This window comes from Bacillus sp. FSL K6-3459 (assembly GCF_038003305.1).
Lineage (GTDB): Bacteria > Bacillota > Bacilli > Bacillales > Bacillaceae > Bacillus > Bacillus pumilus_O.
Genome location: NZ_JBBOOW010000001.1, coordinates 865074 through 1095759 on the forward strand (window position 1 = coordinate 865074; position 230686 = coordinate 1095759).

Here is a 230686-nt window from a genome sequence, read left to right on the forward strand (position 1 = left end):
ATCCTTATATTCAAATAGGCACATGGAATCGACAAGTAGATGATTTAATAGAATTTTATGCTGTGTGGACTGAGATGCAAACTCCAGAGGAAGCGGCAAATGCGTCGGCAAGTCCATATCATATGGCTCTTCAAGAAGTCGAAGGTTTAATGGCGGCACGGAAGACTTTAAGAGATTTTAAACAAAATGAGCCAGGGGCGTTATTCGGTGAACCAAAATCATCACTTGACGGTGGACGAGAGTCTGTTTTCCAAAAGAAAAAAACACCACAGCAAGTGGCGCAACTAGCGAAATGGGGAATTGGTGAACATGAATCATTAGATGCGATTTCAGTGATCAAACGATTGTCCTTACATAAGCATCCGAGTATGACATTTCCATCTGTATGTGATAAAGCTTTTGCTCCCTATCAAAATATGTTGGACCAAAATGAACAGATGAAGAAAGCAGCCACACAATATGTGAAAGATGTAGAAACATATCTTAAGAATATGAATCTGACAGTAGCCCCTATTGATTTGAGTGAGGCATCGCTTTTTTATGAAAGAAGAATAGAAGATTATCTTGAACAACGTGGACTTGTCGGGACCACACGAACAGAAGCGAAAAATGACATCACACAGCTGCTTGAAAAATACTTCAAAGGTGCATACAGCAAGCATCACGGCCTGCCGATTAAACCACCAGCACCTTCACCTTACTATGCCTTTCTCATGGCGGATGGAGATAAGATGGGCAGCCAACTGCGAAATATACAGCATGTAGAAAGTCATATTGCATTTTCTAAAACGCTCTCAACTTTTGCTTCAAAGGCAAGTGAGATTATTTCCAAATGTGAAGGTACATTGATTTATGGTGGTGGAGATGATGTCATGGCTTATGTACCGGTGCACCAATGCTTAGAAGCAGCTGAGAAATTACAAAGTGAATTTGTTTCAACGATGAAGGCTCATCAACATAGTGAAATACTTCCTTCGATTTCAATTGGCATCGCCATCGTCCATATGCTTGAGCCTCTTGAAGAAGTAAGAAGCATGGCACGTCAGGCCGAACAATATGCAAAACAAGAGCGAAATTCATTAGCGATTCATTTCCAAAAGCGAGGCGGAGGAGACACAATGAATATCTCAGTCTCATTTCAAATAGATCCAGTGGCCTTTATCCAAGAGATGACGACGTGGTTAAAACAGTCTTATTTCACATCAGGCTTTGCATATGGCTTACGAGAGTTGTATCAAACATACGAACAGTCTTCTTTTAAAAAACAGCCAGCAATTTTAGATGAACTCATTCCACTAGAGATAAGACGTCTTGCATTCAAAAAGAAAACGGAAGCAAAAACAGAGCAAGAAACGAAAGAGTGGATCGATCAATTGATTGCGAAGTATATACCGAAGAAGAATACATTAGAAGAATTACATACAATCGCTGAATGTATGATCATTGCTCTTCAACTAGAGGAGGTAAGTGGACATGCCTGAAAGATGGTTTCACATTCAACCGCTTGATCCGCTGCTTATTCGTGATGCACGCCCATTTCAAAGTGTACCGGGTATACGGGCGCGTTCATTAAACGATGTTCCGCCGAGTGTGGTCGCAGGAACACTTCGTACAGCACTAGCGAAGAAACGACAATCAATGAAACACACGACGCCACTTTCTTATTTTGCGAAATCTCTTGTGCGAGGTCCTTTATATCGCTGGCATGATCATTTATATGTGCCAATGCCTCATGACCTTGAGTTATTTGATGATGAGTATGGCATGTATCAAGTGAGACCAAAGCCAATGATGTCGGAAGGACAGAGCTTTTTTGGTACAGGAAAAACAGGCCGTTTTAGTGAGGCATTATGGCCGCCAATTGGAGCTGGTGCTCGAAAAAAAATGAAATCGCCGCCTGCTTTTGTATCACTAAAGTGGATGGTGAACTGGCTGACAGACGCAGTGAATGAGAGTCAGGTGAAGGAAGCTTTGACTGAATACCAACATATGCAGAAGGAAAATCATTTTTTCAGAAAGGAAACACCACCGGCATTTATTCCAGCATTACAGCGTCAGGAACGGACACAAATTGAAGTGGAAACTGGCAGTAAAAAGGCAAAAGATCAGCATCTATTTTCAACAGAATCGCTCTTATTCCCAGATGACTTTAAACTGGAGGCAGGAATAGAGTTATCTACTGAAGAGTCAGAAGAATTAAAGCCTTTCTCAGGCATTCACCCAATCGGTGGTGAAAGACGGCTGGCTCATATAGAAGACCGGCCACATGTATACCAACAAGATTGGACATGTCCAGATGCTATTAAAGAATCGCTCAAAAACAAGCCGTATGTTCGCATGATATTGGCGACACCCGCTTATTTCAGTAAAGGATGGCAGCCCGGCTGGCTGGATGAACAGCTCATGTCAAAACCACTATTTGATACAAATGTACGACTGAAATTGGTTTGGGCATCTGTTCCACATTGGCAGCCTATCTCTGGATGGAGCTTAGCAAATAAAGACAAAGGACGTGAAAAAGCAATCCGCCGCTTAGTCCCCGCAGGTAGTGTTTACTTCTTTACAGTAGAAGAAGGAGATCCAGCAGAACTGGCCGAAAAAATGTGGCTTCAATCAGTATCTGATCGCAACCGGCGCAAAGAAGCGTTTGATCGTGAAGATGGCTGCGGGTTAGCACTTTGGGGAACATGGAAACCGAATGAATAAGAGGAGTGAGACGATGGAAGCAAGCCGTTGGTTTTGGATACATTGTTTATCCCCCCTTCATATTGGAGCGGGTGAAGGAGTTGGCGTGATTGATATGCCCATTCAACGAGAAAAAGTAACAGAATGGCCGATTATACCTGGAAGCAGTATTAAAGGCGTGCAGCGTGAACATTATCGTGCGAAAGGACAAGACACATTCGTACAAAAAGTATTTGGCAGACAAGGAGATCAAGATGGAAGCGCAGGAGCAGTCGTCATGACAGATGGCCGGTTATTTTCATTCCCGGTGGCGAGTAGATACGGTACATTTGGATATGTGGCAAGTCCACTCATATTGAAAAGATTAGCCCGTGATGCAAAAGCATTAGGTGTATCGCTGGATATCCCTGATCTCATAGAAGAATCAAGCACGCTAGTCACCATGAATTCTAAATTAGTAGAGAATGACGAATTATATCTAGGTGAATTTCAAGGGGCTGCAAAAAAATCTCCACAACTAACCGATTTTGCTGAAAAGATGGCCAAACTTTTATTCGACGATAAACAATCACAAACTCTTTGGATAGAACGATTTGTGATTGTAAGTGATGACGTTTTTCAATACATTGTCACCATGAATTCTGAAGTGACACCTCGTATTAGAATTGATCATGAAACCCAAACAGTTAGTAAAGGTGCTCTCTGGTATGAAGAGTATGTACCAGCAGAAGCCATATTTTATGGGCTCATGTGGTGTGATCGTGTCGATGGAAGCAATGATTTATCTGTTAGACACCAACTTTTAAATCAACTAGAAAAACAGATGTATCTTCAATTAGGTGGAAACACAAACGTAGGTAAAGGAAGAGTTTCCTGGCGTATGACAGGAGGGGAGGGATCATGAAACTCATTCAACATCATTATGCTGAGAAAGCGTATCAACATGTGATGAATGCCAAAACGAATGAGGAGAATTTCTCAAATCAATATGGACAACTCTGTCACAGATTCGCCTCAATGATCTTAACAAATGGATTAAGGCTCACCATTACATTTTTCGAGGCAAAATCAAAAAAAGGAAATGCTTATCAACAATTCGTTCAGGATATAAAAGAAACACTAGATATACAAGGGGATTGGTCAGCTTCCAATCGAGATTACTTAATCAAATCAAGACAAGCTTTAAGTGCATCTGTTTGGTTAAAAAGATATGCGGAATCTATTTTAAAGGTGGAACAAGGGGCGGAAAATGTGGAGGACATCCAATGAATCTGTCATTAACCTTAAACAAAAGCAAATGGGAGATTGGTGGTTCTACATTGTCGGACATCATAAATGACAGTGCGGAGAAGCAGTCATTTTATGAAAATGTGATTCGTCTACATCGAAAACAGTGGGGGGAAAATCGCTTTTTGTATGAAAGATTTGTGGAGCAATATTATACCGATACGAACCCCACATGCCTAGTCAAGTCCATATCGCCGTTAGTCATTGGACATGGAGGAGAGGGTGTACTTGAAACGGGATTGTTATTACACCCGATATACGGCATTCCTTATTTACCAGGAACAGCTTTAAAAGGCGTAGCCTCTCATTATGCCCATTCTGTATTAGGTGAAAACTTTGAAGAACTAAAACAAGATGGTAGTGATTACAACACATTGTTTGGAACAAACGAACGTGCCGGTATCATCGAATTTCATGATGCGCTCATGATGCCAGAGACGGTAGGAGAAGCATTCAAAGTGGATGTGATGACACCACATCATTCAGACTATAACAGCGTCAAGCTAGATAAGATGAACAAAGGGGGAAGTGTTCCAGCCCCTCGAGATGATGACTCACCAACACCGATTCATTTCTTAACGGTGGTCAACGGCCGCTTTCAACTTCTATTGAAAACAAAAAAGAATCTACCAGAAGATGCGGAATGGCTCGAACTCGCCAAAACCATCTTACTAGGAGCTTTAGAACACGAAGGAATCGGCGCTAAAACAAATGCAGGCTATGGAAGACTTAAAATGGACGACGTCATTTCATAAGACTAAGTGCGAATGTGAGGTGAACATAAAATCCCTGGAACATTCGCACCGTTTCATTCGACAAAAATGAGAAAAAATGTATATTTTTCAGGGGTGAAAACTTAATTCCTATATAGAAACTTAAGGGTTTTGACGATCATTCCCTAAAAAATGTTATAATTAGGGCGGAAATCGCAGTCGCACTCTACAAGAGTGCGTGGATTGAAATCGTTTTCCCGTAAATAGGTGCTTCAGCTAAAAATGTCGCACTCTACATGAGTGCGTGGATTGAAATAATTTTGGTGATATTCAAAGAGCGTTATCATAAAGTCGCACTCTATATGAGTGCGTGGATTGAAATCAATCATTGTCCATACTCCGGCAGCAATCATTTTTGTCGCACTCTACAAGAGTGCGTGGATTGAAATAACTTGTACACTTTTTTGTTTCGACTTTTATAGGGTCGCACTCTACATGAGTGTGTGGGTTAATAATTGCGAAAAACATAACTCTGCTTCCTGACTCAGTAGCCATGTATCTAATTGAATTCAATTGTTGCTGAAATATAAATAAGTATAATTAACAAGTTTCAATAGATTTCATACTAAGAAAAAGTCGGTGCGAATGTGAGGTGAACATAAAATCCTTGGAACATTCGCACCTATTCATTCGACAAAAATGAAAAAAATGTATATTTTTTAAGGGTGAAAACAAAATTCTATATAGAAACTTCTGGGTTTTGACGATCATTTCCTAAAAAATGTTATAATTAGGGCGAAAATCGCAGTCGACTCTATATGAGTGTGTGGATTGAAATTGACCTGTTGTGACTTTTTCAATTCGGCTTCTATTGTCGCACTCTATATGAGTGCGTGGATTGAAATAGCATCAAAGTTGAAGCAAAATTTGGATTATACAGTCGCACTCTACATGAGTGCGTGGGTTGAAATTAGCCGATGGTTCAGCTTGATGTTTTTTTCAAATCGCACTCTATATGAGTATGAGGAGTAAAATTCTTATCAGAAGGTAGCTTGAAAGATATATTGACAATTGCGCTTGATATAGGTGTGAAAAACATAACTCTGTCTCAGCCTTTTTATTAATGAATTCAAAGCTGTTGATGAAACAGCGAAATAAGTATGATTATCATCAGTAATAGTTTTTTTAAAATAGGATTAAGAAAGATTCGTGCGAATGTGAGGTGAACATAAAATCCCTGGTGCATTCGCACCTTTTTATTCGACAAAAATGAGAAAAAATGTATATTTTCAGGAGTGAAAACAAAATTCTATATAGAAACTTAAGGGTTTTGACGATCATTTCCTAAAAAATGTTATAATTAGGGCGAAAATCGCAGTCGCACTCTACATGAGTGCGTGGATTGAAATTTTTATAAGTTGCTCCAATGTGCATTCCAGATTGAGTCGCACTCTACATGAGTGCGTGGATTGAAATTGATTTGGCTTGGTTTCTTCATTATTAGTAAGCGTCGCACTCTACATGAGTGCGTGGATTGAAATTCTCTGTTAATGATAAGGAAGGATTCGAACCGTCGTCGCACTCTATATGAGTATGAGGAGTAAAATTCTTGTCAGAAGGTAGCTTGAAAGATATATTGACAATTGCGCTTGATATAGGTGTGAAAAACATAACTCTGTCTCACCCATTTTATTAATGAATTCAAAGCTGTTGATGAAACAGCGAAATAAGTATGATTATCATCAATAATAGTTTTTAATTAAATAGGATTAAGAAAGATTCGGTGCGAATATGAGGTGAACATAAAATCCCTGGGGCATTCGCACCTTTTTATTCGACAAAATTGAGAAAAAATGTATATTATTTAGAGGTGAAAACAAAATTCCATATAGAAAATTAAGGGTTTTGGCTATCATTCCCTAAAAAATGTTATAATTAGGGCAGAAATCGCAGTCGCACTCTATATGAGTGCGTGGATTGAAATTTTTTTTACTGGTGTGTAATAAGGCGCCACAGCCGTCGCACTCTACATGAGTGCATGGATTGAAATGGTGAATGGTGGGAAAAGACAGGAAAGCCTGGTGTCGCACTCAACATAAGTGCATAGTTCACAGTTTCTGCGAATTGCATAAATTCAAATATCTATCCCCCTAAATCCAAGCCCTACACAACAAAAAAAGACTCGCTCACACAGAGCCGAGTCTTAATTTTTTTTGCAGTTTTTCTTCACTGAAAATCCAGCCGGTATAGGAATTTTTGATTTGATGATCCAAGTCGATATGGCAGATCGCGACAAAAGGATAATGACCTTTACTGCGGTAGCGTAAATCAATGAACCGCACCTCGTAATGATCCTTGTATTTATCCACTTCCCACCGGTAGACAGGGGAGAAGGAGAGAAAGGCTGAAATGTTTTCATCTTGCTTAGCAATTTTCATAATTTCAGTATCAGGGACCGGCACCCGGTTAAAGGTGTCTAAAATGACAACCTCTCCATTCATACTGCGCCCAACATGGAAAGAGGATTTACATTTCACGGCAATGCGCCATTGTCTGAACTTCATCGTAGGCGAAATAATAATGTCTTCAATTTCATCAAATCGTGCACGCAGCTGACGTTTAATTTGAAGCTGCATGATCACCCTGACGATATAATAACAGAAAATCACGGCATACAGCGTAATAAACGTATAGCCCGGATGCCCGCCAATCGCCCAAACGACAATGGCGACAAGGTGTGTAAAAAAGATGAATGGATCGAACGTGTTAATGATCCCAAGCGCTACCCACTTCTTTGAAAATGGACGAATGGCCTGTGTGCCGTATGCATTGAATATGTCGACAAACACATGAAGCACAACGGCTAATAGTGTCCATAACCAGAGGTGAAGTAAATTCGCCCCCGGCACGAATGGGAAAATCACAGCCGGAATTAGCAATGACCAAAACAGTACAGCTGGAATGGAATGTGTAAATCCTCGGTGATTTCTTATATAAACTGCATTATTTTTTAGTTTTAGCACAGTATCAATGTCTGGTGCTTGGGAGCCGGCGATGGTCGCGATCATCACGGCATGTGCCATGTGTGGATCTGCGCTGACGGCTGGATCTAAAAGTGCAAGTCCCCCAAGAGAAATGCCCATTACTACATGAGTACCAGTATCCAATTGATTACCTCCTAGTTGTCATGCTTAGGAACAATCATACAAAGTATACGCCTTCTTTCAAGACTATGTGCAAAAGCACTTTTGCACATAGTCTTGATTTAATGTAACATGTTAACGTATCTACAAACAGTATACAACAAATAAGGTTCTTTTCAGAACGTTAGCCCTCGGTTCAATGAGAAGGAGTATAGATATGAAAGACATTCAAGAAAAGCTGGACCGCAAAGATATTGCGGGATTTCAGTATGATTTAATCGATTGGTACGAAAAAGAACAACGAACACTTCCGTGGCGTGAAAATCAAGATCCATACAGAGTCTGGGTATCAGAAGTGATGCTTCAGCAAACGAGAGTGGATACGGTCATTCCGTACTTCAACCGGTTTATGGAGCAATTCCCGGCAGTGAAAGATCTTGCTTTAGCTGATGAAGAAAAAGTCATGAAAGCATGGGAAGGTCTTGGTTACTACTCAAGAGTGCGTAATTTACAGGCAGCTGTGAAAGAAGTATATGAATCCTACGAGGGCGTTGTCCCTGATACGAAAGAGCAATTTTCAAAGCTCAAAGGTGTAGGCCCATATACGAGCGGCGCAGTGCTGAGTATCGCCTATAACAAGCCATACCCTGCGGTAGACGGCAACGTTATGAGGGTCATTTCCCGTATTTTGTCCATATGGGATGATATTGCAAAACCAAAAACGAGAAATATTTTCGAGTTTGCGGTCGATCAGCTCATTTCCCGGGAAAAGCCATCAGAATTCAATCAAGGGCTGATGGAGCTTGGTGCGCTCATTTGCACCCCAACATCCCCCGCATGCCTCATTTGTCCTGTGAACATGCATTGCTCGGCACTCGAAGAAGGCGTTCAGCATGAGCTCCCAGTGAAAAGTAAAAAGAAAAAACCGACTGCAAAATCAATGGCAGCAGCGGTGTTATTTGATGACGCAGGCAACCTCTATATTCATAAGCGGCCAAGTACAGGCCTTCTTGCGAATTTATGGGAATTCCCTAACTTGGAAACCATAAAGGGAAGAAAAACGGAAAAAGAGCAGCTAATGGATTTCTTAAAAGAGGAGGCAGGTGTACAAGCCGAACTTGGTGATTTAGAAGGCACCATTCAGCATGTATTTACCCACCTCATCTGGAATATTTCTGTTTTCTTTGGACGTGTGACATCTGTATCTGATGACACGATGCTGAAAAAAGTCACAACAGAAGAATTTGAGGCATATGCTTTGCCAGTCTCACACCAAAAAATTTGGAAGATGGCACTTGAAGAACCTAGTCGTATTTAACCGTTGTACCGTGGGTATAATCGGCTTCATTTCGGTGCAGACCCCCGCGGTCTTCGATTTCAGAAATGATTTCTCGATACTTAGATTGCCCTTCTTCGTTTAAATAAGGTAAAATTTGTTGGAAAGCATGATGAAAGTAAGCAAGCTCAGTATCTTTCCATTGATCCTTGGACATCATGCCAAGCTGGCTTAAATCGCGTCCGACATACATGAATGTAACCTCCTAATAGGAACTTTCCTATTAGTGTGAAGCGAATGGACGAAAACTATTCAAATCAGGAGATGAACCATAATGAGTCAACGTAAATGTGCATTAATTACAGGTAGCAGCAGAGGTGTAGGAAAAGAAGTTGCCCTTCGCCTGGCTGAAAAAGGATATGACATTGTCATTAACTATGCGAGAAGCAAAAAAGCCGCACTTGAAACAGCGGAAGAAATTGAAGCGATGGGTGTCAAAACATTGGTTGTCAAAGCCAACGTAGGTCAACCAGAGAAAATCAAAGATATGTTTCAGCAAATCGACGAAACCTTTGGCCGTTTAGATGTATTTGTGAACAATGCGGCATCAGGTGTTCAGCGTCCAATTATGGACCTTGAAGAAAATCATTGGGACTGGACGATGAATATCAATGCTAAAGCTTTATTATTCTGCGGACAAGAAGCGGCAAAATTAATGGAGAAGAACGGTGGCGGTCATATCGTCAGCATTAGCTCACTAGGCTCTATTCGCTATCTTGAAAATTACACAGTAGTTGGCGTCTCAAAAGCAGCATTAGAAGCATTGACACGTTATCTATCTGTTGAACTGTCACAAAAAAATATCGTCGTGAATGCTGTATCTGGCGGCGCGATCGATACCGATGCACTTAAGCACTTCCCGAACCGAGAAGAGCTTTTAGAAGACGCCAAGAAAAATACACCAGCTGGCCGAATGGTGGAAATTAAAGACATGGTCGACAGCGTGGAATTCCTTGTATCAGGCAAGGCAGATATGATTAGAGGACAGACGATTATTGTGGATGGCGGACGTTCTTTACTTGTTTAAAAAAATCATGAATAGGATTTGCACCTTCTGCACAAATTAATGTGCGTGGAGGTGATAATGATGGACAAACAACAAAACAAAACAAACGCACAACAAGTGAAGAAACAAAACCAAGCTGCTGCACAAGGTGGTCAATACGGCACTGAATTTGCTAGCGAGACTGACGCGCAGCACGTAAAAAAATATAACCAAAAAGCTGAGCAAAACAAACAACAAAACAGCTAATCACTGAAACAGAGAAAGCACTTCATCTACGAATGAAGTGCTTTTCTTTTTGCCTCTCCCCACCATCCGACAAAACCTGTAAAACCTCTACATAAACAGTCAAAGGATTTCGGCGAACTTTCAAGAAATGGTATACAGACAAAAAGTGGATGAAAATAAAAGGGAGGAGTTAGATGTCTGATTTCGATCAGCTTGTAAAAGAACAAATGCAACTCATGGATCAACTGCTCAATGTACAGGGAGAACTTGATCTATGTTTAGAAACAGAAAAACAATTGCTACAAGATGAAAAAAAAGCAGAGTGGACCAGGCTTCATGATCAAATCAAACAGAAACGTGAAGAGTTGCAAAAAGTCCAAACCTTATTTACAAAACAGACAGAAGAGGTCATCAATTCATACAAGCAAATGGAAAAGAGTTCGACCTTGATGTAAAACAGTGTGCCGTTCAATTGGGTTGAATGGCTTTTTCATTTCATTTTTTAATGATGTAACGGTATAATATGATAGAGACATGTTTAGTTGGGAAATTAGGTCTTTGGACTGTTAGGTTTTTTTGTTATAGAAAGTAGGGGAGAAAATATGGGCTATCCCAAGGAAGGAGAAAGCATCCAAATTCAAAGCTATAAGCACAATGGCTTGATCCACAGGATTTGGAATGAAACCACTATTCTGAAAGCAACGGAATTGTGTATCATTGGTGCAAACGACCGGACAATGGTGACTGAATCCGACGGCCGTACTTGGATGACGAGAGAACCGGCTATTTGCTATTTCCATGCAAAACAATGGTTTAATGTGATTGGGATGCTTAGAGATGATGGAGTATATTATTACTGCAACATCAGCTCTCCTTTTGCAACAGATGAAGAAGCCATTAAGTATATTGATTACGATTTAGATGTCAAAGTCTTTCCGGACATGACATACAATATTTTGGATGAGGATGAATATGCAGATCATAAGAGGCAGATGAATTATCCAAAGGAAATCGATAGTATCTTAAGAGAGCATCTGAATACATTATTGCATTGGATTCACCAGCGGAAAGGTCCGTTTGCTCCTGAATTTGTGGATATGTGGTATGAACGTTTTTTACATTATACAAAATAAGCAAGAGCAACAAAAACCTGTTTAGCTTTTTAGGCTAACAGGTTTTTGATTGCGTACGGATAAGAGGCACTGATAGATTGGGAAGGAGATTTACATGGGGGTCATTAAACGTTACATGGCTTTTGTAACACCGTATAAAAAACAGATTGCATTGACAATGGTCATCGGGATGATCAAGTTTTCGATTCCCTTAACATTGCCTCTGCTTTTAAAGTATGTCATTGATGATGTCATTCAAGGCTCGGGGTCGGCTGACGAAAAGACATCATCTCTACTGATGATTATGGGAATCATGCTCGTCTTATTTTTAGTGATGAGACCGCCTGTTGAATACTATAGACAATACTATGCGCAGTGGACAGGCAGTAAAGTATTATTTGATATTCGGGAAAAACTGTTTTCGCATATTCAAAAACTCAGCCTTCGTTATTATGCCAACACGAGAACAGGAGAAATCATTTCTAGAGTCATCAACGATGTGGAGCAGACAAAAGAGTTTGTCATCACAGGTCTTATGAATATTTGGCTTGATTTGATGACCGTGCTCATCGTAATCGCCATTATGTGTACACTGGACATCAAGCTCACCATCGTGTCTGTCATTATTTTTCCGTTATATGCGTTTGCAGTGAAGTTTTTTTACGGCAGGCTCCGCAAGCTGACAAAAGAGCGGTCACAGGCGCTGGCTGAAGTTCAAGGGCATCTACATGAGCGAGTACAAGGAATGCCGGTCATTCGGAGCTTTGCCATTGAAGAATATGAACAAGAGAATTTTCATGATGAAAATAAAAATTTCTTAAACAAAGCGATCAACCATACGAATTGGAACGCCAAAACATTTGCCGTCGTCAATACCATTACTGATATTGCACCGCTATTGATCATTGCATTTGCTGGCTACACTGTCATTAATGGATCACTTTCGATCGGGACCATGATTGCCTTTGTTGGTTATATTGACCGGATGTACAACCCGATTCGCCGCCTCATCAACTCATCCACGACTTTAACTCAGTCGGTAGCGTCAATGGATCGTATCTTTGAATTTATTGATGAGCCATATGAGGTAACAGATCGGCCGAATGCAAAAGAAGCCGATCATTTAAAAGGAGAGGTCGAATTTAAACATGTGTCATTTCGTTATGAACACACGCAGGAAGAGATTCTCCGCAATATCTCCTTGAAAGTAGAAAAAGGACAAACGGTTGCACTTGTTGGAATGAGCGGCGGGGGGAAGTCGACGCTCGTCAGCTTAATTCCAAGATTTTATGATGTGACAAACGGATCACTTGAAATTGACGGCATTGATATAAAAGAGTACAAAGCAAGAAGCCTTCGAAATCAAGTCGGAATGGTGCTACAGGATACATTCTTATTCAGTGACACGATTAAAGAAAACATTGCGGTTGGAGATCCAGAAGCCTCTTTTGAAAAAATCGTTTCGGCTGCAAAAGCGGCAAATGCCCATGATTTTATTATGTCTCTTCCTGAAGGATATGACACGAAGGTAGGAGAACGGGGCGTGAAGCTATCAGGTGGTCAAAAACAACGGATTTCCATTGCAAGGGTCTTTCTAAAAAATCCACCGCTGTTGATTTTAGATGAAGCAACGTCTGCACTAGATTTAGAAAGTGAACATTACATTCAAGAAGCGATGCAAAAGCTAGCAAAGGACCGCACAACCTTTATTGTCGCGCACCGCTTATCAACAATTACACATGCTGACCTCATTGTCGTCATGGATCAAGGCGAGATTGTGGAAAAAGGAACACACGAAGAATTAATGAACAGAGAGAGCCACTATCGCCATCTTTTTACCATTCAAACATTAAATTAGTAGAAGCCTATCCGATTCTAGCGGATAGGCTTTTTTATGCTTGTCAAAAACATGACATATTTCCCAGCTTGTCTCAATACAATTTTAAAAAGTATGACGGGGTGGTGAATATGTGAAAGAACAAGACGTGCTGCTAGATGTTAAACAGCTGTCCATTGCATTTCAGCAAAAAAAGCAAAAAGTACCCATCGTCCATCACATATCGTTCTCGATTCAAAAAGGAGAAACCTTAGGAATTGTTGGCGAATCTGGCTGCGGGAAAAGTATTACATCTATGTCATTAATGGGACTAAACCAGCAAACAGAGACAACGGGAGAGATCCAATTCGAAGGGCAAAACCTGCTGTCGCTTTCAGAAAAACAGTGGCGAGAAATAAGAGGAAATGACATTTCGATGATTTTCCAAGAACCAATGACCTCTCTGAACCCATTAATGACCATCGGCAAACAAATGACAGAAGCCCTTTTCACACATCAAGCAATCGGTCAAAAAGAAGCAAAAGCGAAGGCGGTTGATCTGCTTCAGACCGTCGGATTGAAGCAAGCCGAATCGTTGCTTAAAAAATACCCGCATGAATTATCAGGCGGCATGCGTCAGCGTGTGATGATTGCGATGGCGATGCTTTGTCACCCAAAGCTCATGATCGCAGATGAACCAACAACTGCACTTGATGTGACCATCCAAGCGCAAATCCTTCGCCTGCTCAAAAAGCTGAACGAAGAGATGGACACCGCTATTTTATTTATTACCCATGATCTAGGCGTCGTACGGCAAATATGCCAGCGAGTCATGATAATGTATGCCGGTCGAATCGTAGAAGAAGGAACCGTTGACCGTATTTTTCAAAAACCTCTGCACCCCTACACAAAAGGTCTTTTCGCCTCAGTTCCATCGTTCAAAGAGAAAAAAGAAAAGCTTATCTCTATTGCAGGTCATGTACCGAAGCCAGGGACCATTCGATCCGGCTGTCAATTTGCCGCGCGCTGCCCTTACAAAATTGCGCAATGTCTTGAAGAAGATCCAGTTTTACAATCCATTGAACAGGATCACCGCGTGGCATGCTTTCTAATGGAAGGAGGAGAAGACACTGAGTCACCCACTCTTGCAAGTGAATCAGCTGACAAAACGGTATGACACAGCCGCTTTTTTTTCTAAACACAAGCATTCGACTTTGGCTTTAAATCAAGTGTCCTTTCACGTGAAGGAGGGGGAAACGCTTGGCATTGTCGGTGAATCAGGCTGCGGGAAATCAACACTTGGCAAAAGCTTAATGAGATTGACTGAACCGACGTCAGGCTCTATTCAACTGAAAGGGCAAGAGATTACTCTTTTGAAAGAAAGAGAGATGCGTTCTTTAAGAAAAGACATTCAAATGATTTTTCAAGATCCATATGCTTCATTAAATCCGCGAATGAAAATCAAAGATATTTTAGAGGAACCGCTCATTGTACATCGACATGGGACGAAAGCAAAAAGGCGGAAGCGGGTCAAAGAGATGCTGCATATTGTCGGATTTGATCCTTCCTACGGGGAGCGTTATGCGCATCAATTTAGCGGTGGACAAAGGCAGCGTATTGGGATCGCTAGAGCACTTATTACCCATCCAAGTCTTGTCATTGCCGATGAACCCGTTTCAGCTTTAGATGTATCCGTTCAAGCGCAAATTTTGAATTTGATGCTTGAATTGCAAAAGACGCTTTCTCTGACGTATCTATTTATTTCTCACGATCTTGGTGTTGTCAGGTATATGAGCGACCGAATCGCAGTCATGTATGCTGGCCGTATTGTCGAGATGGGGCCTGCCGAAGACGTATTTCACAGCCCGCTTCATCCTTATACATCGCTGCTTCTGAAATCCATTCCACATATGGATCACGTGCTAGAGACGCAAGATGTGTCGGCAGAAGAGTCTGCCATGACGCCAAGCGGCGGTTGTCCTTTCTACAAAAGGTGTCCAAAAAGGTGGGAGAAATGCTTAAAAGCAGTACCTGCTTTGTATGAGGAGGAATCGGGGCATGCGGCGGCGTGTTACTTATATCAAAAGGAGGAACACAATGAAGAAGACTTGGTTGTTCAGTAGTTTCATTTTTGTGCTGGTGCTTGCACTGTTTTTAGGGGGATGCTCGTCCTCTCCGTCATCAGAAGAGAAAGCAACAAAAGATACTCTCGTATTTGGCAGAGGAGGAGACTCCACTTCACTAGATCCAATCACAACAACTGAAGGCGAAACCTTCAAGGTCACAGAGAATATATTTGAAAAGCTTTTGAATTACGGTGAGAAAGACACGACCATCCACCCAGGTCTCGCAACAGACTGGGATGTTGCAAAGGACGGAAAATCATACACATTCTACTTAAGAGAAGGTGTGAAATTTCACGATGGCACAGACTTTAACGCAGAAGCAGTGAAATTCAACTTTGACCGCTGGATGAATGGTGATGCAGAAAAATTTCCTTACTATGGCATGTTTGGCGGCTATAAAAAAGATAAAGGACATGTCATTAAAGACATCATCGTCAAAGGTGAGCATGAAGTAGAATTTCAGCTAAAGCGCCCACAGGCGACATTTCTTAAAAACATTGCCATGTCACCGTTTGGCATCGCAAGTCCTGCGGCTGTTGAAAAAAGCGGCGATTCCTTTCGCGAGAATCCAGTAGGAACAGGACCATTCAAATTTAAAGAGTGGAAACAAAACGACCGTATCGTATTAGAAAAGAACGAAGATTACTGGCAGAAAGATAAACCAAAACTGAATCAAATCATCTTCCGCTCGATCCCAGAAAACTCGGCTCGCTTAAATGCCTTGAAAACAGGCGAAATCGATTTGATGGATGGTGTGAATCCGTCAGATTTAGATGGCATTAAAACGGATAAAGCACTCCAGCTCATTGAAAGACCATCAATGAACGTAGGCTATATCGGACTGACTGTCACAAGAAAGCCGCTTGATAACAAGCTTGTTCGTCAAGCGCTCAATTACGCGGTCGATAAAGAATCCATTATTAAGTCATTTTATGGCGGACTTGCCGAACCAGCAAAAAATCCTCTTCCTCCAGCTTTAGAAGGCTACAATGACGACATTGATCCGTATCCGTATGATCCCGAAAAAGCGAAGGAACTTTTAAAAGAAGCGGGCTTTCCTGACGGCTTTCGCATCAAGCTTTGGGCAATGCCTGTACCGCGTCCATATATGCCAGATGGGATGAAGGTAGCAGAAGTCATTCAATCAAACTTTGAAAAGGTCGGCGTCAAAGCAGAAATTGTGACATATGACTGGGCGACCTATTTAGATAAGGCAAGTAAAGGAGAAGCAGATGTGTTCTTGTTAGGCTGGACAGGGGACAATGGCGATCCTGATAATTTCATCTACACACTTTTGGACAAAGACAGCATTGGCGGCAACAACTATACATTCTTCGAAAACGATAAAATGCACGACATCCTCATCGAAGCGCAAACAGACACAGATCAAAAGAAACGAAATGAGCTATATAAAAAAGCACAAGAAATCATTCATGATGAAGCACCTTGGATTCCATTGGTGCATTCGATCCCAATGCTTGCAGCATCTAGTGATTTAAAAGGCTACCAGCCGCATCCAACTGGTTCAGAAGCTTTGACTGACGTGTATTTCAAATAAGCAAATAAGGGAGATCTTGTATCTCCCTTATTCAAACAAAGAAAAGGCGGTGAAAGCTGTTTGTTTGCTTATTGTATGAAGCGGGCAGGAATGCTCATCCCAGTATTGATCGGAATGACATTGGTCGTGTTTTCAATTATACGGTTTATTCCAGGGAACCCAGCACAGGTTATCTTAGGACAGCGGGCAACGAAAGAAGCAGTAGAACAGTTAACCATCCAGCTCGGTTTAAATCAGCCTTGGTATGTTCAATACGGACATTACATGCTGGGCCTTTTAAAAGGAGATTTAGGGACTTCGATACGAACAGGAGCGGCTATTGCCCAGGAAATGAAACCGTACTTATTTGCGACGTTAGAATTGACCTTTTTTGCCATGGTGTTGGCGATCGTTGTGGGGGTAAATGCGGGAATCATCAGTGCTTGGTTTAAACATTCTTTCTTTGATTATGTCGCGATGTTTATTGCACTCATTGGAGTGTCCATGCCGATTTTCTGGTTAGGCTTAATGGGGCAGTGGTTGTTCTCAATTGAATGGGGTATTTTACCGACAACGGGCCGTGAAAACGTCAGAAATCCAGTGGAGTCAATCACCTATATTCATACGCTGGATACGCTTTTGCAAGGCCGATTTGATCAATTTACTGACAGCATCAAGCATTTGATCTTACCAAGTACAGCACTTGCCACAATCCCTGCTGCGATTATTGCAAGGATAACAAGGGCAAGTATGCTGGAAGTGCTTCATTCAGACTTTATTCGAACAGCAAAAGCAAAAGGAGTACGTTCATTTTTCATCATTTATCAGCATGGGCTGAAAAATGCACTTATTCCGATCTTGACGATTATTGGTCTTCAGACAGGCCTCTTGCTAGGCGGAGCCATTTTAACAGAGACCATTTTTGCATGGCCGGGCATTGGACGATATATATATGACGCCATCAGCTATCGAGATTACCCCGTCATTCAAACTGGTATTCTCGTCGTTGCGCTCATATTTGTCCTGATCAATTTCATTGTGGACATCTTGTATGCGGTCATTGATCCAAGGATTAAATATTAGGGAGGGAGAGTGATCACATGGAAGCACAAAAAGAGCTTGAACCACCTCAACCAAAAGAAGAACGCTCTCAATCATTGATTCTTGAATCGATGAAGCTGTTCTTTCAGCACAAGCTGGCGGTCATTGGTAGTGTGATTGTCTTTTTATTTCTCATCTTAGCGATCTTCGCACCGCTCATTGCTCCTTTTGGAATCAATGAACAATCTCTCGGTGAGCGATTTAGCGCACCGTCAGCTACGCACTGGTTTGGTACAGATGATTTTGGCAGAGATATATTTTCAAGAGTTGTGCATGGTGCGCGGATTTCCTTATGGGTTGGTTTCTTCTCGGTTCTCGGGTCTGTCATTTTAGGCACACTGCTTGGATTGATTGCAGGCTATGGCGGAAGAGTGCTAGATGCTGTGATCTCGAGAATGTTTGATATTTTACTCGCTTTTCCTAGTATTCTACTAGCGATTGCGATCGTCTCCATCTTAGGCCCCTCCTTACAAAATGCCCTTATTGCCATTGCGATTATTAATGTCCCAACCTTTGGACGGCTCGTTCGTTCAAAAGTGCTGAGTATTAAACAAGAAGAATATGTGCTAGCAGCAAAGGCGGTTGGGATGTCACACCGCCGCATCGTGCTGCGTCACATTCTGCCAAACAGTATGGTGCCAGTCATCGTACAGGCGACGCTTGCGATCGGAACAGCGATTATCGAAGCAGCGGCTTTAGGTTTTTTAGGATTGGGTGCACAGGCACCAAGCCCAGAGTGGGGGAAAATGCTTGCCGATGCGAGACCTTATCTCGTTCAAGCCCCTTGGACATTATTTTTCCCAGGTGTCGCGATCATGCTGACAGTTTTAGGTTTTAACCTGATGGGAGATGGATTACGTGACACACTGGATCCTAAAATGAAGAAAATAAAATAAGACCAATTCTATGAATTGGTCTTTTCTGTCTATGCTTCTTTTTCTTCTGTCTCAATTTCACTGTCTTTTGGGTGATACGTCTGGAAGCTTGTAATCAATGTATCTAAATGCTCTAGTTCATCACGGTATTCGATGATGCTGGACATAACATTTAGCATATTGTAATCGAGCAAGTCGTTTTCTTGGTTTTGCTGATGCTGGATAAATGATTTCGTTAACGTTTCAAGGCGAAGAGAGCATTCATTTTGAAATTCATCATCCTGCGGTTTCATTTTACCGACGAATTTCATCAAGGTGCGCTCATGCCAATAGAGTAAGTAATCAATTTCATCTGTTAAGCTTTCCCTGAAATGCTCTGGCATCAAGTGAATTTCATTTTCTAATTTATGAAGCTTTTTCAGCAAGTAAAGAGCACGATTCGATGCCATAATGGCCTGTCTGAACAAAACGAGCTTTCTTGATTTTACATAGGTTGTTTTCTTTAAATAGCTTCGTTCTTCTTTGTATAACAAGTAAATGTGATCTAATTTGATCATGCGTTCTTTTATTTGATCGATGTCATCCTTTAAAGTGGAATGATCAGTAGACTGTCTGGAGCTCAGTCGAATCCATTTTAAAATCTCCTCCGTATTTTCCATAATGTGATGAACAAGCTTTGTTTCATACTTTGGCGGCAGGAAGATTAAATTCACTAAAAATGATGAAAGAACTCCTAACACCACAGTAGCTGTTCGAATTAAGGCAAAGGAAAGGAAATGATCCCCTGCACTTTCTAAAATCGCAATGACGGTTACAAGTGCAATTGGAATCGTGTGTTCAATCTTCAGCTTTAAATTAATGGCAATGACCATGACGGCGGTTAAACCGATAATGACTGGTCCAGTGCCAAAAAGCAGGCCGAACGTAATGGCAAGTGCTGCTCCAATAATATTGGCTTGCACTTGATCAACAATCGTTAAAAAAGATCGATAAATAGATGGCTGGATAGCAAATACAGCAGCAATCCCCGCGAAGACGGGCGTTGGCAACCCAAGCCATGTTGCCAGGTAAAGCGCGAGTACAATGGCAATACCAGTTTTTAAAATACGGGCTCCAAGTTTCATTGGTTTTGTCCCTGCATTCCTTTCTTTTAGATAATAGATGATCACTCGTCATTTATTATAAATATTTTGATGAACAACTAAGTAATATACAGCGGTCTTCCGAAATATTCAAGTGATTTTTGAAAGTTCATGAAAACATCAAAAGAAGGTATTGAGAAGAAATGTAACAGATTCACACGCTTTTGACAAACAAGAGCTGGTCAATAAAAAAACAGGCGCATTTTTTTACGCCTGTTTTTGACCCTATTATGATTGTTTCAACTGTTCAAACGCATGATCTACTGCTTGCAGTGTCTTAGAAATATCTTTTTCAGTATGTGCGATCGTTAAGAACCAAGCTTCATATTTAGAAGGAGCGAGGTTAATCCCTTGAGAAAGCATTAATTTAAAGAAGCGGGCGAACATTTCGCCATCCGTATTTTCAGCCTGCTCATAGTTCACAATGGTTTCTTTTGTGAAGTAGACAGTAAGAGCCCCTTTTAAGCGGTTCACTGTAATATCTACTTGATGTTTTTTTGCATGGGCTAAAATGCCTTCTTCTAGCATAGCGCCAAGCTGATCTAGACGCTCGTAAACATCCTCTTGTTTTAACACTTCCAAGCAGGCAATACCAGAAAGAATGGATGCAGGATTTCCTGCCATCGTGCCAGCTTGATAGGCCGGTCCAAGAGGAGCGACTTGCTCCATAATTTCTTTTTTACCGCCATAAGCACCGATCGGAAGTCCGCCGCCAATGATTTTTCCTAATGCAGTGAGGTCAGGTTTTACTTGAAGCAAGTCCTGTGCGCCTCCGTACATAAAGCGGAAAGCTGTAATCACTTCATCATAGATCACAAGTGCGCCCTTTTCATGAGTGAGGTCATTGACCTGCTGCAGGAAACCGTCCTTAGGCTCCACGATGCCGAAGTTCCCTACAATCGGCTCGACAAGGACAGCTGCGACTTCATCGCCCCATCGATCCAATGCTTCTTTGTAGCTGTCAATATCATTAAATGGAACGGTAATGACTTCATTGGCGATGCTTTTTGGTACGCCTGCTGAATCAGGGGTTCCTAAAGTGGAAGGACCAGAGCCAGCTGCCACAAGTACAAGATCAGAGTGACCGTGATAGCACCCGGCAAACTTAATGATCTTTGTTCTGCCTGTATAAGCACGTGCCACACGAATCGTTGTCATCACGGCTTCAGTACCTGAATTGACAAAGCGAACTTTGTCCAAAGCAGGCATAGCTTCCTTTAGCATTTTGGCAAAAGTGACTTCATGCTTCGTTGGCGTTCCGTAAAGAACACCTGATTCAGCCGCTTTTGTAATCGCTTTTGTAATATGAGGGTGGGCATGTCCTGTAATAATAGGGCCGTATGCTGCTAAGTAATCGATATAGCGATTTCCGTCAACATCCCAAAAATAAGCGCCTTCTCCTTTTTCCATCGCCACGGGTGAACCGCCACCTACTGCCTTATATGAACGAGAGGGACTGTTGACACCTCCAACAATATGCTCCAGCGCCTCTTGATGTAATTTTTCTGATTCTGTGAATTTCATAAATAGCCTCCTATCTCAACGTATCACGTCGTCTATCATTATTTTAACATGCCGATGCAAGCGTCCTTAGTTGAATATCCTCTCAAAATTGGATAGGCTATTTAAAAAATAGGTTGGAGGGATTGTGTTATGACAATCGAAGTAGGCCAGCAAGTACCTGAAATCGAATTAACCGCTGACAACGGGGAAAAAGTAAAGCTTTCTGACTTTAAAGGAAAACATATTGTCCTTTATTTCTATCCAAAAGATATGACACCAGGATGTACAACAGAAGCATGTGATTTCCGAGATAGCCATCAAAGCTTTGCAGAATTAGATGCTGTCATTATCGGCGTAAGCCCAGACAGTCAGGACAAGCATCAAAAATTTAAAGAAAAACATGATTTACCGTTCTTACTTCTTGTAGACGATGAACAGAAATTGTCTGAAGCCTTTGGAGTGTGGAAGCTGAAAAAGAACTTTGGTAAAGAATACATGGGCATCGAACGTTCAACGTTTCTTATTAATAAAGAAGGAACGCTTGTGAAAGAGTGGAGAAAAGTTAAGGTGAAAGACCACGTGGAAGAAGCGCTTGAGGAACTAAAATCTCACGCTTAACATCATCACAGGATCGGACCGGCAGACATGTCGGTCTTTTTTGTGAAGAAGAATAGGTAAAAAAGAGGATTGTAATTGACAAAGATTCGGCTCTGGGGGTACACTATTTATAAAGATTATAATATAAGAATATTTTTGAAGAGAGGTGCATGATGAAATGGCTGCTCACGAACTAAAAGACGCTTTAGATGCTTTAAAAGAAACCGGTGTTCGAATTACTCCGCAGCGCCATGCCATCTTGGAGTTTCTCGTAAATTCTATGACTCACCCAACCGCGGACGATATATATAAAGCACTTGAAGGTAAATTTCCAAATATGAGTGTCGCAACGGTTTACAACAATTTACGAGTCTTCCGGGAATCTGGATTAGTAAAGGAATTAACGTACGGTGATTCCTCAAGCCGATTTGATTTTGCGACATCTGATCATTACCATGCGATTTGTGAAATCTGCGGAAAAATAGTGGACTTTCATTATCCTGGCCTTGATGAAGTGGAACAGCTTGCATCCCATGTGACGGGCTTTAAAGTCAGTCATCATCGCTTGGAGATCTATGGGACTTGTCAAGAATGTGCGAAAAAAGAAAATCATTAATGAAAAAGCTGACCATTTAACCGGCCAGCTTTTTTTATGACTTTTTTCGATTGTAGGATTCATCAAACTCTTTGCCTTCTAATCCTGGATCGAGCGTAAGCGGCTCTCTGCAATGCATGCACATGTCCACCCGCCCAAGCACTTTTGTTTCCTTCTCACAGCCTGGACATACGACACGAACTGCCTTCGTAGAAAGCATACCGATCCAAAAGTAAACCACTGTACTCAATCCGATCGATAAGACGCCGAGCAGCATAAAGAAAGTCGACAGCCAAATCGATTCCTTGAAGAACACACCGATATACATGATCAGAAAGCCAACAAAAACCAAACTAAGTGCAAATGTTCTGATTTTATTAATCTTACTGGAGTATTTCGCCATCCCTAGTCCCCCTTGTCTCCAATATAGCACATTTTACCTTTCCGTTTGAATTAGTTATAGAGTTTTGTGAATAAATTGCTTATAATGATTCAATGATCTTTTTTCTTGAATTGAAGGAATTTTGATTCTATGAGGAGAAATACATAGCATTAGAGAAGAACTTTACACCCGAGTATTGGAGGAATCACTATGGAAAATCTTCTCCGTCCTATTTATCAAGAGAGAGCAAGTCACCCAGACACATTGGCTGTGATTATAGTAGAAAGAAGACACAAAGTATCTTCTGAGACGGATAACTTTGATGCTGCACTTCTAGTCATTGTAAAAGAAGCGGGAGAGCCGTTATTTATCAAACACTATGAATCCGATCACCAAACAGCTTCTTTAAATGTTGTCACAGATGAGCAGTTGAAGGAATGGATTACCCTTGGCACGAATCGCCGAATCATTGATTGGATTTTGAATGGGAAAGTCCTATTTGATCGCAATGAATATATTTTCAACTTAATTGACGACCTGAGTACATTCCCATTTTCAAACCGCAAACTTAAAATCGGTTTAGAATACGGCAAGCTTATTCGCAGGTATATAGAAGGAAAAGCATTTTTTGAGTCAAATCAATTCCTTGATGCATATAATTCAATTGTGCATGCGCTGCATCATTTGGCACGTATTGAAGTGATCGATAAAGGCTTCCACCCAGAAGTGACAGTTTGGAATCAGGTGCGTCATATGGAACCGGAAGTTTATAAACTTTATTCAGAACTCATTGAAAGCCATGAAAGCCTTCATAAACGTTTGGAACTTTTATTTTTAGCAAATGACTTTTTGATCCATTCAAAAGCAGAAATTGGCGCCGCTCATTTGCGTCATGTTATGGAACAGCAAGATATATGGCTTTTTGGCGAGCTTCTCGCGCATCCTGACCTCAAGTATTTTACGCCTGACCTTAGCGTCATGATTGATTTCTTTGTGGAAAAAGGAATTGTTCAAGTGGAGCCAATTGAGACAAAGGGGCAAAAAATCTATCATCGAGGATATTTTGTGAAAAAAGATATTGACGCTTGAATATTATGATGGTATATTATTATACGTCGCTAACGAGCAACCAAGTTGCTTTGAAAGAAAAGCTGACAAAAAGAAATTCTAAAAAACACTTGACGCCCACAGCGTCAAAATGTTATATTGAGAAAGTCGCCTCTGAGAGACGATGAAGATGATCTTTGAAAACTAAACAAGACAAAACGTACCTGTTAATTCGAGTTTTTATAAAAAATCCTATGATGTTTCATAGGTAGTCAGTCAAACGCTGACGAGGCAGGAAATGATCACATGCTAAGTTCGCTACATCGTGTAGCAACGCATGTGTGATATGCATCCTGCATACCTCGGAGAGTTTGATCCTGGCTCAGGACGAACGCTGGCGGCGTGCCTAATACATGCAAGTCGAGCGAACAGAAGGGAGCTTGCTCCCGGATGTTAGCGGCGGACGGGTGAGTAACACGTGGGTAACCTGCCTGTAAGACTGGGATAACTCCGGGAAACCGGAGCTAATACCGGATAGTTCCTTGAACCGCATGGTTCAAGGATGAAAGACGGTTTCGGCTGTCACTTACAGATGGACCCGCGGCGCATTAGCTAGTTGGTGGGGTAATGGCTCACCAAGGCGACGATGCGTAGCCGACCTGAGAGGGTGATCGGCCACACTGGGACTGAGACACGGCCCAGACTCCTACGGGAGGCAGCAGTAGGGAATCTTCCGCAATGGACGAAAGTCTGACGGAGCAACGCCGCGTGAGTGATGAAGGTTTTCGGATCGTAAAGCTCTGTTGTTAGGGAAGAACAAGTGCGAGAGTAACTGCTCGCACCTTGACGGTACCTAACCAGAAAGCCACGGCTAACTACGTGCCAGCAGCCGCGGTAATACGTAGGTGGCAAGCGTTGTCCGGAATTATTGGGCGTAAAGGGCTCGCAGGCGGTTTCTTAAGTCTGATGTGAAAGCCCCCGGCTCAACCGGGGAGGGTCATTGGAAACTGGGAAACTTGAGTGCAGAAGAGGAGAGTGGAATTCCACGTGTAGCGGTGAAATGCGTAGAGATGTGGAGGAACACCAGTGGCGAAGGCGACTCTCTGGTCTGTAACTGACGCTGAGGAGCGAAAGCGTGGGGAGCGAACAGGATTAGATACCCTGGTAGTCCACGCCGTAAACGATGAGTGCTAAGTGTTAGGGGGTTTCCGCCCCTTAGTGCTGCAGCTAACGCATTAAGCACTCCGCCTGGGGAGTACGGTCGCAAGACTGAAACTCAAAGGAATTGACGGGGGCCCGCACAAGCGGTGGAGCATGTGGTTTAATTCGAAGCAACGCGAAGAACCTTACCAGGTCTTGACATCCTCTGACAACCCTAGAGATAGGGCTTTCCCTTCGGGGACAGAGTGACAGGTGGTGCATGGTTGTCGTCAGCTCGTGTCGTGAGATGTTGGGTTAAGTCCCGCAACGAGCGCAACCCTTGATCTTAGTTGCCAGCATTTAGTTGGGCACTCTAAGGTGACTGCCGGTGACAAACCGGAGGAAGGTGGGGATGACGTCAAATCATCATGCCCCTTATGACCTGGGCTACACACGTGCTACAATGGACAGAACAAAGGGCTGCGAGACCGCAAGGTTTAGCCAATCCCATAAATCTGTTCTCAGTTCGGATCGCAGTCTGCAACTCGACTGCGTGAAGCTGGAATCGCTAGTAATCGCGGATCAGCATGCCGCGGTGAATACGTTCCCGGGCCTTGTACACACCGCCCGTCACACCACGAGAGTTTGTAACACCCGAAGTCGGTGAGGTAACCTTTATGGAGCCAGCCGCCGAAGGTGGGACAGATGATTGGGGTGAAGTCGTAACAAGGTAGCCGTATCGGAAGGTGCGGCTGGATCACCTCCTTTCTAAGGATATATGGAGCAGCGTGCGTTTTGGTCTTGTTTAGTTTTGAAGGATCATTCCTTCAAAACATGTCTCTAGCGAGACAGGATTGTTCTTTGAAAACTAGATAACAATAAGTAATACATTCACATTGAATGCAATGCAAAGTTCATCACACATAGTGATTCTTTCTAAAGTAAGAAATGGTTAAGTTAGAAAGGGCGCACGGTGGATGCCTTGGCACTAGGAGCCGATGAAGGACGGGACGAACACCGATATGCTTCGGGGAGCTGTAAGCAAGCTTTGATCCGGAGATTTCCGAATGGGGAAACCCACTGCTCGTAATGGAGTAGTATCCATACTTGAATACATAGAGTATGAGAAGGCATACCCGGGGAACTGAAACATCTAAGTACCCGGAGGAAGAGAAAGCAAATGCGATTCCCTGAGTAGCGGCGAGCGAAACGGGAACAGCCCAAACCAAGAGGCTTGCCTCTTGGGGTTGTAGGACACTCTATACGGAGTTACAAAGGAACGATATAAGCGAAGAGGTCTGGAAAGGCCCGCCAAAGAAGGTAACAGCCCTGTAACTGAAATGTTGTTCTCTCCAGAGTGGATCCTGAGTACGGCGGAACACGTGAAATTCCGTCGGAATCCGGGAGGACCATCTCCCAAGGCTAAATACTCCCTAGTGACCGATAGTGAACCAGTACCGTGAGGGAAAGGTGAAAAGCACCCCGGAAGGGGAGTGAAATAGATCCTGAAACCGTGTGCCTACAAGTAGTCAGAGCCCGTTAAAGGGTGATGGCGTGCCTTTTGTAGAATGAACCGGCGAGTTACGATCCCGTGCAAGGTTAAGCAGAAGATGCGGAGCCGCAGCGAAAGCGAGTCTGAATAGGGCGCATGAGTACGTGGTCGTAGACCCGAAACCAGGTGATCTACCCATGTCCAGGGTGAAGTTCAGGTAACACTGAATGGAGGCCCGAACCCACGCACGTTGAAAAGTGCGGGGATGAGGTGTGGGTAGGGGTGAAATGCCAATCGAACCTGGAGATAGCTGGTTCTCTCCGAAATAGCTTTAGGGCTAGCCTCAAGGTAAGAGTCTCGGAGGTAGAGCACTGATTGGACTAGGGGCCCCTACCGGGTTACCGAATTCAGTCAAACTCCGAATGCCGATGACTTATCCTTGGGAGTCAGACTGCGAGTGATAAGATCCGTAGTCGAAAGGGAAACAGCCCAGACCGCCAGCTAAGGTCCCAAAGTATACGTTAAGTGGAAAAGGATGTGGAGTTGCTTAGACAACCAGGATGTTGGCTTAGAAGCAGCCACCATTTAAAGAGTGCGTAATAGCTCACTGGTCGAGTGACTCTGCGCCGAAAATGTACCGGGGCTAAACGTATCACCGAAGCTGCGGACTGTTCTAACGAACAGTGGTAGGAGAGCGTTCTAAGTGCTGTGAAGTCAGACCGGAAGGACTGGTGGAGCGCTTAGAAGTGAGAATGCCGGTATGAGTAGCGAAAGACGGGTGAGAATCCCGTCCACCGAATGCCTAAGGTTTCCTGAGGAAGGCTCGTCCGCTCAGGGTTAGTCGGGACCTAAGCCGAGGCCGAAAGGCGTAGGCGATGGACAACAGGTTGATATTCCTGTACCACCTCCTCACCATTTGAGCAATGGGGGGACGCAGGAGGATAGGGTAAGCGCGGTATTGGATATCCGCGTCCAAGCAGTTAGGCTGGGAAATAGGCAAATCCGTTTCCCGTGAAGGCTGAGCTGTGATGGCGAGCGAAATTTAGTAGCGAAGTTCCTGATTCCACACTGCCAAGAAAAGCCTCTAGCGAGGTGAGAGGTGCCCGTACCGCAAACCGACACAGGTAGGCGAGGAGAGAATCCTAAGGTGATCGAGAGAACTCTCGTTAAGGAACTCGGCAAAATGACCCCGTAACTTCGGGAGAAGGGGTGCTTCTTAGGGTGTTAAAGCCCCGAGAAGCCGCAGTGAATAGGCCCAGGCGACTGTTTAGCAAAAACACAGGTCTCTGCGAAGCCGTAAGGCGAAGTATAGGGGCTGACGCCTGCCCGGTGCTGGAAGGTTAAGAGGAGCGCTTAGCGTAAGCGAAGGTGCGAATTGAAGCCCCAGTAAACGGCGGCCGTAACTATAACGGTCCTAAGGTAGCGAAATTCCTTGTCGGGTAAGTTCCGACCCGCACGAAAGGCGCAACGATCTGGGCACTGTCTCAACGAGAGACTCGGTGAAATTATAGTACCTGTGAAGATGCAGGTTACCCGCGACAGGACGGAAAGACCCCGTGGAGCTTTACTGCAGCCTGATATTGAATGTTGGTACAGCTTGTACAGGATAGGTAGGAGCCTTGGAAACCGGAGCGCTAGCTTCGGTGGAGGCATCGGTGGGATACTACCCTGGCTGTATTGACCTTCTAACCCGCTGCCCTTATCGGGCAGGGAGACAGTGTCAGGTGGGCAGTTTGACTGGGGCGGTCGCCTCCTAAAATGTAACGGAGGCGCCCAAAGGTTCCCTCAGAATGGTTGGAAATCATTCGCAGAGTGTAAAGGCACAAGGGAGCTTGACTGCGAGACCTACAAGTCGAGCAGGGACGAAAGTCGGGCTTAGTGATCCGGTGGTTCCGCATGGAAGGGCCATCGCTCAACGGATAAAAGCTACCCCGGGGATAACAGGCTTATCTCCCCCAAGAGTCCACATCGACGGGGAGGTTTGGCACCTCGATGTCGGCTCATCGCATCCTGGGGCTGTAGTCGGTCCCAAGGGTTGGGCTGTTCGCCCATTAAAGCGGTACGCGAGCTGGGTTCAGAACGTCGTGAGACAGTTCGGTCCCTATCCGTCGCGGGCGCAGGAAATTTGAGAGGAGCTGTCCTTAGTACGAGAGGACCGGGATGGACGCACCGCTGGTGTACCAGTTGTTCTGCCAAGGGCATCGCTGGGTAGCTATGTGCGGACGGGATAAGTGCTGAAAGCATCTAAGCATGAAGCCCCCCTCAAGATGAGATTTCCCATTCCGCAAGGAAGTAAGATCCCTGAAAGATGATCAGGTTGATAGGTCTGAGGTGGAAGCGTGGTGACACGTGGAGCTGACAGATACTAATAGATCGAGGACTTAACCTATATTCTATTGTGAAGTTTGAACATTGTTATCTAGTTTTGAGAGAACATTTTTAAAATATCTCTTGATTTATTTTCAATACATAGTATAATATCTTTTGTCACTAAATTGTCTGGTGATGATGGCGAAGAGGTCACACCCGTTCCCATACCGAACACGGAAGTTAAGCTCTTCAGCGCCGATGGTAGTTGGGGGTCTCCCCCTGTGAGAGTAGGACATCGCCAGGCTTTCTTCATTCCGCAGTAGCTCAGTGGTAGAGCTATCGGCTGTTAACCGATCGGTCGTAGGTTCGAATCCTACCTGCGGAGCCAATTTGGAGAGCTGTCCGAGTGGCCGAAGGAGCACGATTGGAAATCGTGTAGGCGGTAACCCCGTCTCAAGGGTTCGAATCCCTTGCTCTCCGCCACAATTTACATAATAAAGGGCCCGTTGGTCAAGCGGTTAAGACACCGCCCTTTCACGGCGGTAACACGGGTTCGAATCCCGTACGGGTCACCATTTTATAGAATATACACCAGTGTTTTTTATTCGGAGGATTAGCTCAGCTGGGAGAGCATCTGCCTTACAAGCAGAGGGTCGGCGGTTCGAGCCCGTCATCCTCCACCATATCTTTTATATCATCGCGGGGTGGAGCAGTTCGGTAGCTCGTCGGGCTCATAACCCGAAGGTCGCAGGTTCAAATCCTGCCCCCGCAACCAAATTATTTTATACAACCAAAATGGTCCGGTAGTTCAGTTGGTTAGAATGCCTGCCTGTCACGCAGGAGGTCGCGGGTTCGAGTCCCGTCCGGACCGCCATTTTTAAAATGAATACATGGCTCGGTAGCTCAGTTGGTAGAGCAACGGACTGAAAATCCGTGTGTCGGCGGTTCGATTCCGTCCCGAGCCACCACTATTTGCCGGTGTAGCTCAATTGGTAGAGCAACTGACTTGTAATCAGTAGGTTGGGGGTTCAAGTCCTCTTGCCGGCACTGTTTTTCAAATGTGGAGGGGTAGCGAAGTGGCTAAACGCGGCGGACTGTAAATCCGCTCCCTCCGGGTTCGGCGGTTCGAATCCGCCCCCCTCCACCATTTTTATTTTCATAGGGGCATAGTTTAAAGGTAGAACAGAGGTCTCCAAAACCTCCGGTGTGGGTTCGATTCCTACTGCCCCTGCCAATTTTCTTAATATGATTCATAACATCTATGGCGGTTGTGGCGAAGTGGTTAACGCACCAGATTGTGGCTCTGGCACTCGTGGGTTCGATTCCCATCAATCGCCCCATTTTATTATTGGGCTATAGCCAAGCGGTAAGGCAACGGACTTTGACTCCGTCATGCGTTGGTTCGAATCCAGCTAGCCCAGTTAATTTGCGGAAGTAGTTCAGTGGTAGAACACCACCTTGCCAAGGTGGGGGTCGCGGGTTCGAATCCCGTCTTCCGCTCCAATAATGGCGGCATAGCCAAGTGGTAAGGCAGAGGTCTGCAAAACCTTTATCCCCGGTTCAAATCCGGGTGTCGCCTTTTTGAAAAGACTGCCGGGGTGGTGGAATTGGCAGACACACAGGACTTAAAATCCTGCGGTAGGTGACTACCGTGCCGGTTCAAGTCCGGCCCTCGGCACCATGTTTTTATTATAAGTTGCGCTCTTTAATGATCATGCCGGTGTGGCGGAATTGGCAGACGCGCACGACTCAAAATCGTGTTCCTCACGGAGTGCCGGTTCGACCCCGGCCACCGGTATCTACTTTTAGATATTCTTTATGATCTTCAATTGCAGAAGAATGAAGGAATATCAACGTTTCAAACGTCTTTCTACAAATTGTAGGAGGACGTTTTTTTATTTGTTTTTCAGCTGATTTTTCAGACGACAAATTTAATTCAAAACGTGTTCAAAGGAAATTAACTTTTACTTTATTGATGCTTACCTTATGATTAAACTAAAGAGGCAGGATAATTGAAGAAGGATTGTATAAATTGTACATAGGTGGTGTTGTAATGATTACGGTTAAAAATGCTGAAAGTTATCTTAAAGATAGCATTGGTGAGGATATCGATGATATAAAAAAGGTTTGGGAAACATTTAAAGCTTTTTCAAAGGAGACAGTTCAGGGCGAAGAAGATAAAGAAATTTTATTTCAGTGTGGTGTCTATGATTTTACAGGAGAGGAACTATTTCATTTTGACTTGGTACGTCAGTTTACAATTTATGAAGAAGATGATTATTCTCACATGGAACAACTGCACTGTGAATTTTTATTTAAACCAACAAGCGAGTTAAAAAAGTTGAAGGTGGTAGAAGAATGGTCAATGGATTATGACGATATAGATCATTTTTTTAATCATATTGAAAGTATTCATGAGTTTACAATACCTTTGAGTTTAAAGCCGATAAAATCAGACATATATCAAGAAGCACTTTAATTCTTAGTTCATTAACGGGTGCTTTACTTGAAGAAGGTATACCTTGCCTTTTTGGAATCATTTATCGCGGAGTGCCGGTTTGGCCCCAGCACCGGTATCTATTAAAAGTTTCATGATCGGTTTTTACCGTGAACCTAACGTTTCCCTCCATGTGGTGAAACGTTTTTTTGTGGTTTAAATGAGTTATTTAGATGAAAATAGAATCCTATTAAAATAGAATGAGCATGTACTACTTTTAACAGAATAATCTTTAGATGATTTGCAACATTTGATAAGATACATTTAACCATGTAAGGAATCAAAATGGGGGAGCACTTCACATAAAACATTGCACTACCTTTTTATAACTAAATGAATATTTTTGGGTACATACACTTCTGTAGCTGACATCATCATTGTGACCCAGTTCGAGGGGAGAATTTATGAAAAAACAAAATGATCATGAGGAGTTATTAACAGGTGGAAACGTCTCGAACGTATATCGTTCGGGAGATACGGTTCGTCGAGAAGTAAAGTCAGACAATATCAATATACGAAAGCTGCTAAAGCATTTAGAAAAAAAGAATTTTTCCTATGCTCCAAAGTTTTTAGGGGTTGATGAAAAAGGCCGAGAGATCTTGTCCTTCATTGAAGGTGTAGCCGGTCATGATCCCTTAGAAGAATACATGTGCTCTAACAATGCTTTAAAAGAAATAGCGATAATGCTTAGACGGTATCATGATGCTGTTTGTGATTTTCCAATTTCAGACGATTGGGAACGAATGGACAATACGCCTAACAACATAGAGGTTGTGTGCCATAATGATTTTGCTATGTACAACATTATTTTCAAAGATAAAAAGCCAGTGGGGATCATTGATTTTGATGTAGCTGCTCCGGGTCCAAGACTTTGGGATATCGCTTATACCCTTTATACATGTGTGCCTCTCAGTAGATTTTTTCGCACTGAAGCGGGGGAGATCGTTAATTATCACGCATTAGAACATGCAGGCCATATAAAGTATAGAGTCAAACTGTTTTTTGAAGCTTATGGTGAGGAAATAGCAGAAGATTATGTGGAGATGGTGCTGTTGCGTTTAAAAGGGTTATGTCAGTACATGAAACGAAAAGCGAGTGACGGGGATATTGCTTTTCAAAAAATGATTGATGAGGGGCACCTTGAACATTATCAAAAAGACATACAATTCATTCATGAACACAGAAAAGAATGGGTTTGAGGATGCCAAGGGGCCTCTAAAAGAGAAGGAACAATTAGGTGTTTATTCCACTCTTATCACGCTTACATAAGAGACTAAAAGAAATTGACTTTATCTAGACCTAAAGTTATTTTTGAAATAGAGAAGATATGAAGGGGGCTGGAAATGTTGTTTGAAGTGATCGTTTATGATAAAGCAAAGTATCATTATGATGGGGATTTTCCAAAGGACTTATCTATTGAACAAGCCTTCGTACATACAGGCATGTTTTTGGGTTGAATCATTGATAATGATTTGTTCAGTGAAGAATTTGAAGAAGCATTGAGGGTGAAATTCAAAAATTTAAATCACGAGAAGTGACAGGGACTCAAATTTATATGAAATGTGATGGAGTGTTTTCAAATGATATGCTGAATGATGAAGGAAATGAATTTGCCCAAGATTATTTCGATTTTGAAAATCGGTTGTATTTAGATGACTACGAGGAGACATTTCCAGAAGCCGAAGATGTATATGATGTTAAAGATAGTTGGGAGAACTACGAAAAAATCAAAAAAGTGATTCAAAAACGTTATTTAGATTGGAAGAACCATCGTTAAAGAATTAGATTTATGAATCAAATAGAAGGAATGTTAAAAAGGCGGAGTTGTTAACTTGCAAATGAAGACGATTTTACAGACCATCATTGAAGACGAGAGATCACATGATTATCTGCTTTTTAGACAGTACTGTGTGAAGAAAGAACAGGGTGTGCGTAAAGATGCGTTAAAGGTTCTCCAGTTATTTGTTGAAGAGATGAATGAGACCGAATTTGCAGCACGGCGTTCATTTGTTGCTTGGCTATTTGAGAAGATTGAACGGTTTGACGATGGTCATCATGTGCTTGTTTATCCATTGATCATTGGGGTGATTCAGCCTGTTCTGCAAGAATGGGAGAAGGTTGATCCGGTGGATGTGAGACCATATCGCTGGCAAGGCTTGTTTGTGCATCAGGGAGAAGGGCTGCCCTATTTATTGAAAGCACTGGTGCTTGGAGGCAGCAAGGAGCAGCGTGTCATTGTTCAAATTTGCGAAACCTATTTATCGGCTTTATGGTATTCGTTTCATCATATACATGAAGATCTTTATTTAAGCACCTATGAGAAAGACCAAGAGCGAATTCAAGGTATTGAAGATGTCATGATGCTGATTGAAGATAAGAGGATTCGCACGAATGTTGAAAAACAAGCAGCCTATTATGGTCAGCTTTTATCGGACTGGATGGAATTTCAGCAAACGGAGACAAGAGGCTTCATGAAATGGTGTGCGGAGCGTCAGAAGCTGTATGAGTGGGTAGAGGCTTTTTATTATCAACAATAGATGAGGAAACGGCAGAGTTCATTCTGCCGTTTCTTTATGCCATATTCGCTTTATTTCTACATGATCTGGTTTGAAATATGTCAGGACATAGACATCTGGATTGCTTAGTTTCTCCCACTTTTTGAATCCAATCGTGGGATCGGCGTGTTTAAGAAGCAAGCTCATGATATTGCCATGTGTGACAAATAGCGTATGATCTTTTTCTGAATTTATTTGTTCGTAGAGTACTTCTACAATGCGGTTCATGGCTTCAAGGCTTGATTCTCCGCCCTCACAAGTCAAATGTAAGTCTGTAAAACTAAGCTTTAGTTTCTCATACCAATCGTCTATTGGTTTGCGGCTTAGCACACGTTCAGAAAGACGCTGATCAATTTTGACTCTGAGTTGTTTTGCATGAGCAAGAGGTTCAGAGGTTTGGATCGCTCGCTTATAGGGACTTGAGATGATCTGGTTGAGATGGATGCTGGAAAAGAACTGTGCTAGTGCGTGAGATTGTGCGATGCCTTGTGGCGTTAAAGACGCATCCTCGGATTGTCCATTGGCTTGGCAGTGTCTAACAATATAATATGTTTTCATAGGTCACACCTTTCACCGGGTATAAAAAAATCATCCAGAATTGGATGAGGATAGGTTCATTTGTTCGGGTCTATTTCTTTATAGGGATCTGTGAGCTTCGAGGTGAGGTCTAAGTTGAACAAAAAATCATCTACGGTGTCTGTGCCAAAGGGAAGTGCGGAGAAGTTAATTGGGATGCTGTCTTCTTGTTTTTCAGAGGTGACCTGCTGTGTTTGCTGCTTTTTTTTCCAGTATTTAAACAAGCGCATGTGAAGCCCCCTTTTCTATGAAAAAGATGGATTTATACATAATATACGGGGAGAGTTGTCCAGGCGTCAAATGTTTTCTTCAAAAGGATATATGAAAAGAGCCACACAGGATGGGACTGACCCCATAAGATGAGACAAATAAAAAACACCTTCAAGTTTGAAAACGGATCGTTGTGATCCGAAATAAAACATGGAGGTGTTTTTTCTATGGGGACAAGAGTGAGTTATCCGGTTGAAGTCAAACAGAAGGCTGTGGAAATGAGGTTGGCAGGCGTACCTATGAAAGAGATCATGCAGGAATTGAATATCAAGAATAAGACGCAGGTTCAGACATGGGTGAGATGGCATAAAGCTGGGGATACACACAGGTTCGAACAACCTGTTGGAAAACAATATACCTATGGAAAGGGCCCCGAGTACTCTTCTGAATTAGAGAGACTACAGGCAGAAAATCGCTATTTGAGTCAACAGAATGAAGTTTTAAAAAAGTACAACGAATTGGAAAGGAAGTTGATAAGGAAACGTCAATCAAACTGGTAGAAGAATTGCGCAAAACGATGACGGTACAGGACATCTGTGTCCATTTAGGCATCTTACGTACTTCGTATTATAGATGGAAAAAAGATTTGACTCAGACTCATTCTGAAAGACAACTAGAGAAACAGGTCGGCACGTTGTGCCGAAAGCACAAATATCGATATGGTTATCGGAAAATCACAGCCATACTAAAAATGAGAATGCGTATTAACCATAAAACTGTTCAACGTATCATGCAGAAAAACCAGTGGCAATGCCGGGTTAAAATGAAAAAGCGTAAGAAGAATGGGCAGCCTTATGCCGTAGCTGGTAATATACTGGATCGGAATTTTCAGTCTGATCGCCCTCTTGAAAAACTAGTAACGGACATCACGTATTTGCCTTATGGACAGAAACAATTGTACCTTTCCAGTATATTGGATTTATATAATGGAGAAGTGATTGCTTTTACGATTGGTGATAAGCAGGACACAGACTTTATCTTAAACACACTTAATCAGCTCCCAGCACTTCCTGAGAATTGCGTGTTACATAGCGATCAAGGTTCTGTGTATACATCTTACGAGTATCAGAAAGCTGTTCATATAAAAGGCATTACCATGAGCATGTCCCGTAAAGGGACGCCCGCTGATAATGCCTCCATCGAATCGTTTCATTCCTCACTAAAGTCTGAAACGTTCTATCTTAACAGGATTGATCGCACTACAACCACCATCGTAGAACGCACTGTCAAAGAATACATTTATTATTATAACAACATTCGTATTCAAACGAAACTAAACAACCAATCACCGATAAACTATCGGCAATTGGCTGTATAAAGGTGTTTTGATTCCTGTCTCAAAAACGGGGGTCAGTCCCGGATAGTGCGGCTCTTTTTGTACATTCATATAGCATGACGTAATGCTTTCAGCAATTTGCGTTTGCATTCCTTTTTGATGGAGTTTTTCTGCTAATGACCTTTAAAAACAATCCCAGTGCATAAACCATTCTTTTGTGTCTTTGTCGTAATAGAAATACATCGTGCCGTTATCACCAATCATAAACCGAGGTTTTTCTTCTGAAGCGATTTGTAGCATGAATTCGCCTGGTTGGTGATGGGGTGGGGATTGAATATATGCACCATACCCACCGATTTTTGTGAAAGGATAATTGGTGTATTGTTTAAAGAAATGTTCTGTCGCTTCATCACTTTCGTTTACTTCTGATAAATCGACGTATGACCACGCTTCTTCCCAGCAAGGGTGGTCTTCTTGCTCACGTTCCTCCCATTGGATTTGAAAGGGTTTTAATCCTCTCACCTCTTCAGGAGTCTCAACTATTTCTAATCCATCCATAGTTGAATATTCAATGAGTTTCCAGCCTTCGCCGTTTTTTGTGATATCCATCGGAAGTGCTTTCTGATTGAGAAAGATTTGAATCAATCTAAATTCATTGAATCCGTTTAATCCTCCTGGCACTTCAGGTAAATGAATTTGTAAGATCGGAATCATGGCACCATCTTGATCTATGGGCCAGCCTTGATCAGGGTGGATGAAGAAATGACCGGCAAACCAGCTGTGTGCTGTTGGATCAGGACGGAAGCCACCAATCTTAGCCACGACGGGTGTTTTTCCTATTTGTTTTAATTCATGAAAAGCTTTGATCTCCATTACTTACCCCTCCAATCTTTAGCCTGCAATGTGAGCGTCATGAAAGATGCCATTGATATTACCTGAGACAATGATGACATGTCCCCAAAATAAATCACCGTCGTGACAGTAGATCTCAAACTCTCCATTTGGGTAGGCATGCAAGCTTTCGAGTGAGATGCAGCTTATAAAGTGATCCAGTGTAAGATCTTCTTGTGTTTCGGCGGAGTCATCTTGTGCCTGCCAGTCTTTAGCTAGTTCAATCAGTTGATTTGCTGCAAATGATTTAATGGAAGCATCCCATGTGTTCTGCTCTTCCATGAGTTGTCTAGCGGTTCGAAGAGAGTCGTTTATTTTTTCGTCTTCTTCGAGGTTGAAGTAGAGAAGGCACTCCTGATAGCTCCATTGAATCGTTGTTTCAAATAAGTCTAGTCCTTTCACTAATTCAAAGGTGCCCAGCAGGTCATCATGATAAAAGACAGGTTTTTGGGCTTCTTCTAGTATCTCTTGCAGTTCTTCATCCTGTGTGTCTGTATCGATAAGTGATACAAGCATGAACTCACCTTCACCTTTTCGGACCTGAAGTGTCACAATTGATTCTTTATGTAATTGTGCCTGCTTTTCCCTTAATCCCTCTTGATCTGTTAACCAGCAGAGCCTTATGTTTTCAGTTGTGATGAGGTCTTTATCCTTCCATGCAATTAGTGGAATAGAAGCGGTCCAAAGAGCTTCCTGTCCGGCTTTTCCTGCACCTACTCCTGAAGGTCCTGTGACAGCAATGATGTGGACTATTTCTTCTGAAAATCGTTCTTCAAATGCGTTTATTTGTTTGTTATGTTTCATGTGATGTCCCCCAGCCTGATTTGTTGAAAATCTATATCTTTATCACACCGCACATAAGGAGGAGAAATCAAGCTTTTTTTGTTTAAAACTTTTTTAGATTGTCAGATGGAGAGAAAATACATGGATGGCTAGAGGTTGAGTCACAATAAACACGAATAAGATATGTATCGAATTTTGTATGAAATTAGGATAAAGAGTCGAAAGACCTAGGTGATTCTTCCTTTTCTTTATAATTACTTTGACACGAATAGATGAAAAAAGTAAAGTAGTACTGAGTGATTTACAAACCCTTCTTCATCCATTGAATTGCAAAGTGTATGTAAATCAAACGTAAATGGATATTTTTCCTTTTATTTACTCGTATTTTTTTTGAAACCTATGATGCTCCTCATACGTTATATTAAAGAAGCACACATATCCGGCGGAAACAGAGCATCGGAATGCTTGGTGAAGAAGATTTACATTTGCAATATCAATGTAAATTTTTTATGATTTCATTTATATCAGAACGATAATAAGAAAGAAGAGGTTTTATGAAAAAAATATTTGCGAACAAATATAGCTTTTTTGTATTGGCTGTCCTTTTATTTTGGGCGAAATCGTATGCAGCCTACAAAATGGACTTTAATTTAGGAGTGAAAGGTTCTTTTCAAGAGGGTCTTCTTTTATTAAATCCATTTAGTTCAGCCATTGTGTTTTTGGGACTGGCTCTCTTTTTGAAGGGTCGTAAATCTGCCATTGTTTTAATTGTGATTGACTTTATTATGACCGCACTTTTATATGCGAATGTAGCGTACTATCGTTTCTTTGATGACTTTTTGACTTTCTCCACAATGAAGCAAGCAGGCAATCTTGGAGGAGGCATGACTGGCGGTGTGTTATCTAGTATTAAGCCGCATGACCTTTTGTACTTCCTTGATATCATTATCTTGATTGCGATTGTGATCTGGAGACCAGAAGTGAAGAAATTCCAAATGAAAAAGACATTTGCACTATTGATTGTGGCTGCAGGTGTAGGACTATTCTTTGTAAACCTTCATTTAGCTGAAAAGGACCGTCCAGAATTATTAACAAGAACATTTGATCATAAGTATGTTGTCAAATATTTAGGTGTTTATAATTATACGATTTATGACGGAGTACAATCTGCACAAAATGCAACACAGGTAGCAAATGCGAGCAGTGAAGATTTAACGGATGTTGTCAACTACACAGCTTCTCACTATGCGAAACCAAACGCAGAGTATTTCGGTAAAGCTAAAGGGAAAAACATCATTAAAATCCATTTAGAAAGCTTCCAGTCTTTCTTGATTGACTACAAACTAAATGGAGAAGAAGTGACACCGTTTTTAAACAAGCTGGCTCACGGGAAAGAGGACTTTACGTATTTCGATAATTTCTTCCATCAGACAGGTCAAGGAAAGACAGCTGATGCTGAGCTGATGATGGATAATAGTATGTTCGGCTTGCCAGAGGGAGCAGCGTTTGTGACAAAAGGTGAAAATACTTACCAATCACTCCCTGCCATCTTAGATCAAAAAGCAGGCTATACGAGCGCAGTGCTTCACGGCGACTATAAATCTTTCTGGAACCGTGACACGATTTATAAGCATATGGGATATGATCAATTCTTCGATGCTTCCTATTACAACATGGATGAAGAAAATCTTGTGAATATGGGTCTGAAGGATAAACCATTCTTCAAAGAATCAATTCCGATGCTAGAATCAATGAAAAACCCATTTTATGCACATTTAATGACATTGACTAATCACTACCCATTTAATTTAGATGAAAAAGATGCGACGATTGCTAAGGCAACAACTGGTGACAAAACAGTAGATAACTACTTCCAAACAGCAAGATATCTCGATGAGTCATTAGAGCAATTCTTTAAAGACTTGAAAAAATCAGGTATGTATAAAGACTCTGTCATTTTATTATATGGTGATCACAACGGTATTTCTGAAAACCATAACCGTGCAATGAGCGAGATTCAAGGGAAAGAAATTACACCTTATCAAAATGCACAAAACCAGCGTGTACCACTCATGATTCGTATTCCTGGCAAACAGGGCGGCGTGAACCATACGTATGGTGGTGAAGTAGACGTGATGCCTACACTTCTTCACTTACAAGGTATTGATTCAAATGAGTATGTGAATTTTGGAACAGATTTATTCTCTAAGAAGCATGATCAAACTGTTGCATTCCGTAATGGAAACTATGTGACACCAAAATATACACTTGTAGATAACACTGTCTACGATACAAAAACAGGTAAAGTTGTGAAGCAAAATAAAAAGACAGAGGCGATTAAAGCCCGTGTCGATAATCAGTTAAGCCTTTCAGATAAAGTGCTTTATAGGGATCTTCTTCGATTCCATAAGCTGTCTGATTTTAAACCAGTGAATCCATCTGATTATTTCTATGGTAAATCAAAAGAAAAAGAAGAGGATTCTTCTGCTAAGTAACTGAGTTTTGGGCAAGCACAGAAGGGTGCTTGCCTTTTTCTCTCTCATCGCTTGATTTGTTGGCAAAATATGTTTATATTTAGGGTGATACAAGCGTGATGCTGGCGCGCAGCTGATGGAACGCATTTCGTCCTAGGGGATTTCAGGAGGAGCTTATGACAACAAATACAAAAACACAAAAAAAGAAGTCAGAAGTATGGGGCTGGCTCAAAGCGATCTTAATCGCATTCATCGCTGTTTTTATTATTCGTAACTTTTTATTCGCACCGTACATTGTAAAAGGAACCTCTATGGAACCAACATTGCATAATACAGAACGGGTTTTTGTGAATAAGACGGTTGATTATTTCGGCGATTACAAGCGGGGACAGATCATTGTTCTTGATGGGGAAGACCGCAGCACTCATTATGTTAAACGGTTGATTGGTTTACCCGGTGATAAAATTGAAATGAAAAATGATCAGCTATATGTCAATGGTCAAAAAGTGGCGGAGCCTTACTTAGCGTCAAACAAAAAGGAAGCAGCCGCAGATGGGATCTTGCTGACACCTGATTTTGGTCCTCTTACCGTTCCAAAAGGCAAGTATTTTGTCATGGGTGACAACCGTCAAAACTCAATGGACAGCCGCAATGGCTTAGGTCTCTTTACAAAGAGTGATATTCAAGGAACAACATCATTTGTGTTTTATCCTTTCCAAGACGTTCGACTACTTAATGACTAATGACGCAAAAAAAGCACACCTCAGTGTGCTCAGCTTGTAGAGAAACTCATGTTTTTCTACAGGCTTTTTTATTTTCATCGTAATTATGATGGATGAGATTTAATGAAAAAGGCCTCCCACACACCTAGCCTAGCTTCGCTAGGTGTGTGGCAATCTTTTTCATGTTCTGGCACGCAGCTGTGAGGAGAACTTGCTCACTCACATTTTGTTTCCCCCTTAACCGGCAGTAGCGAAGCCCATGCAGTTGTTTTGAATCTGCAAAGCTTCGCTCTATTTTTTCTTTTCTTTTTTTATATAGCTCTTTTCCAGAAACAGTTAGACGATTCTGTCTGATCTTTTCTTTATGTTCTTCCCATATGTGTCTTGAGATGACTCTTTGATGATTTTTCGACCTTGTGCATCTTTCAAGGAAAGGACACGATGCACATTTTTTAGGATCTGATTTGTAGAATCGATAACCTTTTCGATCTGTTGTCGTATATAAAAGCTTCTCACCTTTTGGGCATATGTAATGATCATTTTCAGAATCATACTGAAATTTCCACTTCTCAAATAATCCTCTTGTTGGATGAAAACGTCTATGGGCAATGACACCAAAAATATGTCGATCAGATAAACCTTTACAAATTGGTGTTGTCAAATAACCTGAATCAAGCGCAACAGCTTCTACTTGAAAACCAAATCGTGCGATTTGGTGATCTAACCGATCAAGATATGGAACAGAATCATGGACATTTCCAGGCGTGACATGAGCATCGGTGATGATATTATACTTCATATCTGTTGTCCGGTGGTCTAGGTAGAAAAAGCCTTCAGGCTTGTTTTCGCGATATAGATAGCCACTTTCAGGATCAGTCATACTTTGACGAATGTCTTTTTCTGTTTTCACCTCCTCTTTTACCTTTAAGGGCTTTTTTCCATGTGCCACCCGATCTTCTTGGACTGCTTCTTCTAAATCATTGATATAGTTCTGGGTATCTTGTTCAATCGTTTTTCTCGTATATTTATGTTTATTAGCATTGGCTTTAAGATGAGTTGAATCAGTAAAAAGAACGCGACCTCCTACCATATCATGATTGATAGCTTGAAGCACAATCTCATCGAAAATGTCTTGAAAAATCGTTGTATTTTTAAATCGAGTACGACGATTCCAACTAATAGTGGAGTGATGGGGAACGGGATCATTGATGTTCAAACCTAAAAACCATCTATACGCCATGTTATAGTAAATTTCTTTTTCGAGTTGTCTTTCAGAACGGATACCGTAAAGGTATCCGATAAACATCATTTTGAACAAAATAAGCGGATCAAGAGAAGGACGACCTTTATTCTCACTATAATAGGGTTTTACTTTATCTACGATAAATGAAAAATCAATGTACTGATCAATTTTACGAAGCAGGTGATCCTCTTCGACCAGTTGATCTAGCAATACAAATTCGGCTTCGTGCTGAGAAGAATTTCTAGTGTGGAACATGAGAAAAACACCTTCCTTTAGAATGTTTTTCTCTATTATAAAATGGAGTGGTGGAAAATTTAAGGGGAAAAATAAAGCTGCCGAGATTTTCTCGACAGCCTGAGCACACCTCAGTGTGCTTTTTCTATTTTATTCAGCCTGACTTTTTGTGATTGCTTGTTCAAGGTCTGCGATAATGTCTTCAATCGCTTCTGTTCCAACAGATAAACGAATAAGCTCTGGGGTGACGCCTGTCGCTTTTTGTTCTGCTTCACTTAATTGCTGATGCGTTGTGCTGGCAGGATGAATAATGAGTGATTTAGAATCGCCCACATTTGCAAGGTGTGAGAATAACTTAACGGAATCAATGAGTTTTTTACCTGCTTCTCTCCCGCCACTAATACCAAATGTGAGAATAGCGCCTTGTCCTTTTGGCAAATAGGTTTGAGCAAGCTCATAAGATTCATGGGTTTCAAGACCTGGATAGCTTACCCAATCTACAAGAGGATGATCTTGTAAGAATTGCGCTGTTTTTAAAGCATTTTCACTATGTCGCTCCAGGCGCAGATGCAGAGTTTCTAGACCTTGCAAAAGTAAAAATGAGTTAAAAGGTGACAAGGCTGCTCCTAAATCCCGTAAGAGCTGTACACGTGCTTTTGTGATATATGCCGCTTCTCCAATTGCTTCGGTATACGTCAGCCCGTGATAACTTGGATCTGGTTCAGTCAGCCCTTTGAACTTATCACTGTCTGCCCAAGGGAACTTGCCGCTATCGACAATGACACCGCCAATTGATGTACCATGACCGCCAATGAATTTCGTAGCGGAATGAACGACAATGTCTGCACCAAACTCAATCGGTCTTAATAAATAAGGACTTGCGAGTGTATTATCCACAATAAGCGGAATATGGTGCTTGTGTGCAATGGCTGAGATGGCTTCAATATGTAGAATATCGCCTTTAGGATTCCCAATGCTTTCTGCATACACTGCCTTCGTTTTGTCTGTTATCGCTGATTCGAGTTCTTCTAAATTGGATGAATCAACAAATTTCACTGTAATGCCGAGTTTTTTGAGTGTATGAGCAAATAAATTGTACGTGCCTCCATAAAGGCTGCTGGAGGAGACAATTTCGTCACCAGCTCCTGCAATGTTTAAAATAGAATAAGTGGTCGCTGCTTGTCCAGAAGAGACAGCAAGTGCACCAATGCCGCCCTCAAGCTCGGCGATCCGTTTTTCAAAGACGTCATTTGTAGGATTCATAATGCGAGAATAAATATTTCCGGGTTCCTGCAGTCCGAATAAATTCGCCGCATGCTCACTATCTCTAAAACCGAAAGAGCTTGTTTGGTAAATAGGCACGGCTCTTGAATAGGTTGCTGAATCAAGCTCCTGACCTGCGTGAATGGCTTTTGTTTCTAAACGGAATGGACGTTCTTCTGACATGTGTGTATCCTCCTTTTGTTAGATAAAACCAACTACTTTGATAAGAAATATTTAATAAGACTATAAATCTTGTTTCATGCTTGGTCAATCATTTTTTAGATAAATCTGAAAAAATAATAAATAAAGTTGATCGGCTTTTTCATTTCAATAAGGAAAGGTGTGGACATGCTGGATGAAAAAGAGAAATTGTTTCATTAGAGAATACGGATCCGTTTTTTGAAAGCAATCAATCATTGCCAGCTAGTGAAATCATGGAATGTTTATGCTGCAATGTGCTTTTTCATAGAAAGAAGCGAATCATATGTTGGGTGTTACTTAAGAAAAGAAAGGGCTTTTTTCCCAATGCGCTTTCTTGTATATACATATTTTAAGTGACAAGAGAAGAAGGAAAATAGACTCACTCTTTTGTCGGAATTATCAGTAAATATTTCATAATTGGTGTTTTAACGACATATAATCAGGACTTTTTTATCTGATATATCGGGGGAATTCTTTCTATTTCACAAAAAAGAAAGAATATATAAAGAGATTGATAAATAAGGACTATTTCAAAAAATGAAGGTTTTATTGCCATTATATGGGTTTGGTGGTTCTTAAGGGGTGGGAAAATCTAGATAATAAGTTAGAGGTTCTACACTTAAAAGTGAAGAATTGAATAAAAAGTCACATTTTATACGAAAGCACGTTCGGTCAAAAATGGGATCTTCTGTTGATGTTTGGAGAGTGAAGCCTATGATACGATCATCATAAGCTGGGAGGTGAAAAGTATGACTTATGCAGCGCCGCAAGTTGACTATTCCACTATGGAACCTGCTATTATGGACCAAGCTTGGTTCTTAGTATTTGTTGCTGTCCTTCTTGGATTGGGAGCAACAGTTGTTCTAGGAGCAGCAGTTTGGTGTATAGCTAACGGCAAGGGTAGCTTTACAGGAGCCGTTCAGTGGGAAAGTGGCTTAAAAGTCCAAATTGAATGTAAGTAGCTATACTTAGGATTCATCTTTTTACTTCTATGAAATGACACCAGGGCTAAACCGTCTGTGGCGGGCGGTTTAGCCTGATCTGTTTTTAAAGAATATGCAGACACTTGGAGGTTATATGTTTACGATCGAGAAATTAACCAAGACGTATAAAAATAACGTGACTGCTGTCAATGATTTTCATTTACAGATCGCCCCTCATCAAATCGTTGCTGTTGCTGGACCGAATGGTTCCGGTAAAACAACGATGATTAACTGTATACTCGGCATCATCAAGCATACAGAAGGAACGATTCTTTTGCAGGACGTCACAAATGACGAACCATCCTTTAAAAAACAAGTAGCCTATGTTCCAGATGATCTGCTGCTCCCTGAAGCATTGACTGGTGCTGAATATTTAGATTTTGTGTCTTCTATGTATGAATGTAAAACAATTCATAGAAGAAATCAACTAATTGAACTGTTTGATATGGACTCGGCTTTATCAAGACCGATTGAAACCTATTCACATGGTATGAAAAAAAAGACACAGCTGATTGCCGCCTTTATGCTTGATAGTCAATTGGTGATCATGGATGAGCCCTTTAGAGGACTTGATATTGAAGCGGTTATAAACACAAAGAAACTGATGAAACGTTATGCCGAGCACCATGGTGCGATCTTGCTTTCAACGCATGATATGCTTTCAGCGGAAGAGCTGTGCCATAAAATCGCCATTATTTCTAAAGGAAATAAAATGGATGAAGGAACGGTCTCAGCCTTAAAGGAGAAGTATCAATCAAGCACATTGGAACAGGTGTTTCTGAAAGCTTCAATGTTAAGTGATAGGGGTGCACATTTTGATGAAATCATTAATCATTTCTAGAATGATGCTTAAAATGTGGCAGCAGGAGATGTATAAGCTCTTTGATACTCAGACGAAGCGGATCATTGTGATTTTATTCTTTTTATTTGCCGTCACAATGGGCGCCATCATCGGATACAGTTTTACGGGTGTCTTTATGAAGGCATTCTTAAATGGCGATGAACGTTCACTTGGATTACTCGTTGTGTCAATGGCGATCAATGCATCCATCTTTACAAGTCTGTTATTCATTTTGATCAAGGTCAGAACGCCTGAGCAAGACCGTTTTTCTATGCAACTCAGCTGGTTCCCGCTTTCTACTTTTCAGAAAAGCCTTGGATACTTTATTCCGATGGTGACAGTGGTGGCAGGGCTTGTTTTATTTTTTATCGGTATTCTGCTTTTACCTAATTTTATTGCCCAGGGAATAGGTGTTTACTTTATTGTTACGTTCTTTTTGATGGTGATTTTGCAATCGCTTTTTGTCTTAATGCTTTTGCAACTCATTTATAATATGACGTATTTGGTCGTTCTAAAATTAAAATTACCGTTGCAAAAATTTGCAGCGATCTTTGTTTTATTAGCACTGGTTGTAGCGTATGGAATGACGCATTTTGATATCAGTCAAATGCAGCAATCATATATACAGTTTGATTATCATTTGATGTATTTTACAGCACCATTTTTCTTAGCTACTCAAGGAATGTCTCCTAACGGGGTAAACTATGCAATGTTGATTCTGTTTATCCTTTTATCGGCGGGAGGCGCATTTCTTTCTCTTGCGATGATGCCGATTATGGCAGAGAAAAAAGCGTTAACCTTTTTAAACAAACTGCCGTTCTCTCCTTCAAAAAATTGGGCACTGATTGTAAAGGAAATGAAATCACAGGTGCGAAATGAAGAAAACATTTTAAATTTTCTCATTCTCCTCATTGTGATCTTATTCGTCCGTTATCAGTTTGGGTTCCGCTTTGAAGAAGAAGCATTTTTTGTTCTCTGTGCTCTCGCTGGATTAACCGCCTTCAATTCATTTGGCAATGATAAACGAATGCTGGGGATGTACAAAACATTTGGTCTAAGATCGTGGGAAGTGGCTCTGTATAAGTTTATCGGGCTTTTGCTTGTTGGTGTAATGCAAATTGCAATTTTCATGCTCACAACGCTGACCCTTCCTGATCAAGTTTTGAACGTATTGATTGGGGCCGCTGTGCTATGCAATGCCACTGCGCTCTTTTATGTGGTAGGTATTTTGCTTCCGCTTGATCGGAACAATCCCTACACAGGCATTTTTTCATTTGGAGCACTTATTTTACTCATGATTCCGATTGTTTTTATTGGAAACTATGTCATAGGGGAGTCGAGTCAAACGCTTCAGTGGCTGCTTGTAGCTGCATTTGAAGGTCTGCTCATCTTTGCCATATATAAAGGTTTTTCATGGAGGTATTCACATGATTCAACTTCTTAACAATAAGCTAAAGATTGAGCGGGTACCGGCACTCGCGCCGTATGTGACCTTACAAAAGAGACATCTCACGGATACGCAATATGGAAGCACACTCCCAATTAATGAAAGTGCGTATCATATGTTAACGAAAGTAGATGGCAAAAGGACAGAAGCGAGTATTACAGTAGAGCTCGCCGATTTGTTTCAGGTCGATGAGTCTGTGATTTCTCGAGACTTTTATCAACTGATGATTGGGTTAAATCAGCACCACTTACTGTCTATTCATTATCAATCACCGTATCGGATTGTGACAGCTTGCTGTCAATTTTTCAAACAGTATCAAGTGAAAATGAAGGAACGATTTGATTGCACTGGTCACTCGTTCCTTCATATTTTTGGGACAGCATTACTCATGGTGACACGTAAAATCATCTTTTTCTGGATGCTTTTTATGGTCATGGCAGGGATCGCTTTTTTATTCATTCCTGATCGATCGATTGCAACTATTGCGATTTATTTTACAATTATTTATTTTGGATTAATTACCGGGACCGCCTTACATGAGGCAGCACATGGCTATGCGCATCGTAAATTTGCGGGACGGGATGGTCCACAAGGTTTTTTTGCGAGTGATATGATGTCTGTGAAATTTGTGAGACCTGTATTAGATCCGTTTCAGAAAAAGCAGGTATGGATTACCTTGCTTGGGCCGCTTGTCCCAGGTGTGATCGGGGCAGCAGGGATCATTGTGACCGTATTATGTCTAAAAGAAAATCCAATTTCAACAGGTTTCTTTATTTTTTCTATCACGTATTTTATTCAATTACTCTATCTTCTTCCGTTTATGGGGGATGGTAAATCTATTATGAAGCAGCTATTGCTTGGGGGAATGGGAGGACAACGATCATGAACGTACAGGCGATGAAACAAGGTGCAATTGTTGGTGGTTTTCTTGGGTTTTTAGGCTTTCCGATGCTGACAATCGGTGTATTGTTCTATCATTTATTTCAATCAAAAACGAATGATGCTTTATTATTTAACAGTCTCGCTTTTGAGATGGAAGGTTCATCCGCATTTACTTTTCAGATCAAGCCAAACTTTTTTATTTATATGATGGTGATTTTTGCCGCGAGTTTTCTCATTGTGGCCATCTTATCAGCCATGAAGCAGAAAAAAGCGAAAGGTTAGGAGAATTCTCCTAATCTTTTTTTGTATATTAAACCAAATATTAGTATAATAGAAAATAAAAAACATCAAAGGGGATCTCAATGTTAAAAAAATGGAGTGTTCTTATATTCACTTTTGTTCTATTAGCAGGATGCGGCGAGAAGGCCGAAGAAACCACACAAACTGAGAAGACGGTATCAGAAAAACCTGCAACAGAAAAAAATAAAAAAACAGCAACTCAAGATGAAATAACTATCGAACCTATGAAACTAACAAAAAATGAAAAAAATCTTCTGGAATCATTATCAGATAAATCATTTGAAGCGATGACAGTGAAGGGATTAAAAGAAAGTGTCAAAAGTGTTTCCTTGATCGGTTTGCATTACAAGGATGGACAATTATTGAAAGAAGATACAAAAAAAATCACCCTGAAACTTCATCAAAATGGTGTCGATAACAGTGTCAAATTTATCTATCAGATAGAAGAGAAAAAAGATGATCTGCTAAAAGTAACGTATAGCTTGTGGAAAGATAAAGAGCAGAGCGAACAAACGAAGCTCGACACTAGCGTGGATTTTAAACAGGACGTGGGAGGAAACACAACGATATCAGAAACAGATATTTTTCACATGTCTCCTGGAGAGAAAAAATTAATTTCTATTACCATCACGACTGGAATGAACTATGAGTTTTCTGGTTTAACAAATTCTGAAAAGATTCTAAAAGAAGAATTAAAAGATGTGAAGCAGGCTTATTTGGTGTATTTGCAGCTCGATAAATAACTATCGTAATATATACAGAGAATATGAAGTTTTTTGACGAAAAATCTTCATATTCTCTTGACGAATTGTTAAGAAAGTTGTAACATAATAAAAGTCAACGCGATGACGTTGCTTTTTGAAAATTGATGCGGGTGTAGTTTAGTGGTAAAACCTCAGCCTTCCAAGCTGATGTCGTGAGTTCGATTCTCATCACCCGCTCCAATACATAATTTTGTTTATAACGCAGTATTTCGTTTCTTAGATAAACGAAGTGTTGCGTTTTTTATTATGTCAATATAATGTGGAAAAGCACTGTCAAGCTACAGTGCTTTCTCAATAAGCTCATAATTACTTTCTCCACCATGTATTTGTACAAACATCTTCGTCAAGGATTGAATGAGAGCTTCACTCTTTTCCCGGGAAATAGAGGGCGGAAACAGGATGATTTGCAGAATGTTTTTTGTGCCTTTAGAAATGTGAGCTTTACTTGGTTGAGAAAATAATCCTTTAAGCCCTGCTTTGTCTTGCCATTCAATGTGACCAGTCTCATGTTTTGCTAGTGAAAGTGGCTTTTCTAGGCGATCAGCATCGAAGGTCAGGATAGGCAAGAAATATTTTAAAGAGAAAAAGATCGACAAATCCTGTACGGAATTGGTCGAGTCAATAAATTGTTCCTTTTGGATATCCGCAAGAATTGGCAGGAAAGGAACGTCTTTTAAAAGGTCCGTCCATTCTTTGATTGCTGGTACTTTCTCTAAAACTTTATCTTCGTATTCAAAGAATAAAGATTCTTGAAACAGGCGGAGCCGGCCTTTTAACATTTGAGGCGATGTGCCAACTTCAATATGCGAATATTCAATCTGTCCAACATGGATAGACGGGTTTTCAGGATGAGAAATTTCCATATGTATCTTCACAGTGACTCACTCCAATCGGTCGTGATACACTCGTATTATACTGAAAACAACAGAAGAAACAAAGAAAGGAGGTTTGCAAGGTGATTCATGTTGGAGAATTAAAAGAAGAATTGATTCAATATGCGAAAGAAATTGGTGTTGATAAAATTCGATTTGCAAGTGCTGATACATTTGATTCATTAAAAGACCGCCTCATCTTACATGAATCGTTAGGGTATTTGTCAGGCTTTGAAGAGCCAGATATCGAAAAACGAACAAACCCTTCTTTGCTGCTTCCGAAGGCCAAATCAATTGTTGCGATAGCGCTCGCATATCCTTCCAAAATGAAAGATGCTCCTCGAAGTACTAAGGATGCAAGAAGAGGGATCTTCTGCCGTGCCTCTTGGGGAACAGACTATCATGTTGTGCTGAAAAAGAAGCTCGACATGCTTGAAGAATTCTTGCGTAGCAAACATGTCGACATACGAACAAAGTCAATGGTGGACACAGGTGAACTGTCTGATCGTGCAGTAGCGGAACGTGCTGGCATCGGTTTTAGTGCGAAGAACTGTATGATTATCACGCCAGAGTTTGGGTCTTACGTGTATTTGGCCGAAATGATCACAAATGTCCCCTTTGAACCGGATGAGAAAATTGAAGACCAGTGCGGAACGTGTAATAAATGTGTCGATTCGTGTCCAACTGGTGCACTTGTGAATCCAGGGCAGCTGAATTCACAACGATGTATTTCCTTTTTAACGCAAACAAAAGGGTTTTTGCCTGACGAATTTCGTTCGAAAATAGGAAATCGATTGTATGGGTGTGATACGTGCCAAATTGTCTGCCCGATCAATAAAGGAAAGGACTTTCACCTGCATCCTGAAATGGAACCAGACCCAGAAATTGCGAAGCCGCTCTTAAAGCCGCTTCTTACGATCAGTAATCGTGAGTTTAAAGAAAAATACGGTCATGTTTCAGGTTCATGGCGGGGGAAAAAGCCAATTCAGCGAAATGCGATTTTGGCACTTGCACACTTTAAAGATACATCTGCCTTACCCGTGTTGATGGATTTGATGCACAAGGACCCACGGCCTGTTATTCGAGGAACGGCTGCTTGGGCAATAGGGAAGATTGGCGATGAGGAGCTGCTCCCAGAGCTGGAAAAAGCCCTTGAGCGGGAAAGTGATGAAGAAGCGAAACAAGAAATTGTTAAAGGGATTGATCTTTTACAGACACCTTTAAATACTAAATAACATCCCTGTGCACATAGAATGAACCAAACAGAGATGTTTAAAAAAAGTTTGGTGGTGTCTGTGTGAAACGATTATTAGAGCAAACATTAGAAGACAGGTTTGGTTATTTATTAAATGGGAATGAAATCAAACAGCCACAGCTCATGTCTGATGTGGAAGCAATCGAACGGAAAAAAGAACTTTTTGCTAGAAGACAGGTGGAGATTGTCAAAGCGAAAGCCAAAGCTACACTCCTCGATTCATCGATTCAGGATGACGGGGCTCAGCATGTGCAGTATCTCGCTCATCTTACTTATGTCTGCAAGGATGTAGACGAATCTTTTTATTTAGAGGAGCAGGTAGAAAAAAGAGAAGCGTTCCTTTACAACGACATGCTTGTGAAAGACAGGTTGATGATAGAAAAGCGTCAAATGGAAGAGCAAGTGGATGAGCGTTTTCAGACCGAAGAACAGCTTGGGAGAGCCTTTCAATATGATCGTCGGGCAGCCGTGCAATATGCGGAGACGTACTGGAATAAACGAAATCCTGCCTATAAAAATTTTGAAGATAACTGCACAAATTTTATTTCACAATGCTTGAAGGCTGGAAATGCGCCAACGAGAGGGTATCCGAACCGCGGATCTGGCTGGTGGGTGCGGCCGCATACGTGGAGTTATAGCTGGACGGTGGCCCATTCGATGAAAAATTATTTAGCGAATTCGAAAGCTGGTTTAAGAGCAAAGAAACTCAAGGAAGCGCAGGAGCTTCAAATTGGTGATGTCATTTGCTACGATTTTGAGGGAGATGGCAGGTATAATCATACAACCATTGTTGTCGATCACGATAAAAGCGGAATGCCTCTTGTGAATGCCCAGACATATGACAGCCGTATGCGTTATTGGTCGTATGAGGATTCAACCGCCTATACTCCTGCTATTCGTTATACGTTTTTTCACATTTTGGACGATGCCGCGAAGGATAGTTAATGGTATAATGTTGAGCGGAAAAGAAAATTAGAGGTGAACTTTTTTGGGACTTCATGTCGTTTTATATCAACCAGAGATTCCAGCTAATACTGGAAATATTGCGCGTACATGTGCAGCAACAAATACAACCCTTCATCTGATTCGTCCGCTTGGTTTTTCGACAGATGATAAAATGCTGAAGCGTGCAGGACTTGATTATTGGAAATATGCCAATGTAGTCTATCATGACTCGCTTGATGAATTGTTTGAGGCTCATCCGAAGGGGCAATTCTTCTATATCACAAAATTTGGCCAAAAGCCGCATACGACATTTGATTACTCTCAGTTAGATGAAGATTACTTCTTCGTTTTTGGCAGAGAGACAAGTGGATTGCCGAAAGATTTGATCGAGCGGAATATGGATCGATGCCTTCGTTTACCGATGACAGAACATGTTCGTTCTCTGAATCTATCGAATACGGCAGCAATTCTTGTGTATGAAGCACTTCGCCAGCAGCAATACCGTGATCTGATTTAAGGTCATTATGAAAGCCGGGATACTGATCTCGGCTTTTTTTATATGAGATAAGAAACAAAAAGAAGGAAAATACGAAACTTTTATACTTTTTTTGACATGTAAAAAAATAGGCAGTATGATAGATTGTGATAACGTTTTCAAAAATGAATCCATTAGGAGGAAAAATGAGATGAAAAAGCTACTGATCACTAGTGCCATTAGCACAGCTATTTTAATGGGGACGATTCCAGTGAGTATCCCAGGTCTCTCTCAGACGCAGGAAATAGAAGCAGCGCAATTATCGAAAGGTATCGGTGGGCGTACTTATATCAATAGCAATGGATCCATATTGGTCACAAAGATTCAACTCCCTTCGGCAATGAGTGTGTCAAACGGGACAGCTTATATTTATTCTGGATTTACAGGGTCAAAGGAAGCGGATATTGGTCTTCAATACAGTTCAACATATAATGTGTGGAAACCTACGATGAAAGTAGGAGCAAATAATCAAGAGACCTATATCGAAGGAAAAAATGACTTTACGTATACAAAGGGATTTAAGCCTGGGAGTACTGTGCAAATGACCATTTATAAAAACTTGAATGGGCATACAAGAGCAACGTTCTGGGGAACAAATAATGTTGGTTATACTGGGCGTATCATCACAGAAATCCAAAGCTCAAACATTGGCTCTGTGACGAAGTGGAAATTACTGTCGACAGTAGCAGTGACTGACGATATCTATCGGAAAGATATTCGGGCGAACTTCTCTACTCGTTTTACTGACATCACATTAGACAGTCGTGCCGTTACACCTGTGATTGATACGCAAGACTTTACGTCCATTCAAGTATCAGGGAATACAGTAAATATGCAGGTGCTAAAAACAAAGAACTAAATAAAAAGGATGTTCCGCTAATGGAACATCCTTTTTTTCATTTACCAGGCTTGCCTTCGTAGCCAGCTGTGAAAATGGATACTAAAAACGTAATGATGACGCCCATCATAATGACCGTTCTCATATAAGCTCCCCCTTATCCCTTTGTTTCGATCGCTGCCTATTTCATGTGATGTGAAGTTCGCCTTGAAAAACAGGAGAAGAAGATCATTTTTCTCCTGTTTTTCCTTTATTATGAAGGGTCTTGCGGATGGTTGTCAATTCAGTTTGCCAATTCGTCATTTTGAAGAACGAAAGCATGTAATAGGACGCCTCCGCATAGATTGTAAAACAGTATCTGATTACTTGCTTCAATCTTGAAAGAGGAGGTTCATATGGATATTTTAAAGAAAATCGAACAGCACAGAGAAGAAGAGCAGCGTCTTAAATGGGAAGGAACATTTGGCGAGTATTTAGACATTATAAAGGAAAATCCACTTGTCGCTCAATCTGCTCATTCTCGCGTTTATCATATGATTAAAGACAGCGGGATTGAAGAGGAGAATGGGGTCAGAACGTACAAATTTTTTGATCAGGAGCTTTTTGGATTAGAGGAATCGTTGGAAAGATTAGTGGAAGAATATTTTCACCCTGCTGCCAAACGGCTTGATGTGAGGAAGCGTATTTTGTTATTAATGGGACCAGTGAGCGGGGGGAAATCTACGCTTGTTACTAGGCTGAAAAGAGGACTAGAGGAATATTCACTGACAGATAATGGCGCAGTCTATGCGATCAAAGGCTGCCCGATGCATGAAGATCCGCTTCATCTTATTCCGCAAAATCTGCGGGAGGATTTCTATAGAGAGTATGGCATTCGTGTACAGGGGAATTTGTCCCCTTTGAATATGATGAGGCTGGAAGAGGAATTTGGCGGGCGAATTGAGGACGTAAGGGTTGAACGGATCTTTTTCTCAGAGGATAAACGGACTGGTATTGGTACCTTTAGTCCGTCTGATCCGAAATCTCAAGACATTGCTGATTTAACAGGAAGCATCGATTTTTCCACCATTGCTGAATTTGGATCAGAGTCAGATCCAAGGGCCTATCGCTTTGATGGAGAACTCAATAAAGCAAACCGAGGAATGATGGAGTTTCAGGAGATGTTAAAGTGTGATGAGAAATTTCTATGGCATCTTCTGTCATTAACGCAAGAAGGAAATTTTAAAGCAGGCCGTTTTGCCTTGATTAGTGCAGATGAATTGATCGTCGCTCATACGAATGAAACCGAGTACCGGTCGTTTATTTCAAATAAAAAGAACGAGGCTTTGCATTCAAGAATTATTGTGATGCCGATTCCTTATAATTTGAAGGTGACAGAGGAGGAACGCATTTATCATAAAATGATTTCAGAAAGTGATGTCGCAGATGTGCATATTGCACCGCATACGCTAAAGGTGGCAGCGATGTTCTCCATTCTGACAAGACTCAAAGAGCCGAAGCGTTCTGATATTGATTTGGTGAAAAAAATGCGTCTGTATGACGGAGAGAGTGTCGAAGGCTTTCAATCTGCTGATATTGATGAGATGAAAAAGGAATTTCATGATGAAGGGATGAGCGGAATTGATCCGCGGTATGTCATTAACCGCATTTCCTCCACTATTATCAGGAAAAACATGGAATCGATCAATGCGCTGGATGTCCTTCGTTCCTTAAAAGAAGGGCTCGATCAGCATCCGTCTATCTCCAGTGAGGACCGGGAGCGCTATTTGAATTTTATTTCTGTTGCGCGAAAAGAGTACGACGATATTGCGAAGAAGGAAGTACAAAAGGCATTTGTGTATTCCTATGAGGAGTCTGCGAAAACGCTCATGGATAATTACTTAGATAATGTCGAGGCATATTGCAACAAAAACAAGCTGCGTGATCCATTAACTGGTGAAGAAATGAATCCTGATGAAAAGCTTATGCGTTCAATTGAGGAGCAGATCGGGATTTCTGAAAACGCCAAAAAAGCTTTTAGAGAAGAAATTCTGATTCGTATTTCGGCTTATGCAAGAAAGGGCAAACGTTTTGATTATAATTCTCATGAAAGATTGCGTGAGGCGATTCAGAAGAAGCTGTTTGCTGATTTAAAAGATGTGGTGAAAATTACGACGTCAACGAAGACACCGGATGAACAGCAACTGAAGAAAGTGAATGAAGTAGTAGCTAGATTAATTGATGAACATGGCTATAATTCTACAAGTGCAAATGAACTTTTAAAATACGTAGGCAGTCTTCTCAATCGTTAATCAATGAAGGAGGCATTATTGGCGCAATTGCACCGGTAATGTCTTTTTTAGAAATGACCGTCAACTTGGGTGACGAGCAGCATAAGATAAAGGAATTGGTGGTTAGAAGAATTGTGCAAAATAGGTGAGGAGGGGGATGGATGTCCCGGCAAGAAAAAAGTCAGTTTATTGTATCTCAGGAAGACTGGTCCCTCCATCGAAAAGGCTATGACGACCAGCAGCGTCATCAGAAAAAAGTCAAAGAAGCGATTAAAAACAATTTGCCGGATCTTGTCACAGAAGAAAGCATTATCATGTCTAATGGAAAAGATGTTGTTAAAATTCCAATTCGTTCGTTAGATGAATATAAAATTCGGTACAACTACGATAAAAATAAGCATGTGGGTCAAGGCGATGGAGATAGCGAGGTAGGCGATATTGTCGCACGTGATGGATCAGACAGTAAGCAAGGGCAAGGAAAGGGGCAGAGCGCAGGAGATCAGGCTGGAGAGGATTATTACGAAGCAGAGGTCTCATTAATGGATCTTGAGGAAGCACTGTTTCAGGAATTAGAGCTGCCAAACCTTAAACAAAAGGAGCTTGACGACATCATTGTTGAACAAATTGAGTTTAATGATATTCGCAAAACCGGGTTAACAGGGAATATTCATAAAAAACGAACGATGCTCTCAGCATTTAAACGAAATGCAATGACAGGTAGCCCTTCCTTTTATCCAATCTACCCAGAGGATATCAAATATAAGACGTGGAATGAAGTGACCAAACCAGAGTCGAAAGCCGTCGTTTTGGCAATGATGGATACGAGCGGAAGTATGGGGCTTTGGGAAAAATATATGGCGAGAAGTTTTTTCTTTTGGATGACACGTTTCTTACGGACAAAGTATGAGACGGTCGATATTGAATTTATTGCCCATCATACAGAGGCGAAGGTTGTCGATGAAGAGCATTTCTTCTCGCGCGGCGAGAGCGGGGGAACGATTTGCTCCTCTGTCTATCGAAAAGCGCTAGAGCTCATAGACGAACGTTATCCGCCGTCGCGATATAATATTTATCCTTTTCATTTTTCTGATGGGGACAATTTGACCTCAGACAATGCACGGTGCGTAAAGCTTGTTTCTGAAATTATGAAAAAAGCTAATTTATTCTGTTATGGTGAAGTGAATCAATACAACCGGCATTCTACCTTAATGTCAGCATATAAGCATATACAGGATGAAAAATTTAAGCATTATATTTTGAAGCAAAAATCAGATGTTTTTCTCGCCCTAAAAAAATTTTTTCAGCAGGAAGAAGTTCTTTCATAAATAGCACATTTGAAAAAACCTTTCAGTATAAGGGCTGAAGGGTTTTTTGTATGGAGAAGGAAGGGATCACCAGAAAAAAAGTAAAACTTTCTCTTTGACATTTCAATTTTCATTTATTAATATTTAATCTTGTTAAATATAAGTTTTTCAAAAAAGATGCCGATCGTCTTTTCTTCTTTTTCTACTCTTTGCTCATGAGTGAACAATAAGTATAAATGGGCTGCACACCATTATTCATGCGGGGAAGATGAAGGAGAAATAACAGTTTTATGAGCTTGCTTCATATTCTGTCAGATGATGGGCATTCTAAGTTTGCTAAAGCAGATGACACTATATTTTTATACATGAAAGGAGAAACAAAACATGAACAGAGGGCGTTTATTGCTAACGAACATTATTGGCCTTATTGTAATTCTTGCCATTATTGCCGGAGGTGCTTATTACTATTACGAAAGCACAAATTTTGTCAAAACTGACGAGGCAAAAGTAACAGGTGATATGTATCAAATCACAGCACCAGCAGCTGGACAAATCAAAGGCTGGGATATCAACGAAGGTGACGAAGTGCAAAAAGACAGCACAGTTGCAAAAGTTGAAGGAGAAACAAAAACAAACATTAAATCAGTGGCTGATGGCACATTAGTCAAAAAAGAAGTACAAAACAATCAACAAGTGCAGCCTGGTACAGTTCTTGGTGAAACCATTGATTTAAGTAAGCTTTACATCACAGCGAATATCAAAGAAACAGATATTAAAAACATTGAAAAAGGCGACAAAGTCGACATCGTGGTAGATGGTGATCCTGATACAACATTTGAAGGAACAGTTGAACAAATTGGTTATGCGACAAACTCAACATTCAACATGCTGCCAGCAACAAACTCAAGTGGTAACTATACAAAAGTGACACAAAAAGTAGCAGTGAAAATTTCAATTAAAAATCCATCAGACAAAGTACTTCCTGGTATGAATGCTTCTGTCAAAATTTCATCTTAATGATGATTGATATCAAAAAATGAAAGGAGGTTGTCTGAGATGGCAAATCAACCTGCAGCAACAAAACAGGGAGCAGGCTCCTTGTCTTTACTGATCATTTTAATGGCCGGCTTGTTCGTCGCGATCTTGAACCAAACGCTTCTGAACGTAGCCATGCCCCATTTAATGACTGAATTTAATGTGAGTGCAACGACGATTCAGTGGCTTACAACCGGTTATATGCTTGTCAACGGTGTGCTCATTCCGTTATCTGCGTTTTTAATCACACGCTTTGGACAGCGTAGCTTATTCCTAGTAGCCATGATCTCGTTTACCTTAGGGACTTTTATTTGCGGGATTGCCCCGAACTTTTCGACCATGCTCATCGGCCGGTTGATTCAGGCAGTCGGCGGCGGTATCTTGCAGCCACTCGTGATGACAACAATCCTTTTTATTTTCCCTCCAGAAAACAGAGGGAAAGGAATGGGGATTTTCGGTCTTGCGATGATGTTTGCTCCTGCGGTAGGACCAACATTATCTGGTTACATTATTGAACATTATTCTTGGCGTATTATGTTTTATGGACTTGTTCCAATCGGAGCAATTGTCATTATCGCGGCTTTCTTTATGTTTAGAAATATTGTAGAGCCTAAAAAGATCAAGCTGGACAGCCTTGGTGCGATTCTTTCCATCGTTGGTTTTGCTTCGCTTCTATACGGAGTGAGTGAAGCCGGAAGTGATGGCTGGACAGACCCGATCGTCTTATCGACGATTATTGTTGGTGCGATTGCGATCATTCTCTTTATTTTCCAACAGCTGAAAGCTGATAATCCGATGCTTGATTTCCGAGTGTTTAAATACAGTATTTTCTCACTATCAAGTGTCATTAATATTATTATTACAGTTGCCTTATATACTGGGATGTTCTTACTACCAATTTATCTGCAGAACCTTGTTGGGTTTACGGCATTGCAATCCGGGCTATTAATGCTTCCAGGGGCACTTGCGATGCTGATTATGTCCCCGATTTCAGGGATTTTGTTTGATAAATTTGGACCTCGTCCACTTGCGATTGTGGGGATGCTCATTACCGTTGTCACCACATTCGAGTTTACAAGGCTGACGATTGATACATCATATAGTCACATTGTGCTCATGTATGCAGTTCGTGCATTTGGTATGTCACTACTTATGATGCCTGTGATGACAGCTGGGATGAACCAATTACCACAGCACTTAAACAGCCATGGTACAGCGATGTCTAATACATTAAGACAAATCAGCGGTTCGATCGGTACGAGTTTGATCACAACGATTTATACGAATCGGACAACATTCCATTATTCGAATATGGCGGATCAAACAAATACAGCGGACCCGTTCTTTATGAATTCGTTCCAAGCGGCTGTGTCGAATGTGATGCATCATATGGGTATGACAGCTGAAGCTGCTCAAAAATATGTATCCACCCAGCTCTTTACGAAAGCACAGGTTGATTCAAATGTAATGGGTATCAATGATGCTTACATGTGGGTAACGTTATTCTGTGCCGCTGGTGTTATTCTCAGCTTGTTCCTGCGTGATGTACGTAAGGATAAAAAGCGAAAAGATCAGCAGATTAAAAAACAAGAAATGACACTGCTTCCAGCACCTAAGGAAGCAAACCAAGATGCAAGATAAGTGTGGAGGGACCGTACATGAAAATTTATGTCGTATACGATAGTGAAGGTGACCATACAAAAGCACTAGCAGAAGCAATTGCAGCGGGTGCAGGTGAAACAGAGCAGGCTGAAGTATTTGTTGATCATGTGAAAGATGCAGATATTCGCAAACTCGATCAAATGGATGCGATCATTTGGGGCTGCCCTGGTCACTTTGGAACCATTAGTTCTGGATTAAAGACATGGATTGACCGTCTTGGCTACCTATGGGCAGAAGGAAAATTAATCGATAAAGTCGGTGCCGTTTTCTGTACAACTGCTACAACGCATGGCGGTTTAGAAATGACGATGCATAATTTGATTACCCCAATGTTCCATCAAGGAATGCTTGTTGTTGGTCTTCCTGGAAATGTGCCAGAGAATGCTTTATACGGCTCTTACTATGGAGCAGGTGTGACATGTCCGATTGATTCTGATGAAGTGATTTCGACAGAAGGCATTGAACTCGGAAAAGCATTAGGAAGACGTGTAGCATCAGTCACTGCGTCATTTAAGCGATAAGGAGAGGGTTCTTTTGGCGACGATTATTGTAGCGTTAGTAGCTGCTGTTCTAGTCATTATCGGATTAGTAACATTCAATGTCAGACACGCTTCGGTTGAGAAGAAAGAGATCAACGAAGATGTGCCCAATCAGCCTGACGTGCCCCGCAGCGAGTCAGAAGTTGCGGCGAGACCTGTAGAGCCTGAAGTAAAAGAGGAAGCGTCAACGCCTTCTCAAACGGATGAACGAGTGTCTGGCGATGATTTCTATAGACAGGCGCTTCAAAAGTTTAAGCAGCCAGAACCACCTGTCAAAGAAGAAAAACCAGAGACAAAAATGAATGATGATATGTATCGATCTGCTTTGCAGAAGCTAAAGCAGAAGGACAAATAAAAAAGGAGAACCTCTCGTCAGGTTCTCCTTTTTTATGGCACAAAAAAACCGCCGGCAGAAGCCAAGCGGTTTTCCTTCACTCTATAAAGTGCTAAAGAGCAGATGCTCTTAAATTACGCTTTGTTAACGTTAGCAGCTTGTGGTCCACGGTTACCTTCAACGATTTCGAAAGAAACTGCTTGACCTTCTTCTAAAGTTTTGAAGCCTTCGCCTTGGATAGCAGAGAAGTGAACGAATACATCGTCTTGACCTTCTACTTCGATGAATCCGAAACCTTTTTCAGAGTTGAACCATTTTACTTTACCTTCTAACATGAAATTTCCTCCTAAAGCGATCTTAACGCTTAAATTCACTATTCTTGCTCTTACACAAACTTCAAAGACGAAAACTCTTTCAAAACTTTCTTCTTAAAGATGATACGAACAAAAATAATTACCTTTACTTTACCAGTGTTTGCGGGAAAAAACAACTGTTATACGAAAACTTTTTTAAAAATAATTAGCGCTAACAAATTGAGGAAAAAGCCTATATTTATTGGCCTCTTTTTCTCCCTGAGAAGCTCACTTGATTTCGGCCAGACTGCTTCGCTTTATAGAGCTCCTGGTCAGCTATAATCGGTAATTGTTTGATGTCTGGACTTGTCCCAGAGTAATATGCACACCCAAGTGATACTGTAATATGAATGGACATACCATTTTGTAAATAAATCGGCTGATCTGCTATTTTTCTCCGTAAGCGTTCTGCAATCTGCCATGTTTTTTCAACTGTACAATTTGGTAGAAAGACAGCAAATTCCTCGCCGCCGATCCTGCCAATATAATCAGAGCTTCTTGTGTTTTTGATCAGCCTTTTTCCGACTTCTTTTAAAACCATATCTCCCTCATGATGTCCATATTGGTCATTGATGGATTTGAAGTAATCGATGTCTATGTAAATAAGGGACATTTGATGGATAGGCTGCTTAAATTTCATCGAAAAAGCATCATTTAAGACCTCATCGAACTTCCGTTTATTTAAAACACCTGTTAAAAAGTCATAATGAGCTTGGAATTTATACAAATTCAACAGCTGATATGCTTTTGTTTGATGTTCAATGACGTAAAAGTTAAACAAACCTGCAATATATGAGAACATCCAATAAGTAAAATGCAGTTCAAATGATGTCTCATGCACGATTATGATAAACAGGCTTGTGGCAATCACATTACCGATCGTAATGGATAAAAGCATTTTTACAACATGATTCATATGTCGTTCAGCAATTAAAAAAGAAGCTGTAGCAATGATCATCATGGAAAAAATATTGATGAAAGAAGCGATGTTGGCTTCGATTAATAATCGACCAATGATCACAACAACGGCTGCAATGATGGTTTGGGCAATGCCTCCGTAAAAGGCCGTTAAAATAAGGGGGATATGTCTTAAATCGATGATAGCTGGTCCAGCTTTGATAGAGAAGAACATTAAGAGGACACCGAGTAACCCAGAAAGAATGCCTTTGCATAGTTGTCTGAGCAGGGTATCTTCTTTCTTTAGAAAATTCTCTTTAAACACAAGCATAAATAAATAATGGAAAGTGACAAGAATTGTTAAATTAATAAAGAGGTCTCTTAGCAAAATTAAATCACCTTTTTAAAATTACTAAAATTTGTTGCAAAAGAAAAGGGGAAAAAGGATAATTAATAAAAATTTCACTTATGAGGGGATCGAAACACATGCATGGAAAACGCTTCCCAGATGAACCGGACTTGCTTTCTTTTTTGAAACGGAGCCTGATGAAAGGTTCGAGAAAGGGATGCCGATTGAATATCAAAACCTGACATTTCGATTTGAGAATCAAGACGAGCGCTTCGTCGTCACGATGTACCTTGGAAGTCAAGAATTTACGTTAAAGGCTGTTCGAAAAAAAGATGGATCTATTTTAGGCATTTATGATTTTAAAACCGTGCAGCAGGTAGAGATAAAAAAGGACAATCAAGACGATAAAGAGCTTTTGATCATAGTAGAAGCTTATGGTGATTTTATGACAACAGTTGAAATCGCTTTTTTACCTTTCTTCTCTGTGATGGTGAAAGAGCATTTTTCAGAAGAATAAACAGGAGCCTCTATACATGAAGGCTCCTGTTTTCTTATTTGTGCTCGATGTCATTGATTACTTGCTGAATTGATTCATCATCCATTACATTCATGACACTTTCATCAATGTGGAGAGACTGTGCATAGGACTCTCTTGGCTGATGGTTTCTTGATGTTGATTGGTGTTGATTCGTATGATTCGGCTGTACAGCAGTGAATGCTTGCTTCATCATTTGTCCGATTTCCGCAGTGCCCTTTGATTCTTTCTGTGCGTGCGACTCGTGTCGAGGCGAGTCATGGTGCTGTTGATCTTTTCCCTTCATCATTGAAGACATATTCATTTGCGTCATGCTTTTCAGCCTTCTTCGTAAAACAGGGGAAAATAATGCAATGATGGCTGTTGATACTGCGATCATTGCGCCAGTGCTCATGCCTTTTCTTTTTTTAAACAAACGAATCCCTCCAATTGATCGTGATGATACTTCTTCATCATGTTTAGGATGACCAAACAAAGATGAATTATGAATTCATTTCACTGAAAGAGAGGATGTATGCATAAAAAGTCGGCTGGATGAAAAACCTAAGAGCAAAAGGAGGGAATAAATGATGAATAAGAAATGGATGCTATCTTTACTACTCGTTCCAGCATTGATCACCACTGGATGTGGTATGAACAACCAGGGCGATGAGCGAAGAGGAACAATGAAACGACAGTATGAAAATGTCACATATAAGAATGACAACATGAGGCAGGATCAGCCAGATGTTCAAACACCTCAGAAGGTCAAAGTGGCAGACAAAGCGTCAGAGCTTGTAGCCAACATGCCTGAAGTAAAAACAGCGAACGTACTTGTTACAGGAAAGAATGCATTTGTTGCCGTTATGCTTGAAGGCGATAAAAGCGGTAATGTGACAGATGATTTGAAGAAGAAAATTTCTGATAAAGTGAAATCAACAGATCAACAAATCGACAATGTGTATGTATCTGCGAATCCAGACTTTGTCGATCGCATGGAAGGGTACGGAAAACGTATTAAAAGCGGAGAGCCCATCTCAGGATTTTTCGATGAATTTACTGAAACGGTTAGACGTGTCTTCCCTGAATCAAAATAGCTACGACAAAAGCCGTATGTCATATGCGGCTTTTTTGTTTGGAACCGCACCTTGCGCACCTGACTGCATAAAGTAAAAAATATATCACCTCTTGTTGATCTTTGTTTCTTCATAGAAAGAGAAAGAGGCTGCAGGATGAATTCGGGTGGGGAGCAAATGAAAGCCAAGCCGTCAATGATTCATAAAAAGCTTGTAGGCGGAATGATAGCAGCAGGTCTCATTTTTTATGCTTTCACCGCGTACTTGATTTATGTTGCGTTTCAACTGACAGGACAATATTTAGAGCAGCAGTCTTCTCCTAAAACGATTTTAACGGAGGGGCTCAATAAGCAAGTCTATGAACATATTAGAATATACTATGCAGAGGAAGAGGACGCTTTTGTTGATTTGACAATTGAGGCGGTGGATCAGGCAAAGAAGAGGACAGCGTCAGTGTTTCAATATGAAACTGACAAACCTTTAGACATTATTTATTTTGATGATAAAGAAACAATTGAGCAATTTGCTGGGATCAAGCATATTACGGGTTTTTATTCTGATCATGATCAAATGATAGGGTTATATCCAGATAAACGGGAAGCATTATTGAAGAAAGAGACACTGCCTTTATACTTTTTCAACACATTATTGATTCATGAATATGCTCACTTTGTTTTCTATGAAAAAGTTCATTCTTACGAAGTGTCTCCGGTGATCTTCCCCCTTTGGTTCCATGAGGGAACAGCAGAATGGACGGCCTATGACGTGTTAAATGCCACGTCTGAACGGTTCGACGTCATTCCCTTTCAGTCTCTTCATTCTGATCAAGATTGGCAGGACTCCCGGATGACGTATGAGACAGATGTTTATGTACAAAGCTACTATATGATCTATGAGCTGGTGCAGCTTTACGGACGAGATATCATACATGAGATCATGCACGAAACGGCGAAAACAGGTCTATTTGCTAAAGGCTTTGAACAGGCAACAGGGCAACGGCTCGCAGATTTTGAAGATTATTTTCACAAGATATATCAAAGAAAAAACGGCTGACCAGTGAAAATGGCCAGCCGTTTTTTTAATGAAGAGGCTTTTGCTGATTCGCTTTGCTTGGCGGCATTTGAACCTGCCCTTGAAGCGGTGCAAAAGCGGATGTCATGGCCGTCATGTCTTGTCTGGAAAGCTGCGGGACTTGATAGTAGCCATGCTTGTTTTGATACAAAAAAATTTCATACGCCATTTCGATAAAATTTGGGATTTGCGCAGCAAGCACACGTCTGACAACTGGATTCGTTACTTCTAATGCTGACATGGAAAGTAATCCAGCATGTGATTTGACGAGGCTGAGCATATGCCCTGTGATGCCCAAATCTTTGACATCCTGTAATGTTTGATTCGGCTTCTTCGGCTGAGAAGGCTTGATCCCGTATGTCACTTGTGTGTGTTCTTTCATCATATAAGTAGCGGTTTCTTCACTAGGCTTTTGTCCAGTAGAAAAACAATCTACAGTGACATTGTACTGAGATAAGACGAATTGGTATTGTCGATCCAAGATGTCGGATAATGCAGGATCTTGAATAAACTGCCGTAGGATCATATACTGATCCAAAATATTAATTGTGCCGGCTAAAATTTCATGTAAGTCAAATAATTCATGTCCGCCATGATTGAGTTCAGGCTGGGGGGTGCTCCCTTGAAACATTGGTTGTTGATCGTTTTGCACTTGAGATTCCTCCTTCTATTTATACAATCTGTTTTAATGTGAGGATGTTTTCCTTCTTTCATGCAAAAAACATTATTTACAATTAGAGGGTTTTCTTCCTTTTTGTCGAAAAAAAGTATCAGACGAATGAACATGGGGGTACCAGATGCAGGACAAAATCATTAATCGTTTGATAGAAGACGAACATGTGCAGACACCAGTGATTGGCATCGGTGTTTCGCCGTTTGAACAGCATCATCTTGAGGCTTTCTTTCAATCATTTCCACATGAATTAAATGCCTCTTTTATTGTTGTGCAAAATCATGTGACAGGCGATTGTATAACTGATTTGGAAGCACTTGTTTTGCCGATTGGCTACCGGGCAAAAACGATTAAACATGGTGAGAAAGTCATGAAGAAGACGATTTATTTTTGTCCACAGCATGCGGTAGTGACGTTAACAGAAGATCAGCGGCTGCACCTATCAGAACAGCTGCCGGCGTGCATGGGTTGTTCTGTGGACTTGCTTTTTCAGTCTCTTGCCAGCGTTCAAAAGGAGGAGGCTTATGCAATTTTCTTTCAAAAAGGTCATTGCGTGGGAAGTGGCTTGCTTCAGTTGGTTGAGCAGGGCGGTACAGCTTTATCGTGCAGTGAGGAAGAAAGTGGTTTTGATACTTTGTATCAACAATCATTCAAGGACCCTTCCACCCTTGCGGCATACATCTCCAACATCATGAATGTTCCGCACATTGATGAGGCAGATCCTGTTTTACTGAGAATTATTGAACGACTTGAAATGTATAAAGGCATTGCCTTTTCAACCTATGAAAGGAAAAGGTTGCTATCTGTCATTCAAAAACGAATGAAGGTTGCCAAAAAAAGGATTTCATTGTTAGCAGAGTATGACTACTTATTAGAAAGAGAACCCGATGAGCTTGACCTTCTGCACGTACAGCTTCTAAGCGGCATGACATCTTTCTTTAGAGATATGGAGGCTTTTCATGTATGTGAACATCAAATCATTCCATCGATCATTGAAAATGCGGTGAAAAACGGGAAATCTCGATGCCGTATTTGGATAGCTGGATGTTCGACAGGAGAGGAAGCGTATTCTTTTACGATCTTATTTATAGAAGAAATGAAGCGAAGACAAGTGACCATTGAACTTCAAGTATTTGCAACAGATATTAACCGGAAAGCCATTCAAACAGCTAGTAAAGGTCTCTACACAGTAGAGTCTATGGCAAGGATGCCGGAAAAATGGCGGGCGCGATATTTCGAAAGGAAAGGTGACGCTTTTATTGTGAAGCAGTCGCTTAGAAAACATATTGTCTTTGCACCTCATAATTTATTGATCGATTCACCTTTTATCCACCTCGATTTTATCAGTTGCCGAAATGTTCTGATGTACTTCCAGCCTGAAGTACAAAAACGAGTATTGTCCCGATTCCAATATGCTTTAAAAGATGAAGGGATATTAATATTAGGGCCAAATGAAACTGTACCCAATATCCCTCGTTTGTTTCATTTGTTCAATGAAAAATGGAACATTTACACCCATTCAACCGTTTCAAAACCACATGTCTCTTGGACACCAGACACTCGTGATTTCGAGTTGAAAGCGCGAGCCGAACAATATATGCAAGAAGTAAGCAAGGATTATGATGCATGTATAGTCATCAATGATAGTGACAAAATCCTGGCAGTATCAAAGGGTGCGTATTCTTTTTTAGATCATACAGAAGTGTCAGGTCAATCATGTGAATATGTGACACCTGATTATATGAAAGAGATGCTCAGTCAAACCTTTCAAAAGGTGTGGACAGACGAGACAGAGGTTGTGTTTCAACATGTTCTCATTTCAGATGAAGGTAGTAAGCAGTATGCAGATTTTACCGTGAAAAGTTTTGACCGCCGTTTTAAGGGAGTTTACGTCATCCTCATTCGAATGAATGAGAGAGGAAAAAATCAAAAGAACGGCAGGGACGTAGGGATGTCAGATCAGAATTCAGTCTATCAACAGCGTATTGTCGATTTGGAAAATGAACTCAATGAAGTCAAACAAAAGGAGCAGGAGGCAAGGGCTCAATTAAAAGAGAAACACGCGCAGTTAGAGGAGTTTGAGAAAAAGCACGAGCATTTTATTAATATCATAAACAATTTGAGGGTGACAAGAGAAGAACTTTACAAACCCTCTGTCAAGCCGGAGCTTGCAACGCTGTTTGTGGACAAGGACATGAATATTCGCTATTACACTCCTACAGCTGCCTCTTTATTTACTTCAGCGAAAATCAGACATCAGCAATCCTTTCAGTCGATGGCTAAAAAGCTTACGAAGGAAACGCTCTATCATGATATCCAATCCGTCATATCGGAAAGGCGCGTGATCGAACGTGAAATTGAAACGAACGAAGGCGAGCAATTCACGGTTCACCTCACACCCATCTTCGATGAAGAACATGAAGGAGCGGTGATGACTTGGATGAAAATGACTGAAGTAACGAAAATTAAGCAGTCGCTTCATCTAGCGGTGACGGCACTTGATAACAGCCATATTCATATTGTTGTGGCAACTGAGGAAGGGGTCATTCAATGTGTGAACCAGCGTTTCTGTCAGTTTGTCCAGCAGCATGAATATGACCTGATCGGCAAAGATATTTTTTCCGTCTATCATTCACTATGTCAATGTGATGATTTAGAGAAACAATGGAAGGTTTGTTTAAGAGAAGGTAGCTGGACAGGTGAGTTGTACTTTCAAGATTTATGTGGACGTGAACGATGGGAGAGAGTCTCTTTACATCGAATTGATGACCCTGACAAAATGCAGTCAACCGTCATGCGGATTTCAGAGGATATTACCAATCAAAAGCAGTCAGAGAAGATGCTGATGAAATCAGAGATGCTGTCAGCAGTAGGACAGCTTGCAGCAGGTATCGCTCATGAGATACGGAACCCGCTGACCTCATTAAAAGGGTTTTTACAGCTGATGATTCAAAGTAAAAAGTATCAGAAAGGTTATGCAGATGTGATGATGTCTGAGTTTAATCGGCTCGAGTCGATTATTAATGAATTTCTCGTTCTTTCGAGAAGCAAATCGGTGAAATTTGAATCGGTACATGTCAATCTTCTGCTCGAAGAAGTGATCATGGTTGTTGAATCTCAGGCGGTCTTAAAAGGCGTGTCCATTCAGAAAAAGCTGTCTCCATCGCTCCCTAACATTCAAGGCATTCCGAATGAACTGAAACAAGTCTTCTTAAACATCCTAAAAAACGGAATAGAAGCGATGGATGGTGTGACAGGTGTCATCAAGGTGACCTCTCTCATGAAAGATCATCAGATGATGTTGATTTTTGAAGACCAAGGAAAGGGAATACCAGAGGACGAAATAGGGAAACTCGGTGAACCATTTTATACAACAAAAGAAAAGGGGACAGGTCTTGGTTTAATGATGACCATTAAAATCATCGAAAGCCATGGCGGCAACATTCGTTTTGAAAGCAAAAACTTTGAGGGAACACGAGTGATTATTACCTTTCCGATGAGTTAAAAAAAACAAGTTTTACATGAAATCCATTCAACATCAATATTTACTTTGTACACTATGAGAGATGAAGCGCAAAGGGGAGAGGTCTAATGAAACGAATGCTATCTATTCGAATGATTTGTTGTTTGGTTTTGGTGATCTTTAGTTTGCAGTCCTTATTGCCTGGCATGTCCGCAAGGAGCGAGGTCAGTGCATCGGAAAAGAAAGAAATGGTGTGGAAACAAAATAAGATTGTTCAGATTAAAAAAGCTCGTCAGCTCATAGGAGAGACTGTGACAGTGAGCGGCATTGTGACAGCAGATCAATCAGCTATAGGCAATGGAAAACTGTCCACATACATTCAAGACAAATCAGCTGGAATTAATGTTTATTCAGCCCAGTTCAATCAGTTCCCGGAACTAAAAGCAGGTATGAAGGTGACAGTGACTGGTAAAATCACAACTTATAAAGGACTGATTGAAATTGTGCCAGATCAAGGCAGTCTGAAGATAGATGCTGTGAACCAAACCTTGCCAAAGGCGAAGCGAGTGTCTGTGAAGCAGTTAGAAACGGACCAAGCAGATAAACATGAAGGAAGACTAGTAAAGGTCAAAGGCTATGTAGAGACAAAACCAGAACAGCCGGCTGGCGGTGGATACAATGTGGTGATCATTGATAAAAAATATCACAGCACCACTCTGAGAGTGATGGTCGATACGAATGCAATTGATAAAGTAAAGACAGGGAAATGGTACGAGTTTACAGGGGTGTTAAGCAGGTATGATACGTTGCAGGTGCTTCCAAGACATAAGGATGATATCAACCTGCTGAAACGCCAGCCAAAGCCGCCAAAGATGAAGAAAGAATACAAAGCAACGGTTGACCGTGTGGTGGATGGAGATACGATTCATCTAAAGAAGCCCGTTCTAGGTACAACAAAGGTACGTTTTGTAAATATGGACACGCCGGAAACCTATCATCAGCCAAAAAGTGAATTAGACAAAAACCAATTGCGGTTTGGACAGCAAGCGACTGACTATTTAAAAACACTTCTTTCGAGTGGTGACCAAGTCACATTAAAGATTGGTCCTGAAGCGAAGGATCACTATGGACGTCTTTTAGCTCAAGTAAAAACCAAAAAAGGGTTAAATACAAATCTAGAGCTTGTGAAAAAAGGATATGCCCCTACTTATTTCATCTGGCCAGTTGGAGATGAAAAGGACTATCATACGTTTCAAAATGCAGTAAAAGAAGCAAAGGAAAAAGGGCTTGGCATATGGAACGAAACGGATCCTCTGCTGGAACAGCCATTTGAATTTAGAGCACGTGAACAGAAAAAAGGACTGACACGCTATGTTGGTGACTCATCTGTCAAAACCTACGTGTCCCCTGACAAATGGAAAGAAGTCGATGTGGATAAACGGATCTTTTTTGCTTCCAAAGAAGAAGCAGAGCAGGCTGGTTACGAGCCGGTAAAGGAAGCGGGAGAAGTGCCATTAACGATTTTAAGTATGAATGATTTACACGGTAAAATTGATCAGGAATACGAGCTAGATCTAAAAGGTGATGGCAATAAAGGCATGTATGGACGAATGGATTATGTCGCGGCCTATATGAAGCAAAAACAAGCAGCGCACAAAAATACGATTACGGTCCATGCTGGAGATATGATTGGCGGGAGCTCTCCAATATCTTCTCTTCTGCAAGATGAACCTACCGTTGAACTCATGGAGAACATTGGCTTTGATGTCGGCACGGTCGGCAACCATGAATTCGATGAAGGGGTAGACGAGCTATTGCGTATCTTAAATGGTGGAGATCATCCTAAAGGTACAAAGGGGTATGACGGACAGAACTTTCCGCTCGTTTGTGCGAACTGTGAATACAAGGATACTGGAAAACCGCTTTTACCAGCTTATGAAATCATTGATGTCGAAGGAATCCCAGTCGCATTTATCGGCGTTGTGACCAAGTCAGCGGCAGGAATGGTCATGCCGGAAGGAATTAAAGACATTCAGTTTACAGATGAAGTCAAAGCCGTCAATGAAGCCACGAAGGAATTAAAGCAAAAAGGAGTGAAAGCTATAGCGGTTTTAGCTCATATGACAGCCTCTCAAAATGGAGATACCATCACTGGAGAGAGTGCAAAGCTTGCCAAAGAAGGTGATGATGAAATTGATGTCATCTTTGCAGGACATAATCACGAAGTGGTCAATGGAGAGGTCAATGGAAAATTAATTGTGCAAGCCTTTGAATACGGGAAGGCGATTGGCGAAGTCAATGTGACACTTGACCGTAAAACGAAGGATATCGTCAAAAAGAGTGCAAATATCCAGTATGTAGATCAGGCCGGTATAGAAATGGACAAGGAAGCGGCAGACATCTTGGCTCATTACGGGAAAGAAGTGGAGCCGATTATTAGTGAGGTTGTTGGAGAAGCCGGGGTCAAAATGGAAGGTGGCTATTCAAATGATGGAGACACGCCGCTCGGTAATTTGATTGCGGATGGTATGAGATATTCAATGAAAAGTGACTTTGCCATGATGAATGGAGGCGGCATTAGGCAAAACCTTGAAAAAGGGCCGATAACGTGGGGAGATCTCTTTAATATTCAGCCATTTGGCAACGTTTTAGTCAAACTAAAGATCAAGGGAAAAGACTTAGTAGAAATCATAGAAGCACAAATTTCTCCACAATTTGGACCAGATTATAGCATTTCAGGCTTTTCATATTCCTATGATCCTGTAACATATAAAGTAGTCGACTTGAAGCTGCCAAATGGTTCAGCCGTAGCTTTCGATCAAACGTATACACTCACTGTGAATAACTTCATGGCAACAGCAACTGGCAGTAAATATGCACCAATAGGCAGGCTTGGACAAAACCCTGAAACTGGCCCAGAAGACTTAGAAGCTACTGTCGATTTTGTGAAAAGCTTTGAGGGAGCTTCCATTGTGTATCAAAAAGAGGGACGAATTCAAAAAGCAAAACAAGAAGAAAAAGCAGCAAGCTAAAAAGCGTATCATCTAAGAGAAATGTAACAGGCAAAGGAGTTTAAGCATGAAAAAATGGCTTGCACTGATTGTGATGACAGCCGGGATTGTGCTACTCGGCTGGGGGATATGGCAAATCGCATCGACTCATCTTCAAACAGCCCAATCATTAGACGAAGCGAAGAAAGTCGTGGCGACCGATCAAGGGATGACCAAGAAGCAGTTTGCTCCTGAAATAGGGAAAGCCTCTGGCATCCTGACGATTCCAAAATTAAAAGCAGACCTTCCCATTGTCGAAGGGACAGATGCGGATGATCTTGCAAAGGGAGTAGGACACTACAAAGACAGTTATTATCCGGATCAAAATGGACAGATTGTCCTTTCTGGTCACCGTGACACGGTGTTTCGCCGGACAGGCGAACTAGATATTGGAGATCAGCTGAAAATCACTGTGCCGTATGGTGAATTTATATATGAAATCACACATACGAAAATTGTTGATCAGCATGATACATCCATCATTACGTTGCAAAATGAAAAGGAAGAGCTGATATTAACCACATGCTATCCTTTTCATTTCGTCGGTAATGCGCCAGAGCGGTATATTATGTATGCAAAAAGAGTGTCTAAATAAAGAAAAAGAGACAAAGGGCTAAAATCAAGATCATTTTAGCCCTTTGTCAACAATCTGAGAGCCTGCATTCTTACGCAGGCTCTTTTGTTAATGGATGATTTGACTCATGAGTTGGTCCATATCAGGTGGTAAAGGAGCTTCTATGATCAGATGCTCACCTGTAAAAGGATGTTCCATGTCAACTTGCTTGGCGTGAAGAGCACACCTGTTGATATATTCACGAACTCCGTCATATAACGTATCTCCAGCTAGTGGGTGCCCGAGACTGCTAAGGTGGACACGAATTTGATGCGTTCTACCCGTCTCTAGTTGTAGTTTAACCGCTGTTAGTTGCAGACGTTTATTCTTGTCCATGACCTGAAAATGAGTCACAGCTTTTTGCCCTGTAGGGGAGATTCTTTGTCTGACCGCATGGTGTTTGTCACGGCCGATCGCTGCATCGATGGTGCCTTTCTTCTTTTTGAAAAGTCCCTCTGCAATGGCGATATATGTGCGTTTAATTGTTTTTTTAGAAAGCATTTGATCAAGAGCCGTATGAGCTAATCTATGCTTTGCAAAAATGACGGTTCCGCTTGTGTCTTGATCTAGCCTGTGGATATGTCTTACCCGCTTTTCTTCTCCATTTGCTTGGAAATGAAATGCTACAAGATTTGCCAGTGTGCCAGTTTGTCCTTGTTCATTCGGATGAGTTGGTCGTCCGGCAGGTTTTTGTACAATTAATAAATGCTCGTCTTCGAAGAGTACCTCTAATTCACCGTATTCCGGTGTCACATCACTTTCTTCTGTTTCAAATAAATCAATGATGATTTGATCGCCTTGACTGACTTTAGCCGCATGATGGGCAGGCTTTTGATTTAAACGAACCTTTTGATTCTCCATCCAAAAATGAATAATCGGTTTTGATGCAGATACGGCTGTCTTTAAAAAATGACTGAGTGAAGTATGATGATATTGCTCGTCTACTTTTAGCGAGAGCGTGTGTCCTTTTATGATCATGATATCCGTTCCTCTCTATGGGTATATATAGGAAACACTTACCTTGGCGAATGCCTTTTTTTCTGTGCTATTCTGAATGGAGAAATAACGACAGAGAGGTAGATGTCACGTGAGATTAATGAAAGCTGCTACAGACCTGCAAGAGCAGGCAATTGAAGAAATATCAAAGGATATTGAAGATCTTCTTTCTCATGCTGTCAATGGACAACAGCGGGATATGCGTCAAAAAAATCGCTCCCTTACCTTTATTGATGGTGTATATAACGGAACGATGGATGATGCTTTTCGTATTTTATCGGGACTTCAGCTATTACATACCATTATTGTAAAACCGAAACGACATCTCACCAAACGAGATCGTGAGCTATTCGAGCGAAACCGTGAGCAGGTCAATGCCTGCGGCTTTTCTTTTCCTTTTGATCTAGACGATTTTGCTAGCCGTCACCTTCAAAATGCGTAAAAGATGGTGTGAACTTCCTTGTTAACTTACAAGGCGCTCGCACATACTATTTTTAAGGGAACGGAGAAACCTTTAAGATCTGTAATACCAAACCCGCTCTTTTTCAACATCGCCTATTTCTCCACGAATCGGAGCGCTTGGATCTCTTGCAGAATGAACCGAACACGGATAGGAGCCTGACAAACGATGCAGGCTCCTTTTATACATAATCATTTTAACAGACATTCATCTTTGAAAGTCAATTTTATTCACGATATGATAGCATTGTGTATATGTTTAAGACTTTTGTAAAAAAAAGGAGTGGCCTCGTTGGTAAAGGCGATTATATTTGATTTCGACGGATTAATTTTAGATACAGAAACACATGAATATGAGGTTTTACAAGAAATGTTTGCGGAGCATGAATCAGATCTGCCTCTTTCTGTATGGGGCAAGGTCATTGGTACGCAGGCAGGCTTTAAGCCATTTGAATATTTGGAAAAGCAGCTAGGGAAGACGCTGGATCATGAGACACTTACAGCAGATCGGCGTTCTCGGTTCCAACAAAGAATGAAGGACGAATCAGCAAGACCTGGCGTAGAAGCTTATTTAGAGGCAGCAAAGGAGCTCGGGATCAAGATTGGACTTGCTTCCAGCTCAGACTATAAATGGGTGTCTGATCACCTGAAGCAGATTGGTCTTTTCGACTACTTTGAATGTATCCGCACGTCAGATGATGTGGAAGAAGTGAAACCAAATCCAGAGCTCTATTTGCAAACCGCACGCTGCTTAGGAGTCGAGCCAAAAGATTGCGTGGCATTTGAGGATTCTGTGAATGGATCAGTAGCTGCCAAACGAGCAGGTATGAAATGTGTGATCGTTCCAAACAAAGTGACGAGCACGCTGCAATTTGAAGAATATGATGTCAGATTAGAATCCATGGCTGAAATCGAATTGCTCCAGCTATTCCATCAGCTTGAAAAAGAGGATCAGTAAGGGGGCAAAAACATCATGGCAGAAAAACTAGACTTAACACGATTTGAAAAAAGAATGGTGATCCGTAATATTCGGGAAGAGGATATTGACCGAATCATTGCCTTGCAAGAAGTATGCTTTCCAGGCATGGATCCTTGGAAACGAGAGCATCTTGAAAGCCATCTTGAGCATTTCCCAGAAGGGCAGTTTTGTGCTGAATTCGAGGGGGAAATCATTGGCTCTTGTTCAAGTTTATTAATTAACTTTGATGAATACGATGATCGCCACACGTGGCAGGACATTACAGATGATGGGTACATCACAAACCATAATCCAGATGGGATGAATATGTACGGAATCGAAGTGATGGTGAGTCCTGAGTACCGAAGAATGAAAATTGGACATCGTTTGTATGAAGCGAGAAAAGATTTAGCAAGAAGATTAAATTTAAAAAGCATCATCATTGGCGGACGCATTCCGAACTATCATAAATACCAAGAGGAAATGACGCCTCGCCAGTATGTGGAGCAGGTCATGCTTCATCAAATCTATGATCCCGTTTTATCTTTTCAGTTGTTAAATGAATTTAGTCTTATGCGGATCAATCCGAATTACTTGCCAGATGATAAAGCATCCAGCACATATGCAACGTTAATGGAATGGAACAATGTCGATTATCGCCCGCAATCGAAAAGGTACTATAAATCGGCATTCCCTGTTCGAATTTGTGTGATTCAATATGCAATGAAACAAATTCATTCCTTTGAAGAATTTATGAATCAGGTCGAGTATTATGTGGATGTCGCATCAGATGCATCAGCTGACTTTGCCGTATTCCCAGAAATTTTCACGACGCAGCTCATGTCTTATTTAGAAGAGCGGTCACCAAGTCTTGCTGTGCAGCGAATTACGGAATATACAGAGGACTACATTAATTTGTTCACAGACCTTTCTGTGAAATATAACATTAATATCATTGGCGGTTCTCACTTCGTGGAAGAAGAAGGGAAAATCTACAATATCGCCTATTTATTTAGACGTAATGGAACGATTGAAAAGCAATATAAGCTTCATATCACGCCGAACGAAAGAAAATGGTGGGGGATTTCAGCTGGTGATCAAGTCAGGGTATTTGATACGGATTGCGGCAAAATTGCGATCCAAATTTGCTACGATATTGAATTTCCTGAGCTTGCACGGATCGCAGCTGATAAAGGAGCGAAAATTATTTTTACTCCGTTTTGTACAGAAGACCGCCAAGGCTATTTAAGGGTACGTTACTGTGCACAAGCGAGAGCGGTTGAAAACCAGATTTATACCGTCATCTCTGGAACAGTTGGCAACCTTCCGCAAACTGAAAATATGGATGTTCAATATGCACAATCGGCTATTTTCGCCCCATCAGACTTTGAATTTGCAAGAGATGGGATTGTAGGAGAGTGTAACCCAAACATTGAGATGGTCGTCGTAGGTGATGTCGATTTAGAAATTTTAAGAAGACAAAGACAAGATGGGACTGTACGTCAGCTGAAAGACCGAAGAAGAGACGTGTACCATATTGAATATAAGAAATAATGAAGGAAGCGCCTATTGTTGAGGCGCTTCTTTTTGATGACATCAGATTTTTTCAATGGCCAAAGGGATGCTGGAGAAAAAGCTGAATATACTGAAAGGAGATTATGTGTTCAAGAAGGAGAGGAACATGGGGCGACAATCTAAACATCTGTATATCAATTTGCCGGTAAATCATGTGAAGGAATCTATCGCTTTTTTTGAGCAGCTGGGCTTTGAATTTGAGCAGCAGTTCACGAATGATCAGGCGGCCTGTATGGTCATTGATGATGCGATCACTGTCATGCTGTTATCTCTTAGGCATTTTCAGTCCATTTCAGAGAAACAATTAGTGGATGCAAAAAAAGCATCAGAGGTGATAATCTCTATGCGCGTTCATTCAAGAGAAGAGGTCGATGAGCTTGTTGAGCAGTCAATAGCGGCAGGCGGTTCACCGTTTAAGGAAAAGCAGGACCATGAGTTTATGTATGGATGGAGCTTTCAGGATCTAGATGGTCATTTGTGGGAAGTGTTTTATATGGATGAGGAAAGAAGCAGCCTTTCATAAGGGTGCTTCTTTTTTATTGTTTATCAGTGGTATGATAATGAGGAGCAGAAGGAATCTGGAATACAACTAGAGAAAAGTAGGTGCAGCATGGAGTTTTTACTTGTCTTACTGCCAGTGTTCGGCATATTCCTGATCGGGTATATCGGGCAGAAGGCGATTGGTTTTGACATACATACACTCTCATCAATGTCTTTATATTTAATGTCACCATTTCTTGCGTTTGAAACCTTTTATCAAAACAAAGTGTCGATGGACTATGTGTATTTATCCATTTTTGTTGTCGGGCTTTGTCTTGCACTTATTTTATGTGTCTTTATTTTATCTCGTATTTATGGGTATTCGAATGAAACGTATTGCGCCATGATTCTGTCGTCAACTTTTATGAACAATGGAAATTATGGTACGCCTGTTGTGCTGCTTGTCTTCGGAGCAGCAGGTTTGGATATTGCCATCGTGTTGATGGTGCTGCAGCAGCTTGTCATGAGTACAATCGGCATGTATTATGCAGCAAAGGGCGGTGAGGATGCGGGAGACGGAAAGGTCGTTTTGAAAAAAGTGCTGCGTATGCCAGTTGCTTACGGGGCGTTCATCGGTCTATTATTTCAGCTGATTGACCTTTCATTACCTAAAGAGCTGATGACGGGTATTCAGCTTGTGGGGAATGCTGCCATACCGACGATTATGCTTATTTTAGGCATGCAGCTTGCTGTGATCTCTTTTAAGCAAGTAGATTATCGCAATATTTCTTATGCAGTTTTGCTGAAACTGTTTATCTCCCCACTCATCGCATTTGGCTTTACGCTTATTTTACCGGTAGATGATATGGTGAAACAAATTATGATTTTAGTGGCAGCCATGCCGACAGCAGCAAATACCACGCTGATGGCAGTACAATTTCGAACGAAGCCTGAGTTTGTCTCAAGCACGACATTTCTCAGTACCATCTTAAGTATTGTGACATTACCAGTTTTATTATGGATTTTATCCATGCACCCTCTGGGATAGGGGATAGGTGGCAAACAAAGGGGGACATATGAATGAATGTAGATGTTCATTTCCAAGTGAGTGACGTGTTGAAAACGAAACATTTTGCACATGCAAAAGTGTTAGCAGGGGAAAAAGGGTTGTTTCGGCAGGTCAAATGGATACATGTGTTAGAAGTGCCTGATGTAGAGGATTTGTTAAATGGAGGCGAGCTGATCTTAACGACAGCCGCAGGCTTCCATGATCAACTGGATGTGTTTCAAGCGTTTTTACGCCAATTGATTGATTCAGGGGCGGCCGGCTTGTGTATTGAATTTGTTCCGCTAAGATTTGAAGTGCCGGAAGAATTACTGACTTATGCAGAAGAGAGAGATTTTCCGCTTATTCTGTTTACAAAAGAAGTGAAGTTCGTCAACATCACGCAGCATCTTCATACGATGATGATCGAGCGTCAGTATCAAATGATGGCTGATTTAGAAGCACTATCATCAAAGCTAAATGAGCTTTTACTGACCCCGCATCCGCAGATGGATATTTTGGATCAAGTGTATCAGCACGTTAGGGGGATTCTTTTACTCATTCCTGTTCAGGGCGAGCCGATTATTTTATGTGATTCTTCCAAACAAACCGAAGAACTGGTCATGAATTATTTGCAGTTTGCTTCCGTGCCAAAAGGATACGAAGTGACACAAAAACAAGTGCTTGCGCTCAAACAAACATTTGCAGATCTTGTGCTCATTCATCAAGCAGACACGCTCTCAGAATTCGAACTGCTAGTCATGGATAAAGGAGCGAATGCTCTAGCCCAGCAAACATTAAGAGAGCTTTATACAGAAGAGCTGAAAAAGACAAAAGAAAATGAATGGCTGCAAAAATGGTTTCAAGAAGAGCATACAGAACAAGAGATCATAGAGCACCTTGAAGAAACAGAAGGGGTGAAAAAGCCAACTGGCTGCGTAGTCTTGCTCTTTCAAAAGCATCATCAAATGGAAGAAATCGCAGGGAATCTTTACTTTCTTGTCTCTTGCCGTTCCATTTTTCAGCGTGCGGGTTTCCATCTGATTGCATATGAGCATCAAGAACAAACCTTGTTTATTTTATTAAACACGAGAAAGAAAGAGGATTGGAAAGCGCGTGCAGAAAAGGCTGCAAACGACATCAAACAATTGTATAACCGAGAGCAGCCCCGAGGAACCGAGATCAATTTTGGTATCGGTCAATATTGTGAAAAGTTTCAGCTCATGAGAAAAAGCTTTCAAGCAGCCAAAGAAGTGCTGTATTTAAAAAAAGTGATGCCTCAGCGGGTGGAAAGCCCATTTTACCAAGATCTCCATATGCTCCGTCTCATGCCGATGATGAAGGAAAGCGGTCTGCTTGAATGTATGGTGAAAGAGTATTTAGAGCCCGTGATTGTATACGATAATCAAAATAGCGGAAGACTCTATCAAACGCTGAATATCTTTTTACAGACAAATGGCTCTAAAAAAGAAACCGCAAGCCAGCTTTATATTGTCAGGCAAACCCTTTATCATAGACTGGATAAATTGCATGCCTTGCTTGGTGAGGATATGATGCAGGCGCCGAAACGACAGGCGCTTGAATTTGCGATCCTTGCTTATGAATTCCTGCAAGGAAATCGACGTTAGCGGTTTTGCCAAGGTATCAAGAAAAGTGTCTTATGATGGTGTTCAATCAGTTGACGATCTGTCTAATGTATTCGGCCTGACCCCTTTTTTATAATGAGAGTAACGATTGGTTCTCTTTTACAGGCGTACTAGTGCCAGTTTCATAAGCCTCACGTTTCATCCATATCATGAATGGAGAGGCAATGTGCTGCTGAACTGGTCTAAGCTTCTTTAATGATGAAAACGGATACATGGAGGCGGGAAGATGAAAATACATGAGCAGGCTCAAAATCTTCAGGCAAAAGATGATCAGTTGATCTGGCACCATATGAAAGGGACAAACAAGGAAAATGAAAGTATGGTCATTCACGAGGCAGAAGGCGCATGGGTGACAGATATTCATGGGAATCGCTATTTAGACGGGATGTCAGGTCTTTGGTGTGTCAATGTCGGATATGGCAGGAAAGAGCTTGCAGAAGCGGCGTATAAGCAATTAAAGACAATGCCTTACTATCCGCTTACACAAAGTCATGTGCCGGCGATTCAGCTGGCTGAAAAGCTAAATGAGTGGCTTGGCGGGGATTATGTCATCTTCTTTTCTAACAGCGGTTCTGAAGCCAATGAAGCCGCATTTAAAATGGCCAAACAATATCATGCGCAAAAAGGAGAGAGTACAAGGACAAAGTTCATCTCACGGTATCGATCGTATCACGGCAATACAGCAGCAGCTCTTGCTGCAACCGGTCAAGCGCAGCGTAAATATAAATATGAACCATTAGGTCAAGGCTTTATTCATGTCGCGCCGCCTGATATGTATCGTCATCCTGAGGATCAAGAGAATCTGGCAAGTGCTGCAGCAATAGATCAAGCCATGACGTGGGAACTAAGTGAGACGATAGCTGGGGTCATTATGGAGCCGATCATTACAGGCGGAGGTATCCTAATGCCGCCAAAAGGGTATTTGAAGAAGGTCAAAGACATCTGTGAATCCCATGGAGCGCTTCTCATTGTAGATGAAGTCATCTGCGGATTTGGCCGGACAGGGAAGCGGTTTGGTTTTATGCATGAGGAAGTAAAGCCGGATATTATCACTATGGCAAAAGGGATCACAAGCGGCTATTTACCGCTTTCTGCAACGTGTGTGAAACGAGAAATCTATGAAGCCTATGCAGGAGAAGATACGTATGACAGACTGCGCCATGTGAATACATTTGGCGGTCATCCTGCTTCCTGTGCGGTGGCACTTGCCAACCTAGAGATAATGGAAAACGAGCAATTAGTGGATCGGTCCGAGACGCTCGGCCGAGATATGCTTGAACGTTTGCAAGAGTTAAAAGAACACCCATTTGTCGGAGATGTCAGAGGAAAAGGTTTGCTGTTTGGCATTGAGCTTGTTCAAGATCAACAAACCAAGAAACCAGCTGAACCTCATGTCGTTGGTCAATTGATTGCTGAATGTAAAAAACGGGGGCTGATTATCGGGAAAAATGGGGATACAGTGGCCGGCTTTAATAACGTTGCCCAGCTTGCACCGCCGCTGAATATAACAGATGATGACGCCTCATTTATCATCAATACTTTAAAAGAAAGCATGGCACAGCTATAGCAGAGACTTCTCTGCTTTTTTTTATGGAATAAAAGTTTGATTTTCATCATTTTGAGTTAGTTATAGGAAGATGATGTGAGATGAAAGAGGTATTGGGCACACTACGTGTATTGAAAAATAGAAGAGTTTCTATTACTGTTAGGAGAAGACTGATTCAATACACTTTTGAAGGAGATCGCTTATGAGTTTTCATGATCAACCCATTTTACCTGCTGTTCGCAATATGAAGCAATTTGAGGAATTTTTAAAAAGTCCATTTACATATGGTGTTTTACTTGATGTTCACTTAGGCCGGCTTAAAGGCATCATGAATGAGGCAAATGCTCATCACAAAAAAATGTTTGTCCATGTCGATCTCATTCACGGGATTAAACATGATGAGTATGGAACGGAATTTATTTGTCAAGAAATGAAGCCAGCAGGAATTATTTCTACTAGGTCTTCTGTCATAGTAAAAGCCAAGCAAAAAAAGGTATATGCCATTCAGCGAATGTTTTTACTTGATACGAGTGCTATGGAAAAAAGCATGGAGTTCGTTGGGAAACATCGTCCGGATTTTATTGAAGTATTGCCAGGCGTCGTGCCAGATTTAATAACAGAAGTGCGTGAGCGAGCTGGGATCCCGATTTTTGCAGGCGGATTTATCCGTACAAAAGAAGATGTAGAAAGAGCGCTTGAAGCAGGGGCTACAGCTGTGACGACCTCAAATACCACCCTTTGGAAAGCGTTCCAAAACTGACAATATAAAATGTGAATATTTATTGACAACGTTTTCATCCTCTGATACTATAGCACTAAGTTAATATCATGTGATGGAGAAACGGAGATCCACAACAACGCTTTACTAGGTGACAAATGACCCTGATGTAAAGTATGTTTGTTGTGGATCTTTTTCTTTATCTTTTCTACACATTCATAGGGGATGGCAACTGAACCAGAGGAGGAATTTTTCATGACACCATTTTGGGGAGAAGTCGTAGGTACAATGCTACTCATTATTTTTGGAGGCGGCGTGTGTGCGGCAGTTAATTTAAAGAAATCACTCGCATATCAATCCGGTTGGATTGTAATCGCTTTCGGATGGGGATTTGCAGTAGCCATTGCAGCATATGCAACTGGTGGAATCAGCGGAGCGCATTTAAATCCCGCACTCACCATTGGGCTTGCACTAGAAGGAAGTTTTCCTTGGGCTGATGTTCCAATGTATATTGTTGGTCAAATGCTTGGCGCATTAATAGGGGCTACTATTGTCTTTTTACATTACTTACCGCACTGGAAAGCAACAGATGATCCAGGTGCAAAACTAGGTGTATTCTCAACTGGTCCTGCGATTCCGCATACTTTTGCAAACGTACTTAGTGAAGTCATCGGTACATTTGTATTGGTTCTAGGAATCTTAGCGATTGGTGCAAATAAATTTGCAGACGGAGTCAATCCGCTGATTGTTGGTTTCTTAATTGTTGCAATTGGACTTTCTTTAGGTGGAACAACGGGTTATGCAATTAACCCTGCACGTGATTTAGGTCCGAGAATCGCGCATGCGATCTTGCCGATTCCAGGGAAAGGCCCATCGAACTGGAAGTATGCTTGGGTACCAGTCGTTGGTCCAATTTTAGGGGGCGCATTTGGCGGTGTTTTCTACAATGCAGCCTTTAAAGCGAACGTCACTCCAGCCTTTTGGATTGTAAGCGTTATTTTGATTGTGGTATTGTTAGGACTCTATGTCTCTACGAAAAACCAAACAAATGCTGTAAATGAAAGTATGTAAGGGGAGGAAAACATCATGACAAAAGAAAAATATATTCTTGCATTAGATCAAGGGACAACAAGCACAAGAGCGATCTTATTTGATCAAGAAGGCAAAATTGCACATACAGCTCAGAAGGAATTTAATCAATACTTTCCGAACCCAGGCTGGGTAGAACACAATGCAAATGAAATTTGGAGCTCTGTTCTATCAGTCATTTCAACTGCTTTAATTGAATCAGGAATTGAAGCAGATCAAATCGCTGGTATCGGAATTACGAACCAGCGTGAGACAGCGGTTGTTTGGGATAAACATACAGGCGCACCTATTTACAATGCCATTGTTTGGCAGTCAAGACAAACGTCTGGCATTTGTGAAGAGTTAAAAGAGCAAGGACACAATGAAACATTTAGAAATAAAACAGGTCTTCTCATTGATGCTTATTTCTCAGGTACGAAGGTAAAATGGATCTTAGACAATGTTGAAGGTGCTCGTGAGAAAGCAGAAAATGGTGACTTACTGTTTGGTACAATTGATACTTGGCTGATTTGGAAGATGACAGGCGGTAAATCACACGTCACAGATTATTCTAATGCGTCAAGAACATTAATGTTCAACATTTACGATCTGAAATGGGATGAAGAATTACTAGATATTCTTGGTGTACCAGCCTCTATGCTTCCAGAGGTGAAACCATCCTCACACATTTATGGTGAAACAACAGACTATCACTTCTTTGGCAGAAATATTCCGATTGCAGGAGCGGCGGGAGATCAGCAGGCTGCTTTATTCGGTCAGGCTTGCTTTGAAGAAGGAATGGCGAAGAACACATATGGTACAGGATGTTTCATGTTGATGAATACAGGGGAAAAAGCCATTAAGTCGGATCATGGTTTATTAACGACGATTGCATGGGGCATTGACGGCAAAGTTGAATATGCTTTAGAAGGAAGTATTTTCGTTGCTGGCTCAGCGATTCAATGGCTGCGTGATGGACTCAGAATGTTTAAAGACTCGAAAGACAGCGAAGCTTATGCAGAGCGCGTTGAGTCAACAGATGGCGTATACGTCGTTCCGGCATTCGTTGGTCTAGGCACACCATATTGGGATAGTGATGTCAGAGGCGCTGTATTCGGGTTAACACGCGGTACTTCTAAAGAGCACTTTGTCCGTGCAACGTTAGAATCACTTGCTTATCAAACGAAAGATGTGTTAGATGCGATGGAAAAGGATTCAAACATTTCATTAAAAACATTGCGTGTTGATGGCGGAGCTGTAAAGAATGATTTCTTAATGGGCTTCCAAAGTGATTTACTGGATGTGCCTGTAGAGCGTCCAGAAATTAATGAAACGACGGCACTCGGTGCGGCCTATCTTGCGGGAATAGCAGTTGGCTTCTGGAACGACCGTTCAGACATTGCAAAACAATGGAACCTTGACAAGCGCTTTGATCCTAAGATGGAAGAAGGCAGCCGTGACTCGTTATACAGCGGGTGGAAAAAGGCTGTAAAAGCAGCTCAAGCTTTCAAATAAACCAAAAGTATGGTATACTTCAAGTAAGTTAATAGAACGGTTGGAGAACTGGAGAGACCGCAGGCACCGAAGTGTAGAAATACGCTTTGGGTGTTTGCGGTCTCTTTTTCTTTACCGTACAACATGGGAGGAACAAGAGATGACTTTTTCTAGCTTAGAAAGAGAACAAATGCTGCAGGAAATGACAAAAAAACCATATGATGTGTTTATCATTGGTGGGGGTATTACAGGCGCGGGTACAGCACTTGATGCGGCTTCACGAGGAATGCGCGTCGGTCTTGCAGAAATGCAGGATTTCGCAGCAGGTACATCTAGCCGCTCAACGAAACTAGTGCACGGTGGACTTCGTTATTTAAAACAATTTGAAGTAAAAATGGTCGCAGAGGTCGGTAAAGAGCGTGCCATTGTATATGAAAACGGTCCTCATGTGACAACGCCAGAATGGATGCTTCTTCCGATGCATAAAGGCGGCACATTCGGTAAGTTTTCAACATCTATTGGGCTGAGAGTGTATGACTTTTTAGCTGGTGTTAAGCATAATGAACGCAGAAGCATGCTAAGTGCAAAGGAAACACTTGCAAAAGAACCGCTTGTGAAAAAAGACGGCTTAAAAGGCGGCGGCTATTATGTTGAATACCGTACGGACGATGCACGCCTCACAATCGAAGTGATGAAAGAGGCTGTGAAATTCGGAGCAGAAGCGGTCAACTATGCGAAAGTAAAAGAATTTATTTATGATAAAGGCAAAGTGGTCGGAGTTGTCATCGAAGATGTCATGACACAGAAAACCTATGATGTATATGCGAAGAAAATCGTCAATGCGACAGGTCCATGGGTCGATCAGCTAAGAGACAAGGATCACTCAAAAGAAGGGAAGCACTTACAGCATACAAAAGGTATTCACTTAGTATTCGACCAATCAGTCTTCCCGTTAAAACAAGCGATCTACTTTGACACACCGGATAAACGGATGGTGTTTGCGATTCCAAGAGAAGGTAAAACGTACGTTGGTACAACCGATACAGTGTACAAAAAACAGCTGGAACATCCGCGTATGACAAAAGCAGATCGTGACTATGTCATCCAAGCGATTCAATACATGTTCCCTGATCTCAATATTACAGAAAACGATGTTGAATCTAACTGGGCTGGTCTTCGTCCACTCATTCATGAAGAGGGCAAAGACCCTTCAGAAATTTCTCGTAAAGATGAAGTATGGACATCATCTTCAGGCTTAATCACCATTGCTGGCGGTAAATTAACAGGCTACCGCAAAATGGCTGAGCACATTGTAAACCTTGTACGTGATGGACTGAAAGAAGAAACAGGCAAAGACTTTGGACCATGTAAAACAAAGCATATGCCAATTTCAGGCGGTCACGTAGGCGGATCTAAAAATATGGCTGCCTTTGTCCAAGCGAAAACAGCAGAAGGAGCAGCTGTTGGTCTAACAGAACCGATTGCTCAAAAACTGGCCGAAAAATATGGCTCAAACGTCAGCAGTCTCTTCAAGCGTGTAGAGCAGCTTCAAGGTGAAGCAAACAAACGAAACATTCCAGCGTATGTACTCGCAGAGCTTGTCTATGCAATTGAAGAAGAATTAGCTGTCACTCCTGTCGATTTCTTCTTAAGAAGAACAGGAAGCCTACTATTTAATATCAACTGGGCAAAAAAATATGCACAGCCTGTCGTTGATTATATGGCAGAGCGATTTGGCTGGGATGAAGCAGTCAAACAGAAGCATCAAACAGAATTAGATCAACTATTCCATGAAGCAGTTGTACCGCTTGATGCTGAATAAAAGAAAAACTGATAAGGGCTAAAATCAAGTATATTTTAGCCCTTTGTCAACCATCTGAAGCCGATCATGTATCGGCTTTTTTTATTTGTTCATCATTTTCTTCATCTTCTCATGATATAGCATGACATAAAGGTTGATTCCATATAAAATAACAGGAGAGGTTATTTTATTGATGATAAGAGCTGGGAGGACGACCATGAGTTGGAAGACGAATTATGAGCGATGGATCAATGAGAAGCACCTGGATACTGAGCTAAGGGAATGGCTGGATGCACATCAAGATGATCAACAAGCACTTGAAGACTGTTTCTACAAAAACCTTGAGTTCGGCACTGGAGGAATGCGCGGGGAGATTGGTGCTGGCACGAATCGAATGAATGTGTACACGGTTCGTAAAGCATCAGCAGGTCTTGCTGCGTATATTGCGAAACATGGAGAGGATGCAAAAAGAAGAGGCGTCGCCATTGCATATGATTCACGCCATAAATCGCCTGAATTTGCGATGGAAGCAGCTATGACTCTTGCCGCGCAGGGCATTAAAACATATGTATTTGACGAACTGCGCCCAACACCAGAGCTCTCCTTTGCTGTTCGAGAGCTGAATGCATTTGCTGGGATTGTCGTAACAGCAAGTCATAATCCACCAGAATATAATGGCTATAAAGTATATGGAGAAGACGGCGGACAGCTGCCACCACTTCAAGCAGATCAAGTCATTCAAGAAGTAGATGCAATAGAAAATGAACTGTCGATATCAGTTGATTCAGAAGAAAAGTTAAAACAACATGGGTTGATTAACATGATCGGAGCAGAAATCGACCTTGCTTATATTGAAAAATTAAAAACGATCAGTGTCCACCCTGAGCTGGCAGGTGAGGTCGATGTTAAAGTCGTTTTCACACCGCTCCATGGTACGGCCAACCAGCCTGTCCGAAAAGGACTTCAAGCTTTAGGCTATCAACATGTAACTGTCGTGCCTGAACAGGAAAGACCAGATCCGCAATTTTCAACAGTGACATCGCCAAATCCAGAAGAGCATGCAGCATTTGAGTATGCCATCAAGCTTGGCGAAAAGCAGAACGCTGATATTCTTATCGCAACAGATCCAGATGCGGATAGATTAGGTATTGCGGTCAGGGATCATGATGGCGAGTTTACCGTCTTAACAGGCAACCAAACAGGAGCCCTTTTGCTCCATTATTTATTGTCTGAAAAACAAAAGCTTGGTCAGCTGCCGCCTCGTCCTGTTGTGATGAAAACGATTGTCACAAGTGAGCTTGGGCGTGCTGTTGCTTCCGCATTTGGTGCTCATACGATTGACACACTGACCGGCTTTAAATTTATTGGAGAAAAAATTAAGCAATTCGAAGAGAGCGGAGAATACACGTTTCAATTCGGTTATGAAGAAAGCTATGGCTATTTGATCGGTGACTTTGCCCGAGATAAAGATGCGGTGCAAGCAGCGCTGCTAGCTGTCGAAGTCGCTGCTTTCTATAAAAAACAAGGCAAGTCCTTGTACGATGCGCTTATTGATATTTTCAAGGAATTTGGATTTTACCGAGAAGGGTTAAAGTCGTTAACCTTAAAAGGAAAAGAAGGAGCAGAGCAAATTTCGGCGATCCTTCATACCTTTAGAACAAATCCACCAGCTGCTATCGCGGGTCAGCGCATCACTGCTATCGAGGATTACCAATCAAGTAAAAGACACCTTGTTGCTGAAAAGAAAGAAGAAACCATTCATCTGCCAGCATCAAATGTGCTGAAATATTTCCTTGAGGATGGCTCGTGGTTCTGCTTAAGACCTTCCGGGACTGAGCCTAAAGTGAAATTTTATATTGCTGTCAAAGGTACATCTTTAACAGATAGCGAAGAAAAGCTAAAGCATTTGTCAGAAGAAGTGATGAAAGTCGTTTATGAGATCGTGGAAGAAACAGCTAAATAAACAAACAAACAAGGCCATCGTGTGAATGCATGATGGCTTTTTCTCCATCAAAAGGATGAGAAAAAATCATCCTTTTAGAGAAAGAACCGGCAGAATGCTCATGATATAATGAGCGTAATGAAAAGAGAAGGCAGAAAATGCCGGGGGTAAACAGTATGGGAGAATATCAGGAGAAGGTTGAAACATTAAAAACGTTAAAAGAAATTGCTGAAAAACTAAATGAAGGCACGGAAATGAAAGATACGCTTCATGAAGTGCTCCATATGCTGATGGATGTCACAGGCTTTCACTCCGCATGGATTTATTTTATAGAAAAAGACGGCTCGTACGAACTGATGGCAGAGGTTTCCTTACCCGAAGCGCTGGCAACGCATCAAAAAGAGCTCATGTGCCAAAACGATTGCTATTGCATCAATCGATACACAAAAGGTTCACTCCAATCAGCCACAAACATTATGAATTGTAAACGCATCGAAACGGCGATGAAAAAGCAGCTTGGGGATACTGAAGGAATTACGCATCATGCGACGGTTCCTCTCAAAGCATGTAAGCGTACGTTCGGATTATTGAATGTGGCAGCAAAGGGAAAAGTCACATTTACGCAAGAAGAATTGAACTTGCTTGAAAGCATTGCGCTTCAAATTGGTACGGCCATCCAACGGATGAAGCTTGTGCAAAACGAACATCAACATGCTCTTTTAGAAGAAAGAAACCGGCTTGCACAGGACTTGCACGATTCTGTTAACCAAATGCTATTTTCAGTTAGTCTGACTGCTAAAGCTGCTCGTCAAATGACTAATGATCAAAATCTAGGGGAAATGATAGATTTTATTCAGCATTTGTCACAAGATGCCCTGGTTGAAATGCGGTCACTCATTTGGCAGCTAAGGCCAAGAGGGCTTGAAAAAGGATTCACAACAGGGATCCAAGAGTATGCAAAGCTTTTAGGATTACGCTGCACTTTATCGTTATCAGGCTGTATGGAGATGGATCATTCTCAGCATGAAACGTTGTTTCGCGTATGCCAAGAAGCGCTAAATAATTGTCAAAAACATGCGGAAGTAGAGGAAGTCAAGGTTCAGCTTGAACAATCAAAAGACACGTTTGAAATGAAAATTATCGACCACGGAAAAGGGTTTCAGTATGACGAGCAAATGAGTATCCCTTCACTTGGTCTGAAAGGCATGTCTGATCGCATCAAAAGAGCGGGTGGAACATTTTGTATAGAGTCTGAGCTCGGTAAAGGAACCACGATTCAAGTGAAGGTGCCATTTTCTCAAGAAAGGAAGGGGTCGTCATGAGAGTTGTCATTGCAGATGATCATCATATTGTGAGAAAAGGGCTTGTGTTTTTCCTGCAGACACAGCCTGACGTCGAAATCGTTGGTGAGGCTTCTAATGGAGAAGAAGCATTAGAAATTGTCAGACAAACGCGGCCTGATATTGTTCTCATGGATTTATCGATGCCAGTAATGAATGGCATTGAGGCAACGAAACAAATGACGCTGGAAATGCCTGATACCCGCATTGTGATCCTGACAAGCTATGCAGATAAAGATTATGTTATTCCCGCCATTCAAGCAGGGGCAAAAGCCTATCAGCTCAAGGATGTAGCACCAGAAAAACTCCTTACGACCATGATTGACGTACAAAAAGGTACCTATCAATTAGATGGTCATATCACCAATTTTCTTGTGCAACATTTGACTGAGCCAAAAGAGCAAAAATGGGAGTTAATGAAAGAGCTGACCAAGAGAGAGCGAGATGTCTTATTCGAAATTGCAAAGGGGAAAAGCAATAAAGAAATTGCCTCATCCTTGTACATTTCTGAAAAAACTGTCAAAACGCACGTATCTCATGTATTATCAAAGCTAGAGCTGGCAGATCGTACCCAAGCGGCTCTTTATGCAGTGGAGTATCAAAAAAGTCAGCCAAAAGAGCTGCTATAACAGAAGGGAATTTAGTCGTTATGCTAAAACTTTTAATCGCACATTCAGTTCAATGAATTGAATAAAAAGAGCACGGTAGTTGGTTTATTTGACGTGCCCTTTTGCGTGAAAAGAGAAGCATGTTCAGTCTAATTTCTATGAGTAAAATGATAAAAGACTTGATGAGTATTGCTCAACAAGTCTTTTTTTTTATTTGAAGGAGGTGATAAACCAGCTGACTAAAGGTGAAACAATAAAAGGAGGGAAATGAGCTTGGAGACATATGAATTAGTAAGTGATTATCGCCACGATGACAAATTGAAAGAAAGCTTTAATCAGTTAGCGGTCCATATATTTGATGTGAATTTTAGTGACTGGTACAAAAGAGGGTATTGGGATGAGAAATATATTCCTTATTCCTTTGTCCATCACGGGAAAGTGATCTCAAACGCTTCCGTTTATCTCATGTCACTTATCATTGATGGAAAAACGTATAGAGCTGTTCAAATTGGCACGGTGATGACGGATCAAGCTCACCGCAACAAGGGATTAGCGTCAAAGTTAATGCAGCACATTATGGATACGTACGAACATGATTGTGATTTGATTTTTCTTTTTGCCAATGAAACTGTACTGGATTTTTATCCGAAATTCGGCTTTACCCGTTACCACGAAAGTGAATTTAGTCTCGATATCGGCAAAAGTGCCATTCAAATAAAAAAGAACGTGCGTCTCAAGCAGCTGACGTTGGAGCATGACCTGCCATTACTTGAACAGTTCGCAGAAAAACGCCAAACAGGCTCAATGAAATTAGATGCTAAGGAGCATGGCAGTTTATTGATGTTCTACTTTACATTGGTTTGGCCGGATGCCATTTTCTATATTGAAGAATTGGATACGGTTGTCCTGATGAATGAAGAAAATGAAACCATACATGTCTTTGATATCATTTCTCTCGAGTCACAAAATATAAAGGAAGTTGTTGCACATATCGTGAATGAAATGACGGAAAAAGTGATGTTCTATTTTACACCTGATACGTTAATTGATGGCTTACATGCGGTGACGGCGCCAAATGATGAGGATGCGCTGTTTGTTTATACAAAACAAGATTGGATCAAAGACCACTTTATGCTTCCAATCACTGCGCACTGCTAAATGTATGTAAAAAGGCTGATCATCAGCCTTTTTCTTTATGTGTACATTGGTTGTGAATAAACTTCAGACGCAGCAGCCTCTGAAGCATGGTCAATATACTGCAAGAGCCCATATAAACATTTTTCAACATCAGCATCGTTCCGGTTAAATTGATACGCGTGTAAGAAATGCTCAATACGTTTCGAGAGCAAGTCATCTTGCGTACGTACCATAAGAATAAGTAAATTATCCCATTGCGAGCGATGCGTATAATAAAGTGCTTTATCATAATCCGCCACATTCATCAAACCTTCTCCTTTCCCTTGAGAAGTCCTCATTAGTTTGCTCGGAACATATCGACATTTTCAGGGGAAAAGTTGGTGTCCGCATCAATCGTGTACCGGGAATTATAGGCTGAATAAATGCTTCATGTATGAAAATGGATCGATCAGCAAAACATAAACAAAATATACATGAAAGTGAGATCAATGATATTATGCAGCCGAAATGGTGGGTGCCTTTTGCAGCGGCAATGGTTTTGTTTGGCAGTTTCATGATCCATCCTGCAACAAATGCAGCGACGCAGCCTGTTGAAAATTGGGAAAGACTTGCGTACACAGCGTTGCAAGAGGAATATGAAGGCGCCGCTTTAAACGATTATCAATATATCGGGCGTACACAAGTAAATGAAGATCAGACAAAGGATGTCTTTCGCGTCACCGTGAAGGAAGGCTCAACGCTTTTTGCTGCGCATGCAGAAATCTATTTTCACCCGGTCACCGGTCATTTGATTAGTATTAACGTTTTCCGGCTATAAAAAAAGCACCTCTTTATTAGAGGTGCTCAGCGTGTAGACAAACCCTTGCATTCGTTGTCAGTCCTGCGTGCTGGTGCTCACGAATGTCAAATTCGCTCCGCGCCAGTACTCGTCCTTCCTAGACTTCAAAGGTTTTCTATCACGCTGAAAAGAAGACAAAAGGCTAAAATCAAGAACATTTTAGCCCTTTGTCAATATTCTTAAGCCATTATTTCATGTTTCCTTGAAGGTATGAGCGGATATCTACGCCAAGCGAATCGGCTAATCGTTGTCCGTAATCTTCATCTGCACGATAGAAGTTGCAGATCGCAAGTAATTTTGTTTTGTCATTTACGTCTTTCAGGTCAGCTGTTAGGTTTTTGATCAATGCTTGTTTCTCTTCTTCTGAGTAGCTTCGATATTTTTCCCCAGCTTGTTTGAAATCGTTTGGTTTTTCAATTTTTTGTCTCACCATACGATCACCGTGAAGAACTTGTTCACTTTCCTTGTAGTGAGGATTTTCTTTTGGCTGGTCATCGTAACGGTTTGGTTCATAGTTAATATGGCCGCTTGGACGAGTCGTTGTCATAAAGCCATCCTGCTGATTATTGTGTACAGGTGCATAAGGACAGTTCACCGGAATGCGCATATAGTTGGCACCAAGACGATGACGCTGCGTATCTGGATATGAGAACAGACGACCTTGAAGCAGTTTATCTTCAGATGCTTCAATTCCTGGAACAAGTGCACTTGGTGTGAAAGCAGATTGTTCTGTTTCAGCAAAGAAGTTCTCAGGATTGCGATTCAGTGTCATGCGTCCTACTTTTTGAAGCGGGTAATCTTCTTCACTCCATGTCTTTGTTGGATCACATGGATCATAATCAAGATCATCATAATCGCTCAGCGGCATCAACTGGACATATAGGTCCCATGCTGGGTAGTTGCCGTTTTCAATGCGGTCATATAAGTCTCTTGTTGCATGCTGGAAATCATTCGCTTGGATTTCTGCTGCTTCTTCCATTGATAAATTACGAATACCTTCTGAAGGTCTCCAGTGATATTTCACATATTTTGTTTCTCCATATTTGTTGACCCATCTAAATGTATGCACACCAGAACCGCGCATTTCAGCGTAGTTCGCAGGAATACCTTCATCAGAGAAGAGCCATGTGAGCATATGAGTGGATTCAGGTGTTAAGGTCATAAAATCCCAATAACGGTCAGGATCTTGGATATTGGTTACAGGATCTGGCTTGAGAGAGTGAACCATATCAGGGAATTTCAATGCATCACGTATAAAGAAGATCGGCAAGTTGTTACCAACTAGATCATAGTTGCCTTCTTCTGTATAAAATTTGACAGCAAAGCCGCGCGGATCACGCAATGTTTCAGGTGAACCTTTAGGATGAATAACGGTTGAGAAGCGAACAAAAACATCTGTCTGTTTTCCTTCTTCACTTAAGAAAGCAGCTTTTGTATGTTTCTCCATGCTATTTTCAACTTCAAACACACCATAAGCGCCGGCGCCTCTTGCATGAACAACACGCTCTGGAATACGTTCACGATCGAAGTGTGCAAGTTTTTCAATCAAATGGTAATCATCAAGAAATGTAGGTCCGCGGTGACCAGCTGTTCTTGAGTTTTGATTATCGCCAACAGGTACGCCTTGGTTCGTTGTCAAATTTTTATGATTTGAATTTGTCATTCTTTTTCTCCTCCTGTAAACAAAAAAATAGTATCTAGCAATCTATATACCCTAATTATATTGAATCAAACATGATAGTCAATATCTATTTATAATAATTTTAAATTAATTATTATTACAAGAAGGTAAAGAAAAAGACGAAAGAATAGAATTCTTTCGCCTAAAGGAGGAGCTCTCTAAGAACATCTTTGTTTTGAGTTAAATCTTTTAATGTGTATTGGTCAAGAACGCGCAAGTAAGCAGAGAGTGCTTCATGAAGTACATGCTTTAATGAACAAATCGGAGAGATGATGCAGCTGTTTTTCCTAGGATCAAAGCATTCAACCATGACTAAATCATCCTCTGTATAACGGACAACCTCTCCAATGTTAATGCTTTCTGGGCTTTTCCCAAGCCTAATCCCGCCATTTCTTCCACGGATCGTTTCTACATACCCGCGTTTTCCAAGATGATAAATCACCTTTGTCAGATGATTTTTAGAAATGCCATAAACATCGGCGATCTGCTGAATATTTGACAGTTCATTGTTCTCTCTTGATGCTAAATAAATGAGTACTCTTAATGAGAAATCTGTATAATTCGTTAGTTTCATTTTGACGACCTCTAAACCTGATAGAGTTTTGTATCATCGTAACACATTTTAGACAAAAACTGTTCGAGAAAGTGTTAAATGTGACAACATTTAAAACATGTATTATAAATATTGCTTTTATAAGCTGTCATCCGTTACGATAAAGATGTATTTAAAATACACCTTTTGAAAGAAGGAATGACGATGTTATCTAAAGATCAAATGAATGCTATTAAACAATCAGCCCCTCTATTAAAAGCCGAGGGAACCAAACTTGTGACTGTTTTTTATCAAAATATGATTCGTCAGCATCCAGAGCTACTCAATCAATTTAATAAAACAAATCTCATGAACGGAAGTCAGCCAGAGGCGCTTGCTGCAACACTATACCAAGCTGCACTGCACATCGATCGATTAGAAGAATTACTTCCTGCGGTGAAACAGATCGCCCATAAGCATGTCAGTGTGATGGTCAAAAAAGAGCAATATCCAATTGTCGGATATCACCTGATTGAAGGAATGAAAGAAGTGTTTGGTTTAACGGAAAAAGATGACACGCTTTTAGCATGGAAGGCGGCATATGACATCATTGCGAATATCTTTATTACGATTGAAGCAGAAATGATGGAGGAGAATGTAAAACAAACAGGCGGATGGTCAGATGTGAAACCGTTTGTGATTAAGAAAAAAGTAAAGGAATCTCCAGCGCTGATTTCCTTTTATTTAGTACCAGAAGATGAATCAGAGCTGCCAATGTTTGAAGCAGGCCAATACATTACGGTTCAGGCAGATATGCCAGGTGAGGCTTATATGTGCAGCAGACAATACAGCTTATCAGATCAGCATCATCCATCTTATTACCGCATCACAGTGAAGCGCGATGGTCATGTGTCTACATTTTTGCATGATGAAATGGAGGAAGGAGATGTTCTTCAAGTGAGTATGCCGCAGGGAATGTTCTGCTTGCAAGAAGACACAAAAGAGCCTGTTTATTTCATTAGTGCTGGTTCTGGCGTTACGCCAATGATCGGTTTATTGAAAACAGCAGCGCAAAACAGCCATCCATTTACAATGATTCATGCAGATCGATTAGAGGATGTCACCGCTTTTGAACATGAATTTGAAAGCGTTCTAGCATTAGCTCCACATGGCCGCATCATCTTATGTAATGAACAATTTGCGCAGTCTGGTAAAGGTGAGCTTGTTGAAAAGGCAGCTTCCCGCATTGACCGTCCATTCCTTCAATCAGTGATTGGAGAAGGGAAAGGCCAATTTTATCTATGCGGTTCCCCGGTGTTTACCGAAGAGATGATTCATATACTAAAAGAGCTGGGAATTCCAGAACAGAATATTCATTTCGAATCATTTGGAGGGCAATCCACAAAAGAAATGGAAGTCGTCTAAACAAATGCTGGAACATCATGTTTTTTTAGATGCGCTCATATAGTAGGGATAAGTCCGATGAGGAGGGATGGTTTCCTTGAGCGTATCTGAAAAACGTCTTTTACAAAAAGCCATTGATGAAATTACAGAAATTGCAGAAGGATTTGGTCTAGATTTTTATCCGATGAGGTATGAAATCTGTCCCGCGGAAATTATTTATACGTTCGGTGCATACGGAATGCCAACACGATTCAGCCACTGGAGCTTCGGGAAACAATTTCATAAAATGAAGCTTCATTATGATCTAGGATTAAGCAAAATTTATGAGCTGGTCATCAATTCAAATCCTTGCTACGCCTTTCTACTTGATAACAACACGCTTGTTCAAAATAAATTAATTGTGGCTCATGTACTGGCACACTGTGATTTCTTCAAAAATAATTGCCGTTTCCAAAACACAAAGCGAGACATGGTAGAAAGCATGTCAGCAGCGGCAGAGCGGATCAAAGAATATGAGCATCTCCATGGAACAAAAGAAGTTGAATCCTTTTTAGACGCCGTATTGGCTCTCCAGGAGCATATTGATCCGTCTCTTGTTCGCTCAAAACTAAGCTGGAATATCGGCGATGAAGAAGAATATGAAGATGACCAGCCAAAGCGCCAGACGCCGTATGATGATTTGTGGGGAATGGATGAGCCAAAAATACGTGAGAAAAAGAAAATCGTCAAGGCATTTCCACCAAAGCCAGAAAAAGATATTTTACTCTTTATTGAGGCGCACTCCCGGGAGTTAGAGCCGTGGCAACGCGACGTCCTCACGATGCTGAGGGAGGAAATGCTCTATTTTTGGCCGCAGCTAGAAACAAAGATTATGAATGAAGGCTGGGCATCGTATTGGCATCAGCGGATTATGCGAGAGCTTGATTTAGATTCAAGTGAATCGATTGAGTTTGCCAAATTAAATGCTGGCGTGGTACAGCCGTCAAAAACAGGCATCAATCCTTACTATTTAGGACTGAAGATTTTTGAAGATATCGAAGAGCGCTATGATAATCCATGTGAAGAATTAAAAAAAGCAGGGGTGACAAAAGGATCAGGCCGCAGCAAAATGTTTGAAGTCAGGGAGATTGAATCAGATATTTCCTTCATTCGAAATTACTTAACAAAAGACCTTGTGATGAGAGAAGACTTGTACTTGTTTCAAAAACAAGGGAGAGATTACAAAGTCATCGATAAAGAATGGAAGGCTGTTCGTGATCAACTAGTCAGCATGAGGGTCAATGGCGGCTTTCCTTATTTGACAGTGATGGATGGCGACTATTTAAAAAACAATGAACTTTATATTAAACATTGGTATGAAGGCATTGAACTAGATTTGAAATACTTAGAAAAAGTACTCCCATATTTGCATCAGCTTTGGGGAAGAAGTGTGCATATCGAATCCATTCTTGAAGGAAAAGAAGTCATGTTTTCGTATGATGGAAAAGGAGTTCACAGAAAATATCTCGCATAAAAAAACAAAAAAAGATGTCTCTGAGCAGACATCTTTTTTTGCTAATCTTATTGGTTTTTCAGCAGTTGGAAAATGTGTTTTGCTTGATCGGTGTTTTCCATCAGACCTTTTAGCTTTTGGCTTGTTGGTCCATACGCAAAGAATGGTACTTCATCACCCGTATGACCTGATGTGGTCCAGCCTGTATGTGATCTCACGTTGATCACTTCTTCAATTGCATCATCAATTTTAACCGCATCCTTTGTTTCAGCGGCTTTTTGAATAGAGGCCATTTCTTCTTTTGTGAAATCAAGATCGATATACTGTTTTAGCGCTGATTCAACAGGCATGCCACTGACGATTTTGTTTGCGATAAAATCAGGGGTCTTTTTCGCTGCTTTTACCGGTTTGTAATCCCAGTTGCCTGAGCCGCCTGCCCCAAAGGAAAGTCCGCCAGTTGAATGATCGGCAGTGGTGATGACTAACGTATTTTTATCTTTTTTTGCAAAACGAATCGCTTCTTCAAATGCTTTTTCAAAATCCTTCATTTCACTCATGGCACTCACAATATCATGATCATGTCCTGCCCAGTCGATTTGACTGCCTTCTACCATAAGGAAAAATCCATTTTTGTTTTTAGACAGCTGTTTAATGGCTGAGGACGTCATGTTTTGCAGGGAAGGGGTCTTTTTATCACGGTCGATCGCTTTATCAAGACCGCCATCAGCAAAAATGCCTAACACCTTTTGGTTTTTGTTTTTTTGTAATTCATCTTTATTGGTGACATAATCATATCCGGCTTGCTTAAATTCCTTCGTTAAATCACGATCCTTCCTGACAAAATCGACGCGTCCTCCGCCAAGCATGACATCGACTGTATGCTGTTTTCCGATTTTTTCATCGAAGAAATCATCAGCGATGGCTGCTGTGTTTTTTCTCGATACATCATGAGTCGCATACGCAGCAGGGGTAGCATTCGTTAATTCAGAGGTCACGACAAGCCCCGTAGATTTTCCCTTCCGTTTTGCTTCTTCTAGAACTGTTTTTAATTTTTTGCCGTTTTTATTTACACTGATTGCATTGTTGTAAGTCTTTTTACCAGTTGCCATAGCTGTACCAGCCGCTGCTGAATCTGTGATATTGCTTTTCGAGTCGTCAGGGTATGTTTTGTGCATGCCAGTGAGGTAAGGGTCAAACGCTGTTTGTTTTGAAAGGTCTCCGTTGTGCTTAAATGAACGGTAAGTTGAAAGATACGGTGTTCCCATGCCATCCCCGATCAGCACGATCACATTTTGTACGTCATTTTTGGGTTTCTTTTTAGCCTCTGCTTTGTCAGCCTGTCCAAATTCAATTCCTGAAAAAATGCCAATCGATAGCACAGATGCTGCCGCCACTGCAGCGATTTTCGTTTTCGAGCTTTTCAACACACTCATTCATTTTGCCTCCTCAATGTTTATGTATCGCTCTTACGTTTACAATGGTAGAGCAGTATTGTGGATTCCCATTTACAGGATCGTAAAGTTCCCTTTAAAATTGTAAAGGTCCACTTTACATAGAATGAGCCAAAAAGAGAAATGAATGTATCACTTTTCCATGACGAGATGCATTTATTTTGTCATGATTGTGTAATGAAAATGAAATATAAAGAACCCTAAAAAAAAATAAATTTTGCCGAATTAATAAGCATAATGTCGTAGGAAGTCAAGACTATTTCTTCTGGTATTTGATCCTTATAATAGTAAGTAGATAAAAATTCGGATCACGATAGATACATACAGGAGGAACAAATGAAAAAACAATTGATCACAGCTGCAAGTGCAGTTCTACTTGGGACGACATTATTTGCCGGAGCTGCCTCAGCACAATCAGTAAAAGTTCAAAAAGGTGACTCTCTTTCTGTTCTAGCGAAAAAATATAAGACAAGCGTGAGCAAGATTAAATCAGACAATAAACTGAAATCTAACACGATTTATGTTGGACAAACGTTAAAAGTAAATGGTACTGCTGCAAAAAAAACAACGAAAACATCTAAAACAACAACAAAAGTAAAAGCGGCGTCAGCGACAGCGACGCATAAAGTTGTGAAAGGTGATACGTTATCTAAAATCGGCAAAAAGTACGGCATGACTGTAAAAGAGCTGAAATCGTTAAATAAACTCAAAACAAACTTGATCAAAATTGGGCAAAAGCTAAAGGTCAAAAAGACGTCTAAAAAAGTGAAGACAACACCTGTGAAAGAAAAAACAGTTTCTGTTTCTTCTTTGAACACGTCTAAGCTCGTTGCGGATGCTAAAGCGCACAATGGCACACCATATAGATGGGGTGGAACGACACCAAAGGGCTTTGATTGCAGCGGGTTTATGTGGTATATCATTAACAAACAAAAAAAGATTTCAAGACAAACAACTGAAGGTTTCTGGGGATCAATGAAAAGCGTATCTTCTCCAAAGGTTGGCGATTTTGTGTTCTTTACAACATATAAATCGGGTCCATCTCACATGGGTGTCTACATTGGGAACAACAAGTTTATACATGCTGCTTCTGATGGTGTGACGATCAGTGATATGAACTCAAGCTACTGGAAGCCGATTTACCTTGGAGCAAAAACATTTGTAAACTAATTTATTTTTAGAGACTGCTGATGAAGCAGTCTTTTTTTCGTATTTCATTTGTGTGGGAGACTGAACCCTTCTACATAGAGCAGTATCAGTCTAAAGGCTATAAATGTGGACCCACTTTAAAAAGAAGGGTCTTATTTTTGCTGAATAATAAATATACTAAAAAAATATATTTTTGGATTTTATATAATAAATAGAGAGGACCGAGGCCTTAATTGAATAAAGAAGGAAGAAAATCTAACTTGCTATTTGACAAATGTTTTATGAGTATTTAAGAATTTCCATTCTGTTTTTCAAAAAAAGTGTTTTCATTTTTTAATTTTCATATATAATAATTTTACGCCACCAATTTATTGCGCTAAATATAATCTAAAAATTCAGAAAATATTGTGAATAATAAAGTTGTGGCGACTATAGACTGATACTAAGTTTTGGGAGTGATGGTATGAGCAATTCATTGTTTAGAAAAAAGAGCATTTCAGAGCTCATCGCGGCAACACAAGGGGAAAAAGCGTTAAAAAAGGAATTGGGTTCATTTGATTTAACGATGCTAGGCATCGGAGCCATTATCGGGACAGGGATATTTGTTCTGACTGGTACAGGAGCTGTCACTGCAGGACCAGGACTTGTTCTATCATTTGTCATTGCAGGTCTTGCTTGTTTGTTTGCAGCCCTGTCTTATGCCGAATTTGCTTCTACTGTACCTGTGTCAGGGTCTGTGTACACATTTACGTACGCATCAATGGGGGAATTTTTAGCGTTTATTATTGGCTGGGATTTGATATTAGAATATATGCTTGCCGCTAGTGCCGTTTCAGCGGGCTGGTCAGGCTATTTTGTGTCATTTTTAAATGGGATAGGCATTCATATACCAGTGGAATTAACAGCAGCACCGGGTGGTTTAAAGGGGCAAGTGACATATTTTAATCTTCCTGCATTTATTATTTTAATGATCATCACCTTCCTGCTGTATTTTGGTATTAAAGAATCAAAACGTGTGAATAACATCATGGTTATAATGAAAATTGCGGTTATCCTGCTTTTTATTTTAGTAGCTGTGAAATATGTGAAGCCTGAAAACTGGACGCCATTCGTTCCATTTGGTACATCAGGTGTCTTAAGTGCAGCAGCCCTTGTATTCTTTGCATTCATCGGGTTTGATGCAGTTGCTTCTGCGGCAGAGGAGACAAAGAATCCTTCACGTAACTTGCCGAGAGGAATCATTACTTCTTTATTGATTTGTACAGTGTTGTACGTCGTTGTTAGTGCGATTATGACAGGTATCGTTCCTTTCATGAATTTTGAGGGAGTATCTCATCCAGTGTCTCTTGTTTTACAAGTAGCCGGACAAAACTGGGTGGCTGGTATTGTAGATGTCGGGGCGATTCTTGGGATGACAACGGTTATGCTTGTTATGCTGTACGGTCAGACACGAGTCATGTTTGCCATGTCCCGTGACGGATTGGTGCCAAAGATACTATCAAAGGTTCACCCAAAGCATAAAACACCGTATATTAATACACTGTTCTTCGGAACACTGTCAGCATTAATGGGTGGGTTTATTCCACTGGATGAGCTGGCAAGTCTAGTAAACATCGGAACACTGTCAGCATTCATTTTGATCTCAGTGGCGGTCATTGTGTTGAGAAAAACGCAGCCAGACTTACCGAGAGCCTTCAAATGCCCAGCAGTTCCACTGATTCCAATTTTAGCTATTCTATCTTGTGGACTGCTCATTTTTAAACTCGGCTCTATCACATTTGTACGTTTCTTAATCTGGCTGGCCATTGGGCTGGTAGTGTATTTCTTATATTCAAGAAAACACTCAGAATTAAATAAAAAATAATGGGATAGAAAAAAGCCCGTGCTACTTGGCATTAACAAGTAACACGGGCTTTTCATACTGAGAACGGCTTAAAAGCCTAATTGAAGATCGACATCGATCGATACGATGGCATAGACACACACAATGACAAAGATATTCAGTACGACTCCGAGGAATCCAGGGCCCGTACGGCCTTTTTTTATGAACAGTTCAATAATGCCAAATGGAACTGCGGCCATTGCAAAAGGAAGCATCTGAAAAGAATAAAATGTCACATTACTGATAATGGCGAGATTCAGCATGAGCAGAGATAATATCGCTGTACCGACAGAAATCCAGCCAAATACATTATGCTCTTTAAAAATTCTTACCAATTCCATAATTCCACCTCGCTCACTTTTGCCGTTTTAATGCGTTTTGTCTTCACAAATTTCTCGATTTCTTTCGAAGGACCTGTGATCACAGAGCCATAAATCGTAACACCATTTTGGTTGATATAGCGTATTCGATTTGACAGATCCAGTTCAGGTCTGCCAGAGATCGTTTTTGCCCAGGTTGGGTGCTGATTGACGTAAGTAAGGGCATCTTTAAATTGATCGACCTCTGTTTTTGATGTGTGCTGAAGTTCTTTTAAGAATTCAGAGTCTCTCCCAGGAAAGCCAATTGCCCGCTGATTCCCGCTTAAAGAATCCTCTGTTCTAATCGCATTCCAGAGCACTTTCATATCATATTTTTTAGCAAAGGAATAAACGTCCTTTGGTGTATACGCTTTGTTATAGGAAACATACACTTCACTGACTGTTCCTTCAGGGAGCTTGTCTAAAGTAGTCAGTGTTTGTTTTTTAGATGCATCTGCCTGAGTAGAAGGATGAGTAAAGAAATCCTCCGTATTACGTGAGTTGTCACCATAATATGAAATCGTAGGCTGCTTTAATTTATCGAAAAACATCTCGATTTGTTCACTGCCAATGGCTTCTGTTTTATTGCCAATTTGTTTTTGCAGCTTCAATTCGGTGTTCATTCCAAAAAGCTTGACTTGGCCTTTCAAATCCTTCATATCAATCGCCACGTTTGGTTTTGTCAAAGCGACTGTTACAGCGGCTGTTTCCATGAAGTGATTCCCTTTACTCTCTGCTCCGCCAACGCCGTAATATAGATAACTTCCTAATGTACAAAGCGGTAAAATAATAAGGGTAGAGATGACTGCAAGTACAGAAATACGTAAATAAGACTTTCTTTTTCCGTATTGCAAGATGGCTTTTTGCTTTTCAGGACTGATGGAAAAATCGGTCCAATCCGAGTCGTTCAGTTCCTGACTTAAGCGTTTTTCGTTTTCTTCAAGCTCTTCTTCAAACGCCATCATTTCTTCCTCGTTCATCTCACCATTATTATATTGTTCCCATCGCTTGTTAAACTCTTCATTCATCATTAACACCTCTGTTGTAAAGTGCTTTTAGGCGCTGCCTTGCACGAAATAAAACACTTTTAAAATTTGCTTCAGTAATATTCATGACCTTGGATGCTTCCTTGTAATTCAGTTCTTTTAAATAATACAATGTCAACGCTTCCTTGTAGTTATCTGGAAGCTGCTCCAAATACATGTTGAGGACTTCTTTTATTTCAACCTGTTCAGCAGGGCTTTGTACAGACGTTTGTAAAAGACCGCCAATAAGATCATCCGATATGGTCACTTCTTTTTTATGTTTCCTGACATAATCAATAAAAGCATTTCGTGCCACCTGAAATAACCAAGGTTTCACTTTGCTATGGTCGTAGGAATGAATATGTATATAAGCACGCATAAAGGTTTCTTGCAATAAGTCTTCTGCCAAATGTTTGTCTTTTGTCATGGAGAGCAGAAACCTGTAAACATCGTTCATATACATTTGATAAATTTCATCGATCGTCACTGATTTTTCTCCCCTCTATGTTATACACGCATAAGAAAGGCATAAAGTTGCACGAAACTTCTCAATACCGTACAATACTCATCTCTTTCGCCGAATCAAAATCATTTCTCCTTATCATAGCGAAATTTGCACCATTTATAAAGCATTTTCAATAGAACAAATCAGGAAAAAACCTTAAAAAACGACAAAATTGGACACAATTCTTCTTCTATTCTCTCCTAAAACCATAGACCTGAATACAGAAAGAATGATGATATTGAACGAAAAATAATGTAATGGTTTAGCTGTTTCAAGAAATTTTTAGTACCAGGTAATAAAAAATTTGTTATAATAGAAACAAATCCTTCATTCTTCAAACAAAGGAAGTGCACTATGTATAAATTTTCAGGCTATACCATTAAAGTAATATTTACTCTTCGAGGCGGAATCAAAGTATATCAAAAAGAGAATCTGCCAACGGATCGGGGATTTGTCATTGCATGTACACATGAGGGTTTTGTGGATGTTCTTGCATTAGGCGCAGGGATTCTTCCGTTTGAGATCCATTACATGGCGAAAAAAGAATTGTTTGCAAATAAATGGATCGGTGGATTTTTAAAGAAGATTCATGCCTTTCCAGTTGATCGAGAGAATCCTGGGCCAAGCAGTATTAAAACGCCCATTAAATTATTAAAAGAGGGAAAGATCGTTGGGATTTTTCCAAGCGGAACACGTACAACAGAAGATGTACCTTTAAAAAGAGGTGCGGTTACCATTGCGCAGCTTGGTAAAGCGCCAATCGTCCCAGCAGCGTACAAAGGACCGTCCAATGCAAAAAGTCTTTTTAAAAAGGGAAAAATGCGCTTAATTATCGGTAAACCGATTGAGCAGTCAGAATTTGAGCATCTACCGCCAAAAGAACGATTAGGTGCCATGACAGAAGTTTTAAACACAAGAATCAAGGAACTTGAAGCTCAATTAATGGAAAAAGCATAAGAAAAACGACCGCTTGCTTTGGCAAGGGTCGTTTTTTTATTAAGAAGCGCCTTCTTCAGCGGCTTCTGCTAACTGTTCATTTAACTTTTTAACTTCGATATATACCACATGGTGTCCATCGACTTCATTAATAATAAATTCATAGCCTTGTTCACGAATGGTGTCATTTTTCTCAACTTCATATTTCTGAGTAAGGAACCAGCCGCCAATCGTATCGACTTCTTCATTATCAAGCTGCGTACCTAAGAGCAGGTTGACTTGGTCAACTAGAACCTTTCCATCAAAGATGTAATGGTCTTCGCCAAGTTTACGCACTTCGTTGATTTCATCAATATCGAATTCATCACGAATTTCACCGACGATTTCTTCAAGGATGTCTTCTACAGTCACAAGACCAGCTGTACCGCCATATTCATCTGATAAAATCGCCATGTGTACACGTTCGCGCTGCATTTTGAGCAATAAATCATGTACAGGAACGGTTTCAATCACATGAATAATTGGATTGACAAACTTTTCGATCGTATCACTTGTAGAACACTCACCGCTAATACAAGCTGTGAGAACCTCTTTGATGTTCAGTACACCAATCATATTATCTTTATCGCCATCTTCAATTGGATAACGAGTATATTTCTCAACCTTGGTCACTTTCAGCATTTCCTCAATAGTAATATCATGAGGGAAGCTGACAACTTCGGTACGAGGAATCATAATTTCTTTCGCCAGACGGTCATCAAATTCAAAAATCTTATTTACATATTTGAATTCAGACTGGTTAATTTCGCCGCTTTTATAGCTCTCTGATAAAATAATCCGCAATTCTTCTTCAGAGTGCGCCATGTCATGCTCAGAAACTTGCTGAAGACCGAACGCTTTTGTTAACAAACGAGCAGATCCATTTAATACCCAGATAAACGGGAACATCACTTTGTAAAAAATCATGAGCGGTCTAGCAAAAAGAAGAGATACTTGCTCCGCCTTTTGAATGGCGAGTGTTTTAGGTGCAAGTTCTCCAACCACAACGTGTAAAAACGTCATAATACTAAACGCAATAATAAAAGTGACAATAGAACTAGCTGATTGAGGAATGGACAGCTCTACAAATAGTGGAGCAAGCATGTGCGCAATTGTTTCTTCCCCTAACCAACCAATACCAAGGGCGGTAATGGTAATACCGAGCTGACAGGCCGACAGATACTCATCAAGGTGAGTCGTGACATGCTTGACAGCAACTGCTGTTTTATTACCTTCTGCGATTAACTGATCAATTCTTGAGCTTCTTAAGCGAATGATCGCAAACTCTGATGCAACGAAAAATGCGGTTAAAGCTATAAGCAAAGCAACTATAAGTAAATTAACTATGTCCAATTAAGGCCTTCGTTCTGACTTTGAGAACGAAGGTAACACCTCCTGTTTAGTAAAAATTTTAACTTAACAGCAGTAAAAATGATTGGACAGCCGTCATCTTCTCGGGTGTAAGCTGTTCTTTTAATTTTTCACGTTGTTCTGGTTCAAGCTGCTTACAACGTACCAAAATGCGGTCCATATGCTCGTTCATCCGATCGATATCAGAGGTTAAATGGACAAGTTCATCAGGGTCTTCCTTTTGAGAAGGGAATTGTTCATCTAATCTGGATTTGATGTCAGAAAGAGCCAATCTCTGCTGTTTGCAAAGAACGATTAATTGTAATCGTTTTAAAGCATGTTCATCGTAATAACGATAATTTGAGCAAGATCTAACAGGCGCAAGCAACCCTAGATTTGTATAATAATCTACAGTACGTTTCGTCACCTGTGCAATCTGTGCTAGTTCACCAATACGATACTTTTTCTCAGCCCCATCTGAACATCTCCTCCTAACCGTCACGTTATAGTTTATGAAAATAGTTTAATATAATTCTAGCCTCAAATACAAGTTAATTGTTCAGATTTCCTGCCGATATGAAGAGGAGAGAGGGATTTCTCAGTCTAAATGGTCCTGTCAAATTTAACATAGTGATACAGGAATTTTCAGATTATTTATGGTAAGATAAAATGAATACCGTTTCATATATATGTAGAGAAGCGGATTTATACGTGAACCGGAGGTGGTTAAGTGGGGCCCTCAATATAGTCTTATTTAATCAGTTAACCGTTTTACAAAACATAACATCATCAATCAGGAGGTGACTCCTTGTTCTTCTAAGAAAGAGCAAGGTTAAATGGACGATATTGTTAATCTGAGTATAGTCGGTGTTTTGATTGCTTTAACAGCTTTCTTTGTTGCATCTGAATTTGCCATCGTAAAGGTGAGAAGCTCAAGAATTGATCAGCTTGTTGCCGAAGGGTCCAAAAAGGCCATCGTGGCGAAAAAGGTGACATCAAGGCTGGATGAATATTTGTCAGCCTGTCAGCTTGGTATTACAGTGACATCCCTTGGTTTAGGGTGGATTGGTAAGCCAGCTGTAAAAGAACTTTTGGTTCGAGGTTTCGGTTTGACAAACATTCCTGATTCAGCAATCAGCCTGATCTCAGCAACACTTGCGTTCTCTATTATTACCTTTTTGCATGTAGTCGTCGGTGAGCTTGCACCAAAAACACTGGCGATTCAAAAGGCGGAAAAAATGACGCTCTGGCTGTCAGGCCCGCTGCATGCATTTTATATCCTAATGTACCCTTTCATTTATGTGTTAAACGGGTCAGCTCGTGTCCTAACCAAAATGATGGGCATCGATATGGGGTCTGAAAAAGAACATTCCCATTCTGAAGAAGAATTAAAGATTTTATTATCTGAGAGCTTAAAAAATGGGGAAATCAACCCATCAGAATATAATTATATGAACAAAATTTTCGACTTTGATAATCGAATTGCCAGAGAGATCATGGTTCCGCGAAGAGAAATTTGTGCCATTCCAGAAGATATGCCGCTAGATGAAATTCTCTCCATCATGACGCAGGAGAAGTATACACGCTTTCCCGTGTTTTCCGGCGATAAAGATCATGTCATCGGCATGCTGAACAAAAAGCAGCTCTTTGCAGATCTTGTATATCAAGTAGAAAAAGATCAACTGAAGATTCAAGATTATATATATCCAGTGATTGAGGTCATTGACACGATTCCTATTCAGGAGCTTCTCGTCAAGATGCAGCGCGATCGAATGCATATGGCGATTTTAACCGATGAATATGGTGGAACGTCTGGACTTGTCACAACAGAAGATATTTTAGAAGAAATTGTTGGCGATATTCGAGATGAATTCGATGAAGATGAGCAGCCGGTTATTCAAAAAAGAGCCGATCATCATTATGTTTTAGATGGCAAAGTCAGATTAGATGAAATTCAAGATTTGATCGAAATGTCCTATCATGATGAAGAAATTGATACAATAGGCGGGTTAATCTTAAATGAGAACATTGATATCCGAGAAGGACAATCCATTTATCTTGATGATATTCGGATGAAGGTCTTGGAGATGGATGGACGCTATGTGAAAAAGATCGACCTGAAAAAAGGCGTCACATCATCAGAAAAAGGAAATACACGCACAGGGCTTGATATAAAAGAGCCGCTGTTAGTAAATGAAATGACCTTGAGCGAAAAATAAGCTCAAGGTTTTTTTAGGTATTTAGTCTCTTTTTACGAATGCTCGTTCGAGTTATAATAAGAACAAATGTTCGATAGAGGGGGATGGGCATGCTTTGGTATGAAACAGCCAGTATCACGGAGAAAAAAACCTCAATGAAACGAATTGAGTTCCATCTGAAGAATTTCAAAAATTACCAGGCTGCGATTTTAAATATTGAAAGACAGCTTGAAAGAAGAAATCCGCATCAATTGGATCACATGACACGGAAGAAGTTAGAAGAGCAAAAAAATCAGTATGAACTCATCGTTGCTTGTATTGAAACTGCATTAAAAGAGTTGGATGAGATAGAGAAGCAGCTCATTGATTACAAATACTTTCGAGATTGGCGTATGGCCAAGTGTGCGATGGAAATCGGCTACAGTGAAAAAACCCTCTTTTTAATGAAGCGCCAGCTTATGGATCAACTGCTCATTAGCTTAGCTGCGATTACCAATATTTAAAAAAGGTGTTGTCCAATTTGATAGAACGCAGCAAAGAGACAGAAAGACCCGATGATTGTCATCAATAAATAGACAGCAAGTTGTCCAATTTGCCGCTGCTGTAGCATGGTCGCAGACTCTACACTAAACGTAGAGAATGTTGTAAAGCCACCGAAAAAACCTGTTCCAATGATCACAAGTAGCGGATGATTGGCAGTCACGACACCTGTCAGTATACCTAAACCGGCAGCACCTAATAAATTAATGAGAATAATACTGTACGGGAAACGAGCATGAGGCTTAGTTTTCTGTATCGATTGGCTAATGAAAAAGCGAAGGGCGCTGCCAAATCCGCCAGCAATAGCTGTATATAAAACGATCATTTATCTGCCTCCTTTCTCCTGCTTATTTCGATGAAAGAGTCGCTGAGCTAGCATTAGTCCACATAAGGCAGCGGCTACTCCGGCAATGACTGAGAGCAGGGTGTAGATCACACTTGAAGTGAATTGCCCAGTTTGTAATAAAAGAATCGTTTCTTTAGAAAAAGTGGACATTGTCGTAAAACCTCCGCAAAATCCTGTTCCGATCAAAGCGGCAAGATATTTTTTTCTCTTTTGGAACATAAAATATCCTGTTGAAAAACCAAGAATCAGACTGCCTGTTACGTTTTCGATTAGCGTTGCATAGGGAAATATTTGGCTAACAACAGATTCACTAAGTTCATATCTGCAAAGAGTTCCAATCAGTCCGCCAATAAATACGGCAAGATACGCTTTCATTTACTTCATTTCTCCTTTAGAAAAAATGGGGGGTGATCCGTCACCACTCCATTAACGGGATATTTTTTGATCCGATCGGCTGTTTTTTGATCTTTCACAGTCCATATAAACACATCCATCCCGAATGTGTGGATGCGGTCTATCCACCATCTGTTGATCAGCGTTTTCTTCATATTAAGGCAATTGGCAAACGAGCTGTATGCTGTTAACTTTCTTTTCGTTAGTTTAAATGCATTAGGTTTTATAATCAAAGCTGTTCGAAGAGAAGGGGCGAAAGCTTTGATTCTTTGAAGTGCATGATCATCAAAAGATTGAATCATCATATGGCGAGAATAGGCAAACCGGTTGATGATACGGGCAACTGCCTTTTCAATTCCTATCTGCCGTTTGGGGTGTTTGATTTCGATCAATATCCCGATCCGCTGGCTGTATCTTTCAAGAATTTCTTGTAATGTTGGAATTCGTTCATTCGTGTATCGATGGTCAAACCAGCTTCCTGCGTCCAGTTTTTTCAGCTGATCAAGAGTATAGCTTTTGACTAAGCCGTTCCCGTTCGTCGTTCGGTCAACTGTATCATCATGGATCACAACAACGTGCTGGTCCAATGTGAACTGTACATCTAATTCAATATAATCTGCACCCTGCTGAACAGCTAAATCAAATGCGGCAATTGTATTTTCTGGGGCAGTGTTTGATGATCCTCTATGCGCAATAATGTACACTTGCTCCAGCTCCCTGACTTAAGTTCTGGTCTTATCATATCAAATGCTTTACCGTTTTTCCTTCTTTACTATATGGACGAAAGAAGAGCTGTATGTAATGGTGAAGCGGATTGCTAAGAAAGTATGATGATTCGAATGTGGATGTTGCAGGAATATCCCAAGCCATGATTGAGTAAATCTGAAGTACATCAATTTTTTCTTCGATCAATTTTGTCCAAATCGTCAGCGTTCGCCAAAATATTAGTGCTTTCGTCATGTTGACTGAAAATTCTGATGTTTTATAATGATGAAAAGGAGGCGAGATGATTGGGTAAAGGGAGAATTAGAGTGGAAGAACGTATTAAGGTCGAAACGGATGCTGAAATGTTTAAAGCGACTCTCCTTGATCAGGCTCAGAAGAAAAAGTAGTTTGCTGCCCGTCGATATGTCTCAAGCCAAAATTTCATAATTGAACTACATGCCTCGGGACTCGTCCCGAGGCTTTTTATTTAGAGGTCAGACATTTATGAGAGGACATAAACGAAGGTTATATTATAAACTAGAGAGGATTGTTTTAAAGGAGAGAGACAAACATGTTTACACAAAAATGGATGGATACATATTTTACAGTAGATGTTGCGATCCAAATCGGTATTAGTCTTTGTATTTTATTGCTTTTTTTATTGCTTCGGAAAGTATTTACGAAGTACTTATTTCATCTTCTCTTTAGGCTGACCAATCGGTCTAAAACGGAGGTCATTAACCAAATTGTTGTGGCATTCGAAAAGCCAGCCAGGCTGTTTTTTGTCGCACTTGGGTTATATTTTGCGTTAAGACAGGCACCATACTTTGAGCATCATATGGATGTCATCGTCAAATTATATAGATCCTCCATTATATTGATGCTGACGTGGGGACTTTGTAATCTAACCGCAGCTTCTTCTTTCTTATTTCAAAAAGTAAATTCGAAATTTGAATTAGAAATGGATGATATTTTAGCGCCGTTTTTATCAAAGGTGCTTCGTTTCATTATTATTGCACTAAGTATTAGTGTCATTGCACAGGAATTTAATTATGATGTAAATGGGCTTGTGGCAGGTCTCGGTCTAGGTGGTCTAGCCTTTGCGCTTGCTGCACAAGATACGGTGGCGAACTTTTTTGGAGGGATCGTCATCATTACAGAGAAGCCTTTTACAATGGGCGACTTTGTGGAGACACCAAGTGTTCTTGGGACTGTCGAGGATATTACATTTCGAAGTACAAAATTTAGAACACCTGCTGAAGCTGTCGTGACAGTTCCGAATTCTACGCTTTCAAAGGAACCAATCACGAACTGGACGAGAATGAATAAACGCCAAATTACGTTTTCCGTACGTGTATCCTACAATACACCAAAGGAAAATTTGGACCATTGTATCAAGCGTCTCAAACAAATGCTTGATGAGCATGATGGGGTACACAAGGAGACAATCATGGTGAATCTCGATGTACTGGCAGACAGTTATTTGAATTTATTTTTCAACTTTTACACAAACACGACGGCCTGGGCTGAAAACCTGAATATCAAACAGGACATTAACTACCGTATCATGGATATCTTCCATGAAGAAGGTGTAGAATTTGCCTTCCCTGGACAGACCATTTACATGAAACAAAAAGGTGAAAAACAGCTGAGTGAATAAAGGAGGAATGGTACGTGGATCAAACAAAGGTGGAAGTGCTAAGAGAGAAATTAACGCAGGCTTCACATATTACGGTACTTTCAGGTGCGGGTATGAGCACAGAATCAGGTATTCCTGATTTTAGGTCAACGGGCGGGTTATGGACTGAAGACACCACTCGCATGGAAGCAATGAGCAGGTCCTACTTTTTATCAAATCCTCATCAATTTTGGCCGAAATTCAAGGAATTGTTTCAGATGAAAATGAGCGGGTCGTACGAGCCGAATAGTGGGCATACCTTTTTAGCTAGCCTTGAGAAACAGGGAAAACATGTAGAGATTTTCACCCAAAATATTGATGGTCTGCATAAAAAAGCAGGAAGCCAGCAAGTTTATGAACTCCACGGTTCCATTCAAACAGCTACTTGCCCATCGTGCCAAGCGACATATGAACTGCCTTATTTAATACAAGAAGAAGTGCCTGTATGTCTCAAGGTTTCCGCAGACGGACGGACATGTGGACAAGTGCTGAAAACAGATGTTGTCCTTTTTGGAGACAGGGTCAAACATTTTGATCAAGTAGAGAAATCACTTCAGCAAGCGAACCTTCTGCTCGTCATGGGGACTTCTCTAGAAGTAGCGCCAGCAAGATATATTCCAGAGGATGCCGCTCAAAATCCTTCCATCTTCAAGGTGATGATGAATTTGAGTGAGACAGAATACGATCCACTGTTTGATCTTGTCTTTCATGAGCGAATCGGTGATCTCGTGAAAACTTTATAAGTCATTAAAAAACCCGCATCCAATAGGAGCGGGTCTTTCTTTATTGTTGCAGCGGCTTCATTGTTTCATCAAGTACTTCAAATGTATAGCCCTTCGCTTTTAGCTGTGTGAGCAAACTGTTTAAGTATTTTGCCGTTGCTGGCTGATCGTGCATTAAGATGATTTTTGGTTCTTTTGGATGTTTTGTCTCTAGCACTTGCAGCTGATTCAATACCTCTGGTACATATTTTGAGCTTTTATATTTCCAGTCAAGACTGTCAATTGTCCAATCCCAGTAGATAAAGCCTTTTTGTTTTAAACGTGCTTTTTGCTGATCAGTTAAATTTGGGACGCTGCCATAAGGTGTTCTCACAAGGTGTGTATACTCTCCTGTGACAGAAGCCAAAATGCGCTGAGCTTCCTTCATCTCATTGACGGGAGAATCACTTTTTTGATAAAAGCGTTTCACATCATGTGTGATCCCATGAAGCCCTAACTGATGCCCTTCTTGATGAAGTCTTTTCACAGCTGCCGGATGTTCTTTCATCTGCGGCCCAAGCATGAAGAATGTGGCCTTTACTTGATGCGCCTTGAGCACATCTAAAAGCAGGTTTGATGTCGCTGACGGACCATCATCAAAGGTTAAAAAGATCGTTTGATCCGTTACATGTTTGTTTGGGTTGATCTTAAAATGTGCATCTAATGTTTTCGTAGAATCATCTTTTGCTTTCAGACTTGTGCTTGTGTCTCGAAATTGACTGCTCGCAGACATTTTAGCTGGCTGATCTGCTGCCTGCATGTTGGTTTTAGATATATCCCAAATAAAAAAGAGGATCAGTGACAGAATCACTAAACCAATCGCCTTTGAGAGCAGCATCGTGTTTGAAGGTGTCTGTTTTTTCGTAACCCGTTGCATTACAATCGCTCCAATAAATCAAAAATTTGTGTCGAATCATGTAGTAGATTCTGTCTTTTTTCGCTGTTTTTTGTCGTGTTCATATGGAGTAAGTATACAGGAAAAAAGAGCCTATGAATATAGAAGATGCTAAAAAATTGGAATCTTTTTGGTTATGAGTCTATGTTTGTTACAATGGAAAGTTGACCATTTATCATGATGTGAAATAATTCTGAATAATCATTGAAACATACCCATTTATCCGCTAAGATAGCATCAGATTCAACCATTAAAGCGAAGCGAAGGGGAGATTCCGTATGAAAGTATTGTATAATGACGATTTCATTGAAAAAGAGGATGCTCATGTTGATATTGAAGACAGAGGCTATCAATTTGGTGACGGTGTCTATGAGGTCATCCGTGTATACAATGGGACTTTATTTACATTAAAAGAGCATACAGAGCGTCTGTTCAAGAGTTCAAAAGAAATCGGCATTCATCTTCAAGGTGCAGTATCAGATATGGAAGAAAAATTAAAACAGCTCGTCGCCCATAACCAATTAACAGATGGTGGAGTGTATATTCAAGTGACTCGGGGCGTCGCACCTCGTAAACATCAATATGGAAATTCTCTCACTCCTCAAATCACAGCATATACGTTCCAAGTGAAAAAGCCTGTTCATGAGCAGACAGTTGGTGCAAAGGCCATCATATCTGAGGACCTTCGCTGGTTAAGATGTGATATTAAAAGCTTAAATCTCTTATATAACGTCATGGAAAAACAGAAAGCATCTGAAGCTGGTGCGTTTGAAGCCATTCTCATTAGGGATGGTTTTGTGACAGAGGGTACCTCCTCGAATGTATATGCCGTTATTGATGGCGTGATTCGCACACATCCCGCAAACAATTTAATTCTAAACGGCATTACCCGTAGAAAGCTTCTTGAAGTATGTGAAGAAGAGGAAAGCAGTGTTAAAGAAACGCGTATAAGTAAAGAAGAGCTGCTGGGAGCGCAGGAAATCTTCATCAGCTCGACGACCGCTGAAGTCATTCCGATTGTTGAAATTGATGGTCAGCCAGTAGGTGAAGGCGTTCCAGGGGAGTTAACAAAACGTATACAAGAAGGCTTTCAGCAAAAAATTAAACAGGAAAGTGAAGCATCAATTTCTTCGTAAATAAAAAGAGGCTGTAAACGAATGTTTACAGCCTTTTGTGATTCTTTTATTTTACAATAAGCACAGGTATATCTGATTTTGATGATAACTTTTCACTTACACTGCCAAAGAGCATTTTTTTCAATCTGCTTTGGTCACGGGCTCCCATGACGATGAGGTCTGCTGAAATGTCTTCAGCATATTCGATAATCGCTTCTGCTGGTTCCCCCTCAACAATTTCAATGGCAGCTTCAAACTGTTCCTCATTTAAAAGCATTCTTGCTTCTGCAACGACTTCTTCTGTATGATCTTCAAAAATCAAGGGACTCTGCTGTTCATCATGAGGCACATACACAGGGGGTGTTTGAAGGTCTGCCATGCCGCCACCGATATAAGCTCCGCCAGTCATTGGGCGAGGTGCATCAAACACCTGTCTGCTTGATTTGCCATCATGTGCATAGGCAACGGTCAGCTTGGCATGCAAGGTTTTGGCTAAAGCGATTGCCTTTTTTAATGCTTTCTTACTGTCTTCATGTCCATCAAACGCAACGACCATCCGATCAGCTTGAAACAATGTCCTCATTCCTTTCAAAAGGAGTCTTTACACTCATGGTATACCCGTTATCTGAAAAAGATACACATCAAGGGTGTGAACTTTTTGTTAGAAAATTTCATTTATTGAAAAATATTTATTGACAAATTGGTGACAGCCACTATAAGATAAAAAAAGATTCAAGAGCCAAAAGGAGGAAATGTCATGTGCAACATCATTGGAAGAATGAAATCAAACTGCATGAATGGGTTGATTCACGTGACAATTACACCTTCATTGGTCATTGCAAAGGGACTCGTATGTTCCAATTGATCGGATGAATCAAGGCGTATGTTGCGTATTTGTCAACATGCGCCTTTTTACATGACGAAAAGAGGCGTACCAGATAGCTGGTTGCCTCTTTTTTTGTTGTATTCATTTCGTATTTCGAAATAAAGGGATGGAGATCAACAAGTAAATGAAGAGGAGTGAAAGCATGTGAACATGCCAAAAACAAGACAAATGACAAAAAACAAAAAAACAATTCAAGGTGACAGCCAAGAAAATCTAGAAAGCGGCTAGCTTTAAAAGGAGAGACAAACATGTTTTCAGTATTTACGAAATTAGGCTGGTTTTTCAAACAAGAGTGGAGGCGTTATACGATCGCCATTACACTCCTGCTCGTTGTGAATGTGCTTGAAATGCTGCCGCCAAGATACCTTGGGCAGGCAGTTGATGACATTCGTTCTGGTCAATTTACAACATCCAGTATGATGTTTTATGTAGCCGTTTTTTGCTTGCTAGGTGTCGTCGTCTATACGCTGACATATTTTTGGATGTATCAGTTATTTGGCGGCGCAAATGTCATGGAACGTGTGATGCGCGGGAAACTCATGCGTCACTTACTTAAGATGACACCCACCTTTTATGAAAAGAAAAAAACCGGTAACTTAATGGCATTAGGTACAAACGATTTGAATGCTGTAGCTTTAACGACAGGTTTTGGCGTTCTGACATTGGTGGATTCCACTGCTTATATGCTAATGATCTTTTTTACGATGGGACTGACGATCAGCTGGAAATTAACTTTAATGGCGATCATCCCTATGCCGCTGATGGCGCTTTTGATTGCGTATTATGGCAGTAAGATACATGATCGCTTTACAGTTGCTCAAGATGCATTTGGTGATATGAATGATCGCGTGCTTGAATCGGTCGCAGGCGTCCGGGTCATCCGGTCTTTTGTACAGGAGAAGCAAGATGTCGAACGCTTTCGTCAAATGACAGATGATGTATTTCAAAAAAATATGAGAGTGGCGGTCATTGATTCATTGTTTGAACCGACAGTGAAATTACTTGTCGGTGTCAGCTACTTAATAGGAATTGGATACGGAGCCTACCTTGTATTCCAAAGTGATTTAACCATTGGTGAGCTGGTCGCTTTTAACGTGTATCTTGGGATGATGATCTGGCCAATGTTTGCGATCGGCGAGTTGATTAATATTATGCAAAGAGGAAATGCGTCGTTAGACCGGTTGAATCATACACTCAGCTACAAGCCGGATGTTACAGACGCTTCTCAGCCAAAAACGTTACAAGAGTCTGGGGATATTCAGTTTGACCACGTGACATTTAGGTATCCAACTTCCCCTAAAAATAACTTAATTGATGTGTCCTTTACGGTTCGAAAGGGACAGACAATTGGAATTACAGGCAAAACAGGAAGCGGTAAAACAACTATTGTAAAACAGCTTCTGCGCCAGTATCCAACAGGTGATGGTCAAATCCTGCTATCAGGAGTCCCAATCCAAGAGATCGAATTGGATCAGCTATTTCAATGGATCGGATACGTACCGCAGGATCATATTCTTTTTTCTAAAAGTGTAGAAGAGAATATGCGTTTCGGTCATCGAGACGCAAAACAAAATGAATTAGCACAAGCCATTAAAGATGCTTATTTTGAAAAAGATCTACGTCTTTTGCCAGAGGGTCTCGAAACGATGGTTGGAGAAAAAGGTGTGGCGCTATCAGGTGGACAAAAGCAGCGAATTTCCATTGCGCGCGCTTTATTAATAGATCCCGACATTTTAATACTGGATGACTCCCTTTCTGCGGTAGATGCAAAAACAGAAACCGCTATTTTAGAAAATCTAAGACAAAATCGTCATGGGAAAACGACGTTTATTACGACTCATCGTCTATCAGCTGTTGAGCATGCGGATCTCATACTTGTTATGGAAGAAGGACGCATCGTCCAAAAGGGAACTCACAAAGAGCTCATTCAGCAAGATGGGTGGTACAAAGAACAATTTCTGCGTCAGCAGCTAACAAACCAGCTGGAAGGAGGGGATGAGGCATGACAACGGGAAGAAGACTCCTTGCCTACGCACTCCTTTATAAGAAAGTACTGTCTGTTGCCTTAATCTTTCTCATTATTGCAGTAGGTGCTGAACTGACAGGACCATTTATTGGGAAGGAAATGATTGATGATCATATTTTAGGTGTAGAAAAACCATATGTCGAAGTCAATGAAAAAACAGACAAAACCGTTTATTACCAGGGAAATAACTATATACGAAGCGATCGATTAGACAGTGATATGGAATCCGGAAAACAAATCAATGTGGTGCAGGTCGGATTCGGTTACTATTTTGTGAATGAGCCGATTCGTTTTGATGGAAATCGAAAGATATCTGGAGATCAGCTTATCATTGAAAATGGAAACGAGCGCGAGACCTATCAAGTACAGCGTTTATCAAAAGAGGAAATTTTCTCTTTTTATGAGCCAGAAATCAGTGGTTTGGTGCAGCTTGTTCTATTTTATCTAGGGCTTCTCGTTATTGCGATTTTCTTTCAATATGCGCAGCATTATTTGCTACAGCGAATAGCCAACCGAATTATTCAAAAAATGAGGGTTGATGTATTTGAGCATATTCAAACATTACCTATCCGGTATTTTGATAATTTACCGGCTGGAAAGGTCGTAGCGAGGATTACCAATGACACTGAAACCATTCGTGATTTATATGTGACAGTCCTCGCCAATTTTGTGACGAGTGCAATTTACATGATTGGGATTTATATTGCCATGTTTTTATTAAATGTGAAACTGGCACTTATTTGTTTGGTGGCGGTACCGATTATTTTCCTATGGTCAATGACCTACAGAAAGTTTGCATCGGTTTACAACCACCGCATTCGTTCGATCATTAGTGACATCAATGCCAAGCTAAATGAAGCCATTCAAGGGATGACCATTATTCAAGCATTTCGTCATGAAAAAGTGACGAAAGAGGAATTTGATGAGCTGAACAACAATCACTTTCGTTATCAGCGAAAGATGCTCCATTTAAATTCACTTCTGTCGCATAACTTGGTTAACCTACTTCGAAATTTAGCCTACGTGGCACTTATTTGGTATTTTGGCGGTGCGTCTTTAAGTGCGACGGGGATTGTATCGATTGGTGTGCTCTATGCGTTTGTCGATTATTTAAATCGATTATTTCAGCCGATTACAGGCATTGTGAATCAATTCTCGAGATTGGAATTAGCACGGGTTTCCTCGGAAAGGGTTTTTCGATTATTGGATGAGCCAGGAACAACCGTGGAAGAACCTGTCCATAAGGAATTGGAAGGACACGTTCAGTTCCAAGACGTCACCTTTGCTTATAATGAAGGGAAGAATGTATTAAAGAACATTACATTCGAGGCCAAAAAAGGTCAGACGGTTGCACTTGTGGGGCATACTGGTTCTGGGAAAAGCTCGATCATGAACTTGTTGCTGCGTTTTTATGATATTCAGCAAGGAGACATTCTCATTGATGGGGAAAGCATTTATCGCCAGTCCCGGCAAACGTTGCGGAAACAAATGGGCATCGTGCTTCAAGACCCGTATTTATTTTCCGGAACGATTGCATCGAATGTTAGCTTAGGAAACGAAGACATTAAACGAGAAACGATTGAATCATCATTAAAACAAGTAGGTGCAGTAGAGTTATTGAAGCACCTGCCAGAAGGATTTGATGAACCGGTCGTTGAAAAGGGAAGTACTCTTTCCTCAGGGGAACGTCAGTTAATTTCATTTGCTCGTGCACTAGCGTACGATCCAGCGATCTTAATTTTAGATGAAGCGACGGCAAACATTGATACAGAAACAGAAGCGATCATTCAGCGAGCGCTTGATGTCGTCAAAGAAGGACGAACAACTTTTGTCATCGCTCACCGATTATCCACCATTAAGAAAGCCGATATGATTTTGGTTTTAGAAAAAGGTGAAATTGTCGAGCGGGGTAGTCATGATCAACTCATGCAGCAAGAAGGGCTATATGCGCAAATGTACGAACTGCAAAAAGGTGCTGTGGCAAACAGTTGATGAATCGCAAAAAAGAGTCTCATATTGAATGAGGCTCTTTTGATTTGCATAAAAAAGGCGAGGATTCGTTCTCGACCTCGACCTTTACTCGTTACGCATCATTAATAGGCAATACCGACGCGTTGATGTACAAATTCCTTCGAATTTAACTGCTGATATAAAAAGTGTGCGGTGTCTTCAACTGAAATTTTCTTTCCATCTATAGGGAGAAAATCTTTCTCATAGCGATATGACCGGGTCACTTCTCCATCTGGTAAATAGGTTGGACAAATAATGGTCCAATCTAAATCAGTCGTTTGAAGGAGTTCAAACGCTTTGGCATGCTCCTTAGCTGCTCGGGAAGTGGTCCGCCTTGATTCATTTGTTTCAAAACGGTAAAGCTCCGGCTGCTGCCTTGCTTTTAAAATACCTGCTGTACCTATTGTAATAATTCGTGATGTATTTGATTGCTTCATGGCTTGTACGATATGCTCCATTGAAACAGATAATGTATCGTCACCATCTGTCGATAGACAGCTCACAACAATATCTGCTCCTTTGATCGTCTCAAGCACATCTTCTCGATTTCTTGAATTGCCGGTGACTTGAAACATACCCACAAGCATTTCTTCTCGGTTTGTCCGAATCAATGAACGAACGATGTAACGATCATCTACTTGAACGAAACGAAGAAATGCTTGTCCTACACGTCCATGAGCACCGAAAAGAGCTATTTTCATCTGATCGATCCCTCCACTACATACTATAAGTGAAAAGAACTGAAAATGGTACAACTTTTATGTGATGCTTTTTTTATAAAGGTGAAAGGACCGAATACTATGAGCATATTCACATAATAGAGAGATACCTACGAATTGTAGAAGTTCAAAGTTCATACCGGAAATAATGTCCATGAAGATCCGCTCCTTTCTACTCCATGATATGAGCTGGAAAGGAGATTGGTGAGGGGGAATAACAAAAAAAGAAGACACCTTAAGAGGTGCCTTCTATGATCCAGATATGAAATTAAGCTTTTGTTCCACCCATGTGTTGTTGAGCGTAAGACACAAGACGTTTTGTGATTTCTCCACCAACTGAACCGTTAGCACGAGCTGTAGTTTCTGCTCCAAGGTTAACACCGAATTCAGAAGCGATTTCGTATTTCATTTGATCGATTGCTTGCTCTGCTCCAGGAACTAGTAATTGATTTGAACTATTAGAATTTGCCATGATGTGAATCTCCTTTTTGTATATGATTTGTTTTTATGGTTGGGTTTGCTGGAATCGCACCAGCGAAATGATCAAGTCATTTGCCACTTGGCGAAACCCAATGCAGTAACTTCTTTGTACTAAGTATTATGGTGATTTTCGAAAAAAACATACGAGAAAAGAACATGGTAAATGTTGTTCAACATGCAAAAAAGCCATCACTCATGATTGAGTGATGGCACTTCATATATTTCTTTATTCAGCTGAACGAATACGGAGCTCTGTATCCGAATCAAAGAAGTGAGCTTTGTTCATATCGATGGCAAGAGGTATAGATTGGCCAGCCTGAACATCGGTACGAGAATCAACACGTGCAATAAAAGACTGACCATTGAGAGAAGAGTAAAGCATCGTTTCTGCTCCCATTAATTCAGCAACTTCTACGCTCGCATCGATCTTTGTGCCTTCAGACGCTTCAATAAACACGGGTTCATCATGAAAATCTTCTGGTCTGATTCCAAGGATGATATCTTTTCCGATATAACCTTGGCTGCGTAATACCTTCATCTTTCCTTCTGGTACACGTATATGCGTTTTTCCAACTGCAATGGCACCGTCAGATAGCTTTCCTGTGAAAAAATTCATCGCAGGAGAGCCAATGAATCCACCTACAAATACATTCTCTGGATTTTCATATACATCTTTCGGCGCTCCAACCTGCTGAATAAAGCCATCTTTCATGACGACCAGACGAGTAGCCATCGTCATTGCTTCAGTCTGATCATGTGTAACATAGATAAATGTCGTTTGCAGACGCTGATGAAGCTTAGATATTTCAGCACGCATTTGAACGCGAAGTTTTGCATCTAAATTAGAAAGCGGCTCATCCAAAAGGAAGACCTTTGCATCACGCACAATTGCTCTCCCAAGTGCAACACGCTGTCTTTGACCGCCAGATAGCGCTTTTGGTTTCCTGTCTAAATATTGCTCAAGTCCTAATATTTTAGCGGCATTTCGAACCCGCTCATCAATTTCTGCTTTCGGGAACTTTCGCAACTTTAATCCAAAAGCCATATTATCGTATACATTCATGTGAGGATATAATGCGTAATTTTGGAAAACCATTGCGATATCCCGGTCTTTTGGTGCTACATCATTCATCCGTTTTCCGTCTAATAGAAAATCCCCTTGTGAAATCTCTTCAAGTCCTGCAATCATGCGAAGGGTTGTTGATTTTCCGCAACCTGATGGACCAACAAACACAATAAATTCTTTATCTTCTATATGTAGATTAAAGTTGTCTACTGCTGTGACCTTGTTATCATACACTTTATAAATTTGATTGAGCATCATTTCAGCCATAAATGATAACCTCCCCATTCCTTTTTATTGAAAGCGCTTTATTTTGTAAATAAAGTGTATAAAAAGGGGGAGCGTCTGTAAATGGACAACATGCACAACATCTCATTTTCATTTTTGGGCAGGGTGCTCATGTCACTAATTATTATGAAAGGTCGAGAAGATTCATCATAAAATAAACAGCAGATGCTTCTGGAAAATGTCGTATATCAATTCCTGTTCGCTCAATAAATTTATCGATTCGATATTGCAGGCTGTTTCTGTGAACATATAAAGCTTTTGCTGCCTTAGATGCATTTAAGTTACTTTGCATATAAGTCATGAGGGTACGATAAACGTCCCGATCAAGGACCGCCTCTTTAAAAGCATCTGAAATAGCATGGGAGAGAGAGGATTCATCATTACGCAAGAGTGATGGCAGACATTGATAAAATGTGCAAATCCCTGACCTAACCTTACCTCGCTGCATATGGCCCGAGACAAGCTGCTGTTCTTTTAACAATTTCCTCTGTAAATGTTCATTTGGCAAATGGAGCTGTCCTTGTAAAAAGACTGAGTCTGTTAAAAAGTCACTTGTAATGGCTAGAGACAAATCATATAGCAGCTCTAATTGACTATTTTCTGATGTAGCGTTTGTTTGAATCAGCATCGCTGTGTCGGCACTTGTCCAAATGAAATGAGTTTGTTCGAGGCTGTGCACCACAGCCTCTTTTATTTGCTGCCTTTGTTCTGCTTGATGTGACATTTTAAAATAATATACACGGACAGGATGCTGAACGGTTAGTGGTTTGTTATCAAAAAGATAGCTGTACCATTTTTGTTCATCCTCAGTCTGCTTTGTATGAGGAAGATCAATTGGTGTAAGGAAAGTATTGAGAAGAAGTGTTTCTCTAGCTGTAAGCTTTGATTTGTCTACTCCAAATAATTCGCCTTCATCTGTTTGGTACCAAAGAATTTGATGATCATCTGTAGGTGAGCTGATGATATGCTCTCCGTAAACAAGCTTTAATTTTTCTAACATGGCGAAGCTCCTTAAACAGTTTAATCATAGACATGGAATAGCATTAATTCGTGGATTTCTTCTTTTAATGTTGGTTCGACTTCATGGGGCGGAAGCTGAGAGCCCCATTCAATATCACCTGTTTTGTGGTAGATGCCTTCGTAGTGCGCACCATTGTGAAAAAAGGATATTTTCCAGCCTGGCAATTGTGCTTTTTTAAAGAGAGGTTTCCATTGAAAATGAGAAATCATATCATCATTGCCTCCTTGCTTTTATTGATGAAACAATAAATAAACACGACAATACGGATACAACCTTGAACTTGATTTTATTGTATCTCATCTGATGAAAAGAGTGTAGGAAAAGCATAAATCTTATAAATCCTCACTTTAAAACGAAAAATAATTAGTAGACATTTTTGTGGTCTGTTATTGTTAAGGTCGTTTGTGAAAGGTAAGATGCGTAATCCATGATTCTTTTTCCGATCAGCCTTTCTGAGTTTCGCAATGAGACATGCTGGAAAACCTCGCGGCCAGGGCGAGAATTGGCTTCAAACATCCAGATAGCTCCTGTCTGGTCAATACCTAAATCAAAACCAATTTCACCAATATGACCGAACACTTTTTCATCAATGACCTGGCTAAGTGTAATGGCAGTATAAGAAAGCTGCTCTAAGATTTCTAAACGCTCCTTCTTTTCTGGAAAAACATCATAAAGAGTTTTTACAGAGCCACCATGTGAATGGTGAGTCGTGACGGTGTGATGGCCAGAAATTTTTGCTGCTGCTGCTGTGACTGTCCAATGACCGTACTTATTTTTATTGGTATGAACTCTGAAATCCATTGGTTGTTTGTCTATTTGAAGAAGTGAAATGCCTTGTTGAGCCATAAAGTCTTGAATTGCATGATTTTTCCGGAGATTGGTCACGAAATCCTCTAATGAGTCATATGGAACAGCCCTTCCTTGATTTGAGCATACAGTGATTCCATGAGCCTTTTTGTTTAATTGATAAATACCGTCGCCGTGACTGCCGTTCGACGGTTTTAAGTAAATGACCTCGTGTAGATGGAGGAGTGTCTCTAATTTATTTAGAGCGTCCACCGGGTCCAATTGTATGGAATGTGGAAGAAAAGGACATGTTTTTTCATCTGTTAACATTTGTTCATGAATATCCCATTTATTAAAAAAATGAGGATTGAACCAAGGAATATCATAGTCTTGAGTCAATTTACGTTTTGTTTCTTGAATGAATGCTGACTGAGCAGCTTTTCTATTTGGAAGACGATCGTAAATGACTGAAGGCATAGGCATCTGTTTTTTAACCCATGTCTGCTGTTGGTACAACAATCCTTCTACTATTCCTTTATCCCAATCAATAGAATGTGTACCAAAAAGATAAGCAAAACCGGCATGTTGTTTGAAAGAGCGCAACAGTTTAATAAAGAAGTCTGATCTCGTTCCTAGTGGCTGCGTGCTTTGCTCAAAACCTGCTGTGAAAATACCAAGTAGTGGTCCTATAAACAAGGTATGATCAATGGCAATCACATCAGCTTTTGAATGATAAGGAATCAGTAAATCTCTGTATAGATCTTCTGATAATAAAACTTTATTCGGATGTTGATGATAGGAAATGGTGAAGTCATCTACTAAACGGGAACCTAAAGCGAGAGAATAGATCGCCTCCTGCTGTTTAAAATGGACGGGAAGATGAACTGTTTTTTCACTTGTGTGATGAGTGGCGATGATGCAACGATTTTTCATAAGAAACCTCCTTCGGTTGTGACTTCATCGATTGGGCATGTGCAAGAATGGTACGAATCAATTCATTTTCCTTGTCAGGATAAGCTTTTAAAAAAGCGGATCGCCCTGGTTTTGATCTTATATTTGATATGAAAAGCCTGCCTTCCCTTGTATGGAGTAAGTCTACAGCGAATTCAAAGCAAGGGGAAAAGGTTTTATCTATATATGTTGGCAGAGATGCTTGAATGGATGCTATATCATCTAAAAGAAGCTCTCTGATGTGCGGCTTCAAGGTGTTTAGATAGTGATCAAAGCCTATCATGGAGGCTGTTTTTTGTGTAATGCTTAAATGACTATTTTCTTTAGGCGATTTTGTGTGAATCCCTATGCGATTCCAGTGATTTTGTGAATCTTTCATTAGGAAAATCCTTATTTCATTGAATAAAAAGTCTTTTTCATCACTTGTCTTAAAAAATTGAAGGAAATATCGTCCTACATATTTTTTACACCAGCGCTCTATATCTGATGGATGCGAAAATGTGATGACTTGCTCGGGACTTTGTTGAACAGTGAAAGTGTTGTCTTTTAAAAATATGAAGTAAGTAGTTGCTGCATGGTGTTGAGAGAGCGGCTGCATTTTACAATAACCGTCTTTCCTTAACATGCTGAGAAGGTCTGATGGCTTTGTTAATAATGAGCTTACAGGTAAATATGGCTGTAAAGTAGGGAGAAGGCGGAGCTGCTCGAATAGCATCATTTTATTTGAAATACCTGTATTCAAAAAATGTGTTTTCGGATACTTTTTCAGCCATTCCATGATTGGTTTTGCTTTTTTAGATTGTGCATCATGCTTGTAAAGGCATTGATCGTAAATCAAGTCAGGAATCTCAAATTCTGCTTCGGCAAACCCTTGACCATTCGTAAAAGTTTGACCTTGTATCACATTTGAAGCTGGTTTTAAATCAAATGGTGTAAAACGAACAACCTTTAAACCATAAGTAGGGGCAGCTTTGGCTAGCACACGAGTGAATGCCTCTTCATACTTCGGAGAAAGAGTCACAATACCTAATGTTGATGTCATTAAAAAACACCTTCTTTTCAACTTCTTTTTTTTACCAGAAGAAAAACACTTTTTCACGATTTTACATAAAGATTGCGCTCCTTTATCATTACGATAGATCAATTGATCATATGTCTAGCAGCATGCTTCATTTGCTTGAGGACATGACAAGAACTATAATACGAATAGATTAAACCAATAAACATCAGGTGTTATTTGAAAGGTTGATGACGACTTTGAATATATTCACAACGTTTATCTTTATGATTGTGATAGGCGCAGTCATTGGAGCAGCAACAAACCATCTTGCGATTAAAATGCTTTTTCGCCCTTATAAACCGTATTACTTATTCGGCAAACAGCTTCCTTTTACACCAGGGCTCATTCCAAAAAGAAGAGACGAAGTAGCTAAGCAGGTTGGTGTCATGGTGATGGAGCATTTGCTCACGCCAGAAGGTATTCAAAAGCGATTTGAATCTTCGGAGGCAAAGCAAGAGATCTTACATACAGTGCATCGATATATTGACAAAGGCGCTGAAATGGAGATCACAGTGCTATCTTTGCTTGAAAACTTCGGTGTATCCCAGGCTGACGTCAAAGCAGATGAATGGATCCATGAGTGGTCTGAACAGAAGCTCAATTCACTTCTAAAAAAATATAATGAGCAAACTTTAGCTGAATTGCTGCCACTAAATGTCGAAAATAAAATATCTTCCAAAATTCCAAATGCAGCAGATTATATTTTAAAGAGAGGGATTCATTATTTTGAAAGTGAGGAAGGAAAATCAAGACTCGGTAATATGATTGATGACTTCTTAAAAGAAAGAGGAATGCTCGGTAGTATGGTTCAAATGTTTCTAGGAAATTCAAGCTTAATTGATCGGGTACATCCTGAAATCATCAAATTTTTAAGAAACGCGGAGACAAAAAGGTTTTTATCGGATTTGCTTATTCAAGAATGGGACAAGGTGAAGCAGTTCAGCCTACAGGAGCTTGATGAAAAATGGAATGTGAAGGAACTTATATTTAGTGTGAAAAACCATTTGCTTTCTCATTTCTCAACAAAGCTGATATTAGACAGACCAGTGGGGGCATATGTCAGTGCTGTAGCGGCTGATCTTAAAACACACGTTGCACCAGTACTAATTCAAAAGGGAATTAGTGCGGCATCGAATGTTTTAGAGGGTCTGCTTGCAAAGCTGCAATTTGAAGACATTATTCGTGAACAAATTGAACTTTTTCCGTTAGAAAAAATGGAAGAGCTTGTCGTCAGTATTTCCAATAAAGAGCTTAAGATGATTACATTCCTAGGCGGTCTTTTAGGCGGATTAATCGGTGCAATCCAAGCAATCTTTGTCACTCTATTTTAAGACAGTCTAGAGAAATTTTGATGAATTCATTGTATATATGTGAAACGAAAGCCATAGTTTGTTATAGTGGAGTGGTGTCCGCCGATCATATCGGTGATAACGGATAGAAAGGAGACATAACATGTCTGTAAATGTTTATGATGTTGCATATGACCTTGAAAAAGCACTGCGTCATAGCGAAGAATATTCAACTTTAAAAAATCTTTATGATGAGGTAAACGCGGATGAATCCTCTAAAAGAATGTTTGAGAACTTCCGTGACATTCAAGTAAACCTTCAACAAAAACAAATGACTGGTCAAGAGATCACACAAGAAGAAGTGGAGCAAGCTCAAAAAACAGTAGCACTTGTTCAACAGCACGATAAAATCTCTCAGTTGATGGAAGCAGAACAACGTGTGAGTGTTCTCATCGGAGAATTAAATAAAGTGATCATGAAGCCTCTTGAAGAGCTTTATGGAAATCCAGAAGAAAATTAATGAAAAGGGCGATGATATTCGCCCTTTTTTTATTTCATATGTTCCCTGTCCAACTTTTTAAAAAAAGGTTGTCGAAGCTCATAAATTCTGCGATAATACTTATATTGAAAGTGCTTTCAAACAAGCGCTCTCATGGGGCAATTGGGTGCGTTTCACTTGGGATTTAAGGCGATTAGCCAAACGAGAGAGAAGCGCTTCTGGGAGAAACGCAAAGCATAAGGGGATCTGATATAAGCAATGCTTTGGTGTGTGAAAGATAAGGGGATCATGGGGAGCTTCATCACCTCATTGTGACGCATCCAAACCATACATAAAAAAAAGCCTAGGGGTAGGCTTTTTTTATTTACAAAGATTTATCACACACAGGGCTCTTTCAACTGCATGTTCTAAAGCACCAAGCTAGGGCATATCCTCATCGTAAGTACAGTCATCAAGAAGGGGGATGCCTCAGTGTCAAAAAAATTACTTGCACTCAATATAGATGGGACGTTACTTCGTTCCAATGGAAAAATCCATTCCGCTACAAAAGAAGCTGTGGAATACGTGAAGAAAAAAGGGGTTTACGTGACGCTTGTCACCAACCGTCATTTTCGTTCCGCACAAAAAATTGCCAAGGCGTTGAAGATTCCAACGTCAACCCTTGTGACGCATAGTGGTGCATTTATCGCGAATAAACTCGATGAGCCGCTTCATGTGAAGAAACTAACGGAAGAAAAAACATTTAATCTTGTACAAATTCTTGAAAGCTTTGATTGTAATGTTCGCTTACTGCATGAAAAATTCTCGATTGGCAACCGAAAAAAAACGCAGTCACAGCTGATGGGAAAGACGTTGATTCATCCGTCTGATCCAATTTTCTATCCCGTGCAATTTGTTGAATCGCTAAGTGATATGCTGATGGATGAACCGGTCAGTACTCCAGTGATTGAAGTATATTCAACGGCAGAGCTTCAACCTGAAATTCACCGAACCATTCAACAGGCTTTTCCATCTGTCGATCTGATTCGGATCAGTGATGAGAAAATGAATATTGTATGCAAAGGCGTATCGAAAGAAGCGGGGCTTTCTCTTTTGACCTCAGCATTAGGTTTGACTTTAGAAGATACGGTAGTCATTGGGCAGGGAACAGATGATATCCCAATGCTCGAATTGGCTGGCTTAGGCGTCGCGATGGGAAATGCACCTCATTCTGTTAAGCGAAAAGCCGATTGGGTGACACGTTCGCAAGATGAACAGGGAGTCGCTTATATGATCAAAGAATACTTTAGAATGCAGCAAAGAGAAGGATTCTTACATCAATTCGATATTAAACGATGATAAAGATGAAGGCCCTGTCAATCAAGAAATGGCAGGGCCTTAAGCTGTTCCAGTCATTGCTTTTCCTACATAGATTTTGTAAAATGAAACAAGTTTGAAGATAAAGGTGATACGATGCGAATTTTAATTAAAGGGCTGTCAGATGAACGATTTCATCGCCCGCTTGTCAATATAGCCAATTTATTTGAAGAAGATAGTGAAGTGCTGTTTGATACAGGTGAATTGGAAGATGGCTTAACCATGGAGTTTAGCTGGAAAGAAGAAAATGGAACGGTGGAGGCATCTGGTTACATCGATGGATCAGATATCACTAGTCGTTTTTCGCGAGACGTCGCAGAGGACTTGAATGATAAGGAGCGATGGAAGCAAATTAAAAACACAGTGCTGTCTGTTTATTTACATCTGCTTCAGGAGCACACAGGAATGACGCAAAAGTGGGGGATTCTCACAGGGATACGTCCTACAAAATTACTTCATAAGATGCTGAGAGAAGGTATGACAAAAGAAGATGCGCATGCCGCATTAAAGCGTGATTATTTGATTCATGATGAAAAAATCGATTTGATGCAGGAGATTGTGGACCGTCAGCTTCAAGCGATTCCGGATCTGTATGACCTTCAGCAGGAAGTAAGTATTTATATTGGTATTCCTTTCTGCCCAACAAAATGCGCTTATTGCACGTTTCCTGCTTATGCGATTAAAGGACAAGCTGGAAGAGTGGGAACGTTTTTGTTTGGTCTGCATTATGAAATGCAAAAAATCGGTACTTGGCTAAAAGAACATGGGATCAAAGTGACAACCGTTTACTTTGGCGGCGGTACGCCGACAAGTATCACTGCGGAAGAAATGGATTTGCTCTATGAAGAAATGTATCGCTCGTTCCCTGATGTGAAACATATACGGGAAGTGACTGTCGAAGCAGGGCGTCCTGATACGATTTCGCCGGATAAGCTAGAGGTACTAAACCGATATCATATTGACCGGATTAGTATCAATCCACAATCGTATGAGAATGAAACACTGAAAGCCATTGGCCGGCACCATAGTGTAGAAGAAACGATTGAAAAGTATCACTTATCAAGAGAATACGGCATGAATAACATTAATATGGATTTAATTATCGGTTTGCCAGGAGAAGGGCTCAAGGAATTCCAGCATTCCTTGAAGCAGACTGAAGAACTTAAGCCTGAATCGTTAACTGTGCATACGCTCTCCTTTAAAAGGGCGTCTGAGATGACGCGCAATAAAGACAAATATCAAGTAGCTGACCGAGAAGAAATCACACGTATGATGGATGAAGCAGTCGCTTGGACGAAAGCACATGACTATCATCCTTATTATTTATATAGACAAAAAAACATCTTAGGGAACCTTGAAAATGTCGGTTATTCATTAGATGGACAGGAAAGTTTGTATAATATCATGATTATGGAAGAAGTGCAGACGATCATCGGGATTGGATGTGGTGCTGCTAGTAAGTTCATTGATCCACGTTCAGGAAAAATTACGCAATATGCCAATCCAAAAGATCCAAAATCGTATAATGACCGTTATGAACACTATACTGAAGAGAAAATTCAATTTCTTGACTCATTATTTGTTCCTCACGTTTAAACACTGCGGTGACGCAGTGTTTTTTTCATTTGTAAAAGGGTATATAAGTGATAAAAAGTTAAAGCAGGTGTACATATGATTGATGTGATCGGAATTGGGATTGGACCTGCCAATTTAGGGTTGGCGGCTTTGTTAGAGGAGTATGAAGATGTTTCATGCTGTTTTTTTGAGCAGGAGACGGAATTTGCCTGGCATCCTGGTATGCTGATCAAAGGAACGGATTTACAAGTCTCCTTTTTAGCTGATCTTGTGACGATGGCGAATCCAAGGAGCAGGTATACATTTTTAAATTATTTACATGAATCAAATAGACTTCACCGTTTCTATACATTTGAACAGTTTGACATTCCGCGAAGAGAATTCAATGAGTATTTATCATGGGTCGCACGTGAATTAGATAGCTGTCAATTTGGGATGAAGGTAGAAGAAGTGACGGACTGCCAAGGTGGTTATCTTGTGAAAGTCAGATGCTTGAAGGATGGATCGCTTTCTGAATATAGGGCAAAACATGTCGTGCTCGGAACAGGAAGCAAACCGATGATTCCGGTCGATATGCCTGATGCTGCACTGCCATATGTGACCCATAGCAGCCGGTATTTAGACCAGCAGAAAGAACTTCAAGAAGCTGATGCGGTGACGGTGATTGGTTCTGGGCAGAGTGCAGCCGAAATCTTCTTAGACCTGCTCCAGCATCAGAAGAAAGGGCAGCAACTTTCTTGGTTTACGCGATCTAGTGAATTTAGAGAGCTGGAGACGGCTGAGCTTGGCCAGGAGCTGTTTACACCAAAGTACGTCGAATATTTCCATTCGCTTCCTTATGAAGAACGAATCAACACATTGCCTAGGCTGACTGGATTAAGAAATGGGATAGATGCATCGACGCTCTCACGCATTTACCAGGAATTGTATCACCGATCTGTTTCGGGCGAAGAGCCATCTGTGATTATTCAGCCAATGACCGAGCTTGAAGCCATTCAGGTGGAAGAGAATCAGTCCCTCAAACTGCACCTAAAGCAGTGGCAGCTAAAGAAAGAAAAGAGCATAACAGTAGATCGTGCCGTATTGGCTACAGGGTACAAACCGAATATCCCGGCGTGGTTTAGTGCGTATGAACCTTTAATTGAATGGGAAAGTGAAGAGCACTTTAAAGTGACAGAAGACTTCAGGCTTGTGTTCAAAGACAAGCGTCCGCATCATTTCTTTACATTTACGAACCTAGATCACTCTCATGGAACAGCGGCGACCAATTTAAAACTATCCATCTACCGCAACCAGAAAGTGATTCAAACCATTCGTGGGGTCAAAGAAGCGCCAGTCAAGAAGGAAACAGCCTTTCAGCAATTTGGATAAGAGATAAAAAGGGCCCAAACATAGGGCTCTTTTTCATTAGATTCTTGTTTTAATAATTATACTTGTTATGGTATCAACTAATCCTGAAATTTTTAAACTGAGGAAAAGGAATTATTCGGGTTGAAATGGAAGTAAGTCATGTGTTTAAAGAAAAGGGGGATGGATGATGACATATATCAATTGTCAGCTAGAGGGGGATATTTTTGAAATCGTTTTCAATAGGCCAGATGCTTACAATTCATTTCATGTGGACATGTTTGCTGAATTCAAAGAGGCATGTGATGCGGCGGAGGAAAGTAGTGCAAAAGTCGTTGTGATCAAGGGCGCAGGAAAAGGATTTTCAGCAGGCGGAGATATTGGCATGATGCTAAAGCAGGAAAATGAAGAGGATTTCCATCGTGTAATGGATTTGATCGAGGGGATTACGCTTTCTCTAGCTGGTATGAAAAAAGTAACGATTGCTCTTGTCCATGGGTCAGCGGCAGGTCTTGCTTTTAGCTTTGCTTTAAGCTGTGACTACTTGTTTATGCATCAAGATGCAAAGCTCGCCATGAATTTTAATGGAGTAGGCTTAATTCCAGATGGCGGAGGGCACTTTTTCCTCACAAAAAGAGTCAGTGAACAAACCGCTAAACAATTGATTTGGAGCGGACAAAAGCTTCCGGCTGAAGAAGCGCTAAAGTTGCGCCTTGCAGACGGCGTGTTTCAAGAGGAAGTCGATGCGTATCAAAAAGAGTGCGCGAAGCTGTTTATGAACATGCCGCTTCAAGCATTTATCGAGACAAAGCGAATCTATTTCCAGCAGTCAGAATCACAGCTGCTAGCCGTTCTTCAAAAGGAGAGGGCGGCACAGGCTAGACTAAGGAAAAGCCGTGATCATAAGGAAGGCATTCAGGCCTTTTTAGAAAAAAGACGACCTGTGTTCCAGAATGTATAAACGAATGTGAGGCCGGCGAATGCCGGCTTCAGCGTGTAGACAAACCCTCGCATTCGGTGTCAGGTCTGCGCTTCGGTGCTCACGAATGTTCAATTCGTTCCGCTCCGATGCTCGTCCTTCCTAGACTGCAAAGGTTTTCTATCACGCTGTAAAGAAGACAAAGGGCTAAAATCAAGATCATTTTAGCCCTTTGCCAACAATCTGAGGCCGGCGAATGCCGGCTTTTTTAACGTTCAAATAAAAGCAGCTTGCCTGCATCATCAACGAGCCGATGAGAATGCTTCGTGTATTGCTGTTCGATTAAGCGATGGCGACCTAATTCCTTTGCCTTTTCATCACTATCCGTTGTGATTTTTTCATTTAATAAAGTTTCACCCGATGGGTCAAATACAGTTAAAAAGTATGTCTTCACCATTCCTCAACTTCCTTTCCTCTGCTTTTCTATGTATTTAAACAAAGAATAAGACAAAACCTCCTTTTTAGCTCTTAAAAATGCGTTTTTTAGAATAAGAGTGATAGAACGTGCATTCGCAAAAATGGCATGATAAAATATGGACAATGACAGTATCGGACAAGGAGATAGACGTTTGACTAAGCTCACCTTTATTCATGCCGCAGATTTACATTTAGACAGTCCATTTGCAGGAATGTCGAATATTCCTAGCTTACCCTTTAAGCGGCTCAAAGAAAGTACATTTCAAAGTGCGAAGAATATGTTTGATCTCGCCATTTCTCGAGCAGTAGACTTTGTGCTGCTGAGCGGTGATTTATTTGACGAATCAAACCGCAGCCTGAAAGCACAGCTGTTTTTAAGACATCAGTTTCTAAGATTGCAAACTCAAGGGATTGAAGTCTTTATAATTTATGGTAATCATGATCATTTAGGCGGTGAATGGACACCAATTGAGTGGCCGGAGAATGTGCATGTTTTTTCAACCAGTACCCCAAGTGAGCAATCCTATTATAGAGGAGAGCAGCTTGTCGCAAGTATTTATGGATTTAGCTATAAAGAGCGTGCTGTCTATGAAAATATGACCTCTCATTACGTCAAAACGACAGATGCTGCCTATCACATTGCGATGCTTCACGGAACACTAGCTGGACAAGAAGGTCATGACGCATATGCACCTTTTCAGCTTGAGCAGCTCGTTTCCCGGGATTTTGATTATTGGGCTCTTGGACATATACATAAAAGAGCCATTCTACATGAAGACCCGTTGATTATTTATCCTGGTAATATGCAGGGCAGACATATAAAAGAAACAGGAGAGAAAGGCTGTTACGTTGTTCAACTCTCCGAGAATTCTGAAACAGCGGAATTTATTAGTTGTTCGGATGTGATGTTTGAGACACTTGCAATAGACATCACAGAGACGGTTCATATGACGGATCTTGTGACACTTGTGGATAACAAAATGAGTGAACTGAAAAAGGATGGCATCCCTCGTTTTGTGAAAATTGAATTGACGGGTGAGGCTCCTCCTTACTTTGAGCATACTCAGCTTGAGTTGCTTGAGGAGCTGATGACCATTCTTCATGAACAGGAAGAAGATGAAGATGTATTCGTTTGGGTCATATCGATTGACTGCCGAACAAATGAGGTTGTCGCCTATCCAGAAGATTCTTTTTTGAAGGAACTCACTGCTGAAATGTCACAGTTTGATGCATATGAAGAGCTTCTATCACCGATCAGGCGTCATCCAATCTATAGAAAGTCAGGAAAAGCGCTCACAAAAGAGGATGAAATGGATATAAAAGAAGAAGCACAAAGGCTACTGACAGAACAGCTAAAGCAATTATGAGAAAAGGAGAGGCACAATGAAAATACGTTCACTCCATATCGCCCATTTCGGGAAATTTTCAAATCGCACCTTTCACTTTTCTGATGACGGTTTTCAGCTAGTTTACGGTCTGAATGAATCGGGGAAAACGACATTGAAAACGTTTATTGAATCGATGTTATTTGGTATTCCGAAAAACAAGATGTACAAGATGAAACAGGGTTCTTTTTATGGTGGTTCCCTCACTTGTCAAGATGACGAGATTGGCGTTATTCACATTGAGAGAACATCCGACCGCGGTGGGCAAGCACAGGTGTTTTTACCGAACGGTGAAGTGAAAGACGAAGCTTTTTTACAGACACTTTTAAAGGGAACGGATCGCAGATTATACCAATCAATCTATTCGTTTGATGTGTTTGGACTGCAAAATGTCCAATCCTTAAATCAGGATCAGATAGGCGAATTCCTACTTTTCTCAAGTTTATTTGGCTCAGATGCAGCCACCAAGATGGATAGCAGGTTGCTAAAGCAACAGGAACAGCTGTTTAAACCAAATGGCCGGAAACCTGAATTAAACCAGCAGCTTGATCGTTTAAAAGAGCTGACAGGTCAGTTGAAACAAGCGAGATTGGTAGAAGGCAGCTATACCGAAAAGAAACGGGAGCAATCTGAATTAACGGAGACGATCGAAAAGCTTCAACATGAAATGAAGCAAGCGGAAGAACACCTTCAGAAACTGACTGAATCCATTCAAGTGTATCCCATGATTGAGAAAAAAGTGGAGTTGAAAAAGGAATTAACCCGCTATCCAGATCGGGTCAAACGTTTTAGAGAAGAAACCGAGCATGAGCTGGATAAACTAGAATCACACCTTCATCCGAAAAGGGCTCAATTGACTGCACTGAAACAGAAGTTAGATCATTTACAAACCTCACTCGTACAAGTTCAGCCGCTTTATGACAAGGATACCTTAATGGAGATGAAATGCGTCGTAGATGAAGCATCTAATGCTGAGCTTGTGAAAAAGCGCATAGCAGAGTGTCGAGCAAACTGTGATTCATTGAAACAAAAAATAGATGAAGCGGAAGCAAAGCTAAAGTGGGAGCGTCCAATAAAGCTCGAACAAATCGACGATTCTCTTGAATTTGAGTGGAAATTAAAGGAGACTGTCAATCAATACATCCGTCTCATGGACAGAAAGGCGCAATTAGATGAACGCTTTGATCACGCGAGACATGAGCTGGACGAAGCAGAAGTTGCTTTAAAAGGATTAAAGGAACAGCAAGTGAGACTGCACGGAGCAGAAAATGATGCGAAGGAGACAAGATCGAAAAAGAAGTCGGTTTATTCCTTGGCGTCGTTATTCCGAGGCTTGATCGCATTTGATATGGTGTTACTGCTTGTTCTTTTCTTTTTAACAGAGTGGTGGATCACGCTCTTATTTGCGGGATTTTCTGTTTTTCTCTTCTTTGTCATTTACTCATTCAGTCAAATGAACCCTATGAAACAAAGAAACGGAGTAAACACCTTAGATTCCTTTCAAGTGCAGGCAGCTTCAGCTGAAACACTTATGAGGCAGAAGGAGCTTCTGTACGAAAGAATCATCCGGCAATATGAAGACTGGGAGCTAGAGCTGGAGCCTGTCCAGCAGCAAGTAGAGGAAATGAAGAGACAGCTTGGCTTGTCGTCTGAGCTTTCTTTCCTAGAAGAGGCCTTCCATATTCTAAAACAATTAAAAATGAATACAGCGGCATATGAGGAGATTCAGCGTGAAATAGAAGAGCTTTCCAAACAGCAATCGATTTATGAGCGCAAAGTTTCAGCGTTAAGCAGTATCTTTCAAAACAAGGAAGGAACTATTCGGGAGAATATTTCAGCCTTTCAAGAGATATTGAAAGATGAGGCGAAAAGAGAAAAAGAACGCCAAACATTACATGTATCCATTCAACATGGGATGCAGCAACTCACGACACTAGAAGGTGAAATTCAATATTACGAAAAACAAACGGATGAGCTTTTTCGTCAAGTAGAAGCAGAGTCCAAAGAAGATTACCAAGTGCTTTCTCATCTATCGAAAGAATACCGGGAACGGCTTTCTGAGCTGCAGCAGCTGAATCAAGAGCTTCATAGAAGCGGTTGTTTTGAAGAGGAGGAATGGATTGTTCGTAAAGGACTACCTCTCCTTGAGGAGGAGTGCGCAGAAGCAAAGCAGCACCTTCATGACGTTCAATTGAATGCGGAGAATATGGAAAAACGTTTAGCAGAACTAGCGGTGGAAATCCGGCAAATAGAAGCTTCCGGAACAGTGTCTGATTTGACTCATCAGCTTGCCGCAGAGCAGGAGCATGCGAAGGACCTCGCCAAAAAATGGGCGGCCATTCAGCTTGTCCGCACCGTCATACGAGAAAAATTGAATGAGCATAAAGAAACAAGGCTACCTGCATTGCTTCACACAGCCTCTAGTTTTATTCAACCGTTAACAAATGATCGTTATGAAGCGATTTTCTTTTCACCTGAAGATGATTTGCTCATGGTGAAAAGAATGGATGGACGAATATTCCGTCCAGAGGAGCTTTCACAGGCAACGTGTGAACAGATCTATCTGTCGATTCGCTTTGCACTTGCTTTGTCTCATCAGCAAGATTGCCAGCTGCCGTTTATGATGGATGACAGCTTTGTTCATTTCGATCACGTTCGTCTAGGTAGAGTGCTGGAGATGATGAACGAGCTCACACGTTTTGAAACACAGCTGTTTTATTTCACCTGTCATGAGCATATGAAGCAAGCAGCAGAAGATGGACAGGTTACGAGTTTAACAGTTGAATGATTGACAAATAATGACTTATGTTATACTTATATGAGCAGAAACATGGAAGGAGCTTTTATTGAATGGCTAAAGGGATCATGACCTATGATGTCGGCGAACAAGTTGACCTGCATTTATTAATTAAATCATCTACTAAAGGGATTGCGAGTAATGGCAAACCATTTTTAACGTTAATTCTTCAAGATCAAAGTGGAGATATTGAGGCGAAATTATGGGATGCGAAGCAGAATGATGAACAAACCTATGCCGCACAAACCATTGTGAAGGTAGTTGGCGATATTCATCATTATCGCGGGAGGAATCAGCTGAAACTTAGGAATATACGCCCTGTTGCTGAAAATGAGCAAATTCGAATTGATGATTTTCTCGAAACAGCTCCTATTCCAAAGCATGATATGATGGATACGATTATGCAATATATTTTTGATATGAAAAACCCTAATATACAGCGTGTCACAAGACATTTGCTGAAAAAATATGGACAGGAATTCGCTGATTATCCAGCAGCGACAAAAAACCATCACGAATTTGTTTCTGGTCTTGCTTATCACGTGGTGTCCATGCTGCATTTGGCTAAATCCATTGTGGATCTATATCCATCATTAGATCGAGATCTTTTATATTCAGGCATCATTCTTCATGATTTAGGAAAAGTCAAAGAGCTTTCAGGCCCAGTCTCAACTACCTATACGGTGGAAGGGAATTTAATTGGTCATATTTCAATTATGGTGACAGAAATTGCGAAAGCTGCTGAAGAGCTCGGCATTGATTCAGAAGAAATTCTGATTCTACAGCATTTAGTACTAAGTCATCACGGAAAAGGTGAGTGGGGAAGTCCGAAACCACCAATGGTGAAGGAAGCCGAAATTCTCCACTATATTGATAATTTAGATGCGAAGATGAATATGATGGATCGTGCGCTTGAGCATGTGAAGCCAGGAGAATATACAGAACGTATTTTTGCGCTAGAGAATCGTTCATTTTATAAACCAACCTTTCACGAATAACCATGTCAGAACGTCCGCTTATGCGGGCGTTTTTTTCATAACTTGTCTTCTTTTTGCATAAGCATGTAACACAAAGGAAAAGAGAGTTGTTCTGAAAAAAAGGAGGCGATGAAAAAATGTTGTTTTTTCCATGGTGGGTGTATGCATGTATCATTGGTATTATTTTCTGTGCGTATAAATTAATGACAACGGCCAAAGAGGAGCAAGAGATTGATCAATCCTTTATTGAAAAGGAAGGAGAAATTTTTATCGAGCGAATGGAACAAGAAAGAGAGCGCAGACGTCAGGGGCAGCAAATGAAAAGATCCCAGGATTCGGCGGCACATGAAGATCACTCGATTGCTTAATCAGATGTTATAAAAAACCCCTCTGCCTGATCACGGCAGAGGGGTTTTTGTGATTATTGGTTTTGTTGTTGTTGTTGTTGTGCAGGTTGTTGAGATTTTTCTTTGAACGTGTTTTCAAGCTCTTTATCTTTTACTTTCACATCTGCATCTTTCACCAATTTGTTTAAGATGGTTTGGATTTCATTTGTGTCTGCTTGTTTTTGATTAAGTAGTTCTTTTTTCAAATCTGCTTTCATGTCATCGTATTTACCGCGTTCTTCGGTCTTTTTAATGATATGGTAGCCGAATTGTGATTTCACTGGTTTGCTGATTTCATTCACTTTTAGTTTGAATGCAGCTTTACTGAAGTTCTCGTCCATTTGACCTTCTTTTGCGAACCAGCCTACATCTCCGCCTTGTGCAGCTGAAGCGGTATCAGTTGAATATTCAGACACAACAGCATCCCATTTTTCACCTTTATCTAATTTCTTTTCCACTTCGTCAGCTGTTTTCTTATCAGCTACTAAAATGTGGCTTGCGCGGATTTTCCCTTTTAGGTCATCGTAATACGCTTTTACTTCTTTATCAGTGATTTTGATGTTAGCTTTGGCAGCCTTTTGAGTCAGCAGCTCATATTTCACTTGATCTTTGATGTAATCTTTTCCGAATTCATCTTGAAGTTGTTTTAAACGATCTTCACCAAGTGTCTTTTTATATTCTTCCATTTTCTTATCAATTTCTTTATCAGATACTTTGTATTTGTCAGCAAGAACCTTTTGTTGAACAAGTAGATTTAAAGCATCTCCACCTGCTTGTTTCTTAAGAGTTGTATAAAGCTCTTCTTTTGTGACATCTCCTGATTTTGTTGTTGCGATGACATCTTTATCACCGCTACTGCATGCGCCAAGAGTTAAAACACTAACTGCTGTTACAGCTGCTAAAGCCATTTTTTTCATTCAAAAAACACTCCTAATCTTTCCAATTTATTTATCATTGCTTGTATCATAACATATTGTGACACGCTGTAAAAAGAAATGCAAATGGAAGGGCATTCGTCTAGTCAAAAATTTGCGCGCGACATACACATATAGTGATCACAAAAAGGAGGCTGAATTATATGGGAGCAGGATATTCTAACGGGTTTGCTTTATTGGTCGTGCTATTCATTTTGCTGATCATCGTTGGTGCAGCATATCTTTACTAATTAAATCGCTGTGACAGAAAGGAGCCGTCCTGCCATGCGTGCGGGCGGTTCTTTTTTCAAACGATGACAGGTGCCTAAACGTTTTCAATTTAATTGCATACACTGAGCTTAGAACAGAGGAAGAACTGGCAGGAGGTGTTTTTACATGGGAGGAGAAGTCTTCGCAGGCGGTTTTGCACTAGTCGTCGTGTTATTCATCTTATTGATCATTATCGGTGCTTCTTGGATTTGCTAATTAATCAATATACACAAAAAGCTGCCCTCAAACTGGCAGCTTTTGCTTTGATCTTAAATAGATATGGTAATTTCAACAAATGATGAGATCAGTAAGATCAGTATCGATACATTGATAAAGCGAAACACCTTATCTTGCCGTTCTTCAGGAATCTCTCTGACAAGGCATAATGTATTAGTAAGCCTGTTTATTGAATACACAATAAACGCGGCAAAGACGATGAAGTAAAATAAAACTATCGGAGATCCCCCCTCTCTATGCTATTCCCATACTACATTACCAAATTTTTTATGAAAAAGATAGAAGTTGGCTTTAAAAACCTCATGATGAGGATGTTTGGTCAACTAAAATATCAAACTCGTCTTGGGCTTGATCGATGATGCAGGATTTAGGTGCTTTGAGCAGTTTCCATGCAAATAAAAAGTCAGGCAAACAATAGCCTGCATGAATACTTGCGATGATGATAAAATAGTGTGCATACATAGGAAACGCCACACCTAACACAAAGTAAACCGGTGAAATCACACAAAATGGACTAAGAAGTGAATAAAGCATGATGTTCTTTGGCACACGCTGCCAGCAATTTCGTTTAAATAACGTCATTTTTTTCTTGTTTTTCATCACTGGGATCAAGTGAACCACACGGTGGACAAGCAACGTCACAAGTAAAAGCATAGCGAAAAGCGGTGCGTTGTGACTGCTTAGTCTCGTTTCAGGATGAGTCAGTTGAAAACATAAAAAAGCCATAATGAAAAAAAGTATAGCAAGACTTATGGCTGAAATCAGCAGTCTTGTATAACCATAATCCTTTTCAAGATTAATGGTCTTCCAACAATTCATTTTTCATCCTTCCAATCTTAAAAAACTAATTGAATATCTCAAGATAATTTACTCTTCCTGAGGATAAAAATCAATGGTTTTTATGAAAAAAAATTAAATGTTGTGTTCATATGGAATAAAGTGAGGAAACTTTGGATTTTTCAAGAAAAAAAGACAGAAGAGGGAGGTTCGTCTCTTTCGTCAATGAGTAATTTCGGCTAGAATAGAAAGACTAAGAGAAAGAGGGAACGTACATGAGTATTGAGGAACGAATGAGCCAGCTCGAATATTATATGGAACTTTTGCTGACGGCGACCGATATGAGCCGTTATCCATATTATGCATTATTGATGAGGCAGCAGGTATCGAAAGAAGAGGCGCAGGATATTGAGCGTATTTGTGCTGAGCTTTCAGGGGAAATGGACAAGCAAAAAGCACAAGGCTACGTCATGTTTGACGATATGCTTGCGCTTTTTGCAGGACAGTTAATTGAAAAGCTGGATGTGCATGAGACGATATTTGCATTGCATGATCAAGGGCTGTTTCAGCCGTTAATGAATGAATTTATAAAGATCATTAAACAATTTGATTTGCTTTAGCCGCTTTTTCTGCTGCATCAGCTGAGTCTTCAAGTTCCTCAGATTTTTTCGTGACTTTTCCTCGCTCATTTAAAAAGTCCTTCTCAATGTTTGAAAACGATTTCTCAAAAATCTCCATGAAGTCCTCACCATAGATGTTTCGGATAATACACATCATTTCTAAAATCTCAGGGAACTTTCCGTAAATGTCATGAAGCGGCTGTGCGCCTTTGACAATACCAGTTCTTGCCGGGTCATAATCTTCGAGTAGTTTATGGAATGTCTCTTCGCCTTTTGGCGTTAGCTCAATATACGTATTGCGTTTATCGTTTAACTTTTTAGAAAATTTTAAAAATCCTCGTTCCTCCAGTTTCTTGGAGAAGTTAAACGCCGTTGATACGTGCATGACGCCAAACTTTGCAATTTCTGATATTGAAGCTCCTTTTAATTGATACGCAATCCACAAAATATGATGTTCATTGATATTTAGGTTATACGGTTTGATCCACTGCTGCCAGTCCTTTTCAATGGATTTCCAAAGAGCTTTGCTCAATTGGGCCATTCTTTGACTGAATAAAAGTGCTTCTTTTACATCGAAAGGCTGTTCCGAATGATTCATCCATTTCACCTACTTCTCTTTTTCTTGTAATTCTATTATGCCAATAAAATAAAGATTAATAAAGCTGAAAATTCAAGAATTTTTAAAACTCATGAAAAACATTGTCAAAATAACCTTTTTTCAACAAAAAAAGTGCGGGATACGCACCCCGCACACTTTTGTAAACGAATATTTTTTCTTGAGTATATTAGTTTTGTAAGGTTTTCTCCAGTTGCTTGAGCTTTTCCTCAATTTCCTGAATTTCCTTTTGCAAATCCTGCTGATGAGGCTTGATTTCTTCACGCCATTGCTGAATCGATGTTTGTAATTCAGTTCCGACTTCTTTAATGACCTCTGCACTTTCTTTTGCGGTTTCAACAATTTGCTCTTTTAAAGCTTGTCCATCTCTTTTTAATCTTGTCAGCGTATCTTCGAATTTGTCATAGCCGTCTTTCATCTTTCCGCGCACATCTCTGCCAGAAGAGGGAGTCGTCAGGAGCACTGCCGCACCTCCGAGGAGACCGCCTACAAATAATCCTGTTAATAAAGAACGTCCACTAGCCATTCAAATCACCTCTAGTCAAATTTTACACATTCGCATGTTCTCTCTGAGCTGACGATCAGCTTCATTGAACTTCCATACATAGCTTGCTTTATTTTAGCATACTTTTGAAGAAAAGGGAGGGGAGAAGGTTGTCTGTCTTTCTGTTCGTTTTTACGTGTATCGGTGTCATTTTTACAGGTGGTTCTATTCATTATGCAAGACAGCTAGGGTATGCAGGGTCTTATCCGCCAAAACATGTATTAAAGCAAAAAGCACTTGTGTGTGCGGCAGGTGCAGGAATTTCGCTCCTCATATTGCTGTTGACCCTTTTTCTTTTATAAAAGCATGAAAAAAACCTCTTCATCTATTATGAAGAGGTTCGATTATTTGTTAAGCAACTTCTATCATTCTTGCACGTCTGAGAATGGACTGAGCAATTGGGAAGACAAATACCATGGCAATGGTATTAATCACGGCTGCTGGCAGGACGACGCCTACAAGAAGGGCCGGTAATGCAGCTGGCAGTCCAGTGATCAGTAATGCGGCAGATAGGAAAATCACGCCGGATACGATGGTTCCAATCGCAGTTAACACAGCGGTCAGCACTACTTTGTTCTTTATCTTCATGCATGATAAGAAAAGGGCTAAGAAGATAAAGGCTGTCACTGGTTTATCAATCATATTCGGAATTTGTCCGCCTGGGAAACCTGTTGTTAATGCAGAAATGGCGCCTGTTACGAGGGCAATCACCACGACATGCTGTACCTTTGGGAAAAGGATGATGCTTAAAAACATCATGACCAGCATCATATCGGGTTTCATTCCGAAAAAGATGGGCGGGAAAATCGTATGCAAAACAGCTCCCATTGCTGCAAGCAATGACATAATCACTAATTCTTTTGTTTTCATTTCTATGCTCTCCTCTCCTCTGCTAAGCTCTTAGAACTCTCCAATAATATGGCTCATCATTTATTGCAAGAGTCATCACTTTATATTTCTCGTTATTATAACAAATTTATTTCCCTATAGAAAAGCTTTTTCACTCATTTTCTTGCTGAAACTTTTTCATAAAGTCCGCAAGCTTTTGGCAGTCTTCAATCGATACCGCATTGTAAATAGATGCTCTACATCCACCGACAGAACGGTGGCCGGCAAGTCCAACCATTTGTTCCTGCTTTGCTTTCTCTACAAAGGATGCAGTGAGTGCATCATCACGAAGGGTAAATGTGACATTCATATGCGACCGGCTGTCAGTGCGTGCGTGTCCTTTGTAAAAACCGCCGCTTTGATCAATTGTGTCATAAAGAATGCCTGCTTTTTGTTCATTTCGTTTTTCCGCTGCTTCTACGCCGCCAGCCTGTTTAACATGGTCAAGGACAAGAGACAGCATATAAATCGCAAAAGTCGGTGGTGTGTGATAAAGAGAGCCAGCTTTTGCGTGTGTTGAATATTTTAATATTTTCGGTGTGCTCTTTTTCTCTTTTTCTAATAAACGTTTGCGCGCGATCACAATCGTGATACCAGAAGGCCCTAAGTTTTTTTGTGCCCCAGCATAAATGAGATCAAATTGAGAAACATCGATTTTTTTGCTGAGAATATCACTGGACATATCCGCAATGAGCGGTAATGCGGTACCAGGGAACGTTTTCCACTGAGTGCCGAAGATCGTATTGTTTGATGTGATGTGTAAGTAAGCGCCATCTGTTAAAGCGGAGGCATCTACTTCTGGAATATACGAGTAGTTGTCGTCTTCACTTGAAGCAAACACAGATGTTTCACCAAACCCTTTTGCTTCTGATAATGCTTTTTCTGACCAAGCGCCTGTTTGAATGAAATGAGCCGTTTCGCCTTCATGTAAGAAGTTCATAGGAATCATCGCAAATTGAAGGCTAGCTCCGCCCTGTAAAAAGAGGACTTCGTAATCTTCAGGAATGTCCATCAGTTCCACCAACAGTGCTTTTGCCTTATTGTGGACTTCTTCATATTCACCACTGCGATGCGACAGCTCCATTACAGACATTCCAGTTTGTTTAAAATCAACAAGTTCTTCCTGTGCCTTTTCAAGCACTTCTAGCGGCAGTGCCGCCGGACCAGCATTAAAATTTGTCGTTCGCTTCATCACAATCTCTCCCTATTTCTCGCGTTAATGGATCAAAAGATAAAACCATCCTATCACAAATTTGAAGCAATTGGACAAAAAATTTGAATCGTTCTAAATATCTTACTATTAAGAAACGAAGGGGAGAAAAAGGGGGAGAAATGAGAAAAACCTCATCTATTAAGATGAGGTAAGGCGCGTATGAATGGCAGAAGAAATGTCTTTTAAATCCTCTGACGTATATTGTTCTTGATGTGATTTCCAAACGGCACCAAAGCCATCGCCTTTACCGTAACGCGGAATGATATGCATGTGGTAATGGAACACAGATTGTCCAGCTTTTTCGCCGTTGTTGTTTAAAAGGTTTAATCCAATGGGTTCAAATTCCTGTTTGATTGCTCTTGCAATTTTTGGAATCGCTTGGAAGTAGTGATTAGACACTTCTGGTGTCATGTCATAGATGTTTTCTTTATGTATTTTCGGGATTACAAGGGTATGCCCTTTTGTTACTTGGCTAATATCTAGAAAAGCCAATACATGCTCGTCTTCATATACTTTTGCACATGGAATGTCTCCATCAATGATCTTGCAAAAAATACAATCGCTCACGTCATGTCACTCCTCATTCATTTTCCTTCATCGTATCACAAAAATGAGCAAAAAAGAAAACAGGACAAGCGAACTCCTTTGGTCGCTCATCCTGCTCCTGCAGAAGAAATGCTGATGCTTTCATTCGATATGCCTTTTGAATTCTCTATTTACTGAAATAAAGAATTCATATGCCTGCTATTTCTGCCGTAAACACCTCATTTGACGTTTTGGTTTGTCGTATACATATTGTATAGGACACAAAAATCAAGAATCAGTGAAGCAAAACAGAAGCTAAGGTTTTTGATGAAAAAACCAACTTGTCATGCGGTTCTTTGCCTTTAACAAACACCTCATTTACTTATTGGTCATCAAGTTCATTTCTTCTACATACATTATGATGACCAAGATGCCTATTTTTTATTCATGACTTGTCTATAGGTAAACATTTCAAATTACCTTTCGTTTTTGTTACTATAAAGGAAAAACGAAAGAAAGGAACGAATTCATGTCCCTTCTCACTGTAAAAGATGTAACGGGTGGATATACGAAGAATCCCGTTCTAAAAAATATCTCATTTGAATTAGAAAGAAATCAAATTGTCGGTCTCATCGGCTTAAACGGGGCGGGGAAAAGTACAACCATTCGCCATATCATCGGACTCATGAAACCGCATAAAGGTGTGATTGAATTAAATGGGCGAACCCTTCAAGATGATCAAGAGGCGTATCGTTCGCAATTTACGTTTATTCCAGAAACACCTGTATTATATGAAGAATTAACTTTAAAAGAGCATCTAGAGCTGACAGCGATGGCTTACGGACTGTCTAAGGAACAATTAGATGAACGGCTGCCGTCATTGCTGAAAGAATTTCGAATGGAGAAACGTTTGAAGTGGTTCCCTGCTCATTTTTCAAAAGGAATGAAGCAGAAGGTCATGATTATGTGTGCGTTTCTTGTTGAACCAGAACTGTATATCATTGATGAACCGTTCTTAGGACTCGATCCTCTTGCGATTAATGCACTGCTTGAACGGATGAATGCCGCGAAGAAAAACGGCGCTAGTGTCCTGATGTCGACGCATATCTTGGCGACAGCAGAACGCTATTGTGATTCTTTTATTATTTTGCACGAAGGGGAAATTAGAGCGAAAGGAACCCTGACGGAGCTGAGAGAACAGTTCAATATGAGAGATGCGACACTCGATGATCTTTATTTGGAATTAACAAAGGAAGAAAGCTATGAGTAAAACGACGCAAAGCATTTGGAAATCACGATTAGAGGAACACATACAAGATACAAGAAAATATTTAAAATACATGTTCAATGATCATCTTGTCATTGTGCTCATTTTTTTCCTTGCAGGCGGAGCGAGCTGGTATAGTAATTGGCTCAAACATATTCCAGCTCATTTTCCTTCCTACTGGGTCATGGCAGTTGTTTTCTCATTGGTGCTGACAAGCTCTTACGTGCGGACGTTGATCAAAGAAGCAGATCTCGTGTTTTTGCTTCCTTTGGAAGGGAAGATGGAGCCTTATTTAAAACAAGCTTTTAACTTTAGCTTCATTTCTCAGCTGTTTCCTCTCATTGCCGTATCCATTGTCGCACTCCCGCTTTATTCGGCAGTGTCATCAGGCGGCATCAAGATGTATGTGCTTATATTGGCGCAAATGATTTTGATCAAGGGTCTGAATACAGCGATTCAATGGAGAATGACGTATTTTCAAGGAAAACAGATGAGATGGCTTGATGCAGTCCTTCGTTTTCTATTGAATATGATTTTAATCTATACCGTTTTACAGGCATCCTATGCAATCGCAATCGTTTTTTATCTCATCTATGGTGTCTATCTTGTTTACTTAACCAATGCAGTCAAAAAGCAGCCTTTTCAATGGGAATTGCATATATCTGACGAATTAAAACGAAAACAGCGTTTTTATCGTTTGGCCAATTTATTTACAGATGTGCCTCATTTGAAGAAACAGGTGAAAAGAAGAGTCTATATGGACTGGCTTTTGCAGTTTGTTCCGTATGATCAGCGTAAAACTTTTTCTTACATGTACGTGAGGGCATTTTTACGATCAAATGACTATTTTGGTCTCGTGTTTAGGCTAACTGCCGTCTTTGTGCTGATTATTTTGTATACAGGTGCAGCAGGCTGGATGGGGGCATTGCTTGTGTTGTTCACCGTGTTTATCACAGGTGTCCAGCTTGTGCCGTTAACGAAGCACTTTGCCCATCTTTCATTACAGGCACTTTATCCTGTTGCTCAGCAAGAAAAGGATCGGAGCTTTTTTATTCTCGTCCGTAACGTGCTCATCATCCAATCGATATTGCTGAGCTGTGCAGTCCTACCGGCAGGAGGGTGGCAAGGAAGTGGACTTGCTCTTCTGATTTCATTGGCATTTGTGCTTGTCCTCTTCAAGCCATACGTACTCAGTCGATTAAAAAAAATGAGATAGGCAGAGATATGTGACTGACAGTGAGCGTATGATGACATCAAGGAGGGGACCGGATGAATGCAGCTGAACGGGAGTTATATAAAGAAGCCATTCTTTTTCAAACGCGATTTTTAAGAAAACCTTCAAAGATCGAACGGTTTTCAAAAGGAGTTCAGCAGCAGGTGAACCGCCGAATCCCTGCCAGGTTTCATCAAGTCATCACAACTGCTGTCAAAACAATGGTTGAATCCACCGTATCAGGATCTCACTTCACTTCATTTACAGTTATGGATGAGCAATTATCCATTCTTGAGCGAAATGAACTGGCAAAAGAGAAAGTGAAATACTATCAAAAGGCAGCTGCGATTGAAGGAATTGGAACAGGTGCAGGTGGTATTTTGCTCGGTATGGCGGACTTTCCGTTACTGCTTAGCATTAAGATGAAATGTCTTTATGAGCTGGCATGTATCTATGGTTTTGATTTGTCTCAAAAAGAGGAAAGACTCTTTTTGCTCTGTATATTTCAACTTGCCTTTTCTGGCAGTGCGCATCGTCAAAAAATGATGAGCATCATAGATGATTGGGAAACGAGCCGCGAGGAAATGGATTGGTACAGCTTTCAGCAGGAGTATCGAGATTACATTGACCTAGTGAAGCTGTTTCAATTAATGCCGGTCGTCGGAGCCGCTGTTGGTGGTGTAGCAAATCATCATCTGACAGGCCAACTCGGAGATGTCGCTCGCCATGTGTTTCACTTACGGGTGTTGAAAGAAAAGAAATAGAAAAGCCGCTGTTTGCCAGCGGCTTTTTTTTATTCATCGTAGGAAAGGACGGCACTCGCGAGTACCTTCGCTGCGACTGGCATTGCTTTTTCGTTGATATCAAACTTCGGATGGTGATGGGGATATGCGTCGTCGCTGTTTTCCGGCATGGCGCCTGTGTAAAAGAAGGTACCAGGGACATGCTGAAGGTAGTAAGCAAAATCTTCTCCACCCATTTGGGTTTCCGCTTCTTTTACTTCTATGACACCATCTGTTTGCTTGGCGATGTCAGCGATCAATTCAGTCGGCTTTGGATGATTTTTGACAGCAGGATATCCTCTCACATATTCATATGTGTATCCTGCATCATGCATGGCGCACACCCCTTTCACGACCTGTTCAATTTCTCGTTCGATGGTGTGTCGTGCACTTTCTTCAAAGGACCGTGCAGTACCAGTCAAAACGGCAGAATCTGCAATGACGTTAAAAGCATTCTCTGCTACAAAACCTCCAACAGATACAACAGCAGAATCAACTGGATTCACTTTACGGGCAACGACTTGTTGCAAGTTTGCCACGATTTGTGAACCGATGAGTACAGCATCTTTCGTTAAGTGAGGCTGGGCACCGTGTCCGCCTTTTCCCTGAACTCGGATAGAGAAGCGATCGGCAGCTGCCATAAAGTTCCCGCTTTTATAAAGAACTGTGCCACAAGGTTCTGGAGACCAAAGATGTGTACCGAATATGACATCGACACCGTCTAAGCAGCCGTCTTCAATCATTGGTTTTGCACCGCCTGGCGCATATTCTTCTGCGTGCTGATGGATGAGGACGATTTTCCCTTTTAATTGATCACGGTGCTCATTCAAAATTTTCGCTAAGACAAGCAGTGTCGCTGTGTGACCATCGTGCCCGCATGCATGCATCACACCAGGCTTTGTCGATTTGTAAGGCACTTCCTTTTCATCATGGATAGGGAGTGCATCGAAATCAGCCCTGAGGGCAATCGTCGGCCCCGGAGAAGCTCCTTCGATAAAGGCGAGTACACCATGGCCGCCCACCTGTGTACGTGTGGGTATATGTAATTTGTCGTAGTAGCTGGCGATGAAAGCGGCTGTTTCTTCTTCCTGGAAAGAAAGTTCAGGATTCATGTGGAGATGGCGTCTAATTTCAACCATTTCCTCATAATGTTCATCAAGACGTTCATTGATGCTTTTTTGTAAAGTAGATATTGTCATTGATTTGAAAACCTCCTTCATGCTCTTTTACTGATTGTATGGTAATTGTTAGAATCTTTCAACAGAAGAGGATGTCGCATGCGCATCAAAGGTCATTTTACATAAAAGTCGAAGTGTCTATGAAGCGGGGAAAGGGAGGAATTGTATTGGGAAGCTGTCCAAATTGTTTGAAAGCGTTTTCTTTCGTTGAAAAGTTTCATTTATCACATACGAAAATGATGATGTGTCCAAGCTGTCGGCACCAAATCAAAGAAACCTTTGTATCGAAAATGAGTTTTTTCATGATCTGTTTGATTCCGCTATTGGTGATGCTCATTCAATTGAAAGGGGCTTCACCTATGTTAAAGTGGCCGATCTTATTAGGATGGATCCTATTGAATTTCTATGTACTCCAGCCGATCATTCATCGGTATGAGCTGACATCACGACGATAAAATGAAAAGCCCATTGATTGGGCTTTTTTTCATGAAAAAAGAAGTGCTGAGAGCAGCACTTCCTTAATTGTCTGTAACGGCATGATAGGATGTAAGATAAGCAGGACGAGAGAAGATGGAGCCGGTATCATCGTTTGGCTGAAAGAATGCTTCTGATTCTTGAAAGTCTTCAAATAAGTCCTCTGATTCCCAAAGTGTCATAATTAAATACACTTCTTCATCTTTTTTCGGTCTTAACACTCGAAGAGCTTTGAAGCCCCGCTGATGTTCTGAGATGTTCGTCTTCTTCTTGAAAGTAGATTCAAACAGTGCTCTACTTTCAAGCTTCACAGGGATATGATTCAAGGTGACGAAACCGGAATGGACAAGCTCACCTTTTGCATAAATCACATCATAGGCATGAGGGGCTTTAAAAACAGTCTCACCCTCCGTCTCATGGAAAAGAGCTGCTTGTTCTTTTCCGACCATATAAAGCAGATTTTCCTGATCGTGTTTTTTTGCGATTTTATGCAAGAAATCTGCTGTTCCATAAGTCATATAGACATTCATCTAAACCGCCTCCTGCTTGATAGTATAACAAAAGAATGATATATAATTCTTTGGTAGTCAATCCATAAAACATATTATGAAGCAATACATCCCATACTATCCGTATAAAGGAATGAGGTGACCTAATTTGAAGAAAAAGAAGATAATCATTCCATTAGTCATTGTAGGAAGCACTATTGTACTTTCATTTATTGGCTATCTGACCATTTTATTTTTAGGACATTATGTCATAGATGAAAAGAAGCTTGTATTTCATGCTTCATCCCAAATCATTGATCAGAATGGAAAAGAACTCACAAGTATGTATTCAGAAAATCGGGACCCTGTGTCAATAAAGGATGTACCCGATAAAGTAGCAAAAGCCTTTGTGGCTGTCGAGGACAAGCGTTTTTATGAGCATCATGGAATTGATGCGCAGTCAATTTCAAGAGCGGTTTATCGAGATATATTAGCAGGTGGAAAGGTAGAGGGCGGCAGTACAATTACTCAGCAGCTCGCAAAAAATATTTTTCTCACAAATGACAAAACCTTTCTGCGAAAAACAAAAGAAGTCATTATTGCGATTAATTTAGAAAGAGACTATTCAAAGGATAAGCTGCTCGAAATGTATTTGAATCAGCTTTACTTCGGTCATGGAGTCTACGGTATTCAGGCAGCAGCCAATTATTACTTTAGTAAAGATGTGAAGGATTTAACTGTCAGTGAAGGAGCGACACTCGCTGCGATGCCAAAGGCGCCGTCTACTTACTCGCCTGTTTTACACCCTGATAAAAATAAACAAAGACGGGACACGATCCTTAATTTAATGAATGAGCAAGGGTATTTATCATCAACAGAAACAGTAGAAGCAAAAGGAAGAACACTAGGCATTCATTTGAAAAAGAAATCAGAAACGCCTTGGGTGGACAGCTATGTCGATCTTATCATTAAGGAAGCAGAATCGGAGTATTCCATTTCACATGAACAATTGCTTCAAGGTGGTTATACCATAACAGTTCCGATTGATATGAATCTGCAAAAGGTTACCTACGATGCGATGAAAAACAACCGTTATTTCCCGGGAAAAAGCGGTTCTCCTGAAAGCAGTGCCATCTTTATTGATAATGAGTCTGGAGGAGTAAAAGCAGCAATCGGAGGACGAGAATATCAAGCGAGGGGCTATAACAGGGTGACCGCTGTGAGACAGCCTGGATCTGTTTTCAAGCCGATTGCGGTATATGGACCTGCGCTACAGGAAAAAAAATTCCGACCTTATTCCCTGCTTGAAGACGAAGAAAAAAGCTATGACGGCTATTCACCAAAGAATTACGATGGGCAGTATGAAGGCAAGGTTACAATGGTGGAGGCCCTCATGAAAAGTAAGAATACATCAGCAGTGTGGACATTAAGCCAGATTGGTATTGATTCTTCGAAAACATATCTCGAGAAAATGGGAATCGATATTTCGGATCAAGGACTTGCGATAGCCCTTGGCGGTTTAGAAAAAGGGGTTTCTCCACTTCAAATCGCGGGAGCTTTCCACACATTTGCAAACGAAGGCGTATATAAAAAGCCTTTCTTCATTCAGAAAATCACCAATGATGAAGGAGAAACGGTAGAGAAAAATCGCAGTAAGCCAGAACGAGTGTTCAGCGTGCAGAATGCTTGGAATATGACAAGAATGCTGCAACAAGTTGTCAAAGGTGGAACAGCCCAGAGCGGTTCATATGCTGGAGACTTAGCAGGTAAAACAGGCACGACCACATATTCAGGTGTGAAGGGTGCAACAAAAGATGCTTGGTTTGCAGGCTATACACCAAGTACAACGGGTGCGATCTGGATGGGGTATGACAAAACCGATAACAGTCACTACTTAACTGGTGGAAGTCAATACCCAGTGCAGCTGTTTAAGGATATTTTAACGGCAGCCCAAATGACGAATGAAACGTTTAAAAAACCAGAAGGAATTAAAGAACTTCAAGCACCAATTCATGTAGAAGGACTTTCTGGATTTGAAGCCCGCTATGTGTTTAAAATCAAAGGGTTGTTTACATTAGACCTGTCTTGGGACAAACAAGAGGATAAACGGGTTGAATACCGTATTTATGAAAAGAGGAATGGAAACGAGACGCTGATCGATTCAGTGACAGGCGCAAATAGCTATACAATGCCGTATGCCAATGTGTTTTCAGATGCGGAGTATAAGGTGGTTCCATATAATACCCAAACGGAAGAAGAAGGAGAAGGCAGTCCTTATGTCAAGCCAGAGGCTTTTGGACGTTAATATTCGGCGATTTTTTGAACAATGAGCCGGTTTAGTATACCGTGCCTTGAAAAAGCGGTATAGTAAAAGCAGTGTTTGAGCCTTATACAAAGAGAGTGTAAGGCGAAAGGTGGAATGAAAGGTAATGGGAAAAACGAAGGCTTTTAATGACACGTTCTTAAAGGCGTGCAAAGGGGAAAAAACAGACCATGTACCAGCTTGGTATATGAGGCAGGCAGGACGCTCACAGCCTGAATATCGTGCCCTTAAAGAAAAGTACGGGCTATTTGAAATTACGCATCAGCCAGAGCTGTGTGCTTATGTAACACGACTTCCTGTAGAACAATATGGTGTAGATGCCGCGATTTTATATAAAGATATTATGACCCCGCTTCCAGCTATTGGAGTGGACGTGGAAATTAAAAATGGCATTGGACCTGTCATCGATTCACCGATTCGCACAAAAGCAGATATCGAACGTCTTGGGGAACTTCATCCTGAAGAAGATCTGCCATATGTGCTTGATACGATTCAGCTTTTAACGAAGGAGCAGCTGAATGTACCGCTCATCGGTTTTGCTGGTGCACCATTTACGATGGCGAGCTATATGATTGAAGGCGGTCCATCTAAAAACTATCATAAAACAAAAGCGCTCATGTACAGTGAGCCTGAGACATGGATGCTGCTCATGAACAAATTAGCGGATATGACGATCACGTACATACGTGCCCAGGTAAAAGCAGGGGTCAGTGCGTTTCAAATCTTCGACTCATGGGTGGGCGCATTAAATGCAGCGGACTACCGGACATTCATTAAACCTGTCATGCAGCGAATTTTCACAGAGTTGAAAAGTGAAAATGTACCAATGATCATGTACGGAGTTGGTGCAAGCCATCTCGTGAAAGATTGGCATGATTTGCCGCTAGACGTTGTTGGACTTGATTGGCGTATGAGTGTCGACGAAGCGCGAAAAGAAGGGCTCACAAAAACGTTACAAGGAAATCTTGATCCAACAATCTTACTTTCTCCTTGGGAAGTCATTGAAGAAAGAGCAAAAGACATATTAGATCAAGGGATGAAATCAGATCACTTCATCTTTAACTTAGGACATGGGGTATTTCCAGATGTTTCACCAGATACGTTAAAGAAGCTGACCGATTTTATTCACGACTATTCAGCTAAACATAAAAAATCATCCATCTAAACTATTTCAATTGATCTGAAGGAGTGTTGGTTGTGGAGAAAAAGAAAATGGGGCTTCTTGTCATGGCATATGGCACCCCGTATAAAGAAGAAGACATTGAGCGTTATTATACACATATTCGTAGAGGCAGAAAGCCGGAGCCGGAAATGCTGCAAGATTTAAAGGATCGCTACAAGGCAATTGGCGGTATTTCTCCTTTATCAAAAATTACAGAGCAGCAGGCACATGGTTTATGTGAGCACTTGAATAACATTCAAGACGACATTGAATTTCATGTGTACATTGGCTTAAAACATATCGAGCCTTTCATCGAGGATGCCGTTGCTGACATGCACAAGGACGGCATTACAGAAGCTGTGAGTATCGTTTTAGCGCCGCATTTCTCTACCTTTAGTGTGAAATCATATAACAAACGTGCACAAGATGAGGCAGACAAGCTCGGCAATCTACAGATTACATCTGTTGAAAGCTGGTACGATGAGCCGAAGTTTGTGGACTATTGGGTGAAGCAAGTGAAGGATACGTATGCATCAATGAGTGAAGAGGAAAGAGATTCCGCAGTACTTATTGTATCTGCACACAGCCTGCCTGAAAAAATTATTGCAGCAGGAGATCCATATCCTGATCAGCTCGCACAATCTGCCAAAATGATTGCAGAAGGTGCGGGAATTGAACACTATGAAATTGGCTGGCAAAGTGAAGGCAATACGCCTGATCCATGGCTTGGACCAGACGTGCAAGACTTAACGAGGGACTTATTTGAACAAAAAGGCTATCAAACTTTCGTTTATGTGCCTGTTGGGTTTGTCGCTGATCATCTTGAAGTGTTATACGACAACGATTATGAATGTAAAGTCGTGACAGATGAAATTGGTGCAGCCTACTATCGTCCAGAAATGCCAAATGCGAAACCAGCATTTATTGATGCTCTGGCAACAGTCGTATTAAAGAAGCTTGACGAAAGCAAGTAATCATATAAAAGAAGGCGATCCTATGCATGACAATCAAAAACACCTTGTCATCATTGGCGGTGGCATCACAGGTTTAGCCGCCGCCTTCTATTTGGAAAAGGAAGTCGAAGAAAAAGGTCTTCCAATTCAAATATCACTTATTGAAGCGAGCCCTAGGCTAGGTGGAAAAATACAAACATTATATAAAGACGGCTACATCATTGAACGTGGACCTGATTCATTTTTAGAAAGAAAGGTCAGTGGGCCGCAGCTCGCGAAAGATGTCGGTCTGTCCGATCAGCTCGTTAATAATGAAACTGGGCAAGCGTATGTACTGGTCAATGAAAAGCTTCACCCGATGCCAAAGGGTGCTGTTATGGGGATTCCAACTCAAATCAGCCCATTTATTACAACTGGTCTTTTTTCAGTTGCGGGAAAAGCAAGAGCGGCGATGGATTTCGTGTTGCCAAAAAGCAAGCAGACGGAAGATCAGTCGCTTGGTGAATTTTTTAGAAGACGTGTGGGTGATGAGGTCGTTGAGAATTTAATTGAGCCGCTTCTATCAGGCATTTATGCAGGGGATATTGACCGTCTGAGCTTAATGTCGACCTTCCCGCAATTTTATCAAACAGAACAAAAGCATCGCAGTTTGATTCTTGGGATGAAAAAATCACAGCAGCATGCGAAAGCGCAGCAAGTGACTGCGAAAAAACAAGGACAGTTCCAAACGATCAATCAAGGATTGCAGTCGCTTGTGGAAGCAGTAGAAAGTAAGCTCAAGCTGACAACGGTCTATAAAGGGACAAAAGTCAAACAGATTGAAAAAACGGATGGAGGCTATGGCTTGCAATTAGACAGCGGTCAAACGCTTTTTGCCGATTCAGCCATTGTCACGACGCCGCATCAATCGATTTATTCCATGTTTCCTAAAGAAGCAGGGCTAGAGTATTTGCATGACATGACCTCTACCTCAGTTGCAACAGTAGCACTCGGTTTTAAAGAAGAGGATGTTCATAATGAATATGACGGCACTGGTTTTGTCATCTCAAGAAACAGTGATTTCTCTATTACGGCCTGTACATGGACAAACAAAAAATGGCCGCATACCGCTCCGAAAGGAAAAACGCTATTGCGTGCGTATGTTGGAAAAGCTGGTGACGAATCGATTGTCGAGCAGTCAGACAGTCAAATCGTCAGCATCGTGCTAGAAGATTTAAAGAAAATCATGGATATTAAAGCAGATCCAGAATTGACGACAGTGACTCGCTGGAAGACAAGTATGCCGCAATATCACGTCGGTCATCAGAAAGCCATTTCGAACATGCGAGAAACGTTTAAGCAATCATATCCTGGTGTTTATATCACAGGTGCTGCTTTTGAAGGTGTCGGAATCCCTGATTGTATTGATCAAGGAAAAGCCGCCATCTCAGAGGCTGTATCGTACCTATTTTCATAAAAAAACAACTCCCTTTTCTGTCATAGAAAGGGAGTTTTTCATGTTCGGATCATTCCAAAAGAGTTGGGAATCATAAATGTGAACAAAGTTGTTGCATCTGGGGAAAAGGATATGGTATATTACTTTCTGTACTTAATGACCAAAACGTTCAAATAGTCATTTCGGGAGTGAGATCATGAGTGTTGATAGGAGACAAATGATTTTAGATGGTGCGACGAAAGCTTTTACTCAATTCGGGTATAAAGCGACCACAATGGACCTTGTGGCAAAGCTTGCCAATGTCGGAAAAGGAACCATTTATACATTTTTCAAAAACAAAGAAGAGTTGTTCGATGAAATTTTCACATCTCTTTTACTAGAGATGAGGAAAATTGCGGATGAGGCAATTGATGAGAAGAATAGTTTCTCTGAAAACCTTCACTTAGCACTCTTTGCAATTTTAGAATTTCGAAAAAACCACCAGCTCACAATTAAGATTTTTCAGGAAAATGCGGAGCTTGGCACGTCAGCGGTCAAGGAAATGATCGAGAAAATGGAGCAGATGATCATTCGCTACATCAAAACGAAAGTACAAGAAGCGATGGATAAAGGCGACATTAAGCCTTGTGATCCTGAATTGACTGCATTTGTGATGGTGAAACTATATATTGCACTGATTTTTGATTGGGAAAAGCGATACGAGCCTTTAACAAAAGAAGAGGTAGCTGAATCGCTGGAGCTTTATGTCTTAAAAGGACTATCTGCAACAACATAATTTTTTTTGAGTTCAAATGACCAAATTGTATATTTAGTCATTCATCTATGGGAGGAAAACAGCAATGAATTTAATTCGGAATCAATGGAAAGACATTGTAACGAGCAAAAAACTACTGATCCCGATATTAGCTGTCTTATTTATTCCGCTGATTTACAGTGGTGTATTTTTAAAAGCGTACTGGGACCCTTATGGTACAGTTGATCAATTGCCTGTAGCCGTTGTCAACTTGGATGAAGGCAGTCATTATGATGGGAAAAACCTTCAAGTCGGCGATGATTTAGTAAAGGAATTAAAGAAAAACGATAATTTCAAATGGAACTTTGTCGATAGTCACGAAAAGGCCATAAAAGGATTAAATAACGAGGACTATTACCTCGTTGTGGAAATACCTAAAAATTTCTCGAAAAATGCAAGTACAGTGCTAGAGAAACATCCAAAAAAATCGAATCTGAAATATTATACGAATCCGGGTGCCAACTATGCGGCGTCACAAATTGCGAATAATGCCATTATCAAATTAAAAGATTCGGTCTCAAAAGAAGTCACAAAAAATTACGCCGAGGTCATCTTTGATAACTTCAAAACCATTGCAAAAGGATTAGATCAAGCAAGCGATGGCGCGAAGAAAATTGATGACGGAACAAAAAGCGCAAAAGATGGCAGTACGAAGCTAAAAGACAACTTAGCCAAATTGGCTGAAGGTACCCTAACCTATAGTGAAGGGGTTCATCAGTTCGCAGGGAAAATGAGTGAACTGAACACAGGTATACAGTCTCTAGACATTGGGCTTGGTCAGCTTTTAACAGGCTATCAAACCATTGATCAGAAATTTGGAGAGCTTGGTTCAGGAATTGATACATTAACCGAAGGATTAAACACAAGCCGAGAAGGACATCAGCAGCTCGCTTCTAAAATGCCGCAATTCACAGCAGGCATTGAGCAGCTAAACAACAAAGCACAATCCTTTTCAGAAAAAATTACAGCAGTAGAAAAAGTCTTATCGTCACCAGAATTAGCGAATCTTGAAAAGATGGCGCCTAAACTCGATCAGGTGAAAAAAGACGCAAAAACGTTCAGTACAAAACTTGCTTCATTAAAAGAAGCATTATCTAATCGAGATGCGAAGGTAAAAAGTATTATCCAAAACAGCTCCATGACAGATGAAGAGAAAAAGGCGGCAATGGATCAGTTGAACAGTCTGCCTAAAATCGAACTGCCTGATCTGTCTGGACTCGAACAAAGCTTAGCAGCCTTGCAGGAACTGCCTGATGCAAGTGAGGTTCAACAAGCAGTTGCATCTGCAAAAGCGCAACTGCAGCAAGTCAAACAGCTGCCAGAGAAGACAGAACAGCTGTACACGTCTACAGTTGCCATACAAAATGCGATCGATCAAATGACATCTGGTACGAATAAATTGTATCAAGGTGCACTGAAGCTTCAAACAGGTCAAGGCCAATTACAAGATGGTCTGCAAACAGCAAATGGAAAGCTTGATACGGCAAAAAGCGGAGCGGATAAGCTTGCCAATGGATCAAGTCAGCTTAGCGCAGCGTTAAATAAGCTAGAAAGTGGTTCAACAAATATCCAAAGCAATACGTCTAAGCTTGCCGAAGGCTCAAAATCGCTTGATAAAGGATTGGGAGATTTAAAGAGCGGTACAGGCAAACTGTCCAATAAATTGAAAAGCGCTGCTGATGAGACAGGGGAAATTGATGCAAATCAAGACAATTACAATATGATTGCAAGCCCTGTTAAAACAGAAAACGATACAGCTAAAAAGATTGATAATTATGGAACAGGGCTCACGCCTTATATTCTATCAATGGGACTCTTTGTTGGGGCTCTCATGCTCACCGTTGTATTCCCAATGAAAGACCCTGCTGGACGCCCTAGAAATGCGTTTGAATGGTTTGTCAGCAAATATAGCGTGCTTCTGCTTGTTGGTATTCTTCAAGCAGTCATTGCAAGTACGATGCTCATCTTTGGGCTTGGTCTTGAGGTGGAAAGCCTCTGGCGCTTCTATCTCTTTGCGATCGTCGTCAGTCTAACATTCTTAGCGATTATTCAGCTGCTAGCGACAACAATGGGGAACCCAGGACGCTTCATTGCCGTCATTATCTTAGTTCTTCAGCTCGCAGCAAGTGCTGGTACATTCCCGCTTGAGCTTGTGCCGAAATTCTTCCAAGTCATTCATAGTCTGCTTCCAATGACGTATACGATCAATGGGTTTAGAACGATCATTGCAAGTGGTGATGATAGCTATTTATGGCACCAAGCAGCGATTCTTGGTACAGTTGCGATCATCATGATGGCGGCAACAACTGCATACTTTGCTTGGAACGTAAGAAAAATGAAGCAAGACGAAGCTTAATCAAAGAATCCTTTCTCTTAATAGAGGAAGGATTTTTGATTTGAAATTAGACATCTTGAACCCGAAGCGATATATTTTAAGAAGAGATGCTATAAAAGGCATTCATGGAAGGAATTGCTTTCACACAAAGGAGGAAATGCCGAATGACAACGGAAGTAAACGAAACCGTTCAGCTGATTCAAAAGCTCGTATCGATCCCAAGTCCATCAGGGAATACAGAAAAGGTGATCGGCTTTGTTGAACGCTTTCTACAAGATGTAAATATTGAGACAAAACGAAATCGTAAGGGCGGCTTAATCGCCACTATAAAAGGAACTGATGATAAGGAACACCGCATGCTGACAGCACATGTCGATACGCTCGGTGCGATGGTAAAGGAAATTAAATCAAATGGACGGCTTCGTCTTGCACTCATTGGGGGCTTTCAGTATAACTCAATCGAAGGTGAGTACTGTGAAATTGAAACATCAACAGGTCATACATACACAGGTACCATTCTTATGCATCAAACGTCAGTTCATGTCTATGCAGATGCGGGAAAAGCAAAACGAAACCAAGAGAATATGGAAGTTCGTCTTGATGAAAAGGTGCAAAATGCAGACGATGTCAAAGCACTTGGCATTCAAGTAGGGGACTTTATCTCATTTGATCCGAGAGTGGAAGTGACGTCATCAGGTTTTATTAAATCAAGACACCTTGATGACAAGGCAAGTGTAGCGCTTTTGCTGCGACTCATCCACCGCATTCAAAAGGAAAACATCACACTGCCGCATACGACGCACTTCTTAATTTCTAATAATGAAGAGATTGGCTACGGTGGAAACTCCAATATTCCCGAAGAAACGGTGGAATATCTCGCTGTCGATATGGGAGCGATCGGCGATGGGCAATCAACAGATGAATACAGTGTGTCTATTTGTGTGAAGGACTCAAGCGGTCCTTATCATTATGGATTACGCAAGCATTTAGCTGCATTAGCAGAAGAGAACAACATTGATTACCGTCTAGATATTTACCCTTATTACGGCTCTGATGCATCAGCAGCGATTCGGGCAGGGCATGATATCATTCATGGATTGATTGGTCCTGGGATCGATTCCTCGCATGCGTTTGAACGAACGCATGAAGATTCTCTTGTCCATACAGCGGATCTTCTTTATCACTACGTTCAATCATCATTAATCACCGCATAAAAAAGAACCCCGATAAATGGGGTTCTTTTTCATTAGCTTGAAAGCTGTGTTGGTTCAGGTACATCTTGTCCAGTCATCACGCGATGTCCTTTTTCAGGGTCATATTGCCCTTCCCATTTAGACATCACAACAGCTGCAAGTGCATTTCCTGTTAAGTTAACAACTGTTCGTGCCATATCCATGATACGATCGACACCTGCAATAAATGCAAGACCTTCAGCAGGTACACCAATTGTTCCTAATGTAGCGAGTAATACAACAAAGGACGTACCAGGAACGGCAGCCATTCCTTTAGATGTCACCATCAGCACAAGAACAAGTGTGAGCTGCTGGACAATCGTAAGGTCAATGCCGTATACCTGTGCAAGGAACAGCGCAGCGATCGCTTGATACAAGACGGAGCCGTCCAGGTTAAACGTATAACCGATTGGGATAACGAAAGAAACAATTCCCTTCGGACATCCAATCCGCTCCATTTTATTCATGACTCTTGGTAAAACTGTTTCAGAGCTGGATGTACTAAAGGCAAGAAGCATTTCGTCTTTCATGTAAGCAAGAAATCTGAAAATATTGACGCCAATCATCTTTCCAATAATTCCGAATACAACGATAAGGAAGAGAGCGAGCGCAAAATAAACAAGACCTACAAGCTTACCTAATGAAATAAGAGATTCAAGACCAAATTTTGATACAGTTACACCAATGAGCGCGAAGACACCAAATGGTGCAGCTTTCATCACAACATTGACGACATGGAACATGGCGTGTGATACACCTTCAAAGAAGGCGAGCACTGGTTTGCCACGTTCACCAATGGCTGAAACGCCAAGAGCAAATAGCACAGTGAAGAAAATAATCGCAAGCAAATCACCTTCCGCCAATGATTGGAAGAAGTTCGTTGGAACGATATGAAGGAACGTATCAGCAACTGATTTGCCGCTTTGCTCTTTTTCCGTTTCAACATACTGGCTAATATCTTGTTTTTCTGTATTTCCAAAATCAACGCCTGCACCAGGTTGTACAAAGTTTGCAAGCACAAGACCAAGGATAATCGCAAATGTTGTGATAATTTCAAAATAAAGAATGGTTCTAAAACCAAGTTTCCCTACCTTTTTACCATCACCGGCACCTGCAACACCTAAAATTAAGCTAGATACGACAATTGGTATAACAATCATCTTAATGAGTCTTAAGAAGAAGTCTCCAATTGGTTTTAAATAAGTCTCAACGCCTGGGTTACCGAAAAAGATAGCCCCAACAACAACACCGAGAATAAGACCGATTAGGATTTGCGTAGCTAATCCAAATTTTAATTTTTTCATAGATTTCCTCCCTAACATATTCATTAAAGGAATATTCCCATCATATTAAGTTTTGATATATGAATTAAAGTATAACTAAAATTAAAGAGGTTCGTCCACGATTAAATTATATTGAGAAAATACAAAATTATTTGAAAAAATGAACATTTAGAACCTCCATTATTGATTAAAGTCAATAAAAAGTGCCTTCGGGACTAAAACTCATCAGATGAAAATACTAAAAAACCCTTTTAGGACAAGGGTTTTACCTTTTTACCTATTTTTCAGAAAAAAAAAAAAGCACTTTTGACTCCAACTGACGAAAGAGGAAAAAAGTGCTTTTTAATTCAATTTTTTACCTTATTTAAGATAACTTACTTGTGAGCATTCCTCACATTCATTACCGTAACACTCGTGTTGTTCCATTAAATCATTTCCACATTTTGTGCATTTTTTTGAGGGCAAATTTCTAAAAAACTCTGTGATTTTTCCTAGCATTTGTCATCCTCCAATACGTTTTGTTGTTATCATTGTATTATAACAGATTAATAATTGTCAATCTGTTTTGTAACAATAGGCAAGAAGAATGCTTTTTTTATGAAAAATGGGTATATTGTAAGAAGGGGATTTTTAGAAAAGGAGGGAAAAATGACGATGAAAGTAACTGTCATTGGTTGCTACGGAGGATTTCCGGCCGCTGGTGAAGCGACGTCAGGATACCTTTTTGAATCAGGTGGCTTTCGTCTGCTTGTAGACTGCGGGAGCGGTGTTCTTTCGAAGCTGCAGCAATATATTGATATAGAAGAACTTGATGCTGTTCTCCTTTCTCATTATCACCACGACCATATTGCAGATATCGGACCACTCCAATATGCGAAGCTAGTGGGATATCATTTAGGAAAAAGCAGCGGTCCGCTTCGGATCTATGGACATATGGGTAATCAAGAAGCATTTGGGCGGATTGCGGATGATGTACATACTAAGGCTAAGGCTTATGATCCAGTAGAGGGTATTCAAATTGGTCCATTTCAAATCGATTTTTTGAAAACGGTTCATCCAGCAGAATGCTATGCGATGAGAATTCAGGCAGAGGATGCTGTGGTGGTGTATACAGCAGACTCAAGTTACCAGGAGGCATTTGTCCCATTTAGCAAGGGTGCAGATCTACTCATTGCTGAAAGCAACTTCTACGCTGGACAGGATGGATCGAGTGCAGGACATATGAATAGTACAGAGGTGGGCAAGCTTGCAATGGAAGCAAATGTCGGAGAACTTATCATCACCCACCTGCCTCATTTTGGTCGTCATAAAGACCTAGTCAATGAAGCAAAGGCGTTATATACTGGCAATATACAGCTTGCCCATTCAGGGCTTAGATGGAACAAGGAAGGAAGATAGAGATGCTGTTTATCGATAACGAACAACATTATGATCCAATGATTAATTTAGCAATAGAAGAATATTGCTTAAAATATTTAGACCCAGAAGAAACGTACTTGCTGTTCTATATTAACCAACCTTCGATTATCATTGGGAAGAACCAAAATACAATAGAAGAAATCAACACAAAGTATGTGGAAGACAACGGCATCAAAGTTGTCCGTCGCCTGTCCGGTGGTGGCGCAGTTTACCATGACAAAGGAAACTTGAACTTTAGCTTTATCACAAAAGACGATGGGGACAGCTTCCATAATTTTAAAAAGTTCACGGAGCCAGTCATCCAAGCGCTAGAAAAGCTAGGCGTCAAAGCTGAATTAAGTGGCAGAAATGACATCATGGCAGATGGTCGGAAAATTTCTGGGAATGCTCAGTTTGCTACAAGAGGGCGCATTTTCAGTCATGGTACGCTACTATTTGATTCAGAAATTGAACATGTTGTTTCGGCTTTAAATGTGAAAAAAGAAAAGATTGAATCAAAAGGCATTAAATCCATTAGAAGTAGGGTTGCCAATATTAATGAATTAATGGATCAAAAGATGACTACTGAAGAATTTAGAAAAATTCTGTTAAGCTATATTTTCGATACGAATGGGGATGTTCCTCAATATCAGTTGACTGAGAAGGATTGGGAAAAGATTCACGAGATTTCCCGGGAACGATATCAAAAATGGGAATGGAACTACGGTCGTTCACCGAAATTTAATTTGCAGCATTCTAAGAGATTCTCAGCAGGCTCGATTGATCTTCGGTTAGAAGTGAAAAAAGGGATGATCCAGGATTGCAAAATCTTTGGTGATTTCTTTGGTGTAGGGGATATTGCTGATATTGAAAAAAGACTCATTGGGCAGCAATACGATCGCAAAACGATCAGCGACGTATTAGAAGATATGGACATGCGTCACTACTTCGGCAACGTATCAAAAGAGGATTTTCTTGATTTGATTTATTAAGAGGGACAAGCACGGCTAGAGATAGCGGTGCTTTTTTATTGAAAGAAATGAAAGCGATTTACATTTGATCTTGTGGATTTTTTCGATTGTCTATTATAATAGAAAGGAGGAATGTTTGGCCATAAAATGAATGGTTATTCATTCATTGATGACATGTAAGGGGTGGGAGAATGGATTTGATCAAAAATCTAGAGCAGACAGCGATGACGAAGGGAGAAGATATCGCACTGATCTTTGAAGGAAATCAGATGACCTATCGAGAGCTCATGACGAGTATCGAGCGCTTTGCAGATGGATTAGTGAGCGAAGGGTTTCAAGCCGGGGATCATCTCGCGCTGATTTTAGGAAATTCACCGCATTTTGTCATTTCTTTTTTTGGTGCCTTAAAGGCAGGACTTGTCGTAGTACCAATCAATCCAACATACACGCCTAGTGAAATTGGCTATATGCTGATTACAGGTGATGTAAAAGGAATTGTTGCCCCTGAACAGCTACTGCCAGTGTACGAGCAGGTGTACGAACAGCTTCCGTCTATTGAACGGGTGATTATTTGTGCAGAAAATGAATCTGCGTGCAGATCAAGTTTTAAGGAAGTATCAGATCAACTTGTCTTCTTTGGAAAGCTTGTGTCTGGTCATGCGAAAGAGAACGTGCATCCATCTATTCATCAGGATGATACGGCAGTTATTTTATTTACATCTGGCACGACAGGAAAACCAAAGGGTGCCATGCTGACTCATTTCAATCTGTATTCAAATGCGAGAGACGTTGCTGAGTACCTATCCATTGATGAAAAGGACAAGGTCATTGCTGCATTGCCGATGTTCCACGTATTTTGTTTAACGGTTTGTATGAATGCACCATTGATTCATGGCGCAACCATCTATGTTCAGCCACATTTCAGCCCATCAGAGCTTTTGCGTATGATGGAAAAAGAGAAACCAACGTTATTTGTTGGTGTTCCGACCATGTATAACTACTTGTACCGACAGGAAGGGCATGAGGATGCGATGTCCTCCGTGAGGATTTGTATATCAGGCGGTGCTTCAATGCCTGTTGCTTTACTTCACGGTTTTGAGAAAAAATTTGGTGTCACGGTATTGGAGGGTTACGGATTATCAGAAGCTTCCCCAGTAACTGCATTCAATCCTCTTGATGGAAAAAGAAAACCCGGTTCAGTTGGGACCGACATTATGAATGTGAAGAATAAGATTGTGAATGAACTAGGAGAAGAAGTCGGTCCAAATGAAGTCGGAGAGCTCATAGCAAAAGGACCCAACATTATGAAAGGCTATTATCAAATGCCAGAAGATACTGAAGCTGCACTAAGAGACGGGTGGTTGTACACCGGTGATTTAGCAAGAAGAGATGAAGAAGGATACATTTATATTGTCGATCGGAAAAAGGATATGATTCTCGTTGGCGGTTATAATGTGTATCCAAGAGAAGTAGAAGAAGTGCTTTACCAACATGAAGCTGTAGCAGAAGCCGTTGTCATCGGTGTACCAGATCCGAACACCGGAGAGGCTGTCGTCTGTTACATTTCCCCTAAGAAACATGCTCACATCGATCAAGAAGACATCATCACACATTGTTCACGCTTTTTAGCGAAATATAAGCAGCCCCAAACGATCCATTTCATAGATGATATTCCAAAAAACACAACAGGTAAAATTTTAAGAAGAGCACTAAAGGAAAAGTATCAGGCAGAGGAAAGTAAATAAGAAAAGGGAGTCTCTTATGAAGAGGCTCCCTTAGTTTGTTGAGGTATATTAGGCTGTTAAAAAGACAATGAGATAAAATTTCAGCTCTTTTGAATGGCTTCTTTTAACTGTTTCTGAAAAGATTGAGACTGTTTTTGATTCAGCTCATAATAAGTCCCATCTACTAAAAAAACAACCTGCGAACGGTTTGTCCAAAGCTGAAAGGTGGTGCCGTTTGTTCGGCCGTACATCACCTTGGCGATATAATCTGGTTCCTTTAGATTTTTCTTGAGATGATTGCTTGTTTGTTTGCCTTTGTTTAATTCTTCTATTAAATCTTCTGCTGTGTCCTTATCGTCTATTTCATAAGAAATGGATTCTCTTTTAGATGAAAGGAGTAATTTTTCTGCTCGATTCTCATCAAAGATTTCGCCTGTCCGACTGAATACATAAAAGAAGGTAATAAGTAAAAGTCCAAAGATCACAATTCCTGCAAGGATTTTCTTCATTTCGATCCTCCAACACTCTATTTTATATGTAGCATCTCCGATTTTCGAGTAGCATAATCATTTTTTTCGAGAAAGCTTTTTCAGATAGGGCATGCTATGATGGAGCCACATGAGACAGGTTCTAAACAAAATACTGGATGATTAGAATAGAGAGAGATGGAAAGGAGGCTGACCTGTGCGAGTACGTAAATGGGTAGCTCTTGCAACGGTAGCATACATATTGTACGGTCTTTTTATTTATTCTTATTTGTTTCTATTTGCGGATGCATCAGTTCCTGACAGTGTAAAAGGAACAAGTGCAGATCCGCATACCTTTATGACAAGCCATGAGCTTGTTATCAGCGAGAATTTCTCGAACATACGTAACTTGCTGTTTTTCATGACCATTCCATTAGATTGGTATGTCCTTTTTCTTCTGCTCATTTCAGGATTTTCACGAAAATTAGCAGACTGGAGCCTGACAGCAGTTCGCTTCACATTTTTAAGCAAACTTGTATATGTGTTTGTGCTGTCACTTTTGACAATGCTGATTTCACTTCCCATTAAGTGGATTGGCTATCAGCTGTCTTTACACTACGGAGTATCTGCTCAAAGTACGGCAAGCTGGTTGAAAGATCAAATTCTAGATTTCTGGATTCAATATCCGCTTCTTGCCCTATGTGCAATTGTATTCTTTTGGCTTATTCAAAAAAGAAGAAAGCGCTGGTGGCTGTATGCCTGGTGTTTGACAGTTCCATTCACGCTATTTCTTTTCTTTATACAGCCGGTCGTCATTGATCCGTTATATAACAATTTTTATCCACTAAAGGATCAAGCTCTTGAGAACAAGATCTTAACACTTGCAGACAAAGCACATATCCCGGCGGATCATGTATATGAGGTCAATATGTCTGAGAAAACGAACACGATGAATGCTTATGTCACAGGGATTGGTGAAAATAAGCGTATTGTGTTATGGGATACCACACTGCAAAAGCTGAAAGATCGCGAAATTTTATTTATCATGGCACATGAAATGGGACATTACGTCATGAAGCATGTCTATATAGGATTAGCAGGATATCTAGTATTGTCGCTTGCAGGATTTTTTGCGATCGACCGTCTCTATTTTTATTTCTATCGTAAGGGAGCTGTTTTATTTCGGCTGAGGGAGCCGCGCGACATCGCTGCTCTTCCGCTTCTTCTCGTGATTGTATCAGTGCTTTCATTTGCAGCTTCACCTTTTACAAATGCAGTTTCAAGACATCAAGAACGTGCAGCTGATGAGTATGCGATAAATTTGACAAAAGACGGAGAGGCAGGGGTGACGTCTTTCCAAAAGCTTGCAAAATCAGGGCTGTCTCAGGTGAATCCACCACTTTTAGTGAAGGTCTTCCGCTACGGACACCCAACGATGATGGAGAGAATCATGGAGATGGAAGCAGCGGAAAAAGTGGAAGCGTCGAGGAAGCAATAAATAAAATCCGGCTGCATCAGCCGGATTTTTTTCGTTCTTGTTTAGTTAGAAGCCGCTTGAACGTTGATTAACCCTTTTCCGTAATAGAAGGAGTTACCAAGCGGTGTTGCTGTGTTTTCTAAGCGCTGGCGAACCTGAGAAGTTGATAGATTCGGGTACTTAGAAAGAATAAGCGCTGCTGCTCCTGCTACATGAGGAGACGCCATAGACGTTCCGTTATAGGAAGCGTATCCACTGCTCGGTACTGTACTTAAAATAGAAGTACCAGGTGCAGAAACATTTAATTCAGGACCAGCGCTGGAAGACGAGTTTCTGACATTGCTGCTGTTCACATTCGCAACAGCAATGGTGGAATCATATTTTGCTGGATAGCCAACTGTACTTGTAGAACCATTGGAACCTGAGTTACCTGCAGCCGCCACAACAACGACTCCGCGGTTGTTCGCTGTATCAACGGCATTTTTAAGTGCTGTTGAACCGTTTGGTCCGCCTAAGCTCATGTTGATGACATCCATATTATTGGCTACTGCCCATTCAATACCGCTAATGATCCAGCTATATTGTCCGTCGCCATAGCGGTCTAATACTTTAACAGCATATAGGGAAGCACTTGGAGCGACCCCAAGAACACCAATTGTGTTATCAAGGGCAGCAATGGTTCCAGCTACGTGAGTTCCATGTGAATTAAAGTCCTGGGTGGCATTTGACTCTGAAGGGACGAAGCTCGCACCGCCTGCAACATTTAAGTCAGGGTGCGCAGCGTGGATACCTGTATCAAGAACAGCTACTTTGACATTAGCACCTTTATAACCTTGAGCGTGTACAGCTGGAGCTTTGATTTGAGGGATTCCATAAGGGACGGTTTGTGCATATGCTTCTGCTTTGTGGTCTTCTTCTACGTAAGCAATGCTAGGTTCATGTTCCAGTTTTTTCGCGGCTTGTTCTGACATCTTTACTTGTGCGGCATTAATGAGACGATATTGCTTTTCTAGTTTTCCACCGTTTTGAGTGACGGCTTGTTTCTTAGAGCTGTTTGTGGTGGCGGAGGCTTTAAAGCCAACAATATAGCTCTTTTCACTATCTGACTTTGAGACCGTCTCGGCATTTGCCATGGAGCCTCCAAATCCTGCTGAAAACAGAAGAGGGACAGCCAATAGAACACTTGTCATCACATTTTTCTTTTTCACGCACAATCCACATCCCTTTTTTCTTATTTCAGAATAATCATCCGTAGTCTATAAGAATGATCCGTTTGATTATTCTGTATATTCAGTTTAAGGGAAGTAGGCAAATAAGAGTAGACCTGAATTTTTGTGAAAGTCCTAGCGAAAATTGGGGAATTAAGTCACTTGGAAATAGTGGTAAAATATGTTTATTCTACTGTTTCAGCGATTATCTATTAAAAAGGAAGTATGCTATTTTTCTTATGATCCATTATCGGAGAAATATTCGATACCCGAAAAGCCTTAAAATAGGTAGAAACGTCTAGCAGCTATTTCGAATTTCGATATAAAAAAATATTATTTTATCATTGTTTTTGTCATTTAAAAGAACCTGTTTCTATAACAGGTTCTTTAAGAAGGGGAGGATTGAGTTAAATGGCTGACCACATTGTAATCAAGCACCTTCCATTTACCATCTTTCCATTCCACATAATTTAAGCAAGCATTGACGAGTCTCGTGTTCTCAAGACCCAAATGTTCACCCGCTAAGGTGGTGAGCAAAGCATGGATGGCAGCGCCGTGTGCTACGATCAGGACTTGTTGATTCGGATAGGCAGCTCTGACTTTCTCAATGCCTTCTACCATTCGATCTTGAATTGTTTCAAGCGGTTCCATATTTGGATACTGTTTATCTGGAAACAGCTTTTGACGCTCCTCAAATGACATGCCTTCAGCATCGCCATAATCACGTTCAATGAAATCATCCATGATGACAAGTGGCGCATCTATATGTTTTAAAATCAAGTGTGCTGTTTCTTTTGCCCTTGTGAGTGGACTGGAAATGACAACATCCCAATGGGCATCTTTTAAATAAAGGCCCGTTTGTTCAGCCTGCCATTTACCAGTATTATTTAAAGGGATATCTGTTCGTCCTTGAATTCGTTTCGCTGCATTCCAATCTGTTTCTCCGTGTCTGACTAGGCAAATTGTTGTCAATCAAATCCCGCCTTTTTTCTCTTTTCTTCTATTATACTAAAGCATAAGAAAAAAGACTGGATTAGCGATTTGTGAGATTTGTTAAGGATTCGACTGAGCTGGCAACTTGGGAAACCGTTTGTTTGACTTCCTTCAATTCGTTCAGGAAGGTTTGAAGGTCTATTTCAATTTTTCCATTTTGATTTTTGCTTAAGTTCATGCTGCTGACAATATCATCGAAGAGCGAATTGATTTGGGTCATTTTTTCTTTACTATCTGTCACGAGTAAATTCACGTCCCCAATGTGCTGAGACACAATGGAGATTTGTGAATTGGTATTGTTGACGAGTTCAGATACGGTTGAAACCGTTTTCTTTGTGTCCTCTGATAATTTGCGAACCTCATTTGCGACGACAGCAAAGCCTTTTCCGTGTTCACCTGCTCGTGCAGATTCGATAGAAGCATTTAAAGATAACAAGTTCGTCTGCTCTGCAATGCCTGTGACAATCCCAAAGATTTGTTCAATCTGTTTGGCGATTTCTTCTAAACGCTTAATTTCTGTTTCAATCTTTGTCATGCTGCCATCAATTTGGTTCATTTGTGTTTGTTGAATCTCTAACTCTTTTTTACCACCGATCGATTTTTCCTCGACCTGTGCAGAAATTTGCGTTCCAGCTTGCGACATGTCCGCCATCTCATCAGATTTTGATACAAGCTTGTCTACTGCATTTGTTGTGTTTGAAAAGAGAGAAGCAAGCGAATTGGATGTTTCTGTAATCTTTGTATGAAGCTCCTGTTGTTGCAGTTCTGCTTCATCACGAATTTTAGAATATTCATTTTGGAATGTATCCAAAACAAGTTGCTGCTCTAAATTTAAAATTTTCGTTGTCGCTTTCACTGCTGTCTGATATTCTTTGAAATCTTCGATATGCTGAGCGAATAAATCCATAATCGATAGCAGAAGATCCTGGAATGCGGCCATATACCACTTAGGCTGAAGGCCAATCCGCAGATGAACTTGCGCAATTTTAATTCGTTTTGCCACATAGGCTTCATCAACCACACCTGCAAACATTTCACTAATATGAATGCGGAGTGTTTTTTTCAAACGATCGACAGAACTATTATCTTGAATGATGTGCATCAAGGAAGATTCGACTTCTAAGTTTTTATAAAATTTATCAACGATATGTGCAATATCCTCCTGAACAATTGGATTGAGCTGTTTTAGAATCAATAGATCATGCTGCGTTAGGTCTATCATTTTGATTTGTTTCGCGATATCCGTATTGTCAGAAAAATTTATACGTTTTATTCCATCATCCTGCTGTGTGAAAAAAGCAGTGTTTTTTCTTTTCGTCTCTTTTTTAAATAACAATGTTTTTGTCCCCCCATAATCATCACAAATTATCAGACTTTATATTATTTATCGGATAATATTGGATTTTTTAAAGGGAATCAGTAAAATTTTACTGTTCTTTATAAGACCTTTTTAGTGGTTTCTTTGCTGGGCCTTCTACTACCTCTCCAGTAATGGAAAAACGTGAACCGTGACATGGGCAATCCCAAGTACGGTCGCTATTATTCCAAGCGACTTCACAGCCTAGGTGAGTACACGTTGTATCGACAAGAAAGATGTTCCCGTCCTCTGATTTAAAGGCGCCGCATTTTTTATGTTCATAAGAGACAATGCCGCCTTCACCTGGCTTTAAATCATCAATGGTTTGATCGGTTCGTTTTAATTTACCACTGATCATCTTAGCAGCGACATTGCTGTTTTCTTTAACGAAATCTTTGACGAAAGAATCAGAGACAGGTCTTGATGGCGTAAAAATGGATTCGTATGGATTCGATTTTCCTTCAATCAAATCACCGATAAGAGTAGCTGCGACATGGCTTGTCGTCATGCCCCATTTTCTAAAACCGGTCGCAACAAAGATATTTTGATGGTGTTTGGTTAGGCGGCCAATGTAAGGGATTTGATCCATTGTGACCATATCGTGTGTCGACCAGCGATACAGCACCTCTTCAATTCCAAGGGTAGCGTCTCCAAAACGTTCTAATCCTTCATAGTGAGCAGATTCATCCCCGCCTTGTCCAGTTTTATGACCTTCTCCTCCGATGAGCACCACTTCCTCACCATGCCATTCTGCCGTTCTTAAAGAATGAGCAGGCTGATCGATTCCTAAGTACATTCCATCTGAGAGCGGCTGCCTTGTTTTGGCTGCTACTACATAAGATTGCTCTGGGTGAATGCGCGTGAAATAAAGTCCTTTCCCATCATAAAAAGGAAAGTGCGAACAGGAGATGATATAGCGGCCAGTCAGATGATGGTCGTCTTTTGTGATGACAGCAGGGCGGTTTCCTTCTTTCACGTCAACAGCAGTCGTCTGTTCATAAATACGTACACCACGCTCTAGGAGCTGGTCAATGAGTGCATTGAGATAATGAAGGGGATGGAACTGTGCCTGCTGCGTCATTGCTAGGGCAGCCTTGATGTCAGCATCAAAAGGAAGCGCTGTTTTCCATTCCCGATCAATCCCAAGCTGTTTGTAGGCATCTAATTCCTTTTTTAATTTTTTGACACCGCTTTCTTCCTTTGTATAGAGGTACGCATCTTTGACTTCTAGCTGACAATCAATGTCGTACTTTTTGACGCGAGCTTGAATTAGCTCTTTTGCATTCTCATTTGCTTCTACATACAACCGGGCTTTGGGCATACCAATTTGTTGAATCAGCTCATGGTAGTACACATCGTGCTGTGAGGTAATCTTAGCTGTCGTATGTCCAGTCGTACCTTGCAGCAGTTGATCAGCATCAATGATGATGACATCCAGCCCGCGTTCTGTCATTTCAAACGCGGTAGCGATACCAGTAATACCGCCGCCAACAATGATGACATCTGCTGTGAGATCCTCATGTACGGCAGGAAAAGAATGCTTTTGACTATCAGCAATCCATAACGATTTTGCCTGTTCCAATCCTTTATGCTCTTGTTCCATATTGTCTCCTCCAGTTAGTCACTTGTTGTGTATAATTTTTCCACAATGAAGAAAATCATACATTCGAAAGGAAACTAGTTCGACATACATAAAAAAATAGCCAACACATAAAAATAAGCAAGATAAAAGGAAGGAGTGGACAGACGTGTCAACAAAGCAGCCGAAGAAAACATTGCCGCCTCAGCATCAAAGTGAGCGTCCAGGTCTTGAATATAAAATGAATCCAAGGCCTGTTTTTGATCGAGAGGTGCCGGATAAAAAATTAGCAGGGAAAACAGCCATAGTGACAGGTGGGGACAGCGGGATTGGAAGAGCGGTCTCGGTTTTATTTGCGAAGGAAGGCGCCAATGTCGCCATTGTTTACTTAAGTGAGCACCGCGATGCAGAGAAAACGAAGGACTATATTGAAAAGGCGGGAGGCCAAGTCATTTTAATTGCAGGTGATTTAGGGGATGAGGCGTTTTCAAATGAGGTCGTCAAAAAAACGAAGGATGCTTTCGGTTCCATTGATATTTTGGTGAACAATGCCGGGGAACAGCATCCGCAAAAAGGCATTGAACAGATTACTTCACATCAGCTTCTTCGAACATTTCAAACGAATATTTTTGCCATGTTTTATTTAACAAAAGCGGTACTTCCTCATTTAAAGAAAGGAAGCAGTATCATTAATACCGCATCTGTCACAGCCTATAAAGGGCATGAAACCTTGATCGACTATTCATCTACAAAAGGGGCAGTCGTGACATTTACGAGATCATTATCTTTATCGCTCATTAAGCAGGGGATTAGAGTGAATGGGGTAGCCCCAGGCCCCATTTGGACACCGCTCATTCCGTCGACCTTTACCGAAAAGGAGGTCTCTGAATTTGGCGGAGATGTTCCAATGGAGCGTCCTGGTGAGCCAGTAGAGCTTGCGCCGAGCTATTTATTTTTAGCGAGCGAAGACTCCTCTTATATAAATGGACAAATGCTTCATGTAAATGGCGGAACCATTTTAAATGGATAAACAAAAAACTTGCGGTAAAGAGACGAGTTGCTGTCTCTTTGCCGCAAGTAAAATCATCATGATTAATGTAAGCAGTGTTCTGCATATTGAGCTGACAGGTCGTTGAATCGCTTTTCATCACGCTGATCCAGTGCCTTATCAATCTCTTCTCTAAGGAAGGTTAAGCGCTGTTTATAAAGCGCCTCATCTAAAACCATTTGAATATAGATGTCTAAAATCGTTACGCCGTTTTCTTCGGTTTTTTGGGTGTTGCGGGACTTCATGAGCTCAGCATACGTTTTTTTCTCTTTCATAAAGAATCCCCCCGATGCCTTTTTTATAGTATATGGATTGGCGAAGAAAAAATCAACAAGAATTTATAATTTTTAGACAATTTATTTTTGAGCGAAATCGACACCTCTTGTCCAATCGACACGATGTGATATATCTTTAAAAAAGTCTTTTCGATAGATCGAATGGACTAAATAATACGATAAAAAAATGATTTTTAATAAATTTTGAAAAAATCCTGTCGTTTCTTATATGTTGGTGATAGATTAATAGTATCTAAATAACCAAAAATTAACACAGGAGGAAATGAAGTGTCAGGAATTAGTGAAACACCTTTAGATTCATACGTCATTAATCAAGCAACAATGGCGGTCCTTCCAGTTGAAGAAGGAAAAAGAGTATATTCAAAAGTCATAGAAAGAGAGACAAGCTTTTATGTTGAATTAAAGCCCCTGCAAATTATTGAACGCAGCTGCCGATTCTTCGGCTCAAGCTATGCAGGCAGAAAAGCGGGAACATATGAAGTAACAGGAATATCACATAAGCCTCCCATTGTGATTGACTCATCCAATCATCTGTATTTCTTCCCAACCTATTCATCCAACCGTCCTCAGTGCGGCTGGATCTCCCACAAATACATTCATACCTTCCAGGAATCATCCCTCGGAGACACGGTGGTCATTTTTACAAATGAGCAAACCGTCAAACTCGATGTCTCATATAAATCTTTTGAGAGTCAGGTGCACAGAACAGCGTATCTCCGAACAAAATTTCAAGATCGTCTTGATGGTGGTCTTCCTAAAAAACAAGAATTTATGCTGTATCCAAAGGAACAACAGCTCAACCTTGTATACGATTTTATATTAAGGGAGCTACGGAACAGATATTAATTAAAACCAGCGGCAGTACAGCCGCTGGACTCCTTATGTTTCGCAAATCGCCTTCCTTTCTCGAAGAAAAAAAGATTGATAATTGTATAATAAATTATATAATTTAAATATAATGTATAAAATTTTATATAATGAATGGCTGAGAAGGGGGATATGATGATGACTTATGATGAACTAGATACACCGGCGCTATTAATTGATAAACAGGTGATGATGGAGAATCTAACTGCTATGCAGCAATATGCTGACCGTCAGCAAGTCAAACTGCGTCCTCATACGAAAACACATAAGACACCTGGTTTTGCGAAAGTGCAGGAAGAGATGGGCGCATCTGGCTTAACTGTAGCGAAAGTAGGGGAAGCGGAAGTAATGGCAGCGCATGGGCTGACAGATATCTTTATCGCCAATCAAATTGTAGGTGAGACAAAGCTGAAGCGAATTCGAAAGCTGGCAGAGTCGATACACATTTCATTTGGAATAGATTGTGTAGAGCATGTGCATCAAATTGAAGATGTCTTTCGTGGAGCAGAGAAAAAAGCGGAGGTTTTAATTGAGATAGAGGTTGGAGAAGAGAGATCTGGTGTCATTGAAGAGAGTGATTTCCGTCAAATTTTGCAGGCGATAAAGACATGTGACTTCGTTCATTTAAAAGGGATTTTTTCTCATGATGGTCACACATACAAGGCGGAAAGTAAAGCGCATTGTCAGACATTATATGAAGACGCTGTGAATCGAACGCTTCGATTTGCACAGATTGCAACAGAAGCAGGCATGATGCTAGACGTAGTGAGCATAGGATCAACACCGCCGTTTTTATTTCAATTTGATATTCCAAAGGGAGTGACCGAAATTCGCCCTGGCACTTACATCTTCATGGATGCCTCTCAGTCCAATGTGATCGGCACTTTTTCACATTGCGCAGCAACAGTGCTGACGACAGTAATTAGTAAGCCAACAAAGACTCGTGTCATTACAGATGTTGGAGCCAAAGGGCTCACGGCTCAAACCCGTACAAAAGGGCTGACACAAACAAAAGGACTAGGCAAGGTCAAAGGCTATGATGATGTATTTGTTTCCAGTGTATTTGATGAGCATGCCATCATTTATCACGAAGGTTTCTGTCAGACTGTCCAGATCGGTGAGAAGGTGCAAATCATTCCGAATCATATTTGTCCCGCTGTCAATCTTCATGAAAAAGCTTATCTCATCCAAGATGGTGAAGTAGTCGAAGAGCTTGATATTGCTTGTAAAGGTAAACTTCAATAAAGCAACAGGACAGGCGAATTCGTTTGGCACCATCATGATGACACGAAAACATTCACCATGAACATGGATTTGTTGAAACCAAATCCATATATCCAGTCGTCTATTGAGTGTATCGGTAGACTTGCCCACCGAATGACAGGGAAATGTGGATCCTTAGACGTATTTTCAAGCAATTCCTCATAAATCACAGAAGTGACACGAGCCGTCTGTTACAATAAAAGAAATCATTTCTTTCAAAGTGTTCGTATGTGGTAAAGGATCCTCCTATTTTAACCGATATGAACGAATGGGAATAAGAAATGGAGGCTCTGTATGAAAAAACAATCGCAATTGCTGCTACTATTCACCTTGACAGTGACCTTACTAGCAGCCTGTCAGCAAGCAGGTCAATCGCCTTCAAAACAAGACACTAAAGAAGCTGCGTATGAACAATGGGTTCAGCGTTATATGGATGAGTTAAATGAAGCTTACGAGAACATGACCGACCAATTTATTTCAGATGGACAAGGAAAGATCCAAGCAAATAAAAAATTGAAAAAGGCGACGAAAGCCTTTGATCGTGTGATTCAAAAGGGGCTTACTCATCAAGAAGTTCCAGCCGCTTATCAAAAGGCGGATAAACAATTAAAGACAGGTCTTCATTCATTTGAAAAAGGAATTGGTCAGGTGGAGCAGCTATTAAAGCGGCCAGATCAAGAAAAGCTGTTTATTTCCGCTACTCATCATCTGCAAGATGGATTGCAGAGGGCAGCTGCATTCATGGAAGAAGTAGGCCGCATTCAGCAATCAACGTAAAAAAGCGATGATTGCGGGTACTGCCTGCTATGGATTCACTTATTTAGGTGGTCTTCAGCTTATTGTCGAGCGGGGTAAAAATGAGGCAGCTAGAGCTGTCGCAGGTTTTTATTTGTTTGCCTACTTAGGTCTGGGACTTCCAAGTGTTTTTGTCGGGCTTTTCGCTGATTTGTACGGAACCCAGATGGTGTTATCCGTCTTTTTCTTGGTCGTTTTGGCAGCTTGTCTCATCCTTTTGATGTCAAGTGTCAGACAGAAACAAAAGTGAAGAAGTCTTGCTTTCTCTTTTTTCTTCCATTCGTTTAAAATAAAGGCAGGAGAGGGGAAGATGACATGAAAAAAGTGCAGCTGGATGGCGCATTATGCAGATCGCAAGAAGAGCTTCATGACCAACTAAAAACAGTGTTACACCTTCCTGACTATTACGGGAAAAATCTTGATGGGCTATGGGACTGTTTGACAGGAGAAGTAAATCTGCCAGTAGAGCTGACATGGGTGAATTTTGACACGAGTAAGGACGCTCTTGGAGAGTATGCTGAAAGCGTAAAGCAATTATTTAAAGAAGCAGAAGAGGAATTAAAGGGACAATTCCAAGTGAGTATTCAATAACGTTGAAAAAGCAGCCGCTGCCGCAGGCTGTTTTTTTATGAATTTCTGTCTTTCTCATTCTGGTATTGAATATTTCACTAAATGTGATAATATATGAACTGTCGCTTAATTGATAATGATAATCATTTGTGGCGGAAAGAGCTTGATAGAAAGTGAGTAACCAGTATGAAGTTGTATCAATTAAGTTTATTATTTGTATGTTTGGCATGTGTATCACTGTTTGTCGGTGTACAGGATTTGTCCATTTTACAGCTGTTTCATTTAACAGATGAACAAGTGCATACGTTAGTTTCAAGTCGCATCCCGCGTCTCATGAGTATTGTGCTTGCTGGCATGAGCCTTAGTTTATGCGGCTTTATTATGCAAAGTATGACGAGGAATAAATTTGTTTCCCCCACCACTGCAGGAACGATGGATTGGGCGAAGCTTGGTATTTTAGTCGCAATGCTTGTTTTTACGCAGGCGAGCCCGCTCATGAAAATGGGCATCGCGTTTCTATTTACTTTAGCTGGGAACCTTCTTTTCTTAAAAATTCTGCGGCATATTAAGGTGAACGATACGATCTATGTACCGTTAGTCGGCTTAATGTTTGGCGGGATTGTTAGTTCAATATCTACGTTTATAGCCTATAAATATGATCTGATCCAAAACGTATCCGTATGGCTTCAAGGGGATTTTTCTCTTATTGTTCAGGGGCGTTATGAACTGCTCTATATGAGTGTTCCACTTTTGATCATCGCGTATTTATATGCTGACCGCTTTACAGTGGCAGGTATGGGCGAGAGCTTTGCTGTTAACTTAGGTTTAACGTATAAACGTGTGATGGCGGTTGGTTTGGTGATCGTTTCGATGATTACATCTGTCACCATATTAACTGTCGGGATGCTGCCATTCCTAGGCTTAATCATTCCGAATATTGTATCGATCTACCGCGGCGATCATTTGAAAAAGAGCCTTCCGCATACAGCCTTACTAGGAGCCATTTTTGTTCTGATTTGTGATGTGCTCGGAAGGGTGATCATTTATCCATATGAAATTTCAGTTGGGCTTATGGTCGGCATCATCGGAAGTGCGATCTTCCTGTACATGTTATTGAGGAGGAAACGCCATGCATAAGAAAAGGACATTATGCCTGATTGCAGCCATTGCAGCCGTGCTAATCGTGATTTTCATTACCTATCAAATGGGATACTGGCCTTACACAGTACCAAGTCGATTAAAGAAAGTGCTGGCGATGACATTGACAGGAGGCGCGATTGCCTTTTCATCTGTTGTCTTCCAAACCTTGACCAACAATCGAATCTTAACGCCGAGCATACTGGGTTTAGATGCACTTTACTTGTTTTTGCAAACAGCGATTATTTATCTATTTGGCTCGACTAATTTCATGATCGTCAATAAAAACCTGAATTTTTTCCTTTGTGTTGGGCTGATGATTGTATTTTCTGTGCTGCTATATACAGTCATGTTCAAACGCAAAAATAAGCACATTTTCTTGCTTCTGCTTGTCGGAATTGTGTTTGGGACATTGTTCAAAAGCCTTTCTTCTTTTATGGAAATGCTAATTGATCCAAATGAATACCAGGTCGTACAAGATAAATCCTTTGCGAGCTTTAATCACATGAACACAGATATCTTACTCATTGCATCTATTTTATTTGCGGCGCTGTGTTTTTACATTTGGACATTCCGGTCTAAATTAGATGTCATGTCACTTGGGAAGGAGCATGCGGTGAATCTGGGGATTGACTATGACAGCATCACAAAAAAGATGCTGATCGTGATAGCTGTCCTTGTGTCTATTGCAACAGCACTTGTCGGACCGATTACGTTCCTTGGCTTACTCGTCGTAAATGTCGCACGCGAGCTTTTTCGGACGTACCTGCATACATACTTGCTGTTAGGCTCTTTTTTCATCAGTGTGATTGCTCTTGTAGGCGGAGAGTTTCTTGTAGAAAAGGTATTTACTTTTCAAACGCCGCTTAGTGTATTAATTGATTTAGTCGGCGGTCTGTATTTTATTTATTTACTGTTAAAGGAGAGTCGTTCATGGTCTTGATGAAGGGCGTCAGTAAGGCGTATAACGGAAAAACAGTGCTTCACGACACAACAATCAGTGTGAAAAAAGGACAGCTGACCTCTCTCATTGGTCCGAATGGTGCGGGAAAAAGCACACTTTTATCTATCATGAGCCGCCTGATTCAGCCAGACTCAGGTGCAGCTTATTTAGAAGACAAGCCATATAGTGCGTACCCACCACAGGAACTAGCGAAAAAGATGAGCATTTTAAAGCAGGCCAATCATATGAGTGTGCGTCTGACCGTTCGGGAGCTTGTCAGCTTTGGCCGTTTTCCTTACTCACAGGGCCATTTGACAAAAGAGGATGAGAAAATGATCGATGTGTCCCTTCAATACATGAAGCTGACCAATATCCAGCATCAATATGTTGATGAACTGAGCGGCGGACAAAGACAAAGAGCCTTTATTGCAATGGTGCTGGCGCAGGATACAGATTATATTTTCTTAGATGAGCCTTTAAACAATTTGGATATGAATCATTCTGTTGAGATGATGAAGCTCTTTCAGCAGCTCGTCAAAGATCTTGGGAAAACCATTGTTGTAGTGCTCCATGATATTAACTTTGCCTCTGTGTATTCCGATCATATCGTCGCGTTAAAAGATGGAAAGGTCATCATAGAAGGCGGAGTAGACGAAGTGATTCAAACAGAAGCACTTGAACAAATTTATGACATGCGTATACCGATTGAAGTCATTCGCGGTGAGCGCATTTGCTTATATTTTTCTTAAAAAAATGAAGAGGTGATCACATATGAAAAAATGGATTTGGATGATGACTGTGTTAACCGCAATCGTCGTACTCGCTGCTTGCGGGAACCAAGGAAAAACAGAAGGAACAAAAGAGGAAACCGTCACGGTAAAAGACATGCTCAATAAAGATGGTGTGAAGATCAAGAAAAACCCGAAAAAAGTAGTCGTGTTTGATATGGGAAGTCTTGATACGCTAGACAAACTAGGTGTGAACGTGACAGCTCTACCGAAACAAGTGGTACCTAAATATTTATCGAAATATGAAGGGGACAAATATGAAAATGTCGGTGGATTAAAAGAACCGAACTTTGAAAAAATTGCAGAAATCGATCCGGATTTAATCATTATTCAGCATCGTCAAGCAGATGCATTCGATGAATTTTCTGAAATTGCTCCTACGATTTATATGGATGTAGACAATGCTAACTATATGGAATCATTTAAAAAGAATGCTACAACGTTAGGCAAAATTTTTGATAAAGAAGATAAAGTCAAAGAAGAGCTTGCAGCTATTGATCAAAAAGTGGATGCTTTAAAGAAACAAGCAAAAGAGATAAAGAAAAATGGGCTGGTGATCATGGCGAACGACAGCAAAATGACAGCTTTTGGTCCTAAGTCAAGATACGGTCTCATCCACGATGTGTTTGGGATCACACCGGCAGATCAAAAGCTTGAGCCATCTGATAAACACGGTCAAAGCATTTCGTATGAATACATGGTCAAAACGAACCCAGATTATCTATTTGTCGTTGATCGAGGCGCAGCTATCGGAGAAGAAACTTCTGCGAAACAGCTTGTTGAAAATGATTATGTGAAATCAGTCAAAGCGGTCAAAAACAAACATGTGGTGTATTTGAACTCTGACATGTGGTATTTATCTGGCGGCGGCATTGAATCATTAACTGCCATGATTGATGAAGTAAAACAAGGGATTGACCAAAAATAATAGACGAAAAGCTGCTCATCTTGAGCGGCTTTTTTTATTGTGGATTCATAAAAATATGTTGCATGCAGGAAACTTTCATCAAAATATGTTATAGTGGAATCTACATTGATAGACTAAGATAGAGTGAGGGTTCGGAAAGGATGAAGGAAAAAACTAGATCAAAAACAAGATCCAAAAGAAGGCTGAGACCTTGGGTGAAAGCTGTGCTGTTTATCATGGCTTTTGTCATGGTGATGGCAGTATCTGTCACAGGATATGCTTACTATAAAATTTCAAAAGCGTCGGATAAGGCGCAAGTGTCATTAGAAAGAGGAGAGACCTCGCAAAAGCGTGTGAAAGCTTTTGATCCAGGAAAGGACAGCTTCTCGGTGCTCTTGCTTGGAATTGACAGTCGTCCAGGTGAAACGGTAGACGAAGCAAGAAGTGATGCGGTCTTACTGGCGGCGGTGAACCGAACAGAGAAAACGATAAAGCTCCTTAGTATTCCTCGTGATTCTTATGTTGATATACCAGGAAGGGGTTATGATAAAATCGCCCACGCCCATGCATTTGGGAGTGCAGATTTGTCAGTCAAAACGGTCGAAAATTTGTTGAATATTCCTGTAGACTATGTGATATCAGGGAACTTTAAGGCGTTTCAAGACATTGTAGATGAGCTAAACGGAATTGACGTAACGATTAAAGATGAAGGTATCGCAAAACAAATGGAAAAGGATTCAAAAGGGAAGGTTCATGTGCAAACAGGAACTCATACGTTAAATGGTGAAGAAGCATTAGCCTTTGTAAGAACAAGAAAGGCAGACAGTGACCTTATGCGCGGGAAGCGCCAAATGGAAGCACTTCAAGCCATCTTTGAAAAATCTAAATCCATTTCTTCGATCCCATCCTATGACAACATCATTGATACACTTGGTGATAATGTTTCAACCAATCTGTCCATGAAGCAGTTTATTGGTCTTTTCCCGTTATTGAGCTCATTGAAATCAGTGGATACCATTCAGTTAAAGGGCCATGATTATCAGCCTGGGAATGTGTATTACTTTGAGTTAGATGGCGCTGGATTAGAAGAAGTGAGGACAGAGCTGAGAGAACAGCTTGAATTATCATAAATAAGTAGGAGCCTGCCGCTGTGGCAGGCTTTTTGCTTTGAATGCGGAAAGCGCAACAATGAAGCCAATTCAATTCGCTTGATGAAGAAAATACCGAGTCAGCAGTTCCTCCACCCGGTGACGTATACGTGGATTAAAGTATTTATGTTTTTCTTCATAGCCATCCATGATAAATAGATACGTTGTAAATCCTTCATCGTGTTCAATTTGCTGTACCTTCATTTTTTCTTTACGTAAATGCTGCTTTAATTCATAAAGTGCCTTTTGTGCTTCCTTTAAGGCGGAGGTCACTAGCTGAATGTATGGTTCATTTAGTTTAAATGTTTGATGTTGTTTTAAGTGAGTCAAATCACGATTGAGGATGGAGACGACCATTGGAAGAAAGATGGCCTGTTCCATCATCTGAAGCTGAATTCTTGATAGTCTCGTCATGTCCAAGCCTGCTTTCTTTCTTGATAGAACACATGTTCTTATTTATTATATCGAATGAGTCAAATAATCTCAAGGGGGGGATTCATTTGTATATTTTTATGTTTTCCATGTAAAATGAAAAGTAGACAAACCTTGAAGGAGTCAAACAAGTTGACATCATTTCTTTCCTTATTTACTCATGAAAATATCACATCATTTTTTGAGAGCTACAAGGCCTTTGGACCAATTGTGGCCATATTGCTCCCTTTAATAGAAGCATTTCTTCCATTTTTACCACTCGTTGCGTTTGCTGTAGCGAATGCAAATGCATTTGGCCTTTGGGAAGGCTTTTTATTGACCTGGATTGGCGCAAGTGCAGGGTCTATTCTTGTCTTTTTACTGATCAGAAAATTTGGACAGATGAGAATGCTCAACTTTATCAGCAGGCATCCTTCCATTAAAAAATTGATGCTTTGGGTGGAGAAGCGGGGGTTTGGTCCATTATTTATTTTACTTTGCTTTCCTTTCACGCCCTCTGCTGCCGTCAATGTTGTAGCAGGTTTGTCAAGAATTAGCTTTTGGCAATTCTCATTAGCTACTTTATCTGGTAAGTGTGTCATGCTCTTTATCATTAGTTTTATTGGTTATGATCTTTCTGCTTTAGTGAAGAATCCGTTAAGAAGTATTTTTGCGGTTCTAGTTATTGCGATATTATGGTATGTTGGAAAGAGAGTAGAAAATAGGTTAAACATTCGAATGGGTAAACGTGAGGACAAAGGAGGCTCTTAATGAAAAAGAAGCCATTGCTATGGTTGATGATTATTACAGGCATCGTCTTATTGTTCCAAGTAAAGAATTTCATGTTTGTCACGTACAAAGTAGAAGGGGTAAGTATGGACCCAACTTTTACAGATGGAACAGAATTATTAATCAATAAGTTCTCGCCAAAACTCACGAAAATTAGCCGGTTTGATTATGTGTTATTTCACGGACCTAAAAATCAAATCTTGATCAAGCGGGTCATTGGACTCCCAGGAGAAACGATCAAGTACGAAGATGATCAGTTATTTGTCGATGGTGAAAAAAAGAAAGAGCCTTATTTAAAAGAGCAGAAACAACATAAAATGGGGAACGTCCTAACAGGGGATTTTCAGCTGAAAGCCATCACAGGAGACGATAAAATCAAAAACAATCATTACTTTGTGGTCGGAGATAACCGAATACATAGCTTCGATAGCCGGCATTTTGGCACCATCTCAAAGGATCAAGTTGTCGGTGTCAAAAGGAATACTAGCGAATAAAAAAAGGCGCTCTGCACATGCAAAGCGTCTCTTTTTTATTTTGCGGCTTTATAATCAGGCTGTCTTTTTGCCCATACATGATGTAAGAATCGGAAAAACGGTGGCAGCATTGCAATGACGAGAATAATTCTGACGACTTGTACAGCCACGACGAAAGTAGAATCCTCGTGTAGTGTGACCGCTGTTGTTGCCATCTCTGCAATACCGCCAGGCGAAAAAGCAAGAATGGCTGTAATGACAGAAATACCGGTGATCTCAGCAATCGCAATTGAGCTGAGGACAGTTGCAGCAATTAGTCCAGCCGAACTGACGACAGCTACAATGAGAGTGTTTTTTAGCCCGACAAACATCTCTTTATTCATTTTTGAACCGATGGTTGCACCTAGAAATACTTGAGACGCAATGTTCGCTTGTGCTGGCCAATAAGGAATCAAATCATACCCTATGAGTGCCCCCGCACCAACTTGAAGAGCTGCGACGCCTAGCATGCTGCCGATCAGCCAAGGAGCAGGGAAATGAAGACGAACTGCTAGGCGTGACATAAGCCAGGCACCTAAAATAAGCGCAGCGGTCCAAGAGATGTTTGAAAGGGTGAAAACGCCCGAAGAAAAAGCGCTCCCTTGTGTAACGACAGCCGCATCTGCTTGGTTTTTTGTATTTAAATAAAACACTGTAAATGGGATAGTGAGTACAACCATTAATACGCGTATCGTTTGCACGAGACTCACAACAGCTGTATTGGCTCCCACCTCTTGGGCAATCCCCGGCATAGCAGATAAACCGCCGGGGGCAGTTCCGACAAAGCTTGTCAGCATATCTGTTTTGCTCAGCTTCCATAAGACAAAGCCTGAGAGCATCGCTAGTAGAATAGAAAAGACGAGCATGAAACTCACGGGGAGCCAATTTTCAGCGAAAATGTGAAGGACCTTCATATTCATTTTCTGTCCGAGTTCGATTCCGAGAATGAATTGCCCAAGGAGCAGCCATCTGCTGTGAATACGTAAGGTGCTAGTTCCTTTACGCTGAAACAGGGTGGGGCGGCGCATCGCAATAAAAGCTGCTGTCATTAATGTACCTACCATCCAGCCAATAGACATACCTGTTAAAGACAAAAGAAATCCACCTAAACCGCTTATCGCAATGAGAATGAGATCGGTTCGAAGGCTGTTTCCTTGTTTCATCACATGTAAACCTTCTTCCTATATGTTTGTTCAGTAAGTGAAATGTTGTTAACTTCACTATAATACAAAAGTCTCTATAAATAAAATACGAATTTTTTCACCATTTTCATAAGATTATCTTATCACTAAATGATTGGTACATTTTTATAAAGAAAGATACCATTTTTACCAAAAACAAAATCAATATACAACGATTTTCCCCTATTTTTGTTATCAGTTGACTATCATTTTCAATTACACTACACTACATAGTGTGAGGTGATAACATGAAAATTCCTTCTTTTAAATATAATGAAAAGGGATTGAATCGTTTTTTTGGTCCTTTAGAGGGAAGAATTATGGAGATCCTTTATGAAGGTGAGGATATGCCGATTAAAGAGGTGCAGCAAAAGCTGTCAGATGAAAAGCCGATTAATTTCAATACAGTCATGACTGTGCTGAACCGCTTAACCGAAAAAGGAATTGTGGAGAAAAAAACAAAAGGGCGCTCATCTATTTATAATCCTATTTTAACAAAAGAAGAGTTTCTAAATGAGCAAACAAAATGGATTACACAAGGATTGATGGACGATTTCGGTCCACTGGCAGTGAATCATATGGTGGATGCGATTGAAAGTGCTGATCCTGAATTACTCAAAGTACTAGAAGCACGGCTAGCGTCTAAAAAAGAGGAGCAGCAAAATGAATAAAATGAAGTCGAGTTTGCTGTTTTCAGGCGGTATATTGATTGGTTTGGCCATTTTTTATCAGATGGGGTATTACGTGCTTTCAAGCTTTTTTGGCTGGAATCAAGCATATAACCTGATCCATGTATGTCAGTCTGTGCTCGAATTCTATGGATTCACTCCTTTAAAATACTTTCTGGATGCCTTAGTCCTTTACACATTGGGTTTTGCGATTTTCTATATGGCAAAGCAAATTAGAAAGTATATTCAATTCAAACGACATATGATGTTGGCAGTCGATGAGCCGTCAACCGAATCTCTGTCAGAGAAATATCAAAACGATATCATTGTGTTTCATTGTCTTGAACCACTTGCTTTTGCAATGGGAATGCTTCACCCAAAGGTTTATTTATCAACAGCTCTCATGGACATGTTGGATGAAGAAGAGGTTGACGCTGTTGTTCATCATGAATTGCATCACAAATACAGCTTTGATCCTTTAAAGGCTTTCATGTTCTCAATGCTTACAAAAGTCATTTGGTACATTCCAGTGTTAAAGCATATGAGACAAAGCTACTCTGTTTTTCGTGAAGTGATTGCAGATGACTATGCTATTCAGCAGACAGGCACTGAGCTTGGAGTAGGGCAGGCCCTTTTGAAGCTGATTAAAAAGAGAACCCAGTTTCAAAAACAAACAAAGTTTGCGGTGTCCTTTGGGGATCGGGCATTGAATTTAAGAATACAAAAAATTTTAAATCCAACTTACAATATTCCTTTTAATGTACCAATGATTCCAATTGTCACTTCAGCCATTTTAATGCTGGTCTTAATGATCATGCTCAATCTTAATTACTAATTTTTTTACTTATTAACATTACATTATGTAGTGTAAAAACAGGAGGAAATCACTATATGAAAACGAATCAAGAAATAGGAACACTTTTTGTACGCGTTATTTTAGGTATTATTTTCTTTTTACATGGGCTTCAGGCATATCAAGGAGGGCTGGGAGGCACAGCAGCATTCTTTGGTCAAATTGGTATACCTGAATTTATGGCCTATATTGTCAAGACAATTGAATTGGTCGGTGGTATCGCCTTGATTTTAGGTCTAGGAACACGTATTTTCGCAGCATTATTTGTACCAATTATGGCAGTAGCGATTATCACTGTTGGTTTTTCTAAAGGATTTGTTGGTGGTTATGAATTTGAACTTTCGCTTCTCGTCATGGCGCTTTATTTAACTCTTAGCGGCAGTAAGCTGTTATCAATTGATGGAATACTCAAGCATCAGCAGCAAAGCAATGAAGCAAAATTTCATTAAAAGATCATAAAAAACTCCTTCTGCTCTTTGTGGCAGAGGAGTTTTTTTAATAGTCGAATTTTCATTTTCTCGTTTTGAAAATGAGGAAGAGATGTGAGGTTTTGCTACATTTAGCGTTTTCTTTGACAGGTTGAATGAACGAAATATCGATTTCATTTTTTGACGGAACATACGATCTCCTATTAAAATAGGATGATCTATGATACATGGTGCGTTAAAAGATATAAAAACCATACAGCGTGCTGCTGCTCATCTTGAGCGATACGTTTCATTAGCTCTTTTGTTCCTTGATCCCGGACGTAGTCTGATACGCTTAAGTAAAAATCGACCGTTTTTTGTTCGTCTTTAAAGGCAAACATAAGCCCTTCTCTGAATTGATCTGGACAAGGTTCTGTTACGCTTGGTTTGTGGTTTTTACCTGTTAAAGAATAATATAGCTTTGAAAATAGTTGATAGTGTCTGACTTCATCCTGGCGTATTTCTTGAATGATCTTCTTTGCTTCAGGATTTTTTGCCTTTTGGGCAAGTTTTTCGTAGCATTGGATCGCAGAATACTCACCATTGATCGCCTTCTCAAGGTCTGAAATGATCCTTGTGTTTTGTCGCATGTCATAAGGCGAGTAGTCATAGTAACCGTAATACATGATATTGCCAGCCTCCTTTTAGTTCATGATGGTTTATGATATGAGAAGAGTGAGGAAAGGTGCCTATGTTTTTTTCAGAAAGGAGAATGGGAACGTGATAGGAAAATAGCTATTTCCCTTTATTTTCGCTAGAATATGAGTACATAAGAAAGGTGTTGTGGAACGTGGAGATTCAGTTTTTAGCAGGCAGATCGGGGAGTGGAAAAACGACTGCAATCTTAGAGGAAATCAAAGAACAGCTTCGGCTTGATCCGTTGGGTCCGCCAATCATTTTTTTAGTCCCGGATCAAATGACATTTTTAATGGAATATGAGCTTGCGAAAACGTCTGAAGCTGGTGGAATGATCAGAGCTAAAGTATTTAGTTTCACTCGACTTGCTTGGTCTATTTTACAGCAGACTGGTGGAGCGAACCGGCAATTTGTGACAAGCACAGGAATTCAAATGCTTTTAAGAAAAGTGATTGAAGAGCAGAAAGACAAGTTTAAAGTATTCAAAAAAGCGAGTGATAAGCCGGGGTTTGTAGAGCAAATCGAAAAAACGATGGCTGAATTCAAAAGATACTGTATGCTGCCTGAGGATATTGAGAAAATTTCAGTGGAGAGCATGCATTCAGAGTATACAGAAGAAAGACGGGCAGCCGAAAAATTGCATGATCTCCATGTTCTTTATCAGCAAATGGAGGAGCATTTACAAGATGAATATGTGCACTCAGAAGACTATTTGACTCTACTTGCCCAGCAAATTCCTGCAGCTGAAGAAATAAAAGGAGCACATATTTATATCGATGGTTTTTATCAATTTACACCGCAACAGCTTCTTGTCATCGAACAGCTCTTGCTGCATGCAGCAAAAGTAACTGCGGCTTTTACAGTAGATCAATCCTATCATGATAGGCAGCCAAGTGAACTTGATTTATTTCGTATGACAGGTAAAACGTATTTCCAGCTCTATCAGCTTGCGAAAGAGTGCGGAGCTGACATTTCTGAAAATATTCTTGAAAGAAATCATCGACACCTTTATACACCAGATCTTGCTTATTTAGAACACCAATATGAGCAGCGGCCAGTGCAACCATATCAGGAAAACACCCCTCATCTCACAGTGTCTAAAAGTGCAAGTAAACGAGCTGAAATTGAAGGAGTAGCGAGAGACATCCTTGATTTAGTGAGAGAAAAAGGACTTAGACTGCGAGATATCTCGATTGTAGCGCGGCATGTAGACGACTATAAAGATACGTTAAAAGAGGTTTTTCGAGATTACGATATTCCATTTTTTATTGATGGAAATGAATCGATGCAGTATCATCCGCTCATCGAATTGATTCGTTCGAGCTTGGATGTCATAAAAGGAAATTGGCGGTATGAAGCGGTATTTCGCTGCGTAAAAACAGAGTTCTTATTTCCGCTTGAAATCACTAAGAACAAAGCACGAGAGCAGGCAGATCAGCTCGAAAACTATTGTATTGCTTACGGTGTAAAAGGAGAGCGCTGGACAAACGGTTCCCGGTTTCATTACAGGCGCTTCCAATCATTAGATGAGGATTTCAGGCAAACAGATCAAGAAATTGAAATGGAACAAATGCTAAATGACGTAAAAGAATGGATCGCGCCTCCGCTTTACCAGTTGCAGAAAAAGCTTAAAAAAGCACAAAAGGTAAGGGAGATGGTAGAGGCTGTCTATGTCTTTTTAGAAGAGATACAAGTACCAGATAAGCTTGAAAAAGCGAGACTTGAGGCTGAAGAAGCAGGTCGATTAGCTGAAGCAATGCAGCACGGGCAAGTATGGGATGCGGTCATTCAATTAATGGATGAATTTGTTGACATGCTAGGTGACGAAGAGCTCTCATTTCCTTTATTCCAACAGATGATAGATACAGGGTTAGCTTCTCTAAAATTCGCTTTAATTCCGCCATCACTCGACCAAGTATTTATCGGAAGTATGGATTTATCCAGAATGTATCAAGTGAAGTGTATGTTTATCATTGGTGTAAATGATGGCGTTATTCCCGCACGTCCTTCTGATGAAAGTGTATTATCTGAAGATGACCGAGAATGGTTAAAGCGAGCAGGAGCAGAGTTGGCAGAGACAGGAAAGGAACGACTGCTAGATGAGCAATTTTTAATTTACCAAGCGTTATCAAGTCCATCCCATCATTTATATTTATCCTATGCGGCTTCTGATGCAGAAGGACGTTCTCTATTGCCTTCGCCACTTATCAAGTATTGCCAGGAGCTTATGCCAAATCATCAGCAGGCTCTTTATGTGTTAGATCCAGAACAGCTGGAAGACGATGAGCAATTAAAATTTGTAGCGAATGAGCATGTTTCGTTGTCTTATACCGTCTCACAGCTCCAGCAATGGCTCAATCAATATCCCATTAGCGGTGTATGGTGGAGTGTCTATAACTACTTAATGACATCTCCTAATCGGGATGTATCAAAAAATATCATGTCAAGTTTGTTCTTTACAAATCGAGCGAAGCCATTAGAGCCTAATGTCACAAAAGAGCTTTACGGTGATCATATTCAAGGCAGTGTTTCAAGAATGGAGAAGTTCAATGCGTGTGCATTTTCTCACTTTGCTTCCCACGGTTTAAAACTAAAGGATCGGCAATTTTACAAATTGGAAGCACCTGATATCGGCCAGTTGTTTCACTCGGCTTTGAAGCATATTTCAGATACGCTAGTTGAACAAAAAAAGGATTGGAAAAACCTAACGAAGGAAGATTGTATCACCTATTCGAGACATGCAATCGAACAGCTTGCTCCGCGTCTTCAAAAGGAAATTCTATTAAGTTCTAATCGGCATGCTTATATTAAAGAAAAGCTCCAGAAAATCTTAATTCGAGTTTCTTCTATATTAAGTGAACATGCCAAGGTGAGTGGATTTTCTCCAGTAGGGCTTGAGTTAGGTTTTGGAGGTCAAGGACCTTTGCCGCCGTTTACTTTTCAATTAAAGAATGGCTGCACGATGGAGCTAGTCGGAAGAATTGACAGGGTAGATAAAGCAGAAGGTTCAAAAGGGCTGCTTTTAAGAATTGTCGATTACAAATCTAGTGAGAAAGGTCTTGACCTAGCAGAGGTATACTATGGTCTTGCCTTGCAAATGCTCACATACTTAGACCTCACCATTACGTATTCGAAGGAGTGGCTAGGCATAGAAGCAACGCCTGCTGGTATTTTATATTTCCATATTCATGATCCGCTCATTCAAGCACCGATTCCGCTTGCAGAGGATGAAATTGAGCAGGAAATATTCAAGAAATTTAAAATGAAGGGCTTATTGCTTGAAGATGTGGAAGCAGTCAAGCTAATGGATCAAACGCTTGATTCAGGTCGATCACAAATCATTCAAGCCGGCTTGAAAAAGGATGGGTCTTTCCGTTCTGATTCTGCGGTTTTAAGTGAAGATCATTTCCATATACTCACACAACACGTTCGGCGCACATTTGAAGAAGCAGGTGAAAGAATTACAAATGGAGAGGTCGCAATTAATCCATATAAATTAAAGGATCAAACACCTTGCCGCTTTTGTTCTTTCAAGTCTATTTGTCAATTCGATGAATCAATAGAAGATAATGATTTTAGGGTGCTCACCTCTGAAAAGGATGATGTTGTGATAGAACGGATCAAAAAAGAAGGGGATCAGTATGCAAATACCAAAACCGAATAACAGTACGTGGACGGATGACCAGTGGGAAGCCATCGTTTCAGAAGGACAAGATATCTTAGTTGCGGCGGCGGCAGGGTCAGGTAAAACAGCTGTTTTGGTTGAACGCCTGATTCGAAAAATGACCCGGCCTGAACACCCAGTTGATGTGGATCGACTGCTCGTTGTGACTTTCACAAACGCATCTGCAGCAGAGATGAAGCATCGGATCACAGAAGCACTTGAAAAAGAATTATCCAAAAATCCTGGGTCTCTTCATATGAGAAGGCAGCTGTCCCTCATGAATCGAGCCAATATTTCAACCTTGCACTCCTTTTGCTTGCAGGTTTTACGCACCTTTTACTATGAAATTGATCTTGATCCAGGCTTCCGTTTGGCTGATCAAACAGAAGGAGAATTATTAGGAGATGAAGTGTTAGATGAACTGTTTGAGGATGAATATAAGGCTGGGAAGCCATCATTCTTTGAACTGGTTGATCGTTACACATCTGACCGTCATGACTTAGATTTGCAATGGCTTGTGAAGAGAATTTATGAGTTTTCAAGATCTCATCCTTCTCCGAAGCAATGGATGAGGGCGTTCCTTTCACTTTATGATGTAAATACTCAAACAAAAGTAGAAGAATTACCGTTTTATCCCTATATCAAAGAAGATCTTTCGCTCGTTCTCCGGAGCTGCCAGGAGCTGCTTGAACGAGCTCTTTCGCTATCAAAAGAGCCGGGCGGTCCAGCACCGAGAGCAGAGAATTTTATAGATGATTTAGAGCAAGTCAATGAATTAATCCGTCATCAAGATGATTTTGAGAAACTTTATGAGCTTTTGCCGAACGTCAATTTTAAAAGGCTCAAAACGTGCAAAGGGGACGAATATGACCCTGCTTTATTAGAGAAAGCCACTGATGCACGTAATCAAGCAAAAAAACAATTAGAAAAACTAAAAGATGAATACTTCATGCGCAGTCCTGCCCAGCATTTAAAAAGCTTAGCTGAAATGAAGCCGATTGTGGAGACGCTTGTAGAGCTTGTGATCCAATTTGGTGAGCGCTTCGAAAGAGCGAAGCAGGAAAAGTCTATTGTCGACTTTTCCGATTTAGAGCACTATTGCTTGCGCATTTTAGCGGAGCAGGATGCAGAAGGACATTTGATCGAAACAGAAGCTGCTAAGTACTATCAACAGCAGTTTGAAGAAGTGCTCGTTGATGAATACCAGGATACAAACCTTGTACAAGAAACAATTTTAAAACTTGTATCTAAAGGAGAACATTCTTCAGAGGGTAATCTGTTTATGGTTGGTGATGTCAAGCAGTCTATTTATCGTTTTAGACTGGCTGAGCCCATGCTCTTTTTAAACAAATATAAACACTTTCAACCAGACGGCAAAGAAACAGGGAAGAGAATCGATTTAAATAAAAACTTCCGTAGCCGTTCAGATGTTTTAGATAGTACGAACTTTTTGTTCAAGCAGCTGATGGGGGAAACAGTTGGAGAAATTGAATATGATGAACAAGCTGAATTAAAGCTTGGGGCGAGTTATCCAGAAAGCAAAGATACAACGACAGAAATGCTTCTTGTCCATTTAGATCAGCAGGAAGCAGAAACGGGCGAAGAGCGAGAAGAGCTCGAGACCGTCCAATTTGAAGCGAGAATCATTGCTAAAAAAATAAAAGAATTAGTGGAGCAGCCCTTTCAAGTGTACGATGCAAAGCAGCAAATGACCCGGAACTTGCAGTATCGAGACATTGTCATTTTACTTCGCTCTATGCCGTGGGCTCCGCAAATGATGGAGGAATTAAAGAAGCAGGGAATCCCCGTATATGCGAATCTTTCCTCTGGTTATTTTGAAGCAACAGAGGTGTCTGTCATCCTTTCTTTGTTAAAAGTCATCGATAATCCATATCAGGATATCCCGCTTGCTGCTGTTTTAAGATCACCTCTTGTTCATTTAGATGAAAATGAGTTGGCACTGATTCGGACGAGTGATAAAAAAGGTACGTATTATGATGCTGTAAAGGCCTTTATGAGTGTGACTCATTCTGATCATCCTACATGCAAAAAACTAGAACGATTTTTCCAATTACTGCGCAAATGGCGTGATTTCTCCATCAATCATTCGGTGGCAGAATTAATTTGGGAAGTCTACCGCGATACACAGTATCTTGATTACGTTGGGGGAATGCCTGGAGGTAAGCAGCGGCAAGCGAATCTTCGCGCCCTTTATGACCGAGCCAAGCAATACGAAAAAGCTGCCTTTAGAGGGCTATTCCGATTCCTACGTTTTATTGAAAGAATGCAGGAACGTGGGGATGATCTTGGTGCGGCAAAAACGTTCAGTGAAACAGAGGACGTTGTGCGCATGATGACGATTCATAGTAGTAAAGGATTAGAATTCCCAGTCGTCTTTACCGCAGGACTTGGCAGGAACTTTAATATGATGGACTTAAACCAGTCTTATTTACTTGATAAAGAGCTAGGCTTTGGAAGCAAGTATATCCATCCTGAGCTGAGAATTAGTTATGCGACATTACCGCTTGTGGCGATGAAAAAAAAGATGAGAAAAGAGTTGTTATCTGAAGAGCTAAGGGTTTTATATGTGGCACTCACAAGGGCTAAAGAAAAATTATTTCTGGTCGGCTCTGTCAAAAATCAGGTGAAAGCATTAAGCAAATGGCAAAATGCCGCAACCGGAGAAGAGTGGCTGCTCCCAGATTTTGAACGGTATCAATCGAAAACATACTTAGATTTCATTGGACCTGCCCTCATCCGTCATCAAGCGATGTCATCTGTTTTAGAAGAAACAGGAGATGTTGTTCTTTCGCATCCGTCTACATTCACTATCTCATTTACGCAAGCTTCTGATCTTTTAAAGGAAGATATGTCACTTGAAAAGAAGGAGAAAGGCGAGATTGTACAAGCATTGATGGATGGTCTACCTGTTGAAGGATATGGTGATGCTGATGAGAAGGTGGCAGAGAGGCTCTCATGGAAATATCCGTATCTAGCGGCCTCGCAAGTCGGCACAAAGCAGTCTGTTTCCGAGATAAAAAGAATGAAAGAAATACAGGATGAGTACAGTGTTCCTTCTTCTATTCGAAAAGCTCGTGCAACGTTGTATGACCGGCCGGCTTTCATGAAGAAAAAAACACTCACTGCCGCAGAACAAGGCACCGCCATGCATACGGTGATGCAGCATATCCCGCTTCCTTCTGAGGAGCCCTATGATGAGTCACGTATAGGACACTTGCTCGAATCCTTAAAGCAGCGAGACTTACTAACAGATGAGCAGGTTCAGTCAATTAATCAAGAGGGAATCGCTGCTTTCTTCTCTACTTCAATTGGTCAAAAACTGCTAAAAGCGGACTGGGTGAAACGAGAGGTGTCATTTAGTATGGTGTTACCTGTTAAAGAGGTATACAGTCATATTGATACGGAGGGAGAGCCTGTTCTAATTCAAGGAATGATTGACTGTTTATTTGAAACAGATGGAAAGCTATATTTATTAGATTATAAAACTGATAGAGTTCAAGGCAGATATTCAGGTGGAATTGACGCTGCTGAACCGATCTTGAAAAAGCGTTATGAAACCCAAATCGCGTTATATGCAAAAGCGGTAGAGCGTTTGACAAACAGAACTTTAGAGGAGAAAATTCTCTATTTCTTCGATGGGAATGTAGAAATCTCTTTATAAATGTATCGGAATGAGAGGTGAATCACATGAGGATTCTGCATACAGCGGATTGGCATTTAGGGAAAACCCTTGAAGGTCGAAGCCGGCTTGATGAGCAAGCACAGTTTTTAGATGAACTGTATCAAATCGTGAAAGACGAACACATTGATGTCATTGTGATGGCCGGTGATGCCTTTGATACAGTAAACCCGCCTGCTAGAGCAGAACAGCTTTTTTATGAAAGCCTTTCTGCCTTATCTGATAAAGGAAAACGACAGGTAGTAGTCATTTCAGGCAACCACGATAATCCGGATCGTTTATCAGCCGCGTCTCCTTTAACAAATGATCAAGGGATTCATTTAATTGGATATCCGACCAATGACATCATCCGTGTCGATGTTCCTTCTGCGGAGGAACGTTTATCCATTGCAGCACTGGCTTATCCGTCTGAGGCGAGACTAAATGAGGTACTGGCTGAAACATTTGAAGAGAAATTGCTTCGTGATCATTACAATTTAAAGATTCAACAAGCGTTTCAACATTTAAGTACTCAATTTCAACCGGATACGGTGAATATCGCAACTAGCCACATTTATGTGGCAGGAGGAAGTCAAACAGATTCAGAAAGACCGATTGAAGTAGGCGGCGCATATACCGTTGCGGCTGAAAGCCTGCCAGAATCAGCTTGCTATGTTGCACTTGGTCATTTGCACAGGCCGCAAACGATCAAACGCGCCAAAACGATTGCTCGTTATTCTGGATCACCTCTTGCTTATAGCTTTTCTGAATCAGGCTACGCCAAATCAGTCACGATTGTGGAGGCAAAACCGAATGAAAAAGCGAGCTGGAAAGAAGTGTTTCTATCAAGCGGAAAGCCACTTATGAAATGGAAGGCCACTGAGGGACTGAGTCAAGTGTACGAGTGGTTGGATGAAAAACGGGATCTTCAGGCATGGATTGATCTAGAGATTCATTTAACAGATCAGCTCTCTATTGAAGAGATCCATCAGCTCCGAAAGCAACATAGTGGATTTGTTCACATTCGTCCAAAGTTCAAAGAACTACAGCAAATAGAAGAGCAAAAGCAAGTGGAAAAACTCTCGATCGAAGAGAGGTTCGTGAAGTTTTATGAGCGCCAGACAGGTGGCGGTCTGCCTGATGAAAAAACAGTCAAACTGTTTTTAGAGCTAGCCAATGATATGCAAGAGGAGGAAGCGACTTGAAGCCGATTACGCTGACCATTAAAGGACTTCATAGCTTCAGAGAAGAACAAACAATTGACTTTAGCTCATTATGTGATGCGGGTGTGTTTGGCATATTTGGACCAACAGGAAGTGGAAAGTCGTCCATTTTAGACGCCATGACCCTAGCACTCTATGGCAAAGTGGAGCGTGCGTTAAATAATACACATGGTATTTTGAACCAAGCGGAAGAAAAGCTGTCGGTTTCCTTTACATTTGCTTTGCAAAAGGAACACCACATTTCTTATAAAGTCGAACGTGCTTTCAAACGAGCAGATGAAATGAAAGTCAGAACGACTTTATGCCGCCTAATTGAAATCGGTGATACGCAGACAGTTCTTGCAGATAAAGCGAGTGAGGTGAATCGTAAAGTAGAAGAATTACTCGGATTAACCATTGATGATTTTACCCGTGCGGTTGTTTTACCTCAGGGGAAGTTTGCAGAATTTCTTTCCTTAAAAGGGGCAGACAGACGTCAAATGCTTCAGCGTTTGTTTAACTTGGAAAAGTATGGGGATCAACTCGTTAAGCGATTACGTGCAAAGGCTCAAAAACATTATGGGCAAAAAAATGAACTGCTGGCTGAACTGAATGGTTTAGGAGAAGCTGGTCCAGAGGCGCTGGCGAAAGCAAAGGAAGCAGCTGAGCAGGCAAAGGACATTTTTCGTGAGAAAAAACAAGCGCGGGACGAAGCGTTCACTGCTTTTACAAAGGCACAAGCGATCTGGCAGTATCAAAAGGAACAAGAAGCTTACGAGTCTGAACAAAACAAGCTGAATTTGCTGGCTCCATCAATAGAAGAGAAGAAGGCGAAGCTCCATCTCGCAGAGCAGGCAGAGACGCTAAAGCCCTATGCGGATACATTGACAAAGGCTGAAAAACAGCTTTCTCAAGCATCGAAAGAGAAGCAGGAAGCAGAAAAACAGCTGCTACATCAACGAACGATCTATGATCAAATGAAGCGGGAGTATGAGCAAGCCCGGCAAAAGAAAATAGAGACAGAGCCAGACCTTCTCCAAAAGAAAGAACAGCTGATTCAGCTAAAAGAAATTGAACGTAAAAAAGAAACAGCTCTTCAGGAAAAGACGGGCATAGAGCGCCAAAAAAATGAAAAAGCGCAGCAGCTCCTCCAAAAGAAGAAAGAAGCGGAGAATCTCCACTCTCTATTAGAGCGTGCACTAACAAAACAAACACAGCTGAAAAATGAGCTGGAGCAGTTACAAGTTTCAGTGAAAGAACGAAAAAGTGTACAAGATGCTTTACGTTTAAGTGAAAATGTGGAAAGAATAAATCTCAGCATTCAAAAGGAAAAGCAAAAGCTGGACGAGCTGAACAAGCGAGCCTTACAGACTTCAGAAGCATATGAAAAGCTTCAAAAGCGGCAAAACGACCATCATGAAAAAATAGACCAGTCGTTTCAAGCAATTGAACACCTCTATTTTTATGTATGTGAACTCGAACGAGCTCTGACAGAATGGAGTCAAAAAGAACAACATCAGAAACTTGAAAAATTAAAACAACGTGATGCGGTAAGGGCGGCAGAATTAAGAAAAGAATTAGCGGCAGAGCTAGTAGATGGTGAACCATGTCCGGTTTGTGGGTCGATTCATCATGACCCAAAGGCTTTGGAATCCAATGACCATGACGAAACCGTGGCTCAAGTCGATGAAATCATTCAACGGATGGACAAAGAGCTGAAGCAGGCAGAGGCGTATGGAAGAGATATGTATGCCGCAAAGCAGCTCCTCGAAACGCATGCCAATCAATTAGTGAAACAATTCGCTTTCTTATCTCAGAAAGCCCCTGGGGCGGAAGTCGCTGCAGCAGTAGAAACGGTACAAAATTCGCAGTCTTTGCAGGATCTGATGCAAGAATGGAAAGGCATAAAGCAAGATATTCAAGAAGTTGAACAGAAACGAGCACGTTTAATGGATGAAACGCATGATCAATCAGCAGAAATGAGCAAGATCAAAGAGCAAATGACTTTTGAACAGCAGCGCATTGAAGAATTAGAGGTGCTGATCAAAGAGCTTCATGCTGAGCTATCAGAGCAAACGTCTCAATTTGAAAAGACCTTCCCGCATCTTACATTGAATCAAGTACAAGACATGCAAAAGCAAATCGATGAAAAGGACCAACAAGCGGAAGGCTATAAAGAACGTATTGAGAAAAGCATTTCATTTTTGGAAGAAAAACAGATAGCAAAAGAGAAGCTGCAGACAGCGATATACAATGTCGAGAAAGAACTTGATAAACTAGCGCATCAGCTAGAAAGTCAGCAGCAGCTTATCCAGCAATATGAAACAGATTTAGGCCGATATCCATTAAAAGCTGCCTCTATTTCTGATGAACTTATTGAGGTTGAACACACCCTTTCTCTTCTTAATGAAAAAGAGCAACAATCGTACAAGCAATTGCAGCACGTGCAGCAGTTGTTTAGTGAGGCACAAAGCCATTTTTCAAGCAGTGAGCGTCAGCTTCAAGAGGCGAACAGGCGAAGACAAGAAGCAGAAGCATCATGGGAAAAAGAAGCAGAATCCTCTCCTTTTCATATGCCGCAGGACATTGAATCTGTTTCAATGGAACAGGCAGTACGTCAATCGGTCAAACAGGAAATTGAGGAATTTGAGGATAAAAGAAAGGAATGTGCCGCAAACTTAAAGCGAATTTCTGAATTACTGAAAGAAGAGTCACTAGATGAAAAGCAGTGGACAGACATTCAGCACAGAAAAGATGCAGCTGAAAAAGCATTGGAAGAAGCGACAGCAATGAATGGGTCGGCACATGAACACCTGCGTGTGATTGAAGAGAATCATCAGCGCTTTGCAAGCATTCACGAACGATTGGAAGCACTGCAGCAAGAAATTGATCGCCTTGATAAACTGCAAACTGTTTTTAAAGGAAATACGTTTGTTGAATTTTTAGCAGAAGAACAGCTGGAAAGTGTCAGTCGTGATGCATCCGCCCGCTTAGGTATGTTGACGAGACAAAGATATGCGATTGAGGTTGACTCAGAAGGCGGCTTTGTGATGCGTGATGATGCAAATGGTGGTGTTAGGCGTCCTGTGTCCAGCTTGTCCGGTGGGGAAACCTTCTTGACATCGCTAGCGCTTGCTCTTGCTCTTTCTGCACAAATTCAGCTGAGAGGTGAATTCCCGCTGCAATTCTTTTTCCTTGATGAAGGATTCGGTACGCTCGATCAAGACTTGCTTGATACGGTCATTACCGCATTAGAGAAGCTTCAGTCTCACAATTTAGCAGTTGGTGTTATCAGCCACGTGGAAGAATTGAAAATGAGACTACCGAAGAAACTGATTGTCCATCCAGCAGATCCAAGCGGGAAAGGGACAACGGTCTCAATGGAATTAATGTAAATGTCGAGGTGATCACAGGATGGCAAAGCAAACGATTGGATTATGTGAGCTGTGCGGAAGGCAAAATGTCTTGCTCACAGAACACCACTTAACACCAAGAGAAGAAGGTGGGGCTTTTTTACCGACTGCCTTCCTGTGTATCCCCTGTCATAAACAAGTGCACGCCCTCTTTACAAACCAGGAGCTTGCCGCACGCTTGAACACACTTGATGCACTAAGGCACGATGAAAAGCTTGCTTCGTACATCAAATGGATTCGAAAACAGCCGGCAAGCAAACTGGTTAAAACAAAAAAATCGAGACAACGCAGAAAAAAATAAGCATAAAAAGCGCTCCTCTTAATGAAATACCTGTAGAGGAGCTGCTTTATGCATTGCCTACCATATTCTGATCATTTAAGTCAGGATCCACATAGTTGGTGGCGCTAATGCCATTATTTAAGATCAAGAAATCTCCGGTATTTCCCGCTCCAGAGCCTAAAGCAGATTTTGACGAACTTTTAGGCGACAAGTAGAATGAGTCACCGACGTTTACGACGCCTCCAGAAATAGAGTTAATGTAAATGGGTCCGACAATTGCTGGCATAATCGACATCCTTTATTCGAAGTCATATCACCATCATATGCGTAGGTAGGTCCATTTGTGAGTTTGGCGGACTTTCGTCATTGCTAAATAACTCTCGAATATGCTTCACTCTTGCAACGCCATTCATTCCACACGTAGAGCCAATTTGAAACACAGAGGAGGAAGACACCCCTTCTACATGGATTGAAGAAACTTTAATCACAGGTTTCTCGTGATAAAAAGCTGTTCTGACAGATCGTTCTGGTAGCATCAATGGAATAGGTTCATAATACACTTCAAATTCTTTCGCATCTAAGTTTTCTGCTTCATTGCCATAAAACAAACTAACGGTTCGCTGAACAGCTAACACCTTTACTTTCGGACATAGCTCCTGTGTATCACCGATTTGAACAACACTTGAGATCCCGACAGAATTCACCTTCGAGAACTTCACTTGAGATGTGCGCTTTATCATTATCGAGGTGCCAGAGGAACAAACGGGCCAATGATCAAAGATTCTGGCGGTGTATCAAAGATGGAGGATAATTGTACATGATCTGTGTCCCCGATGATAAATAGGGAAGAGGACGAAACCCCAACTACTTTAATGCTTCCGGTCTCGATGTTGCGGTTGACGACTGTGAAATTCATCCGTTTTCCTCTCCTTTCGTTTCATTTGGAATATGGGCTAAGAAATGTTCAATTGCCCGTTTGACATCATGTTTCACATATTCAGCAATTTGCTCTGAACGCTGCAGCGGGGTCATATCTTCCCGGTGCGGGAGCTGTCCTGCATAATATTTAATTCTGCTGTCAATTTGTTTTCGGATGTCCTCAATAATGTGGTGTTTGTTGCTTTCATCAAGAGACCCTTCGTATCGCTGCTCTAGCTCTTCAAGAAGTTCTGGCGCTTCTTCGTTTAAAAATGCGTCGACAAGCTGGCGTGTTTGATTGAAAAATTGATCAGCCATTTCTTGCTGCATCATTCCAATGCCCGGGGTTGTTGTTTGGCCCACTTCAAAGTTTTGAACACTGTTTGGATCAGATGGATTGAGGCCGATATTCAGCGTACCTTCCAGCCGCTCGATTTTCAGTTGATCAAATTGATAATCAATCCGTTCAATCGTCGTTGTCGGTTTATCCTTGATCATTTGCATTTCCTGCTGAAGCTCGTTAAGCCTTTTTTCAAGCATCATGATTTGTTGTGTTTGCTTTTGAATGATGCCATACACCTGTGAAGCGTTGCTTTGATAATCATACATTGACATACACCTCCGGGGATAGCAGATGAACTTAAGTTGTTGGTGACTGAAGCGGTACAAAAGGTGTTGTGCTTGCGCCTTGGGATTCTTCAATTCCTTGTGTGCCTGCTGCGGCAGGTGCTGCTTCTACGTAGCTGCCCGTGTTATACAAATTAGAAAGAGCTTTAATTGACCCAGCGCTCCCAATTTGCAGCACAGAGGAGTTACTAACAGACTCTACACGCAAATAATTAATTTGTATCGCTTGATTAATATAGAAGTTCAATGGATATTCACTCCTTACAAGTTACCAACAAGCGGTTGATCAATGACATCACTGTCGTACGTATTTGTCACACTTTTATAGTTGCTAATGCGCAATTGATCACCAGTGTTAAAACTGCCTGCGCCAGCAAACGTTTTAACCTGACTATTTGGAGAAATGGTGATGCAGTCTCCAACATGAACGACTCCGCTCGTTCCGACGGCATTTACTTTAAAGGCTCCAACAATAGCCGGCATAGCGGTGCACATCCTTTATAAAAATAAGGCACTTTGTTTTTGGGCGTTTCACCATAGCTTATGATGGGTCTTTTAATGTGTGATTGTCTTTTTGAAAGCTTTTGATGAGAGGAATGAGGTGTATGGTTTACCCTTTTTTAGAGCATTCATTCGAGGTGTATTTGATGCCTTTATTTAAGAGTGTGTCAAGCTCTTGACTGCACCTGATGGTTTCTTCGGCATTCATCCCGAATTTTTTTGCGGTCTCAATTAAATGTAATCTTTTTTGTTCAATTTCATAATTGATCATAACGGACGCCAACTCTCACATTTTTTATCAAATAGAAGGATATGGCTAGTATACCCTATTTTTCTATAAAAAAAGTTGTTTCGTCAATATGAGTAATAAAGTGACAAAATTCGAAAGCGTCCTTACGTTCTCTCTCTCTCTTTTCTTATTTCAGTCTGTAAATAACGTCGTCTTTTGTTGATATACTGCCGGATAACCTCTCGTTCTGATCGTAGAATGTCTTTGCGGTCTCTTGTATAAGGATCATCTCCGATTCGGTCTTCAATAGAAGCATGCCATTTCTCAATCATTGGACAAAGCTGGTCTGCTAAAAAATGTGTATCGAGCACGTGCTGGAAAAGCGTGTAATAGGCTGTCTTAAACGAAGGGATATCTAGTAATCTAGCAGTTAACGTATTAAAGCCGCTTACTGGAATATAATCAAACGCCATTTCTTCTCCATGAATGTCACGGCCCCATGTCGCATCATAATCCCAAGGAAGCACTTGGAATCTACCTTGTTCATTCACATAAAGAGCGTAGTTATGGACAAAGCCGTCAAAGTTTTGTGTGCATACGACACCAATGAGCCAGCGGAAATACTGGGTCACATCTAGGTAATGCTCAATCTTTTCTGCAAATATGTCATCTTTTGCGGTGTTGAGAAAGTAAATAAATTCACTTAGCTGCTGATCATGTTGAGAAGTCCCTGTTTTTTTCTCGTACCCGAGGAGAAGGTGTTTTTTTGGCTTTTTATCAAACGAACTCAAAAGGGAAAAGTTGGCGTCGTCATCGACTGCATAATAAATGCCACCTTCTGAAAGCTGTCTTTTTTGAAAAAAGTGCTCATCGACGGATTCTATTTTTAAATAAATGCCTTCTTTTCTGCCGTTTATCGTGAGAAATACATGAGATGCAGCAGGGCTTAGCACCCTTATCTGTTCAAAGAAATAAAAGGACAGTCTGTTTCGGATAAACGAAGGGTCATTGTATTCTGCATTTAAATGAAAGATAGATTCGCCTTGTCTTTTCTTTGGCTTTCGATATTCAATTTGATAGGACTTTTTTTTCTGCTTTCTAATGTGAGACCCTCGGTATGAAGCATAAATGTGTGATTTGATCTGACCAGTTTTCAAAATGCCCTCAACAGGTTCGTCGTTCCATATGTCTTTTCGTAGTTCAATCAGGTCCTTTGGGTGAATCCAAATATCCATTTGTTTTAAAGGTTCTGTGGTCATGCCTTCATCCTCCTCCTATGCTCTTCTTTACGATATGAAAATGAAGGAATGTCCTGTACCCGTTTGTTAGGTATTCATGGAGTTTTAAAAGAAAGGGGCATCCGCCAAGAACACTTGTCTACCAAGTCTCGTAACATAAAGCAGAGAAGATAAACAGTTTGATCTGTTTGTTTTGTCAAAGTATAGACTGGAAGGGGAGTCGTTCGTGAGCACATTTGATCATTCACATATTGAACATGCAGTGGATTCACTTCGAAGTGAAGGTCGTGATCATCACTTAGATCGTGAACCAGAATCGAGACGATCGCACAAATCAGCACGTTCTCGCCATTCAAATCGCCGTCATTGGTTCTTTGGTGGAGGCGGATGCCGTAAATCACATCGTAGTAAAAAAAGCTATAAGAGCTATCGTTCGAAAAAAAGCCGCTGTTCAAAGAAAAGCGTGAAAAGTGAGAAACCATGTAAAAGTAAAAAGTCGTGCAAAAGTAAGAAATCATGCCGAAGCAAAAAGAGCGAACCGAAAAAGTCATGTCGCAGTAAATACAGATCCCATCATAAGAAAAGCTGCCGCAAGTCTCATCGCAGCCACCGATCTAAACGATCTCATCACCACAGAAGCTGCCATCGATCTAAACGATCTCATCACCATAGACGCAGCCGCTCTTGTAAAAGATGCGGAAAGAAAAAGCATCATTCCCGTAGAAGTGGAAATGTTGATCGCAAATGGGATCAAGGGAACATGTGGGAGTATCGCCGCTACCGCTAAACATCAGATCATCTTTTTTGAAACCCTTTTTAAAAGAGAGTATGATAAAAAAGGGTTTTTTTTATTTGATAGAGAAATAAAATGAGACATCACCACTTAGCGAAATGAAGATTGTGAGGGGAAGACATGAAGTTTTTTACAGGTGAGATACATAACAGGATGTTTATTGGGGTAGTCATTGATGAGAAATGGGTCATGGACGTGAAAAAGGCAGAAGCCAAATTATTCGAGCTTGAGACACTACCAAACTCTTTAGCTGAATGTATTCATATGGGGGACAAGTTTGTTGAGCATGTCAAACAACTCCTTGACTGGGCTGAGAAAAAACAAGAAGACCGTGGTTCTTATGTTTATCCGCTATCAGACGTGAAACTCCATGCGCCAATTCCAAAGCCAGCTAAAAACATTATGTGTGTTGGAAAGAATTATCAAGATCATGTCATGGAAATGGGTAGTGCAGCGGATATTCCTAAAGATGTGATGATCTTTACGAAGGCACCTACGTCAGTCGTTGGACATGAAGCGGATATCCTCCTTCATGAAGATGTGACAAGTGAACTGGATTATGAAGGGGAGCTTGCGATCGTGATGGGCAAATCAGGGAAGAATATTGCACCTGAAAATGTCCACGATTATCTATTTGGTTACACCATTTTAAATGACGTAACGGCAAGAGATTTACAGAAAAAACACAAACAATTTTTCATAAGTAAAAGCTTAGATACAACCTGTCCGATAGGACCTTATATTGTGCATAAGTCAGCGATTGAGGATCACGGCGCGCTTCATGTGGAAACAAAGGTGAACGGAGAGGTTCGCCAGTCTGCAAGTACAGAATTAATGATTTTCTCCATCGAGAACATTGTGTCTACTCTTTCAAAAGGGATGACACTAGAAGCTGGTGACATCATTGCAACGGGAACACCTTCTGGGGTTGGCAAAGGCTTTGAACCGCCTAAATTCTTAGCTTCAGGGGACCAAATCGACATTACGATTGAACCGATTGGAACGCTATCAAATCGCGTCAAATAAAGAGTAAGATGACACAGGATTGTCGCTTTGTGTTCGACTTATTTCATGGTACGATGAGAAGGTAATTGTTCTGATAAAGGGGGAAATAACAAATGGGAACGCATTTACATATTACAGCATGGGTGCTAGGAATTATCTTATTTTTCGTGGCCTTTGCTCTAGCAGGTAAAAACGACAAAGGTGCTAAAATTGTGCACATGATTGTCAGACTATTGTACTTGATCATTATCGCCACAGGCGTAGAGCTGTATGTTCGCACAGGAATGAAGATTCCAGGTTTCGGTGGCGAGTATATCGGTAAAATGATTCTCGGTATCCTTGTGATCGGCTTTATGGAAATGGTTCTTGTACGCAAGAAAAAAGGAAAATCGGTGACTGGTGTATTGATTGGTTTTATCGTATTCGCGATTGTGACCATTCTTCTCGGTTTACGCCTGCCGATTGGTTTCCATATCTTTTAACAGAAAAAGGACATTGCTTATACGAAGCAGTGTCCTTTTTATATGCCATCAAACTGCGAAACTGAACGGTGACCGTCAGAAGTGGTCCAGTCAAAACGAATTTGTCCCGCGGCGGAGTCTTGGTGACATTGAAGGGCAAGAGATTGTATATCTGTCGAAAACTGAAAGAAAGAAACTCGTTGAAAAGAATGAAAGGAGGAGAAAACACAATCGTAGACAGAAAAGCCAAGCTGCTCGATCTGTGCAATGATGTCATAAAAGACGTTTTCAGGAACGAACATGAGAAGGTCAAGCAACCCTTTGGCAAGTGCTGCTGTATATTGAATCTCTTCACCGCCCTGTACCTCTAACAGCTGTCCATTTTCATGAAGTATCATGGAACCGAGCAGTTCTCCTTTTGACCACCTATTATTTTCCTTCAAACAGATCATCGTGCTCTGAAGACTTACTGGTAGCATGATGTCCCCTTCTTCATCTTCAATCAGACAATGCCCGTTTTCAATAAGTAAATACCCACTGCACCATCTTCGGCTGCAGCGTTCAAGTTGCTTCATTCGTTTTTCCATTTGCAGACGCTCCTTTCCTCTTTCTTTTCTTACCAAATCATGCTTGTCCTATACGCCTGAGAAAAAAGGACAAATCAACTATCAAGGATACGATGCATAAACTAAGAAAGGCTGAATGAGAACACTTATGGAAAAACGGATGGGAGCTGATGATGATGTGTGGAATAACAGGCTGGGCAGACTTTAAAAAGCAGCTCATCCAACAGGATCATGTAATCAATCAAATGACAGATACATTATCTAAAAGAGGGCCAGACGATACAAATACGTGGAAAAGTGAGCACGTTTTATTTGGGCATAAAAGGTTAGCGGTTGTAGATGTAGAAGGCGGAAAACAGCCGATGACATATACACATCAAGACCATGCTTATACCGTTGTTTACAATGGAGAGCTCTATAACACAGAGGATATAAGAAAAGAATTGTTAAAAAGGGGCCACCGCTTTCTTGGGCATTCTGATACAGAGGTGCTTCTTCACGCCTACACAGAATGGAAGGAAGAGTGTGTGACCCATTTTAATGGTATTTTTGCATTTGTGATTTGGGATAGTGAGCGTGAATTATTATTTGCAGGGAGAGACCGGCTCGGCGTCAAGCCATTTTTCTATACAGAACGTCATCATTCCTTTTTATTTGGTTCAGAAATCAAAGCGCTTCTTGCTCACCCTGATATGAAAGCAAAAGTCGATCATGCGGGATTATCGGAGATTTTTGGTTTAGGACCGTCAAGAACACCAGGGCAAGGAGTGTTTAAAGGGGTAAAAGAGCTAAGGCCTGCTCATGCTTTGACCTTTTCAAAAGACGGATTGCGTGTGTGGAGATACTGGAATGTCAAAAGCAAGGTGCATACGGACTCACTTGATGACACTGCACAGCACGTCAAAGATCTCTTTACAGATGCCGTCACAAGGCAGCTCGTCTCTGATGTGCCTGTTTGTACATTTTTATCGGGTGGCGTCGATTCGAGTGCTATTACCGCCATTGCCGCTAAGCACTTTGAGAAAATTGGGAAAGCACCACTTCATACGTATTCGGTTGACTATGAAGGGAATGATCAATTTTTTGAAGCAAGTCATTTCCAGCCGAATGCGGACGGTCCATGGATTGACCGTATGACCAAGGCATTTCAAACGAATCATCACAGCTGCATCATTGGCCAAAAGGAGCTGGCTGCTTATTTAAAGGAAGCGGTTGAGGTCCGAGACTTACCGGGTATGGCAGATATTGATTCTTCCTTGCTTTGGTTCTGCCGTGAAATTAAAAAGGACTTTGTGGTCGGTTTGTCAGGTGAATGTGCGGATGAAATTTTTGGAGGTTATCCTTGGTTCCATTCGGCAAGTGAAACGAATGGTTTTCCTTGGATGAGATCGACGGAAGCTAGAACGCAGCTCTTACAAGACTCGTGGCAAAAGAAGCTGTCACTAAAAGAATATGCACAAAGCAAATATGAAGAAACCGTGGCGGAAACGCCTCTTTTAGATGGAGAAACTGGAGTAGATAAAGCCCGGAGAGAACTTTTTTACTTAAATATGGTTTGGTTTATGACAACGCTGCTAGATCGAAAAGACCGAATGAGTATGGGGGCGAGTCTTGAGGTACGTGTGCCATTTGCGGACCATCGCCTTGTCGAATATGTATGGAATATTCCTTGGGAAATGAAAATGCATGGAAATCGTGAAAAAGGGGTTTTACGGAAAGCATTAGAGGGAATTTTACCGGATGAAGTGCTTTATCGCAAGAAGAGTCCTTATCCGAAAACACATCATCCAGCCTATACCCAGGCTGTGAAAGAGATGTTAACAGATTGCCTTGCGCAAAAGGATTCTGTCCTTCACGAATTTCTAGATCCGAATCAATTAAAGCAGTTGATTGAAACAGAAGGAGCTTCCTTTCAAGTGCCTTGGTATGGCCAGCTCATGAAGGGCCCGCAATTAATCGCTCATCTAGCGCAAATTCATCATTGGTTTGAGACGTATCGAATTGATATAGAAGCGTAATAAAGGGTCGGCTTTCTTACATTTGTTGAAGGGAAGCCGGCTTTTTTTGATACATAACATGAGACGAAAAGAGCACATCGAAAGTTGATCTAATCTTTCTAATTTGTATAATTAACTTAAAGTGAATTAATTTGGAGGAAAAAGGATAATGAAAATCATTGTGATCGGAGCAGGACCAGGGGGACTTGCGGCAGCTATGATGCTTCAAAGCAAAGGACATGATGTTCATGTTTACGAAAAACAGCCCTTTGTTGGCGGACGTAACTCTAAGTTTCAACTGGGTGATTTCACGTTCGATACAGGTCCTACCTTTCTCAGCATGATTCATATTGCAGAGGAGCTGTTCACCTTTGCTGGTAAAAATCTTTATGACTATATTGATGTGATTGAATTAAAAGAAATGTATAGATTGATTTTCCAAGACGATCAGCTAGATATGATACGAGATCGTGATGAAATGTATAGACGTTTAGAAGCCTTTGCACCTGGAGAGGGCGAAGGGTATATGCAATTTATGAACGATACGAAGCGAAAAATGGATCGACTTACACCTATTTTACAAAGTAAAATGGATCGTTTTCACCATTATTTGCGTCCAAAGGTGCTCAAAGCACTTCCGCAGCTTTCATTGAATAAGAGTTTATATGATGTGCTGTCAGATTATTTCTCAAATGAATCAGTGAAATATGCCTTTACATTCCAATCAAAGTATTTAGGCATGTCACCGTGGGAGTGCCCAGGTGCTTTCTCCATTCTATCATTTATGGAGCATGACACAGGTGTGTTCCATCCGAAGGGCGGGGTCAATCAGCTGTCAGAAGCGATGGCAAAAGCAGCGGTTGAAGCTGGAGCAACGATTCATCTGTCGTCCGGCGTCGAAAAACTGCTGACAGAAGGCAGGAAAGTAAAGGGCATTCGCTTAGAATCTGGGGAAGAAATACAGGCAGATGAGGTTGTCGTAAATGGAGATTTTGCACATGTGATGACAAAGCTTGTAGAGCCAGGACTTTTAAAGAAATATAGCGAGAAAAAATTAAAAAAGAAAAAATTCTCATGCTCCACCTTTATGCTTTATTTAGGATTAGATACTATGTATGAGGAGCCGCATCATACCATCGTTTTTTCTGATGATTATGCCCAATTCGTCAAAGGTATTACGAAAACATATGAGCTGCCAGATGATCCATCGATTTATATTCAAAATGCTAGTGTCACAGATGACTCACTTGCGCCAAAAGGAAAGTCAGCTCTTTATGTATTGGCACCCGTTGCCAACAATCAAAGCGGCATTGACTGGGAAGCGCATCAAGGTGAATTCAGAGAGCTTGTGCTGGATACACTGGAGCGAAAAACCGGATTTAAGAATATAAGGCAGCATATAGAAGTCGAGCGGATGATCACACCGAAGCAATGGGAGGAAGACCTTTACGTATACGAAGGAGCCACATTTAACCTTGGTCATCAGCTGACGCAGATGATGGTTCTAAGGCCACACAATGAATTTGATGAATTGGATCACTGCTGGCTTGTAGGAGGGGGAACGCATCCAGGAAGCGGACTGCCGACCATTTTAGAATCAGCACGTATCACGACAAATGCGATTCTTTCAAAAGACAAACATACGCACAAAACATTGCCGCAACAAGAAAAGGGGAGCGCCTCATGAAAAAACATATATTGATTGCAGGTGGCGGTATTGGCGGGATGATCTCAGCACTTTATTTAAAAAAAGCTGGACATGATGTGACGCTTGTCGAAAAAAACGAGCGACTTGGCGGAAGACTTGCTTTTGTACGTGAGAAAGGATATAAAGTAGATGAAGGTCCGACCATTGTCCTACTTCCAGATATGTTAAAAGGTATTTTAGATGAGGTTGGGATTGACGAAGCATCTCTTGATCTTTTGCAGCTTGATCCGCTGTATACAATTCAATTTAAAGATGGAACCTCCTACACGAAGTACTCCGATGCACTTCGTCAGCTAGAGGAAATCAGACGTGTATTTCCAAACGAAGATCAAGGATTCCTAAGGTTTATGGAAGAAATGACTGACCGGTTTCAAGAAGGACAGCAAGCCTTTCTAGAGAAATCATTTCATGAAAAGCGGACATTTTTTACAAAAGCAAACATGAAGATTTTAATGAAATTAAAGGCGTATCGCACGGTTCAAAGTGCCCTGAAAAAGTATTTCTCAGACGAACGCCTGCGAGATGCATATGCACTTCAAACCCTCTATGTCGGAGGAAATCCATATGAAGCATCTGCTATTTATTCCCTTGTTTCATATAGTGAGCACGCGCATGGCATTTACTATTTAAAAGGTGGCTATGCGAGTTTAGTAGATATATTGGAAGGACAGCTCATGAAAATGGGTGTGCATGTGAGAAAAAATGCAGAAGTCACGGAGCTTGAGTTTGAGAGGAAACGAGTGGTTAAAGCAAAAGTCAGTGACGACCATATAGCAGCTGATGCCTTTGTCATTAACGGGGATTATCCAGCTGCGTTAAAACAACTTGGTTTAGGTGAACAAGATCGGCGTAAATACGTGCCGTCTTCTGGCTGTGTGATGGTATATCTCGGGCTAAATAAAATGTACCTTGATGCGCCTGTGCACCAATTTTTTATGGGCGAACACTTTGATCAGCATATGAAAGAGGTTTTTCAATCGAAGACGATCCCTCAAGATCCGTCGTTTTATACATTTAATCCATCGATCATTGATCCATCTCTTGCTCCGAAAGGCTGTAGTGTTTTATATATGCTGATTCCCGTTCCCTCAGGAGATCATATCAACTGGGAAGAGGAGACAGATTTTGTAGAGCAAATGGTGGATCGTCTTGAGAAAAGAGGCTTTCCAAGATTGCGAGAGTCGATTGTCTGGAAAAAAGTCAGAACACCACATGATTCCTTGCGAGAAGGATTGTTTGAAGGCGGCAGCTTTGGACTTGCGCCTAACTTATTTCAATCAGGTGTGTTCCGCCCGCAAGTGAAGGCAGCTGAGACCGATAATCTTTATGCGGTAGGTGCTTCCATCCATCCTGGTGGCGGAGTGCCGATCGTGATGCAAAGTGCGAAACTGATGGCGTCTGTGCTGTTAAAAGATTTGAATGACAGAAAGGAAGTGAAACTAAGTGGTTGATGTACAAACAGCATTGAAATTGTGTGAGGAGACCATTCAAACCCATTCCAAAACGTTTTACCGTGCCTTTTCCATGCTGCCTAAAAAGAAACGACAGGCTGTCTGGGCTGTGTATTCCTTTTGCCGGAAAGCGGATGATATTGTAGATGAGTCTCCCTCTCCAAAAGAGGAGCTGGCCTCCTTTCGAGAGACGTTTGATCGATTCTTACAAGGCGAGGTAGATCGGAATGATCCGATGTGGGTAGCGCTAGAACATACCTTTCAAGAATTTCGTATGGATGAAGCCCCGTTCCGTGACTTGCTCCAAGGTCAGGAGATGGATTTAGAGCAGCACCGGTATGAAACGTTAGATGAATTGCTCATTTATTCCTACCATGTTGCTAGTACCGTTGGACTTATGCTGCTTCCCATTATTGCACCGCGTAAAAAAGAACAGCTAAAAGAAGCAGCGATTTCATTAGGGATTGCTATGCAGCTGACCAATATCCTTCGTGACATCGGCGAGGATAAAGCCGAAAGAGACCGCATTTATTTGCCAAAACAAGTCATGGATCAATTCGGATATACAGAGCAAGAATTGCAAGAAGGCATTGTCAATCAAGCATTCCAGCACGTATGGGAGTACATTGCCTTTGAGGCAGAGGCTTACTACGAGGAATTTTTTGACCATCTTCATGAATTCCCGCTTTATTCACGTATACCAGTGAAAGCAGCTGCTTACTTTTATAAAGCCATTTTAGATAAAACAAGAGAAAATGAATACCGCGTATTTACAGAGCGATCATTTATTTCGAACCAAGAAAAAGCACTTATTTTAGAAGATATTACGTAAAAAAAGGACTGCACCCGCAGTCCTTTTTAAGTGGAAGAAAAGCGATATTCCGTCCAAACCCTTGAACGCCACCGCCTATACATAAAGATGCCTCTTACCCATTCATCTACGATAAAAGAAATCCAAATCCCAATGAGGCCCATCTCAAACTGAATGCCTAACAAGTAAGCGATCGGAAGCCCGATGCCCCACATTGAAATCATTGCCATATACACTGGAAACTTCGCGTCGCCAGCAGCCCGCAAGGAATTAATAATGACCATATTAAACGAACGGCCTGGTTCCAAAATAATGGTCAAAAGGAGGAGTGTGGCGGCGGTTTGAATGATCTCGCTGTTGCTAGTAAAGAAAGTAAGCAAATGCGTCGATGATAAAGATAAAGCAGTGGAAGAAAGAAGGGAGATGCCAATGGCCCAGTATAAGCTTTTCATGCATCTGTGATAGGCAGCATCGAATTCTTTCGCTCCAATATGGCGGCCGATTAAAATTTGTGTCCCTTGGCTAATGGCTGCACCAAATAGCATAATGAACATCATGATATTTTGAGTATAGACCTTTGCGGCTAATGCCTGCGTCCCCATAAATGTAATAAACAGTGTAATGATCATTTGAGAGCCATTATAAGAAAGCTGCTCTCCAGCAGAAGGAATGCCAATTTTCAGCAGCTTTTTTAAATATGTCCGCTGGATGTGAAACATCTTCTTCAGTGAAAAGCGTAATCCAATCCGGCGGCGAACAATGAAGATCATGGCCATTAATCCGATCAATCGAGCGAGTGAGGTCGAAAAAGCGACCCCCATGACACCTAATATCGGGAAACCAAACGGACCAAAAATCACCAAATAGTTACCGGCAACGTTTAGCAAGTTCATTCCGATGGTGACATACATCGTATCTCTTGTATATCCATAGCTTTTTAAAATAGCACTATACGTCATAATGAGTGCTTGAATAAAAGAAAGCAGCCCGACAATTTGTAAAAATACAGTCGCATCTGGCATGAGCTCACTTGATAAGCCCATCAGGTGTAAAATGGGAACAGCTAATACAAACATGAGAAGACTAATGACAAAGCTGATCAAGAAATTGGTTCCTAGTGAGACATAGGCGACTTGAGTCGCTTCCTGCCTGCGGCTTGCTCCTAAAAGCTGTGCAATCACAATCGTTGTTCCAGTTGTAATGAAACTGAACATAACAATCAATAAATTCAGCAGCTGATTGCTTACACCAACTGCGGCAACACTATTATCGGAATATTGGCTGAGCATGAGGGTATCGGCGCTTCCCATGAGCATATATAAAGAGATTTCAATAAAAATAGGCCAAGTTAATGAAAATAATGAAGGGTGGCTTTTCTTCCCTCTAGCTCGAACCTTTTGAATTGGTAGTGATTGAGGTTTCATCAATCAACCTCCTTTCGTATAAATCCGATTTATAGTGTACCTTGCATCGACTATAATAAGAAGAGATGAAACCGAAACTTATTGGAGAAATCCGACTGCATAAGGGGATGCATATGAATCGATTTATTACATTTACTGTACCGCCGTTCCCGGTTTATATCGCTTCTGGCAAAGGTGTATTTGATCAAGGAGAAAGACATATCTCTAGAACCTTCACCGTGTTTGATCTTCTTTATGTCACAAGAGGGCAGCTATGGATCACAGAAGACAGGGAGGCTCATCACGTAAAAGAAGGAGAATATATCATTCTCTCACCTGGCTTGTCGCATGGCGGACACTTGCCATGCGAAGAAGAAACACACTATGAGTGGCTCCATTTTTCGATTGATCCTTTTGAGTTGACGAATCGGCCGAGAGAACACTGGTTTGATATGAAACAAAATCAAGCCACTTTTGAAAAGCCGGCGACCTATGAATTTAGCTTGCCCCGTAAAGGAAAAGTGAAAGGGAGAAATGTATTAGAAAAGCATCTTGCACAGATGCGGGCACTAAATGATGACGCGTCTGAACTGCCACTGAAAAAACAGCTTCAGTTTGAGGAACTGCTCATTCATTTACAAAAAGAAGCCTTTCATATTCCAAGTGCAAAGGAGAATGTCGCTTCAGAAGTGGTTCATTATCTTGAGCATCACTTTATGAAGAAACTGCAAATGGATGAGCTTGCAGAGAAACTGCACTATCATCCTGATTACATAACAAGGTGCATGCAGACGGTGTATGGCCTCACGCCAAACCAATACATCAATCGTCTCAAGATCGAAAAAGCCAAAAGCATGCTTGCCTCAACGAATGATCAAATCGCAGCGATTGCTGAACAAGTAGGCATTGACGACCCTACTTATTTTTCTAAGCTGTTTCGGCAAAACGAAGGCATGACACCTATCGAGTACCGTCATCTCGCAAAAAGAACGACAAAGTAAAGGAACGTGAACAGATGAAAAGGGAAAAGGAAAAGCTTGTGAGCATTCGACCATTAAACGAAGCTGATTTAGAGTTGGTATGGCATTTAAAATTCAAAGCACCAGACCAGTCCTACCGAGAGTGGAACGCCCCATATTTTCATGAACACGAAATCCCGCTTGCTGCTTTTAAAAAAAGATACATACAGGATACATCCATTCCGTCAAAGTTATATGGTATTGAAATAGACGGTGAGATTAAAGGTACCGTGTCTTATTATTGGGAGAATGAACGCACACGGTGGCTTGAATGTGGCATTCTCATTTATGATTCCCGCTTTTGGAGCGGTGGCATTGGGACAAAGGCGTTACGTCTATGGACGGATGAGTTATTTACACACATTGATATTCCTAGAATTGGTCTTACTACATGGTCGGGAAATGAACGGATGATGCGGTGTGCAGAGAAATGCGGATTTGTCCTTGAAGGAAGACTGCGAAAGGTCCGTTACTATCAAGGAGAATATTATGATTCAATGCGCTATGGGATGCTGCGAGAGGAATGGAAAAGCCTCTCGCGCAATATCCTCTGAATTATTATTTTTTCAGGATAAAAGGATCATATAATGGAATAAACTGAAGAAGAAGGGTGGCGGATCAATGTGGGCTGGATAACTGGGTGGTTTGTTTCTATTTTAGTCGCCATCTATCTATTTATAGATGCACCAAAACACGGAAAAAGTAAATGGTTATGGTCTATTTTAGGTCTTTTATTCGGGCTCTTTGCATTTGGGATATACCTCATCAAAACAGGAAGAAAAGGATTGGGCTGGACAATTTTGATCGTGTCTATCATCATCTATTCTATTGTTATGCTAGCCTATGTCTTGTACTTCCTGCTACTGATCTTCGGATACTCAAACGCATCATAGAGAGCATGTATACATAAGGGGGGAGTTTAATCTTGAGAATAACAGGTCTATTCGTTTCGCTTGCTGTTGCCATTTATTTATGGTTTGATGCGCCAAAGCATAACAAAGACAAATGGCTGTGGGCCATTTTAGGTGTCCTATTTAGTACGATCGTTCTCGGTATTTATTTGATCAAGACAGAGAGGAAGGGGCTTGGCTGGACCATTCTTATTTTAACGATTTTGTTTTACCTCATGCTGCTCATCTCTGTTTTGATCGGTATCATTCTTTTTTATCAGGTGAGTCCTTCATGATGAAGGGCTTTTTTCTTTTACCTTTTGCGCCGGCACACCTGCAATAACAATTTTCTCCTCATGAAAGGAACGGTTTACCACAGCATTTGCTCCGATTGAAATATGATCTGCAATATAGATATCCCCAAACATCTTTGCGCCTGGGCCAATCCATACATGATCCCCAATGGTTGGCACATCTTTTTCATGATGATTCTGACCAATATTCACCCCTTGATGAATATCACAAAAAGCCCCAATTTTTGCATGCTTGTTCACAATTAAGAGACCCGTATGATTGATTCTAAGGCCGGGACCGAAAACACCAATTGGGATATCAAACCCAAGCTGCATGCCTTTCTTTTTATGTAAATAGCGATAAAGCCATTTTCGAAGTGTAGCACCGCTATTAGAATAGTATTCATATTTTCGTAAAATCCTTTGGTATTTCCATATATCATCTCCAAACCACTTAGGTCGTTTGCGCTTAATGGCTAATGCTTTCTTGTCTTGAGCTAAGTAGTGGTGAAGATCATGCTTCGTTACAATCATCAGATCCCTCTCCATTCCCTTTTGTTTCAGAGAAATTATACCATTATAACCATTTATATCAATGTGGAATGACGTTTGTTTCTTTCTTTTTCTACATCACTTTCATCCACTTTCCTGTATAAAATAAGTGCTTTTTCATGAATAGAACAAAAGAACCAGGAAGAATGATTTGTAATTTTTTTCTACATTATTCCGTTTCAAGCGTTTATTCTCCTTATAGCAGTAGAGGGTTTGTCAAAATGACACGAAATTACTCGTTAAATAGAGAATATAGCATTCATATGCTTTTAGAATCATCTTTTTGAATACAATTGACTTTCATATCTCACATCCTCTAGGCTAGTAAATGAAAATGATAATCTTTATCAATTGGAGGAGTGTTTTATTATGTCCATCAAAACCGTTTCTAAAAATCAGCAATTTTTAGAGCAGCAAAGTCAAAGAGAATCGAATGCAAGGTCTTACCCGAGACGGTTCCCATTAGCCATGCAAAAAGCCGAAGGTATGATCGTGACAGATGCGGATGGTAGAGAGTTTTATGACTGCCTGGCAGGCGCAGGAACACTTGCACTTGGTCACAATCATCCAGTTGTGATAGAAGCTATTGAACGTATGCTTCATGAAAAAAGACCGTTGCATACGTTGGACATAACCTCAGAAATTAAAGAAGAGTTTGTGAATGAAATTTTTTCTCACTTGCCAGAAGAGTTTGCAAAGAGAGCCAAAATTCAATTTTGTGGACCAACTGGTGGTGATGCCATAGAAGCAGCAATTAAATTAGTGAAAACAGCGACAGGGAATCGAAGTATTCTATCATTCCATGGTGCATATCACGGTGCGACACATGCCACGATGTCATTAAGCGGGAATTTATCTCCAAAGGAAAGAGTGCAAGGGTTAATACCTGATGTTCATTTTATGCCTTATCCTTATGAATATCGCTGCCCATTTGGAATTGGTGGGAAGGATTCGCACCGCATTTCAAGTTCGTATATTGAGCGCATATTAAATGATCCTGAAAGTGGTATTCTTCCGCCAGCAGGTATGATCTTTGAAGCAGTGCAGGGCGAGGGAGGCTCCATTCCAGCATCGATTGAATGGATGAAGGAAATGAGAAGAATCACAAAAGAAAAAGGGATTCCGCTTATTATTGATGAGGTTCAATCAGGCATTGGCCGAACAGGTAAGATGTTTGCCTTTGAACATGCAGGAATTATACCTGACGTTATTGTGCTATCAAAAGCCATTGGTGGAAGCCTGCCGCTTTCAGTTGTGATTTATGATCAAGATTTAGATCAATGGAATCCAGGTGCACACATCGGGACATTTAGAGGGAATCAAATGGCGATGGCTGCTGGAACCGCTACGCTTAAATTCATCAAAGAAACCAACCTGCTTGATCATGTAGAACAGTTAGGAGATCGTATGCAGGCGCATCTAAAAGACATCCGAAAACAAGTTCCTGCTCTAGGTGATGTTCGAGGGAGAGGTTTAATGATTGGCGTTGAAGTAGTCGATCCAAATGAGAAACAGGATGTGGACGGAAGCTATCCAGCGAATCCAGAGCTGGCCAGTCTTATTCAAAAGAATTGCTTCGATAAAGGTTTAATTGTGGAGACAGGAGGCCGTTTCGGAAGTGTCATTCGATTCCTGCCACCACTCATTATGACTGAAGAACAGCTTGAAAAAGTCATCGCTATATTTAAAGAGGCTGTGTACGATGCAATCAACTAAGGCTCCAGTGGATTCATTATTTATCAATCAAAGCCAGCTTGGAAGAGAGTCCTTCCAAGCGGCTCTTCATACATCTATCGACAGCTTACTGGATCAATGGCAAAAAGACACAGGACCTTACAGTGGAATATTGCCTGGGAAATTAGCGGCTAGTGTAGAATCGCTATTCCGATTCCAACCATCTGGTGAATCCATGGAATCTGTCTTTCAAGATATAAAAGAACATCTTTTGCCGCATTTGATTGATGTATCGCATCCTAAATGCTTGGCACATCTGCATTGTCCACCGCTCATTCCTGCACTTGCCGCAGAGGTGATGGTGAGTTCCTTTAACCAATCAATGGATTCCTTTGATCAAAGTGGTATTGCTTCTTTGGTTGAGGAAGAAATCCTCAAGTGGCTATGTGCAAAGTTTTCTTATGGCGACCTAGCAGATGGGACATTTACAAGCGGTGGAACCCAATCTAACTACATGGGGCTGCTTCTGGCGAGAGATGCCTTTTGTGAAAACACATGGCAGTGGAATGTTCAGCAGAAAGGCTTACCAAGTGAATCTCACCGCATGAGAATTCTTTGCTCGAAGAATGCTCACTTCACTGTGAAAAAATCTGCTTCGCAGTTAGGTTTAGGAGAGCAGGCAGTTGTACTAGTCGAGACAGATGAACATCACCGAATGGACGTCAATGATTTGAAAAAGAAGCTGGTTGAGTTGAAGGAGCAGAACTTGCTGCCTTTTGCGGTAGTAGCCACTTGCGGGACAACGGATTTTGGCAGTATTGACCGAGTTCGAGAGGTATATGACATCGTCAAGCCATACGGTCTGTGGATTCACGCAGATGCTGCTTACGGCGGAGCACTTGTATTAAGCGAAACCTACCGTAAGAAATTAGACGGTATTGAGCTCGCTGATTCAATCACGATTGACTTTCATAAACAATTTTATCAGCCGATATCCTGCGGGGCATTTTTGCTAAAGGATAAAAGACATTTTGGTTTGATCAATTATCATGCGGATTATCTTAATCCAAAGGAAGACGAGCTCGATGGTATTCTACATCTCGTCAATAAATCTGTCCAAACGACGCGCCGGTTTGATGCTCTGAAATTACTTCTCTCTCTTCGTCTAATTGGAGAAGAAGGATTTGGAGATATCATTGACCATACCATTCATTTTGCAAAGGAAGTGGCAGCGCTTATTGAGAGAAATGATCACCTTGAAGTGATCAATCCTGAGCCAGAAATCAATGCAGTTGTGTTCCGATTTAAGGATGACGACCAAACAGATGACGTCAATAAAATCATTCATCGGACACTATTCAAAACAGGAACTGCTGTCATTGCGAAAACAGTGGCTCATGGCCAAACATGCTTAAAATTCACTTTGTTAAATCCGAGAACGACAATCACACATATTGAGGAAATCCTTTCTGACATCGTTGATATCGGGATCGCTCATATTCAATCCGGGAGGGTACTACGTTGAGTCAATATAAACAAATGGCTGAAAATGCAACCATGCAAAGCTTTTTAAACTGTTTTTTACGCGAAACAGGAATCGATCGATCTGCCAAAAAAGAGACAAGAGCAGATGGCTCGCTTGTCTTCATCGCAAAACTAGTAAAGCAAGATCTTGAGCTTGTGATTCCGATGCGATATGTTTCACCTGTTGGCCGCCATCTCTTTGATTTTCCGATTCGCTTTCGTCCGCAAGGCAGTGAGCAAGAGGGCACAATTGTCGATTACACGACACTTGTTGCTTTATGTTCAAAGGAGCTTCTCATTGAATATGGCCGTACAGATGCAGAGGATGAATTCATGCTTCGCATCATTTTAAGCTGCCGAAATATTGAACGATTCTTAAAGGAGCGAGAAACTGATCGAGCCGCTCTTTCTGCAGCCGATTTTGAGTATATCGAGGCAGAGCAGTCACTTCTCCTTGGTCATTTAACGCATCCTACCCCAAAAAGCAGACAAGGAATGACAGAAGAGGAGGAAGCGATCTATTCTCCTGAGCTGAAAGGGACTTTCCAGCTTCATTACTTTAAAGCGCATCATTCGATTGTGCTACAGGATTCGTCAATTACACAGTCTGCGGCAAGCCTTATGCTAGAAGAGCTCCTGCGCCAAGTACCAGAAGAAAAAGAGAGACTGAATACGTTAGTAGAAAACGGAGAATATGTGCTCATTCCGATTCATCCGCTTCAAGTGAAGGTGGTCATGGAGAAACCGTTTGTGAACCGTTATATAGAGGAAGGGAAACTCACTTATTTAGGACCGATGGGTTCTGAATACACAGCGACCTCATCTTTCAGAACCGTCTATCAAAAGGATTCTGCTTATATGCTCAAATTCTCTGTTCCTGTGAAAATTACAAACTCCTTACGTGTCAATAAACAAAAGGAGCTAGATCGCGGAGTAGAGATGTCGCGCATTTTAAAAACCGAACTAGGCGTTTCTTTATACGACAAATTCTCTGGGTTCCGGGTTATTGAAGATCCAGCCTATTTATCCATTCAAGGAGAAGAAGCGGAATCTGGCTTTGAAGTAGTCATTCGTCAAAATCCATTTTTACATCGTGAAAAAGGGGCAAGCTTAATTGCTGGATTATGTCAGGATCATGCGTATGGTGGAAAATCGCGGTTAGCAGGGATCATTCATGATCTTGCAGGCGCAGAAGGCCGATCAACGGAGGCTGTGAGCCAAGATTGGTTTAAGCAATATTTAACCATTTCGTTAGAACCGATGCTTTGGCTGTTTGAAACGTACGGTCTTGCCCTTGAAGCCCATCAGCAAAATGCTGTTGTGCAAATGAAGGATGGTTACCCGCATACCTTCTATTATCGTGACAACCAAGGCTACTATTATAGTGAATCGAAAAAGGATAAACTCGCAAATCTTGTCCAAAACCTGAGCGTGAGAAGTGAAACGATTTGTGCAGATGATGTAGCCGTTGAGAGACTGCGTTATTATTTCTTCTTTAATCATTTATTTGGTCTCATTAACGGTTTTGGTACAGAAGGTCTGGCGAAAGAAGAAGACTTGCTCGCACTTGTGAGAGATACTTTACTCGTTCATGAGGAGACTTACGGTGCATCTGAACTAACAAACAGCCTACTTCGCTCAAAGGAACTGCCTTCAAAAGCGAACTTGCTGACACGATTTGAAGACATGGATGAACTGACAGGGTCATTGGAAACACAGTCTCGTTACACAGCTGTCTTGAATCCGCTATTTTTACATAAGGAGGCGCTGATTGGATGAGGCATCGTATTCATTTTATTCGAGCTGAATATGAAAGAGATGTACGGCTTGTCCACAAGTGGATGCAAGAGGAGTATGTTCACCCATTTTGGCATTTGAATATTCCGTTTCCTTCTTTTGAAAAGCATTTTTATCAGGCGATACATGATCCGCATCAAACCCTGTATTTAGGCACAATTGATGGGACGCCCATGAGTTATTTTGAGGCATACAACGTCAAAGGTGACATCATTGAATCTTACTATCAGCCATCTCCGCATGATCAAGGAATCCATCTATTAATAGGGGAGCCGGATTATGTGGGAAAAGGTTTTGCGACTCCGCTGCTTCAGGCCATGACAGCATTTCAATTTGAGCAAAACAAACGAACAGAAAAAATCGTTGCTGAGCCGGATATTCGAAATGGAAAAATGATCCATGTATTTGAAAAATGTGGATTTGAACGTGTAAAACCAGTCAATTTACCCGATAAAACAGGTCTTTTGATGTTTTGTGATCGAGAACGATTCGAAAGGAAGTATAACCATGACGCGGTTCAACAAGCAAAATAATGTAGTGGATGTAATCGGAATCGGCATTGGCCCGTTTAACTTAGGACTTGCCGCATTATCTGAAGAAGTAAAGGAAATTGACGCTTTGTTTTTTGAAAGAAGTGAAGCCTTTCATTGGCACCCAGGGATGCTCATTGAGGGAACGACACTACAAGTTCCTTTTTTAGCGGACCTTGTCAGCATGGCAGATGTGAAAAGTAAATATAGCTTTCTTAACTATTTACAGGAACAAAACCGTTTGTATTCATTTTACTTTCTAGAGGATTTTCATATCCCGCGCAAGGAATATAGTCATTATTGCCGCTGGGTCGCAGACCAGTTAGACTCTTGCCGATTTGGCATGAACGTCGAATCTGTCTCATTGATCGAAAAAGCAGGAGAAAAGCGATATGAAGTGCATGTTCGTCATGTGAAAGAACAAACGGTAGAGGTGTTTGAAAGTAAGCATCTCGTCTTAGGAATTGGTACACAGCCGGCGATACCAGCATCTCTCCAACCAGCTTTAGGAGAGAAAGTTTTTCATTCTGCCGACTATTTAAAACGAAAGAAAGAAGGCTGTTTCAAAGGGAAATCTGTGACCGTCATCGGCTCTGGTCAAAGTGCGGCAGAAGTGTTCTATGATATTTTAGCAGATGATGAGGCGAAGGATATTCACTGGTTCACACGCTCTAAAGGATTTTTCCCAATGGAATATTCAAACCTTGGTCTTGAATATTTCTCTCCAGATTATATAGATTTCTTTTATGGGCTCCCGCAAACAAAAAAGGATGCGTTGTTAAAGCAGCAGGACTTGCTTTATAAAGGTATCAGCTCTGCAATGATCCGTGATATTTATCATTTGCTATATGAGCGTTCTGCTTGCGGAGAGCAGTTGAACACAGTGCTCCAAGCGATGACGGAGGTCAACTTGATTGAGGAAACAGCGGGTGGTTTGTCCCTTTCATGCACGCAATGGGTCAAAGAGGACTCCTTTACTCACGAGACAGATATTGTCGTACTGGCGACGGGCTATCAATCCGTACTGCCGCCGTTTATCAACCCAATTTCTCATCATATTCAATGGGACGATCAAGGGCGATTCCAAGTTGAACGTGAGTACCGCTTGAAAACAAATACAATGGGTGAAAATGATATTTTTGTTCAAAATGCAGAGCTTCATACACATGGTGTTGGCGCTCCAGATTTAGGACTTGGTGCTTATCGAAATAGTGTGATTATCAATGAACTTGCTCATCAAACCGTGTATCCACTTTATCAAAAGCACGTCTTCCAGACATTTGGTACACACAAGAACGTCAACACATTCGAAGATATCAAAGGTTAAGGAGGATGCAGCGATGAGTGTACAAGATGAATTGAAAAAAGCGGTGAATCCTGCTGCTTGGAAAAAGGCAAATCAGCGAATGGTGGCAAAAATGCTGTCTGAATACATGTATGAGGATATGCTTCATCCCGTGCAGCTAGATCATAAGGATGGCATTGCTCAGTATGAATTAATCATTCACGAACAAAAGAAATATCGTTATCTTGCAAAACCTCGTTTGTTTGATAGTTTTGATACAATCGCTGAATCAATCGAGTGCTGTCAAGATGGAAAATGGTCAAAGGATGTCAGTGCAATCGTGTTTTTACTAGATATTCAGCCGCTCATTCCAATGGCTTCTGAGACAACAGGACATCTCATAAAAGAGCTTCATCACACCCTGTTAGCAGATGTCCATTTGCTGTCGAAAAAAGCCCTTCGTGCGGACGAACTGACAGATACTGATTATGCATGGATTGAAGGAGAAATGACAGGGCATCCTTGGATTGTATATAACAAAGGACGTATTGGGTTCAGTTATGATGACTATCTAGCCTATGCACCTGAAAGGCAAGAAAGTGTGCAGCTGTCTTGGATTGCTGTTCACCGAGATCTTGCCACATTCCATGCAGTCGATCATGAAAACTATGATCAGGTGATCGCCAAAGAGTTAGATGAAGTCACGATCCGTCAATTTCATCGCGTGCTAAAGGATGAAGGATTGAATGAAGCTGATTATTATTTGATGCCTGTTCATAAATGGCAGTGGACACATATGATTATTCAGCATTTCCCAGAAGATTTGGCGTTGCGCCGGATTGTGTATGTAGGGGAGGGACTGGATCAATATATCCCGCAGCAGTCGATCAGAACCTTTACGAACATCTCAAATAAAGGCAAGCATCATATTAAACTGCCAATGAGTATTTTAAATACGCTTGTGTACCGCGGACTTCCATCAGAACGGACAGTCATTGCCCCTCGCATTACAGCGCATATTAAAGGGATTGCAGATCAAGATTCATTTTTATCTGATGTCTGCCGCGTGATATTACCTGGTGAGAATGCAAGTATCAATGTTGATCATCCTTACTATAGCAAGCTGCCTGGTGCGCCGTATCAATATCTTGAGATGCTCGGTGTGATTTTTAGAGAGAGTATTTACTCGTACTTAGATGAAGGAGAGAACCCTGTTACACTTGCGGCACTCACTTATGAGGATCATGAAGGTGAGCCCTATGTGAAACAGCTGATTGAAAAATCAGGTCTCTCAGCAAAAGAGTGGATGGCGAAATTTTTCCATGTGGTCATGCCGCCGCTACTCCACTTTATGTATCAATACGGCACCGTCTTTTCACCGCACGGACAAAATACGATTCTTGTGTTAAAAGATCATCAGCCTCATCGTTTGGCGATCAAAGATTTCGTTGACGATGTAAACATTAGCGATCAGCCGCTGCCTGAATTGGCTTCTCTAGGAGACGATTTAAAAGAAGTGCTGCGGAGTGAACCGCCAGAAGGTTTAGTGCAGTTTATCTTTACAGGTTTGTTTATTTGTAACCTGCGTTACGTATCAAATGTGCTAGACAATCATCAGCTGTTAGATGAAGCAACACTTTGGCGCTTGCTTGCCGAAGAAATACAGCAGTATCAAAAGCAATTCCCGCAGCTGAAAGACCGTTTTGAACTATTTGATCTCTTCCAGCCGAAGCTGACAAAGCTGTGCTTAAATCGTAATCGAATGATTGATTATGGGTATGGAGATGGAGATGACCGCCCGCATGCATCGGAGCATGGAAAGGTTACAAATGCACTTGCGCATGTTCGTTCACCCGTCTGGGAGAAGTAATAGAAAAGCTGTAGACTTCAAGTGTCTACAGCTTTTTATATTTTATGAAAATGCTTGAGATGCGAGGAAATAAAGAAGTTCAGGATCGTTCAGCTTTTCTTTCCCGCGAATCATCATATAATGCGCTTTGTTTGTTTTCGTAAAACCTGCTTCAACAAGTGATTCATGGAGGCGCTCGGCTGTTTCCTCCTGCATATCTAAACGAATCGGACCCGAATAAGACGAAATAAGCGAACGGATCAGCGAGAGGGCTGTAAGTTCATCATTTGCAGCAAGCGGTCCAATCATTAAATTAGCAGGTGTTTCAACACCAAATGCAAAGCCAGTTATTTCGTGATGTTCATTCTTTGCAATGATACGCTGCGCTGCTCGGTTCATCCGGTTTTTTAGAAAGCTTGAACGATTTGTGCCTGCGCCTTTTTCATCTAATGCTTCAATACACGGAAGGTGCGATTCATCGGCAGAAGACAGGTGAATGTCATCTGACACACGAAGCGTCTCTGGGGTTGTTTTTTGCGCTTTGTAAGTCGTAATATAACCTGCCGTGTGAAACCCGATTTTTTCGTAAACTGGCCGTCCTTGGACAGTAGCGGTTAAGACGACAGGAATGCTTTGATCACATTGATCTAGCAGGGTGTCAATCATTTTTCTTGCAAGACCTAAGCCGCGATGTGTCCTAGATACAATGACGGCACCAATTGACGCCATTCGATCATACTGGAAAAGTCCTGCACACGAGATGACTTGTCCATCCACTGTTGAAAAACCTGTGAAATATCCATTTGTTAAAAGAGATTTGAGCTCTTCCGCATTGTAATCAGGCCAGTCCACCTCTTGAGACAAGGCGATAAGATCTGGTATGTCATCGAGAGTTAATGCTCGTTGAACAACGTTTGTCATGACACGCAACTCCTTCTTAGCTGAATTCATCTATGTGTATCGTATCATAAGAAGGATGAGACAAAGAGATAAAATCAAGATCATTTTAGCCCTTTGTCAACAATCTGAAGGAAAAGGGTTTCCCCTTTCTCATTTAGTAGATTAATAATTAAGGTCACGATTGTATTCATATTTTGGAGGTCCTACATTAATGAACATTAAAATATCGAGCTTCAGGATGAGAAACGACGATCGCTGAAACAGAGGCTTCAGGTTCCATCATGAATCCTTCTGTCAAATGGATGCCGATTTTCTGAGGCTGAAGCAGCTTGAACAGCTTTTCTTGGTCTTCAAGATTCGGACAAGCTGGATAACCAAAGGAATAGCGCTGCCCTTGATACTTCGCTTGGAATCGTTTTTCCATTGTGAAATCGACTGGGTCAGGGAAGCCCCATTTGTCACGAATCACTTGGTGGGTTCTTTCGGCTAATCCTTCTGCAAGCTCAAGCGCAAGAGCTTGAACTGCATGCATTTTTAAATAATCTCCTTCTTGCTTAAATTGCTGCGCGACTTCACGTATACGCGCTCCTGCTGTGACGGCAAATAAGGCAATATAATCTTTCTCCTTTTCACCACTTCCCCGCACATAATCAGAAATGGACCGGTATGGAAGCTTCTCTTGTCTTGGAAATTGGAACGTTTCGATGATACGGTCAGGCACTTCGGGATCATAAATATGCAGATCATTTCCGTTAGAGCCGGCAGGATAAAATTGATAGACAAATGCAGGGGCAAACCAGTTCTTCTCTCTGCCTTCATTTAGAAGATCTGTGACAAGCTGCTTTAATTCCAATGCTTTTGGATGCTGTTCGGCCAAGAGCTTTTTCACCTTTCCTTTTAATCCAAGGTGGTGACCAATGAGCATTTGTTCATTCACATAAGGCATAATGTGGTGCAGGTCGATATCCTTTACATAATGACGTGCCGTATTTTCCGGCGTAAAAATAGGTGCCTCAGGGAGCGCCGCACGTTTTTCTAGTAATTCAATGACAGCTTGTGGCTGCTTTGTTTCTTTCTCTTTGACAGGTGCCACAGGCTCTTCATCGGTCTTTATTTGAAATTGAAGAGGATTTGCTTTTAACTCATTGGCTAAAGATAAGCCGTCCATCGCATCTTTGGCATAAAGGACCGGTCCGTCATAATGAGGCGAAATCTTCATTTTCGTAAATTTTCGAGAAAGTGCAGCGCCACCGACTAAAATGGGCACGGAAATATTCGCTTTATGTAAATCTTGAGCGGTGAGAACCATTTGCTGGGCTGACTTCACAAGTAAGCCTGATAATCCAATCATATCAGGCTTTTCCTTTTGCACAGCTTCGATCAATGTTTGTGGTGTCACCTTTATCCCGAGATCGACCACTTGAAAGCCGTTGTTGCTCAAAATGATGTCGACAAGGTTTTTCCCAATATCATGGACATCTCCTTTTACAGTGGCAAGTAGAATTTTACCTTTTCCGCTTGCATTCCCCTTTTCCATATATTGTTCAAGATACGATACAGAAGCCTTCATAACCTCTGCCGATTGAAGCACTTCTGCCACAATCAGTTCGTTTTGATTAAAGAGACGTCCAACCTCAGCCATTCCCTGCATTAACGGACCATTGATGATATGAAGTGGTGATTCAAATTGCTCTAGAGCAAGGGATAAATCATCGATAAGACCTTCTTTTGTTCCTTCGATGACGTAGAGTGCGAGCCTTTCATTAAGTGATAGGGAGACCTTTGGTTTTTTCTCCGTTTTCTTTTTGCCACGGTAAAATTGGGTGAATTCAGCAAGGGTTTGATCATTTGTTTCATAAAGCAACGTTTCAGCGAGCTTGATTTCTTCCTTTGGAATAGAAGCGAAGCGTTCAAGTTTTTCTGTATTGACGATGGCGTAGTCAAGTCCTGCTTGGACGCAGTGATACAAGTAGACGGCATTCAAGATTTCTCTCCCAAGAGGCGGGAGTCCAAAAGACACGTTGCTGATACCTAAAATCGTCAAGCACTCAGGTAGTTTCTCCTTGATCATTTTGATGCCTTTGATCGTTTCTTCGGCAGCGCCAATGTACTGCTCGTCTCCAGTGCCTACTGGAAAGACAAGTGGATCAAAAATGATGTCACTTGCGGGAATGCCATATTTCTTCGTTAATAGATCATGAGAGCGTACCGCAATCTCGAGCTTTCGTTCTGCAGTTACGGCCATCCCAGTTTCATCGATCGTGCCGACAACAAGTGCACCGCCGTACAGCTTCACAAGAGGAAGAATTTCTTCAAAGCGTTCTTCGCCATCTTCAAGGTTAATGGAATTAATGATGGCTTTTCCTTGCGAATAGGTGAGCGCCTTTTCGATCACGTGTTTATCCGTTGAATCAATGACAAAAGGGGCTTTCACTTTTTTCATGGCCTCTTGTAAAAAACCTTCCATGTCAGCTATTTCGTCTCGATCTGGGTCAGCGAGACACACATCAATCACATGAGCGCCGTTTTTTACCTGTGCACGAGCAATTTCTGATGCTTCTTCAAACTTTTGTTCCGCAATGAGTCGTTTGAATTTGCGTGAACCAATCACGTTGGTCCGTTCTCCTACAAAAAGAGGCTGCATTGATTCTTCATATATCAGAGGCTCAATTCCTGATACGGTATGTTGAGACGATTCATGTGCGATATGACGCGGCTGAATCGTGCGTACTTCATCTGACAATGCCTGTATATGTGCAGGTGTTGTTCCGCAGCAGCCGCCAACAATATTTAACCAGCCTTCTTTGGCAAAGGCGGAAATCTTTTTAGCAAGTGAAGCAGGGGATTCATGATATTGACCTTCTTCATCTGGGAGACCAGCATTTGGATAGCAGCTAACCGCTGATTTGGCGATGGAGGATAGGGTGCGGATATGGTCTGTCATGAATTCAGGACCCGTCGCACAGTTCAGGCCGACACTCATCGGTTTCATATGCTCAAGAGAGATATAAAAGGCTTCAATATCCTGACCAGCAAGGGTCGTGCCCA

At 41.0% G+C, this 230686-nt stretch carries 216 protein-coding genes, 17 tRNA genes, 3 rRNA genes and 3 pseudogenes (2 of these 239 only partly in view); 164 read left to right on the forward strand and 75 right to left on the reverse strand.

Annotation, left to right across the window (positions count from 1 at the left end; all coding sequences use genetic code 11):
• The 5 genes in view from cas10 to cmr6 are tightly spaced (at most 13 nt apart) and all read left to right on the forward strand, a layout consistent with a single transcriptional unit that may run on beyond the window.
• On the forward strand, positions 1 to 1481 hold the 3' portion of the coding sequence (gene cas10, locus MHI35_RS04105) for a type III-B CRISPR-associated protein Cas10/Cmr2 (protein WP_335349652.1). Its footprint begins 331 nt before the window's first position; only the last 1481 of its 1812 coding nucleotides appear in the window; its start codon lies off the left edge, out of view; the stop codon is at positions 1479 to 1481.
• Complete coding sequence (gene cmr3 / locus MHI35_RS04110; protein ID WP_335349651.1) at positions 1474 to 2706, forward strand: type III-B CRISPR module-associated protein Cmr3; 1233 nt, start codon at positions 1474 to 1476, stop codon at positions 2704 to 2706. Before cas10 ends, cmr3 begins: the two co-directional genes overlap by 8 nt.
• A 13-nt stretch (positions 2707 to 2719) precedes the next feature.
• A complete protein-coding gene (gene cmr4, locus MHI35_RS04115) occupies positions 2720 to 3589 on the forward strand; it encodes a type III-B CRISPR module RAMP protein Cmr4 (RefSeq protein WP_335349650.1) in 870 nt (289 codons plus the stop codon).
• Positions 3586 to 3954, forward strand: coding sequence for a type III-B CRISPR module-associated protein Cmr5 (gene cmr5 / locus MHI35_RS04120; RefSeq protein ID WP_041090765.1), 369 nt, complete (start codon positions 3586 to 3588; stop codon positions 3952 to 3954). Before cmr4 ends, cmr5 begins: the two co-directional genes overlap by 4 nt.
• Positions 3951 to 4727, forward strand: coding sequence for a type III-B CRISPR module RAMP protein Cmr6 (gene cmr6, locus MHI35_RS04125; RefSeq protein WP_335349649.1), 777 nt, complete (start codon positions 3951 to 3953; stop codon positions 4725 to 4727). The genes cmr5 and cmr6 overlap by 4 nt, the downstream gene beginning before the upstream one ends.
• A 2144-nt stretch (positions 4728 to 6871) precedes the next feature.
• Here cmr6 and MHI35_RS04130 read toward each other — a convergent pair.
• Positions 6872 to 7852, reverse strand: coding sequence for a metal-dependent hydrolase (locus MHI35_RS04130; protein ID WP_335349648.1), 981 nt, complete (start codon positions 7850 to 7852; stop codon positions 6872 to 6874).
• Between the two features lie 193 nt (positions 7853 to 8045).
• Here MHI35_RS04130 and mutY point away from each other — a divergent pair, with 193 nt between their 5' ends.
• Complete coding sequence (mutY, locus tag MHI35_RS04135; RefSeq protein WP_335349647.1) at positions 8046 to 9146, forward strand: A/G-specific adenine glycosylase; 1101 nt, start codon at positions 8046 to 8048, stop codon at positions 9144 to 9146.
• Here the strand turns inward: mutY and MHI35_RS04140 are convergent.
• Positions 9133 to 9357 (reverse strand): hypothetical protein, encoded by a 225-nt coding sequence (locus MHI35_RS04140; protein WP_003217808.1) that lies wholly within the window; start codon positions 9355 to 9357, stop codon positions 9133 to 9135. The genes mutY and MHI35_RS04140 overlap by 14 nt on opposite strands.
• A gap of 81 nt (positions 9358 to 9438) precedes the next feature.
• Between MHI35_RS04140 and fabL the strand changes: the two genes are divergently transcribed.
• From fabL to MHI35_RS04190, 10 genes and pseudogenes are all read left to right on the forward strand, one after another.
• The gene (gene fabL, locus MHI35_RS04145) at positions 9439 to 10191 is read left to right on the forward strand and encodes an enoyl-[acyl-carrier-protein] reductase FabL (protein ID WP_024425211.1); all 753 of its coding nucleotides are present in this window, start codon (positions 9439 to 9441) and stop codon (positions 10189 to 10191) included.
• A 75-nt stretch (positions 10192 to 10266) separates the two neighbouring features.
• A pseudogene (locus tag MHI35_RS04150) lies at positions 10267 to 10416 on the forward strand (gamma-type small acid-soluble spore protein); the annotation flags it as partial.
• 173 nt (positions 10417 to 10589) lie between these two features.
• On the forward strand, positions 10590 to 10850 hold the full coding sequence (locus tag MHI35_RS04155) for a YgaB family protein (protein ID WP_144522547.1): 261 nt from the start codon (positions 10590 to 10592) through the stop codon (positions 10848 to 10850).
• A gap of 147 nt (positions 10851 to 10997) precedes the next feature.
• A complete protein-coding gene (gene ntdP / locus MHI35_RS04160; RefSeq protein WP_003217818.1) occupies positions 10998 to 11528 on the forward strand; it encodes a nucleoside tri-diphosphate phosphatase in 531 nt (176 codons plus the stop codon).
• Positions 11529 to 11622: 94 nt separating this feature from the next.
• Positions 11623 to 13365 carry an ABC transporter ATP-binding protein gene (locus tag MHI35_RS04165; RefSeq protein WP_335349646.1) on the forward strand — a complete coding sequence of 581 codons (1743 nt, stop codon included), beginning with the start codon at positions 11623 to 11625 and terminating at the stop codon, positions 13363 to 13365.
• 112 nt (positions 13366 to 13477) lie between these two features.
• Positions 13478 to 14500, forward strand: a complete 1023-nt coding sequence (locus MHI35_RS04170; protein ID WP_169057393.1) for an ABC transporter ATP-binding protein — start codon at positions 13478 to 13480, stop codon at positions 14498 to 14500.
• Positions 14469 to 15446 (forward strand): ABC transporter ATP-binding protein, encoded by a 978-nt coding sequence (locus MHI35_RS04175; protein ID WP_335349645.1) that lies wholly within the window; start codon positions 14469 to 14471, stop codon positions 15444 to 15446. Before MHI35_RS04170 ends, MHI35_RS04175 begins: the two co-directional genes overlap by 32 nt.
• Entirely contained in the window at positions 15421 to 17007 is a 1587-nt protein-coding gene (locus tag MHI35_RS04180; protein ID WP_144522543.1) for an ABC transporter substrate-binding protein, read from the forward strand. The genes MHI35_RS04175 and MHI35_RS04180 overlap by 26 nt, the downstream gene beginning before the upstream one ends.
• 60 nt (positions 17008 to 17067) lie before the next feature.
• Positions 17068 to 18069, forward strand: coding sequence for an ABC transporter permease (locus tag MHI35_RS04185; RefSeq protein ID WP_041816177.1), 1002 nt, complete (start codon positions 17068 to 17070; stop codon positions 18067 to 18069).
• A 17-nt stretch (positions 18070 to 18086) separates the two neighbouring features.
• The gene (locus tag MHI35_RS04190) at positions 18087 to 18983 is read left to right on the forward strand and encodes an ABC transporter permease (protein WP_335349644.1); all 897 of its coding nucleotides are present in this window, start codon (positions 18087 to 18089) and stop codon (positions 18981 to 18983) included.
• Between the two features lie 29 nt (positions 18984 to 19012).
• On the opposite strand, the gene MHI35_RS04195 is transcribed toward MHI35_RS04190, so the two are convergent.
• Together MHI35_RS04195 and MHI35_RS04200 are read right to left on the reverse strand one after the other, a co-directional pair.
• The gene (locus MHI35_RS04195) at positions 19013 to 20086 is read right to left on the reverse strand and encodes an FUSC family protein (protein ID WP_012009344.1); all 1074 of its coding nucleotides are present in this window, start codon (positions 20084 to 20086) and stop codon (positions 19013 to 19015) included.
• A gap of 246 nt (positions 20087 to 20332) precedes the next feature.
• Positions 20333 to 21628 carry a glutamate-1-semialdehyde 2,1-aminomutase gene (locus MHI35_RS04200; RefSeq protein ID WP_335349643.1) on the reverse strand — a complete coding sequence of 432 codons (1296 nt, stop codon included), beginning with the start codon at positions 21626 to 21628 and terminating at the stop codon, positions 20333 to 20335.
• Between the two features lie 129 nt (positions 21629 to 21757).
• On the opposite strand from MHI35_RS04200, the gene bcp reads away from it, so the two are divergent.
• Together bcp and perR are read left to right on the forward strand one after the other, a co-directional pair.
• Positions 21758 to 22225, forward strand: coding sequence for a thioredoxin-dependent thiol peroxidase (gene bcp / locus MHI35_RS04205; protein ID WP_335349642.1), 468 nt, complete (start codon positions 21758 to 21760; stop codon positions 22223 to 22225).
• A 157-nt stretch (positions 22226 to 22382) separates the two neighbouring features.
• Positions 22383 to 22820, forward strand: a complete 438-nt coding sequence (gene perR, locus MHI35_RS04210) for a peroxide-responsive transcriptional repressor PerR (protein WP_335349641.1) — start codon at positions 22383 to 22385, stop codon at positions 22818 to 22820.
• A gap of 34 nt (positions 22821 to 22854) precedes the next feature.
• On the opposite strand, the gene MHI35_RS04215 is transcribed toward perR, so the two are convergent.
• Entirely contained in the window at positions 22855 to 23202 is a 348-nt protein-coding gene (locus tag MHI35_RS04215) for a YgzB family protein (RefSeq protein ID WP_012009348.1), read from the reverse strand.
• Between the two features lie 189 nt (positions 23203 to 23391).
• Between MHI35_RS04215 and MHI35_RS04220 the strand changes: the two genes are divergently transcribed.
• The 24 genes and pseudogenes from MHI35_RS04220 to MHI35_RS04335 all read left to right on the forward strand — a co-directional run bounded on the left by MHI35_RS04220 (position 23392) and on the right by MHI35_RS04335 (position 34204).
• Positions 23392 to 24270: a nucleotidyltransferase-like protein gene (locus MHI35_RS04220; RefSeq protein WP_106030267.1), complete on the forward strand. Its 879-nt coding sequence runs from the start codon at positions 23392 to 23394 to the stop codon at positions 24268 to 24270.
• A 317-nt stretch (positions 24271 to 24587) separates the two neighbouring features.
• Positions 24588 to 26136, forward strand: a 16S ribosomal RNA gene (locus MHI35_RS04225).
• 182 nt (positions 26137 to 26318) lie between these two features.
• A 23S ribosomal RNA gene (locus MHI35_RS04230) occupies positions 26319 to 29249 on the forward strand.
• A gap of 109 nt (positions 29250 to 29358) precedes the next feature.
• Positions 29359 to 29474, forward strand: a 5S ribosomal RNA gene (rrf, locus tag MHI35_RS04235).
• Together the 16S, 23S and 5S rRNA genes with 16 tRNA genes alongside form the textbook arrangement of a ribosomal RNA operon.
• A gap of 9 nt (positions 29475 to 29483) precedes the next feature.
• Positions 29484 to 29558, forward strand: a tRNA-Asn gene (locus MHI35_RS04240).
• A gap of 4 nt (positions 29559 to 29562) precedes the next feature.
• Positions 29563 to 29653 (forward strand) — tRNA-Ser (locus tag MHI35_RS04245).
• A gap of 17 nt (positions 29654 to 29670) precedes the next feature.
• Positions 29671 to 29745 (forward strand) — tRNA-Glu (locus MHI35_RS04250).
• A gap of 32 nt (positions 29746 to 29777) precedes the next feature.
• Positions 29778 to 29853, forward strand: a tRNA-Val gene (locus MHI35_RS04255).
• A gap of 15 nt (positions 29854 to 29868) precedes the next feature.
• Positions 29869 to 29945 (forward strand) — tRNA-Met (locus MHI35_RS04260).
• A 22-nt stretch (positions 29946 to 29967) separates the two neighbouring features.
• Positions 29968 to 30044, forward strand: a tRNA-Asp gene (locus tag MHI35_RS04265).
• 18 nt (positions 30045 to 30062) lie between these two features.
• A tRNA-Phe gene (locus tag MHI35_RS04270) sits at positions 30063 to 30138 on the forward strand.
• 6 nt (positions 30139 to 30144) lie between these two features.
• Positions 30145 to 30217 (forward strand) — tRNA-Thr (locus MHI35_RS04275).
• Between the two features lie 15 nt (positions 30218 to 30232).
• Positions 30233 to 30317 (forward strand) — tRNA-Tyr (locus tag MHI35_RS04280).
• A 13-nt stretch (positions 30318 to 30330) separates the two neighbouring features.
• Positions 30331 to 30404, forward strand: a tRNA-Trp gene (locus MHI35_RS04285).
• Positions 30405 to 30434: 30 nt separating this feature from the next.
• A tRNA-His gene (locus MHI35_RS04290) sits at positions 30435 to 30510 on the forward strand.
• Positions 30511 to 30519: 9 nt separating this feature from the next.
• Positions 30520 to 30591, forward strand: a tRNA-Gln gene (locus tag MHI35_RS04295).
• A 7-nt stretch (positions 30592 to 30598) separates the two neighbouring features.
• Positions 30599 to 30673, forward strand: a tRNA-Gly gene (locus MHI35_RS04300).
• Between the two features lie 5 nt (positions 30674 to 30678).
• Positions 30679 to 30749, forward strand: a tRNA-Cys gene (locus MHI35_RS04305).
• Positions 30750 to 30762: 13 nt separating this feature from the next.
• Positions 30763 to 30851: transfer RNA gene (locus MHI35_RS04310), tRNA-Leu, on the forward strand.
• 35 nt (positions 30852 to 30886) lie between these two features.
• Positions 30887 to 30968, forward strand: a tRNA-Leu gene (locus tag MHI35_RS04315).
• A gap of 255 nt (positions 30969 to 31223) precedes the next feature.
• Positions 31224 to 31649, forward strand: a complete 426-nt coding sequence (locus MHI35_RS04320) for a hypothetical protein (RefSeq protein WP_144522389.1) — start codon at positions 31224 to 31226, stop codon at positions 31647 to 31649.
• 422 nt (positions 31650 to 32071) lie between these two features.
• A complete protein-coding gene (locus MHI35_RS04325) occupies positions 32072 to 32866 on the forward strand; it encodes a phosphotransferase (RefSeq protein ID WP_335349837.1) in 795 nt (264 codons plus the stop codon).
• A 147-nt stretch (positions 32867 to 33013) separates the two neighbouring features.
• A pseudogene (locus tag MHI35_RS04330) lies at positions 33014 to 33444 on the forward strand (DUF7832 domain-containing protein).
• A gap of 55 nt (positions 33445 to 33499) precedes the next feature.
• Complete coding sequence (locus MHI35_RS04335; protein ID WP_335349838.1) at positions 33500 to 34204, forward strand: hypothetical protein; 705 nt, start codon at positions 33500 to 33502, stop codon at positions 34202 to 34204.
• An 18-nt stretch (positions 34205 to 34222) separates the two neighbouring features.
• Here the strand turns inward: MHI35_RS04335 and MHI35_RS04340 are convergent, their stop codons facing one another.
• Positions 34223 to 34780, reverse strand: coding sequence for a histidine phosphatase family protein (locus MHI35_RS04340; RefSeq protein ID WP_335349839.1), 558 nt, complete (start codon positions 34778 to 34780; stop codon positions 34223 to 34225).
• Positions 34781 to 34836: 56 nt separating this feature from the next.
• Entirely contained in the window at positions 34837 to 35028 is a 192-nt protein-coding gene (locus MHI35_RS04345; protein WP_088003881.1) for a hypothetical protein, read from the reverse strand.
• A 207-nt stretch (positions 35029 to 35235) separates the two neighbouring features.
• On the opposite strand from MHI35_RS04345, the gene MHI35_RS04350 reads away from it, so the two are divergent.
• Positions 35236 to 36386, forward strand: a protein-coding gene (locus MHI35_RS04350; RefSeq protein WP_340991167.1) for an IS3 family transposase whose coding sequence is annotated in 2 segments (ribosomal slippage) — positions 35236 to 35509 and positions 35509 to 36386 — 1152 coding nt in all. Because the reading frame shifts where the segments join, the coding sequence is not laid out codon by codon here.
• A 141-nt stretch (positions 36387 to 36527) separates the two neighbouring features.
• On the opposite strand, the gene MHI35_RS04355 is transcribed toward MHI35_RS04350, so the two are convergent.
• Together MHI35_RS04355 and MHI35_RS04360 are read right to left on the reverse strand one after the other, a co-directional pair.
• Positions 36528 to 37217, reverse strand: a complete 690-nt coding sequence (locus MHI35_RS04355) for a DUF1963 domain-containing protein (RefSeq protein WP_335349815.1) — start codon at positions 37215 to 37217, stop codon at positions 36528 to 36530.
• Positions 37218 to 37235: 18 nt separating this feature from the next.
• Complete coding sequence (locus MHI35_RS04360; protein WP_335349814.1) at positions 37236 to 38039, reverse strand: DUF2262 domain-containing protein; 804 nt, start codon at positions 38037 to 38039, stop codon at positions 37236 to 37238.
• Between the two features lie 533 nt (positions 38040 to 38572).
• Between MHI35_RS04360 and MHI35_RS04365 the strand changes: the two genes are divergently transcribed.
• The gene (locus MHI35_RS04365) at positions 38573 to 40513 is read left to right on the forward strand and encodes an LTA synthase family protein (RefSeq protein WP_335349813.1); all 1941 of its coding nucleotides are present in this window, start codon (positions 38573 to 38575) and stop codon (positions 40511 to 40513) included.
• Between the two features lie 155 nt (positions 40514 to 40668).
• Complete coding sequence (lepB, locus tag MHI35_RS04370) at positions 40669 to 41235, forward strand: signal peptidase I (protein WP_144522395.1); 567 nt, start codon at positions 40669 to 40671, stop codon at positions 41233 to 41235.
• A 124-nt stretch (positions 41236 to 41359) separates the two neighbouring features.
• Here the strand turns inward: lepB (MHI35_RS04370) and MHI35_RS04375 are convergent, their stop codons facing one another.
• Entirely contained in the window at positions 41360 to 42712 is a 1353-nt protein-coding gene (locus tag MHI35_RS04375) for an IS1182 family transposase (RefSeq protein ID WP_172692994.1), read from the reverse strand.
• Positions 42713 to 42841: 129 nt separating this feature from the next.
• Positions 42842 to 44137 (reverse strand): homocysteine synthase, encoded by a 1296-nt coding sequence (locus MHI35_RS04380; protein ID WP_335348960.1) that lies wholly within the window; start codon positions 44135 to 44137, stop codon positions 42842 to 42844.
• Positions 44138 to 44904: 767 nt separating this feature from the next.
• Here MHI35_RS04380 and MHI35_RS04385 point away from each other — a divergent pair.
• From MHI35_RS04385 to MHI35_RS04415, 7 genes are all read left to right on the forward strand, one after another.
• Positions 44905 to 45117, forward strand: a complete 213-nt coding sequence (locus MHI35_RS04385) for a hypothetical protein (protein ID WP_012009371.1) — start codon at positions 44905 to 44907, stop codon at positions 45115 to 45117.
• A gap of 115 nt (positions 45118 to 45232) precedes the next feature.
• A complete protein-coding gene (locus MHI35_RS04390; RefSeq protein WP_211064404.1) occupies positions 45233 to 45979 on the forward strand; it encodes an ABC transporter ATP-binding protein in 747 nt (248 codons plus the stop codon).
• Positions 45957 to 47423, forward strand: coding sequence for a hypothetical protein (locus tag MHI35_RS04395; RefSeq protein WP_335348959.1), 1467 nt, complete (start codon positions 45957 to 45959; stop codon positions 47421 to 47423). The genes MHI35_RS04390 and MHI35_RS04395 overlap by 23 nt, the downstream gene beginning before the upstream one ends.
• Positions 47407 to 48312, forward strand: a complete 906-nt coding sequence (locus MHI35_RS04400; RefSeq protein ID WP_335348958.1) for a metallopeptidase — start codon at positions 47407 to 47409, stop codon at positions 48310 to 48312. Before MHI35_RS04395 ends, MHI35_RS04400 begins: the two co-directional genes overlap by 17 nt.
• The gene (locus tag MHI35_RS04405) at positions 48309 to 48590 is read left to right on the forward strand and encodes a hypothetical protein (RefSeq protein ID WP_012009367.1); all 282 of its coding nucleotides are present in this window, start codon (positions 48309 to 48311) and stop codon (positions 48588 to 48590) included. The genes MHI35_RS04400 and MHI35_RS04405 overlap by 4 nt, the downstream gene beginning before the upstream one ends.
• An 80-nt stretch (positions 48591 to 48670) precedes the next feature.
• The gene (locus MHI35_RS04410; RefSeq protein WP_335348957.1) at positions 48671 to 49351 is read left to right on the forward strand and encodes a hypothetical protein; all 681 of its coding nucleotides are present in this window, start codon (positions 48671 to 48673) and stop codon (positions 49349 to 49351) included.
• Positions 49352 to 49478: 127 nt separating this feature from the next.
• Positions 49479 to 49552: transfer RNA gene (locus MHI35_RS04415), tRNA-Gly, on the forward strand.
• Positions 49553 to 49650: 98 nt separating this feature from the next.
• On the opposite strand, the gene MHI35_RS04420 is transcribed toward MHI35_RS04415, so the two are convergent.
• The gene (locus MHI35_RS04420; protein ID WP_335348956.1) at positions 49651 to 50247 is read right to left on the reverse strand and encodes a hypothetical protein; all 597 of its coding nucleotides are present in this window, start codon (positions 50245 to 50247) and stop codon (positions 49651 to 49653) included.
• A gap of 83 nt (positions 50248 to 50330) precedes the next feature.
• Between MHI35_RS04420 and queG the strand changes: the two genes are divergently transcribed.
• From queG to MHI35_RS04470, 10 genes are all read left to right on the forward strand, one after another.
• Positions 50331 to 51479: a tRNA epoxyqueuosine(34) reductase QueG gene (gene queG / locus MHI35_RS04425; RefSeq protein WP_211064408.1), complete on the forward strand. Its 1149-nt coding sequence runs from the start codon at positions 50331 to 50333 to the stop codon at positions 51477 to 51479.
• A gap of 62 nt (positions 51480 to 51541) precedes the next feature.
• Positions 51542 to 52444: an amidase domain-containing protein gene (locus tag MHI35_RS04430; protein ID WP_335348955.1), complete on the forward strand. Its 903-nt coding sequence runs from the start codon at positions 51542 to 51544 to the stop codon at positions 52442 to 52444.
• A gap of 43 nt (positions 52445 to 52487) precedes the next feature.
• Complete coding sequence (gene trmL, locus MHI35_RS04435) at positions 52488 to 52961, forward strand: tRNA (uridine(34)/cytosine(34)/5-carboxymethylaminomethyluridine(34)-2'-O)-methyltransferase TrmL (protein ID WP_003211950.1); 474 nt, start codon at positions 52488 to 52490, stop codon at positions 52959 to 52961.
• 169 nt (positions 52962 to 53130) lie between these two features.
• Entirely contained in the window at positions 53131 to 53838 is a 708-nt protein-coding gene (locus MHI35_RS04440; RefSeq protein WP_335348954.1) for a YrpD family protein, read from the forward strand.
• 374 nt (positions 53839 to 54212) lie between these two features.
• Positions 54213 to 56108 carry a PrkA family serine protein kinase gene (locus tag MHI35_RS04445; RefSeq protein WP_012009374.1) on the forward strand — a complete coding sequence of 632 codons (1896 nt, stop codon included), beginning with the start codon at positions 54213 to 54215 and terminating at the stop codon, positions 56106 to 56108.
• A 140-nt stretch (positions 56109 to 56248) separates the two neighbouring features.
• The gene (gene yhbH, locus MHI35_RS04450) at positions 56249 to 57412 is read left to right on the forward strand and encodes a sporulation protein YhbH (RefSeq protein ID WP_144522403.1); all 1164 of its coding nucleotides are present in this window, start codon (positions 56249 to 56251) and stop codon (positions 57410 to 57412) included.
• A 363-nt stretch (positions 57413 to 57775) separates the two neighbouring features.
• On the forward strand, positions 57776 to 58408 hold the full coding sequence (locus tag MHI35_RS04455) for an HlyD family efflux transporter periplasmic adaptor subunit (RefSeq protein ID WP_144493787.1): 633 nt from the start codon (positions 57776 to 57778) through the stop codon (positions 58406 to 58408).
• A 39-nt stretch (positions 58409 to 58447) separates the two neighbouring features.
• Positions 58448 to 60067, forward strand: coding sequence for a DHA2 family efflux MFS transporter permease subunit (locus MHI35_RS04460; RefSeq protein WP_211064397.1), 1620 nt, complete (start codon positions 58448 to 58450; stop codon positions 60065 to 60067).
• Between the two features lie 17 nt (positions 60068 to 60084).
• Positions 60085 to 60609: a flavodoxin family protein gene (locus tag MHI35_RS04465; RefSeq protein WP_034663787.1), complete on the forward strand. Its 525-nt coding sequence runs from the start codon at positions 60085 to 60087 to the stop codon at positions 60607 to 60609.
• A gap of 13 nt (positions 60610 to 60622) precedes the next feature.
• Positions 60623 to 60982 (forward strand): hypothetical protein, encoded by a 360-nt coding sequence (locus tag MHI35_RS04470; protein WP_144522405.1) that lies wholly within the window; start codon positions 60623 to 60625, stop codon positions 60980 to 60982.
• A 113-nt stretch (positions 60983 to 61095) separates the two neighbouring features.
• On the opposite strand, the gene cspB is transcribed toward MHI35_RS04470, so the two are convergent.
• Both cspB and MHI35_RS04480 read right to left on the reverse strand, forming a co-directional pair.
• Positions 61096 to 61296, reverse strand: a complete 201-nt coding sequence (gene cspB, locus MHI35_RS04475) for a cold shock-like protein CspB (protein WP_003212277.1) — start codon at positions 61294 to 61296, stop codon at positions 61096 to 61098.
• Positions 61297 to 61513: 217 nt separating this feature from the next.
• Positions 61514 to 62599 carry a GGDEF domain-containing protein gene (locus MHI35_RS04480; RefSeq protein WP_211064396.1) on the reverse strand — a complete coding sequence of 362 codons (1086 nt, stop codon included), beginning with the start codon at positions 62597 to 62599 and terminating at the stop codon, positions 61514 to 61516.
• 178 nt (positions 62600 to 62777) lie between these two features.
• Here MHI35_RS04480 and MHI35_RS04485 point away from each other — a divergent pair, with 178 nt between their 5' ends.
• A complete protein-coding gene (locus MHI35_RS04485; protein WP_249407504.1) occupies positions 62778 to 63077 on the forward strand; it encodes a hypothetical protein in 300 nt (99 codons plus the stop codon).
• Between the two features lie 34 nt (positions 63078 to 63111).
• Here MHI35_RS04485 and MHI35_RS04490 read toward each other — a convergent pair whose 3' ends face one another.
• Positions 63112 to 63510, reverse strand: coding sequence for a spore coat protein (locus MHI35_RS04490; protein WP_144522407.1), 399 nt, complete (start codon positions 63508 to 63510; stop codon positions 63112 to 63114).
• A gap of 151 nt (positions 63511 to 63661) precedes the next feature.
• Here MHI35_RS04490 and MHI35_RS04495 point away from each other — a divergent pair, with 151 nt between their 5' ends.
• Together MHI35_RS04495 and MHI35_RS04500 are read left to right on the forward strand one after the other, a co-directional pair.
• Positions 63662 to 64171, forward strand: coding sequence for a YhcN/YlaJ family sporulation lipoprotein (locus MHI35_RS04495; RefSeq protein WP_186325057.1), 510 nt, complete (start codon positions 63662 to 63664; stop codon positions 64169 to 64171).
• Positions 64172 to 64327: 156 nt separating this feature from the next.
• Positions 64328 to 65203: a hypothetical protein gene (locus tag MHI35_RS04500; RefSeq protein WP_211064407.1), complete on the forward strand. Its 876-nt coding sequence runs from the start codon at positions 64328 to 64330 to the stop codon at positions 65201 to 65203.
• A gap of 25 nt (positions 65204 to 65228) precedes the next feature.
• Here MHI35_RS04500 and MHI35_RS04505 read toward each other — a convergent pair whose 3' ends face one another.
• A complete protein-coding gene (locus MHI35_RS04505) occupies positions 65229 to 65873 on the reverse strand; it encodes a spore coat protein (RefSeq protein ID WP_211064395.1) in 645 nt (214 codons plus the stop codon).
• A gap of 145 nt (positions 65874 to 66018) precedes the next feature.
• On the opposite strand from MHI35_RS04505, the gene MHI35_RS04510 reads away from it, so the two are divergent.
• The 3 genes from MHI35_RS04510 (at position 66019) to MHI35_RS04520 (ending at position 73002) form a co-directional block, all read left to right on the forward strand.
• A complete protein-coding gene (locus MHI35_RS04510; RefSeq protein ID WP_335348953.1) occupies positions 66019 to 69399 on the forward strand; it encodes a CheR family methyltransferase in 3381 nt (1126 codons plus the stop codon).
• A gap of 86 nt (positions 69400 to 69485) precedes the next feature.
• Positions 69486 to 72389, forward strand: a complete 2904-nt coding sequence (locus MHI35_RS04515) for a 5'-nucleotidase C-terminal domain-containing protein (RefSeq protein WP_335348952.1) — start codon at positions 69486 to 69488, stop codon at positions 72387 to 72389.
• A 46-nt stretch (positions 72390 to 72435) separates the two neighbouring features.
• Entirely contained in the window at positions 72436 to 73002 is a 567-nt protein-coding gene (locus MHI35_RS04520; RefSeq protein WP_211064392.1) for a class D sortase, read from the forward strand.
• Positions 73003 to 73089: 87 nt separating this feature from the next.
• Here MHI35_RS04520 and MHI35_RS04525 read toward each other — a convergent pair whose 3' ends face one another.
• On the reverse strand, positions 73090 to 73998 hold the full coding sequence (locus MHI35_RS04525; RefSeq protein WP_335348951.1) for an RluA family pseudouridine synthase: 909 nt from the start codon (positions 73996 to 73998) through the stop codon (positions 73090 to 73092).
• A gap of 109 nt (positions 73999 to 74107) precedes the next feature.
• Between MHI35_RS04525 and MHI35_RS04530 the strand changes: the two genes are divergently transcribed.
• From MHI35_RS04530 to MHI35_RS04600, 15 genes are all read left to right on the forward strand, one after another.
• Positions 74108 to 74458, forward strand: coding sequence for a DUF5365 family protein (locus tag MHI35_RS04530; protein WP_144522414.1), 351 nt, complete (start codon positions 74108 to 74110; stop codon positions 74456 to 74458).
• Positions 74459 to 74767: 309 nt separating this feature from the next.
• Positions 74768 to 75433, forward strand: a complete 666-nt coding sequence (locus tag MHI35_RS04535) for an HAD family hydrolase (RefSeq protein ID WP_012009393.1) — start codon at positions 74768 to 74770, stop codon at positions 75431 to 75433.
• Between the two features lie 15 nt (positions 75434 to 75448).
• Positions 75449 to 76987 carry a bifunctional GNAT family N-acetyltransferase/carbon-nitrogen hydrolase family protein gene (locus MHI35_RS04540; RefSeq protein ID WP_335348950.1) on the forward strand — a complete coding sequence of 513 codons (1539 nt, stop codon included), beginning with the start codon at positions 75449 to 75451 and terminating at the stop codon, positions 76985 to 76987.
• A gap of 127 nt (positions 76988 to 77114) precedes the next feature.
• On the forward strand, positions 77115 to 77531 hold the full coding sequence (locus tag MHI35_RS04545; protein WP_335348949.1) for a VOC family protein: 417 nt from the start codon (positions 77115 to 77117) through the stop codon (positions 77529 to 77531).
• A gap of 87 nt (positions 77532 to 77618) precedes the next feature.
• Positions 77619 to 78536 (forward strand): AEC family transporter, encoded by a 918-nt coding sequence (locus MHI35_RS04550; RefSeq protein ID WP_335348948.1) that lies wholly within the window; start codon positions 77619 to 77621, stop codon positions 78534 to 78536.
• Positions 78537 to 78568: 32 nt separating this feature from the next.
• Entirely contained in the window at positions 78569 to 80161 is a 1593-nt protein-coding gene (locus MHI35_RS04555; protein ID WP_335348947.1) for a PucR family transcriptional regulator, read from the forward strand.
• A 244-nt stretch (positions 80162 to 80405) separates the two neighbouring features.
• Entirely contained in the window at positions 80406 to 81746 is a 1341-nt protein-coding gene (locus MHI35_RS04560; protein WP_335348946.1) for an aspartate aminotransferase family protein, read from the forward strand.
• Positions 81747 to 81927: 181 nt separating this feature from the next.
• Complete coding sequence (locus tag MHI35_RS04565) at positions 81928 to 82485, forward strand: glycerol-3-phosphate responsive antiterminator (RefSeq protein ID WP_335348945.1); 558 nt, start codon at positions 81928 to 81930, stop codon at positions 82483 to 82485.
• Positions 82486 to 82698: 213 nt separating this feature from the next.
• Complete coding sequence (locus MHI35_RS04570; RefSeq protein WP_012009400.1) at positions 82699 to 83514, forward strand: MIP/aquaporin family protein; 816 nt, start codon at positions 82699 to 82701, stop codon at positions 83512 to 83514.
• A 15-nt stretch (positions 83515 to 83529) separates the two neighbouring features.
• The gene (gene glpK, locus MHI35_RS04575; RefSeq protein ID WP_144522419.1) at positions 83530 to 85026 is read left to right on the forward strand and encodes a glycerol kinase GlpK; all 1497 of its coding nucleotides are present in this window, start codon (positions 83530 to 83532) and stop codon (positions 85024 to 85026) included.
• A gap of 139 nt (positions 85027 to 85165) precedes the next feature.
• The gene (gene glpD / locus MHI35_RS04580; RefSeq protein ID WP_211063255.1) at positions 85166 to 86827 is read left to right on the forward strand and encodes a glycerol-3-phosphate dehydrogenase/oxidase; all 1662 of its coding nucleotides are present in this window, start codon (positions 85166 to 85168) and stop codon (positions 86825 to 86827) included.
• Positions 86828 to 87023: 196 nt separating this feature from the next.
• Positions 87024 to 88769, forward strand: a complete 1746-nt coding sequence (locus MHI35_RS04585; RefSeq protein WP_335348944.1) for a phospho-sugar mutase — start codon at positions 87024 to 87026, stop codon at positions 88767 to 88769.
• 155 nt (positions 88770 to 88924) lie between these two features.
• Complete coding sequence (locus MHI35_RS04590) at positions 88925 to 90070, forward strand: GAF domain-containing sensor histidine kinase (RefSeq protein WP_335348943.1); 1146 nt, start codon at positions 88925 to 88927, stop codon at positions 90068 to 90070.
• On the forward strand, positions 90067 to 90717 hold the full coding sequence (locus MHI35_RS04595) for a response regulator (protein ID WP_211063253.1): 651 nt from the start codon (positions 90067 to 90069) through the stop codon (positions 90715 to 90717). Before MHI35_RS04590 ends, MHI35_RS04595 begins: the two co-directional genes overlap by 4 nt.
• Before the next feature lie 252 nt (positions 90718 to 90969).
• The gene (locus MHI35_RS04600; protein WP_211063252.1) at positions 90970 to 91854 is read left to right on the forward strand and encodes a GNAT family N-acetyltransferase; all 885 of its coding nucleotides are present in this window, start codon (positions 90970 to 90972) and stop codon (positions 91852 to 91854) included.
• Between the two features lie 35 nt (positions 91855 to 91889).
• On the opposite strand, the gene MHI35_RS04605 is transcribed toward MHI35_RS04600, so the two are convergent.
• Positions 91890 to 92138, reverse strand: a complete 249-nt coding sequence (locus MHI35_RS04605; protein WP_024426598.1) for a YhdB family protein — start codon at positions 92136 to 92138, stop codon at positions 91890 to 91892.
• 128 nt (positions 92139 to 92266) lie between these two features.
• Here MHI35_RS04605 and MHI35_RS04610 point away from each other — a divergent pair, with 128 nt between their 5' ends.
• The gene (locus MHI35_RS04610; RefSeq protein ID WP_144522424.1) at positions 92267 to 92650 is read left to right on the forward strand and encodes a YqzG/YhdC family protein; all 384 of its coding nucleotides are present in this window, start codon (positions 92267 to 92269) and stop codon (positions 92648 to 92650) included.
• Positions 92651 to 92858: 208 nt separating this feature from the next.
• Here MHI35_RS04610 and MHI35_RS04615 read toward each other — a convergent pair whose 3' ends face one another.
• Together MHI35_RS04615 and MHI35_RS04620 are read right to left on the reverse strand one after the other, a co-directional pair.
• Positions 92859 to 94334, reverse strand: coding sequence for a catalase (locus MHI35_RS04615; RefSeq protein WP_088003968.1), 1476 nt, complete (start codon positions 94332 to 94334; stop codon positions 92859 to 92861).
• A 160-nt stretch (positions 94335 to 94494) separates the two neighbouring features.
• The gene (locus tag MHI35_RS04620; RefSeq protein WP_144522425.1) at positions 94495 to 94926 is read right to left on the reverse strand and encodes an Rrf2 family transcriptional regulator; all 432 of its coding nucleotides are present in this window, start codon (positions 94924 to 94926) and stop codon (positions 94495 to 94497) included.
• 183 nt (positions 94927 to 95109) lie between these two features.
• On the opposite strand from MHI35_RS04620, the gene MHI35_RS04625 reads away from it, so the two are divergent.
• Both MHI35_RS04625 and MHI35_RS04630 read left to right on the forward strand, forming a co-directional pair.
• Positions 95110 to 96309, forward strand: a complete 1200-nt coding sequence (locus MHI35_RS04625) for a globin domain-containing protein (RefSeq protein ID WP_144522426.1) — start codon at positions 95110 to 95112, stop codon at positions 96307 to 96309.
• A gap of 67 nt (positions 96310 to 96376) precedes the next feature.
• Complete coding sequence (locus MHI35_RS04630; protein ID WP_392387433.1) at positions 96377 to 97801, forward strand: SpoVR family protein; 1425 nt, start codon at positions 96377 to 96379, stop codon at positions 97799 to 97801.
• Between the two features lie 47 nt (positions 97802 to 97848).
• On the opposite strand, the gene MHI35_RS04635 is transcribed toward MHI35_RS04630, so the two are convergent.
• Entirely contained in the window at positions 97849 to 99213 is a 1365-nt protein-coding gene (locus MHI35_RS04635) for an alkaline phosphatase (protein ID WP_335348942.1), read from the reverse strand.
• 354 nt (positions 99214 to 99567) lie between these two features.
• Here MHI35_RS04635 and MHI35_RS04640 point away from each other — a divergent pair, with 354 nt between their 5' ends.
• Positions 99568 to 100401 (forward strand): C40 family peptidase, encoded by an 834-nt coding sequence (locus tag MHI35_RS04640; protein WP_144522428.1) that lies wholly within the window; start codon positions 99568 to 99570, stop codon positions 100399 to 100401.
• Positions 100402 to 100843: 442 nt separating this feature from the next.
• Positions 100844 to 102244 carry an amino acid permease gene (locus MHI35_RS04645; protein ID WP_144522429.1) on the forward strand — a complete coding sequence of 467 codons (1401 nt, stop codon included), beginning with the start codon at positions 100844 to 100846 and terminating at the stop codon, positions 102242 to 102244.
• A gap of 68 nt (positions 102245 to 102312) precedes the next feature.
• On the opposite strand, the gene MHI35_RS04650 is transcribed toward MHI35_RS04645, so the two are convergent.
• Genes MHI35_RS04650 through MHI35_RS04660 form a run of 3 tightly spaced genes read right to left on the reverse strand, consistent with a single transcriptional unit; the run spans position 102313 to position 104133 of the window.
• Positions 102313 to 102603 carry a hypothetical protein gene (locus tag MHI35_RS04650; RefSeq protein WP_024425288.1) on the reverse strand — a complete coding sequence of 97 codons (291 nt, stop codon included), beginning with the start codon at positions 102601 to 102603 and terminating at the stop codon, positions 102313 to 102315.
• Complete coding sequence (locus tag MHI35_RS04655) at positions 102591 to 103649, reverse strand: anti-sigma factor (protein ID WP_144522430.1); 1059 nt, start codon at positions 103647 to 103649, stop codon at positions 102591 to 102593. Before MHI35_RS04655 ends, MHI35_RS04650 begins: the two co-directional genes overlap by 13 nt.
• The gene (locus MHI35_RS04660) at positions 103642 to 104133 is read right to left on the reverse strand and encodes a sigma-70 family RNA polymerase sigma factor (RefSeq protein ID WP_003211938.1); all 492 of its coding nucleotides are present in this window, start codon (positions 104131 to 104133) and stop codon (positions 103642 to 103644) included. The genes MHI35_RS04655 and MHI35_RS04660 overlap by 8 nt, the downstream gene beginning before the upstream one ends.
• A 372-nt stretch (positions 104134 to 104505) precedes the next feature.
• Between MHI35_RS04660 and MHI35_RS04665 the strand changes: the two genes are divergently transcribed.
• Complete coding sequence (locus MHI35_RS04665) at positions 104506 to 105108, forward strand: lysophospholipid acyltransferase family protein (RefSeq protein ID WP_144522431.1); 603 nt, start codon at positions 104506 to 104508, stop codon at positions 105106 to 105108.
• A gap of 39 nt (positions 105109 to 105147) precedes the next feature.
• Here the strand turns inward: MHI35_RS04665 and MHI35_RS04670 are convergent, their stop codons facing one another.
• Together MHI35_RS04670 and MHI35_RS04675 are read right to left on the reverse strand one after the other, a co-directional pair.
• Positions 105148 to 106479: a hemolysin family protein gene (locus tag MHI35_RS04670; protein ID WP_012009419.1), complete on the reverse strand. Its 1332-nt coding sequence runs from the start codon at positions 106477 to 106479 to the stop codon at positions 105148 to 105150.
• 58 nt (positions 106480 to 106537) lie between these two features.
• Complete coding sequence (locus tag MHI35_RS04675; protein ID WP_144522432.1) at positions 106538 to 106978, reverse strand: MerR family transcriptional regulator; 441 nt, start codon at positions 106976 to 106978, stop codon at positions 106538 to 106540.
• A gap of 334 nt (positions 106979 to 107312) precedes the next feature.
• Between MHI35_RS04675 and MHI35_RS04680 the strand changes: the two genes are divergently transcribed.
• Together MHI35_RS04680 and MHI35_RS04685 are read left to right on the forward strand one after the other, a co-directional pair.
• Positions 107313 to 108695 carry a hemolysin family protein gene (locus tag MHI35_RS04680; protein WP_144522433.1) on the forward strand — a complete coding sequence of 461 codons (1383 nt, stop codon included), beginning with the start codon at positions 107313 to 107315 and terminating at the stop codon, positions 108693 to 108695.
• An 89-nt stretch (positions 108696 to 108784) separates the two neighbouring features.
• Positions 108785 to 109177: a transcriptional regulator gene (locus MHI35_RS04685; RefSeq protein WP_211063250.1), complete on the forward strand. Its 393-nt coding sequence runs from the start codon at positions 108785 to 108787 to the stop codon at positions 109175 to 109177.
• Here the strand turns inward: MHI35_RS04685 and crcB (MHI35_RS04690) are convergent.
• Genes crcB (MHI35_RS04690) through MHI35_RS04705 form a run of 4 tightly spaced genes read right to left on the reverse strand, consistent with a single transcriptional unit; the run spans position 109174 to position 110913 of the window.
• The gene (gene crcB / locus MHI35_RS04690; protein ID WP_144522435.1) at positions 109174 to 109539 is read right to left on the reverse strand and encodes a fluoride efflux transporter CrcB; all 366 of its coding nucleotides are present in this window, start codon (positions 109537 to 109539) and stop codon (positions 109174 to 109176) included. The two genes, MHI35_RS04685 and crcB (MHI35_RS04690), sit on opposite strands and share 4 nt — an antisense overlap.
• Positions 109540 to 109935 (reverse strand): fluoride efflux transporter CrcB, encoded by a 396-nt coding sequence (gene crcB / locus MHI35_RS04695; RefSeq protein WP_211063249.1) that lies wholly within the window; start codon positions 109933 to 109935, stop codon positions 109540 to 109542.
• Positions 109936 to 109940: 5 nt separating this feature from the next.
• Positions 109941 to 110657, reverse strand: a complete 717-nt coding sequence (locus MHI35_RS04700) for a glycerophosphodiester phosphodiesterase (RefSeq protein ID WP_335348941.1) — start codon at positions 110655 to 110657, stop codon at positions 109941 to 109943.
• Positions 110658 to 110691: 34 nt separating this feature from the next.
• Positions 110692 to 110913 carry a hypothetical protein gene (locus tag MHI35_RS04705; RefSeq protein ID WP_144522438.1) on the reverse strand — a complete coding sequence of 74 codons (222 nt, stop codon included), beginning with the start codon at positions 110911 to 110913 and terminating at the stop codon, positions 110692 to 110694.
• A 50-nt stretch (positions 110914 to 110963) separates the two neighbouring features.
• On the opposite strand from MHI35_RS04705, the gene MHI35_RS04710 reads away from it, so the two are divergent.
• The 3 genes from MHI35_RS04710 to MHI35_RS04720 all read left to right on the forward strand — a co-directional run bounded on the left by MHI35_RS04710 (position 110964) and on the right by MHI35_RS04720 (position 113079).
• Positions 110964 to 111065, forward strand: coding sequence for a YhdX family protein (locus tag MHI35_RS04710; protein ID WP_008359843.1), 102 nt, complete (start codon positions 110964 to 110966; stop codon positions 111063 to 111065).
• A gap of 164 nt (positions 111066 to 111229) precedes the next feature.
• Entirely contained in the window at positions 111230 to 112318 is a 1089-nt protein-coding gene (locus tag MHI35_RS04715) for a mechanosensitive ion channel family protein (protein ID WP_335348940.1), read from the forward strand.
• Between the two features lie 29 nt (positions 112319 to 112347).
• Complete coding sequence (locus MHI35_RS04720; RefSeq protein ID WP_417894673.1) at positions 112348 to 113079, forward strand: NAD-dependent protein deacylase; 732 nt, start codon at positions 112348 to 112350, stop codon at positions 113077 to 113079.
• 40 nt (positions 113080 to 113119) lie between these two features.
• On the opposite strand, the gene MHI35_RS04725 is transcribed toward MHI35_RS04720, so the two are convergent.
• Positions 113120 to 113974: a polysaccharide deacetylase family protein gene (locus MHI35_RS04725; protein ID WP_144522440.1), complete on the reverse strand. Its 855-nt coding sequence runs from the start codon at positions 113972 to 113974 to the stop codon at positions 113120 to 113122.
• Positions 113975 to 114270: 296 nt separating this feature from the next.
• On the opposite strand from MHI35_RS04725, the gene dat reads away from it, so the two are divergent.
• A complete protein-coding gene (gene dat / locus MHI35_RS04730; RefSeq protein ID WP_335348938.1) occupies positions 114271 to 115128 on the forward strand; it encodes a D-amino-acid transaminase in 858 nt (285 codons plus the stop codon).
• A 46-nt stretch (positions 115129 to 115174) separates the two neighbouring features.
• Here the strand turns inward: dat and MHI35_RS04735 are convergent, their stop codons facing one another.
• Positions 115175 to 115681 (reverse strand): universal stress protein, encoded by a 507-nt coding sequence (locus MHI35_RS04735; protein ID WP_058014416.1) that lies wholly within the window; start codon positions 115679 to 115681, stop codon positions 115175 to 115177.
• A gap of 560 nt (positions 115682 to 116241) precedes the next feature.
• On the opposite strand from MHI35_RS04735, the gene MHI35_RS04740 reads away from it, so the two are divergent.
• Entirely contained in the window at positions 116242 to 117999 is a 1758-nt protein-coding gene (locus MHI35_RS04740; RefSeq protein WP_335348937.1) for an ABC transporter ATP-binding protein, read from the forward strand.
• Positions 117996 to 120011, forward strand: a complete 2016-nt coding sequence (locus MHI35_RS04745; protein WP_335348936.1) for an ABC transporter ATP-binding protein — start codon at positions 117996 to 117998, stop codon at positions 120009 to 120011. The genes MHI35_RS04740 and MHI35_RS04745 overlap by 4 nt, the downstream gene beginning before the upstream one ends.
• 101 nt (positions 120012 to 120112) lie before the next feature.
• On the opposite strand, the gene MHI35_RS04750 is transcribed toward MHI35_RS04745, so the two are convergent.
• From MHI35_RS04750 to MHI35_RS04780, 7 genes are all read right to left on the reverse strand, one after another.
• Complete coding sequence (locus tag MHI35_RS04750; protein WP_335348935.1) at positions 120113 to 120730, reverse strand: NAD(P)-dependent oxidoreductase; 618 nt, start codon at positions 120728 to 120730, stop codon at positions 120113 to 120115.
• Between the two features lie 286 nt (positions 120731 to 121016).
• A complete protein-coding gene (locus MHI35_RS04755) occupies positions 121017 to 121220 on the reverse strand; it encodes an alpha/beta-type small acid-soluble spore protein (RefSeq protein WP_003210761.1) in 204 nt (67 codons plus the stop codon).
• Between the two features lie 234 nt (positions 121221 to 121454).
• A complete protein-coding gene (locus MHI35_RS04760) occupies positions 121455 to 122561 on the reverse strand; it encodes an ABC transporter ATP-binding protein (protein ID WP_335348934.1) in 1107 nt (368 codons plus the stop codon).
• Positions 122562 to 122703: 142 nt separating this feature from the next.
• Entirely contained in the window at positions 122704 to 123579 is an 876-nt protein-coding gene (locus MHI35_RS04765; protein ID WP_335348933.1) for a helix-turn-helix domain-containing protein, read from the reverse strand.
• Between the two features lie 20 nt (positions 123580 to 123599).
• Complete coding sequence (locus MHI35_RS04770) at positions 123600 to 123809, reverse strand: YheE family protein (protein WP_003211787.1); 210 nt, start codon at positions 123807 to 123809, stop codon at positions 123600 to 123602.
• 154 nt (positions 123810 to 123963) lie between these two features.
• A complete protein-coding gene (locus MHI35_RS04775) occupies positions 123964 to 125319 on the reverse strand; it encodes a YheC/YheD family endospore coat-associated protein (RefSeq protein ID WP_144522446.1) in 1356 nt (451 codons plus the stop codon).
• Positions 125279 to 126379 carry a YheC/YheD family protein gene (locus tag MHI35_RS04780; RefSeq protein WP_211063240.1) on the reverse strand — a complete coding sequence of 367 codons (1101 nt, stop codon included), beginning with the start codon at positions 126377 to 126379 and terminating at the stop codon, positions 125279 to 125281. Before MHI35_RS04780 ends, MHI35_RS04775 begins: the two co-directional genes overlap by 41 nt.
• A 215-nt stretch (positions 126380 to 126594) precedes the next feature.
• On the opposite strand from MHI35_RS04780, the gene MHI35_RS04785 reads away from it, so the two are divergent.
• From MHI35_RS04785 to MHI35_RS04810, 6 genes are all read left to right on the forward strand, one after another.
• The gene (locus MHI35_RS04785) at positions 126595 to 127728 is read left to right on the forward strand and encodes a DUF445 domain-containing protein (RefSeq protein ID WP_211063239.1); all 1134 of its coding nucleotides are present in this window, start codon (positions 126595 to 126597) and stop codon (positions 127726 to 127728) included.
• Positions 127729 to 127849: 121 nt separating this feature from the next.
• Positions 127850 to 128206 carry a YlbF family regulator gene (locus MHI35_RS04790; RefSeq protein ID WP_012009440.1) on the forward strand — a complete coding sequence of 119 codons (357 nt, stop codon included), beginning with the start codon at positions 127850 to 127852 and terminating at the stop codon, positions 128204 to 128206.
• A 450-nt stretch (positions 128207 to 128656) separates the two neighbouring features.
• Positions 128657 to 129523 carry a Cof-type HAD-IIB family hydrolase gene (locus MHI35_RS04795; protein WP_060595898.1) on the forward strand — a complete coding sequence of 289 codons (867 nt, stop codon included), beginning with the start codon at positions 128657 to 128659 and terminating at the stop codon, positions 129521 to 129523.
• A gap of 114 nt (positions 129524 to 129637) precedes the next feature.
• Positions 129638 to 131137, forward strand: coding sequence for a coproporphyrinogen III oxidase (locus tag MHI35_RS04800; protein ID WP_144522450.1), 1500 nt, complete (start codon positions 129638 to 129640; stop codon positions 131135 to 131137).
• 75 nt (positions 131138 to 131212) lie between these two features.
• A complete protein-coding gene (locus MHI35_RS04805; protein ID WP_335348932.1) occupies positions 131213 to 132487 on the forward strand; it encodes a lysine N(6)-hydroxylase/L-ornithine N(5)-oxygenase family protein in 1275 nt (424 codons plus the stop codon).
• A 166-nt stretch (positions 132488 to 132653) separates the two neighbouring features.
• Complete coding sequence (locus MHI35_RS04810; RefSeq protein WP_211063236.1) at positions 132654 to 133424, forward strand: enoyl-CoA hydratase; 771 nt, start codon at positions 132654 to 132656, stop codon at positions 133422 to 133424.
• A 226-nt stretch (positions 133425 to 133650) separates the two neighbouring features.
• Here the strand turns inward: MHI35_RS04810 and MHI35_RS04815 are convergent, their stop codons facing one another.
• Positions 133651 to 133839 carry a YhzD family protein gene (locus MHI35_RS04815; RefSeq protein WP_144522453.1) on the reverse strand — a complete coding sequence of 63 codons (189 nt, stop codon included), beginning with the start codon at positions 133837 to 133839 and terminating at the stop codon, positions 133651 to 133653.
• A 172-nt stretch (positions 133840 to 134011) separates the two neighbouring features.
• Between MHI35_RS04815 and MHI35_RS04820 the strand changes: the two genes are divergently transcribed.
• The 4 genes from MHI35_RS04820 to MHI35_RS04835 all read left to right on the forward strand — a co-directional run bounded on the left by MHI35_RS04820 (position 134012) and on the right by MHI35_RS04835 (position 139386).
• The gene (locus MHI35_RS04820; RefSeq protein WP_335348931.1) at positions 134012 to 135226 is read left to right on the forward strand and encodes a metallophosphoesterase family protein; all 1215 of its coding nucleotides are present in this window, start codon (positions 134012 to 134014) and stop codon (positions 135224 to 135226) included.
• Positions 135227 to 135242: 16 nt separating this feature from the next.
• Positions 135243 to 138032, forward strand: coding sequence for an ATP-binding protein (locus tag MHI35_RS04825; protein ID WP_335348930.1), 2790 nt, complete (start codon positions 135243 to 135245; stop codon positions 138030 to 138032).
• Positions 138033 to 138094: 62 nt separating this feature from the next.
• The gene (gene yhaM, locus MHI35_RS04830) at positions 138095 to 139039 is read left to right on the forward strand and encodes a 3'-5' exoribonuclease YhaM (RefSeq protein WP_003211952.1); all 945 of its coding nucleotides are present in this window, start codon (positions 138095 to 138097) and stop codon (positions 139037 to 139039) included.
• 116 nt (positions 139040 to 139155) lie between these two features.
• Positions 139156 to 139386, forward strand: coding sequence for a sporulation YhaL family protein (locus MHI35_RS04835; RefSeq protein ID WP_012009448.1), 231 nt, complete (start codon positions 139156 to 139158; stop codon positions 139384 to 139386).
• Between the two features lie 53 nt (positions 139387 to 139439).
• On the opposite strand, the gene MHI35_RS04840 is transcribed toward MHI35_RS04835, so the two are convergent.
• Positions 139440 to 140321, reverse strand: coding sequence for a peptidylprolyl isomerase (locus MHI35_RS04840; protein WP_335348929.1), 882 nt, complete (start codon positions 140319 to 140321; stop codon positions 139440 to 139442).
• Between the two features lie 161 nt (positions 140322 to 140482).
• Here MHI35_RS04840 and MHI35_RS04845 point away from each other — a divergent pair, with 161 nt between their 5' ends.
• Entirely contained in the window at positions 140483 to 140569 is an 87-nt protein-coding gene (locus MHI35_RS04845; protein ID WP_008361129.1) for a YjcZ family sporulation protein, read from the forward strand.
• A 145-nt stretch (positions 140570 to 140714) separates the two neighbouring features.
• Entirely contained in the window at positions 140715 to 140804 is a 90-nt protein-coding gene (locus MHI35_RS04850) for a YjcZ family sporulation protein (protein ID WP_017360317.1), read from the forward strand.
• A gap of 53 nt (positions 140805 to 140857) precedes the next feature.
• Here MHI35_RS04850 and MHI35_RS04855 read toward each other — a convergent pair whose 3' ends face one another.
• Both MHI35_RS04855 and MHI35_RS04860 read right to left on the reverse strand, forming a co-directional pair.
• Positions 140858 to 141043, reverse strand: a complete 186-nt coding sequence (locus MHI35_RS04855; protein ID WP_072368131.1) for a hypothetical protein — start codon at positions 141041 to 141043, stop codon at positions 140858 to 140860.
• 82 nt (positions 141044 to 141125) lie between these two features.
• Complete coding sequence (locus MHI35_RS04860) at positions 141126 to 141644, reverse strand: DUF3267 domain-containing protein (RefSeq protein WP_335348928.1); 519 nt, start codon at positions 141642 to 141644, stop codon at positions 141126 to 141128.
• A gap of 233 nt (positions 141645 to 141877) precedes the next feature.
• Here MHI35_RS04860 and MHI35_RS04865 point away from each other — a divergent pair, with 233 nt between their 5' ends.
• A complete protein-coding gene (locus tag MHI35_RS04865) occupies positions 141878 to 142222 on the forward strand; it encodes a YhaI family protein (RefSeq protein ID WP_335348927.1) in 345 nt (114 codons plus the stop codon).
• Here MHI35_RS04865 and MHI35_RS04870 read toward each other — a convergent pair.
• Together MHI35_RS04870 and MHI35_RS04875 are read right to left on the reverse strand one after the other, a co-directional pair.
• Positions 142200 to 142820: an HTH-type transcriptional regulator Hpr gene (locus MHI35_RS04870; protein ID WP_144472268.1), complete on the reverse strand. Its 621-nt coding sequence runs from the start codon at positions 142818 to 142820 to the stop codon at positions 142200 to 142202. The two genes, MHI35_RS04865 and MHI35_RS04870, sit on opposite strands and share 23 nt — an antisense overlap.
• A 187-nt stretch (positions 142821 to 143007) precedes the next feature.
• On the reverse strand, positions 143008 to 143364 hold the full coding sequence (locus MHI35_RS04875; RefSeq protein ID WP_007497160.1) for a YtxH domain-containing protein: 357 nt from the start codon (positions 143362 to 143364) through the stop codon (positions 143008 to 143010).
• Positions 143365 to 143492: 128 nt separating this feature from the next.
• Here MHI35_RS04875 and MHI35_RS04880 point away from each other — a divergent pair, with 128 nt between their 5' ends.
• Entirely contained in the window at positions 143493 to 143684 is a 192-nt protein-coding gene (locus MHI35_RS04880) for a hypothetical protein (protein WP_144522459.1), read from the forward strand.
• 49 nt (positions 143685 to 143733) lie between these two features.
• Here MHI35_RS04880 and MHI35_RS04885 read toward each other — a convergent pair whose 3' ends face one another.
• The 3 genes from MHI35_RS04885 to MHI35_RS04895 all read right to left on the reverse strand — a co-directional run bounded on the left by MHI35_RS04885 (position 143734) and on the right by MHI35_RS04895 (position 146050).
• Positions 143734 to 144252, reverse strand: coding sequence for a tryptophan transporter (locus MHI35_RS04885; protein ID WP_003212065.1), 519 nt, complete (start codon positions 144250 to 144252; stop codon positions 143734 to 143736).
• A 130-nt stretch (positions 144253 to 144382) separates the two neighbouring features.
• On the reverse strand, positions 144383 to 145462 hold the full coding sequence (gene serC, locus MHI35_RS04890) for a 3-phosphoserine/phosphohydroxythreonine transaminase (RefSeq protein ID WP_335348926.1): 1080 nt from the start codon (positions 145460 to 145462) through the stop codon (positions 144383 to 144385).
• Between the two features lie 159 nt (positions 145463 to 145621).
• The gene (locus MHI35_RS04895) at positions 145622 to 146050 is read right to left on the reverse strand and encodes an HIT family protein (RefSeq protein WP_144522461.1); all 429 of its coding nucleotides are present in this window, start codon (positions 146048 to 146050) and stop codon (positions 145622 to 145624) included.
• Between the two features lie 487 nt (positions 146051 to 146537).
• Between MHI35_RS04895 and MHI35_RS04900 the strand changes: the two genes are divergently transcribed.
• From MHI35_RS04900 to MHI35_RS04910, 3 genes are read left to right on the forward strand one after another with little or no spacing between them, the layout of a single operon-like run.
• On the forward strand, positions 146538 to 147278 hold the full coding sequence (locus MHI35_RS04900) for an ABC transporter ATP-binding protein (RefSeq protein WP_003212171.1): 741 nt from the start codon (positions 146538 to 146540) through the stop codon (positions 147276 to 147278).
• Positions 147271 to 148491, forward strand: coding sequence for an ABC transporter permease (locus MHI35_RS04905; protein ID WP_335348925.1), 1221 nt, complete (start codon positions 147271 to 147273; stop codon positions 148489 to 148491). Before MHI35_RS04900 ends, MHI35_RS04905 begins: the two co-directional genes overlap by 8 nt.
• A gap of 53 nt (positions 148492 to 148544) precedes the next feature.
• Positions 148545 to 149252 (forward strand): EcsC family protein, encoded by a 708-nt coding sequence (locus MHI35_RS04910; RefSeq protein ID WP_144522464.1) that lies wholly within the window; start codon positions 148545 to 148547, stop codon positions 149250 to 149252.
• Positions 149253 to 149281: 29 nt separating this feature from the next.
• Here the strand turns inward: MHI35_RS04910 and MHI35_RS04915 are convergent, their stop codons facing one another.
• Complete coding sequence (locus MHI35_RS04915; protein WP_335348924.1) at positions 149282 to 150469, reverse strand: M20 family metallopeptidase; 1188 nt, start codon at positions 150467 to 150469, stop codon at positions 149282 to 149284.
• 281 nt (positions 150470 to 150750) lie between these two features.
• On the opposite strand from MHI35_RS04915, the gene MHI35_RS04920 reads away from it, so the two are divergent.
• Positions 150751 to 150903, forward strand: coding sequence for a hypothetical protein (locus tag MHI35_RS04920; RefSeq protein WP_223249501.1), 153 nt, complete (start codon positions 150751 to 150753; stop codon positions 150901 to 150903).
• 63 nt (positions 150904 to 150966) lie between these two features.
• On the opposite strand, the gene MHI35_RS04925 is transcribed toward MHI35_RS04920, so the two are convergent.
• Entirely contained in the window at positions 150967 to 151452 is a 486-nt protein-coding gene (locus MHI35_RS04925) for an antibiotic biosynthesis monooxygenase family protein (RefSeq protein WP_211063223.1), read from the reverse strand.
• A 127-nt stretch (positions 151453 to 151579) separates the two neighbouring features.
• Here MHI35_RS04925 and MHI35_RS04930 point away from each other — a divergent pair, with 127 nt between their 5' ends.
• The 7 genes from MHI35_RS04930 (at position 151580) to MHI35_RS04960 (ending at position 161625) form a co-directional block, all read left to right on the forward strand.
• Positions 151580 to 153715 carry a transglycosylase domain-containing protein gene (locus MHI35_RS04930; RefSeq protein WP_144522788.1) on the forward strand — a complete coding sequence of 712 codons (2136 nt, stop codon included), beginning with the start codon at positions 151580 to 151582 and terminating at the stop codon, positions 153713 to 153715.
• A 124-nt stretch (positions 153716 to 153839) separates the two neighbouring features.
• Complete coding sequence (gene hemE / locus MHI35_RS04935; RefSeq protein WP_012009461.1) at positions 153840 to 154898, forward strand: uroporphyrinogen decarboxylase; 1059 nt, start codon at positions 153840 to 153842, stop codon at positions 154896 to 154898.
• Between the two features lie 32 nt (positions 154899 to 154930).
• A complete protein-coding gene (gene hemH, locus MHI35_RS04940) occupies positions 154931 to 155869 on the forward strand; it encodes a ferrochelatase (RefSeq protein WP_335348923.1) in 939 nt (312 codons plus the stop codon).
• 22 nt (positions 155870 to 155891) lie between these two features.
• Positions 155892 to 157304 carry a protoporphyrinogen oxidase gene (hemY, locus tag MHI35_RS04945; RefSeq protein ID WP_211063220.1) on the forward strand — a complete coding sequence of 471 codons (1413 nt, stop codon included), beginning with the start codon at positions 155892 to 155894 and terminating at the stop codon, positions 157302 to 157304.
• Positions 157305 to 157479: 175 nt separating this feature from the next.
• Positions 157480 to 158058, forward strand: coding sequence for a TetR/AcrR family transcriptional regulator (locus tag MHI35_RS04950; protein ID WP_012009464.1), 579 nt, complete (start codon positions 157480 to 157482; stop codon positions 158056 to 158058).
• Between the two features lie 64 nt (positions 158059 to 158122).
• Complete coding sequence (locus tag MHI35_RS04955) at positions 158123 to 160432, forward strand: YhgE/Pip domain-containing protein (protein ID WP_335348922.1); 2310 nt, start codon at positions 158123 to 158125, stop codon at positions 160430 to 160432.
• A gap of 143 nt (positions 160433 to 160575) precedes the next feature.
• Positions 160576 to 161625, forward strand: a complete 1050-nt coding sequence (locus tag MHI35_RS04960; protein WP_012009466.1) for a M42 family metallopeptidase — start codon at positions 160576 to 160578, stop codon at positions 161623 to 161625.
• A gap of 32 nt (positions 161626 to 161657) precedes the next feature.
• Here the strand turns inward: MHI35_RS04960 and MHI35_RS04965 are convergent, their stop codons facing one another.
• Together MHI35_RS04965 and yhfH are read right to left on the reverse strand one after the other, a co-directional pair.
• Positions 161658 to 162947 (reverse strand): cation:dicarboxylate symporter family transporter, encoded by a 1290-nt coding sequence (locus tag MHI35_RS04965; protein ID WP_335348921.1) that lies wholly within the window; start codon positions 162945 to 162947, stop codon positions 161658 to 161660.
• A gap of 339 nt (positions 162948 to 163286) precedes the next feature.
• Positions 163287 to 163424 carry a protein YhfH gene (yhfH, locus tag MHI35_RS04970; protein WP_008359029.1) on the reverse strand — a complete coding sequence of 46 codons (138 nt, stop codon included), beginning with the start codon at positions 163422 to 163424 and terminating at the stop codon, positions 163287 to 163289.
• Between the two features lie 156 nt (positions 163425 to 163580).
• Here yhfH and MHI35_RS04975 point away from each other — a divergent pair, with 156 nt between their 5' ends.
• The 3 genes from MHI35_RS04975 to MHI35_RS04985 all read left to right on the forward strand — a co-directional run bounded on the left by MHI35_RS04975 (position 163581) and on the right by MHI35_RS04985 (position 167040).
• Positions 163581 to 164324 carry an MBL fold metallo-hydrolase gene (locus MHI35_RS04975; RefSeq protein ID WP_186325074.1) on the forward strand — a complete coding sequence of 248 codons (744 nt, stop codon included), beginning with the start codon at positions 163581 to 163583 and terminating at the stop codon, positions 164322 to 164324.
• Between the two features lie 2 nt (positions 164325 to 164326).
• A complete protein-coding gene (locus MHI35_RS04980; RefSeq protein WP_211063217.1) occupies positions 164327 to 165316 on the forward strand; it encodes a lipoate--protein ligase in 990 nt (329 codons plus the stop codon).
• A 170-nt stretch (positions 165317 to 165486) separates the two neighbouring features.
• Positions 165487 to 167040: a fatty acid--CoA ligase family protein gene (locus MHI35_RS04985; protein WP_211063216.1), complete on the forward strand. Its 1554-nt coding sequence runs from the start codon at positions 165487 to 165489 to the stop codon at positions 167038 to 167040.
• Positions 167041 to 167120: 80 nt separating this feature from the next.
• Here the strand turns inward: MHI35_RS04985 and MHI35_RS04990 are convergent, their stop codons facing one another.
• Complete coding sequence (locus MHI35_RS04990) at positions 167121 to 167528, reverse strand: hypothetical protein (protein ID WP_012009472.1); 408 nt, start codon at positions 167526 to 167528, stop codon at positions 167121 to 167123.
• Between the two features lie 175 nt (positions 167529 to 167703).
• Between MHI35_RS04990 and MHI35_RS04995 the strand changes: the two genes are divergently transcribed.
• Positions 167704 to 168984 carry a M48 family metallopeptidase gene (locus tag MHI35_RS04995; RefSeq protein WP_335348920.1) on the forward strand — a complete coding sequence of 427 codons (1281 nt, stop codon included), beginning with the start codon at positions 167704 to 167706 and terminating at the stop codon, positions 168982 to 168984.
• Positions 168985 to 169025: 41 nt separating this feature from the next.
• Here the strand turns inward: MHI35_RS04995 and MHI35_RS05000 are convergent, their stop codons facing one another.
• From MHI35_RS05000 to MHI35_RS05015, 5 genes and pseudogenes are all read right to left on the reverse strand, one after another.
• Positions 169026 to 170171: a serine alkaline protease SapB gene (locus MHI35_RS05000; RefSeq protein WP_335348919.1), complete on the reverse strand. Its 1146-nt coding sequence runs from the start codon at positions 170169 to 170171 to the stop codon at positions 169026 to 169028.
• 387 nt (positions 170172 to 170558) lie between these two features.
• Positions 170559 to 171143 carry a histidine phosphatase family protein gene (locus MHI35_RS05005; protein WP_144522799.1) on the reverse strand — a complete coding sequence of 195 codons (585 nt, stop codon included), beginning with the start codon at positions 171141 to 171143 and terminating at the stop codon, positions 170559 to 170561.
• 61 nt (positions 171144 to 171204) lie between these two features.
• The gene (locus MHI35_RS18870) at positions 171205 to 171816 is read right to left on the reverse strand and encodes a methyl-accepting chemotaxis protein (RefSeq protein ID WP_404841273.1); all 612 of its coding nucleotides are present in this window, start codon (positions 171814 to 171816) and stop codon (positions 171205 to 171207) included.
• 144 nt (positions 171817 to 171960) lie between these two features.
• Positions 171961 to 172500, reverse strand: a pseudogene (locus MHI35_RS18875) (protoglobin family protein); the annotation flags it as partial.
• 91 nt (positions 172501 to 172591) lie between these two features.
• A complete protein-coding gene (locus MHI35_RS05015; protein WP_335348918.1) occupies positions 172592 to 174124 on the reverse strand; it encodes an FAD-dependent oxidoreductase in 1533 nt (510 codons plus the stop codon).
• 145 nt (positions 174125 to 174269) lie between these two features.
• Between MHI35_RS05015 and MHI35_RS05020 the strand changes: the two genes are divergently transcribed.
• Complete coding sequence (locus MHI35_RS05020; protein ID WP_335348917.1) at positions 174270 to 175130, forward strand: SDR family oxidoreductase; 861 nt, start codon at positions 174270 to 174272, stop codon at positions 175128 to 175130.
• Between the two features lie 62 nt (positions 175131 to 175192).
• Here the strand turns inward: MHI35_RS05020 and MHI35_RS05025 are convergent, their stop codons facing one another.
• On the reverse strand, positions 175193 to 175423 hold the full coding sequence (locus tag MHI35_RS05025; protein ID WP_003210924.1) for an IDEAL domain-containing protein: 231 nt from the start codon (positions 175421 to 175423) through the stop codon (positions 175193 to 175195).
• Positions 175424 to 175711: 288 nt separating this feature from the next.
• Here MHI35_RS05025 and MHI35_RS05030 point away from each other — a divergent pair, with 288 nt between their 5' ends.
• The 10 genes from MHI35_RS05030 (at position 175712) to MHI35_RS05075 (ending at position 183844) form a co-directional block, all read left to right on the forward strand.
• Entirely contained in the window at positions 175712 to 176290 is a 579-nt protein-coding gene (locus MHI35_RS05030; protein WP_012009479.1) for a competence protein ComK, read from the forward strand.
• 159 nt (positions 176291 to 176449) lie between these two features.
• Positions 176450 to 177556 (forward strand): D-TA family PLP-dependent enzyme, encoded by a 1107-nt coding sequence (locus tag MHI35_RS05035; RefSeq protein ID WP_211063209.1) that lies wholly within the window; start codon positions 176450 to 176452, stop codon positions 177554 to 177556.
• Positions 177557 to 177868: 312 nt separating this feature from the next.
• Complete coding sequence (locus tag MHI35_RS05040) at positions 177869 to 178351, forward strand: hypothetical protein (protein ID WP_144522804.1); 483 nt, start codon at positions 177869 to 177871, stop codon at positions 178349 to 178351.
• A gap of 7 nt (positions 178352 to 178358) precedes the next feature.
• Complete coding sequence (locus tag MHI35_RS05045; RefSeq protein WP_249407378.1) at positions 178359 to 178619, forward strand: hypothetical protein; 261 nt, start codon at positions 178359 to 178361, stop codon at positions 178617 to 178619.
• A 65-nt stretch (positions 178620 to 178684) separates the two neighbouring features.
• Positions 178685 to 178960 carry a barstar family protein gene (locus tag MHI35_RS05050; protein WP_224925116.1) on the forward strand — a complete coding sequence of 92 codons (276 nt, stop codon included), beginning with the start codon at positions 178685 to 178687 and terminating at the stop codon, positions 178958 to 178960.
• Between the two features lie 165 nt (positions 178961 to 179125).
• On the forward strand, positions 179126 to 180076 hold the full coding sequence (locus tag MHI35_RS05055) for an ABC transporter permease (RefSeq protein ID WP_211063207.1): 951 nt from the start codon (positions 179126 to 179128) through the stop codon (positions 180074 to 180076).
• Positions 180069 to 181019: an iron chelate uptake ABC transporter family permease subunit gene (locus MHI35_RS05060; RefSeq protein ID WP_211063206.1), complete on the forward strand. Its 951-nt coding sequence runs from the start codon at positions 180069 to 180071 to the stop codon at positions 181017 to 181019. Before MHI35_RS05055 ends, MHI35_RS05060 begins: the two co-directional genes overlap by 8 nt.
• Positions 181010 to 181768, forward strand: coding sequence for an iron ABC transporter ATP-binding protein (locus tag MHI35_RS05065; protein WP_211063205.1), 759 nt, complete (start codon positions 181010 to 181012; stop codon positions 181766 to 181768). Before MHI35_RS05060 ends, MHI35_RS05065 begins: the two co-directional genes overlap by 10 nt.
• Positions 181769 to 181790: 22 nt before the next feature.
• Positions 181791 to 182735 (forward strand): siderophore ABC transporter substrate-binding protein, encoded by a 945-nt coding sequence (locus MHI35_RS05070; RefSeq protein WP_211063204.1) that lies wholly within the window; start codon positions 181791 to 181793, stop codon positions 182733 to 182735.
• Between the two features lie 140 nt (positions 182736 to 182875).
• On the forward strand, positions 182876 to 183844 hold the full coding sequence (locus MHI35_RS05075) for an LCP family protein (protein ID WP_012009489.1): 969 nt from the start codon (positions 182876 to 182878) through the stop codon (positions 183842 to 183844).
• Positions 183845 to 183913: 69 nt separating this feature from the next.
• Here MHI35_RS05075 and MHI35_RS05080 read toward each other — a convergent pair whose 3' ends face one another.
• Positions 183914 to 184276, reverse strand: coding sequence for a hypothetical protein (locus tag MHI35_RS05080; protein WP_003210969.1), 363 nt, complete (start codon positions 184274 to 184276; stop codon positions 183914 to 183916).
• Positions 184277 to 184426: 150 nt separating this feature from the next.
• Here MHI35_RS05080 and MHI35_RS05085 point away from each other — a divergent pair, with 150 nt between their 5' ends.
• Entirely contained in the window at positions 184427 to 185044 is a 618-nt protein-coding gene (locus tag MHI35_RS05085; RefSeq protein WP_224925117.1) for a TVP38/TMEM64 family protein, read from the forward strand.
• Positions 185044 to 185556: a signal peptidase I gene (gene lepB, locus MHI35_RS05090; protein ID WP_041815362.1), complete on the forward strand. Its 513-nt coding sequence runs from the start codon at positions 185044 to 185046 to the stop codon at positions 185554 to 185556. The genes MHI35_RS05085 and lepB (MHI35_RS05090) overlap by 1 nt, the downstream gene beginning before the upstream one ends.
• 35 nt (positions 185557 to 185591) lie before the next feature.
• On the opposite strand, the gene MHI35_RS05095 is transcribed toward lepB (MHI35_RS05090), so the two are convergent.
• Positions 185592 to 186737 carry an AbrB family transcriptional regulator gene (locus MHI35_RS05095; protein ID WP_144522837.1) on the reverse strand — a complete coding sequence of 382 codons (1146 nt, stop codon included), beginning with the start codon at positions 186735 to 186737 and terminating at the stop codon, positions 185592 to 185594.
• A 266-nt stretch (positions 186738 to 187003) separates the two neighbouring features.
• Between MHI35_RS05095 and MHI35_RS05100 the strand changes: the two genes are divergently transcribed.
• The 3 genes from MHI35_RS05100 to MHI35_RS05110 are packed head-to-tail and all read left to right on the forward strand — an operon-like array spanning position 187004 to position 188725.
• Complete coding sequence (locus tag MHI35_RS05100) at positions 187004 to 187426, forward strand: BlaI/MecI/CopY family transcriptional regulator (protein ID WP_003210872.1); 423 nt, start codon at positions 187004 to 187006, stop codon at positions 187424 to 187426.
• Positions 187419 to 188258, forward strand: a complete 840-nt coding sequence (locus tag MHI35_RS05105) for a M56 family metallopeptidase (protein WP_144522811.1) — start codon at positions 187419 to 187421, stop codon at positions 188256 to 188258. Before MHI35_RS05100 ends, MHI35_RS05105 begins: the two co-directional genes overlap by 8 nt.
• A 56-nt stretch (positions 188259 to 188314) precedes the next feature.
• Complete coding sequence (locus tag MHI35_RS05110) at positions 188315 to 188725, forward strand: DoxX family protein (RefSeq protein WP_335348916.1); 411 nt, start codon at positions 188315 to 188317, stop codon at positions 188723 to 188725.
• 197 nt (positions 188726 to 188922) lie between these two features.
• Here the strand turns inward: MHI35_RS05110 and MHI35_RS05115 are convergent, their stop codons facing one another.
• Positions 188923 to 189369 (reverse strand): ferritin-like domain-containing protein, encoded by a 447-nt coding sequence (locus MHI35_RS05115; protein WP_003211961.1) that lies wholly within the window; start codon positions 189367 to 189369, stop codon positions 188923 to 188925.
• 164 nt (positions 189370 to 189533) lie between these two features.
• Here MHI35_RS05115 and addB point away from each other — a divergent pair, with 164 nt between their 5' ends.
• The 5 genes from addB to MHI35_RS05140 are packed head-to-tail and all read left to right on the forward strand — an operon-like array spanning position 189534 to position 201638.
• Positions 189534 to 193043: a helicase-exonuclease AddAB subunit AddB gene (gene addB, locus MHI35_RS05120; RefSeq protein ID WP_335348915.1), complete on the forward strand. Its 3510-nt coding sequence runs from the start codon at positions 189534 to 189536 to the stop codon at positions 193041 to 193043.
• Complete coding sequence (gene addA, locus MHI35_RS05125; protein ID WP_335348914.1) at positions 193021 to 196725, forward strand: helicase-exonuclease AddAB subunit AddA; 3705 nt, start codon at positions 193021 to 193023, stop codon at positions 196723 to 196725. Before addB ends, addA begins: the two co-directional genes overlap by 23 nt.
• 26 nt (positions 196726 to 196751) lie before the next feature.
• Positions 196752 to 197927 carry an exonuclease subunit SbcD gene (gene sbcD, locus MHI35_RS05130; protein ID WP_144522815.1) on the forward strand — a complete coding sequence of 392 codons (1176 nt, stop codon included), beginning with the start codon at positions 196752 to 196754 and terminating at the stop codon, positions 197925 to 197927.
• On the forward strand, positions 197924 to 201319 hold the full coding sequence (sbcC, locus tag MHI35_RS05135; RefSeq protein ID WP_335348913.1) for an exonuclease subunit SbcC: 3396 nt from the start codon (positions 197924 to 197926) through the stop codon (positions 201317 to 201319). Before sbcD ends, sbcC begins: the two co-directional genes overlap by 4 nt.
• A gap of 19 nt (positions 201320 to 201338) precedes the next feature.
• Positions 201339 to 201638, forward strand: a complete 300-nt coding sequence (locus tag MHI35_RS05140) for an HNH endonuclease (protein ID WP_144522817.1) — start codon at positions 201339 to 201341, stop codon at positions 201636 to 201638.
• A 46-nt stretch (positions 201639 to 201684) separates the two neighbouring features.
• Here the strand turns inward: MHI35_RS05140 and MHI35_RS05145 are convergent, their stop codons facing one another.
• The 8 genes from MHI35_RS05145 to MHI35_RS05180 form a co-directional block, all read right to left on the reverse strand.
• Entirely contained in the window at positions 201685 to 201903 is a 219-nt protein-coding gene (locus MHI35_RS05145) for a spore germination protein (protein ID WP_003211468.1), read from the reverse strand.
• A gap of 22 nt (positions 201904 to 201925) precedes the next feature.
• The gene (locus MHI35_RS05150; protein ID WP_144522818.1) at positions 201926 to 202357 is read right to left on the reverse strand and encodes a spore germination protein GerPE; all 432 of its coding nucleotides are present in this window, start codon (positions 202355 to 202357) and stop codon (positions 201926 to 201928) included.
• On the reverse strand, positions 202357 to 202533 hold the full coding sequence (locus MHI35_RS05155) for a germination protein GerPD (RefSeq protein ID WP_003210893.1): 177 nt from the start codon (positions 202531 to 202533) through the stop codon (positions 202357 to 202359). The genes MHI35_RS05150 and MHI35_RS05155 overlap by 1 nt, the downstream gene beginning before the upstream one ends.
• The gene (locus tag MHI35_RS05160) at positions 202530 to 203144 is read right to left on the reverse strand and encodes a spore germination protein GerPC (RefSeq protein ID WP_144484564.1); all 615 of its coding nucleotides are present in this window, start codon (positions 203142 to 203144) and stop codon (positions 202530 to 202532) included. Before MHI35_RS05160 ends, MHI35_RS05155 begins: the two co-directional genes overlap by 4 nt.
• A gap of 31 nt (positions 203145 to 203175) precedes the next feature.
• Positions 203176 to 203409 (reverse strand): spore germination protein GerPB, encoded by a 234-nt coding sequence (locus MHI35_RS05165; RefSeq protein ID WP_034663458.1) that lies wholly within the window; start codon positions 203407 to 203409, stop codon positions 203176 to 203178.
• A 14-nt stretch (positions 203410 to 203423) separates the two neighbouring features.
• Positions 203424 to 203645, reverse strand: a complete 222-nt coding sequence (locus MHI35_RS05170) for a spore germination protein (RefSeq protein WP_003211745.1) — start codon at positions 203643 to 203645, stop codon at positions 203424 to 203426.
• 127 nt (positions 203646 to 203772) lie between these two features.
• Positions 203773 to 203934, reverse strand: a complete 162-nt coding sequence (locus MHI35_RS05175) for an aspartyl-phosphate phosphatase Spo0E family protein (RefSeq protein WP_012009503.1) — start codon at positions 203932 to 203934, stop codon at positions 203773 to 203775.
• A gap of 122 nt (positions 203935 to 204056) precedes the next feature.
• Positions 204057 to 205151 carry a CotH kinase family protein gene (locus tag MHI35_RS05180; RefSeq protein ID WP_335348912.1) on the reverse strand — a complete coding sequence of 365 codons (1095 nt, stop codon included), beginning with the start codon at positions 205149 to 205151 and terminating at the stop codon, positions 204057 to 204059.
• Positions 205152 to 205356: 205 nt separating this feature from the next.
• Here MHI35_RS05180 and cotG point away from each other — a divergent pair, with 205 nt between their 5' ends.
• From cotG to MHI35_RS05195, 3 genes are all read left to right on the forward strand, one after another.
• A complete protein-coding gene (gene cotG, locus MHI35_RS18880; RefSeq protein WP_417892556.1) occupies positions 205357 to 205917 on the forward strand; it encodes a spore coat protein CotG in 561 nt (186 codons plus the stop codon).
• Between the two features lie 126 nt (positions 205918 to 206043).
• On the forward strand, positions 206044 to 206949 hold the full coding sequence (locus tag MHI35_RS05190; RefSeq protein WP_335348911.1) for a fumarylacetoacetate hydrolase family protein: 906 nt from the start codon (positions 206044 to 206046) through the stop codon (positions 206947 to 206949).
• A 92-nt stretch (positions 206950 to 207041) separates the two neighbouring features.
• Positions 207042 to 207410 (forward strand): YisL family protein, encoded by a 369-nt coding sequence (locus MHI35_RS05195; RefSeq protein ID WP_034663442.1) that lies wholly within the window; start codon positions 207042 to 207044, stop codon positions 207408 to 207410.
• 38 nt (positions 207411 to 207448) lie between these two features.
• On the opposite strand, the gene MHI35_RS05200 is transcribed toward MHI35_RS05195, so the two are convergent.
• Positions 207449 to 207976, reverse strand: coding sequence for a DUF2777 family protein (locus MHI35_RS05200; RefSeq protein WP_335348910.1), 528 nt, complete (start codon positions 207974 to 207976; stop codon positions 207449 to 207451).
• A 155-nt stretch (positions 207977 to 208131) separates the two neighbouring features.
• Between MHI35_RS05200 and asnB the strand changes: the two genes are divergently transcribed.
• The 4 genes from asnB (at position 208132) to MHI35_RS05220 (ending at position 213943) form a co-directional block, all read left to right on the forward strand.
• Positions 208132 to 209973, forward strand: a complete 1842-nt coding sequence (gene asnB, locus MHI35_RS05205) for an asparagine synthase (glutamine-hydrolyzing) (protein WP_335348909.1) — start codon at positions 208132 to 208134, stop codon at positions 209971 to 209973.
• 148 nt (positions 209974 to 210121) lie between these two features.
• Entirely contained in the window at positions 210122 to 211639 is a 1518-nt protein-coding gene (locus MHI35_RS05210) for a phytoene desaturase family protein (RefSeq protein ID WP_335348908.1), read from the forward strand.
• Positions 211636 to 213111 carry a phytoene desaturase family protein gene (locus MHI35_RS05215; protein ID WP_211063194.1) on the forward strand — a complete coding sequence of 492 codons (1476 nt, stop codon included), beginning with the start codon at positions 211636 to 211638 and terminating at the stop codon, positions 213109 to 213111. Before MHI35_RS05210 ends, MHI35_RS05215 begins: the two co-directional genes overlap by 4 nt.
• Complete coding sequence (locus MHI35_RS05220; protein ID WP_144522825.1) at positions 213104 to 213943, forward strand: phytoene/squalene synthase family protein; 840 nt, start codon at positions 213104 to 213106, stop codon at positions 213941 to 213943. Before MHI35_RS05215 ends, MHI35_RS05220 begins: the two co-directional genes overlap by 8 nt.
• Positions 213944 to 213969: 26 nt before the next feature.
• On the opposite strand, the gene MHI35_RS05225 is transcribed toward MHI35_RS05220, so the two are convergent.
• A complete protein-coding gene (locus MHI35_RS05225; protein ID WP_144522826.1) occupies positions 213970 to 215346 on the reverse strand; it encodes an MATE family efflux transporter in 1377 nt (458 codons plus the stop codon).
• A gap of 113 nt (positions 215347 to 215459) precedes the next feature.
• Here MHI35_RS05225 and MHI35_RS05230 point away from each other — a divergent pair, with 113 nt between their 5' ends.
• From MHI35_RS05230 to MHI35_RS05245, 4 genes are all read left to right on the forward strand, one after another.
• The gene (locus MHI35_RS05230; protein ID WP_144522827.1) at positions 215460 to 216326 is read left to right on the forward strand and encodes an AraC family transcriptional regulator; all 867 of its coding nucleotides are present in this window, start codon (positions 215460 to 215462) and stop codon (positions 216324 to 216326) included.
• Positions 216327 to 216340: 14 nt separating this feature from the next.
• Positions 216341 to 216898, forward strand: a complete 558-nt coding sequence (locus tag MHI35_RS05235; RefSeq protein WP_144522828.1) for a GNAT family N-acetyltransferase — start codon at positions 216341 to 216343, stop codon at positions 216896 to 216898.
• Between the two features lie 63 nt (positions 216899 to 216961).
• Entirely contained in the window at positions 216962 to 217237 is a 276-nt protein-coding gene (locus MHI35_RS05240; RefSeq protein WP_144522829.1) for a hypothetical protein, read from the forward strand.
• 32 nt (positions 217238 to 217269) lie between these two features.
• Positions 217270 to 217530 (forward strand): hypothetical protein, encoded by a 261-nt coding sequence (locus tag MHI35_RS05245; protein ID WP_144522830.1) that lies wholly within the window; start codon positions 217270 to 217272, stop codon positions 217528 to 217530.
• Here the strand turns inward: MHI35_RS05245 and MHI35_RS05250 are convergent.
• Complete coding sequence (locus MHI35_RS05250; protein ID WP_144522831.1) at positions 217525 to 218061, reverse strand: serine O-acetyltransferase; 537 nt, start codon at positions 218059 to 218061, stop codon at positions 217525 to 217527. The two genes, MHI35_RS05245 and MHI35_RS05250, sit on opposite strands and share 6 nt — an antisense overlap.
• A 387-nt stretch (positions 218062 to 218448) precedes the next feature.
• On the opposite strand from MHI35_RS05250, the gene MHI35_RS05255 reads away from it, so the two are divergent.
• From MHI35_RS05255 to MHI35_RS05280, 6 genes are read left to right on the forward strand one after another with little or no spacing between them, the layout of a single operon-like run.
• Entirely contained in the window at positions 218449 to 219795 is a 1347-nt protein-coding gene (locus tag MHI35_RS05255; RefSeq protein ID WP_335348907.1) for an aspartate aminotransferase family protein, read from the forward strand.
• Complete coding sequence (locus MHI35_RS05260) at positions 219782 to 221278, forward strand: pyridoxal phosphate-dependent decarboxylase family protein (protein ID WP_335348906.1); 1497 nt, start codon at positions 219782 to 219784, stop codon at positions 221276 to 221278. The genes MHI35_RS05255 and MHI35_RS05260 overlap by 14 nt, the downstream gene beginning before the upstream one ends.
• The gene (locus tag MHI35_RS05265; RefSeq protein ID WP_335348905.1) at positions 221275 to 223056 is read left to right on the forward strand and encodes an IucA/IucC family protein; all 1782 of its coding nucleotides are present in this window, start codon (positions 221275 to 221277) and stop codon (positions 223054 to 223056) included. Before MHI35_RS05260 ends, MHI35_RS05265 begins: the two co-directional genes overlap by 4 nt.
• Positions 223053 to 223607, forward strand: coding sequence for a GNAT family N-acetyltransferase (locus MHI35_RS05270; RefSeq protein WP_340991284.1), 555 nt, complete (start codon positions 223053 to 223055; stop codon positions 223605 to 223607). The genes MHI35_RS05265 and MHI35_RS05270 overlap by 4 nt, the downstream gene beginning before the upstream one ends.
• A complete protein-coding gene (locus MHI35_RS05275) occupies positions 223582 to 224931 on the forward strand; it encodes a lysine N(6)-hydroxylase/L-ornithine N(5)-oxygenase family protein (RefSeq protein ID WP_335348904.1) in 1350 nt (449 codons plus the stop codon). Before MHI35_RS05270 ends, MHI35_RS05275 begins: the two co-directional genes overlap by 26 nt.
• A gap of 13 nt (positions 224932 to 224944) precedes the next feature.
• Positions 224945 to 226759, forward strand: a complete 1815-nt coding sequence (locus MHI35_RS05280) for an IucA/IucC family protein (RefSeq protein WP_335348903.1) — start codon at positions 224945 to 224947, stop codon at positions 226757 to 226759.
• A 42-nt stretch (positions 226760 to 226801) separates the two neighbouring features.
• Here MHI35_RS05280 and MHI35_RS05285 read toward each other — a convergent pair whose 3' ends face one another.
• On the reverse strand, positions 226802 to 227659 hold the full coding sequence (locus MHI35_RS05285) for a GNAT family N-acetyltransferase (protein ID WP_335348902.1): 858 nt from the start codon (positions 227657 to 227659) through the stop codon (positions 226802 to 226804).
• Between the two features lie 187 nt (positions 227660 to 227846).
• Positions 227847 to 230686, reverse strand: the 3' portion of a protein-coding gene (gene metH / locus MHI35_RS05290) for a methionine synthase (protein ID WP_335348901.1). It continues 589 nt past the right edge of the window; the window shows 2840 of its 3429 coding nt (coding positions 590-3429); its start codon lies beyond the right edge, outside the window; its stop codon occupies positions 227847 to 227849.

What these genes read in the sequence shown, in the direction of transcription:
- cmr3 (WP_335349651.1), top strand. Translation starts at nt 1,474, where the DNA reads ATGCCTGAAAGATGGTTTCACATTCAACCGCTTGATCCGCTGCTTATT.
- cmr4 (WP_335349650.1), top strand. Translation starts at nt 2,720, where the DNA reads ATGGAAGCAAGCCGTTGGTTTTGGATACATTGTTTATCCCCCCTTCAT.
- cmr5 (WP_041090765.1), top strand. Translation starts at nt 3,586, where the DNA reads ATGAAACTCATTCAACATCATTATGCTGAGAAAGCGTATCAACATGTG.
- cmr6 (WP_335349649.1), top strand. Translation starts at nt 3,951, where the DNA reads ATGAATCTGTCATTAACCTTAAACAAAAGCAAATGGGAGATTGGTGGT.
- mutY (WP_335349647.1), top strand. Translation starts at nt 8,046, where the DNA reads ATGAAAGACATTCAAGAAAAGCTGGACCGCAAAGATATTGCGGGATTT.
- MHI35_RS04140 (WP_003217808.1), bottom strand. Translation starts at nt 9,357, where the DNA reads ATGTATGTCGGACGCGATTTAAGCCAGCTTGGCATGATGTCCAAGGAT.
- fabL (WP_024425211.1), top strand. Translation starts at nt 9,439, where the DNA reads ATGAGTCAACGTAAATGTGCATTAATTACAGGTAGCAGCAGAGGTGTA.
- MHI35_RS04155 (WP_144522547.1), top strand. Translation starts at nt 10,590, where the DNA reads ATGTCTGATTTCGATCAGCTTGTAAAAGAACAAATGCAACTCATGGAT.
- ntdP (WP_003217818.1), top strand. Translation starts at nt 10,998, where the DNA reads ATGGGCTATCCCAAGGAAGGAGAAAGCATCCAAATTCAAAGCTATAAG.
- MHI35_RS04165 (WP_335349646.1), top strand. Translation starts at nt 11,623, where the DNA reads ATGGGGGTCATTAAACGTTACATGGCTTTTGTAACACCGTATAAAAAA.
- MHI35_RS04180 (WP_144522543.1), top strand. Translation starts at nt 15,421, where the DNA reads ATGAAGAAGACTTGGTTGTTCAGTAGTTTCATTTTTGTGCTGGTGCTT.
- MHI35_RS04190 (WP_335349644.1), top strand. Translation starts at nt 18,087, where the DNA reads ATGGAAGCACAAAAAGAGCTTGAACCACCTCAACCAAAAGAAGAACGC.
- MHI35_RS04195 (WP_012009344.1), bottom strand. Translation starts at nt 20,086, where the DNA reads ATGAAACTTGGAGCCCGTATTTTAAAAACTGGTATTGCCATTGTACTC.
- MHI35_RS04200 (WP_335349643.1), bottom strand. Translation starts at nt 21,628, where the DNA reads ATGAAATTCACAGAATCAGAAAAATTACATCAAGAGGCGCTGGAGCAT.
- bcp (WP_335349642.1), top strand. Translation starts at nt 21,758, where the DNA reads ATGACAATCGAAGTAGGCCAGCAAGTACCTGAAATCGAATTAACCGCT.
- perR (WP_335349641.1), top strand. Translation starts at nt 22,383, where the DNA reads ATGGCTGCTCACGAACTAAAAGACGCTTTAGATGCTTTAAAAGAAACC.
- MHI35_RS04215 (WP_012009348.1), bottom strand. Translation starts at nt 23,202, where the DNA reads ATGGCGAAATACTCCAGTAAGATTAATAAAATCAGAACATTTGCACTT.
- MHI35_RS04220 (WP_106030267.1), top strand. Translation starts at nt 23,392, where the DNA reads ATGGAAAATCTTCTCCGTCCTATTTATCAAGAGAGAGCAAGTCACCCA.
- MHI35_RS04320 (WP_144522389.1), top strand. Translation starts at nt 31,224, where the DNA reads ATGATTACGGTTAAAAATGCTGAAAGTTATCTTAAAGATAGCATTGGT.
- MHI35_RS04325 (WP_335349837.1), top strand. Translation starts at nt 32,072, where the DNA reads ATGAAAAAACAAAATGATCATGAGGAGTTATTAACAGGTGGAAACGTC.
- MHI35_RS04340 (WP_335349839.1), bottom strand. Translation starts at nt 34,780, where the DNA reads ATGAAAACATATTATATTGTTAGACACTGCCAAGCCAATGGACAATCC.
- MHI35_RS04345 (WP_088003881.1), bottom strand. Translation starts at nt 35,028, where the DNA reads ATGCGCTTGTTTAAATACTGGAAAAAAAAGCAGCAAACACAGCAGGTC.
- MHI35_RS04355 (WP_335349815.1), bottom strand. Translation starts at nt 37,217, where the DNA reads ATGGAGATCAAAGCTTTTCATGAATTAAAACAAATAGGAAAAACACCC.
- MHI35_RS04360 (WP_335349814.1), bottom strand. Translation starts at nt 38,039, where the DNA reads ATGAAACATAACAAACAAATAAACGCATTTGAAGAACGATTTTCAGAA.
- MHI35_RS04365 (WP_335349813.1), top strand. Translation starts at nt 38,573, where the DNA reads ATGAAAAAAATATTTGCGAACAAATATAGCTTTTTTGTATTGGCTGTC.
- lepB (WP_144522395.1), top strand. Translation starts at nt 40,669, where the DNA reads ATGACAACAAATACAAAAACACAAAAAAAGAAGTCAGAAGTATGGGGC.
- MHI35_RS04375 (WP_172692994.1), bottom strand. Translation starts at nt 42,712, where the DNA reads ATGTTCCACACTAGAAATTCTTCTCAGCACGAAGCCGAATTTGTATTG.
- MHI35_RS04380 (WP_335348960.1), bottom strand. Translation starts at nt 44,137, where the DNA reads ATGTCAGAAGAACGTCCATTCCGTTTAGAAACAAAAGCCATTCACGCA.
- MHI35_RS04385 (WP_012009371.1), top strand. Translation starts at nt 44,905, where the DNA reads ATGACTTATGCAGCGCCGCAAGTTGACTATTCCACTATGGAACCTGCT.
- MHI35_RS04390 (WP_211064404.1), top strand. Translation starts at nt 45,233, where the DNA reads ATGTTTACGATCGAGAAATTAACCAAGACGTATAAAAATAACGTGACT.
- MHI35_RS04395 (WP_335348959.1), top strand. Translation starts at nt 45,957, where the DNA reads ATGAAATCATTAATCATTTCTAGAATGATGCTTAAAATGTGGCAGCAG.
- MHI35_RS04400 (WP_335348958.1), top strand. Translation starts at nt 47,407, where the DNA reads ATGATTCAACTTCTTAACAATAAGCTAAAGATTGAGCGGGTACCGGCA.
- MHI35_RS04405 (WP_012009367.1), top strand. Translation starts at nt 48,309, where the DNA reads ATGAACGTACAGGCGATGAAACAAGGTGCAATTGTTGGTGGTTTTCTT.
- MHI35_RS04410 (WP_335348957.1), top strand. Translation starts at nt 48,671, where the DNA reads ATGTTAAAAAAATGGAGTGTTCTTATATTCACTTTTGTTCTATTAGCA.
- MHI35_RS04440 (WP_335348954.1), top strand. Translation starts at nt 53,131, where the DNA reads ATGAAAAAGCTACTGATCACTAGTGCCATTAGCACAGCTATTTTAATG.
- MHI35_RS04445 (WP_012009374.1), top strand. Translation starts at nt 54,213, where the DNA reads ATGGATATTTTAAAGAAAATCGAACAGCACAGAGAAGAAGAGCAGCGT.
- yhbH (WP_144522403.1), top strand. Translation starts at nt 56,249, where the DNA reads ATGTCCCGGCAAGAAAAAAGTCAGTTTATTGTATCTCAGGAAGACTGG.
- MHI35_RS04455 (WP_144493787.1), top strand. Translation starts at nt 57,776, where the DNA reads ATGAACAGAGGGCGTTTATTGCTAACGAACATTATTGGCCTTATTGTA.
- MHI35_RS04460 (WP_211064397.1), top strand. Translation starts at nt 58,448, where the DNA reads ATGGCAAATCAACCTGCAGCAACAAAACAGGGAGCAGGCTCCTTGTCT.
- MHI35_RS04465 (WP_034663787.1), top strand. Translation starts at nt 60,085, where the DNA reads ATGAAAATTTATGTCGTATACGATAGTGAAGGTGACCATACAAAAGCA.
- cspB (WP_003212277.1), bottom strand. Translation starts at nt 61,296, where the DNA reads ATGTTAGAAGGTAAAGTAAAATGGTTCAACTCTGAAAAAGGTTTCGGA.
- MHI35_RS04485 (WP_249407504.1), top strand. Translation starts at nt 62,778, where the DNA reads ATGCCGATTGAATATCAAAACCTGACATTTCGATTTGAGAATCAAGAC.
- MHI35_RS04495 (WP_186325057.1), top strand. Translation starts at nt 63,662, where the DNA reads ATGATGAATAAGAAATGGATGCTATCTTTACTACTCGTTCCAGCATTG.
- MHI35_RS04500 (WP_211064407.1), top strand. Translation starts at nt 64,328, where the DNA reads ATGAAAGCCAAGCCGTCAATGATTCATAAAAAGCTTGTAGGCGGAATG.
- MHI35_RS04510 (WP_335348953.1), top strand. Translation starts at nt 66,019, where the DNA reads ATGCAGGACAAAATCATTAATCGTTTGATAGAAGACGAACATGTGCAG.
- MHI35_RS04515 (WP_335348952.1), top strand. Translation starts at nt 69,486, where the DNA reads ATGAAACGAATGCTATCTATTCGAATGATTTGTTGTTTGGTTTTGGTG.
- MHI35_RS04520 (WP_211064392.1), top strand. Translation starts at nt 72,436, where the DNA reads ATGAAAAAATGGCTTGCACTGATTGTGATGACAGCCGGGATTGTGCTA.
- MHI35_RS04525 (WP_335348951.1), bottom strand. Translation starts at nt 73,998, where the DNA reads ATGATCATAAAAGGACACACGCTCTCGCTAAAAGTAGACGAGCAATAT.
- MHI35_RS04540 (WP_335348950.1), top strand. Translation starts at nt 75,449, where the DNA reads ATGGCAGAAAAACTAGACTTAACACGATTTGAAAAAAGAATGGTGATC.
- MHI35_RS04545 (WP_335348949.1), top strand. Translation starts at nt 77,115, where the DNA reads ATGGGGCGACAATCTAAACATCTGTATATCAATTTGCCGGTAAATCAT.
- MHI35_RS04550 (WP_335348948.1), top strand. Translation starts at nt 77,619, where the DNA reads ATGGAGTTTTTACTTGTCTTACTGCCAGTGTTCGGCATATTCCTGATC.
- MHI35_RS04555 (WP_335348947.1), top strand. Translation starts at nt 78,569, where the DNA reads ATGAATGTAGATGTTCATTTCCAAGTGAGTGACGTGTTGAAAACGAAA.
- MHI35_RS04560 (WP_335348946.1), top strand. Translation starts at nt 80,406, where the DNA reads ATGAAAATACATGAGCAGGCTCAAAATCTTCAGGCAAAAGATGATCAG.
- MHI35_RS04565 (WP_335348945.1), top strand. Translation starts at nt 81,928, where the DNA reads ATGAGTTTTCATGATCAACCCATTTTACCTGCTGTTCGCAATATGAAG.
- MHI35_RS04570 (WP_012009400.1), top strand. Translation starts at nt 82,699, where the DNA reads ATGACACCATTTTGGGGAGAAGTCGTAGGTACAATGCTACTCATTATT.
- glpK (WP_144522419.1), top strand. Translation starts at nt 83,530, where the DNA reads ATGACAAAAGAAAAATATATTCTTGCATTAGATCAAGGGACAACAAGC.
- glpD (WP_211063255.1), top strand. Translation starts at nt 85,166, where the DNA reads ATGACTTTTTCTAGCTTAGAAAGAGAACAAATGCTGCAGGAAATGACA.
- MHI35_RS04585 (WP_335348944.1), top strand. Translation starts at nt 87,024, where the DNA reads ATGAGTTGGAAGACGAATTATGAGCGATGGATCAATGAGAAGCACCTG.
- MHI35_RS04590 (WP_335348943.1), top strand. Translation starts at nt 88,925, where the DNA reads ATGGGAGAATATCAGGAGAAGGTTGAAACATTAAAAACGTTAAAAGAA.
- MHI35_RS04595 (WP_211063253.1), top strand. Translation starts at nt 90,067, where the DNA reads ATGAGAGTTGTCATTGCAGATGATCATCATATTGTGAGAAAAGGGCTT.
- MHI35_RS04605 (WP_024426598.1), bottom strand. Translation starts at nt 92,138, where the DNA reads ATGAATGTGGCGGATTATGATAAAGCACTTTATTATACGCATCGCTCG.
- MHI35_RS04610 (WP_144522424.1), top strand. Translation starts at nt 92,267, where the DNA reads ATGAAAATGGATCGATCAGCAAAACATAAACAAAATATACATGAAAGT.
- MHI35_RS04615 (WP_088003968.1), bottom strand. Translation starts at nt 94,334, where the DNA reads ATGACAAATTCAAATCATAAAAATTTGACAACGAACCAAGGCGTACCT.
- MHI35_RS04620 (WP_144522425.1), bottom strand. Translation starts at nt 94,926, where the DNA reads ATGAAACTAACGAATTATACAGATTTCTCATTAAGAGTACTCATTTAT.
- MHI35_RS04625 (WP_144522426.1), top strand. Translation starts at nt 95,110, where the DNA reads ATGTTATCTAAAGATCAAATGAATGCTATTAAACAATCAGCCCCTCTA.
- MHI35_RS04630 (WP_392387433.1), top strand. Translation starts at nt 96,377, where the DNA reads ATGGTTTCCTTGAGCGTATCTGAAAAACGTCTTTTACAAAAAGCCATT.
- MHI35_RS04635 (WP_335348942.1), bottom strand. Translation starts at nt 99,213, where the DNA reads ATGAGTGTGTTGAAAAGCTCGAAAACGAAAATCGCTGCAGTGGCGGCA.
- MHI35_RS04640 (WP_144522428.1), top strand. Translation starts at nt 99,568, where the DNA reads ATGAAAAAACAATTGATCACAGCTGCAAGTGCAGTTCTACTTGGGACG.
- MHI35_RS04645 (WP_144522429.1), top strand. Translation starts at nt 100,844, where the DNA reads ATGAGCAATTCATTGTTTAGAAAAAAGAGCATTTCAGAGCTCATCGCG.
- MHI35_RS04650 (WP_024425288.1), bottom strand. Translation starts at nt 102,603, where the DNA reads ATGGAATTGGTAAGAATTTTTAAAGAGCATAATGTATTTGGCTGGATT.
- MHI35_RS04655 (WP_144522430.1), bottom strand. Translation starts at nt 103,649, where the DNA reads ATGAATGAAGAGTTTAACAAGCGATGGGAACAATATAATAATGGTGAG.
- MHI35_RS04665 (WP_144522431.1), top strand. Translation starts at nt 104,506, where the DNA reads ATGTATAAATTTTCAGGCTATACCATTAAAGTAATATTTACTCTTCGA.
- MHI35_RS04680 (WP_144522433.1), top strand. Translation starts at nt 107,313, where the DNA reads ATGGACGATATTGTTAATCTGAGTATAGTCGGTGTTTTGATTGCTTTA.
- MHI35_RS04685 (WP_211063250.1), top strand. Translation starts at nt 108,785, where the DNA reads ATGCTTTGGTATGAAACAGCCAGTATCACGGAGAAAAAAACCTCAATG.
- crcB (WP_144522435.1), bottom strand. Translation starts at nt 109,539, where the DNA reads ATGATCGTTTTATATACAGCTATTGCTGGCGGATTTGGCAGCGCCCTT.
- crcB (WP_211063249.1), bottom strand. Translation starts at nt 109,935, where the DNA reads ATGAAAGCGTATCTTGCCGTATTTATTGGCGGACTGATTGGAACTCTT.
- MHI35_RS04705 (WP_144522438.1), bottom strand. Translation starts at nt 110,913, where the DNA reads ATGACGAAAGCACTAATATTTTGGCGAACGCTGACGATTTGGACAAAA.
- MHI35_RS04715 (WP_335348940.1), top strand. Translation starts at nt 111,230, where the DNA reads ATGTTTACACAAAAATGGATGGATACATATTTTACAGTAGATGTTGCG.
- MHI35_RS04725 (WP_144522440.1), bottom strand. Translation starts at nt 113,974, where the DNA reads ATGCAACGGGTTACGAAAAAACAGACACCTTCAAACACGATGCTGCTC.
- dat (WP_335348938.1), top strand. Translation starts at nt 114,271, where the DNA reads ATGAAAGTATTGTATAATGACGATTTCATTGAAAAAGAGGATGCTCAT.
- MHI35_RS04740 (WP_335348937.1), top strand. Translation starts at nt 116,242, where the DNA reads ATGTTTTCAGTATTTACGAAATTAGGCTGGTTTTTCAAACAAGAGTGG.
- MHI35_RS04745 (WP_335348936.1), top strand. Translation starts at nt 117,996, where the DNA reads ATGACAACGGGAAGAAGACTCCTTGCCTACGCACTCCTTTATAAGAAA.
- MHI35_RS04750 (WP_335348935.1), bottom strand. Translation starts at nt 120,730, where the DNA reads ATGAAAATAGCTCTTTTCGGTGCTCATGGACGTGTAGGACAAGCATTT.
- MHI35_RS04755 (WP_003210761.1), bottom strand. Translation starts at nt 121,220, where the DNA reads ATGGCAAATTCTAATAGTTCAAATCAATTACTAGTTCCTGGAGCAGAG.
- MHI35_RS04760 (WP_335348934.1), bottom strand. Translation starts at nt 122,561, where the DNA reads ATGGCTGAAATGATGCTCAATCAAATTTATAAAGTGTATGATAACAAG.
- MHI35_RS04765 (WP_335348933.1), bottom strand. Translation starts at nt 123,579, where the DNA reads ATGTTAGAAAAATTAAAGCTTGTTTACGGAGAGCATATCATCAGCTCA.
- MHI35_RS04770 (WP_003211787.1), bottom strand. Translation starts at nt 123,809, where the DNA reads ATGATTTCTCATTTTCAATGGAAACCTCTCTTTAAAAAAGCACAATTG.
- MHI35_RS04775 (WP_144522446.1), bottom strand. Translation starts at nt 125,319, where the DNA reads ATGAAAAATCGTTGCATCATCGCCACTCATCACACAAGTGAAAAAACA.
- MHI35_RS04780 (WP_211063240.1), bottom strand. Translation starts at nt 126,379, where the DNA reads ATGACATCAACATTAGGTATTGTGACTCTTTCTCCGAAGTATGAAGAG.
- MHI35_RS04790 (WP_012009440.1), top strand. Translation starts at nt 127,850, where the DNA reads ATGTCTGTAAATGTTTATGATGTTGCATATGACCTTGAAAAAGCACTG.
- MHI35_RS04800 (WP_144522450.1), top strand. Translation starts at nt 129,638, where the DNA reads ATGCGAATTTTAATTAAAGGGCTGTCAGATGAACGATTTCATCGCCCG.
- MHI35_RS04805 (WP_335348932.1), top strand. Translation starts at nt 131,213, where the DNA reads ATGATTGATGTGATCGGAATTGGGATTGGACCTGCCAATTTAGGGTTG.
- MHI35_RS04810 (WP_211063236.1), top strand. Translation starts at nt 132,654, where the DNA reads ATGACATATATCAATTGTCAGCTAGAGGGGGATATTTTTGAAATCGTT.
- MHI35_RS04815 (WP_144522453.1), bottom strand. Translation starts at nt 133,839, where the DNA reads ATGGTGAAGACATACTTTTTAACTGTATTTGACCCATCGGGTGAAACT.
- MHI35_RS04825 (WP_335348930.1), top strand. Translation starts at nt 135,243, where the DNA reads ATGAAAATACGTTCACTCCATATCGCCCATTTCGGGAAATTTTCAAAT.
- yhaM (WP_003211952.1), top strand. Translation starts at nt 138,095, where the DNA reads ATGGCTAAAGGGATCATGACCTATGATGTCGGCGAACAAGTTGACCTG.
- MHI35_RS04835 (WP_012009448.1), top strand. Translation starts at nt 139,156, where the DNA reads ATGTTGTTTTTTCCATGGTGGGTGTATGCATGTATCATTGGTATTATT.
- MHI35_RS04840 (WP_335348929.1), bottom strand. Translation starts at nt 140,321, where the DNA reads ATGAAAAAAATGGCTTTAGCAGCTGTAACAGCAGTTAGTGTTTTAACT.
- MHI35_RS04845 (WP_008361129.1), top strand. Translation starts at nt 140,483, where the DNA reads ATGGGAGCAGGATATTCTAACGGGTTTGCTTTATTGGTCGTGCTATTC.
- MHI35_RS04850 (WP_017360317.1), top strand. Translation starts at nt 140,715, where the DNA reads ATGGGAGGAGAAGTCTTCGCAGGCGGTTTTGCACTAGTCGTCGTGTTA.
- MHI35_RS04860 (WP_335348928.1), bottom strand. Translation starts at nt 141,644, where the DNA reads ATGAATTGTTGGAAGACCATTAATCTTGAAAAGGATTATGGTTATACA.
- MHI35_RS04865 (WP_335348927.1), top strand. Translation starts at nt 141,878, where the DNA reads ATGAGTATTGAGGAACGAATGAGCCAGCTCGAATATTATATGGAACTT.
- MHI35_RS04870 (WP_144472268.1), bottom strand. Translation starts at nt 142,820, where the DNA reads ATGAATCATTCGGAACAGCCTTTCGATGTAAAAGAAGCACTTTTATTC.
- MHI35_RS04875 (WP_007497160.1), bottom strand. Translation starts at nt 143,364, where the DNA reads ATGGCTAGTGGACGTTCTTTATTAACAGGATTATTTGTAGGCGGTCTC.
- MHI35_RS04885 (WP_003212065.1), bottom strand. Translation starts at nt 144,252, where the DNA reads ATGAAAACAAAAGAATTAGTGATTATGTCATTGCTTGCAGCAATGGGA.
- serC (WP_335348926.1), bottom strand. Translation starts at nt 145,462, where the DNA reads ATGAAGCGAACGACAAATTTTAATGCTGGTCCGGCGGCACTGCCGCTA.
- MHI35_RS04900 (WP_003212171.1), top strand. Translation starts at nt 146,538, where the DNA reads ATGTCCCTTCTCACTGTAAAAGATGTAACGGGTGGATATACGAAGAAT.
- MHI35_RS04905 (WP_335348925.1), top strand. Translation starts at nt 147,271, where the DNA reads ATGAGTAAAACGACGCAAAGCATTTGGAAATCACGATTAGAGGAACAC.
- MHI35_RS04910 (WP_144522464.1), top strand. Translation starts at nt 148,545, where the DNA reads ATGAATGCAGCTGAACGGGAGTTATATAAAGAAGCCATTCTTTTTCAA.
- MHI35_RS04915 (WP_335348924.1), bottom strand. Translation starts at nt 150,469, where the DNA reads ATGACAATATCTACTTTACAAAAAAGCATCAATGAACGTCTTGATGAA.
- MHI35_RS04920 (WP_223249501.1), top strand. Translation starts at nt 150,751, where the DNA reads ATGATCTGTTTGATTCCGCTATTGGTGATGCTCATTCAATTGAAAGGG.
- MHI35_RS04925 (WP_211063223.1), bottom strand. Translation starts at nt 151,452, where the DNA reads ATGAATGTCTATATGACTTATGGAACAGCAGATTTCTTGCATAAAATC.
- hemE (WP_012009461.1), top strand. Translation starts at nt 153,840, where the DNA reads ATGGGAAAAACGAAGGCTTTTAATGACACGTTCTTAAAGGCGTGCAAA.
- hemY (WP_211063220.1), top strand. Translation starts at nt 155,892, where the DNA reads ATGCATGACAATCAAAAACACCTTGTCATCATTGGCGGTGGCATCACA.
- MHI35_RS04950 (WP_012009464.1), top strand. Translation starts at nt 157,480, where the DNA reads ATGAGTGTTGATAGGAGACAAATGATTTTAGATGGTGCGACGAAAGCT.
- MHI35_RS04955 (WP_335348922.1), top strand. Translation starts at nt 158,123, where the DNA reads ATGAATTTAATTCGGAATCAATGGAAAGACATTGTAACGAGCAAAAAA.
- MHI35_RS04960 (WP_012009466.1), top strand. Translation starts at nt 160,576, where the DNA reads ATGACAACGGAAGTAAACGAAACCGTTCAGCTGATTCAAAAGCTCGTA.
- MHI35_RS04965 (WP_335348921.1), bottom strand. Translation starts at nt 162,947, where the DNA reads ATGAAAAAATTAAAATTTGGATTAGCTACGCAAATCCTAATCGGTCTT.
- yhfH (WP_008359029.1), bottom strand. Translation starts at nt 163,424, where the DNA reads ATGCTAGGAAAAATCACAGAGTTTTTTAGAAATTTGCCCTCAAAAAAA.
- MHI35_RS04975 (WP_186325074.1), top strand. Translation starts at nt 163,581, where the DNA reads ATGAAAGTAACTGTCATTGGTTGCTACGGAGGATTTCCGGCCGCTGGT.
- MHI35_RS04980 (WP_211063217.1), top strand. Translation starts at nt 164,327, where the DNA reads ATGCTGTTTATCGATAACGAACAACATTATGATCCAATGATTAATTTA.
- MHI35_RS04985 (WP_211063216.1), top strand. Translation starts at nt 165,487, where the DNA reads ATGGATTTGATCAAAAATCTAGAGCAGACAGCGATGACGAAGGGAGAA.
- MHI35_RS04990 (WP_012009472.1), bottom strand. Translation starts at nt 167,528, where the DNA reads ATGAAGAAAATCCTTGCAGGAATTGTGATCTTTGGACTTTTACTTATT.
- MHI35_RS18870 (WP_404841273.1), bottom strand. Translation starts at nt 171,816, where the DNA reads ATGGCGGACATGTCGCAAGCTGGAACGCAAATTTCTGCACAGGTCGAG.
- MHI35_RS05015 (WP_335348918.1), bottom strand. Translation starts at nt 174,124, where the DNA reads ATGGAACAAGAGCATAAAGGATTGGAACAGGCAAAATCGTTATGGATT.
- MHI35_RS05025 (WP_003210924.1), bottom strand. Translation starts at nt 175,423, where the DNA reads ATGAAAGAGAAAAAAACGTATGCTGAGCTCATGAAGTCCCGCAACACC.
- MHI35_RS05035 (WP_211063209.1), top strand. Translation starts at nt 176,450, where the DNA reads ATGACTTATGATGAACTAGATACACCGGCGCTATTAATTGATAAACAG.
- MHI35_RS05040 (WP_144522804.1), top strand. Translation starts at nt 177,869, where the DNA reads ATGAAAAAACAATCGCAATTGCTGCTACTATTCACCTTGACAGTGACC.
- MHI35_RS05045 (WP_249407378.1), top strand. Translation starts at nt 178,359, where the DNA reads ATGATTGCGGGTACTGCCTGCTATGGATTCACTTATTTAGGTGGTCTT.
- MHI35_RS05050 (WP_224925116.1), top strand. Translation starts at nt 178,685, where the DNA reads ATGAAAAAAGTGCAGCTGGATGGCGCATTATGCAGATCGCAAGAAGAG.
- MHI35_RS05055 (WP_211063207.1), top strand. Translation starts at nt 179,126, where the DNA reads ATGAAGTTGTATCAATTAAGTTTATTATTTGTATGTTTGGCATGTGTA.
- MHI35_RS05060 (WP_211063206.1), top strand. Translation starts at nt 180,069, where the DNA reads ATGCATAAGAAAAGGACATTATGCCTGATTGCAGCCATTGCAGCCGTG.
- MHI35_RS05065 (WP_211063205.1), top strand. Translation starts at nt 181,010, where the DNA reads ATGGTCTTGATGAAGGGCGTCAGTAAGGCGTATAACGGAAAAACAGTG.
- MHI35_RS05070 (WP_211063204.1), top strand. Translation starts at nt 181,791, where the DNA reads ATGAAAAAATGGATTTGGATGATGACTGTGTTAACCGCAATCGTCGTA.
- MHI35_RS05075 (WP_012009489.1), top strand. Translation starts at nt 182,876, where the DNA reads ATGAAGGAAAAAACTAGATCAAAAACAAGATCCAAAAGAAGGCTGAGA.
- MHI35_RS05080 (WP_003210969.1), bottom strand. Translation starts at nt 184,276, where the DNA reads ATGACGAGACTATCAAGAATTCAGCTTCAGATGATGGAACAGGCCATC.
- lepB (WP_041815362.1), top strand. Translation starts at nt 185,044, where the DNA reads ATGAAAAAGAAGCCATTGCTATGGTTGATGATTATTACAGGCATCGTC.
- MHI35_RS05095 (WP_144522837.1), bottom strand. Translation starts at nt 186,737, where the DNA reads ATGAAACAAGGAAACAGCCTTCGAACCGATCTCATTCTCATTGCGATA.
- MHI35_RS05100 (WP_003210872.1), top strand. Translation starts at nt 187,004, where the DNA reads ATGAAAATTCCTTCTTTTAAATATAATGAAAAGGGATTGAATCGTTTT.
- MHI35_RS05105 (WP_144522811.1), top strand. Translation starts at nt 187,419, where the DNA reads ATGAATAAAATGAAGTCGAGTTTGCTGTTTTCAGGCGGTATATTGATT.
- MHI35_RS05110 (WP_335348916.1), top strand. Translation starts at nt 188,315, where the DNA reads ATGAAAACGAATCAAGAAATAGGAACACTTTTTGTACGCGTTATTTTA.
- MHI35_RS05115 (WP_003211961.1), bottom strand. Translation starts at nt 189,369, where the DNA reads ATGTATTACGGTTACTATGACTACTCGCCTTATGACATGCGACAAAAC.
- addA (WP_335348914.1), top strand. Translation starts at nt 193,021, where the DNA reads ATGCAAATACCAAAACCGAATAACAGTACGTGGACGGATGACCAGTGG.
- sbcD (WP_144522815.1), top strand. Translation starts at nt 196,752, where the DNA reads ATGAGGATTCTGCATACAGCGGATTGGCATTTAGGGAAAACCCTTGAA.
- MHI35_RS05140 (WP_144522817.1), top strand. Translation starts at nt 201,339, where the DNA reads ATGGCAAAGCAAACGATTGGATTATGTGAGCTGTGCGGAAGGCAAAAT.
- MHI35_RS05145 (WP_003211468.1), bottom strand. Translation starts at nt 201,903, where the DNA reads ATGCCAGCAATTGTCGGACCCATTTACATTAACTCTATTTCTGGAGGC.
- MHI35_RS05150 (WP_144522818.1), bottom strand. Translation starts at nt 202,357, where the DNA reads ATGATAAAGCGCACATCTCAAGTGAAGTTCTCGAAGGTGAATTCTGTC.
- MHI35_RS05155 (WP_003210893.1), bottom strand. Translation starts at nt 202,533, where the DNA reads ATGAATTTCACAGTCGTCAACCGCAACATCGAGACCGGAAGCATTAAA.
- MHI35_RS05160 (WP_144484564.1), bottom strand. Translation starts at nt 203,144, where the DNA reads ATGTATGATTATCAAAGCAACGCTTCACAGGTGTATGGCATCATTCAA.
- MHI35_RS05170 (WP_003211745.1), bottom strand. Translation starts at nt 203,645, where the DNA reads ATGCCGGCTATTGTTGGAGCCTTTAAAGTAAATGCCGTCGGAACGAGC.
- MHI35_RS05175 (WP_012009503.1), bottom strand. Translation starts at nt 203,934, where the DNA reads ATGATCAATTATGAAATTGAACAAAAAAGATTACATTTAATTGAGACC.
- MHI35_RS05180 (WP_335348912.1), bottom strand. Translation starts at nt 205,151, where the DNA reads ATGACCACAGAACCTTTAAAACAAATGGATATTTGGATTCACCCAAAG.
- MHI35_RS05190 (WP_335348911.1), top strand. Translation starts at nt 206,044, where the DNA reads ATGAAGTTTTTTACAGGTGAGATACATAACAGGATGTTTATTGGGGTA.
- MHI35_RS05195 (WP_034663442.1), top strand. Translation starts at nt 207,042, where the DNA reads ATGGGAACGCATTTACATATTACAGCATGGGTGCTAGGAATTATCTTA.
- MHI35_RS05200 (WP_335348910.1), bottom strand. Translation starts at nt 207,976, where the DNA reads ATGGAAAAACGAATGAAGCAACTTGAACGCTGCAGCCGAAGATGGTGC.
- asnB (WP_335348909.1), top strand. Translation starts at nt 208,132, where the DNA reads ATGTGTGGAATAACAGGCTGGGCAGACTTTAAAAAGCAGCTCATCCAA.
- MHI35_RS05210 (WP_335348908.1), top strand. Translation starts at nt 210,122, where the DNA reads ATGAAAATCATTGTGATCGGAGCAGGACCAGGGGGACTTGCGGCAGCT.
- MHI35_RS05215 (WP_211063194.1), top strand. Translation starts at nt 211,636, where the DNA reads ATGAAAAAACATATATTGATTGCAGGTGGCGGTATTGGCGGGATGATC.
- MHI35_RS05225 (WP_144522826.1), bottom strand. Translation starts at nt 215,346, where the DNA reads ATGAAACCTCAATCACTACCAATTCAAAAGGTTCGAGCTAGAGGGAAG.
- MHI35_RS05230 (WP_144522827.1), top strand. Translation starts at nt 215,460, where the DNA reads ATGAATCGATTTATTACATTTACTGTACCGCCGTTCCCGGTTTATATC.
- MHI35_RS05235 (WP_144522828.1), top strand. Translation starts at nt 216,341, where the DNA reads ATGAAAAGGGAAAAGGAAAAGCTTGTGAGCATTCGACCATTAAACGAA.
- MHI35_RS05250 (WP_144522831.1), bottom strand. Translation starts at nt 218,061, where the DNA reads ATGATTGTAACGAAGCATGATCTTCACCACTACTTAGCTCAAGACAAG.
- MHI35_RS05255 (WP_335348907.1), top strand. Translation starts at nt 218,449, where the DNA reads ATGTCCATCAAAACCGTTTCTAAAAATCAGCAATTTTTAGAGCAGCAA.
- MHI35_RS05260 (WP_335348906.1), top strand. Translation starts at nt 219,782, where the DNA reads ATGCAATCAACTAAGGCTCCAGTGGATTCATTATTTATCAATCAAAGC.
- MHI35_RS05270 (WP_340991284.1), top strand. Translation starts at nt 223,053, where the DNA reads ATGAGGCATCGTATTCATTTTATTCGAGCTGAATATGAAAGAGATGTA.
- MHI35_RS05275 (WP_335348904.1), top strand. Translation starts at nt 223,582, where the DNA reads ATGACGCGGTTCAACAAGCAAAATAATGTAGTGGATGTAATCGGAATC.
- MHI35_RS05280 (WP_335348903.1), top strand. Translation starts at nt 224,945, where the DNA reads ATGAGTGTACAAGATGAATTGAAAAAAGCGGTGAATCCTGCTGCTTGG.
- MHI35_RS05285 (WP_335348902.1), bottom strand. Translation starts at nt 227,659, where the DNA reads ATGACAAACGTTGTTCAACGAGCATTAACTCTCGATGACATACCAGAT.